Annotated in this window: 226 protein-coding genes, 1 tRNA gene and 1 other annotated feature (1 of these 228 cut by a window edge); of the genes, 155 read left to right on the top strand and 72 right to left on the bottom strand. The window is 31.2% G+C overall.

The window, feature by feature from the left end; translation table 11 throughout:
* From CCC31_RS03880 to leuS, 4 genes are all read left to right on the top strand, one after another.
* Window positions 1–1,651, top strand: partial view of an elongation factor G gene (locus tag CCC31_RS03880; protein WP_290849803.1) — the 3' portion only. The gene continues 440 nt to the left of window position 1, outside the view; 1,651 of the gene's 2,091 nt are visible here — the last part of the coding sequence; its start codon lies beyond the left edge, outside the window; the stop codon is at window positions 1,649–1,651.
* Window positions 1,652–1,930: 279 nt separating this feature from the next.
* Window positions 1,931–2,593 carry a deoxyribose-phosphate aldolase gene (gene deoC / locus CCC31_RS03875; protein WP_022089087.1) on the top strand — a complete coding sequence of 221 codons (663 nt, stop codon included), beginning with the start codon at window positions 1,931–1,933 and terminating at the stop codon, window positions 2,591–2,593.
* 109 nt (window positions 2,594–2,702) lie between these two features.
* A complete protein-coding gene (locus CCC31_RS03870; protein ID WP_290849801.1) occupies window positions 2,703–4,091 on the top strand; it encodes a L,D-transpeptidase in 1,389 nt (462 codons plus the stop codon).
* 51 nt (window positions 4,092–4,142) lie between these two features.
* Window positions 4,143–6,557 carry a leucine--tRNA ligase gene (gene leuS, locus CCC31_RS03865; protein WP_290849799.1) on the top strand — a complete coding sequence of 805 codons (2,415 nt, stop codon included), beginning with the start codon at window positions 4,143–4,145 and terminating at the stop codon, window positions 6,555–6,557.
* 98 nt (window positions 6,558–6,655) lie between these two features.
* On the opposite strand, the gene CCC31_RS03860 is transcribed toward leuS, so the two are convergent.
* The 4 genes from CCC31_RS03860 to CCC31_RS03845 all read right to left on the bottom strand — a co-directional run bounded on the left by CCC31_RS03860 (window position 6,656) and on the right by CCC31_RS03845 (window position 8,647).
* Window positions 6,656–7,216, bottom strand: a complete 561-nt coding sequence (locus CCC31_RS03860) for a SprT family zinc-dependent metalloprotease (protein WP_290849797.1) — start codon at window positions 7,214–7,216, stop codon at window positions 6,656–6,658.
* Window positions 7,217–7,492: 276 nt separating this feature from the next.
* Window positions 7,493–7,783: a hypothetical protein gene (locus tag CCC31_RS03855; protein WP_022089091.1), complete on the bottom strand. Its 291-nt coding sequence runs from the start codon at window positions 7,781–7,783 to the stop codon at window positions 7,493–7,495.
* 109 nt (window positions 7,784–7,892) lie between these two features.
* Window positions 7,893–8,282 carry a hypothetical protein gene (locus CCC31_RS03850; RefSeq protein WP_290849794.1) on the bottom strand — a complete coding sequence of 130 codons (390 nt, stop codon included), beginning with the start codon at window positions 8,280–8,282 and terminating at the stop codon, window positions 7,893–7,895.
* Window positions 8,283–8,419: 137 nt separating this feature from the next.
* Window positions 8,420–8,647, bottom strand: a complete 228-nt coding sequence (locus CCC31_RS03845; protein ID WP_022089093.1) for a hypothetical protein — start codon at window positions 8,645–8,647, stop codon at window positions 8,420–8,422.
* A 167-nt stretch (window positions 8,648–8,814) separates the two neighbouring features.
* Here CCC31_RS03845 and CCC31_RS03840 point away from each other — a divergent pair, with 167 nt between their 5' ends.
* The 4 genes from CCC31_RS03840 to CCC31_RS03825 all read left to right on the top strand — a co-directional run bounded on the left by CCC31_RS03840 (window position 8,815) and on the right by CCC31_RS03825 (window position 14,257).
* A complete protein-coding gene (locus CCC31_RS03840) occupies window positions 8,815–9,720 on the top strand; it encodes a S8 family peptidase (protein WP_117910170.1) in 906 nt (301 codons plus the stop codon).
* A 181-nt stretch (window positions 9,721–9,901) separates the two neighbouring features.
* The gene (locus tag CCC31_RS03835; RefSeq protein WP_022089095.1) at window positions 9,902–11,110 is read left to right on the top strand and encodes an NADP-dependent isocitrate dehydrogenase; all 1,209 of its coding nucleotides are present in this window, start codon (window positions 9,902–9,904) and stop codon (window positions 11,108–11,110) included.
* 86 nt (window positions 11,111–11,196) lie between these two features.
* Window positions 11,197–12,330: a PPC domain-containing protein gene (locus CCC31_RS03830; RefSeq protein ID WP_117910171.1), complete on the top strand. Its 1,134-nt coding sequence runs from the start codon at window positions 11,197–11,199 to the stop codon at window positions 12,328–12,330.
* Between the two features lie 196 nt (window positions 12,331–12,526).
* Window positions 12,527–14,257 carry an ABC transporter ATP-binding protein gene (locus CCC31_RS03825; RefSeq protein ID WP_117910172.1) on the top strand — a complete coding sequence of 577 codons (1,731 nt, stop codon included), beginning with the start codon at window positions 12,527–12,529 and terminating at the stop codon, window positions 14,255–14,257.
* Window positions 14,258–14,409: 152 nt separating this feature from the next.
* Here CCC31_RS03825 and CCC31_RS03820 read toward each other — a convergent pair whose 3' ends face one another.
* The 3 genes from CCC31_RS03820 to abc-f all read right to left on the bottom strand — a co-directional run bounded on the left by CCC31_RS03820 (window position 14,410) and on the right by abc-f (window position 19,730).
* Window positions 14,410–16,611: a hypothetical protein gene (locus CCC31_RS03820; protein ID WP_290849788.1), complete on the bottom strand. Its 2,202-nt coding sequence runs from the start codon at window positions 16,609–16,611 to the stop codon at window positions 14,410–14,412.
* Between the two features lie 147 nt (window positions 16,612–16,758).
* Window positions 16,759–17,691 carry a carbamate kinase gene (arcC, locus tag CCC31_RS03815; protein WP_117910174.1) on the bottom strand — a complete coding sequence of 311 codons (933 nt, stop codon included), beginning with the start codon at window positions 17,689–17,691 and terminating at the stop codon, window positions 16,759–16,761.
* Window positions 17,692–17,807: 116 nt separating this feature from the next.
* Entirely contained in the window at window positions 17,808–19,730 is a 1,923-nt protein-coding gene (gene abc-f / locus CCC31_RS03810; protein ID WP_117910175.1) for a ribosomal protection-like ABC-F family protein, read from the bottom strand.
* Between the two features lie 196 nt (window positions 19,731–19,926).
* Here abc-f and CCC31_RS03805 point away from each other — a divergent pair, with 196 nt between their 5' ends.
* The 10 genes from CCC31_RS03805 (at window position 19,927) to CCC31_RS03760 (ending at window position 28,972) form a co-directional block, all read left to right on the top strand.
* Window positions 19,927–20,565 carry a redox-sensing transcriptional repressor Rex gene (locus tag CCC31_RS03805; RefSeq protein ID WP_022089101.1) on the top strand — a complete coding sequence of 213 codons (639 nt, stop codon included), beginning with the start codon at window positions 19,927–19,929 and terminating at the stop codon, window positions 20,563–20,565.
* A gap of 13 nt (window positions 20,566–20,578) precedes the next feature.
* Entirely contained in the window at window positions 20,579–22,075 is a 1,497-nt protein-coding gene (locus CCC31_RS03800) for an NAD(P)H-hydrate dehydratase (RefSeq protein ID WP_118565143.1), read from the top strand.
* 136 nt (window positions 22,076–22,211) lie between these two features.
* The gene (gene alr / locus CCC31_RS03795; protein WP_290849781.1) at window positions 22,212–23,408 is read left to right on the top strand and encodes an alanine racemase; all 1,197 of its coding nucleotides are present in this window, start codon (window positions 22,212–22,214) and stop codon (window positions 23,406–23,408) included.
* Window positions 23,409–23,498: 90 nt separating this feature from the next.
* The gene (locus tag CCC31_RS03790) at window positions 23,499–23,846 is read left to right on the top strand and encodes a type II toxin-antitoxin system PemK/MazF family toxin (protein WP_022089104.1); all 348 of its coding nucleotides are present in this window, start codon (window positions 23,499–23,501) and stop codon (window positions 23,844–23,846) included.
* Between the two features lie 126 nt (window positions 23,847–23,972).
* Window positions 23,973–24,701 (top strand): YebC/PmpR family DNA-binding transcriptional regulator, encoded by a 729-nt coding sequence (locus CCC31_RS03785; RefSeq protein WP_147585972.1) that lies wholly within the window; start codon window positions 23,973–23,975, stop codon window positions 24,699–24,701.
* Between the two features lie 14 nt (window positions 24,702–24,715).
* Window positions 24,716–25,450, top strand: a complete 735-nt coding sequence (locus CCC31_RS03780) for an HAD-IA family hydrolase (protein ID WP_290849777.1) — start codon at window positions 24,716–24,718, stop codon at window positions 25,448–25,450.
* Between the two features lie 74 nt (window positions 25,451–25,524).
* Window positions 25,525–26,403: a DMT family transporter gene (locus CCC31_RS03775; RefSeq protein ID WP_290849775.1), complete on the top strand. Its 879-nt coding sequence runs from the start codon at window positions 25,525–25,527 to the stop codon at window positions 26,401–26,403.
* Between the two features lie 188 nt (window positions 26,404–26,591).
* On the top strand, window positions 26,592–27,380 hold the full coding sequence (locus CCC31_RS03770; protein ID WP_117910181.1) for a transporter substrate-binding domain-containing protein: 789 nt from the start codon (window positions 26,592–26,594) through the stop codon (window positions 27,378–27,380).
* Window positions 27,381–27,516: 136 nt separating this feature from the next.
* Window positions 27,517–28,233, top strand: a complete 717-nt coding sequence (locus tag CCC31_RS03765) for an amino acid ABC transporter permease (RefSeq protein WP_117910202.1) — start codon at window positions 27,517–27,519, stop codon at window positions 28,231–28,233.
* Window positions 28,220–28,972, top strand: a complete 753-nt coding sequence (locus CCC31_RS03760; protein WP_336306365.1) for an amino acid ABC transporter ATP-binding protein — start codon at window positions 28,220–28,222, stop codon at window positions 28,970–28,972. Before CCC31_RS03765 ends, CCC31_RS03760 begins: the two co-directional genes overlap by 14 nt.
* A 189-nt stretch (window positions 28,973–29,161) precedes the next feature.
* Here CCC31_RS03760 and rlmH read toward each other — a convergent pair whose 3' ends face one another.
* Window positions 29,162–29,641, bottom strand: a complete 480-nt coding sequence (gene rlmH, locus CCC31_RS03755) for a 23S rRNA (pseudouridine(1915)-N(3))-methyltransferase RlmH (RefSeq protein WP_022089009.1) — start codon at window positions 29,639–29,641, stop codon at window positions 29,162–29,164.
* 498 nt (window positions 29,642–30,139) lie between these two features.
* Here rlmH and CCC31_RS03750 point away from each other — a divergent pair, with 498 nt between their 5' ends.
* Both CCC31_RS03750 and CCC31_RS03745 read left to right on the top strand, forming a co-directional pair.
* Complete coding sequence (locus CCC31_RS03750) at window positions 30,140–30,853, top strand: hypothetical protein (RefSeq protein ID WP_022089010.1); 714 nt, start codon at window positions 30,140–30,142, stop codon at window positions 30,851–30,853.
* Window positions 30,854–30,996: 143 nt separating this feature from the next.
* Entirely contained in the window at window positions 30,997–31,971 is a 975-nt protein-coding gene (locus CCC31_RS03745) for an ATP-dependent 6-phosphofructokinase (protein ID WP_117910183.1), read from the top strand.
* 182 nt (window positions 31,972–32,153) lie between these two features.
* Here CCC31_RS03745 and CCC31_RS03740 read toward each other — a convergent pair whose 3' ends face one another.
* Window positions 32,154–33,203, bottom strand: a complete 1,050-nt coding sequence (locus tag CCC31_RS03740; protein ID WP_290849770.1) for a polysaccharide deacetylase family protein — start codon at window positions 33,201–33,203, stop codon at window positions 32,154–32,156.
* A 168-nt stretch (window positions 33,204–33,371) separates the two neighbouring features.
* Here CCC31_RS03740 and CCC31_RS03735 point away from each other — a divergent pair, with 168 nt between their 5' ends.
* The 24 genes from CCC31_RS03735 (at window position 33,372) to CCC31_RS03620 (ending at window position 52,524) form a co-directional block, all read left to right on the top strand.
* Window positions 33,372–34,217 carry an ATPase, T2SS/T4P/T4SS family gene (locus CCC31_RS03735; protein WP_117910185.1) on the top strand — a complete coding sequence of 282 codons (846 nt, stop codon included), beginning with the start codon at window positions 33,372–33,374 and terminating at the stop codon, window positions 34,215–34,217.
* Window positions 34,208–34,732: a stage III sporulation protein AB gene (locus tag CCC31_RS03730; RefSeq protein ID WP_260978781.1), complete on the top strand. Its 525-nt coding sequence runs from the start codon at window positions 34,208–34,210 to the stop codon at window positions 34,730–34,732. Before CCC31_RS03735 ends, CCC31_RS03730 begins: the two co-directional genes overlap by 10 nt.
* 10 nt (window positions 34,733–34,742) lie before the next feature.
* Window positions 34,743–34,937, top strand: a complete 195-nt coding sequence (gene spoIIIAC / locus CCC31_RS03725) for a stage III sporulation protein AC (RefSeq protein WP_117910187.1) — start codon at window positions 34,743–34,745, stop codon at window positions 34,935–34,937.
* Window positions 34,938–35,318: a SpoIIIAC/SpoIIIAD family protein gene (locus CCC31_RS03720; RefSeq protein WP_022089016.1), complete on the top strand. Its 381-nt coding sequence runs from the start codon at window positions 34,938–34,940 to the stop codon at window positions 35,316–35,318. It abuts the gene before it with no gap.
* Complete coding sequence (locus tag CCC31_RS03715) at window positions 35,315–36,439, top strand: stage III sporulation protein AE (protein WP_290849766.1); 1,125 nt, start codon at window positions 35,315–35,317, stop codon at window positions 36,437–36,439. Before CCC31_RS03720 ends, CCC31_RS03715 begins: the two co-directional genes overlap by 4 nt.
* 2 nt (window positions 36,440–36,441) lie before the next feature.
* Window positions 36,442–36,747, top strand: a complete 306-nt coding sequence (locus CCC31_RS03710) for a stage III sporulation protein AF (RefSeq protein WP_022089018.1) — start codon at window positions 36,442–36,444, stop codon at window positions 36,745–36,747.
* Window positions 36,737–37,300 carry a stage III sporulation protein AG gene (locus tag CCC31_RS03705; protein WP_022089019.1) on the top strand — a complete coding sequence of 188 codons (564 nt, stop codon included), beginning with the start codon at window positions 36,737–36,739 and terminating at the stop codon, window positions 37,298–37,300. Before CCC31_RS03710 ends, CCC31_RS03705 begins: the two co-directional genes overlap by 11 nt.
* An 11-nt stretch (window positions 37,301–37,311) precedes the next feature.
* Entirely contained in the window at window positions 37,312–37,926 is a 615-nt protein-coding gene (locus CCC31_RS03700) for a SpoIIIAH-like family protein (protein WP_158574484.1), read from the top strand.
* An 82-nt stretch (window positions 37,927–38,008) separates the two neighbouring features.
* Entirely contained in the window at window positions 38,009–38,380 is a 372-nt protein-coding gene (locus tag CCC31_RS03695; RefSeq protein ID WP_022089021.1) for an Asp23/Gls24 family envelope stress response protein, read from the top strand.
* Window positions 38,381–38,522: 142 nt separating this feature from the next.
* Entirely contained in the window at window positions 38,523–38,978 is a 456-nt protein-coding gene (gene nusB / locus CCC31_RS03690) for a transcription antitermination factor NusB (RefSeq protein WP_022089022.1), read from the top strand.
* A gap of 3 nt (window positions 38,979–38,981) precedes the next feature.
* Window positions 38,982–40,187: an exodeoxyribonuclease VII large subunit gene (gene xseA / locus CCC31_RS03685; protein WP_199663671.1), complete on the top strand. Its 1,206-nt coding sequence runs from the start codon at window positions 38,982–38,984 to the stop codon at window positions 40,185–40,187.
* Window positions 40,188–40,388: an exodeoxyribonuclease VII small subunit gene (gene xseB, locus CCC31_RS03680; protein WP_022089024.1), complete on the top strand. Its 201-nt coding sequence runs from the start codon at window positions 40,188–40,190 to the stop codon at window positions 40,386–40,388.
* Window positions 40,381–41,271 carry a polyprenyl synthetase family protein gene (locus tag CCC31_RS03675; protein ID WP_290849758.1) on the top strand — a complete coding sequence of 297 codons (891 nt, stop codon included), beginning with the start codon at window positions 40,381–40,383 and terminating at the stop codon, window positions 41,269–41,271. Before xseB ends, CCC31_RS03675 begins: the two co-directional genes overlap by 8 nt.
* 2 nt (window positions 41,272–41,273) lie before the next feature.
* On the top strand, window positions 41,274–43,145 hold the full coding sequence (gene dxs, locus CCC31_RS03670) for a 1-deoxy-D-xylulose-5-phosphate synthase (RefSeq protein ID WP_290849756.1): 1,872 nt from the start codon (window positions 41,274–41,276) through the stop codon (window positions 43,143–43,145).
* Window positions 43,142–43,948, top strand: coding sequence for a TlyA family RNA methyltransferase (locus tag CCC31_RS03665; protein ID WP_022089027.1), 807 nt, complete (start codon window positions 43,142–43,144; stop codon window positions 43,946–43,948). Before dxs ends, CCC31_RS03665 begins: the two co-directional genes overlap by 4 nt.
* A 15-nt stretch (window positions 43,949–43,963) precedes the next feature.
* The gene (locus CCC31_RS03660; RefSeq protein ID WP_022089028.1) at window positions 43,964–44,824 is read left to right on the top strand and encodes an NAD(+)/NADH kinase; all 861 of its coding nucleotides are present in this window, start codon (window positions 43,964–43,966) and stop codon (window positions 44,822–44,824) included.
* Entirely contained in the window at window positions 44,824–45,273 is a 450-nt protein-coding gene (argR, locus tag CCC31_RS03655; RefSeq protein WP_117910192.1) for an arginine repressor, read from the top strand. Before CCC31_RS03660 ends, argR begins: the two co-directional genes overlap by 1 nt.
* A 49-nt stretch (window positions 45,274–45,322) precedes the next feature.
* The gene (gene recN, locus CCC31_RS03650) at window positions 45,323–47,011 is read left to right on the top strand and encodes a DNA repair protein RecN (protein WP_290849753.1); all 1,689 of its coding nucleotides are present in this window, start codon (window positions 45,323–45,325) and stop codon (window positions 47,009–47,011) included.
* Window positions 47,012–47,185: 174 nt separating this feature from the next.
* Window positions 47,186–48,337: a SpoIVB peptidase gene (gene spoIVB, locus CCC31_RS03645; RefSeq protein WP_290849751.1), complete on the top strand. Its 1,152-nt coding sequence runs from the start codon at window positions 47,186–47,188 to the stop codon at window positions 48,335–48,337.
* Window positions 48,338–48,425: 88 nt separating this feature from the next.
* Window positions 48,426–49,181 (top strand): SseB family protein, encoded by a 756-nt coding sequence (locus CCC31_RS03640; protein ID WP_290849749.1) that lies wholly within the window; start codon window positions 48,426–48,428, stop codon window positions 49,179–49,181.
* A gap of 241 nt (window positions 49,182–49,422) precedes the next feature.
* The gene (gene spo0A / locus CCC31_RS03635; RefSeq protein WP_022089033.1) at window positions 49,423–50,223 is read left to right on the top strand and encodes a sporulation transcription factor Spo0A; all 801 of its coding nucleotides are present in this window, start codon (window positions 49,423–49,425) and stop codon (window positions 50,221–50,223) included.
* 76 nt (window positions 50,224–50,299) lie between these two features.
* Window positions 50,300–51,742, top strand: a complete 1,443-nt coding sequence (gene glgA, locus CCC31_RS03630; protein WP_118565130.1) for a glycogen synthase GlgA — start codon at window positions 50,300–50,302, stop codon at window positions 51,740–51,742.
* 340 nt (window positions 51,743–52,082) lie between these two features.
* On the top strand, window positions 52,083–52,268 hold the full coding sequence (locus CCC31_RS03625) for a hypothetical protein (protein ID WP_022089035.1): 186 nt from the start codon (window positions 52,083–52,085) through the stop codon (window positions 52,266–52,268).
* A 13-nt stretch (window positions 52,269–52,281) separates the two neighbouring features.
* Window positions 52,282–52,524, top strand: a complete 243-nt coding sequence (locus tag CCC31_RS03620) for a spore coat protein (protein ID WP_290849745.1) — start codon at window positions 52,282–52,284, stop codon at window positions 52,522–52,524.
* A gap of 119 nt (window positions 52,525–52,643) precedes the next feature.
* On the opposite strand, the gene CCC31_RS03615 is transcribed toward CCC31_RS03620, so the two are convergent.
* Entirely contained in the window at window positions 52,644–54,380 is a 1,737-nt protein-coding gene (locus tag CCC31_RS03615) for an NFACT RNA binding domain-containing protein (RefSeq protein WP_290849743.1), read from the bottom strand.
* Window positions 54,381–54,554: 174 nt separating this feature from the next.
* Between CCC31_RS03615 and CCC31_RS03610 the strand changes: the two genes are divergently transcribed.
* The 14 genes from CCC31_RS03610 (at window position 54,555) to xerD (ending at window position 67,495) form a co-directional block, all read left to right on the top strand.
* Complete coding sequence (locus tag CCC31_RS03610) at window positions 54,555–55,433, top strand: YicC/YloC family endoribonuclease (RefSeq protein WP_118565128.1); 879 nt, start codon at window positions 54,555–54,557, stop codon at window positions 55,431–55,433.
* Window positions 55,434–55,438: 5 nt separating this feature from the next.
* The gene (gene gmk, locus CCC31_RS03605; RefSeq protein WP_290849740.1) at window positions 55,439–56,068 is read left to right on the top strand and encodes a guanylate kinase; all 630 of its coding nucleotides are present in this window, start codon (window positions 55,439–55,441) and stop codon (window positions 56,066–56,068) included.
* Between the two features lie 3 nt (window positions 56,069–56,071).
* Window positions 56,072–56,317 (top strand): DNA-directed RNA polymerase subunit omega, encoded by a 246-nt coding sequence (gene rpoZ / locus CCC31_RS03600; RefSeq protein ID WP_022089040.1) that lies wholly within the window; start codon window positions 56,072–56,074, stop codon window positions 56,315–56,317.
* A gap of 77 nt (window positions 56,318–56,394) precedes the next feature.
* Window positions 56,395–57,726: a 30S ribosomal protein S12 methylthiotransferase RimO gene (rimO, locus tag CCC31_RS03595; RefSeq protein WP_260978788.1), complete on the top strand. Its 1,332-nt coding sequence runs from the start codon at window positions 56,395–56,397 to the stop codon at window positions 57,724–57,726.
* Between the two features lie 19 nt (window positions 57,727–57,745).
* Entirely contained in the window at window positions 57,746–58,279 is a 534-nt protein-coding gene (gene pgsA / locus CCC31_RS03590) for a CDP-diacylglycerol--glycerol-3-phosphate 3-phosphatidyltransferase (RefSeq protein WP_117910195.1), read from the top strand.
* Window positions 58,280–58,518: 239 nt separating this feature from the next.
* Entirely contained in the window at window positions 58,519–58,995 is a 477-nt protein-coding gene (locus tag CCC31_RS03585) for a CinA family protein (RefSeq protein ID WP_022089043.1), read from the top strand.
* A gap of 99 nt (window positions 58,996–59,094) precedes the next feature.
* A complete protein-coding gene (locus tag CCC31_RS03580; RefSeq protein WP_117910197.1) occupies window positions 59,095–60,384 on the top strand; it encodes an aminotransferase in 1,290 nt (429 codons plus the stop codon).
* A gap of 485 nt (window positions 60,385–60,869) precedes the next feature.
* Window positions 60,870–61,913, top strand: a complete 1,044-nt coding sequence (recA, locus tag CCC31_RS03575) for a recombinase RecA (protein ID WP_022089045.1) — start codon at window positions 60,870–60,872, stop codon at window positions 61,911–61,913.
* A 1-nt stretch (window position 61,914) separates the two neighbouring features.
* Window positions 61,915–62,529, top strand: a complete 615-nt coding sequence (locus tag CCC31_RS03570) for a regulatory protein RecX (protein ID WP_290849734.1) — start codon at window positions 61,915–61,917, stop codon at window positions 62,527–62,529.
* Between the two features lie 165 nt (window positions 62,530–62,694).
* Window positions 62,695–64,248 (top strand): ribonuclease Y, encoded by a 1,554-nt coding sequence (rny, locus tag CCC31_RS03565; RefSeq protein WP_243003058.1) that lies wholly within the window; start codon window positions 62,695–62,697, stop codon window positions 64,246–64,248.
* Between the two features lie 128 nt (window positions 64,249–64,376).
* Window positions 64,377–65,174 (top strand): pyrroline-5-carboxylate reductase, encoded by a 798-nt coding sequence (gene proC, locus CCC31_RS03560; RefSeq protein WP_022089048.1) that lies wholly within the window; start codon window positions 64,377–64,379, stop codon window positions 65,172–65,174.
* Between the two features lie 56 nt (window positions 65,175–65,230).
* The gene (locus tag CCC31_RS03555; protein WP_022089049.1) at window positions 65,231–65,773 is read left to right on the top strand and encodes an NUDIX hydrolase; all 543 of its coding nucleotides are present in this window, start codon (window positions 65,231–65,233) and stop codon (window positions 65,771–65,773) included.
* Window positions 65,774–65,826: 53 nt separating this feature from the next.
* Window positions 65,827–66,375: a hypothetical protein gene (locus CCC31_RS03550; protein WP_117910199.1), complete on the top strand. Its 549-nt coding sequence runs from the start codon at window positions 65,827–65,829 to the stop codon at window positions 66,373–66,375.
* 235 nt (window positions 66,376–66,610) lie between these two features.
* A complete protein-coding gene (xerD, locus tag CCC31_RS03545; protein ID WP_022089051.1) occupies window positions 66,611–67,495 on the top strand; it encodes a site-specific tyrosine recombinase XerD in 885 nt (294 codons plus the stop codon).
* A gap of 153 nt (window positions 67,496–67,648) precedes the next feature.
* Here the strand turns inward: xerD and CCC31_RS03540 are convergent, their stop codons facing one another.
* Entirely contained in the window at window positions 67,649–68,677 is a 1,029-nt protein-coding gene (locus CCC31_RS03540; protein ID WP_290849725.1) for a 3-deoxy-7-phosphoheptulonate synthase, read from the bottom strand.
* A gap of 374 nt (window positions 68,678–69,051) precedes the next feature.
* Here CCC31_RS03540 and CCC31_RS03535 point away from each other — a divergent pair, with 374 nt between their 5' ends.
* The 25 genes from CCC31_RS03535 (at window position 69,052) to CCC31_RS03415 (ending at window position 96,382) form a co-directional block, all read left to right on the top strand.
* On the top strand, window positions 69,052–70,224 hold the full coding sequence (locus CCC31_RS03535) for a phosphopentomutase (protein ID WP_290849723.1): 1,173 nt from the start codon (window positions 69,052–69,054) through the stop codon (window positions 70,222–70,224).
* 131 nt (window positions 70,225–70,355) lie between these two features.
* Window positions 70,356–71,117, top strand: coding sequence for a uridine phosphorylase (gene udp, locus CCC31_RS03530; protein WP_022088358.1), 762 nt, complete (start codon window positions 70,356–70,358; stop codon window positions 71,115–71,117).
* Window positions 71,107–73,203, top strand: a complete 2,097-nt coding sequence (locus tag CCC31_RS03525) for a sulfatase-like hydrolase/transferase (protein ID WP_022088359.1) — start codon at window positions 71,107–71,109, stop codon at window positions 73,201–73,203. Before udp ends, CCC31_RS03525 begins: the two co-directional genes overlap by 11 nt.
* A gap of 50 nt (window positions 73,204–73,253) precedes the next feature.
* Window positions 73,254–74,456 carry a D-alanyl-D-alanine carboxypeptidase family protein gene (locus CCC31_RS03520; protein ID WP_290849719.1) on the top strand — a complete coding sequence of 401 codons (1,203 nt, stop codon included), beginning with the start codon at window positions 73,254–73,256 and terminating at the stop codon, window positions 74,454–74,456.
* Between the two features lie 69 nt (window positions 74,457–74,525).
* The gene (locus CCC31_RS03515) at window positions 74,526–75,269 is read left to right on the top strand and encodes a segregation/condensation protein A (RefSeq protein WP_290849717.1); all 744 of its coding nucleotides are present in this window, start codon (window positions 74,526–74,528) and stop codon (window positions 75,267–75,269) included.
* A 16-nt stretch (window positions 75,270–75,285) separates the two neighbouring features.
* The gene (gene scpB / locus CCC31_RS03510) at window positions 75,286–75,855 is read left to right on the top strand and encodes an SMC-Scp complex subunit ScpB (protein WP_022088362.1); all 570 of its coding nucleotides are present in this window, start codon (window positions 75,286–75,288) and stop codon (window positions 75,853–75,855) included.
* An 84-nt stretch (window positions 75,856–75,939) separates the two neighbouring features.
* Window positions 75,940–77,094, top strand: a complete 1,155-nt coding sequence (locus CCC31_RS03505) for a D-alanyl-D-alanine carboxypeptidase family protein (RefSeq protein ID WP_290849714.1) — start codon at window positions 75,940–75,942, stop codon at window positions 77,092–77,094.
* Window positions 77,095–77,290: 196 nt separating this feature from the next.
* Window positions 77,291–78,124, top strand: coding sequence for a diaminopimelate epimerase (gene dapF, locus CCC31_RS03500; RefSeq protein ID WP_290849712.1), 834 nt, complete (start codon window positions 77,291–77,293; stop codon window positions 78,122–78,124).
* A 45-nt stretch (window positions 78,125–78,169) separates the two neighbouring features.
* Window positions 78,170–79,645 (top strand): UDP-N-acetylmuramoyl-L-alanyl-D-glutamate--2,6-diaminopimelate ligase, encoded by a 1,476-nt coding sequence (locus tag CCC31_RS03495; protein WP_290849710.1) that lies wholly within the window; start codon window positions 78,170–78,172, stop codon window positions 79,643–79,645.
* Window positions 79,646–79,667: 22 nt separating this feature from the next.
* Window positions 79,668–81,551 (top strand): asparagine synthase (glutamine-hydrolyzing), encoded by a 1,884-nt coding sequence (gene asnB, locus CCC31_RS03490; protein WP_290849708.1) that lies wholly within the window; start codon window positions 79,668–79,670, stop codon window positions 81,549–81,551.
* Window positions 81,552–81,670: 119 nt separating this feature from the next.
* A complete protein-coding gene (locus CCC31_RS03485; protein ID WP_117909488.1) occupies window positions 81,671–83,122 on the top strand; it encodes a carboxyl transferase domain-containing protein in 1,452 nt (483 codons plus the stop codon).
* Window positions 83,123–83,137: 15 nt separating this feature from the next.
* Complete coding sequence (locus CCC31_RS03480; RefSeq protein ID WP_290849705.1) at window positions 83,138–83,866, top strand: OadG family protein; 729 nt, start codon at window positions 83,138–83,140, stop codon at window positions 83,864–83,866.
* A gap of 30 nt (window positions 83,867–83,896) precedes the next feature.
* Window positions 83,897–84,268, top strand: coding sequence for a biotin/lipoyl-containing protein (locus tag CCC31_RS03475; RefSeq protein ID WP_290849703.1), 372 nt, complete (start codon window positions 83,897–83,899; stop codon window positions 84,266–84,268).
* Window positions 84,269–84,298: 30 nt separating this feature from the next.
* Window positions 84,299–85,444, top strand: a complete 1,146-nt coding sequence (locus tag CCC31_RS03470; RefSeq protein ID WP_022088370.1) for a sodium ion-translocating decarboxylase subunit beta — start codon at window positions 84,299–84,301, stop codon at window positions 85,442–85,444.
* 20 nt (window positions 85,445–85,464) lie between these two features.
* Entirely contained in the window at window positions 85,465–86,871 is a 1,407-nt protein-coding gene (locus tag CCC31_RS03465) for an oxaloacetate decarboxylase subunit alpha (RefSeq protein ID WP_290849701.1), read from the top strand.
* A 60-nt stretch (window positions 86,872–86,931) separates the two neighbouring features.
* Entirely contained in the window at window positions 86,932–88,164 is a 1,233-nt protein-coding gene (locus CCC31_RS03460) for an NAD(P)/FAD-dependent oxidoreductase (protein ID WP_117909486.1), read from the top strand.
* A gap of 71 nt (window positions 88,165–88,235) precedes the next feature.
* The gene (gene cmk, locus CCC31_RS03455) at window positions 88,236–88,895 is read left to right on the top strand and encodes a (d)CMP kinase (protein WP_117909484.1); all 660 of its coding nucleotides are present in this window, start codon (window positions 88,236–88,238) and stop codon (window positions 88,893–88,895) included.
* Between the two features lie 2 nt (window positions 88,896–88,897).
* Window positions 88,898–89,743, top strand: coding sequence for a 4-hydroxy-3-methylbut-2-enyl diphosphate reductase (gene ispH / locus CCC31_RS03450; protein ID WP_117909482.1), 846 nt, complete (start codon window positions 88,898–88,900; stop codon window positions 89,741–89,743).
* Complete coding sequence (rpsA, locus tag CCC31_RS03445) at window positions 89,731–90,828, top strand: 30S ribosomal protein S1 (RefSeq protein WP_117909480.1); 1,098 nt, start codon at window positions 89,731–89,733, stop codon at window positions 90,826–90,828. The genes ispH and rpsA overlap by 13 nt, the downstream gene beginning before the upstream one ends.
* A gap of 186 nt (window positions 90,829–91,014) precedes the next feature.
* The gene (gene rsmD / locus CCC31_RS03440) at window positions 91,015–91,575 is read left to right on the top strand and encodes a 16S rRNA (guanine(966)-N(2))-methyltransferase RsmD (protein ID WP_117909478.1); all 561 of its coding nucleotides are present in this window, start codon (window positions 91,015–91,017) and stop codon (window positions 91,573–91,575) included.
* 1 nt (window position 91,576) lies between these two features.
* Complete coding sequence (coaD, locus tag CCC31_RS03435) at window positions 91,577–92,071, top strand: pantetheine-phosphate adenylyltransferase (RefSeq protein ID WP_117909476.1); 495 nt, start codon at window positions 91,577–91,579, stop codon at window positions 92,069–92,071.
* A 1-nt stretch (window position 92,072) separates the two neighbouring features.
* The gene (locus CCC31_RS03430; RefSeq protein ID WP_022088378.1) at window positions 92,073–92,675 is read left to right on the top strand and encodes a hypothetical protein; all 603 of its coding nucleotides are present in this window, start codon (window positions 92,073–92,075) and stop codon (window positions 92,673–92,675) included.
* A 1,246-nt stretch (window positions 92,676–93,921) separates the two neighbouring features.
* Entirely contained in the window at window positions 93,922–94,719 is a 798-nt protein-coding gene (locus CCC31_RS03425) for an MBL fold metallo-hydrolase (RefSeq protein WP_118565120.1), read from the top strand.
* Between the two features lie 15 nt (window positions 94,720–94,734).
* Complete coding sequence (locus CCC31_RS03420; protein WP_022088381.1) at window positions 94,735–95,007, top strand: ACT domain-containing protein; 273 nt, start codon at window positions 94,735–94,737, stop codon at window positions 95,005–95,007.
* A 10-nt stretch (window positions 95,008–95,017) separates the two neighbouring features.
* A complete protein-coding gene (locus CCC31_RS03415; RefSeq protein WP_290849695.1) occupies window positions 95,018–96,382 on the top strand; it encodes a PFL family protein in 1,365 nt (454 codons plus the stop codon).
* Window positions 96,383–96,540: 158 nt separating this feature from the next.
* Here CCC31_RS03415 and CCC31_RS03410 read toward each other — a convergent pair whose 3' ends face one another.
* On the bottom strand, window positions 96,541–97,779 hold the full coding sequence (locus tag CCC31_RS03410) for a nucleotidyltransferase (protein WP_290849693.1): 1,239 nt from the start codon (window positions 97,777–97,779) through the stop codon (window positions 96,541–96,543).
* Window positions 97,780–97,936: 157 nt separating this feature from the next.
* On the opposite strand from CCC31_RS03410, the gene pta reads away from it, so the two are divergent.
* The 58 genes from pta (at window position 97,937) to CCC31_RS03125 (ending at window position 157,021) form a co-directional block, all read left to right on the top strand.
* Window positions 97,937–98,932: a phosphate acetyltransferase gene (gene pta / locus CCC31_RS03405; protein WP_117909470.1), complete on the top strand. Its 996-nt coding sequence runs from the start codon at window positions 97,937–97,939 to the stop codon at window positions 98,930–98,932.
* 8 nt (window positions 98,933–98,940) lie between these two features.
* Window positions 98,941–100,134 carry an acetate kinase gene (locus CCC31_RS03400; RefSeq protein ID WP_022088384.1) on the top strand — a complete coding sequence of 398 codons (1,194 nt, stop codon included), beginning with the start codon at window positions 98,941–98,943 and terminating at the stop codon, window positions 100,132–100,134.
* 158 nt (window positions 100,135–100,292) lie between these two features.
* Window positions 100,293–100,817, top strand: coding sequence for a DUF177 domain-containing protein (locus tag CCC31_RS03395; RefSeq protein WP_022088385.1), 525 nt, complete (start codon window positions 100,293–100,295; stop codon window positions 100,815–100,817).
* 3 nt (window positions 100,818–100,820) lie between these two features.
* Entirely contained in the window at window positions 100,821–101,000 is a 180-nt protein-coding gene (gene rpmF / locus CCC31_RS03390) for a 50S ribosomal protein L32 (RefSeq protein WP_022088386.1), read from the top strand.
* Between the two features lie 160 nt (window positions 101,001–101,160).
* Complete coding sequence (plsX, locus tag CCC31_RS03385; protein WP_022088387.1) at window positions 101,161–102,174, top strand: phosphate acyltransferase PlsX; 1,014 nt, start codon at window positions 101,161–101,163, stop codon at window positions 102,172–102,174.
* A gap of 2 nt (window positions 102,175–102,176) precedes the next feature.
* A complete protein-coding gene (gene acpP / locus CCC31_RS03380; protein WP_022088388.1) occupies window positions 102,177–102,410 on the top strand; it encodes an acyl carrier protein in 234 nt (77 codons plus the stop codon).
* 97 nt (window positions 102,411–102,507) lie between these two features.
* A complete protein-coding gene (gene rnc, locus CCC31_RS03375) occupies window positions 102,508–103,194 on the top strand; it encodes a ribonuclease III (RefSeq protein ID WP_290849688.1) in 687 nt (228 codons plus the stop codon).
* A gap of 1 nt (window position 103,195) precedes the next feature.
* Window positions 103,196–106,756 carry a chromosome segregation protein SMC gene (gene smc / locus CCC31_RS03370; protein ID WP_118565115.1) on the top strand — a complete coding sequence of 1,187 codons (3,561 nt, stop codon included), beginning with the start codon at window positions 103,196–103,198 and terminating at the stop codon, window positions 106,754–106,756.
* 12 nt (window positions 106,757–106,768) lie between these two features.
* Complete coding sequence (gene ftsY / locus CCC31_RS03365; RefSeq protein WP_117909462.1) at window positions 106,769–107,692, top strand: signal recognition particle-docking protein FtsY; 924 nt, start codon at window positions 106,769–106,771, stop codon at window positions 107,690–107,692.
* A gap of 104 nt (window positions 107,693–107,796) precedes the next feature.
* Entirely contained in the window at window positions 107,797–109,017 is a 1,221-nt protein-coding gene (gene ilvA / locus CCC31_RS03360) for a threonine ammonia-lyase (RefSeq protein WP_117909460.1), read from the top strand.
* A gap of 228 nt (window positions 109,018–109,245) precedes the next feature.
* Window positions 109,246–109,569 carry a YlxM family DNA-binding protein gene (gene ylxM, locus CCC31_RS03355; RefSeq protein ID WP_022088393.1) on the top strand — a complete coding sequence of 108 codons (324 nt, stop codon included), beginning with the start codon at window positions 109,246–109,248 and terminating at the stop codon, window positions 109,567–109,569.
* A gap of 16 nt (window positions 109,570–109,585) precedes the next feature.
* Window positions 109,586–110,938 (top strand): signal recognition particle protein, encoded by a 1,353-nt coding sequence (ffh, locus tag CCC31_RS03350; RefSeq protein ID WP_147585929.1) that lies wholly within the window; start codon window positions 109,586–109,588, stop codon window positions 110,936–110,938.
* 96 nt (window positions 110,939–111,034) lie between these two features.
* A complete protein-coding gene (gene rpsP / locus CCC31_RS03345) occupies window positions 111,035–111,280 on the top strand; it encodes a 30S ribosomal protein S16 (protein ID WP_022088395.1) in 246 nt (81 codons plus the stop codon).
* Between the two features lie 18 nt (window positions 111,281–111,298).
* Entirely contained in the window at window positions 111,299–111,526 is a 228-nt protein-coding gene (locus tag CCC31_RS03340) for a KH domain-containing protein (protein WP_022088396.1), read from the top strand.
* Between the two features lie 138 nt (window positions 111,527–111,664).
* Window positions 111,665–112,174 carry a ribosome maturation factor RimM gene (rimM, locus tag CCC31_RS03335; protein ID WP_022088397.1) on the top strand — a complete coding sequence of 170 codons (510 nt, stop codon included), beginning with the start codon at window positions 111,665–111,667 and terminating at the stop codon, window positions 112,172–112,174.
* Window positions 112,174–112,920: a tRNA (guanosine(37)-N1)-methyltransferase TrmD gene (gene trmD / locus CCC31_RS03330; protein WP_117909454.1), complete on the top strand. Its 747-nt coding sequence runs from the start codon at window positions 112,174–112,176 to the stop codon at window positions 112,918–112,920. The genes rimM and trmD overlap by 1 nt, the downstream gene beginning before the upstream one ends.
* Window positions 112,921–113,017: 97 nt before the next feature.
* Window positions 113,018–113,365 carry a 50S ribosomal protein L19 gene (rplS, locus tag CCC31_RS03325; protein ID WP_022088399.1) on the top strand — a complete coding sequence of 116 codons (348 nt, stop codon included), beginning with the start codon at window positions 113,018–113,020 and terminating at the stop codon, window positions 113,363–113,365.
* A gap of 163 nt (window positions 113,366–113,528) precedes the next feature.
* Window positions 113,529–114,368 carry a ribosome biogenesis GTPase YlqF gene (gene ylqF / locus CCC31_RS03320; RefSeq protein ID WP_022088400.1) on the top strand — a complete coding sequence of 280 codons (840 nt, stop codon included), beginning with the start codon at window positions 113,529–113,531 and terminating at the stop codon, window positions 114,366–114,368.
* Window positions 114,369–114,378: 10 nt separating this feature from the next.
* The gene (locus CCC31_RS03315; RefSeq protein WP_022088401.1) at window positions 114,379–115,143 is read left to right on the top strand and encodes a ribonuclease HII; all 765 of its coding nucleotides are present in this window, start codon (window positions 114,379–114,381) and stop codon (window positions 115,141–115,143) included.
* Between the two features lie 25 nt (window positions 115,144–115,168).
* Window positions 115,169–115,519 carry a YraN family protein gene (locus CCC31_RS03310; protein WP_022088402.1) on the top strand — a complete coding sequence of 117 codons (351 nt, stop codon included), beginning with the start codon at window positions 115,169–115,171 and terminating at the stop codon, window positions 115,517–115,519.
* On the top strand, window positions 115,519–116,358 hold the full coding sequence (gene pgeF, locus CCC31_RS03305; RefSeq protein WP_290849678.1) for a peptidoglycan editing factor PgeF: 840 nt from the start codon (window positions 115,519–115,521) through the stop codon (window positions 116,356–116,358). The genes CCC31_RS03310 and pgeF overlap by 1 nt, the downstream gene beginning before the upstream one ends.
* A gap of 59 nt (window positions 116,359–116,417) precedes the next feature.
* Window positions 116,418–117,776: a DUF512 domain-containing protein gene (locus tag CCC31_RS03300; protein WP_290849676.1), complete on the top strand. Its 1,359-nt coding sequence runs from the start codon at window positions 116,418–116,420 to the stop codon at window positions 117,774–117,776.
* Window positions 117,777–117,815: 39 nt separating this feature from the next.
* The gene (der, locus tag CCC31_RS03295; protein ID WP_022088405.1) at window positions 117,816–119,138 is read left to right on the top strand and encodes a ribosome biogenesis GTPase Der; all 1,323 of its coding nucleotides are present in this window, start codon (window positions 117,816–117,818) and stop codon (window positions 119,136–119,138) included.
* Window positions 119,139–119,798 (top strand): glycerol-3-phosphate 1-O-acyltransferase PlsY, encoded by a 660-nt coding sequence (plsY, locus tag CCC31_RS03290; protein WP_118565108.1) that lies wholly within the window; start codon window positions 119,139–119,141, stop codon window positions 119,796–119,798. It abuts the gene before it with no gap.
* A 1-nt stretch (window position 119,799) separates the two neighbouring features.
* Window positions 119,800–120,810, top strand: a complete 1,011-nt coding sequence (locus CCC31_RS03285) for an NAD(P)H-dependent glycerol-3-phosphate dehydrogenase (RefSeq protein WP_260978806.1) — start codon at window positions 119,800–119,802, stop codon at window positions 120,808–120,810.
* A gap of 6 nt (window positions 120,811–120,816) precedes the next feature.
* Window positions 120,817–121,482: a GTP pyrophosphokinase family protein gene (locus CCC31_RS03280; protein ID WP_118565106.1), complete on the top strand. Its 666-nt coding sequence runs from the start codon at window positions 120,817–120,819 to the stop codon at window positions 121,480–121,482.
* A 4-nt stretch (window positions 121,483–121,486) separates the two neighbouring features.
* The gene (gene cls / locus CCC31_RS03275) at window positions 121,487–123,070 is read left to right on the top strand and encodes a cardiolipin synthase (protein WP_290849671.1); all 1,584 of its coding nucleotides are present in this window, start codon (window positions 121,487–121,489) and stop codon (window positions 123,068–123,070) included.
* A 24-nt stretch (window positions 123,071–123,094) separates the two neighbouring features.
* The gene (locus tag CCC31_RS03270; RefSeq protein WP_158574482.1) at window positions 123,095–123,610 is read left to right on the top strand and encodes a cob(I)yrinic acid a,c-diamide adenosyltransferase; all 516 of its coding nucleotides are present in this window, start codon (window positions 123,095–123,097) and stop codon (window positions 123,608–123,610) included.
* A 55-nt stretch (window positions 123,611–123,665) separates the two neighbouring features.
* Window positions 123,666–125,138, top strand: a complete 1,473-nt coding sequence (spoIVA, locus tag CCC31_RS03265; protein WP_117909439.1) for a stage IV sporulation protein A — start codon at window positions 123,666–123,668, stop codon at window positions 125,136–125,138.
* A 254-nt stretch (window positions 125,139–125,392) separates the two neighbouring features.
* Complete coding sequence (gene alaS / locus CCC31_RS03260; protein ID WP_118565103.1) at window positions 125,393–128,032, top strand: alanine--tRNA ligase; 2,640 nt, start codon at window positions 125,393–125,395, stop codon at window positions 128,030–128,032.
* A gap of 135 nt (window positions 128,033–128,167) precedes the next feature.
* Complete coding sequence (gene rpsU, locus CCC31_RS03255) at window positions 128,168–128,344, top strand: 30S ribosomal protein S21 (RefSeq protein WP_005362674.1); 177 nt, start codon at window positions 128,168–128,170, stop codon at window positions 128,342–128,344.
* Window positions 128,345–128,426: 82 nt separating this feature from the next.
* A complete protein-coding gene (locus CCC31_RS12670; protein ID WP_117909435.1) occupies window positions 128,427–128,714 on the top strand; it encodes a YabP/YqfC family sporulation protein in 288 nt (95 codons plus the stop codon).
* Complete coding sequence (locus CCC31_RS03250) at window positions 128,683–129,864, top strand: sporulation protein YqfD (protein ID WP_118565102.1); 1,182 nt, start codon at window positions 128,683–128,685, stop codon at window positions 129,862–129,864. Before CCC31_RS12670 ends, CCC31_RS03250 begins: the two co-directional genes overlap by 32 nt.
* Complete coding sequence (locus CCC31_RS03245) at window positions 129,851–130,840, top strand: PhoH family protein (RefSeq protein WP_118565101.1); 990 nt, start codon at window positions 129,851–129,853, stop codon at window positions 130,838–130,840. The genes CCC31_RS03250 and CCC31_RS03245 overlap by 14 nt, the downstream gene beginning before the upstream one ends.
* Complete coding sequence (gene ybeY / locus CCC31_RS03240) at window positions 130,840–131,343, top strand: rRNA maturation RNase YbeY (RefSeq protein ID WP_117909431.1); 504 nt, start codon at window positions 130,840–130,842, stop codon at window positions 131,341–131,343. Before CCC31_RS03245 ends, ybeY begins: the two co-directional genes overlap by 1 nt.
* 2 nt (window positions 131,344–131,345) lie before the next feature.
* Window positions 131,346–132,419, top strand: a complete 1,074-nt coding sequence (locus tag CCC31_RS03235) for a DUF3048 domain-containing protein (RefSeq protein ID WP_290849656.1) — start codon at window positions 131,346–131,348, stop codon at window positions 132,417–132,419.
* Window positions 132,420–132,430: 11 nt separating this feature from the next.
* On the top strand, window positions 132,431–132,808 hold the full coding sequence (locus CCC31_RS03230; RefSeq protein ID WP_118565099.1) for a cytidine deaminase: 378 nt from the start codon (window positions 132,431–132,433) through the stop codon (window positions 132,806–132,808).
* Window positions 132,809–132,821: 13 nt separating this feature from the next.
* Window positions 132,822–134,486 carry a polysaccharide biosynthesis protein gene (locus CCC31_RS03225; protein WP_118565098.1) on the top strand — a complete coding sequence of 555 codons (1,665 nt, stop codon included), beginning with the start codon at window positions 132,822–132,824 and terminating at the stop codon, window positions 134,484–134,486.
* A gap of 48 nt (window positions 134,487–134,534) precedes the next feature.
* The gene (locus tag CCC31_RS03220) at window positions 134,535–134,858 is read left to right on the top strand and encodes a hypothetical protein (RefSeq protein WP_022088420.1); all 324 of its coding nucleotides are present in this window, start codon (window positions 134,535–134,537) and stop codon (window positions 134,856–134,858) included.
* Between the two features lie 12 nt (window positions 134,859–134,870).
* The gene (locus CCC31_RS03215) at window positions 134,871–136,070 is read left to right on the top strand and encodes an NAD(P)/FAD-dependent oxidoreductase (protein WP_290849652.1); all 1,200 of its coding nucleotides are present in this window, start codon (window positions 134,871–134,873) and stop codon (window positions 136,068–136,070) included.
* Complete coding sequence (locus CCC31_RS03210; RefSeq protein ID WP_290849650.1) at window positions 136,057–137,634, top strand: FAD-dependent protein; 1,578 nt, start codon at window positions 136,057–136,059, stop codon at window positions 137,632–137,634. The genes CCC31_RS03215 and CCC31_RS03210 overlap by 14 nt, the downstream gene beginning before the upstream one ends.
* Window positions 137,635–137,781: 147 nt before the next feature.
* The gene (locus tag CCC31_RS03205; RefSeq protein WP_022089619.1) at window positions 137,782–138,969 is read left to right on the top strand and encodes a hypothetical protein; all 1,188 of its coding nucleotides are present in this window, start codon (window positions 137,782–137,784) and stop codon (window positions 138,967–138,969) included.
* Between the two features lie 19 nt (window positions 138,970–138,988).
* Window positions 138,989–139,195 (top strand): DUF896 domain-containing protein, encoded by a 207-nt coding sequence (locus CCC31_RS03200; protein WP_022089618.1) that lies wholly within the window; start codon window positions 138,989–138,991, stop codon window positions 139,193–139,195.
* Window position 139,196: 1 nt separating this feature from the next.
* A complete protein-coding gene (locus tag CCC31_RS03195; protein ID WP_022089617.1) occupies window positions 139,197–139,730 on the top strand; it encodes a 5-formyltetrahydrofolate cyclo-ligase in 534 nt (177 codons plus the stop codon).
* 10 nt (window positions 139,731–139,740) lie between these two features.
* Window positions 139,741–141,147, top strand: coding sequence for a tRNA (N6-isopentenyl adenosine(37)-C2)-methylthiotransferase MiaB (miaB, locus tag CCC31_RS03190; protein WP_118565093.1), 1,407 nt, complete (start codon window positions 139,741–139,743; stop codon window positions 141,145–141,147).
* 1 nt (window position 141,148) lies between these two features.
* Window positions 141,149–143,791, top strand: coding sequence for a DNA mismatch repair protein MutS (gene mutS, locus CCC31_RS03185; RefSeq protein ID WP_290849646.1), 2,643 nt, complete (start codon window positions 141,149–141,151; stop codon window positions 143,789–143,791).
* Entirely contained in the window at window positions 143,792–145,882 is a 2,091-nt protein-coding gene (gene mutL, locus CCC31_RS03180) for a DNA mismatch repair endonuclease MutL (protein ID WP_290849644.1), read from the top strand. It abuts the gene before it with no gap.
* Between the two features lie 8 nt (window positions 145,883–145,890).
* Window positions 145,891–146,838 carry a tRNA (adenosine(37)-N6)-dimethylallyltransferase MiaA gene (gene miaA, locus CCC31_RS03175; protein ID WP_290849642.1) on the top strand — a complete coding sequence of 316 codons (948 nt, stop codon included), beginning with the start codon at window positions 145,891–145,893 and terminating at the stop codon, window positions 146,836–146,838.
* Complete coding sequence (locus CCC31_RS03170; protein ID WP_147585912.1) at window positions 146,831–148,108, top strand: methionine gamma-lyase family protein; 1,278 nt, start codon at window positions 146,831–146,833, stop codon at window positions 148,106–148,108. Before miaA ends, CCC31_RS03170 begins: the two co-directional genes overlap by 8 nt.
* A 139-nt stretch (window positions 148,109–148,247) precedes the next feature.
* Entirely contained in the window at window positions 148,248–148,931 is a 684-nt protein-coding gene (gene radC, locus CCC31_RS03165; protein ID WP_022089611.1) for a DNA repair protein RadC, read from the top strand.
* Window positions 148,932–148,957: 26 nt separating this feature from the next.
* On the top strand, window positions 148,958–149,989 hold the full coding sequence (locus CCC31_RS03160) for a rod shape-determining protein (protein WP_022089610.1): 1,032 nt from the start codon (window positions 148,958–148,960) through the stop codon (window positions 149,987–149,989).
* A gap of 17 nt (window positions 149,990–150,006) precedes the next feature.
* Window positions 150,007–150,855: a rod shape-determining protein MreC gene (mreC, locus tag CCC31_RS03155; protein ID WP_022089609.1), complete on the top strand. Its 849-nt coding sequence runs from the start codon at window positions 150,007–150,009 to the stop codon at window positions 150,853–150,855.
* Between the two features lie 12 nt (window positions 150,856–150,867).
* Window positions 150,868–151,401 carry a rod shape-determining protein MreD gene (mreD, locus tag CCC31_RS03150; RefSeq protein WP_022089608.1) on the top strand — a complete coding sequence of 178 codons (534 nt, stop codon included), beginning with the start codon at window positions 150,868–150,870 and terminating at the stop codon, window positions 151,399–151,401.
* Window positions 151,391–154,216 carry a penicillin-binding transpeptidase domain-containing protein gene (locus CCC31_RS03145; RefSeq protein WP_290849634.1) on the top strand — a complete coding sequence of 942 codons (2,826 nt, stop codon included), beginning with the start codon at window positions 151,391–151,393 and terminating at the stop codon, window positions 154,214–154,216. The genes mreD and CCC31_RS03145 overlap by 11 nt, the downstream gene beginning before the upstream one ends.
* A 134-nt stretch (window positions 154,217–154,350) precedes the next feature.
* The gene (minD, locus tag CCC31_RS03140) at window positions 154,351–155,148 is read left to right on the top strand and encodes a septum site-determining protein MinD (RefSeq protein WP_022089606.1); all 798 of its coding nucleotides are present in this window, start codon (window positions 154,351–154,353) and stop codon (window positions 155,146–155,148) included.
* The gene (gene minE / locus CCC31_RS03135; protein WP_290849631.1) at window positions 155,141–155,395 is read left to right on the top strand and encodes a cell division topological specificity factor MinE; all 255 of its coding nucleotides are present in this window, start codon (window positions 155,141–155,143) and stop codon (window positions 155,393–155,395) included. Before minD ends, minE begins: the two co-directional genes overlap by 8 nt.
* Window positions 155,396–155,448: 53 nt before the next feature.
* Window positions 155,449–156,609 carry an FtsW/RodA/SpoVE family cell cycle protein gene (locus tag CCC31_RS03130; RefSeq protein WP_290849629.1) on the top strand — a complete coding sequence of 387 codons (1,161 nt, stop codon included), beginning with the start codon at window positions 155,449–155,451 and terminating at the stop codon, window positions 156,607–156,609.
* Between the two features lie 13 nt (window positions 156,610–156,622).
* Complete coding sequence (locus CCC31_RS03125; RefSeq protein WP_022089603.1) at window positions 156,623–157,021, top strand: methylglyoxal synthase; 399 nt, start codon at window positions 156,623–156,625, stop codon at window positions 157,019–157,021.
* Window positions 157,022–157,154: 133 nt separating this feature from the next.
* Here the strand turns inward: CCC31_RS03125 and CCC31_RS03120 are convergent, their stop codons facing one another.
* Window positions 157,155–157,370, bottom strand: a complete 216-nt coding sequence (locus CCC31_RS03120) for a DUF378 domain-containing protein (RefSeq protein ID WP_022089602.1) — start codon at window positions 157,368–157,370, stop codon at window positions 157,155–157,157.
* 194 nt (window positions 157,371–157,564) lie between these two features.
* On the opposite strand from CCC31_RS03120, the gene CCC31_RS03115 reads away from it, so the two are divergent.
* The 9 genes from CCC31_RS03115 to CCC31_RS03075 all read left to right on the top strand — a co-directional run bounded on the left by CCC31_RS03115 (window position 157,565) and on the right by CCC31_RS03075 (window position 165,988).
* Window positions 157,565–158,953, top strand: a complete 1,389-nt coding sequence (locus tag CCC31_RS03115; protein WP_290849626.1) for an HlyD family efflux transporter periplasmic adaptor subunit — start codon at window positions 157,565–157,567, stop codon at window positions 158,951–158,953.
* A 17-nt stretch (window positions 158,954–158,970) separates the two neighbouring features.
* Window positions 158,971–159,663: a YggS family pyridoxal phosphate-dependent enzyme gene (locus tag CCC31_RS03110; protein WP_022089600.1), complete on the top strand. Its 693-nt coding sequence runs from the start codon at window positions 158,971–158,973 to the stop codon at window positions 159,661–159,663.
* A gap of 27 nt (window positions 159,664–159,690) precedes the next feature.
* Window positions 159,691–160,269, top strand: a complete 579-nt coding sequence (locus tag CCC31_RS03105) for a cell division protein SepF (protein ID WP_022089599.1) — start codon at window positions 159,691–159,693, stop codon at window positions 160,267–160,269.
* Window positions 160,270–160,298: 29 nt separating this feature from the next.
* The gene (locus CCC31_RS03100; RefSeq protein WP_022089598.1) at window positions 160,299–161,054 is read left to right on the top strand and encodes a YlmH/Sll1252 family protein; all 756 of its coding nucleotides are present in this window, start codon (window positions 160,299–160,301) and stop codon (window positions 161,052–161,054) included.
* Window positions 161,055–161,220: 166 nt separating this feature from the next.
* Complete coding sequence (aroB, locus tag CCC31_RS03095; protein WP_290849623.1) at window positions 161,221–162,327, top strand: 3-dehydroquinate synthase; 1,107 nt, start codon at window positions 161,221–161,223, stop codon at window positions 162,325–162,327.
* A 21-nt stretch (window positions 162,328–162,348) separates the two neighbouring features.
* Window positions 162,349–162,912 (top strand): signal peptidase II, encoded by a 564-nt coding sequence (lspA, locus tag CCC31_RS03090; RefSeq protein WP_118565085.1) that lies wholly within the window; start codon window positions 162,349–162,351, stop codon window positions 162,910–162,912.
* A gap of 56 nt (window positions 162,913–162,968) precedes the next feature.
* The gene (locus CCC31_RS03085; RefSeq protein WP_022089595.1) at window positions 162,969–163,877 is read left to right on the top strand and encodes an RluA family pseudouridine synthase; all 909 of its coding nucleotides are present in this window, start codon (window positions 162,969–162,971) and stop codon (window positions 163,875–163,877) included.
* A gap of 252 nt (window positions 163,878–164,129) precedes the next feature.
* Complete coding sequence (locus tag CCC31_RS03080; RefSeq protein WP_022089594.1) at window positions 164,130–164,843, top strand: ATP-binding protein; 714 nt, start codon at window positions 164,130–164,132, stop codon at window positions 164,841–164,843.
* Window positions 164,844–164,932: 89 nt separating this feature from the next.
* Complete coding sequence (locus tag CCC31_RS03075; RefSeq protein ID WP_022089593.1) at window positions 164,933–165,988, top strand: tyrosine-type recombinase/integrase; 1,056 nt, start codon at window positions 164,933–164,935, stop codon at window positions 165,986–165,988.
* Window positions 165,989–166,108: 120 nt separating this feature from the next.
* Here the strand turns inward: CCC31_RS03075 and CCC31_RS03070 are convergent, their stop codons facing one another.
* Window positions 166,109–166,432, bottom strand: coding sequence for a LysM domain-containing protein (locus tag CCC31_RS03070; protein WP_117909372.1), 324 nt, complete (start codon window positions 166,430–166,432; stop codon window positions 166,109–166,111).
* Window positions 166,433–166,698: 266 nt separating this feature from the next.
* Between CCC31_RS03070 and lexA the strand changes: the two genes are divergently transcribed.
* Window positions 166,699–167,316, top strand: a complete 618-nt coding sequence (gene lexA, locus CCC31_RS03065; protein ID WP_022089591.1) for a transcriptional repressor LexA — start codon at window positions 166,699–166,701, stop codon at window positions 167,314–167,316.
* A gap of 147 nt (window positions 167,317–167,463) precedes the next feature.
* Here the strand turns inward: lexA and CCC31_RS03060 are convergent, their stop codons facing one another.
* The 36 genes from CCC31_RS03060 to CCC31_RS02885 all read right to left on the bottom strand — a co-directional run bounded on the left by CCC31_RS03060 (window position 167,464) and on the right by CCC31_RS02885 (window position 203,658).
* Complete coding sequence (locus tag CCC31_RS03060) at window positions 167,464–168,765, bottom strand: GTP-binding protein (RefSeq protein WP_290849618.1); 1,302 nt, start codon at window positions 168,763–168,765, stop codon at window positions 167,464–167,466.
* 272 nt (window positions 168,766–169,037) lie between these two features.
* Complete coding sequence (locus tag CCC31_RS03055) at window positions 169,038–170,342, bottom strand: alpha-amylase family glycosyl hydrolase (protein ID WP_290849616.1); 1,305 nt, start codon at window positions 170,340–170,342, stop codon at window positions 169,038–169,040.
* 14 nt (window positions 170,343–170,356) lie between these two features.
* A complete protein-coding gene (gene rsfS, locus CCC31_RS03050) occupies window positions 170,357–170,695 on the bottom strand; it encodes a ribosome silencing factor (RefSeq protein ID WP_117909366.1) in 339 nt (112 codons plus the stop codon).
* Between the two features lie 102 nt (window positions 170,696–170,797).
* The gene (gene nadD, locus CCC31_RS03045) at window positions 170,798–171,988 is read right to left on the bottom strand and encodes a nicotinate-nucleotide adenylyltransferase (RefSeq protein ID WP_290849613.1); all 1,191 of its coding nucleotides are present in this window, start codon (window positions 171,986–171,988) and stop codon (window positions 170,798–170,800) included.
* A 15-nt stretch (window positions 171,989–172,003) separates the two neighbouring features.
* Window positions 172,004–172,297 (bottom strand): ribosome assembly RNA-binding protein YhbY, encoded by a 294-nt coding sequence (yhbY, locus tag CCC31_RS03040; RefSeq protein WP_022089586.1) that lies wholly within the window; start codon window positions 172,295–172,297, stop codon window positions 172,004–172,006.
* 51 nt (window positions 172,298–172,348) lie between these two features.
* The gene (gene obgE / locus CCC31_RS03035) at window positions 172,349–173,632 is read right to left on the bottom strand and encodes a GTPase ObgE (protein WP_022089585.1); all 1,284 of its coding nucleotides are present in this window, start codon (window positions 173,630–173,632) and stop codon (window positions 172,349–172,351) included.
* 101 nt (window positions 173,633–173,733) lie between these two features.
* Window positions 173,734–174,018, bottom strand: a complete 285-nt coding sequence (gene rpmA, locus CCC31_RS03030) for a 50S ribosomal protein L27 (protein ID WP_117909360.1) — start codon at window positions 174,016–174,018, stop codon at window positions 173,734–173,736.
* Window positions 174,019–174,020: 2 nt separating this feature from the next.
* Complete coding sequence (locus CCC31_RS03025; RefSeq protein WP_022089583.1) at window positions 174,021–174,344, bottom strand: ribosomal-processing cysteine protease Prp; 324 nt, start codon at window positions 174,342–174,344, stop codon at window positions 174,021–174,023.
* Between the two features lie 30 nt (window positions 174,345–174,374).
* Window positions 174,375–174,683 (bottom strand): 50S ribosomal protein L21, encoded by a 309-nt coding sequence (gene rplU / locus CCC31_RS03020; RefSeq protein ID WP_022089582.1) that lies wholly within the window; start codon window positions 174,681–174,683, stop codon window positions 174,375–174,377.
* A 307-nt stretch (window positions 174,684–174,990) separates the two neighbouring features.
* Window positions 174,991–175,491 carry an isochorismatase family cysteine hydrolase gene (locus CCC31_RS03015; RefSeq protein WP_022089581.1) on the bottom strand — a complete coding sequence of 167 codons (501 nt, stop codon included), beginning with the start codon at window positions 175,489–175,491 and terminating at the stop codon, window positions 174,991–174,993.
* A 130-nt stretch (window positions 175,492–175,621) separates the two neighbouring features.
* On the bottom strand, window positions 175,622–176,401 hold the full coding sequence (trpA, locus tag CCC31_RS03010) for a tryptophan synthase subunit alpha (RefSeq protein ID WP_290849609.1): 780 nt from the start codon (window positions 176,399–176,401) through the stop codon (window positions 175,622–175,624).
* A complete protein-coding gene (gene trpB / locus CCC31_RS03005) occupies window positions 176,394–177,578 on the bottom strand; it encodes a tryptophan synthase subunit beta (protein WP_290849607.1) in 1,185 nt (394 codons plus the stop codon). The genes trpA and trpB overlap by 8 nt, the downstream gene beginning before the upstream one ends.
* Window positions 177,579–177,755: 177 nt before the next feature.
* Window positions 177,756–178,010 (bottom strand) — a binding site (T-box leader).
* Window positions 178,011–178,111: 101 nt separating this feature from the next.
* Window positions 178,112–178,807 carry an ElyC/SanA/YdcF family protein gene (locus CCC31_RS03000; protein WP_022089578.1) on the bottom strand — a complete coding sequence of 232 codons (696 nt, stop codon included), beginning with the start codon at window positions 178,805–178,807 and terminating at the stop codon, window positions 178,112–178,114.
* Between the two features lie 10 nt (window positions 178,808–178,817).
* A complete protein-coding gene (locus CCC31_RS02995) occupies window positions 178,818–180,263 on the bottom strand; it encodes a response regulator (RefSeq protein WP_290849604.1) in 1,446 nt (481 codons plus the stop codon).
* Between the two features lie 3 nt (window positions 180,264–180,266).
* The gene (locus tag CCC31_RS02990; protein ID WP_022089576.1) at window positions 180,267–181,358 is read right to left on the bottom strand and encodes a histidine kinase; all 1,092 of its coding nucleotides are present in this window, start codon (window positions 181,356–181,358) and stop codon (window positions 180,267–180,269) included.
* Window positions 181,359–181,375: 17 nt separating this feature from the next.
* The gene (locus CCC31_RS02985; protein WP_290849602.1) at window positions 181,376–182,557 is read right to left on the bottom strand and encodes a ribonuclease E/G; all 1,182 of its coding nucleotides are present in this window, start codon (window positions 182,555–182,557) and stop codon (window positions 181,376–181,378) included.
* Window positions 182,550–183,227 (bottom strand): TIGR03936 family radical SAM-associated protein, encoded by a 678-nt coding sequence (locus CCC31_RS02980; protein ID WP_290849600.1) that lies wholly within the window; start codon window positions 183,225–183,227, stop codon window positions 182,550–182,552. The genes CCC31_RS02985 and CCC31_RS02980 overlap by 8 nt, the downstream gene beginning before the upstream one ends.
* Window positions 183,211–185,079 carry a TIGR03960 family B12-binding radical SAM protein gene (locus CCC31_RS02975; protein ID WP_290849599.1) on the bottom strand — a complete coding sequence of 623 codons (1,869 nt, stop codon included), beginning with the start codon at window positions 185,077–185,079 and terminating at the stop codon, window positions 183,211–183,213. The genes CCC31_RS02980 and CCC31_RS02975 overlap by 17 nt, the downstream gene beginning before the upstream one ends.
* 9 nt (window positions 185,080–185,088) lie before the next feature.
* Window positions 185,089–185,727 carry an HAD family hydrolase gene (locus tag CCC31_RS02970; protein ID WP_147585893.1) on the bottom strand — a complete coding sequence of 213 codons (639 nt, stop codon included), beginning with the start codon at window positions 185,725–185,727 and terminating at the stop codon, window positions 185,089–185,091.
* Between the two features lie 303 nt (window positions 185,728–186,030).
* A complete protein-coding gene (hisIE, locus tag CCC31_RS02965) occupies window positions 186,031–187,299 on the bottom strand; it encodes a bifunctional phosphoribosyl-AMP cyclohydrolase/phosphoribosyl-ATP diphosphatase HisIE (protein ID WP_022089571.1) in 1,269 nt (422 codons plus the stop codon).
* 3 nt (window positions 187,300–187,302) lie between these two features.
* Window positions 187,303–187,890: an imidazoleglycerol-phosphate dehydratase HisB gene (hisB, locus tag CCC31_RS02960; RefSeq protein ID WP_117909346.1), complete on the bottom strand. Its 588-nt coding sequence runs from the start codon at window positions 187,888–187,890 to the stop codon at window positions 187,303–187,305.
* A gap of 15 nt (window positions 187,891–187,905) precedes the next feature.
* The gene (hisD, locus tag CCC31_RS02955; RefSeq protein ID WP_290849595.1) at window positions 187,906–189,213 is read right to left on the bottom strand and encodes a histidinol dehydrogenase; all 1,308 of its coding nucleotides are present in this window, start codon (window positions 189,211–189,213) and stop codon (window positions 187,906–187,908) included.
* 61 nt (window positions 189,214–189,274) lie between these two features.
* On the bottom strand, window positions 189,275–189,913 hold the full coding sequence (gene hisG, locus CCC31_RS02950; RefSeq protein WP_022089568.1) for an ATP phosphoribosyltransferase: 639 nt from the start codon (window positions 189,911–189,913) through the stop codon (window positions 189,275–189,277).
* Between the two features lie 13 nt (window positions 189,914–189,926).
* Window positions 189,927–191,132: an ATP phosphoribosyltransferase regulatory subunit gene (gene hisZ / locus CCC31_RS02945; RefSeq protein WP_260978834.1), complete on the bottom strand. Its 1,206-nt coding sequence runs from the start codon at window positions 191,130–191,132 to the stop codon at window positions 189,927–189,929.
* Window positions 191,133–191,222: 90 nt separating this feature from the next.
* Window positions 191,223–191,759 carry a Holliday junction resolvase RecU gene (locus CCC31_RS02940; protein ID WP_022089566.1) on the bottom strand — a complete coding sequence of 179 codons (537 nt, stop codon included), beginning with the start codon at window positions 191,757–191,759 and terminating at the stop codon, window positions 191,223–191,225.
* Between the two features lie 10 nt (window positions 191,760–191,769).
* A complete protein-coding gene (locus CCC31_RS02935) occupies window positions 191,770–192,756 on the bottom strand; it encodes an RluA family pseudouridine synthase (RefSeq protein ID WP_290849592.1) in 987 nt (328 codons plus the stop codon).
* 131 nt (window positions 192,757–192,887) lie between these two features.
* Window positions 192,888–193,661, bottom strand: a complete 774-nt coding sequence (locus CCC31_RS02930; protein WP_022089564.1) for an SDR family NAD(P)-dependent oxidoreductase — start codon at window positions 193,659–193,661, stop codon at window positions 192,888–192,890.
* The gene (locus CCC31_RS02925) at window positions 193,658–194,368 is read right to left on the bottom strand and encodes a pseudouridine synthase (protein ID WP_290849589.1); all 711 of its coding nucleotides are present in this window, start codon (window positions 194,366–194,368) and stop codon (window positions 193,658–193,660) included. Before CCC31_RS02925 ends, CCC31_RS02930 begins: the two co-directional genes overlap by 4 nt.
* A 283-nt stretch (window positions 194,369–194,651) precedes the next feature.
* The gene (locus tag CCC31_RS02920) at window positions 194,652–195,074 is read right to left on the bottom strand and encodes a hypothetical protein (protein ID WP_117909340.1); all 423 of its coding nucleotides are present in this window, start codon (window positions 195,072–195,074) and stop codon (window positions 194,652–194,654) included.
* Window positions 195,075–195,216: 142 nt separating this feature from the next.
* Complete coding sequence (locus CCC31_RS02915) at window positions 195,217–195,591, bottom strand: RidA family protein (protein ID WP_022089561.1); 375 nt, start codon at window positions 195,589–195,591, stop codon at window positions 195,217–195,219.
* A gap of 146 nt (window positions 195,592–195,737) precedes the next feature.
* Window positions 195,738–197,687 (bottom strand): ABC transporter ATP-binding protein, encoded by a 1,950-nt coding sequence (locus CCC31_RS02910; protein ID WP_022089560.1) that lies wholly within the window; start codon window positions 197,685–197,687, stop codon window positions 195,738–195,740.
* Window positions 197,687–199,456, bottom strand: coding sequence for an ABC transporter ATP-binding protein (locus CCC31_RS02905; protein WP_290849587.1), 1,770 nt, complete (start codon window positions 199,454–199,456; stop codon window positions 197,687–197,689). The genes CCC31_RS02910 and CCC31_RS02905 overlap by 1 nt, the downstream gene beginning before the upstream one ends.
* A gap of 10 nt (window positions 199,457–199,466) precedes the next feature.
* Window positions 199,467–199,886: a MarR family transcriptional regulator gene (locus CCC31_RS02900; RefSeq protein ID WP_290849585.1), complete on the bottom strand. Its 420-nt coding sequence runs from the start codon at window positions 199,884–199,886 to the stop codon at window positions 199,467–199,469.
* An 85-nt stretch (window positions 199,887–199,971) separates the two neighbouring features.
* Window positions 199,972–200,553, bottom strand: coding sequence for a dephospho-CoA kinase (gene coaE / locus CCC31_RS02895; RefSeq protein WP_260978841.1), 582 nt, complete (start codon window positions 200,551–200,553; stop codon window positions 199,972–199,974).
* Between the two features lie 75 nt (window positions 200,554–200,628).
* On the bottom strand, window positions 200,629–203,265 hold the full coding sequence (polA, locus tag CCC31_RS02890; RefSeq protein WP_290849583.1) for a DNA polymerase I: 2,637 nt from the start codon (window positions 203,263–203,265) through the stop codon (window positions 200,629–200,631).
* Window positions 203,266–203,292: 27 nt separating this feature from the next.
* The gene (locus tag CCC31_RS02885; protein WP_158562646.1) at window positions 203,293–203,658 is read right to left on the bottom strand and encodes a zf-HC2 domain-containing protein; all 366 of its coding nucleotides are present in this window, start codon (window positions 203,656–203,658) and stop codon (window positions 203,293–203,295) included.
* Window positions 203,659–203,806: 148 nt separating this feature from the next.
* Here CCC31_RS02885 and CCC31_RS02880 point away from each other — a divergent pair.
* Window positions 203,807–203,888 (top strand) — tRNA-Leu (locus CCC31_RS02880).
* Window positions 203,889–204,107: 219 nt separating this feature from the next.
* Here the strand turns inward: CCC31_RS02880 and CCC31_RS02875 are convergent.
* The 11 genes from CCC31_RS02875 to CCC31_RS02825 all read right to left on the bottom strand — a co-directional run bounded on the left by CCC31_RS02875 (window position 204,108) and on the right by CCC31_RS02825 (window position 215,256).
* Window positions 204,108–205,706 (bottom strand): chitobiase/beta-hexosaminidase C-terminal domain-containing protein, encoded by a 1,599-nt coding sequence (locus CCC31_RS02875; RefSeq protein ID WP_290849581.1) that lies wholly within the window; start codon window positions 205,704–205,706, stop codon window positions 204,108–204,110.
* Between the two features lie 73 nt (window positions 205,707–205,779).
* Window positions 205,780–206,394: an epoxyqueuosine reductase QueH gene (locus tag CCC31_RS02870; protein ID WP_022089553.1), complete on the bottom strand. Its 615-nt coding sequence runs from the start codon at window positions 206,392–206,394 to the stop codon at window positions 205,780–205,782.
* A 44-nt stretch (window positions 206,395–206,438) separates the two neighbouring features.
* On the bottom strand, window positions 206,439–206,891 hold the full coding sequence (locus CCC31_RS02865) for an NUDIX hydrolase (RefSeq protein ID WP_022089552.1): 453 nt from the start codon (window positions 206,889–206,891) through the stop codon (window positions 206,439–206,441).
* A gap of 293 nt (window positions 206,892–207,184) precedes the next feature.
* Window positions 207,185–208,660 carry a penicillin-binding transpeptidase domain-containing protein gene (locus CCC31_RS02860; protein WP_290849577.1) on the bottom strand — a complete coding sequence of 492 codons (1,476 nt, stop codon included), beginning with the start codon at window positions 208,658–208,660 and terminating at the stop codon, window positions 207,185–207,187.
* The gene (locus CCC31_RS02855; protein WP_022089550.1) at window positions 208,569–210,002 is read right to left on the bottom strand and encodes an FtsW/RodA/SpoVE family cell cycle protein; all 1,434 of its coding nucleotides are present in this window, start codon (window positions 210,000–210,002) and stop codon (window positions 208,569–208,571) included. Before CCC31_RS02855 ends, CCC31_RS02860 begins: the two co-directional genes overlap by 92 nt.
* 13 nt (window positions 210,003–210,015) lie before the next feature.
* On the bottom strand, window positions 210,016–212,166 hold the full coding sequence (locus tag CCC31_RS02850; RefSeq protein ID WP_290849575.1) for a U32 family peptidase: 2,151 nt from the start codon (window positions 212,164–212,166) through the stop codon (window positions 210,016–210,018).
* 109 nt (window positions 212,167–212,275) lie between these two features.
* Window positions 212,276–212,680 (bottom strand): cell division protein ZapA, encoded by a 405-nt coding sequence (gene zapA / locus CCC31_RS02845; protein WP_022089548.1) that lies wholly within the window; start codon window positions 212,678–212,680, stop codon window positions 212,276–212,278.
* A 71-nt stretch (window positions 212,681–212,751) separates the two neighbouring features.
* On the bottom strand, window positions 212,752–213,744 hold the full coding sequence (gene ruvB, locus CCC31_RS02840; RefSeq protein WP_117909330.1) for a Holliday junction branch migration DNA helicase RuvB: 993 nt from the start codon (window positions 213,742–213,744) through the stop codon (window positions 212,752–212,754).
* 34 nt (window positions 213,745–213,778) lie between these two features.
* A complete protein-coding gene (gene ruvA, locus CCC31_RS02835) occupies window positions 213,779–214,372 on the bottom strand; it encodes a Holliday junction branch migration protein RuvA (protein ID WP_118565069.1) in 594 nt (197 codons plus the stop codon).
* Complete coding sequence (locus CCC31_RS02830) at window positions 214,369–214,875, bottom strand: Gx transporter family protein (protein ID WP_022089545.1); 507 nt, start codon at window positions 214,873–214,875, stop codon at window positions 214,369–214,371. Before CCC31_RS02830 ends, ruvA begins: the two co-directional genes overlap by 4 nt.
* A 9-nt stretch (window positions 214,876–214,884) precedes the next feature.
* Window positions 214,885–215,256, bottom strand: coding sequence for a NusG domain II-containing protein (locus tag CCC31_RS02825; protein WP_158562645.1), 372 nt, complete (start codon window positions 215,254–215,256; stop codon window positions 214,885–214,887).
* 296 nt (window positions 215,257–215,552) lie between these two features.
* Here CCC31_RS02825 and CCC31_RS02820 point away from each other — a divergent pair, with 296 nt between their 5' ends.
* Entirely contained in the window at window positions 215,553–216,641 is a 1,089-nt protein-coding gene (locus tag CCC31_RS02820; RefSeq protein WP_290849569.1) for an FAD:protein FMN transferase, read from the top strand.
* Between the two features lie 190 nt (window positions 216,642–216,831).
* On the opposite strand, the gene CCC31_RS02815 is transcribed toward CCC31_RS02820, so the two are convergent.
* The 7 genes from CCC31_RS02815 to rsxC all read right to left on the bottom strand — a co-directional run bounded on the left by CCC31_RS02815 (window position 216,832) and on the right by rsxC (window position 223,334).
* Window positions 216,832–218,235, bottom strand: coding sequence for a spore germination protein (locus CCC31_RS02815; protein ID WP_290849567.1), 1,404 nt, complete (start codon window positions 218,233–218,235; stop codon window positions 216,832–216,834).
* A 93-nt stretch (window positions 218,236–218,328) separates the two neighbouring features.
* Window positions 218,329–219,120 (bottom strand): RnfABCDGE type electron transport complex subunit B, encoded by a 792-nt coding sequence (locus tag CCC31_RS02810; protein ID WP_336306465.1) that lies wholly within the window; start codon window positions 219,118–219,120, stop codon window positions 218,329–218,331.
* Window positions 219,121–219,133: 13 nt separating this feature from the next.
* Window positions 219,134–219,709 carry an RnfABCDGE type electron transport complex subunit A gene (locus tag CCC31_RS02805; RefSeq protein WP_022089540.1) on the bottom strand — a complete coding sequence of 192 codons (576 nt, stop codon included), beginning with the start codon at window positions 219,707–219,709 and terminating at the stop codon, window positions 219,134–219,136.
* On the bottom strand, window positions 219,710–220,390 hold the full coding sequence (locus tag CCC31_RS02800; protein WP_022089539.1) for an electron transport complex subunit E: 681 nt from the start codon (window positions 220,388–220,390) through the stop codon (window positions 219,710–219,712).
* Window positions 220,390–221,034, bottom strand: a complete 645-nt coding sequence (locus tag CCC31_RS02795) for an RnfABCDGE type electron transport complex subunit G (protein ID WP_022089538.1) — start codon at window positions 221,032–221,034, stop codon at window positions 220,390–220,392. Before CCC31_RS02795 ends, CCC31_RS02800 begins: the two co-directional genes overlap by 1 nt.
* Before the next feature lies 1 nt (window position 221,035).
* The gene (locus CCC31_RS02790; protein WP_336306548.1) at window positions 221,036–221,950 is read right to left on the bottom strand and encodes an RnfABCDGE type electron transport complex subunit D; all 915 of its coding nucleotides are present in this window, start codon (window positions 221,948–221,950) and stop codon (window positions 221,036–221,038) included.
* Window positions 221,951–222,020: 70 nt separating this feature from the next.
* Window positions 222,021–223,334, bottom strand: a complete 1,314-nt coding sequence (gene rsxC / locus CCC31_RS02785; protein ID WP_290849563.1) for an electron transport complex subunit RsxC — start codon at window positions 223,332–223,334, stop codon at window positions 222,021–222,023.
* Window positions 223,335–223,470: 136 nt separating this feature from the next.
* On the opposite strand from rsxC, the gene CCC31_RS02780 reads away from it, so the two are divergent.
* Window positions 223,471–224,565 (top strand): ribonuclease H-like domain-containing protein, encoded by a 1,095-nt coding sequence (locus tag CCC31_RS02780; RefSeq protein ID WP_290849561.1) that lies wholly within the window; start codon window positions 223,471–223,473, stop codon window positions 224,563–224,565.
* A gap of 216 nt (window positions 224,566–224,781) precedes the next feature.
* Window positions 224,782–224,982, top strand: a complete 201-nt coding sequence (locus tag CCC31_RS02775; RefSeq protein ID WP_022089534.1) for an alpha/beta-type small acid-soluble spore protein — start codon at window positions 224,782–224,784, stop codon at window positions 224,980–224,982.
* A gap of 119 nt (window positions 224,983–225,101) precedes the next feature.
* Here the strand turns inward: CCC31_RS02775 and CCC31_RS02770 are convergent, their stop codons facing one another.
* The 4 genes from CCC31_RS02770 to recG all read right to left on the bottom strand — a co-directional run.
* Window positions 225,102–225,986 (bottom strand): aldose 1-epimerase family protein, encoded by an 885-nt coding sequence (locus CCC31_RS02770; RefSeq protein WP_290849559.1) that lies wholly within the window; start codon window positions 225,984–225,986, stop codon window positions 225,102–225,104.
* 90 nt (window positions 225,987–226,076) lie between these two features.
* Window positions 226,077–227,441 carry a UDP-N-acetylmuramoyl-tripeptide--D-alanyl-D-alanine ligase gene (gene murF, locus CCC31_RS02765; RefSeq protein ID WP_290849557.1) on the bottom strand — a complete coding sequence of 455 codons (1,365 nt, stop codon included), beginning with the start codon at window positions 227,439–227,441 and terminating at the stop codon, window positions 226,077–226,079.
* Window positions 227,442–227,546: 105 nt separating this feature from the next.
* On the bottom strand, window positions 227,547–228,572 hold the full coding sequence (locus CCC31_RS02760; protein ID WP_290849555.1) for a D-alanine--D-alanine ligase: 1,026 nt from the start codon (window positions 228,570–228,572) through the stop codon (window positions 227,547–227,549).
* A gap of 120 nt (window positions 228,573–228,692) precedes the next feature.
* The coding region (gene recG, locus CCC31_RS02755; protein WP_290849553.1) for an ATP-dependent DNA helicase RecG at window positions 228,693–230,686 on the bottom strand (1,994 nt) is incomplete at its 5' end.

The following is a 230,686-nucleotide window of genomic DNA, read 5'->3' as shown; positions in this document are numbered from 1 at the left end:
AAAGCAATTAAAGGAAACATTTGGTAAACAGATTGCTCCGTTTCATTTGCCAATAATTGAAGATGGCATTTTAACAGGATATGTAAATGTTGTTAAAATGGGTGGACGAAAATTTGTAGGTGATAATGGCGAATATGTGGAAAGAGATATACCGGATAATCTTGAAAGTGATTTGATTCCATGTAGAGAACAGCTTATGGAGGCTGTGGCGGAGTCAGACGAAGAACTTATGGATAAATATTTTAGTGGGGAAGAATTTTCAAATGAAGAAATATCAAAAGCACTTAGAAAAAGTGTAATAAGTTGTGACATAGTTCCTGTACAAATAGGAGCAGGTATTAACTGTAAAGGTGTAAATATGCTTTTACAGACATGCGAAAAATATTTCCCATCACCTGATAAGGCAGAGGTATTTAAGAAAGGAAAAAATCAGGATACAGGTGAGGATGTAATAGCTGATTTTGATGAAACTAAACCTGTAACGGCATATGTATTTAAAACAATAATGGATCCGTTTGTCGGTAAATATTCATTAGTAAAGGTAAGAACAGGTATACTTAAGGCATCAACTACAGTTTATAATCCGTCAAAAGGAATCGAGGAAAAATTAGGAAAACTTTATACTATATGTGGCAAAAATATTTCTGAAATAACCGAATTACACGCAGGAGATATAGGAGCGGTAGGCAAGCTTACAGGCACCAGAACAGGCGATACTTTAGCAACAAAGGAATGGCCGGTAGTTTATCACCCGACTACAATGTCTAAACCATATACATATAAACGATATAAGGCAGTAAAGAAAGGTGAAGAAGATAAATTAGCACAGGCATTGGTTAAGTTGTGTATAGAAGATTTGACACTTAAGACAGTAAGTGACGAAGAAAACAGACAACTTTTACTTTATGGTATAGGAGATCAGCAGTTAGATGTTGTAGCAAGTAAATTAAAGGAAAAATATAAAGTAGAAATTGAATTGTTAAAACCAAAATTTGCATTTAGAGAAACAATTAAAAAGAAAGTTCAGGCTCAGGGCAAACATAAAAAACAGTCAGGCGGACATGGACAGTATGGCGATGTAGTAATTGAATTTGAGCCATCAGGAGATTTATCAAGACCATATGTATTTGAAGAAAAGATATTTGGTGGTTCAGTTCCTAAAAATTATTTTCCTGCGGTCGAAAAAGGAATACAGGAAAGCGTTTTAAAGGGACCGCTTGCAGGATATCCTGTTGTTGGAATTAAGGCAACATTAATTGATGGTTCGTATCATCCTGTAGATTCGTCAGAAGTTGCATTTAAAGCAGCAACCATGATTGCATTTAAGAAAGGATTTATGGAAGCGATGCCTGTATTACTACAGCCAATGGCATTACTTACAGTTACAATACCTGATAAATTTACAGGAGATGTAATGGGAGATTTAAATAAGAGACATGGAAGAGTTGTTGGAATGACTCCTGATAAAAATAATATTCAAATTATAGAAGCAGAAATTCCTATGTCTGATTTGTATGGATATTCAACAAGCCTTAGAGCAATAACAGGTGGACTTGGTGAATTTGAATATGTATTGTCCAGATACGAGCAGGCACCGGTTGATGTACAGGAAAAAGAAGTGCGTGAAAGAAGTGAGGCTAATAATAAATAATTTTGCATGATTCTTGTGTAAAGTATTATGTTTGAAATTATAAAAACTAAATGATATGTTAAATGTAAGTGACTATAGGGTTATTTGCTTAAGCAAATAATCCTATAGTTTAATATTGTGGTAGGATTGTGAGAGCGCGTAGCACAGAACAATCCGTAGGCATCAAAAACTCAATATTATATTGTAAAAGAAAATAAAGTGAACACGACTCATTTAGTTTAACGTTTCTAACGATTAGTTGTTAAATAAAGAAAAATAAATTATAAAGGAGAGAATGAGATGGATATTAAAGAAATATTATCAAAAGTTGATCATACGTTATTAAGACCGGAGGCGACATGGAATCAGATAAAAAATATATGTGATGAGGGCATTAAATACAATACAGCTTCAGTATGCATACCTCCTAGCTTTGTAAAACAGGCTGCAGAATATGTTGATGGAAAAATTGCAATATGTACGGTAATTGGTTTCCCAAATGGATATAATACTACAGAAGTAAAATGCTATGAAGCACAAAGTGCCGTTAAAGATGGTGCTAGTGAAATTGATATGGTTATAAATATTGGATGGGTAAAAGAGGAAAAATGGGGAGAAATATTTAATGAGATTAACAAAGTAAAAGATTCATGTAATGGAAAATTACTTAAAGTTATTATTGAAACCTGTCTTTTAACAGATAAAGAAATAGAAAAAATGTCAGAAATAGTTTCTCTTTCAAAAGCAGATTATATAAAGACATCAACAGGATTTTCCACAGAAGGGGCAACTTTCCATTCGGTAAAATTATTTGCTGACAATGTATTCAACAATACTAAAATTAAAGCCGCAGGTGGAATCAGTAGCTTAGAAGATGCAGAAAAATTTATTGAATTAGGAGCAGACAGACTTGGAACAAGCAGAATTGTAAAAATAGCTAAAGAAAAAGAAGAAAATCAGTAGGGAATATCATATATCAGGGCTTATGAGCGACGTCTATATTCTATTGCAAAAATAACCATTTGTTGTATAATATAACAGTATGCGTGAAATTATGGGAAGGAATGATTTTGTGAGTAGAAAAGATAATTCAAAAGCTAAAAATTTAAAAAATATAATTACAACATTAATAGAGGTTATTATTGTTGCAGCTATTATTTTTGGCGGCCTGATGTATGTTCAGCATAGATTACAGTTAAGAGGAACTGCAAGTACACAAGGAAAAGGAATTGACAGTAAAGAAGAAACACAGGATGAAGAGCAGAATAGTGGGACAGGTAAATATAATCTTGTGGTCAATATAAAAAAGAATGCTCTCATTGTATACGAGACAGACAAGGATAATAATGAGGTTCCTACCTATGTCTTTCAGTGTTCCGTTGGAGATGGAATAAATGAAGGCAAGGGTAAGGTTCAGAAAAAATACACTTGGCTTGATATTAATAAATCATGGCATAAATATAACTCACAGATTTCTGAAAACAGTTGGATTCAGTCAGTTAATTATAGTGAAAAATATAGTTGGACTTTAAATAAAAAATCATATAACAGTTTAGGAGAAAAGCAAAAAGCAGGTTCATGTATTTTGCTTACTGCAAGAGATGCAAAATGGATATATGATAACTGTGGAACAGGAACTAAAGTTAAAATTGTAAAAGGTTCAAAGAAGGATGTATTACCTATGGAACCGCTTGCAAAGACTGAAACATATAAAAAATGTGGGTGGGATCCTACTGACACTGATGAAGCTAATCCTTATTTAAAGCTTGCTAACAGTACAATTGCTGTTGGTGATAAGGTTGTATATGTTGAAAAAGGTACAGATGTAAAATACCTTGAAAATATAATTGCAATTAATGCTAACGGACAGGAGGTTACATCGAAATTAAAATACAATAAAATAGATTCAGGCACGCTTGGAAAAAATAAAGTTAAATTTACATATAAAAATAAAGCCGGAGAAAAATTTTCTCAGACAGTTGTATTTAAAGTAATTGATACGACCTGTCCTAAGGTAACATTATCAACATATAAATTTAAATATGAAGTTAAGAGTGCAAGCATAAAAGATTATCAGAAAGATAAAGTAAAAAAAGCAATAGAAGATTTAGTTAAGTCAAAAGCAAGTTGTGATGAAAGTGGAGTTACAATTAAAGCAGTGGCTTTTCCTAAAGATCAATTAGAAATTGGAGATAATTCCGTTAAAGTAATTGCTACTGATGAATCAGGTAATATTGGAAACTGTGAAGCAACAGTTGAATTAGTTATTAAGGAAACTAAATTAAATAAGAAACCAAAAGTACCTGAATCGACTAAGCATAAAAAAGAAGAAACTACTACAAAGAAGAGTAAAGAAGAAACAACGACAAAGAAAAAGTCTGAGGAAACAACAACACAGAATTCTAAGGAAACTACTTCTCAGACAAGTGATATGCAAACAACAGCAAATTTAGCTGAGTAAATAATAAAATGATTATAAATTATAATCTATAATCTAGGAGGAAAAATAATTATGTCTACAGCTTATAATCATAAGACAGTTGAAAAAAAATGGCAGAAATATTGGCAGGAAAATGAGACATTTAAAACGGATGTCTGGGATTTTAGCAAGCCAAAATATTATGCTCTTGATATGTTCCCATACCCATCAGGTGTAGGACTTCATGCAGGACATCCGGAAGGCTATACAGCTACAGATATTATGTCACGTATGAAAAGAATGCAGGGATACAATGTACTTCATCCAATGGGATATGACTCATTTGGACTTCCTGCAGAACAGTATGCGGTAACTACAGGTAATCATCCTGCAGAATTTACACAGAAGAATATTGCAACATTCTCAAAACAGTTAAGAGAGTTAGGATTTGATTATGATTGGTCTAAGATGATTGCAACATCTGATCCTAAGTTTTATAAATGGACACAGTGGATATTTAAAAAATTATATGAAGCAGGATATGCAAAACATATTGATATGCCTGTAAACTGGTGTGAAGAATTAGGAACAGTTCTTTCAAATGACGAAGTAATTGATGGAAAATCAGAACGTGGAGGATATCCTGTTGTTAGAAAGAATATGAAACAGTGGGTAATCGACCAGCCTGCATTTGCAGAAAAACTTTTGGAAGGCTTAGAAGAAATTGACTGGCCTGAATCAACAAAAGATATGCAGAGAAACTGGATTGGTAAGAGCACAGGTGTAGAAGTTGAATTTGAAATCGTAGACGGAGGAAAATTCTCTATTTTTACAACATGTATTGAGACAATATATGGTATCACATTTATGGTATTAGCACCGGATGGTGAAATTGTTAAGAGTCTTATGGACAGAGTGGAGAACAAGGAAGAAGTTGAGGCATATATTGCTGAAACAGCTAAGAAGAATGATTTTGACCGTACAGAATTAAATAAAACAAAATCAGGTTGCAGACTTGAAGGCATTTATTGTATCAATCCTGTAAATGGTAAGAAAGTGCCTTTATTTATTGGTGATTTCGTACTTGCAAGTTATGGTACAGGAGCTGTTATGGCAGTTCCAAGTCATGACCAGAGAGACTTTGAATATGCGATAGCACATAACATCGATATGATTCAGGTAATTGAAGGTGCAGATGTATCTGAGCATGCATTTGAAAAACAGGATTATCTTGGAAAAGGTTGCAAGCTTATTAATTCTGAAGAATTTACAGGCCTTACAGTTGAAGAAGCAAAAGTTGCAATTACAAAGAAATTAGTAGACATGGGAGTTGCAAAGGAAACAGTAAATTATCACTTCCGTGAATGGATTTTTGCAAGACAAAGATACTGGGGAGAACCTGTTCCTTGTGTATATAAAGAAGATGGAGAAATTTATTTCCTTCCTGACGAAGAACTTCCATTAATTCTTCCACCATTGGATGATTATAAAGGAAAGAATGGTAAAGCTCCTCTTGAAAATGCTGTTGAATGGAAGCAGTATGATAAAAATGGAATTAAGGGTGTGCGTGAAACAGCAACAATGCCCGGTTCAGCAGGATCTTCATGGTATTATATGAGATATATTGACCCTGATAATGATAAAGAATTTGCAAATCAGGAATTGTTAAAACACTGGATGCCTGTAGATTTATATGTAGGTGGTCCTGAACATGCTGTAGGTCATTTAATGTATTCACGTATTTGGAACAGATTTTTATATGACCAGGGTCTTTCACCTGTAAAAGAACCGTTTAAGAAGTTAGTTCATCAGGGAATGATTCTTGGCGAAAATGGTATTAAGATGGGTAAAAGATTCCCTGAATTTGTTGTAAATCCAAGTGATATTGTAGAGGAATATGGTGCTGACACATTAAGATTATATGAAATGTTCATGGGACCAATTGAAGTTTCAAAGCCATGGAATTCTGATGCAGTACAGGGAGCTTATCGTTTTATTAAGAGAGTATGGGCATTCTTTACTGATGAAGAGAAAATCGTAGATGAAAACGATAATACATTAACAAAGATTTATCATCAGACAGTTAAGAAAGTTACAAATGACTTTGAAGAATTAGGATATAATACAGCTATTGCTCAGATGATGACATTTGTTAACGAAGTTTACAAAGCAGGAAAATGTCCAAGAGAATATGCTGAAAACTTTATCAAGATGTTCTCATGTATTTGCCCTCATGTTGGTGAAGAAATCTGGCAGATATTAGGTCATGCGGATACAATTGCATTTGAAAAATGGCCTGAATATGATGAGAGCAAGATGGTAGAAGATACAATTAAAGTTCCTGTACAGATAAATGGTAAAACAAAAGCAGTCGTAGAACTTCCGGCTGATGTTTCAAAAGATGATGCTATTTTAGCAGGAAAAGAAGCAATAGCAGACAAGCTTACAGGAAACGTTGTAAAAGAAATTTATGTTCCGGGACGAATCATTAACATAGTAATGAAATAATTGGGACAAAAAACACAATAAAATAATTTCTTGAAATAAAATAGAATTTATATTTCGGGAAATATAAAATGACGCAGGTAATGTTATCTGCGTCATTTTTATCTTGGGATTCTGCTAATCAGTTTGTATCCATTTTCCTTTAGCCATTTTCTTTGAATTCTGTAATTTGGTAATACATTTTCAACAATAGACCAAAAACGGGGAGAATGGTTCATTTCAATTCTATGACTTAGTTCATGAATAACAACATAATCAATTATGTCTTTAGAAGTAAGCATAAGTAGAGCATTAAAATTAAGATTGCCTTTGTTGCTGCAACTTCCCCATCTCGTTTTCTGTGTTCTAATTGAAATACGGTTATAGGAAACACCCATTATTTTTGCAAAATAAGAAACACGTGTTGGAATATAATCGGAAGCAGTAGATATTAAATTGTTTATTTCATCTTTTGTCAAATAATTATTTTCTAAATCAGCCTGATTGTTTTTTATTTTGCTTAAATGGGAATTAATCCAATCCTGTTTACTGTTAACAAATTTTAATACATCATCATTTCTCATGAAAAACGGAACTCTTACAATAAGCGTTCCGTCATGTTTTATTTCTAAACACATAGTTTTTCTTTTACTTTTAATTATTTTAATAGGATATTCGCTCATCTTTAAGGTACCTTTCATATCGTCAAAAGCATAGATAGTGTATGTAAATAATTTGAATTACATGCAAGTTATAGTATTTAAAACATCCATATTTAATTTAATTTACACGCAGATTACAGTATTCAAACTGTCCATATCTAATACATTTTTTACACAATCTAATACAATTTATACATAATCTAATAAATATATATATGTAATAAATATACTTATTAAAATGAGTAAAATCAAGAAGCTATCTTGCAATTTAAAATTCTATCAAATTATCAGGAAAAATCAGCTTTTCTTATTTTTACTCATTAGTTTTGTAAGGCGTTTAACCATTTCAATTCTTTGTTGTTCTTTTGGTGTCATTTTTTGCTTTAAAACATTAAGAATTGCATCAGTTTCTTCATTTGTAAAAGAGGCACCTTGCTTTGTCGCTTCATTAGATGCTTTTATGAAATAAGGAATCATTTGCTTTGCATCCATTTCACCTGTGTTCTCAACAATGTCTGTAAGAATCTTTAATTTTTCATTAGAAATACCTGATAAAACAGGATCATTCATCCATTCGTTATTGCTCATATAAAATCTCCATTCTGCTACAATAAATGCAGCACATAATAATTTTTAATCTGCATTACTATACGCTAAAAATTTATAAAATGTATTATGAAAGCAGATAAATTTTAAGTTAAAACATTTCTTTAAACATATCCATATATTCACCAAACATAGATTCTTTTGCCTCGTTATCCATTGAAAACATATCCATCATACCGATAAATGTTTCAAACATTTCCTGTTCATCAGTTGTAAGATAATCTTTTACAATGAGATATAAAGTAGAAAAATCAAGAGGCTTGTCACAATTCATGGCTTTATAATTTCCGTTTTTATCTTTAATCATGTATGAACCGGGGTTAATAGAAAATGAATTTTTTAATTCCTGAAATTTTATATATATTCCAAGAGATTTGCCCGTATCATAATCTATGTATGGGAGAACAGCCTTTAGAATCTGCAGATTTCTGTTAGTAAGCATGCTGTCAAATAACGTTTGCTTCATATTTGCATTATCCATAAGGCTGACCTCCTTTTTAATTTAAATGCTTAATGCCATTAGTAATAAAAACAGATTTGTATCTTCTAAAAAATTAGTGGCAAGTGCATTTTTCAAAAGACATTCTAAATCATATTGATAATAATCTTTCGAATCAATTAACAGCCGCAACCATTTCCAAAGAAGCCACCGTTATTATTTCCGCATGCACAAAGAAGTACTAAAATCCAAAGAATGCTCTGGCAACCACAGCCATCGTTTCCTCCACAACCGCATCCGTTATTTCCACCACAGCAGAATAAAAGGATAAGAATTAAAAATAAAGTATTGTTTCCTCCTTCACAACCGCATCCACATCCGCAGTTTGTTGCTGCTAAATCACTCATATTTGTTTCCCCTAAAATATTGTTTACACTAAATAATATGTAATGAACTTAAAATTGTTTACAAAAAAATAAACTTTAAAAGAAAAAAACATATATTAAAGTATAGACAACATAAGAACTTTTATATGCCTGCTTATTACATATCATATTTTTATTGGAAAGTTGAAATGAATACAGTTAGAAAATTATTGAAAATAGATTGTATAGAAGAAAAGGGAATTATCGGGCAGGATATTGTTGTAGCTATACTTGATACAGGAATGGCAGAACATCCTGATTTGAAGGAAAAAATTATATTATTTAAGGATTTTGTTGGGAATAGGGAAAAATGTTATGACGATAATGGACATGGAACTCACGTTGCAGGGATAATAGCCGGAGAATCTAAAGACAGATTCTATGGAAGAATGAATATAAATGGAATTGCAAAGGGTTCTCAGTTAGTTGTTCTAAAAGTTCTTAATGCAAAGGGAATAGGTATTGAAGATAAAGTTATAGATGGTATTAAATGGATAATAGATAATTATGAAAAATATAATATAAAAATAGTAAATATATCTTTTGGAACAATTCATAATAATTGCTCAGAAATGCGTTTGATTAAATATGTAGAAATACTATGGCAGTTAGGATTAGTTGTGGTTGCAGCTGCAGGTAATAATGGTCCTGATATAGGCAGTATAACTGTGCCCGGTGTGAGTAAAAAAATTATTACTGTTGGTGTAGTAGAGGATGGGAAAAAAGTAAATGTAAATGGGAGATACACATCGAATTATTCTGGAAGAGGTCCAACATGTGAATGTATTCAAAAGCCTGATTTGATAGCTTATGGTAATAATATTGTAAGCTGCAACAATAATTATAAATTGAAAAAATATACAGTAAAAAGTGGAACATCGATGGCAACACCTGTTGTTACAGGATGTGTTGCATTGTTGCTATCTAAATATCCTGAATTAAAAAATATAGATGTGAAAAGAAAGATGATAGAATCATGCAAGGATGTTAATTTGCCGGCTAATATTCAGGGCGCAGGAGTTATAAATCCTGTAGAATTATTGGGTGTTAAATGATGATTGTTATATTTGCTTTTATATATTTATGATGATTAAACTATAATACGCATCAAATATTTTGCCGGTTATAGATTTTTAAATCAAGTCTTTAAAAGTGTAAAGTGTTAAAATGTTTAGTTTACAAAGATGGTTCAATGAAGTATAATTTAACATGAGTATATTTCTAGGAGGAAGTAAGATGGCAAAAATTAAGATGACAACTCCATTAGTTGAAATGGATGGAGATGAAATGACAAGAATTCTTTGGAAATTAATCAAGGATGAGTTATTAGAACCTTTCGTAGAGTTAAAGACAGAGTACTATGATTTAGGCCTTGAGTACAGAAATGAAACAAATGACCAGGTTACATTTGATTCAGCAGAAGCTACAAAGAAGTATGGGGTAGCTGTTAAGTGTGCAACAATCACACCTAATGCAGCAAGAATGACAGAATATAATTTAAAAGAAATGTGGAAGAGCCCAAATGGAACAATTCGTGCAATTCTTGATGGAACAGTATTTAGAGCTCCAATTATTGTTAAAGGAATTGAGCCATACGTTAAGAATTGGACAAAGCCAATTACAATAGCAAGACATGCATATGGTGATGTATATAAGGGAAGCGAAATGAAGATTCCGGGACCTGGAAAGGCTGAAATTGTATACACAAATGAAGCAGGAGAAGAAACAAGAGAATTAATTCATGAATTTAAGGGTGCAGGAATTGTACAGGGTATGCATAACCTTAACGATTCAATTGAAAGTTTTGCAAGAAGCTGCTTCAATTTTGCATTAGATACAAAGCAGGACTTATGGTTTGCAACAAAAGATACTATTTCTAAGAAGTATGACCATACATTCAAGGATATTTTTGCTGATATTTATGAAGCAGAATATAAAGAAAAATTTGAAGAAGCAGGAATTGAGTATTTCTATACATTAATCGATGATGCAGTAGCAAGAGTTATGCGTTCAGAGGGCGGATATATTTGGGCTTGTAAGAACTATGATGGCGACGTTATGTCAGATATGGTTGCAACAGCATTCGGTTCATTATCAATGATGACATCAGTACTTGCTTCACCAAATGGTTACTATGAATATGAAGCTGCTCATGGTACAGTTCAGAGACATTATTATAAGCACTTAAAGGGTGAAGAAACTTCAACAAACCCAATTGCAACTATTTTTGCATGGTCAGGTGCTTTAAGAAAACGTGGTGAGTTAGATAATATCCCTGAATTAATGGAATTTGCTGATAAGCTTGAAAAGGCATGTATTGATACAATTGAAGATGGAGAAATGACAGGAGATTTATATATTATTTCTACATTAGAGAATAAAAAGAAATTAAATACACAGGATTTCATTTTAGCAATAAGAAGACACTTAGAAGCATTACTTTAATTTTGACGTATGTAATTAACGATTTAAAATATAAGATGAACATTTTATATTTTGAATATAAAAAATTTATTTAAGGAGAAAATATAATGAGAAAATTAGGGAAAATGATTACTTTACTTGCAGCTACAACTATTATGGCTGTAGGAATGATTACAACAGCGTTTGCGGCTGATGCAATTACACCGACAGAATTTTATTATGGCACAGAAGCAATGACAGCTCCACAGACATTTAGCTATAATAATAGCAATTTTATTAATGGAAAGTATTATCAGGGTGTTGTTGTACCTGTAAATGTTACTAAAGCGGGAAGCTTAAAAGTTGTAACAACAGCTACAAGTGTATTAAAGGATATTAATATTGAAGTATATTCTGATGCAGCATGCACTAACAGAATGGAATATTTAACAGATTTGAAGGTTGGTTCAACAACAGTTGAAGATTATGTTTCATTTTCAAATGCGGGAACATATTACATAAAATTTGATTCATATTGCTATAACGGTGAAGATGTTTATACAAATACATTCACAGTACAGACAGGATTCTATACACTTGATGCAAAAGTAATCAAGGATGGTGAGACAATTACATATTATAGAAACTCAGGCGAAGATAAGTATGTTTTTAATTATACAGCTACAAAGACAGGAAAAGTTACAGTAACACTTCCTTATTCTATGGGCAGTTATGTAACATTTGTTGATTCAGGTAAGACTGTATGTGAAAAAAAATGGGTATCTGATTTGACAAGTGACAGTCAGGCATCTTTTGCAGTAAAGAAGGGTAAAACTTATAAATTTGAGGTTACTTCTAATGGAACATCATATGGTAAAGAACAGAGCTTTTCTTTAAAGGAAACAGCTGTTAAGGCTAAAAGCGGAGCTAAGAGAGCTAAAGCAGTAAAGATAAAAAAAGGAAAAACAGTAAAGGGTATTGTTACAGCAGGAGATAAGAAAGCAAATTGGTATAAATTTACAGTAAAGAAAAAGAAACCTGTTACAATAACTCTTGATGGTAACGTAGAAAATAATCTTAAATTCACTATTTACAATAAAAAAGGTAAAAAGATTGATAGCACATCATATTATGGATACAAGAGAGATTTAAAACTTACATATAGTACAACTTACGGAAAAGCTAATGCCGGAACATACTATATTAAGATTGAAAAAGCAAATGCAAACAGCAATGGAGTTTATTCTATAAAGTGGAAATAAATTTATTTGAATATGGAATAGACAATTTTTATTATTAAAATTAAAGCATAAAATTATAGCACTTGGCTCATAATGTGGGTCAAGTGTTTTTATGCGTTATAATAAATATTTATTCCCAATGCCAATAGACTAATAAAATATTAGTGTATTGGTATTAGGAACAAATCAGAAAAAAAGAAAGGATAGTGTGTAAAAAATGAAAGAAAATTTAAAGAAATTATTTCAGTATTACAAACCGTATAAACATGTATTCTTTATAGATATGTTTTTCGCATTTTTAGCATCAATTATAGCGCTTGTAATTCCGTTAGTAGTTAGATATGTGACTTCAACAGTAGTATATTTACCGGCTAAAGATGTTTTTAGACAACTTATAGTTATAGCAGTAGTTGTAACAATATTAATTGCAATACAGGCATATTCTAATTTTTATATTTCAAATTATGGACATGTTATGGGAGCAAAAATTGAATATGACATGAGAGCAGAAATATTTGCACATTATCAGAAATTATCTTTTTCATTTTATGATGACCAGAAGGTAGGACAGCTTATGTCAAGGGTAACATCAGATTTATTTGACATAACAGAGTTACTTCATCACGGACCGGAAAATTTGACAATTTCTTTTATAAAAATAATAGGGGCTCTTATTATTCTTTGTACAATCAGTCCACAACTTACAATTGCAGCATTTATTCTGGTACCGTTTATGATTTGTTATGCTTACTTTTTTAATAAAAAAATGAAAAAAGCATTTAAGAAAAACAGAGTAAAAATAGCAGCAATCAATGAAAAAATTGAAGATAATTTATCAGGAATACGTGTTGTTAAATCATTTGCAAATGAAGAACTTGAAAATGAAAAATTCCAAATTGGAAATCAGGAATTTTTAGAAGCTAAAAAAGATAATTACAAATATATGGGTGGTTACAATTCGGGATTAACTGCATTTACTACAATGATTAATCTGATTGTAATAATCGTAGGTGGATTTTGTATAACAAGAGAAATTGTAAATGTAACAGACATGATTACATTTTTACTTTATATAAATATATTTACGGATCCAATTAAGACTCTGATTGATTTTACTGAACAGTTTCAAAATGGGTATTCAGGTTTTGAAAGATTTTTGGAAATATTGGAAATTGAACCGGATATTAAAGATAATGCTGATGCAATTGAATTAAATGATGTAAAAGGAAATATTAAATTTAATGACGTTTCATTTAAGTATAATGACACAGCACATAGAGTATTAAAGCATATTAATTTGGAAATCCCACAAGGACAGTATGTAGCTTTGGTTGGTTCATCAGGTGCCGGAAAAACTACTTTGTGTAATTTAATACCGAGATTTTACGATGTTACAAAAGGCGAAATTACAATTGATGATACTGATATTAGAAAAATAAAATTAGAGAATCTTAGAAATAATATTGGAATTGTGCAACAGGATGTGTATTTGTTTGCGGGAACAGTGTATGACAATATACGTTACGGAAAGAAAAATGCAACGAAAGAAGAAGTTATTGAGGCTGCAAAAAATGCAAATGCCCATGAATTTATTATGTCACTTCCAAATGGATATGAAACTGATATAGGGCAAAGAGGAATTAAATTGTCAGGTGGACAAAAACAGCGATTATCAATTGCAAGAGTATTTCTTAAAAATCCGCCTATTTTGATTTTTGATGAAGCAACATCAGCTCTTGATAATGAAAGTGAAAAAGTAGTTCAGGAATCTTTAGAAAAGCTTGCAAAAAACAGAACAACATTAGTTATTGCACATAGACTAACAACAATCAGAAATGCAGAAAAGATTCTTGTTCTTACTGAAAATGGAATAGAAGAGCAGGGAACACATGATGAACTTATAAATAAACATGGAATATATTATGATTTATATAATGTAAATAATTAGTAGAAAATAAATACAAATGCCGCCATCCGCATAGCAGGTGGTTTATAGTCCGAAAACAATCATACGCTGCGTGATTGTTTTCGGACAGACTAAAGTCCATAAACAAAAAAATCAGGGTGGGTTTAAACCATCCTGATTTTTATATAAAGGACCTATTGCTTATTTATTTTTTTGTCTACTATATTATAAATTGTACTAATTACAAAACATAATATTCCACAGACAAAAAAGCTTAAAGCATGTCCGATAGTGTTATCATATGTAATATCTAATAAAATTAGTTTTGCAATGCTTACTAAAGAAAGTACAAGCCCGTAAATACGAAGCGATTTGAAAGAAAAACAAAATCCTAACACAATACATAATATTGCAAACAAAAAGGCAAAAATGCTAATTAAGTAATTTGGTGAATTGAATGAATTTAAAATTATAACCATTAGAATAGTGAATTTAATTCCAACATATATACCAAAAGTAATTTTTTCTTTCTTTAAATAATTCTGTGAATTTATCAAAAATAGTACTAGAGTCACTAGTATGGCAATGATATGTAATGCAGGACTATTTAGTTTGATAATAAAACGTAATCCACAAATCATTAAAAATAAATTTACAATATCAGTTGTAATATTTGTACTTTTTTCATTCTTTCCTGATATCCAGTTTTTAGAGAATGGCGTGAACTTTGCCACAATATTAACTAAACATATAATAATAAAGCTTGTAAAATCCTTAGCTATATGTGTAGAAAATAAAGGAGCAATTATATTGCTAAAATCATTTATCGTAATAAAGATGAACATACAGTATAATAATATTTTTATTTTATTACTATAATCTTTTGTATATTTCATTAAGAATGAAAATAGACATAAAAGTGAAATGCTAATGAGTAATCTTGAAACATTATTAGTAGAACTGTTTAGTACGAAAAATATAAAATATACAATACTGAATATCTTATATATATATTGCTTGTAAAAATAACCGTATACAGCAAATGGGATAATAAATATTGATAAATAAAAATAATTATAAATAAAATTCCCGCTGTTATCAAAAGCAATTTGTACCATACTAATTATCGGAACAAGCATCATAGCAGTTTGAAGAAGTATAATATCAAATTTGTTTTTGTCTTTAAATTTTAATTCAATTCCAATAAGAATTAAGAGCGCAATGGCTATATTAAAGAATTCATTGAAACTAAAACAATATAAGGTCGTTAAAGCAATATAATAAAACATATTTGTAATACTGAATACAGCAGAAAAATTGTTATCTACTTTCATTTTAACAAACCCGGTAATAATAATAGAGGATATAAAAAGTAGTAGGATGCAGTAAGACAAAATAATCACTGTGCTATTTCCTGCATAAAGTTTATAGTCAGGCATTGTAGCATTAAAAGTGAATAAGCATATTATATTGAATATATTGCAAATTGAATTTTTGTGATATTCATCTTGAATATTAGTGTAATAAAATATTGATTCTGTTACTACAAAAAATGCAGAGAGAAAAAGCAATTTGTTCCAATCGCCTGAAGCGTGACAAAAATAAGTGCCAAATAAAATGGAAATTGTAATACCTGCCTGACCAATAATTGCAAAAATATATGATTTTGTTTTAGATAATACACAAACAAATAATGCCCATACAAATATAAATAAATATAATGTTATTTCGTTAATAATTTTAAAATACATGTTACTCAGCAACAATGAAATGAATATTGCCCCTGTGCCACATCCACTAATTGAAATATAAAGCTTGTTATGTGAATCTTTTTTTAGAAGAAAAATTCCGGCTATCATAAGTGCAAAACTGAAAATATATAAAATTAAAATTTTTGCAGTATCAGATAACATTGGCAATACTAAAGTGGCAAATAAAATTAAACTGATAAAAATTAATACAGAGGCAAAAATTCCCATTAAAGATTTGCCCATGAGTAATTCAAAATTATTGAAATTTTTAGTTGAATTTTTTCTAACACCATTGTCAATGCTAGTGCCTGTAGTAGAAGTGACAGGTGAATAAGGATGAACCTGCCCCTTAGAATAATAAGGCTGTGGTGCAGAACTGTGCCCGGCAGAATAATAAGGTTGTGGATTAACCGGAGGTTTGTCCGCAGAATATGTATTATTATTTTCGGTTTCATTCTCAACAGATAATTTTAAAAGATTTAACTGGTTGTTAAGATAGTCTAATTCTTTTGTTAAGTATTCAATTTTATTTTCGATTATAGCTTTGTCTATGTTTTCTTTATTGTTAGAATACTTTTCAATTAAATCATTTAGTTCTAATCTGGTTTTAATTAGCTTTTCTTCATATTGTAAAATATCGTGCATAAATACCCCTTTTATATACAGAAATAATAAAAAGATGATTTCTGTATGTATACATTATTTTTGAATAAATAATATGCCCGCTACTAAAATACACATTGTATATTTTGTAGAGAGCATATAGTAAACATTTGTTAATTAAATTGACTGTTATTCAATTACAGTGCCAATTTTTCCTCTGATTGCATCTTTAGCTTTAGCAAGGTTAGAAATGATAGCCTTTCTTCCCTTCTTTGCTAATACGAAATTGAGAGATGCATCAATCTTAGGAAGAGAAGTAATAGGATCAAAGTATCCTTTATCAATTAATTCTTCAGCTTCTTTTGTAGTTAAAGTACCGAGTTCTTTAACTTCTCCGTCTACATCAATTGTAAGATTATCACTTGATGTAAGAATCATAAGAGCATCAGCATCTAACATGTCTGCAAGTTTAGCTGCTGTATAATCTTTTTCAATAACAGCACTGGCACCTTTTAATCCTGTACGCTGTTCAAGAACAGGAATTCCACCGCCACCTGCTGCGATAACTAACTGATGAGCATCAACTAAAGCCTTGATTGCATCAATTTCATAAATATCAATTGGCTTAGGACTTGCAATGATTCTTCTGTAGCCTTCATCGCCTTCTTCGTATTCAACGTAGTTACCTTTTTTCTTCTCATTTTCAGCTTCTTCCTTAGTCATAAGACGTCCGATAACTTTAGAAGGAGCGTTAAATGCTCTGTCAAAAGGATCAACTCTTACCTGAGTAATAATAGTACTTACAGGTTTATATAATCCTCTTGAAAGTAACTCTGAACGAATTGCATTCTGTAAATCGAATCCAATATATCCCTGACTCATTGCACTACAGATTGACATAGGTGCAACAGTTCTGTCAGGGTCAAGTCTTGAAAATTCAGTCATTGCAGTCTGAATCATTCCGACCTGAGGACCATTACTGTGAGTAATAACAACATCATATTTTTCTTCTACCAAATCTGCAATAGCTTTTGCAGCAAGTTTTACACGTTCCTGTTGTTTAGGAAATGATTCACTAAAAGCATTTCTTCCTAAAGCAACTACAATTTTTTTGTTAGCCATAAGTAGTCTCCTTTACTGATATCAGGATAAAACCTGATGTAATTTGAGGTCCGTTGAGACCAAAATCTTATAAATATTTTAACTTATAATAAGGAAAAATACAATAAATAAACCGTTTATTCGTCAAGTAAATCGGATAATTCTTCCCATTGGACCATTAGCTCGTCGAGAGTTTCGCTAATTTTATCCTGTTCTTTACTGATTTCGTTTAATTTAGCTGAGTTTTTAGCAATTTCAGGGTCAGCTAAAAGTTCATCTAATTCATTTAAACGCTCTTCATTAGCTTTTATCTTTTCTTCAACTTTTAAAATATCATTTTTCAACTTCCTAATCCTTGCCTGTTCGGCTTTCCTTTCTAAATAATTTTGCTTATTAGTAGAAGCAGAAGGAGTATTAGAAGAAGTTTGCTCTTCTTTTGGAGCATATATTGCTGTAAGTTCGTCCTTCTTTTCTTCGTAATAGTCATAATTTCCAATATAATTTACAATTGCTTTATTTGTTAATTCAATGATACGTGTGGCAGTTTGATTAATAAAATATCTGTCATGAGATACATAAAAAATTGTGCCGGTATAATTGTTTAATGCGTTTTCAAGAATTTCTTTTGAAACCATATCAAGATGGTTAGTAGGTTCATCTAATATAATGAAATTAGCTTCTGAAAGCATTAATTTTGCTAAAGAAAGACGACCTTTTTCTCCACCACTTAAATCTCCTACGCGTTTAAATACATCATCACCTGTAAACATAAAAGCGGCTAACACATTTCTGATTTTTGTGTTTGTAAGATTAGGATAAGAATCGCTCACTTCATCAAACAAAGTATTTGAATCATTTAATGTATGATGTTCCTGATCATAATATCCGATATTAACATTTGTTCCGAGAGTAAAAGAGCCGCTATCTGCAGCAATTAGTCCGTTTATAATTTTTAAAATTGTAGTTTTTCCGGTTCCGTTATCACCGATAAGAGCAACACGTTCACCTCTCTTAATTTCAAAAGAAATATCGGAAAATAATGATTTGTTATCAAATGACTTTGCTAAATTTGAAACACTTAAAACATCATTGCCACTCGTACAGTTTGGTTCAAGTCTAAGAGTCATGGCATTTTCATATGTATCAGGATTATCGATTACTTCCATTTTACTTAAAGCTTTTTCACGACTTTCAGCACGCTTATAAAACTTTTCCTGTTTATATGAGCGAAGCTTGGCAATGACTTCTTCCTGATGCTTTATTTCAGCCTGTTGTTTGATATAGAGTTTAATTGCTGCTTCTCTAAGTTCTTTCTTTTTAACAGCGTAAGCTGAATAGTTGCCATCGTAAACATGGCAGTGTGTATTTTCTATTTCAACAATCTTAGTTACAATCTTATCTAAGAAATAACGGTCGTGGGCAACGATTACAACAGCTCCGTTATAGTTAGACAAATAAGTTTCCAGCCATTTGATAGAATTTAAATCAAGATGGTTTGTAGGTTCATCCAATAAAATAATATCCGGTTTTTGAATTAAAAGTTTACATAGTGCAACACGGGTTTTTTGACCTCCGGATAAAGTTGAAATTTTTTTATTAAAATCACTGTCTTCAAAACCAAGTCCACGAAGAGTACCATCAACTTCACTTTTGTATGCGTATCCGTTTAACAATTCAAACTGATGATGTAGATTTGTGTAACTGTTAACTATATCATCATAGTTGTCGCATCCATTTGCCATTAAGGATTCATATTCCCTTAATTTATTTTCCATATCTATAATATTTTGTTTTACGGAACGTACTTCTTCATATATAGAATTATCTGTATCTAAATTCTGATATTGGGCAAGATAACCAACAGACTTATCCTTTCCGATAATTACATCCCCTGAATCGGATGAAAGTTCATTCATTATTATTTTTAATATAGTAGACTTTCCGGCTCCATTATTGCCTACAATGGCAGCTTTTTCATGGTCATTTACAAAAAAACTGCAATCGTCAAGAATAACTTCTTCACCATAAGCCTTGCTTATATGATTGCATGATAAAATCATAGGAATCCTCCTGTGTTTGTAGTGTTTTTATATAATCAGCAAAAATAGGCTGATATCACGTAAGATTATAAAACGAAAAGCTAAAACAATCAATGAAATACTGTAAAAGAACAGTGTCAAAAAGAATGATAAATATTTGACAATGTTTGCCCTAAAACATATAATTGAAGTGGTTAAATAACGAAGGAGAACGGAAATGAGAAAAATATCCAAGGCGGTAATCACAAGATTGCCAAGATACTATAGATATTTAGATGAATTAATACAGCAGGATGTCGAAAGAGTTTCGTCTAAAGAATTAAGTGACATGATGAATGTTACGGCCTCTCAGATACGACAGGATTTGAATAATTTTGGTGGGTTTGGACAACAGGGGTACGGATATAATGTTAAATATCTGTATGATGAAATCGGAAAATTATTAGGACTTGATGTGACGCATAAGATGATAATTGTAGGTGCAGGAAATCTTGGACAGGCAATTGCAAACTATGGAAATTTTAGAAACAGAGGTTTTGAAATTACGGCTTTATTTGATAAAAATAAAGATTTAATTGGTAAAAAGACAGTGAATGGGACTGAAATCAGAGACATTTCTACTATAATAGATTATGTGAAAAATGAAAATATTGAGATTGTGGCATTGGCACTTCCTAAAGGACCGGCAACAGATATTGCTGAAAAATTAGTCGAATGTGGAGTGAAGGCATTTTGGAATTTTGCTCACACTGATTTAGGATTTAGCGATGACATAATAGTTGAGAATGTTCATTTATCAGAAAGCTTAATGAAACTTACATATAGAATATCAGAAAAAGCAAATAAAAATAAATAAGAGGTGAAGTACTATGGAAAGAATAATTTCTGGTACGGATATGAAAAAGGTTGATGAATATACAATTAATGAAGTTGGAATCCCAAGTTTAGTATTAATGGAAAGAGCAGCAAAGAGTGTTGCTGATTTAATTGAAGAAACAACAGATAAAAACAGTGAGGTAATTGCTATTGCCGGAACTGGTAATAATGGTGCCGACGGCGTTGCAGTTTGCAGGATGTTATACATAGATGGATATAACACCTGCATTTATATTATGGGAAACATAGATAAGGCAACACAGGAATTCAAAACACAGATTGAGATAGCACAGAAAGTTGGAATTGAAATCAAAGATGCTTCAAGACTGACAAGAGATGAAATGGATAAGAAACATGTAATTGTTGATTCAATATTTGGAGTCGGATTATCAAGAAATGTAGAAGGCGATTACAAAAAGTTAATTGAAGCAATAAATCAAAGCAAGGCAAAAGTTTATGCTGTAGACATTCCATCAGGCCTGAACGCAGATACAGGAAAAGTGATGGGTGTGGCAGTTAAAGCTGATTATACTGTATGCTTTGGAGAACTTAAACTTGGAGCAGTTCTTTATCCGGGAGCAGATTATTGTGGAAAACTATCATTTGATAATATAGGTTTTCCGGATGTCTCCTATAAGAAGTGTGAAACAGTTTATAAATACCACACAAGCGATGATTTAAAACTAATTCCGAAACGACCAAATTATTCTAATAAAGGTACATATGGAAAACTTCTTGTTATAGCAGGTAATAAAGATATAACAGGGGCAGCGTTTTTATGTGCAAAGGCAGCGTTTAGGACAGGAGCCGGACTGGTAAGAATATTTACTGCAAAGGAAAATCGTGAAGTAATACAAAAACTATTACCTGAAGCAATGGTAAATGTATATGATACAGATGATTTTGACAAAAAGGCTTTAGATGCCTGTATAGAATGGGCAAATGTTATTGCAATTGGTCCGGGAATTGGAACAGGTGGAATACAAAAAAATATGGTTGAAGCAGTTCTTGAAAGCAGAAAGAACACGGTAATAGATGCAGATGGAATTAATGTTATTTCACAAAATGTTAAACTAAAAAAAATGCTTCATAAGAATGTAATATTGACACCGCATTTAGGCGAAATGGCCAGATTTGAAAATAAAACGATAGATGAAATAAAGGACAATCTTGTAAAAAGTGCTTTCAATATTAATTATATGTACAATGCAAATGGAATTCTAAAAGATGCAAGAAGCGTTGCTGTTACGCAAGATGATATATACATAAATATGACAGGAAACAGTGGCATGGCGACTGCAGGCTCGGGAGATGTGCTTACTGGAATTGTTGCAGGATTGTTGGCTATTGGGTGCAATGTAGAAAACGCTACAACGCTTGCACCATACATTCATGGAATTGCCGGAGATTTGGTAGCAACAAAGATGCCTAAAGCGTCTATAATGGCTACAGATATAATTGAGGAAATAAAAAATATTATGCCTCAGTAAATAATTGTGACACAATAATGATAAAGTTTCATTTAAAACTGTACATAATAGAGATAATTTGAAATTGTAATATAGTAAATCAACGATATAGATGTAAATTTAAATTAAATAATTTATAAACGTGGAGAAGAAGAAAATGACAAGAAAAATATGCGAAGAAGAGTATTTTAGGGGATATGCAGAAATTAATCTGGATGCAATATACAAAAATGTATATGAAATGAAAACAAGACTTAATGAAAATACAGGAGTTGTTCTTGTAATAAAAACAGATGGATATGGACATGGAGCAGTGCCTATAGCTAAAGCACTTGATGATTTATGCTATGGATATGCAGTCGCAACTCCATATGAAGGCAATAATTTAAGAAATCATGGACTTAATAAACCTACATTTTTATTAGGTTATGCGGATGAATCATCGTACGATATGATTATAGAAAAAGAATTAATTCCAGCAATTTTTTCTTTAGAAATGGCAACAAAATTATCAAAGCACGCACAAAAACTTGGCAAAGAAGTAAAGATTAATATTGCTGTTGACACGGGAATGAGCAGAATTGGTTATATTCCGGGAAGTGATGCAGTAAAAGAAATTGTTGAAATAAACAAACTTCCTTTTATAAAAATAGAATCCATATTTACACATTTTGCAAAAGCAGACTATGTTGACAAGTCATTTGCTGACAAGCAGTTTGATGAGTTTGTAAATTTTGTTGATGAAGTAGAAAAAAATGGAGTTAAGATTCCGATACATCAGTGTGCAAATAGTGCAGCAATGATGGAAATGCCAAAGACTTCATTATCATTGTCAAGAGCAGGAATTTCAATGTACGGATTGTATCCATCAGATGAAATGAGCCGTGAAAATATGAAACTATATCCTGCATTATCTCTTCACAGTCATGTAGTTTACGTAAAAACAATTAAAAAAGGAAGAGGAATAAGTTACGGACAGACTTATATAGCACCTCATGATATGAAAATTGCTACAATTCCACTTGGATATGGGGACGGATATCAGAGAAATCTTAGCAATAAAGGATATGTACTCATTAATGGCAGAAAAGTAAATATTGTGGGTAGAGTATGCATGGATCAATTTATGGTTGATGTTACGGGAATGGATGTTAAAGAAGGAGATAAGGTAACTCTTATTGGAAAAGAAGGAGACGAAGAAATAACAGTTGATGAATTAGCAGCATTAGCAGGAACCTTCAATTATGAATTTGTATGTGACTTAAGCAAACGTATTCCAAGAGTTTATGTTAAAGATGACAAAATAGTTGGAACAAAAGATTACTTTGATGACAGATATGACGTTGATCTGTAAAATAATTAAATTTTTCCAAAAATGAATACACATTTTGAAAAGTGGAATAATATAATTGTGTTAACACAATCTATTTTTTGGAGTGTGGATATGGTTATTAGACGTGGTGATATTTATTACGCTGACTTAAGACCTGTAATTGGGTCAGAACAGGGTGGAATAAGACCTGTGCTTATTATTCAGAATGATACAGGAAATAAACACAGCCCGACTGTTATTATTGCAGCAATTACGTCAAAGATGAATAAGGCGAAACTGCCAACTCATGTTGAGGTTGATTCGCATAAGTATAATATAATAAAAGATTCAGTTATTTTATTAGAACAGTTAAGAACGATAGATAAAAAAAGATTGAAGGATAAGGTATGTCATTTAGATGATGAAATCTTAAGTGCAGTCAATGAGGCATTAGCTATAAGTTTAGAACTCAATACATAATTTGCAAAAGTTGACTAATAATAGATAAAATGATATATTTTTATAGTGTGTGTTTTGATTAAGACACAATGAAAATCAGGATTAAATCCTGTTATAAGTTATAAATACGGAAGAGAGGATATATAAATGTCAGGACATTCAAAATTTGCTAATATTAAGCATAAAAAAGAAAAAAATGACGCAGCAAAAGGAAAGATGTTTACCATCATTGGTAAAGAAATTGCAGTTGCAGTAAAGGAAGGTGGAGCTGATCCGGATAATAACAGTAAGCTTCGTGATGTTATTGCTAAGGCTAAGGCTAACAATATGCCTAACGATACAATTGAACGTGGAATTAAGAAGGCTGCAGGTAATGTTAATGCAGTTAATTATGAATCAGTTACATACGAAGGATATGGTCCTAACGGAACAGCTATTATCGTTGATGCGTTAACAGATAATAAAAACAGGACAGCAGCTAATGTCAGAAATGCATTTACTAAGGGTGGCGGAAACGTTGGAACTCAGGGATGTGTATCTTTCATGTTCGATAAAAAAGGTCAGATTATAATTGACAAAGAAGAATGTGATATGGAAGCAGATGAGTTAATGATGATTGCACTTGATGCAGGTGCAGAAGATTTCTCAGATGAAGAAGAATGCTATGAAGTTCTTACTCAGCCTGAAGAATTTAGTGCAGTAAGAGAAGCATTAGAAGCAGCTGGTGTTAAGATGACAGAAGCAGAAGTTACAATGATTCCACAGAATTATGTAACACTTACTGACGAAGAAGCTATTAAGAAGATGAATAGAATTATCGACTTATTAGATGAAGATGATGACGTACAGGAAGTTTTCCACAATTGGGATGAATAAATAAAAGGAAAAATATGAATACAGTACTGTTTGATTTAGACGGAACGCTTTTACCAATGAATATGGATGATTTTATGGATACATATTTTAAGGCGCTAGAGTCAAGATTTGAAACGTTAGGATTTGATCCTGAGAAGATTAAAAAATGTTTATGGGCCGGAACAAAAGCCATGGTTGCTAACGAAGGCTACATAACAAATGAAGAATGTTTTTGGAATGTTTTTGAAAAATATTTTTCGGACGACGGGAAAAAATTAGAACGTAGAAAAAGAATTAAGATAGAAAGAGAAATGACTAAGTTTTACAAGAGTGATTTTCAGGTGGCAAGATTTAATACAAGACCTGACAGTCTTGCTAATGAATGTGTTGATTTACTTAAAAGTAAAGGATATCAGATTGTTGTAGCAACTAATCCTTTATATCCGCAGGTTGCAACATATGAAAGACTTAGTTGGGCAGGATTTGAACCGGATGAATTTTTGCATGTTACTACATATGAGAATTCGTGCTTTAGCAAACCTAATCTGAATTACTACAGACATTTGCTAAAGACATTAGATAAGGATGCTGAAGATTGTCTGATGGTTGGTAATGATGTAGATGAAGACATGTGTGCATTTAAAATTGGCATGGATGTATTTTTACTTAATGAATGTCTAATCAACAGTAAGAAAAAAGATATTTCTCAATATAAAAAAGGAAATTGGAAAGTGTTTAGGGAATATATAGACACTCTTCCGAATATTTAATGAAGGCAAAGGGGGCTTCAATAGAGGCTCCCTATATGTATGTATAAAGTAATTTTTGTTTTTAGGAGAAAATTATGAAGGATAAAATAATTAATCCGTTGTTGTTACTTCTTACGGCAATAATTTGGGGAAGCGGATTTGTAGCACAGAGTGTTGGTATGAATTTTGTTCAGCCATTTACATTTAACTTTTCCAGATGTATTGTTGGAGGCATATTTTTAGCCATATATATTATGGTTATGGGTAAAGGAAGTAAGAAATCAAAAAAGAGTACGGAAGCAGTATTTATTGGAGGATTGTGTTGTGGATTATGCCTTTTTGGTGGGATGACATTTCAACAGATAGGAATTCAATATACTGAGGTCGGAAAAGCAGGATTTCTCACAGCAATGTACATAGTGTTAGTACCTGTATTGTCAACTATGTTTTTAAGAAAGAAAACAGGAATACATATTTGGCTTGGAGTTGTATTAGCAGTTGTAGGAATTTATTTGTTGTCGATTTCTTCTGACTCATTTACAATTGCCAAAGGCGATATATATGAAATTATATGTGCATTAATGTTTGCCCTTCATATTTTGGTAATTGATTATTTCAATACAAAAGCAGATCCGGTAAAAATATCATGTGTTCAGTTTTTTGTATGTGGCATTTTAAGTGGTGTGTTTATGATGACAGCAGAACAGCCACAGGTTCAATATATATTAGCTGCATGGCAGCCGATATTGTATGCAGGCATTGTTTCAACTGGAATTGGATATACATTACAGGTTGTAGGACAAAGAAATGTTAATCCAACGGTTGCATCTTTAATTTTGAGTTTAGAGTCAGTTGTATCTGCAATTGCAGGGCTTTTAATTTTAGATCAGCAGTTGACTCAGCGTGAAATATATGGCTGTATATGTATGTTTGCTGCAATTGTTCTTGCACAGTTGCCAATAAAGAATACATAATCAGTTAGCAACAGATTAATATGATAAGTTCAATATAGTTGCAAAATTATATTGTCTTAAGTATAATAAACCTATTGTAAAAATAGGAGGAAACAAAATGAACCAAGTTCATTTTATGTAAATGTTTCCGACGAATAGCCATCGACCGAAGGGCGGGGGCAATACATATTATTTAGGAGGAAATTCAAATGAAAAAAGTATTAGTAGTAGCACTTTCAGCAATTTTAGCTGTATCAATGTTTACAGCATGTGGAAGTAAAAAATCAGAAACAACTAATGGAACAGTTAATGAAGACAAGTTAATTATGGGAACAAACGCAGAATTCCCACCATATGAATATTATGGAGATGACGGTGAAGTTACAGGTATTGATGTAGAAATAGCGCAGGCAATTGCTGACAAATTAGACCTTAAATTACAGGTTGAAGATATGAACTTTGATTCAATCATTACAGCAGTACAGAGTGGAAAAGCAGATGTTGGTATTGCAGGAATGACAGTAACAGAAGACAGACTTAAAAATGTTAACTTTACGGACAGTTACGCAACAGGTGTTCAGGTTGTTATTGTAAAAGAAGGTTCAGATATTACTACAGTTGATGACTTATTTGCAGATGGGGCAAATCATTCAATAGGTGTACAGAGTGGAACAACAGGTGATATTTATTGTACAGATGATATCGAAGGTAAAAAATTAGGAACAGTTGAAAGATTTAACAAAGGTGCAGATGCTGTTCAGGCTTTAATCGCAGGAAAGATTGACTGTGTAGTTATTGATAATCAGCCGGCAAAAGAATTTGTAGCTGCAAACGAAGGATTAAAAATTCTTGATACAGAGTATGTAACAGAAGATTATGCTATTGCTATTAAAAAAGGAAATGATAAATTAACAGAAAAAATAAATGGAGCATTAAAAGAATTAAAGGATGAAGGAAAGGTTCAGGAAATCCTTGACAAATATATTAATGCTGAATAATTAGTAACGGGGAAACAAAATGAACGTAGTTCATTTTATGTAAATGTTTCCGATGAATAGCCGCTGACCGAAGGGCGGGGGCATTACATATTTTATAGGAGAAACAATGGAGAATTTTATTATTAAAGCTTTTTCTATGGCTGACATAAAAGATGATTTTGTACTTAATTTTATAAAGGATAACCGTTGGAAATATTTGACTGACGGTTTGAAAATAACTCTCGAAGTTACATTCTTTGCAGTTATTTTAGGTATTGTTTTAGGTTCGGTAATAGCTATTATCCGTTCTACTTATGATACAAATTATGAAAGTATGAAATCTAAAGTCGGTAAGGCAGTATTAAAGATTTTAAACTTAGTAGCAAAAATTTATTTAACAGTAATCAGAGGAACACCGGTAGTTGTTCAGTTAATGATTATGTATTATGTAATTTTTTCAACATCAAATAATAAAGTACCTATTGCTATTTTGTCATTTGGAATTAATTCTGGTGCATATGTTGCTGAGATAATTAGAAGTGGTATTATGGCAATTGACAGAGGTCAGTTTGAGGCAGGAAGAAGTTTAGGATTTAATTACATTCAGACAATGATTTATATTATTCTTCCACAGGCATTTAAGAATATTTTACCTGCCCTTGCAAATGAATTTATTGTTTTATTAAAGGAAACATCAGTTGCAGGTTATGTTGCTCTCCAGGATTTAACAAAGGGTGGAGATATTATTCGTAGTAGAACATATAGTGCGTTTATGCCACTTATAACAGTTGCTGTTATTTATTTGGTAATGGTAATGTTCTTTACTTATTTAGTTGGAAGATTAGAAAGGAGACTAAGAAATGATGAAAGATAATAGTCAGCCTTTAATTGTTGTGAAAGATGTAAAGAAATACTACAAAGGTGAAGTTATCAAAGCTTTAGATGGTATTAATCTTACAATTAACGAAGGAGAAGTTGTAGTTATTATTGGACCGTCAGGTAGTGGTAAAAGTACAATGCTCCGTTGTTTAAACCTTTTAGAGATACCTACAGATGGAGAAATTATATTTGAAGGTGAAAATCTTTTAGGGAAGAAAACTAATATAGATAAACACAGACAGAAAATGGGAATGGTATTCCAGCATTTTAATCTTTTCCCTCATATGACTGTAATGAAGAATATGACTATAGCACCAACAAAACTCAAAATTAAAAACAAAGAAGAAGCCGAGGCTAAGGCAAAGGAACTTCTTGAAGTTGTTAATTTAGCTGATCGTGCTGAGGCGTATCCAAAACAGTTATCAGGTGGACAGAAACAAAGAATTGCAATTGCAAGAGCTTTGTGTATGGATCCTGAAGTAATGCTTTTTGATGAACCTACATCAGCACTTGATCCTGAAATGGTAGGTGAAGTTTTAAGTGTTATGAAGGATTTAGCACGCAGAGGAATGACAATGGCTGTTGTTACACATGAAATGGCATTTGCTAGAGAAGTTGCAACAAGAGTTATATTTATGGATGCGGGAAGAATAATTGAAGAAGGTACTCCGGAAGAAATATTTGAACATCCAAAGAACCAGAGATTAAAAGACTTTTTATCAAAAGTGTTATAAAGACTAATGGAATTATAAAAGTGTTTTATATAAATCATTTTAAGATTAATTTTTGATATATATATACTAAAAAGCAGTGAGTTAAGGCTCGCTGCTTTTTATATTTTTGTGTAGAATAATTTACTTTTATAAAATTTAGTTTTCAAATGTCAAATTTAAGAATGAAGTGTCGCAAACTTTGTTTATGATTTATTTGTGATAAGGTTCATTATTTATGATTCTGTAACTTCTGTATATTTGTTCTAATAAAATTACACGCATTAGTTGGTGTGGAAAAGTCATTTTTGAAAAGCTTAATTTAAAATCAGAACGTTTAGAAACACTTTCATGTAAGCCTAAAGAACCGCCAATAATAAAAATAATATGACTTTCACCGGTTATTCCCAGTGAATTAATCTTTTTAGATAATTCAACGGAATCCAATTGCTTTCCTAAAATTTCTAAAGTAATAACATATGCGTTGTCTGGAACGTGCTTTAAAATTCGTTCAGCTTCTTTTTCCTTAATTAAATTAATTTCTGTATCGGAACTGTTTTCGATTGTCTTTTCATCGGCAACTTCAACAATATTTAATTTGCAATATCTTGAAAGACGTTTAGAATATTCAGCAATTGCATCTCTATAAAAATTTTCTTTAATTTTGCCAACAGTAATGAGTGTAATTTTCATATTTAAAATCCTTTCACCTTGTTCAAAAACAAATAATAGAGTATAATGATATAAGGATACCGAAGCGGGAGTTTTTTGTGCTTGCACAAAAAAACTCACATTTATGGTATCCGTAAAACATGAGGAAGTAGCCCGATAGGGCGAAATCCGAATGTTTTTAGGATTGAGAAAGCACGAAGTGCGAAACAATCCGTAAATATCATTATACAATAAAAGTAAATGTTTTAGGATTGAGAAAGCACGAAGTGCGAAACAATCCGTAAATATCATTATACAACAAAAGTAAATGTTTTTAGGATTGAGAAAGCACGAAGTGCGAAACAATCCGTAAATATCATTATACAACAAAAGTAAATGTTTTTAGGATTGAGAAAGCACGAAGTGCGAAACAATCCGTAAATATCATTATACAATAAAAGTAAATAAATTAGGATTGAGAAAGCACGAAGTGCGAAACAATCCGTAAATATCATTATACGGTATACGGAGGAAATGTAAATGCCATTTTGCCCAAAATGTAAATACGAATTTGTAGATGGAATAAAAAAATGCAACGAATGTGGTTGCGATTTAGTAGACAACTTAGATGATATAACTAATGAGTCTGATGAAGAAATTATGGATAATGAGAATATAATTAATGCTGAATTAGAGAATGCTAATTTAGGCGAAACATATGAATCTTTAGAGGATGGAAATGTATCAGTTGACAAAGAAGATGAAGAAAGCAGATTTATGAGTTCTGCAAAGACATATCAGAAATTATCAGATAAATATGAAGATGTAAAGTCATCAGCATATACATTGATTTTAGTTGGTGGAGTTGGACTTTTTGTTATGATTCTTCAATGGATTAATGTTATTAAATTTCCAATATCAAGTCAGACTAAATGGTTGTTTAATTCTGTTTTAGGAGGAATGTTTATAATATTCCTTGCTGCCGGAATTGTATCATTTATGCATGCTAAAAAAGTTAAAATTGAGGCTGACATTGAGGATAAACTTATAAATAAAATTAATCAATTTGCAAAAGAAAACATAACAAAAGAAATAATTGATAAAGAAGTACCACAGGATGATCATGTAGAAATATTATTTTTCAACCGTGCTGAGGTAATAAAAAACATATTGATGCATGAATTTGAGGATGCTGATGAGGCATTGATAGATGAACTTATTGAGAATATATATCAGAGTATATATGAAGAATAAATATAAAATAAAAGCTCTTGCATTAATAGATATAAAATGCAAGAGCTTTTTTATGCTTAGTACTAATAATAGATAGTGAAAAATAGGATAATATATGAAGAGAATGTATACGTAATATAGTTAATTTAGAGGAGAAAAATAAAATGAGTGAAATTAAAAAAATTGCAGTTTTAACAAGTGGAGGAGATGCACCGGGAATGAATTCAGCTATAAGAGCAGTTGTATTTAGTGCGGCGCGTTTTGGAATAGAAGTAGTTGGAATTTTTAGAGGATACGAAGGACTTATAGATTGGGAAACTATAAAATTAGAGCCTGATGATGTTAGAAATATAAACAATCGGGGAGGCACAATTTTATACACAAGCAGAAGCGAAAGATTTTTAGATGAAAAATTTAGAAAACAGGCCGCAGATAATTTGAGAAAAAATAATGTTGATGCTGTTGTGGCAATCGGCGGAGATGGAACTTTAAGGGGTGCAATTGATTTTGAAAAAGAAGGAATAAACATTGCTTGTATTCCAGGAACAATTGATAGAGATGTTTCATGTAGTGAATATACGTTAGGATTTGATACTGCTGCAAATACTGCGACAGAAGCAATTGATAAAATCCGCGATTCATCTATTTCGCATGGTAGATGTAGCGTTGTAGAAGTAATGGGAAGAAAACGCGGATATATCGCTTTGTGGGCAGGAATGGCAACATCAGCCGATGCTATTATTTTACCTGAAAAATGGGATGGCAATTATAATAATGTAACAGATGCGATAAAGAGACGACATGAAGATGGAAGAAACAGTTATTTAGTTGTGGTTGCTGAAGGAGTAACAGATGCCAATGAACTTGCTGATTTAATAAAGAAAAAAACGGGTATTGAATCAAGAGTCTCAGTATTAGGATATATCCAGCGTGGTGGACAACCATCAGCTAAGGATAGAATGTATGGTTCATTAATGGGGGCTTATGCCGTGGAAATATTGGTGAATGGCAATAAGAACAGAATTGTTGCTATAAAAGATGATAAGCTTATAGACTATTCAATAAATGAAGCTTTAAATATTCAGAATAGTCAGATTGATTCATTTCAGTACAAATTAAGTTTATTGTTATCAGATTAGACTCTCAGATTAGACAAATTAATTTATAGATTATAAAAATGCGTAGTGTAAATTAAGCACTACGCATTTTGTTAATTGTACGCCCTGCGACGCACGTTTCAAATCGTATAATATGAAACAATCGCTAGAGGGTACTTGTTTAGTTTAGAAAATATAACAAGATAAATGATGCAATATTTAATTTAATAGCAATTATAATACATTGTTCCAGGTTTTAAGTTCTTTTTATTTAATTTGAATAATTCACTGACAGTTACAAGTTCATAGCCTTTTTTGTTTAATTCAGGCAAAGCTTTAATGAATCCGTCTACAGATGTAGGATGTGAGTCGTGAAGAAGAATTATTTCTCCTTTGTCAGCGCTTTTAATAATTTCTTTATATACATAGTTAACATTTCTATTTTTCCAGTCCAGAGTATCTACAGACCAGTAAATCATAGGAACATCTGCAAGTTTTGATACAGTGTCATTAAAACTTCCATATGGAGGTCTTATAAGTGTAGGATAGATTCCGATTGCAGATTTAACCACAGATTTAGTTTTGTTAAATTCAGATTTAATATCTGATTCTGATAAACTGGTTAATTTAGCATGGTCATATGAATGACTTCCGATTTCATTTCCGTTGTTAAAAGATTCTTTTAAAACAGATTTTTTAGCAGTTACATACTGACCAACAACAAAAAATGTTGAATTATAATTATATTTTTTTAGCGAATCAACTAATTTTTTTGTGTATGGACTTGGACCGTCATCAAATGTTACAGCCATATATTTAAAATTTCCGACAACAACCTTGCATTTGGCTTTAACTTTTTTGGACTTAGACATACAGTAAACATATGTAGTGCCCTTTTTCTTTCCTGTAACAACGCCTTTTTTGTTGACTTTAGCAATAGATGGATTTTTGCTAACCCAGATTATGCCTTCTTTTTTCTTGTCAGTATAAAGTGCTTTAAGACTACGGGAATCCTTTTTGTTTAATCTTAAAACAGTTTTGTTAAGTGAAATCTTTTTTATCGTAGATTTAATTTTAGGCTTTTTCTTAACTATAGTAGCGTCTGTAGGTGTATTTGTAGTAGATGCTACAGTAGTGTCTGTAGTTGAAATAATCGTTGTTGATGTTTCAGGTATAACTGCAGAAGTAGTAATTTCCTCAGCCATTGTTATAGTGGAACATGCAAAAATTCCAAGTGCTGCTAAACATAATGTCTTTAATAACTTTTTTTTCATTAAAATCTCCATTCCATTGCAAGTAATAAATGTAATCCTAATAAACCAAATAAAGGATTATACTAATCAGATGCAAAAAATAAATTTATATATAACATAAATCCATTTTAAAGTCCAGATTAAAAAAAGTAAATAGCATAATTGTGGCATGTCCTCATATAATTCAATATGGGAAATGAAAGAAAGAATGTATTAGAGTATTTGCCACAAAAAATAGCCTCAGAAATAAAAAATAAAGTGCCTGATATAGAGCAAATATTGGAAATTAGAATAAGGGTAAATAAACCGATTTGCGTTAGGACAATAAAAAAAGAATATGTAATCGATGAAATTAAAATTGAAAATACAGATATGAATCGGATATTTAACATAATTACGGAATTCTCTACATACGCATATGAAAATTCAATAAAAAAAGGATTTATTACCGTAAAGGGTGGGCATCGAATTGGGATTTGTGGTGAAGCAGTTTATGAAAATAATGAAATTAAATATATAAATAATGTATCGTATTTAAATTTCAGGTCTGCAAAAGAAATTATTGGATGTGCAAACGATTTATATGAAAAATTATATAAAAATAACATATTTAAAAATACTTTAATTATATCAGAGCCCGGAAAAGGAAAAACAACATTACTTAGGGACATTATAAGGCTTTTAAGTGATAAAGGTAAGTTCAATATATCTGTAATTGATGAGCGAAGCGAAATTGCGGCAAGTTATAAAGGAATGACTACAAATGATTTGGGAATAAGAACAGATGTTATGACTGCATTTGAGAAAAAAGATGGAATAGTCATGGCAATACGTGCAATGGCTCCCGACATAATTGCTGTTGATGAGATTGGAAATAAAGAAGATATAGAAGGTTTATATTTTGCTAAGCAAAGTGGGGTTGGTGTTATTGCTACAGCACATGGTAGTAATGTAAATGAAAAAGTGACAAAATATAAGGATTTGTTTAAAAAATATATTTATATAGAAGAGATTGGAGAATATGAATGTATATAAAGTTTATTGGAGCAGCATTTTTAATTGTAGCGGGTTGCATGTCGGGCAAAGAGATTAGTTCGAATTATTTAAATCGACTAAGGCAGCTTGAGGAAATAAAGAAAACAATTATTTTTATTTGTGGAGAAATTAAATATAACAATTCGAATCTGGATTATGTTTTTACAAAAATATCCAAAAATTCCAAAGAATTTATAAAGGAGTTTTTGGAAAGTGTAGTTAAGGATTTGAATGGAAATACTGAAAGAGAAATAACAGATGTATGGTGCGAAAATGTAGAAAAAGAAATTAAGACGAAAACCAGTCTTGAAGCATCTGATTTAAATGATTTAAAGGATATGGGAAATTTGCTTGGAATAACGGACAAGGATACTCAGATAAATAATATGAATCTATATTTAGAAAAAATCCAATTGCAAATAGACAAGCTTGAAAAAGAAAAGGATGAGAAATGTAGACTTTATAAAACAGTAGCCACGATGTTTGGTTTACTTATTGTTATAACGATAATTTAATGGTGATGCTATGGATATAAGTATAATTTTTAAAATTGCTGCAGTTGGAATAATTGTTTCAGTAATAGGACAAATATTAAAACACAGCGGAAGGGAGGAACAGGCTTTTTTAACAAGTCTTGCAGGATTAATACTGGTTCTTATGTGGATAATTCCTTATATATATGAGCTTTTTAATACTATAAAAAACCTGTTCGAATTATAAATGTTTACCGTTGGAGTTTTAGGAATAATAATAGTTATTCTGGCCCTGCAGTTAAAAAATATTAAAAGTGAATATAGTGTTGTAATTATGATTGTCGGCTGTGTAATTATATTTTTTTATTCTATTTCAGGAATAATTAAAGTTGTTGAAATATTGAAAAAAATAATTAATGATACCGGCATAAATGACGAGCAAATTATAATTCTTCTCAAAATAATGGGAATATCTTACATTGCCGAGTTTGTATCAGATATTGCTAAAGATAGCGGATATAGCGCATTGTCAAATCAAATCCAAATTTATGGGAAAATTACAATTCTTGTAGTAAGTGTTCCAATATTAGAATCGTTAATTAATTGTATAAATGGGTTGCTGTTATGAAAAGAATAATATTAGTTTCAATAATTGTAGGAATAATTTGCTGTAAAAGCGTTTATGCAAATGAATTTGAATCAAATACATATATTACACTTGATGATTTCGATTTAAAAGAAACACAAAATGTTATGCAGAGTGAAAAGTATTCCATTGATATAGATGAACTGTTACAGGAAATTTCTAAGGGAAATGTAATGGCTGCGGTAAATATAATTATCGATAATGTAAGAGATAAATTGGAAAATCAGTTTAATGATATAAAACAGGTAATAATTACTATCATATTTACAACAGTATTTGCGGCATTGATTGTTAATTTCTCGTATTCATCATCTAAAAATGGCGTTAATGAAATGGCATTTTATGCTTGCTATGTTTTGCAGATTTCTACACTAATGTATATTTTTCAAATTGCAATGGAAATTGGAGAAAAACTTGTTTTGTTTATATTACAGCTTATGGGTGCAATAATTCCTACATATTTGCTGGCGGTTGGAATTACAAGTCAGGCAACAGCACTTGGTTTCAATAGTCTTATTATGACACTTATAGCAGTAATAGAGGCTGTCATACTGAATATTGTATTTCCTATGCTTAAAGTATATATGGCAATATCCATGGTTAATTCAATTTCAAAAGAAGATCTTTTGTCAGGTATGGCAGATTTGATAAAAAAAGCAATTAATTTTATTTATAAGATTATATTAGGGACAGTTACCGGACTTAATTTGATTCAAAGTCTGATTCTGCCGACAACAGATTTAGCAAAAAATAATATAGCAAAGAAAATTATTTCAAATGTACCGATAGTTGGAAATGGGACTGACGCAGTAGCACAGATAATATTGAGTTCAGTAGGAATAATAAAAAACAGTATCGGGGTTCTTGCAATAATATTGATTGTATTTGTGTGCATTGTTCCAATGGTGAAAATGACTGCATATTCAGCTGTAGTTCAGATAAGTGGTGCAGTATTACAACCAATTGCAGATAAAAGAATATTGAATTGTATTAAGCAGACAAGTGAAGTAATAAAACTATTAAACAGAGGAATAAGTGTTGTTGGCTTTTTATTTATTATTACAATTGCAATAATTTGTATTTCTACCGGCAATGGAGGATAAGGATGTTTGAAGAATTAGCAGGATATATAAAAGGGATAGTTTTTTTTAGTCTTTTTGCAAATCTGATTTTAGATTTTATGCCAAACATAAACTATAAAAAATACATAAAAGTTTTAATTGGAATATTACTTATAATAGTTATTCTAAAACCTATTTTAAATTTTGATTTTTTGTTAAATGAAATTAATGACAAAGTGGATGATGTTTCATTTGAATTAAATAATGATTTACAGGTTGATGAAAAAATAAATGAAATGGAAACAAAAATTTATGAAAGAATTCTAGAAGGAGAGAACTTTGAAAGATGATTTATTTTCGCAGTTGTATGAAAATATAAAAAAAATAGGACTTACAAAATGGATAATGCTTGGAATAGCAGGAGTATTATTGATTGCAAGTTCTTATTTAAAAAAAGATGAAGTAAATGAAAATAAAGCAAGGTATAGTCAGTATGAAGAAAAAAATACATTTAATCAGAAATACGAATATAAAGATGAGATTGAAAAAGAAGTTGAAGAACTTGTTAAAAACATAAAGGGGGTGAATAAGGCAAAAGTGATGATTACTTTAAAATCATCAGAAGAAAGAATCGTTAAAGAAGACAATGAAGTTGTTGTTGAAAATGATGAAAGGGAAACAAACAAAACGGGCAAAGAAAGTAAAAAAAACAACACAGTAATAGTAGATGGAGAGAATGGAGAACAGCCATATGTAGTCAAAGAATTATATCCGCAGGTTGAAGGTGTGGCAGTGTGTATCAAAGGAAATTTTGATAGTGAAATAAAAAATAATATTATTAGTATAATTCAGGCATTATTTGATATTGAATCACATAAAATATCGGTAACAGAAATGAAATGATAGGAGGAATCATGAAAAAAATATTTAAAAAGAATCAGATAATAGTAACAGTTTTGGCAATACTAATTGTAATTGCAGGATACCTTAAGTATACGGATGCAAATTTTAATAACAAAAACAAAGAAGTTACAAATGAAATATATGAGTCTACATATGGAACTGATGACATATTAAGTAATGGAGAAATTGCAAGCCTCGATGAAAATGAAACAGGTGAAGCAGTGGAAGAAACAACACTTCAGCCGGGAGAAGCTGTAATGACCAGTTCGAAGCTTACGGATTTTATCATTCAGGCACGTATAGACAGAGAACAAATCCGCTCAAAAAACAAAGAAACATTATTAAAAGTTATAAATGACGAAACAGTAAGTGAAAAAGAAAAAACAAGTGCAGTAGAAGCAATGGTTGAGATTACTAAAAGTAGTGAGTTGGAAAATACAATAGAAACATTGCTTGAGGCAAAAGGCTTTTCAAATGTAATTGTAACGGTTTCGGATAACCAGGTAGATGTAATTATAGATGAACAGGAAATAACAGACCAGAAGAGGGCACAAATAGAGGAAACGATTAAAAGAAAAACAGATATTAGCGCAGATAAAATTGTAATAACCCCTGCGCATAAGTAAGTAAATTAAGTTGTAAAAATACTGCCGCAATGATATACTTATACGTGACAAGCACAAAGATGAAATAATTAGGAGGCTTTAAATGGAAGAAAAGAGAACTACTTATACTATATATGAAGGTGGAGAAGTTGGAGAAGTTGAAATCAATGATGATGTAATCGCAGTGATTGCAGCTGTTGCAGCAATGGAAGTTGAAGGAGTAGCTTCGATGGCAGGCAATATAACAGCTGATATAGTTGCTAAACTTGGAATGAAGAAACTTTCAAAGGGAGTAAAGGTTACAGTATCAGAAAACAGCATGGTTATCGACTTATCATTAAACCTGGAATATGGAACAAATATTTTAGAAGCTTCTAAAGCAGTTCAGAGTAAGGTTAAAAGCTCTGTAGAGAATATGACAGGATTGAATGTCGATGTAGTCAATGTCAACATCGCAAGTGTAGAAGTAAAATAATAATACCTTAAAAGCGGGTGTCATTTATGACACCCTTTTTTGGGATATAGATTGATGATTGTATGACATGATATGATTTATATAGATATACTAGTTGGGTTATGAAAATATTCGCTTAGTAATTAAAACTTAGGAGGCAGATATGAATAGAACGGAAATAAGAGAAAACACATTTAAATTACTTTTTTGTAAAGAATTTCATAGTAAAGAAGAAATGGGAGAACAATATAAACTTTATATGGAATCTTTAGAAGATGAAGAAAGAGAAAAGACTAATAAGATTATTAGTGAAGATAGTGTAGAAGAATTAATTCCATTTGAAGATAAAGAATATATAGTAGAGAGAGTTAACAAAATAATTGATGCAATTCCTGAAATTGATAAAGCAATTGATGAAGTCGCAGTAGGTTGGAAGACTGACAGAATGGGAAAAGTTGAATTGTCTATATTAAGACTTGCATATTATGAAATGGCTATGGATGATGAAGTTCCGGGAAAAGTTGCAGTTGATCAGGCTGTTATATTAGCAAAGAAATATGGAAGTGATAATGCACCTGCATTTATTAATGGAATTTTAGCTAAGTTATTTCAGGAGTAAATAATGAAATCAGTATATTCAGTATCTCAGGTAAACTCTTACATTAAAAATATGTTTACTCAGGATTTTGTTTTGAACAGTATATATATAAAAGGTGAAGTAAGTAATTGTAAATATCATACGTCAGGTCATATTTATTTTTCGCTAAAAGATAAAGGTGGTGTTATTTCCGGTGTAATGTTTGCAGGTAACAGAGGCGGACTTAATTTTACATTAAAAGAAGGACAAGATGTTATTGTTCTTGGAAGTGTTTCAGTATATGAAAAAAGTGGATCATATCAGGTATATGCAAAACAGATAATGCTAGATGGAGCAGGACAACTTTATCAGAAATACGAAGAATTAAAGAAAGAATTAGAAGAAATGGGCATGTTTGACATTATGTACAAACAGCCTATTCCTAAATATGCCACAAAAATCGGAATATGCACAGCAAGTACAGGAGCAGCTATTCAGGATATAAGAAATATATCTTCAAGACGTAATCCATATGTTCAATTATATTTATATCCGGCAATCGTACAAGGCGAGAATGCAGTTGCAAGCATTGTACAAGGACTTAGGTATTTAGATGAAATGGACATGGATGTTATAATTGTAGGACGTGGTGGTGGTTCTATAGAAGATTTATGGGCGTTTAATGAAGAAGCAGTTGCAAGAACAATTTTTAATATGAAAACGCCGGTAATATCAGCTGTTGGGCATGAAACAGATACTACAATAGCTGATTATGTAGCTGATTTGCGAGCACCAACACCATCAGCAGCTGCAGAATTAGCTGTTTTTGATTACAATGAATTTAAAAATAAGTTATTCCAATATAAAAGAACTCTTGAAAATAAACTTGAAAGAGAAATTCAAAAGAATAGAATTTTAGTTAAAAATTATGAGGCAAGAGTAAATTATGCAAGTCCTAAAAATCAACTGTTAACAAAGAAACAATACGTAGATGAACTTTTTACTAAAATGGAGAATTTATTTAAAAATAAATTAACAAATGATAAACATACTTTGGGAATTTTAGCAGAACGTTTAAATGGTTTATCACCATTAAATAAATTATCTAATGGATATGCGTATATAACTGATGATAATTTGCATACTATTACTTCTGTCGGACAGATTGATGTAGGAGAAAAGGTATTGTTAAATCTTAAAGATGGAAAAGTAACAAGTGTCGTAGAAAAAATTGAAAAAGGGAGTTTATAAATGAGTAAGGCAAGTACAATCGAAGAAAATTTTACTAAACTCGAAGAAATAATTGAAAAAATGGAGTCAGAAGATGTTACATTAGAAACATCTTTTGATTTATATTCAAAAGGATTAAAATTAATAAAAGACTGTAATGATAAGATAGATAAAGTTGAAAAGGAAATGAAAGTGATTGAAGGTGGTAGTGAAGATGAATAATTATGCTGAACAGAAAAAAACTGAAATTTCCAAAATTGAAGATATTATTAAACAGTATTGCCCTAAAGAAGAAGGACTTCAGAAAATAATTTTTGAAGCAATGAATTATAGTGTTGAAGCTGGAGGAAAGCGCCTTCGTCCAATGCTTATTTTAGAATCATGCAGACTATTTGGTGGAAATGATGAAGAAGCGTATCCGTTTATGGCTGCAATGGAAATGATTCATACATATTCATTGGTGCATGATGATCTTCCGGCAATGGATAATGACGAATACAGACGTGGAAAAAAGACAACACATATAGCGTTTGGTGAGGATATGGCTATTTTAGCAGGAGATGCCTTGTTAAATTATGCTTTTGAAATTATGTCTGAAGCTGTTGTTAACAGCAAGCAGCCTGAAAAAATGGCAAAAGCCATGAGCACAATCGCTAAAAAAGCAGGTGTTTATGGGATGATTGGCGGACAGACAGTAGATGTTTTAAATGAAGAAAGACCTATGGATATAGATACTATTAATTTTATATATAAGTTGAAAACTTCAGCTTTAATAGAGGCGTCTATGATGACAGGTGCAATACTTGGAAATGCAACCGATGATGATATCAAAAAAATGGAACAGATTGCAAGAAATGTGGGACTTGCATTCCAGATTCAGGATGATATTTTAGACGTTACAAGTACAACTGAAGAATTAGGAAAACCGGTTCTTAGCGATGAGAAGAATCACAAAACAACTTATGTGACTTTAATGGGAATTGATAACGCAAAGAAAAAAGTTGAAGATTATTCTAATGATGCATTAAATTTATTAGATGAATTAAATTATAAAAACGAGTTCTTGAATAATCTTATTAATGAATTGATAAACAGAAAGAAATAGATATGAGCAAATATGTATACTTAGATGAAATAAACAATATAAATGATATAAAAAAGATACCACACGATAAGTATCCGGTTTTGGCTCAGGAGATAAGAAATTTTCTTGTAGAAAATGTAAGTAAGACAGGTGGACATTTAGCTTCTAATTTAGGAGTAGTAGAGTTGACGATGGCATTGCATCTTGTTTTAAATCTTCCTAAGGATAAGATAGTGTGGGATGTAGGACATCAGGCATATACACATAAAATTCTTACGGGCAGAAAAGATGATTTTACTACATTAAGATGCTTTGAAGGGTTAAGTGGATTTCCAAAGAGAAATGAAAGTGAAGCGGATTCATTTGATACAGGACATAGTTCGACATCAATTTCAGCTGCATTAGGAATTGCAACAGCAAATAAATTAAATGGTAATGATGACAAGGTAGTAGCTGTAATCGGAGACGGTGCACTTACAGGTGGACTTGCTTTTGAGGCTTTAAATAATGTTGCTGCATTAAAAAGAAATTTTGTTATTGTTTTAAATGACAATAATATGTCTATAGCTGAAAATGTAGGTGGAATGTCAAAATACTTAAATAAAATACGAGTTGGCGAACATTATAATGAATTTAAAGTTGACGTTGAACATTTACTTAAAGGTATTCCAAAAATTGGTGATAATTTAAGTGCCGGAGTAAAAAGGGTTAAGGATAACTTTAAACAGTTCTTTGTACATGCCAAATTTTTTGACGATATGGGTGTAACTTATATAGGACCTGTAGATGGACATAATATAGATGAACTAATTAGAATTACAGAGGATGCATTAAAAATTGAACATCCTGTATTAATTCATGTACTTACCAAAAAAGGAAAAGGCTATTTGCCGGCAGAAAATAATCCTACTAAATTTCATGGAATTGATTCATTTGATGTTAAAACAGGTGAAAAAATTAATGAGAGCAATGTAAAAACATATACAGATATATTTTCAGATAAGATATTAGAATTAGGCAATGAAAATAAAAATATAGTTGCAATAACTGCTGCAATGCCGGATGGAACAGGCTTGAAAAAATTTGGTGATAAGTATCCGGATAAATTTTTTGATGTAGGAATAGCAGAAGAACATGCTGTTACTTTTGCAGCCGGTTTAGCAGCAAATGGCAAGAAACCGTTTATATCAATTTATTCATCGTTTTATCAAAGGGCATATGATCAGATAATACATGATGTATGTTTGCAAAACTTACCGGTTACATTCATTATCGACAGAGCAGGGTTGGTTGGAAAAGACGGTGAAACTCATCAGGGAATATTTGATATATCATTTTTCTCAAATATTCCTAACATGACCATAATTGCTCCTAAAAATGGAAGAGAATTAGAAAAAGCATTGGAATTTGCTCAAAAATATAATGGACCGATAGCAATTAGATTTTCGAGAGGTAAAGCAAGTAATGTATTTGAAAATTTGAATAATGAACTTGTTATGGGCAAAAGCGAAACGTTAATAGAAGGAAAACACGTTGCAATAATTGCGGTTGGAAATATTATTGAAGAAACGTATAATGCAGTAAAGAGTCTTAATGATAAAGGATGTAATCCAACTCTCATTAATGCACTATTTTTAAAACCGTTTGATAAAGAAATGATAGATTCTGTAGCTAAAAAATATAAATATATAGTTACTATAGAAGAAGGAATAAGACATGGTGGTTATGGCGAAGCAGTTATATCTTATATGGCTGACAAAAACTATAAAAATGATGTTATGAATTTAGCTATAGAGGATGAATTTGTAGAGCAGGGAACTGTAGAAGAATTGAGAAAAAAATTGCAGTTAGATGCAGACAGTATATGTGAAAGGATTTTAAATTTCATAAAATGAAAGAAAGATTAGATGTTTTATTAGTTAAAAGAGGTTTAGCAGAATCAAGAGAAAAGGCAAAGGCAATTATAATGAGTGGAATTGTTTTTGTCGATAATGAAAGAGAAGATAAAGCCGGTACATTTTTTAAAGATACAGTTAATATTGAAGTTCGTGGTAAAACATTGAAATATGTTAGCCGTGGAGGACTTAAACTTGAAAAAGCAATGGACAAGTTTGGAGTTACTTTAGATAAAAAAATATGTATGGATGTAGGGGCTTCTACAGGTGGCTTTACAGACTGCATGCTTCAAAATGGGGCTGTAAAAGTTTATTCTGTTGATGTTGGACATGGTCAGCTTGCATGGAAACTTGTTCAGGATGAAAGAGTTGTATGCATGGATAAAACAAATATCAGATATGTTACAAGAGATGATATAGATGATGTTATAGAATTTGCATCGATAGATGTATCATTTATATCTTTGACAAAAGTTTTACTTCCTGTAAGAGAGCTTTTAACTGATGATGGTGAAATAGTATGTTTAATAAAGCCTCAGTTTGAAGCAGGAAGAGAAAAAGTAGGGAAAAAAGGTGTTGTTCGAGATAAAAATGTACATATCGAAGTAATAAATAATGTAATAGAGTATGCAAAAAGTATTAATTTTAAAATTTTAAATTTAGATTTTTCCCCTGTAAAAGGACCGGAAGGTAATATTGAATATTTATTGTATTTAAAGAAAAAATTAAATGAAAATGAAGAAGATGTCGAAATTACCGTTAAAGATGTAGTTGAAAATTCCCATAAGGAATTGGACAAATAAATTTGGAGTAAATAAATGAAAAATTTTTGCATAATTACAAATAATAATAAAGATAAAGATTATGTTTTATCAAAAAAAATCGAAGGCTTTATTACTGAAAAAGGCGGAACGTGCTTTATTTCTGAAAATTCAGATTTAACAGATGAAAAATACAATTACACAAATCCGGATAAGATGCCTGAAAATCTTGAGTGTGTCATTACAATTGGTGGTGATGGAACGCTTTTACAGGCAGCACAGGATTTGATGTCAAAAGATATTGTGTTTTTGGGGATTAATAAAGGAACTTTAGGTTTTTTAGCAGAAGTCAGTGTTGAAGATATAGAAGATGCATTATATAGATTGCTTATGGATGATTTTAAAATTGAATCACGAATGATGTTGAAGGGAACAATAATAAGAAATGATAAAGAAATATATTCAGCATCTGTATTAAATGATATTGTAATTCATAGAGGTGCAGACATTAGAATTTCTGATTTTTATGTTCATGTAAATAATCAGTTACTTGGTAAATTTCAGGCTGATGGCATAATTTTATCAACACCTACAGGGTCTACGGCTTATAATTTATCGGCAGGAGGACCTATTGCAAGACCTAATTCAAATTTAATTATTCTTACACCAATTTGTGCTCACTCAATAGGACAGAGAAGTATAGTGTTATCAGATGAAGATAAGATAGAAGTTACAATAGGTACATGTAAGAACCCCAAAGGAGAATTTAGAAGAATTTCTTTTGACGGAGATAATATAGTTGAGGTTGAATCAGGAGATGTTATAGCAATTGAAAAGTCACAGGTTTCAACAAAATTAGTGAAGCTTGATGATAGCAGTTTTTTACAGACAGTAAAGAAAAAAATGGGAGATAAATAGTGAAAGTTCAAAGACAGCGAAAAATTGTAGAGTTAATAACTGAAAAAGACATTGAAACACAGGAAGAATTGGCAAAATGTCTTGTTGATGAGGGTTATGCCGTAACGCAGGCAACTGTTTCAAGAGATATAAGAGAACTTAACCTTACTAAGGTATCTATTAATGGTGGAAAACAAAAATATGTATTACCTCACAGTAAAAACATGACTATTAACAGCAAATATATAAGGGTTTTAAAAGATGGAATACTTTCCATGACATGTGCAGGAAATCTTCTGGTAGTACGAACTGTTGCAGGGATGGCAATGGCTGTAGCTGCTGCTATTGATGCAATTAATATGAAGGAAGTTGCAGGATGTATTGCTGGAGATGATACAATTATGTGTGCGATAAGAGATGCACACGATACTGAAAATGTAAAAAAACATTTAGAAAGTTTTATTATATAATGGCTAATTAACCTGTGAATTTGGAGAGATGTGCAGGCTAGGAGGAAATATGTTACTTAATTTACATGTAAAAAATTTAGCATTAATAAAAGAAGTTGATGTTGATTTTACAAATGGTCTTGTAGTTTTGACAGGGGAAACCGGAGCAGGAAAATCGTTAATTCTTGGTTCAGTGAATATTGCTTTAGGTAAAAAAGTTGAAAAAGACATTATTAGAAAAGGTGCAGAATATGCACTTGTTGAATTAACGTTTTGCATTGATTCAAGATTGAAAGAAAAGTTAGAACAATACGATGTTTATCCGGAAGATGAAAATATAATAGTGGTTTCCAGAAAAATAACCTATGGTAGAAGTGTGTCTAAAATAAATGGAGAAATTGTTAGCCTTACAACTTTAAAAAATGTAATGGATTTACTAATAGACATACATGGCCAGCATGATCATCAGTCTTTACTTTATAAAAACACTCATCTTCAGATTTTAGATAAATATGCAGGTGAAGAGGTAAAAGAACTAAAAAATACTATTTCCGACAAATACAGTCAATATATTGAAATTAAAAAAGAATTAGACAAATTCGATATGGACGAAACAAAAAGGCTTAGAGAATGTGAATTTGCCGAATTTGAAATTAATGAAATTGAAGCAGCCAATTTAAGTTTAGGTGAAGATGATGAAGTAGAAAATGAGTTTAAAAAATTATCAGGTTCTGAAAAGATTATGTCTTCGCTTTCGGATGCATATCAGATTATGGGATATGAAGGTAATCAGGGTGTGTGTGAGTGTATAAGTCGTGTTGGATATGATTTATCGGAAATATCAGATATAGATTCTAAATTATCGGATTTACAAAAACAGATATATGATATAGATGATATGTGCAAAGGACTTGCCAGAGAAATATCAGATTATATAGATGAAGTAAATTATGAGCCTCAAAGAGTTGCTGAAGTTGAAGAAAGATTGAATCTTATTAATCATTTAAAATTAAAATATGGACAGTCAATTGAAAAAATATTAGCTTATAAAGGTGAAAAGCAGGCATATTTGGATAGTTTAAATAATTATAATTTGATGAGAGAAGAGACAAAAACAAAATTAGATAAAGAGATGAGCGAGTTAGTTGTATTATGTGATAAACTTTCATCTCTTCGTAAAAAATATGCTATAAAACTTGAAGAAACGGTTGTTAAGGCTCTTGAAGATTTGAATTTTTTATCTGTTAAATTTAAAATTAATGTATCGAAAAAAGAAAATGTATCAGCTAATGGACAGGACGAAGTTGAATTTTTAATTTCTACAAATCCAGGAGAAGAAGTAAAATCTTTAGCAAAGGTCGCTTCCGGAGGTGAGTTGTCAAGAATAATGCTTGCTATTAAATCAATACTTGCCGGTGAAGATGAAATTGATACAATGATTTTTGACGAAATTGATACAGGAATTAGTGGAAAAACTGCACAGATGGTAGCGGATAAATTGATGGGTATAAGTAAGGAACATCAGGTTATTTGTATTTCGCATTTGGCTCAGATTGCGGCTATGGCAGATTCACATTATCTAATTGAAAAAAATACTGATGATGAGTCAACTGAAACGAATATATATAGATTATCAAGAGAAGATTCGATAAAAGAGCTGGTAAGAATTAGCAGTGGAGGAGAAATTACCGAGACAGCTATAAAACATGCTACAGAAATGAAAGAAATGGCAGAACGTGCAAAATTAGGTCAGTTTTAAAGTTATATTACTACATAAACTAAGAAGGAATAAAATATTCCTTCTTTTTTTATTTGTGTAAATAATAATAAAGTATATTTTATGCTGAATTGGTGTATATCACAAAAAATAATCAGAAAGTAACAAATAAAGGCTTTCTTATATTTGTTAAAAAGAAGGAGAATAGGAGGATAAATGAGTATGAAACAAATAAATAAAAATACACGTAGAGCTAAAATTTATAAAAGATATCTGATAGTTTCCATAATTATAGGGTCGATTATGGTGTTTGTAACAGGTAAAGAATATATAGAAAAAAATATTCCTAAGGAATTTACGGCAGCTTACAATTCTTCAAAAGATTACGATAGTGGAATTAATTATGAGTATGATGTAAAAAGTGCCAGCGCTCAGATAAATGGAAGTGATACTAAAATATATGCATGTGGAATGCCTGTAGGTCTATATCTTCACACAGATGGAATAATGATTATAGATTATGCAGGTTTTGAAAGCATAGATGGCAACAAGGTTACACCATTGAAAAATAAAGTAAAAAAAGGCGATTATATTGTAAAAGTAAATGGAAAAAAAGTAGATTCAAAACAGGAAGTAATTGATTTAGTCGAAAAAAGCAATGGGGAAACAATAGAACTTACTATAAAAAGAAATGATGAAGAAATAACAGAAAAAGTAAAACCTGTGAAGAACAAAAATGGAATATACAAAATTGGACTTTGGGTTAGAGACGATACACAGGGATTAGGAACTATTACTTTTGTTACTTCAAATGGAATTTTTGGGGCATTAGGACACGGCATAAGTGATTTAGATACAGGAGATATGGTTACTTCATTTTCAGGAAATCTTTATTATGCAAATATATGGGGGATTAAAAAAGGAAAAATAGGAGAACCGGGAGGATTTTGTGGAAGCATAGATTATAACGAAGAAAATAAGGTTGGTACAATTACAAAAAATTGTGAAACAGGATTGTTTGGCAATGTTGATTTAAATAAAATTGATGTAGAAAAATTTAAAGAGGTTTCAGTTGCTAAAACAGATGAAGTAAAATGTGGAAAAGCAAAAATTATAATTTATAAGGATGGTAGATATAACGAGTATGATATTAATATTAATAGAGTTAGAAAGAGGGCAAATCAGAACAAAAATCTCGTGATTGAGGTTGTAGACAAGAAACTTTTAAGTAAAACAAATGGCATAATTCAGGGGATGAGTGGAGCACCAATTATTCAGAACGATAAACTAATAGGTGCGGTTACTCATGTGCTTATAAATGACCCACATCAAGGGTATGGAAGCCTTATAAGTAACATGATTCAATAATTTCATTAAATAAAAAACATTTTTTTAATATAAATTGTCATAAATATGGTATAATTATTCATAAGTATAAATTACAAAGGAGAGACAAATGGCTTCAAGACGATCAGAAAATATTAGTGAAATGAGTAATTTTGAAATAATTAAGGAAATGGAGGACTTGTTAAAGAAGTATAACAGAAAAACTGATAAGGCAATTTACAAAAAAAGCATTGTTAAATTATTACAGAGTGCAGAAGTAATATTAGCTGCAGATGTTGATTTTAAGAAAGCCCAATCAGATGGGGAATTTTTAGAAAAAGTAATTCTGAAAACAGATGTAGTTAAAGATTCTGAAAGAAAAAGAATGTTACCTATATTTACTTCTTTTGATCAAATACCGGATGATTATGCAGAACACTTTTCATTGATAAGAGTTCAGTCAAGAGTATGTTATAATCTTATGAATGAAAGAGATGACATCGATGGATTGGTTATAAATCCGTTTACAAAATCAATGCCATTAATAAAGAAAGTTGATGATAATCCGATAAGAAAAACAGAAGTTAAGGCTGAAATTGATGACTTTGTTTTAGTACACAATGGCGAAAGATATGTAGTTAATAAATGGCCGTTTACTATTGGTAGAGTGGGAACGGATATTGAAATTAATGAATCATATATTTCCAAAATTCACACTATTTTAGTATATAAGGATGGAAAATATATTATTGCTGACAACGATTCAACTAATGGAACTAAGGTAAATGGAATCTTACTTAAACCAAAGGTACCTGTTGTATTACACAGTGGATATAAAATACTTATTGCTGATGAAGAGGAATTTGAAGTCTATATAAACGAATAAAGTTTTTGACTTTTGTAAACCTGTTTCGACATTTTGTTTATCGTTTATTGACATAAATAATCGTTATATAAAAATTAAATCCAGATATGTAAACCACAATGTCATATACTGTCGAATATTGCGATTTGTTTAAGTTGAATCGCGTTTAATAACTAATTATAATTTATCTTGTTGAATGAACAGATAATTCGTGGCGCTGTGATTAAGTCATTCTAAACAATAATGTATTAGGAGAATATATATGGATAAGATTAGGGTAGCAATAGTAGATGATAACGATAAAATGGTTGAAATGATGGATGAGTATTTAGGCTCAGATGATGAAATAAATGTAATTGGCAGAGCAAAAAATGGAGAAGAAGCATTTGATTTGATTAAGGGGACCAGTCCTGATGTAGTATTACTTGATTTGATTATGCCTAAAATGGACGGTCTTTCTTTGATGGATAAGATACATAAAGACGGAACTATGATAAGGATGCCTTTTTTTATAATAACTTCTGCAATAAGCAATGAAGCGGTTATTCAGGATTCATTTAATTATGGAGCGGGATATTATATGTTAAAGCCTTTTGAAATGGATATGATTGTAGACAGGGTAAAAAGTGCAAAAGGAATTAACGGGAAAAAAATTCCAGAAAATAAAAAGATAATTGCTCCACTTGAAGATATGCAGAAATTTATGGAGAGAAATATTGAAAGCGACGTTACTAATATTATTCATGATGTTGGAGTTCCAGCGCATATTAAAGGGTATCAGTATTTGAGGGAAGCAATTATAATGTCCGTTAACGATAATGAAATGTTAAATTCCATAACAAAAATTCTTTACCCATCAATTGCAAAGAAATTCCAGACTACACCAAGTAGAGTTGAAAGAGCAATAAGACATGCCATTGAAGTTGCATGGAACAGAGGAAAAATGGATACAATTGATGAATTGTTCGGATATACAATAAATGCAGAAAAAGGTAAACCGACAAATTCAGAATTTATAGCATTAATTGCTGATAAGATAAGAATTGAATATAAATGTAGATAGTTGTACTTTAAAATAGTCACAAAATACTATATACTAGATAATAAGAGAAAATCTATATGTACAGGAGGTTCTAGATATGAAGAAAATATTATTTGCGGCATCGGAATCTGTACCCTTCATTAAGACTGGCGGGCTTGCAGATGTAGTAGGTTCGTTACCTAAGTGGTTTGATAAAAAAGAATATGATGTACGTGTTATTATTCCAAAATATATGTGCATTGATGAAAAATGGAAAAGCAAAATGCAGTATGTAGACCATTTTTATATGGACTTATGTTGGAGACGTCAATACGTCGGAATTTTGCAGATGGAACTTGATGGAGTAACATATTACTTTATTGATAATGAATATTATTTCTCAGGACCAAAGCCATATGGAGATGTAAGATATGACCTCGAAAAATTTGCATTTTTCTCAAGAGCAGTATTGTCAGCACTTCCTGTTATTGGATTTAGACCTGATATTATACATTGTCATGACTGGCATACAGGACTTATACCTGTATATCTCAAAGATAGTTTTGCGTATAGCGAGTTCTATCAAGGCATTAAGTCAATTATGACAATACATAACTTGAAATTCCAAGGTGTTTGGGATATTAACACAATTAAAGATATTGCAGGACTATCAGATTATTATTTCACATCGGATAAATTAAAAGACTATGATAATGGTAATTATTTAAAGGGTGGAATAGTATATGCGGACTGGGTTACAACAGTAAGTGATACATATGCAGAAGAAATAAAGATGCCTTTCTATGGCGAAGGATTAGACGGCTTGCTTAGAGCAAGGTCTAATTGCCTGTCAGGTATTGTTAACGGTATAGATTATGATGAATATAATCCGGAAACAGATGAGAATATAGCAAAGAATTACAGTGTAGCTAATTTCAGAAAAGAAAAAGTAAAGAATAAAGTTGCTTTACAAAAAGAATTAGGATTAGAAGTAGACCCTAAGAAGATGATGATTGGTTTAGTAAGCCGTTTGACAGATCAGAAAGGTTTGGATTTAGTTGCATACATAATGGATGAACTTTGTTCAGATGCAATTCAGTTTGTTGTTCTTGGAACAGGTGAAGACCGTTACGAAAATATGTTCAGACATTTTGATTGGAAATACGGACAGTCAGTTTCAGCAAATATTTACTATTCTGAAGCAATGTCTCATAAAATATACGCAGCATGTGATGCGTTCCTTATGCCTTCATTATTTGAACCATGTGGATTAAGTCAGTTAATGAGTTTAAGATATGGAACAGTACCTATTGTAAGAGAAACAGGTGGATTAAAAGATACTGTTGAACCATATAATGAATTTGAGGGAACAGGAACAGGATTTTCATTTGCAAATTACAATGCTCATGAGATGTTAGGAACAATAAGATATGCTGAAAAAGTATTCTATGATAAAAAGAGAGATTGGAATAAGATTGTAGAAAGAGGAATGAAAGTCGATTTCTCATGGAAAACTTCAGCGGAAAAGTATAAGAATTTATATGACAATTTAATAGGATAATATATTCAAAAAAGTTTTAAACGATATTAATGAATATATATGATATAGAAGGAAAGATTGCTTATGCAGTCTTTTCTTTTTTTGGATTTTTTTTAAACATGGGTGGTCCAAATGTTTATAGAAATTTTTTGTTCTTTATTAAGCATGGAAATCCAGATTTTATAGAAATTTTTTGGGCCTATGTCAAGTGTAGAAATTCGAGTATTTATAAAAAATTTTGCTCATATATCAAGCATAGGACTCCAAGTTTTTATAGAAATTTTTTGATGTTAAAAAATTACGAATAAATAATTTAAAAGAAGAAATACTAAATTAGGTAATGATAATTAGGAGGTACAATATGAGTAATTTATCAGAACTTGATTTACAGAATTTAAGACATTTAATTACAGGATATGAAACATGTGGTGAAAAGATGTCATGTTATGCAAAAGAAGCTACTGATCCTGAAGTAAAAAAATTTTTTGAAGATGGCGTTAATTCAGCAACACAAAATAAAGAAAAATTAATGAAATTTTTAGGATAGGAGAAGTAATAAAATGCAGGAAAAATATATGGTTATTGATTCATTAGAAGGAATTAATTCTGAGATTGAGAAGTTTGGGAATATGATTCCTCAGACGGAAAATAAAGAATTAAAACAGACATTAAAAGAGATGAGAAATAAATGTGAAATGTCACAGGAACGGTTAGCACAAATTGCTACAGCAAAGAATTATTATGTTCCGGCAGCACAGGCATCAGAACAGGAAATTCAGTCAGTAAAATCTATATTTCAGTAGTAAAGTTAATTTAGTATACAAATAAAGTAGTAAAAATACTTTAATAAAAACATGTTTTAAATTAAATTTATCAAATTAAAAAAATCCGCCATCTTTTTTGATGGCGGAAAATGTACATATTAAATAATCTCCTGTATACCTGTTATATCAGGAGTGATTGCCATAGAATAGTTTGTATGGTAAATAACAAATCCTGGCATAGCACCGGCAACTTTTTTTATCTGTTTTCTTTGAATGTAATCAATTTCGACTTTATCCTGATTACATCCCTTAGAAAAATGAGCAGCAAGTCTTGCAGCCTCTTCAAATGTAGCGTCAGGTAATTCCTTACCCTCACATTTGACAATTACGTGAGAACCCGGGAAGGTTTTACTATGGAACCACCAGTCATTACCGTTTGCAACTTTAAATGTAAGGTTTTCATTTTGAATGTTGTTTTTTCCAACATACATATGAAATCCATCAGAGGAAATGAAATGTAAAGGCTTATTTACTATTTTTTCTTTTTTTCCTGTTCGCTTAAATTTAATATATCCGGTCTGAATTAATTCATCCTTAATCGCTTTTAAGTCATTTTCGCTTGTAGCAATATCAATTGAAGCACTGACAGTTTCAAGGTAATCAATAGATTTTTTTGTCTCTATAATAATATCTGATAATGCTTCATTAGTACGTTTTAATTTTGCGTATTTGTCAAAGAATTTTTTCGCATTTTCAATTGGTGAAATAGTAGGGTCAAGCGGAATTGATATTGGCTCATTAGTATAGAAATTAATTGTATCGAATTTCTTGGCGCCGGGTTCAATTGAATAACCATAAGTTGTAAGTAATTCACCATATACTTTATATTTATCTTTTTTTAATGTATCTTTCATTTGCTTTTCCTGAATAGCAAATTTTTTTCTGTCTTTTTCTAATGCGTTTGTTACGACACGCCTTAAGTCAGAAGATTTTTGCCTCATACGTGTATGCAAATTTTTCTTGGCATAATAGTTCCTTAACAAAGAACTCATGTCGTCGTAAATAATTTCATCACAGTCTGAATGAGTAGAAAGACGTACAGCTGAAAAATCTACAGGTAAATCATCTTTTTCATATATAACAGGTGTAAATTCACCTTTTTTAATTTTGTTCATTAATTCATAAAATTGAATCCAGATTAAGTTTTGATTCCCATGTTCTAGTACGTTTGCAGGAATTGATGAATCAAATTTTGCAGCATAACATATGCTTTCAGCAATAGTTGGACTAATTCCGGTAAAGGAAGTGTAAATTGCTTTTGAAAGATTAATCGGTTTAGAGAATACTGTGTTAAAGAATTCTTCTTTTGAAACTGATAATGGATCGAATTTATCCATTGTATCAGGAATAAAATATTCTTTTCCGGGGAGAACCTGTCTTACAGAACTCATAACGGCTGATACATGTTTTATGCTGTCTAATATCATATTATTTTCATCGCAGAAAATAATATTGCTGTGTTTGCCCATTAGTTCGACAATTAAATGCTTTTGTCTTATGTCTCCTAAATCATCTAAATGCTGTATTTCAAAATCCAGGATTCGTTCAAGTCCCGGCTGTGTAATGTTTATGATTCGTCCATTATTTATATGTTTTCTGAGTAACATACAAAAGTTAGGAGCTGTCATTGGACTAGGTTTAGATTCTTCAGTTATGTATGTTAATGGAAGGCTTGCATTAGCTGAAATTAAAAGTTTGTATTGAGCTTTGCCATTTTTAATAGTTAATGTGAGCTCGTCATTTTCTGTCTGGGCAATTTTATACAGTCTTCCATCTGTAAATTTATTTTTAAATTCCTGTGCCAAAGCAGCAACAGTTATTCCGTCAAATGCCATAATTTGAAATTCCTTTCGTATATCGAAATTTTAAAGTTACTGATAATATAATAATGTATTTTTCATTTTATTATTTTATGAATTTCAAGTCAACCTTGACTGAATATTTCAAATGAATTATAATAAGTTGAATTATGGCATTGTATGCTTAAAAAGAAATGAATGGTGAATGATATGCTATGTAGTATGACGGGATTTGGAAGAAGTGAAGTGTCAGTAGGAGAGAGAAAGGTTACTGTTGAAATTAAATCAGTTAATCATAGATTTCTTGAGGCAGGCATAAAACTTCCAAAAAAATTAAATTATTTAGATGGAGATATTAGAAGAATATTAAAATCTAAGATTGAAAGAGGAAAAGTAGATGTTTTTATTACTTATGAAAACACAGGTGAAGGAAATGTCTGCTTGAAGTATAATTCTGAACTTGCAGCTGAATATTACAATATATTTAAGAAAATGAGTGATGAGTTAGGAATAGACAATGATATAACAACGTCTAAATTAGGACGTTGCCCTGAAGTTATAATGATGGAGGAGCAGAGTGAAGATGAGGATGAATTATTACACATTGTTGAAGATGCAATGATACAGGCATGTGATAAGTTGGTTCAGGCAAGAAATGCAGAAGGCGAAAGACTTAAAGCTGATTTAATGAATAAGTTAGACAATATAGAAAAAAATGTTTTATTTATTCAGGAAAAGTCCCCTTTAATTGTTGCGGAATATCGTGAAAAAATTAATGAAAGATTGCATGAATTACTTGAGGATAATCAGATAGATGAAGGCCGAATTGCACAGGAAGTAACAATTTATGCAGATAAGATATGTGTAGACGAAGAGATAATAAGACTGCTTAGTCATATTAAGGCTATGAGAGACAGTCTTAATAGCAATAAAGCTATAGGTAGAAAATTAGATTTTATTACTCAGGAAATGAATAGAGAAGCTAATACTACTTTATCAAAGACGTCTAATCATGAAATTGCAGATGTGGCAATCGAATTAAAGACTGAAATCGAAAAGATTAGAGAACAAATACAGAATTTGGAGTAAGAGTAATGAGTAAACAGGGTAAATTATTAATTATTTCAGGTTTCTCAGGTGTTGGAAAAGGAACTGTAGTTAATAAATTAATAGATAAATACGATGATTACACAATTTCAATTTCAGCTACAACGAGAAAACCAAGAGTTGGAGAAGTTGATAAGGTAAATTATTTCTTTGTTAGTAAAGAAGAATTTGAAGATATGATAGCTAATAATAAATTGTTAGAATATGCACAGTATGTTGACAATTATTATGGTACTCCGCTTGAATTTGTTAATGAAAAGTTAAATGAGGGCATTAATGTTATTCTAGAAATTGAAACTCAGGGCGCTTTGAAGGTAAAAGAGATAATGCCTGAAGCAATGATGATTTTTATTCTTCCTCCAAGTGCAGAGGAGTTAAAAAAACGTTTGGTCGGCAGAAACACAGAGTCTATGGAAGTAATAAATAAAAGACTCATGAAAGCAGCTGAAGAAACAATATTTATGGATAATTATGAATATTTCGTTGTTAACGATGAAATAGAAGGTTGTGTCGAAAAAATCAATTTAGTTGTGAATAACGATACAACGGGAACAGCTTCAAAAAAAGAAGTTGAAGATATTAAAAATGATATTAAAAAGTTTTCGAAAGGAGAATAAATTATGTTACATCCATCATATTCAGATTTAATGGCAATAGCAAACAGCGACGTTGAGGAAGGTGAACATCCGGTAGTACAAAGCAGATATTCAATTGTTATGGCTACATCAAAGAGAGCAAGACAGATAATTGCAGGTGATGCACCACTTATTGATGATGCTGATGATAAGAAACCACTTTCTATCGCAGTAGAAGAATTATACAAATCTAAGATTAAAATCTTAGGAGACGACGAAAGCGAAAATTAGAAAATAAGGGAGGCTTTTGTAGAATGACATATAGAATGATTCATTTTACAAAAGTCTCTTGTTTTGTAGGAGATAAAATGAAAATCTTATTTATTTCATTAGGTTGTGATAAAAACTTAGTTGATTCAGAGCACATGATAGGACTTTTAGGAAAAGCAGGTTATGAATTTACTTCTGATGAAACTGAGGCTGATATTATAATTATAAATAGTTGTAGTTTTATTAAAGATGCAAAAGAAGAAAGCATTGAAACAATATTTAATATGGCAAGAATGAAAGAAGAAGGAAATTGTAAAGCTTTGGTTTTAGCAGGATGCCTTGCGCAAAGATATCATGAAGAAATTAAAGATGAAATTCCTGAAATAGACATTGTTGTTGGTACTACGGCTATTGATGATATTGTAACTATAGTAGAAGATTATTTTAATAAGAATGAAAAAAAGCAATATATTAAAAATATAAATCTATTAGCCGGTACAAAAGCACCACGTGGTAATGCTGGAACAGACAGATATGCTTATTTAAAAATTGCAGAAGGTTGTGATAAACATTGCACATATTGCATTATTCCAAAAATCAGAGGAGACTATAGAAGTGTGCCAATGGAAGATTTAATTGCTGAAGCAAAAGATTTAGCTAAGTCAGGCATACGCGAGTTGATTTTGGTTGCCCAGGAAACAACAATGTATGGAAAAGATATATATGGAGAAAAAAGACTTCATATTTTATTAAAGGAATTATGCAAGATTGAAGACATCGAATGGATTAGAGTGTTATACTGTTATCCGGAAGAAATATATGATGAATTGATTCATACCATTGCAAGTGAAGATAAGATATGTAATTACTTAGATATTCCTATTCAGCATGCAAGTGATAATGTATTAAAACGGATGGGACGAAGAACAACTAATCAGGAATTAAGGGATGTTATTGCAAAACTAAGAAAAGAAATACCTGACATAGTACTTCGTACAACTTTAATTACAGGATTTCCCGGAGAAACACAAAAGGATCATGAAATTCTTATGAATTTTGTGGATGAAATGGAATTTGAAAGATTAGGTGTATTCACATATTCAAAAGAAGAAGGAACACCTGCTGAAAAGATGGAAAATCAGATTCCGGAAGAAGTTAAAGAAGAACGTAGAGATGAAATTATGGAACTTCAACAGGAAATTGCCTTTGATTTTTCTGAAAAAATGATTGGAAAGGTTATGAAGGCTTATATTGAAGGAAAAATTTCAGGAGAAAACGCATATATTGCAAGAACATATATGGACATACCGGGTGTCGACAGTAATGTTTTTGTAATTACCGATGAAGAATTAATGACGGGTGATTTTGTAAATGTATTAATTACAGGCTCAAATGATTATGATTTGATAGGTGAACTTCAATACAAATAGATGAGAAGGAGATAAAAAGATGAATTTACCAAATAAACTAACGGTTTTCAGGGTGATTTTAATACCGTTTTTTGTATGTTTTATGTTGGCTGATATTTTTGGAGGTATAGACAAATATATCGCTGTTGGAATATTTATTGTTGCAAGTTTAACAGACTTACTTGATGGAAAGATTGCAAGAAAATACAATCTTGTTACAAATTTTGGAAAATTTATGGATCCATTAGCAGATAAATTGTTGGTAAGCGCTGCTTTAATTTGTTTATCAGAAAGTAAAATTCCAGTATGGATTGTAATTATAATTATCAGTAGAGAATTATTTATCAGTGGATTTAGAACACTTGCTGCAGATAAAGGAGTTGTTCTTGCTGCAGGTTGGTGGGGTAAATTTAAAACAACATTCCAAATGATTATGATTATTGTATTAATTATTGATTTGCCTTATACATTTATGGGAGTTATAGGAACTGCTTTAATATATATATCATTAGCTCTCACGATTATTTCAATGGTAGATTATGTATATAAGAATGTAGATGTACTAAAGGGGTAATATTTTAAAAATATTTATATGTACAACAAATATACGTTGTCTGAAATAGTCAGGCATTAAGCTTAAAATAAATTAAGTAAAAATAAAAGGATAGGTGTCTGCTTAAGTAGGCATCTATGTTTTTATATAAATATATTTGGCTGGTTTTAATGCAGTATGCTAATAATAAAATCCCACAACTGACCGGGAGAAAGGAGTATTCAATTAATATATAAGATAATTGAAATGGATGGAATAAAATGAATTTAGAGGAAAGATTAGTTAAAATGTTATTAGATAGAAACGAAAAAGTTTCTACAGCAGAATCATGTACAGGAGGCTTAGTGGCTGGAAAGATTGTAAATGTTTCAGGAGCATCTGAAGTATTTGACGAAGGATATGTAACTTATGCTAATAAATCAAAAGCAAAATTATTAGGGGTAAGTAAAGAAATTTTGGACAATGAAGGAGCTGTAAGTAAAGAATGTGCAATGGAAATGGCAATTGGATGCGCAAAAGCAGCAAATGCCCAGCTTGGATTATCCACAACCGGAATTGCGGGACCGGGAGGAGGAACACCTGATAAACCTGTAGGGTTAGTTTATTTTGGATGCTATTATAATGGAGAAGTTTCCTGTGAAAAGCATATATTTAAAGGAGATAGATATGAAGTACGTACTCAGGCTGCAGATAAAATTTTGGAAATTGCCTTAAATAAAATGACTTTAAAAAATTAAGTAAATGCTATACAAAACAAAATATTATAAAAAATGATTGAATAATACTTAATTTTATTATAGAATCTTATAGACGAAAAAAGGATAGGAGGCCCACTAATGTTTTATAATGAATATAGCAAAGAAAAATTGCAGGAAGAATTAGAAGGACTTTACAAAGAGTACAATAAGATTAAGGAATCCGGAATTAGTTTGGATATGTCAAGAGGAAAACCGGGACCTGACCAATTAGATTTGTCAATGGATATGTTAGATGTATTTAATTCAGAAAGTGATTTAAAGGCATCAAACGGTTTCGATTGCAGAAATTATGGTGTTTTAGACGGAATTCCGGAAGCTAAAAAAATGATGGCTGATATTATGGAGTGTAATCCGGAAAATGTTATTATTGGCGGAAATGCAAGTCTTAATTTAATGTATGATGCAATTTCGAGAGCATATACACATGGAATTATGGGTGAAACTCCTTGGTGTAAATTAGATAAAGTAAAATGGTTATGCCCGGTGCCTGGATATGACAGACATTTTGGTATTACAGAACATTTCGGTATTGAAATGATAAATATTCCACTTAAAGAAGATGGACCTGATATGGATATGATTGAAGAATTAGTTTCTAAAGATGCATCTATAAAAGGTATTTGGTGTGTACCAAAATATGAAAATCCAACAGGATTGTCTTATTCAGATGAAGTTGTAAAAAGAATGGCAGCACTTAAACCGGCAGCTAAAGACTTTAGAATTTTCTGGGATAATGCATATGCTATTCATCATTTATACGATGAAGAAGAAAAACAGGATACTATATTAAATATTATTGATGAATGTAAAAAAGCAGGAAATGAAGATATGGTGTACGAATTTGCATCAACATCGAAAGTTACATTCCCAGGTTCAGGGATAGCTGCGATAGCTTCATCTGTAGCAAATGTTGATGAAATTAAGAAGAGAATGTCAGTACAGACAATCGGATTTGATAAAATGAATCAGCTTCGTCATGTAAAATATTTCAAGAATGCTGAAGGTGTAAAAAAACATATGGCTAAACATGCAGCTAAATTAAGACCAAAGTTTGAAGCAGTATTGAAAATGCTTGATGCTGAATTAGATGGATATGGAATTGCTACATGGACAAAGCCAAATGGTGGATATTTCATATCTTTTGATGTTATGGAAGGCTGTGCAAAGAAAGTAGTAAATATGTGCAAAGAAGCAGGAATGGTTCTCACAGGGGCAGGAGCACCTTTCCCATATGGAATAGATCCTAAAGATAGCAATATTAGAATTGCACCATCATATCCTTCACCTGAAGAATTGATCGATGCAAGTAAAATATTGATTGTTTGTACAAAAATTGCAGCAATTGAAAAATTGCTTGAAACTAAGTAAAATAATAATATTTTGAAATATTAGGATTAAGTTTGCTTTTGATGTCATTATGCAATTATTATTTTTGATAATTTATGATAAAAAATAAATCTAAAAATAAATATATAAATAAGCCGTATGAGTAATTAGTGCGATAGAATGCAACATAATTTTCATACGGCTTTAATTGTATCCGGACGAATGTTTGAAGATGGAATCGTTAGTTGTCATGCATTGGAGAGACTAATCTTATGGTTTGATTAGGATTGGTTTGTAACTATTCAAATATATACTTAAATTGTTAATTGTCTGTAATATATATTTAAAATGCTGATTGTGACGATAAAGTTTTAATAAAAATATTTAAACAATAAATTTAATATTGCAATTTAAATATAAAATGTGATATTATAATAGCGTCCGTAATAAAAAAAGGTTGACATTGGTTCAATGTTATAATAAGATAATAACATAACGAACATAAGTTCGAACAGAAAGGGAACGAAATGAATAAAGAAGATAAATTAAAAGCACTCGATGCAGCGATTGCTAAGATTGAGAAAGATCATGGTAAAGGATCAATTATGAAACTTGGGGATTCAAGGGCGCAGATGAATGTAGATTCAACACCTACAGGTTCATTAAGCCTTGATATAGCACTTGGAATTGGAGGGATTCCTAAGGGAAGAATTATTGAAATATATGGCCCTGAATCAAGTGGTAAGACAACGGTTGCATTACATATGATTGCTGAAGTACAGAAACAGGGCGGAGTTGCAGGGTTTATTGATGCTGAACATGCACTTGATCCGGTTTATGCTAAGAATATTGGTGTTGATATAGATAATTTATATATTTCACAGCCTGATTTTGGTGAACAGGCATTAGAAATTGCCGATACAATGGTTCGTTCAGGAGCAGTTGATATAATTGTTGTTGATTCAGTTGCGGCATTAGTTCCTAAAGCTGAAATTGATGGCGAGATGGGTGATACACATGTAGCACTTCAGGCAAGACTTATGTCACAGGCATTAAGAAAATTAACAGGTGTTATAAATAAGACGAATTGTTCTGTTATTTTCATTAACCAGTTAAGAGAAAAAGTTGGGGTTATGTTTGGTAATCCGGAAACCACAACAGGTGGTAGAGCATTGAAATTCTATTCATCTGTAAGACTTGATGTTAGAAGAGTTGAAACATTAAAAGCAGGTGGAGAGATGATTGGAAACCGTGCTAAAGTAAAGATTGTTAAGAACAAAGTAGCTCCTCCGTTTAAAGAAGCTGAGTTTGATATTATGTTTGGTAAAGGAATATCTAAAGAAGGAGATATTTTAGATTTAGCATCTAAAATTGGAGTTATTGTAAAGAGTGGCGCATGGTATGCATATAATGGTGAGAAGATTGGTCAGGGTAGAGAAAATGCCAAGATATATCTAAGAGAACATGAAGCTGCTATGAACGAAATAGAAAAGAAAGTTCGTGAACATTTTTCTTCACATGATGAGGAAAGTGAATCAGAAAAGCAGGATAATGGTAAGGTAGAGGAATAACATGCACTATATTACTGAAATAAAAGATATAGGAAAGAAATGTAGAATTATAATCGATGACGATATCGTAGTTCAATTATATAAAGGAGAAGTTCGAAAACTGGGAATAAAAGCAGATTCTCAGTTTTCGAATGAGTCTTATAATGAAATGTATAATATCTTAAATAAGAGAGCGCGTGAGCGCTCATTATTTTTATTAAAAGATATGGATAAGACAGAAAAACAGATAAGAGATAAGTTAAAATTAGGTGATTACCCGGAAGATATAATAAATAATGCAATTGAATTTTTAAAGAAATATGGTTATGTAGATGATATACGATATGCGAAACTCTATATATCCTCTAAACAAAATTCGAAAAGTATAAAACAAATAGAACTTGAATTATATAAAAAAGGAGTTAATAAGGAAAATGTCAGTAAAGTTCTTTTAGAAATGGATTTATCTAATGAAGAGGCATTAAATAAATTAATAGAAAAGATTATAAAAAAAAATGATTTGAATGATAAAACACAGTATAACAAGATGTGCAGATATCTGTTAGGAAAAGGATTTTCTTATGGAGAAATACAGGAAGCACTATTTAAGTACACCAACTATGATACGGAATGGTAATGCACAAATGTTAGTTTGTTCAATTAATATTTATACAATATGTAGTAAGAAATGATGGTATATGTGACAGGATAAGTACCCCTTTTTACTTGACATAACATTGATTTGGGAGTAAAATTAATTTGTTGTGTTTGTACAATGAAAATTTAATAAGGAGGTGCTCCTGTGAAACCAGAATTAGTGGCTATTATAGTAGTTGCAGTCGCAGTTGTATTCTCTATTATTTCCTCAGTTATCACTTCGTTATATAGAAAGAATGTAAGTGAAAAGAAGATTGGAAATGCTGAAAGCAAAGCAAGAGAAATCATAGATGAGGCAATTAAAACAGCAGAATCTAAGAAGAAAGAAGCTTTATTAGAAGCAAAGGAAGAAAATCTCAAGACAAAGAATGAGTTAGACAAGGAAGTAAGAGAACGCAGAGCTGAGATTCAACGTTACGAAAAAAGAGTTCTTAACAAAGAAGAAACCATTGATAAAAAGATGGATAGCTATGAAAAGAAAGAAGCTGCACTTAAGGTTAAAGAGGAAGAGTTAGCTGTTATGAAAGCTAAAGTTGAATCACTTAATGAGCAGCGTGTACAGGAATTAGAAAGAATCTCTGGATTAACCTCCGAACAAGCAAAAGATTATTTATTGAAAACTGTTGAAGAAGAAGTAAAACATGAAACAGCGAAATTAATCAAGGAAAATGAAGCAAGAGTAAAGGAAGAATCTGAAAAGAGAGCTAAGGACATAATTGTTAATGCAATTCAAAAATGTTCAACAGATCATGTTTCAGAAACTACAATTTCAGTTGTAAATCTTCCTAATGATGAAATGAAAGGTAGAATTATTGGTAGAGAGGGAAGAAATATTAGGACAATAGAAACTCTCACTGGTGTTGATTTGATTATAGACGATACACCTGAAGCAGTAATTCTTTCAAGTTTTGATCCAATTAGAAGAGAAGTTGCAAGAATTGCACTTGAAAAGCTGATTGTAGATGGACGTATTCATCCGGCCAGAATCGAAGAGATGGTTGAGAAAGCTCAAAAAGAAGTTGAAACAATGATTAGAGAAGAGGGTGAAGCAGCATCCTTAGAAGTTGGAGTACATGGATTACATCCTGAACTTATAAAACTCTTAGGAAGAATGAAGTTCAGAACAAGTTATGGACAGAATGCCTTAAAGCATTCAATTGAAGTTGCTCATTTATCAGGGTTGATAGCAGCTGAAATCGGATTAGATGTTCGAGTTGCTAAGAGAGCAGGTTTATTACATGATATAGGTAAATCTGTTGACCACGATATGGAAGGAACACATATTCAGTTAGGTGTTGATATTTGTAGAAAATACAAAGAATCTGCAATTGTAATTAATGCAGTTGAAGCACATCATGGTGATGTTGAACCTGAAAGCCTTATTGCCTGTGTAGTTCAGGCAGCTGATGCGATTTCAGCGTCAAGACCGGGTGCTAGAAGAGAAACACTTGAAACATACACAAACAGATTAAAACAGTTAGAAGATATTACGGACTCATTTGAAGGAGTTGAGAAGTCTTTTGCTATTCAGGCAGGAAGAGAGATTCGAGTTATGGTAGTACCTGAGAAAGTATCTGATGCTGATATGGTACTCATGGCAAGAGATATTTCTAAACAGATAGAAGCTGAGTTAGAATATCCTGGTCAGATTAAAGTTAATGTAATTCGTGAAAGCAGAGTAACAGATTATGCTAAATAGATTTTAATTACATAATCATTCGGCTATACGAAATAATACTTTATAAAATTATAAAAAAGTGCAAGTTAATTGCACTTTTTTTTTATTATGATATACTTTTACAGAAAAGATGTTGGAGGTAAATATATATGGCTAAAATTGGATTTATCGGAATGGGTAATATGGGATATGCAATGTTAAAGGGTGCTTTACGTGAATTTGATGTACAGGATATTGTATTTTATGATGTAAATGTAGATAGAATGAAGCAGGTTTCTAATGAAACTAAAGTTGATTATCTTGATTCTAATGTACATGTTGTACGTAGTGTTAAATATTTAATACTTGCGGTTAAACCTCAGTTTTATAATGATGTCTTAAAAGATATAGCAGATGAAATAGAAAAAGAAAATGTTGTTATTTCCATCGCACCGGGAATTACAATTAAACAATTGAAAGACAGAATTGGATTTGATGCAAGAATTGTTAGAGCAATGCCCAATACTCCGGCGTTAGTTGGTGAAGGTATGACAGGAGTTGCTTATAATCCTACAGAATTTAATCTGGAGGAAAAACATATTATTGAAAAGATATTTAAGGCAATTGGTAAGATGAAAATTGTTAATGAAAAACTTATGAGTGCAGTTACATGTGCTAGTGGAAGTTCACCAGCATATGTATTTATGTTTATTGAAGCACTTGCAGATGGAGCAGTAAGATGTGGTATGAGCAGACAGGATGCATATGAATTTGCAGCTCAGACAGTTTACGGCTCAGCAAAGATGGTTTTAGAAACAAAGGCACATCCGGGAATCTTAAAAGATATGGTTTGTTCGCCGGCAGGAACAACAATAGATGCTGTTAAGGTTTTAGAAGATAATGGATTTAGAAGTGCAATTATGAAAGCAACAGAAGCTTGTTTTGATAAGTGTGAAAATATAAAATAATTTGTCGTTTTTTATAAATGTCTATTTGATTTTTGAAATATGGAGTGGAGAAATATATGAAGGAGTTTAATAGAATAAATAGAGAAATTGTTTATAAAGGTGCCATAATTGATTTTTGTAAGGATACAATTATTACACCGAAGAATCATACTGTGAAATGGGATTTGATAAAACATAAAGGTGCTGCAGCAATTATTCCTGTAACGAATGATGGAAGAATAATTATGGTGAGACAGTGGAGAAATGCAGTAGACAAGTTTTCATTGGAAATTCCGGCAGGAGGTTTAGATGGAGCAAATGAACCTACTAAAGTATGTGCAGCCCGTGAACTTGAAGAGGAAACAGGTTATACATCTGAAAAAATCGAATTTTTACAGACATTAATTCCTGCAATAGCATATTCTCAGGAAAAAATAGATGTATATGTTGCTTTTAATTTAAAAGAGTCTCAGCAGAATTTCGATGAAGACGAAGATATTACATTAGAAATATATTCTGTAGAGGAATTGTTAGAAAAGATTATGAAAAATGAAATTAACGATGCCAAAACTGTTTCGGCAATTTTAACATATTATAATAAGTATTGTTGTAATAAGTGATAAAATAAATGTAATTGCATATTATATAATACACTTTAATGAAGAGTGATTATATGGTAAGATGGCAGTTCTCAAAAACTAAATTTAGAATCTGTGCATTTATACTCGGAAATATTATAGGATTTATGATGTTTAGGTATTTATGGACAGATTCTTATTTTGTAAATAAATATTGTGAAAGTTTGTTGATAGATAGAAAGTTTGTTCAAATAAAATTAGATAGTATGATTTTTTTTACTATATATTACGAAATGAAAAAAATGATATTTCTAAATTTTATTGGAATAACGAAATATAGAAAATATTTTATAGATATATATATTGTTTATGTTGGTTTAACTTTTATGATTCAGTTATGTATGTTGTTGAAAAGACCTGGGTTTATTTTCATAGTATCAGTATTCATATATATATTGGAAAAAAGTCTTCAATTGCTTTATGTTCTTTTTATCGAAAAATATATGATTAATTATGAACAACAAACAAAAACAAACATAAAATATAAATGCGTTATTATGGGAAATCTCCTTTTCATAAATATAGGATTTATAGGAATTCTTAGTTCCTTTATTGCATTTATATTTAAAATTATATTTTTTTAATAAAATATTTTGACCAATATGTAGTTGATTAAAAATGAATCAAACGATATATAGTGTATTTATTGCAAAAATAATATATTTATATAATTTTGAATGTAAATAGATGCAAAAATGTGTTTGATTTTATCGTAAAAGAAATATATAATTAATAGTAATCGACTATAAAATGACACATAATATGCGACTATAAAATCTTTTGTGTGATGTTGTTTTAGGATGAATTAGGAGACGGAATATGCATTTGGAAATTGAAAAATTTATAATAAAATTGCATAAAGAAAAAGATATTTCTGAAAATACTGAATTATCATACAGAAGAGATTTGAAGAAACTTGTGGATTATTTAGAAAATAAAGGAATAGATGATTTTAAACAGATAAATGAGAGTGATTTAGTTGGATATGTTGAATGTTTGCATAAATTAGGACGTAAATCATCTACTATAACAAGATCAATAGTAAGTATAAAATCCTTTTTTAACTATCTGTTTAACGAGGGATTGGTCGAGAAAAACTATGCCTTAAAATTAGTAGCTCCTAAAATAGAAAAACATGCACCTAATGTATTGACTTTAAATCAGGTTGATGCACTTTTAAGTGCACCTAGTGGAGATACTCCAAAAGAATTGAGAGATAAAGCAATGCTAGAATTACTTTATGCTACAGGAATGAGAGTTACAGAGATTATCACATTAGAATTAAAAGATGTTAATCTTGAGTTAGAATATGTAGTTTGTCATGACAGAACAAAAGAAAGAATGATTCCATTTGGTAGCGATGCAAAAAAAGCATTAGTAATGTATCTGAGAAATGGAAGAGATTATTTGCTTGGCGATAATGAAAGTGATTGCCTGTTCCTTAATTGCTCAGGAAAAACAATGAGCAGACAGGGCTTTTGGAAAATTATAAAACAGTATGGTAATAAAGCGGAAATAGATATGGAAATCACTCCGCATGTGTTAAGACATACATTTGCAACGCATTTAATTAATAATGGTGCAGCATTAAAGTCTGTACAGGTTATGCTTGGACATTCAGATGTGTCAACAACCCATATGTATTTGAATCCTGAAAACAGGCAGATAAGGGAAGCTTATGATAGGGCACATCCTAAAGCATAGGTTATATAAAAGAGTAATTAGTATATATGAATTGAATGCAATAAATAAAACTGTGGTTGATAAAGCCATGGTTTTTATTATCAGGTAAAGTTTTAGATAGTTTAATATAGAAAAATCCGACAGTACTAAAATGTCTGTCGGATTTTTATTTCATCAAGCTTGATCAGCAATTTCGTAAATTAATTCTTTAGATAAGTCCCAACCTAAACATGGATCAGTAATAGATTTACCATATGTATGTTCAGATAATGGCTGATTTCCGTTTTCAATATAACTTTCAATCATAAGACCTTTAACGAATTTCTTCATATCGTCAGAATGTTTTCTGTTATGCATTACTTCTTTAGCTATTCTAATCTGTTCTAAATAGTTTTTGTTTGAATTAGAATGGTTTGTATCAATAATAACTGCAGGATTTGCAAATCCCTTGTCCATATATGAATCATGTAAATTAATTAAATCTTCATAATGATAGTTAGGGATGCACTGACCGTATTGGTTTACGGCACCTCTTAATATAGCGTGTGTTAAATCGTTTCCGGATGTCTGAACGTCCCATCCTCTATAGATGAAAGAATGACCACATTGTGCAGCTTCAATTGAATTTAACATGATTGAAATATCTCCACTTGTTGGATTTTTCATTCCGACAGGAATGTCAATTCCACTTGCAGTTAAACGATGCTGCTGATCTTCAACAGATCTTGCACCAATAGCTACATATGATAAGCAGTCTGAAAAATATCTGTAATTTTCAGGATATAACATTTCATCTGCTAAAGGTAACTTAGTATCTTCCATTAACTTTAAGAATAACTGTCTTATTGTGATTAACCCTTGAAGCAAATCAGGTTTCTTTTCAGGATCAGGCTGATGTAACATACCTTTATATCCCTTACCTGTTGTACGAGGTTTGTTTGTGTAAACTCTTGGAATGATAAGAAGTTTATCTTTAACTTCTTCCTGAATTTTAGCAAGTCTTGAAATGTAGTCTTCAACAGCTTCCTGATTGTCAGCTGAGCAAGGACCGATGATTAATAAAAATTTGTCAAGTTCGCCTGTGAAAACTTTGCGAATTTCTGTATCGTTTAATTCTTTTTGTTTTGCAACTTCATCTGACACCGGATACATTGTTTTGATTTCCAATGGAGTCGGAAGTTTTCTGAAAAATTCATAACTCATGATTTTGCTCTCCTTTAGTAAAAGTCGTTATAGGATGTATGGGAATAAAATTATTTCTGATTTAATCAGAATAAAAATGTTGATTAAATATAATCAACTTACTTGTTAGAAAATGCTTTTATTCAATGCATTTTTGATTAAAAATAATCAATTATAAGATAAAATTCACCATATAAGGTAATTGAAGGTTACCCATCGCTAACGCTCATTATACCATATAAATTTAATTCTTCAATAAAGAAAAAATATGCCATCATATTTTTATTTTAAAAGTAAAAGTAGTATAATAAACATATAAAATGATGTAAAAAGTTAGATTAAGATTAATTTGTCTACACATCTAGAGCGATATTTTGTTTGTGGAGGTGGTTTAAATGTTAAACAGAGTAATTTGGATTATATTAGATAGTGCAGGTATAGGTGAACTTCCGGATGCTGATAAATTTGGAGATGAAGGTGCTGACACATTTGGACATATTTATGAATCAAAAGAGGGGTTTAGACTTCCTAATTTAGAAAAACTTGGGATTGGGAATATACGAGGTGTGAATAAAAATATTAGAAATGTAGTAAATCCTGTTGGAATATATGGTAAAGCTATGGAGAAATCTAAAGGAAAGGATACAACAGTTGGTCATTGGGAAATGACAGGGATAATTACGGAGACTCCTTTTAAAGTATATCCGAATGGTTTTAATGAAAAAATAATAAATAAGTTTATAGAATCTTCAAATTTACCGGGTATATTATGTAATAAGGTTGGTTCGGGAACGAAAGTAATAGAAGAATATGGAGTCGAACATATTAAGACGAAGAAACCAATTGTATATACCTCAGCTGACAGTGTTTTTCAGGTGGCATGTCATACATCTGTTTACAGCTTGGATGAATTATATGAAATGTGTGAAAATGCCAGAAAGATTCTTTGTGGAGATGATAGCGTGGCAAGAGTAATTGCCAGACCATTTGATGGTAATCCGGGAAACTTTGTAAGAACAAGCGATAGAAGAGATTTTTCGGTTAAACCATCAGACTCTAATTTGCTTAAAATATTACAAAACAATGGAATTAGTGTTACGGCAGTTGGAAAAATAAATGATATATTTTGTGGAAGCGGAATAGAAAAGGCAATTCATACAACGGATAATATGGATGGCGTAAATAAAACATTAGATGAAATGAAAGAACTAGAAAAGGGGCTTATATTTACAAATTTAGTAGAGTTTGATTCAAAATGGGGACACAGAAGAAATGTAGAAGGTTATGGACAGGGACTTATTGATTTTGATAGCAGATTGCCTCAAATAATTGATAATTTAAGGAATAATGATTTACTTATAATTAATGCAGACCATGGCTGTGACCCTACTTTTAAAGGAACTGATCATACAAGAGAATATATTCCTGTTATTGCATATTCTAAGAATTGTAAAAATGGAGTAGATTTGGGAATATTGAATTCATTTTCTGATATTGGAGCTACAATAGCAGAAATATTTGGTGTAAAAATAAGCAATGGTGAAAGTTTTTTAAATAAAATTCTTTAGCATTGTTTTAGTTGAAAAATATAATGATTAGAGTACAAAAATGGATTTTGCTATTTGAGGATGTGTTTGCATTATTCCCATTTTTGATATTATATCATATGATTTTAGAGGATTGAACAGGAGGGTACTATATGGGAAAACAATATCATATACAGGTAGATGAAAATGACGTTGGAAGATATGTAATTCTTCCGGGAGACCCGGGCAGGTGTGAAAAAATAGCATCTCATCTAGATGATGCAAAGTTTATAAGCAGAAATAGAGAATTCGTTACGTATACAGGATATTTAGAAGGGAAAAAAGTTTCTGTTACTTCAACAGGAATTGGTGGCCCTTCAGCTGCAATAGCAATGGAAGAACTGGTTGCGTGTAAAGCGGATACATTTGTGCGTATAGGAACCTGTGGCGGAATTAACATGAAAGTAAAATCAGGAGATTGTGTTATTGCAACCGGAGCTATTAGAAATGAAGGGTTAAGTAGAGAATATGCACCAATTGAATTTCCAGCTGTTCCAGATTTTTCTATTGCAACTGCATTAGTTAATGCTTGCAAAAAAAATAAAATAGTGTATCATTGTGGAGTGGTACAATGTAAAGATTCTTTTTATGGACAGCATGCACCTGAGCGAATGCCGGTGTCTTATGAACTGCTAAATAAATGGAAAGCATGGAAACGTTTGGGAGTGCTTGCAAGTGAAATGGAATCAGCTGCATTGTATACAGTTGCAGCGACTTTAGGCGTTAGATGTGGTTCTGTGTTTAATGTAGTATGGAATCAGGAAAGAAAGAAGGCAGGATTTGTAGAAGAGGACTGTCTTAATACCGAAAAGGCTATAAAAGTTGCTGTAGATGCTATAAAAATTTTAATAGAGGAAGACAGGGATGTTAGATAACATTAAAAAAGCAAAAGAGGAATTAATTAAAGTAAAACATTTTTTTAAGGAAACTTATAATAAACATATAATTTATATGTATATTACTGTTGCATTACTAGTTAATCTTATTATTGAAATGTTGGCAAGAGGTTCTTTCCTAAAAGGAATTTTTTATCTTATTTCAAGCCCATATGTTTTTATATGTAATTCGATAATAATTTTAATGACGTTGTCAGTTACATTACTGATGAGACGAAGATTTTTTGGTATATCAATTATATCGATTGTTTGGATTATATTTGGTATAGCCAACTGTGTATTGCTATCGTATAGAGTTACACCATTTACTGCGGTAGACATGATGCTTATTGATAGTGCATTGGATGTAATGAATAAATATTTAAATACTTTTGCATACATACTTATTATAGCTTTAGCGATTTTAGCAGTTGTAGGATTAGTATTTGTTTGGATTAAAGTACCTAAAGTAAATCATAAAATTAATTATGTTCGTAACATAATAGCAATAGCAATTATATGGGTGATAGGTTTTGGCGCAATTAATTTAGGAATTGCTTCATCATTATTGTCAGCTAAATTTGGAAATCTGGCTGACAGTTACAGAGACTATGGTTTTGTTTACTGCTTTACTAACAGTTTGGTTAATACAGGTGTAGATAAGCCGGCAGACTATTCAGATAAAACAATAAAAAGTTTGACTGCAGATGTAGAAGAAACGAAGGTAAAGAAAAAGCCTAATATAATATTTTTGCAGTTAGAGTCATTTTTTGATATTAACAATATGACAAATATAACTTTTTCTGAAAATCCGGTTCCATATTTTGAAAGCCTGATGGAACAGTATCCAAGTGGATATTTAGATGTTCCAATTGTAGGTGCAGGAACTGTAAATACAGAATTTGAAGTTATGACAGGAATGAATCTGGATGATTTTGGCCCTGGTGAATATCCTTTTAAAACAATTTTAAAAGAGACAACATGTGAAAGTATAGCATATAACTTAAAAGAATATGGTTATGCTACTCATGCAATTCATGATAATACAGCAACTTTTTATAGTAGAAATGTAGTATTTTCAAATTTAGGATACGATACATTTTCAAGTATAGAAACAATGAATATTGATGACTTTACTCCTATGGGTTGGGCAAAAGATTATTTCCTTACAGATGAAATAGTTGCAGCACTTGACTCTACAGAAGGACAGGATTATATTTATACAATTTCTGTACAGGGACACGGAAGTTATCCTACTGAAGGAGACTATGATTATCCGATTACTGTAAGTGGATTAGATGATCAGGCAAAGACAAATCAGTATCAGTATTATGTTTGGCAGATAAATGAAATGGATAAATTTATACAGAAACTTGTGGAAACTCTTTCTAAGAGAGATGAAGATACAATATTAGTTATGTATGGAGATCATTTGCCAAGTTTAGGTATAACGGAATCAGAACTTGTAAATGGTGATGTATATCAGACACAGTATGTTATCTGGTCTAATTTTAAGACAAAATACGAAGACGAAGATATAGAAGCATACCAGTTACAGTCAAAAATTCTTGGCGGATTAAATATGACTGCAGGTACAATCAATAATTATACACAAAAGCACAAGAATGATGATGATTATGCAGATGGTTTACAAAATCTTGAATATGACAGCTTGTATGGGGATCATTTGCTTTATGGTGGTGATAATCCATATGTAGCAACAGATATTCAGTTTGGTCTTACAAAGGTGTCTGTTTCATCAATTTCGCCAATGAATGATGGAAGTGGAACAGTTTATATTTATGGAAAGAACTTCACAAATTATAGTAAAGTTTATATAAATGACGAAAAAGTTTCTACTGTATTTATTGATGATAGCACATTAATGATAAATTATGGCGATTTGAAAGATGGAGACAGTTTCTCTGTATACCAGCAGAATTCAGATACTCATGTGTTGAAGAAGACAGATCCGATTATTTTTGAATCGGAAAATCTGGCAATGCCACAGGAAGAAACAACAATTCCTGAGACAACCGTACCTGAAACTAAGAAAAATAGAAAGAATAAAAAAAATAAAGAATAATTTTAATGAAACTCCATTACAATGTTATATAGGTTGTAATGGAGTTTTTTATGAAGAAAATAATTATATACATACTTTGTGTTTGTCTAATGTTTACATTTATCTTTAGTAAAAGTGTCTTTGCAAAAAACAACAAAAATGAAACTGTTGAAAATTCATCAATAGAAAAAGAAATAACAGCTAAGGCGGCAGTACTGATGGAGCCTGAATCTAAAACAATTTTGGTAAACAAAAATGGGGATGAGAAATTATGTCCGGCAAGTATAACAAAAATAATGACGCTATTACTTATTTTTGAAGAATTAGAAGCGGGTAAAATTAAATTGGATGATATGGTAACGACAAGTGAACACGCAAAAAGCATGGGTGGTTCACAAGTGTTTTTGGAAACAGGAGAACAGCAAAGTGTGGAAACACTAATTAAATGTATTGTTGTTGCGTCAGGAAATGATGCCTCGGTTGCCATGGCTGAATACATAGCCGGTTCTGAAAGCGAATTTGTTGATAGAATGAATAAAAAAGCTAAAGAACTAAATATGAATAATACTAATTTCGAAGATTGTTGTGGACTTACGGATTCTGATAACCATTATTCGAGTGCAAATGATGTGGCGATTATGTCTTCAGAATTAATTACAAAATATCCGCAGATATTTAAATATTCAACAATATGGATGGAAACCATAATTCATAAAACGGATAAGGGGGAAAAGGAGTTTGTTCTGTCAAATACAAATAAATTACTTAAAACAAATGATTGCATAAAGGGGTTAAAGACAGGAAGCACATCAAAAGCAAAATATTGCGTATCTATTGTAGGACAGAAAAATGATGTCACATTGGTGTCGGTAATAATGGCAGCGCCTGACTATAAAACAAGATTTTCTGAGTCAGAAAAACTGATTAATTATGGATTCTCAAAATGCAAATTTTATAAGGATGAAAATGTGCATAAAAGTAATGTGAAAATAAAGAATGGTAAAAAAGAATACGTAAAATCAGGGGTTAAAAATAAATTTTCATATGTAGAAATCAAGGACAGAGATATTAGCAACATTAAAAGCAAAGATAAGATTAAAACTAATATTAAGGCTCCGGTTAAAAAGGGGGATAAACTTGGTGTATGCGAATATTTTATTGACAAAGAAAAAATAGGAGAAACAGAAATAATATCGTATGAAAATGTAGAGAAGAATAATTTTATAACAGAATATTTAAAAATGTTTAAAAATGTATTTAGATGCTGCATTTAAAAATGAGTTGAAAAAATATATGAATTTATGTAAAATTAACAATGATATTAATTTGAAAGAGTAAGATACATGGAATTAGAAGTAAAACTTGAAGTGTTTGAAGGACCATTAGATTTGCTTTTGCATTTGATAGAAAAAAATAAAGTAGACATTTATGACATACCTATTGTTGAAATTACAAGACAATATTTAGAGTACGTAAGTAAATTAGCAGAAGAAAATCTTGACCTTGCCAGCGAATTTCTGGTAATGGCATCAACGTTAATTGATATAAAATGTAAAATGCTGTTGCCTAAAGAAGTTGATGAAGATGGTGAAGAAATTGATCCGAGAGCAGATTTGGTTCAAAAATTAATCGAATATAAAATGTATAAATATGCAGCTATAGAACTTAAAGATATGCAGCTTTATGCGGGAAAGTCACTATATAAAGAACCGACAATTCCTGAAGAAGTTGCAAAATATCAACCGCCTGTAGATTTAGATGAAATTTTAAAGGATGTTGATTTAAATAAGTTAAAAGAAATTTTTGATACAGTAATTAAACGCCAGATAGATAAGATTGACCCTGTAAGAAGTAAATTTGGTAAAATTGAAATGGAGGAGGTCAGCCTTACTGATAAAATAACTTATGTGAAAAAAGTAGCTGTAAAAAAGCATAAATGCAGCTTTAAACAGTTGATTGAAAACCAGACATCAAAAATGGAAGTTATAGTTACATTCCTGGCAGTATTAGAACTGATTAAAGTGGGAGAGATTAATGTAAGTCAGGAAAAGACATTTGATGATATAATTATTAGCACAAAGGAATGAGTAGGTGTAAGATTTAATGGAAACAAATAATTATGAAGCTGCCATAGAAGCAATATTATTTACTATGGGAGAATCAGTAGAAATAGATAAGATTGCAAAGGCCTTAGAATTAACTAAAGCTCAAGTTAAAAAGATTGTTGCAAATATGCAGAAGGAACTTGAAAGTGATTCAAGAGGAATTAGAATAATCGAGTTAGAAAATGCATATCAGTTATGTACTAAACCTGAAATGTATGATTATTTAATAAAAGTTGCAAAGCAACCAAGAAGACAGGTGCTTACGGATGTAATGATGGAAACACTTTCTATTATTGCATATAAGCAGCCAATTACAAAATCTGAGATTGAAAGTATCAGAGGAGTAAAAAGTGATTTTGCAGTCAATAAACTAGTTGAATACGAATTGGTTCAGGAGGTTGGAAGATTAGATACTCCGGGTAGACCGTTACTTTTTGGTACGACAGAAGAATTTTTGAGAAGGTTTGGAGTTGACTCTTCAGAAAATCTACCTGAGATTAATCCTGATGTTATAGAAGAAATAAAAGAAGAAGCAGAAAAAGAAGTTTCTCTTAAATCAAATGACTAAAAGATAAAGTAGCAAAGAAGCTGGAATATAAATCTGGCTTCTTTATTTTTTTAATTAGTATGTAAAATATGACCAGGAGGAGTTATGTCTAAAAAAAGTATTTATAGATTGATAAGTTTTTGCATAACGATAATTATCGCATGTAATATACTTTGTATTTGTAAAATAAATGCTGATGAGGAAAAAGTAGTAAAATACGCAAAGTCTGCTGTTTTAATAGATGGGGACTCAGGTAGAATTTTGTATGAAAAATCTGCACACAATAAAGTGTCTGTGGCAAGCACGACTAAAATTATGACATGTATATTAGTAATCGAAAATGGAAATCTTGGTGATATGGTTACTCCGTCTGATTATGCGATAGCTATGCCAAAGGTTAAAATGCATTTAGACTCAAAAGATAAATATAAACTTGAAGACTTACTATACGCAATGATGTTAGAGTCATATAATGATGTCGCTGTAGCAGTCGCTGAGCATATAGCTGGAAGTGTTGAAAAATTTGCAGAGTTAATGAATATTAAAGCAAAAGATATTGGAATGAAGGATACAAATTTTGTTACACCAAATGGGCTTGATGCCAAAAATCAATATTCAACTGCTTACGATATGGCTCTTTTAGGCATGTATGCAACAAATAATGAACTGTTTGTAAAAATCACAAATACAAGAAACTATTCTTTTGCAAGCGAAAACGGAAGAAGAGTTTCTGTAAGTAATAAAGATGCGTTTCTAGATAAAATGAGTGATGCAATAGGTATAAAGACAGGATTTACAGGAAATGCAGGATATTGTTTTGTAGGTGCTTTAAAAAATGAAAATAAAAAACTAATTTCATGTGTTCTTGCATGTGGATGGCCACCTAATAAAGGATATAAATGGAATGACACTTTAAGCTTAATGAAATATGGTGAAAATTATAATTATAAAGAAATAGTCGATATACAGAATGATTTTGTTAAATACGATGTTAGGAATGGGGTAGAAAATATATTAAATACATATACGAATGAAAAATTTGGATTGCTGCTTAAAAATGACGATAAAGTTGATAAAAAGATAGTAATATCCAAAAAGAATGCACCAATTTTTAAGAATGAAGTTGTTGGATACGAAAATATATATGTAAATAATATTAAAATAAAAGCTATAGAGATTAAGGCAAAACAAAATATTAAAAAGTATGAATTTAAATATTGTTTAAAAAAATTTTTTTTGATATTTTTTTCTTTAATTTAAATGAAATAGGTGTAGTGATATACAAGATTTTAAACGCCAATGATATAAATTAAAATGTTTTACTTTAATATTTATATGTGGTATATTTATACCAAATTTGTTTTTTAAAAATAGTATATTTTAAATAAACAAATTGAAATTAATAGATACAATCTCTTATTATTGATTAAAAGTAGCAGGAAGAACAGGAGAGCTTATGAAGTTTACAAAGATGGAAGGTTGCGGAAATGATTATGTTTACGTAAACGGATTTGAAGAAAAAATTGATAATCCCAATGAAGTTGCTATAGCAGTTAGTGACAGACATTTTGGAATAAGTTCAGACGGACTTATAATAATTAATCCATCAGAAGTAGCTGATTTTAAAATGTGTATGTACAATGCTGACGGTTCAGAAGGAAAGATGTGTGGAAACGGAATCCGTTGCGTGGCAAAATATGTTTATGATTTTAAACTAACAGATAAAGATGTAATAACAGTTGAAACTTTATCAGGAATTAAGACTTTAAAATTAAATGTTGAAAATGGAAAAGTTAAAACTGTCAGAGTAAATATGGGAGCACCAATTCTTGAGTGCGATAAAGTCCCGGTTAAATATGACGATGAAAAGATGATTAATAAGCCTGTAAAGGTAGATGGAAAGACATTTAACATAACATGCGTTTCAATGGGTAATCCTCACGCAGTTACATTTATAAATGATACAGATAATCTTGAAATAGAAAAAATCGGACCTAAGTTTGAAAATAATGAAATTTTCCCAGATAAAGTAAATACGGAATTCATTCAGATTATTGATAAGAAGACAGTAAAAATGAGAGTGTGGGAAAGAGGCTCAGGTGAAACTTTTGCATGTGGAACAGGAGCTTGCGCAAGCGTAGTTGCAAGTGTGTTAAACAGACTTACAGAAAATAAGGTAACTGTAAAACTATTAGGTGGAGAATTAGAGATTGAATATAATCAGGATGAAAATACTGTATATATGACAGGACCTGCAAGAGTTGTTTTTACGGGAGAATATGATATATAAAATGAAAGGAACATTAGACTGTTAAGTCTATGCATGGAAAATAATATGAAATTATCAGATTTACTCACAGATATAGAATATGTGCTTGTACAGGGCAATTTAGATATTGATATAAATAATATAGTGTATGATTCAAGAAAGGCACAGAAAGATGATGTGTTTGTGTGCATAAAAGGAACAGGCGTAGATGGGCATAAATTTATACCACAAACAATTGAAAAAGGAGTTACGGCTTTAATAGTTACTGATGAAGTTAAGGCCCCTGAAAATATAACTGTTGTAAAAGTTAATGACGACAGAAAAGCGCTAGCTTATATGTCTGCTGCCTATTTTGGATATCCTGCTAATAAATTAAAAACAATTGGAATAACAGGAACTAAAGGAAAGACAACAACTACATATATGATACGTCAGGTATTAGAAAGTGTTGGAATAAAAACAGGCTTAATTGGAACAATAGAAACAATTATTGGAGATAAAAAAATACCTGCAAGCAACACAACGCCTGAATCATATGTTGTACAACAAAGTTTTGCAAAGATGGTTGAAGAGGGATGCGAATGTGTTGTTATGGAAGTATCATCTCAAGGATTAAAACAAAACAGAGTTGCAGGAATTCAATTTGATTATGGAGTTTTTACAAATATAGAACCAGATCACATCGGTCCTAATGAACATGCAGATTTTAACGAATATGCACATTGTAAGGGATTGCTTTTAAAACAATGCAAACATGGAATAATAAATGCAGATGCGGACTTCTTAGATAAGATATTAGATGGTCATACATGTGATATTGAAACATACGGCATTGATAATGAATGTGATCTTAAGGCTAATGATATTGAATTGTTTACAAAACAGGGATGCTTATGCGTATCTTATAATTTATCAGGAGAATTATCATTCCCTGTAGAAATTCATATACCCGGAAAATTTAGTGTATATAATTCATTATGTGCTATTGCTATATGCAAACATTTTACTAACAGCATTGAAGATATTAAGAAGGCTTTGATTGATGTAAAAGTTAAGGGAAGAGTTGAAATTATTCCGGTTTCAAAGAGATTTACATTAATGATTGATTATGCTCATAACGCTATGAGTTTAGAAAGTTTAATTACGAGTCTTAAAGAATATAATCCGAAAAGAATAGTTACATTATTTGGCTGTGGTGGAAATCGCTCAGCTGAAAGAAGATTTGAAATGGGAGAAGTTTCATCTAAATTATCAGATTTAACAATTGTTACATCTGATAATCCTAGATTTGAAGAACCTATGGATATTATAAATGATATTATTACGGGAATTAAGAAAGCTGATGGAGAATATGTTGTAGTTCCGGATAGAAAAGAAGCAATAAAATACGCTATTGTTAATGCAAATGATGGAGATGTTATTGTTCTTGCTGGAAAAGGACATGAAGATTATCAGGAAATTAAAGGTGTAAAATATCCGATGGATGAGAGAGTTCTTATTGATGAAATTATCAATGAAGATGAAGTAAAGAAAATATTATAAATAAGACGAAAGAGAGATTGATATGTGTGGAATATGTGGATTTGCAGGAAAAGTAAATAACAGCAGAGATGTTCTTAAAACTATGATGGATAAGATAGCACACAGAGGACCGGATGATGAAGGTATGTATGTAGACAATGATGTGGCTATTGGGCATAGAAGACTTAGCATTATTGATTTAAGTCATGGCGCACAGCCTATGTATAATGAAACAGGCGATATTGCAATTGTATTTAACGGTGAAATATATAATCACTTAGAAATCAGAAAGGATTTGATTGCTAAAGGACATACATTTGCAAATGACTCTGATACAGAATGTCTTATACATGGATACGAAGAATATGGTACAGAATTACTTGGAAAATTAAGAGGAATGTTTTCTTTTGTTATCTGGGATACTAATAAAAAACTTATGTTTGGTGCAAGAGATCACTTTGGCATAAAGCCATTCTATTATTCATTGTTTAATGATAACTTTATATTTAGTTCTGAAACAAAAGCAATATTAGAATTTCCGGGATTTAAAAAAGAAGTTAATGAAGAAGCTCTTGAACAGTATTTAAGTTTTCAGTATTCTGTTCTTCCTGAAACATTCTTTAAAGGAATATATCGTCTGCCGGCAGGACATTACCTTATATTTAAAGATGGAAAACTTGAAGTCCAAAGATATTTTGATCCAATGATGGAACCGGCAGAAAGTGGAGATTTAGAAAAAACAGTAGGTGAAATTGAGAATGTTGTTAAAGATACAATTAACGCTCATATGATTGCTGATGTAGAGGTAGGTTCACTTTTGTCAAGTGGTGTTGATTCAAGTTATGTCGTTTCGGAATTTCCGGGTAAGAAGACATTTACAGTTGGATTTCTTGATAAAAACAGTAAATATAATGAAATCAGATATGCCGAAAGTCTTGTAAAAGAATTAGGCAAGGAAAATTATAATAAAACAATTGACAGTGATGAGTATTTTAATTCGATTCCTACAGTTATGTATTATATGGATGAGCCTTTAGCAGATCCCTCATGTATAGCACTTTATTTTGTTGATCAGGTCGCTGCAGAACAGATTAAAGTTGTTCTTTCAGGTGAGGGTGCTGATGAGTTCTTTGGTGGATATAATATTTATCATGAACCTTTGTCTCTTAAAGGATATCAGAAACTTCCAAAAGGATTTAGAAAAGGACTCGCAGCTATAGCTAAAAAGTTACCTGATATAAAGGGAAGAGATTTTATAATCAGAGGCAGTAAAGATGTTGAAGAAAGATTTATTGGAAATGCCAATATGTTCTCAGTTGAAGAAAGGGAAAAGTATTTGAAACATCCAATTACTCATATTCCACCTAAAGATATTGTGGCTTCAACATATAAAAAAGTAGAAGGCTTAAATGATATCGCTAAAATGCAGTATATTGATACAAATTTCTGGTTACAGGGCGACATTTTACTTAAAGCAGATAAAATGAGTATGGCTCATTGCCTTGAATCAAGAGTTCCGTTCCTTGATGTAAAAGTATTTGATTATGCAAAGAAACTTCCAATAGATTTTAGATGTAATGAAGAAGCTACAAAGAGAGCTTTTAGAATTGCAGCCAAAAGACATTTACCGGAAGCTACCGCCAATAAAAAGAAACTTGGATTCCCGGTTCCAATCAGAGTTTGGTTAAAAGAAGATAAATATTACAATAAAGTATATGAAATGTTTACAAGTGATGTTGCAAATAAATACTTCAATACAGAATTACTTGTAAAATTATTAGAAGACCACAAAGCAGACAAAGCAGATAACAGTAGAAAGATTTGGACAATTTACGTTTTCCTTGTTTGGTATAACGTATATTTTGTTGAAGAGGATTTTAAACCTATTAATGATGAATGGGTTAAAAATAGAATAAAAACTGCCTAGAAATATTTGGAAAAATAACTTGATATTTGACTGAAAACAGTATAATCTATATAAGGCAGAAATTTGGTTGTAACACACAGATTACTGTGTGTAAATTATAATAAAATGGAGGACTGATTATGAGTACAACAGCAAAAGTATCAGCAAGACAGAGAATTGAATCTATTCTTGATGATAACAGTTTTGTTGAAATTGGAGCTTTAGTTAAGGCTAGAAGTACAGATTTCAACATCAAAACCAACGATACTCCATCTGATGGTGTAATAACCGGATATGGTATTGTCAACGGTAAACTTGTGTACATTTATAGCCAGGATGCATCAGTTATTGGTGGATCAGTTGGAGAAATGCATGCAAAGAAAATAGTTAATCTTTATAATATGGCTATGAAGACAGGTGCGCCTGTAATTGGACTTGTGGACAGCACAGGTTTAAGACTTCAGGAAGCTGTTGATGGATTAAATGCATTTGGAGAAATTTACTTAAAGCAGGCAATGGCTTCAGGCGTTATTCCAATGATTACAGCAGTATTTGGTAGCTGTGGTGGTGGATTAAGCGTTGTTTCTTCAATGGGAGATTTCACATTTATGGAAGGTGAAAAGGCAGAATTATTTGTTAACTCACCTAACGCAATTAATGAAAACCGTAAAGAAGTATGTGATAGTGCTTCTGCTAAATTCCAGAGCGAAAGCGGTACAGTTGATTTTGTAGGTACAGAATCAGAAATATTTGAAGGAATCAGAGACTTAGTTTCTATACTTCCATCAAATAATGAAAAGGCTGATTATGAAGAAGAATGTGAAGACGATTTAAACAGAGCATGTGAAGGAATGGAAAATTGCGTTGAAGATACATTAATTGCAATTTCAAATATTTCTGATAATGGTTATGTATTCGAAGTTAAAAAAGCATATGCTCCTGAAATGCTTACAGCATTTATTAAAGTAAACGGAGCAACAGTAGGTGTAGTTGCAAATAGAACAAAAGTATATGATGATGATATGAATGTTGCTGCTGAATACGAAGCTAAATTAACAGTTGGTGGATGTAAGAAGGCTGCAGAATTTGTTGAATTTTGCGATGCATTCGGAATTGCAATTTTAACATTAACAAATGTTGATGGATTTAAGGCAACAATGTGTCAGGAAAAACATGGTGCTAAAGCAACTGCTAAACTTGTATACGCATTTGCTAATGCAACAGTTCCTAAAGTAAATATTTTAATTGGAAATGCAATGGGAAGCGCATATGTTGCAATGAACAGCAAGGCAATTGGAGCAGATGTTGTTTATGCATGGCCAACAGCTAAAGTTGGAATGATGGATGCTAAGAGTGCAGTACAGATTATGTATGCTGACGAAATTGAAAAGGCAGATGATGCATCTGTAATTATCAATGAAAAGACTAAAGAATATAACGAATTACAGTCTAATGTAATGTCGGCAGCTGCCAGAGGATATGTTGACAGCATAATCGAACCTGTTGATACAAGAAAATATGTTATTGGCGCATTTGAAATGCTCTATACAAAATATGAGAATCGTCCAGGTAAAAAACACGGCACAGTATAATATAAGGAGAGAAACATGAAAAAAATAATAAAATTGTTTTGTATCGTTTCTTGTCTGATGGTATGTTTTGCAGGTTGTGGAAAAGGTGATGATAAGGCTTCTTACAATGCACAGGATGTACGTGCTTATTTAGAAACTCAGGTTGCCGATATCTCTAAGGGAGAGGAAGAACCTGTTGATGACGAAACTGCTACATTCAAAAAAGAAGAAGGAATGTATAAGTCAGCTGTAGAATCTTGGAATAAATTAGCAGACGAATGTGGTAAGGCTACAGATTCAGTTTCTGATTTTGCTATAAATGAACAGAATGGCGAATTAGCCGTAACTGAAGTGATACAGTTTGAAGATAGAAAAGTGAATATTACTTCTACATTTGAAGAAAGCGATAATGGATATATTATGACAAGCTTGTCTTTTGACCCTATTTATTCAATGGGTGAAAAAATGGAACAGGCAGCTTTAAATACAGTAATGGGAATGGGAACAGTATTTGTTGTTTTAATTTTCATTTCAGCAATTATTTCATTATTTAAATTTATTCCGTCAATCATTGATTCTTTTGGTAAAAATAAGAAATCAGAAGAAAATAAAGAAACAGCAACAGAGTCAAAGGCTTCAGTTCCTGTTGTAGAACAACCGGTATCTGATGATGCGGAACTTATTGCAGTAATTGCAGCGGCAATTGCAGCGAGCGAAAACACAACAACAGACGGATTTGTAGTTCGTTCTATAAGAAAACGCTAGATACTTATGAATTATTTAGGAGGAAATAAAATGAAGAATTATACAATTACAGTTAATGGAAATGTATATGATGTAACAGTTGAAGAAACTGGAAGCACACCAAGTGCAGCTCCAGTTAGAAAAGCAGCTCCTGCAGCTAAGGCAGCTCCTGCACCTGCAGCAGCACCAGCAGCAAGTGGAGCAGAAGGTTCAGTTAAGATTACAGCACCTATGCCTGGTAAAGTTTTATCTATCAGTGCAAATGTAGGTCAGGCTGTTAAAAAAGGTGATACAGTATTGGTATTCGAAGCAATGAAGATGGAAAATACAGTTGTAGCTCCGGAAGATGGTACAGTTGCAAGCATTAGCGTTGCAGTTGGAGACAGCTTTGAAGCAGGTGCAGTTATCGCATCATTAAACTAATGGCCTTTTAGTCAGACTTGGAGGTAACATATGAATGTTTTAGATACATTGGAAAATTTGCTTAACCAGACAGCATTTATGAGTTTGACACCAGGAAACTACATAATGATTTTGGTAGCTTGTGTTTTCCTTTATTTAGCAATTAAAAAAGGATATGAACCATTATTATTGGTTCCTATTGCTTTTGGTATGCTTTTAGTAAATATGTACCCTGATATCATGCTTCATCCTGAGGATTCAGCAAACGGAACCGGTGGATTACTTTATTACTTCTATATTTTGGATGAATGGAGTATTTTGCCATCGCTTATTTTCCTTGGAGTAGGTGCGATGACAGACTTTGGTCCGTTAATTGCAAATCCAAAGAGCTTCCTTTTAGGAGCGGCAGCACAGTTTGGTATTTATTCAGCATATTTCTTAGCAATATTTATGGGATTTGGTGGAAAGGCAGCCGCAGCTATTTCTATTATCGGTGGAGCTGACGGACCTACATCAATTTTCCTAGCAGGTAAACTTGGGCAGACAGCACTTATGGGACCAATCGCTGTAGCGGCTTATTCCTATATGGCGTTAGTTCCAATTATTCAGCCACCTATTATGAAGGCTTTAACAACTGAAAAGGAACGTAAAGTCAAAATGGAACAGTTACGTCCTGTTTCTAAACTTGAAAAAATATTATTCCCAATCGTTGTTACTATAGTAGTAGTAATGATTTTACCAACAACAGCACCTTTAGTAGGTATGTTAATGTTAGGAAACTTATTTAGAGAATCAGGTGTAGTAAAACAGTTACAGGAAACAGCATCAAATGCGTTAATGTATATTGTAGTTATTTTACTTGGTACTAGTGTTGGTGCCACAACAAGTGCAGAAGCATTCTTAAATATGAGTACAATTAAGATTGTAATATTAGGATTAGTTGCGTTTGCTGTTGGTACAGCTGCAGGTGTATTATTTGGTAAATTAATGTGCGTTGCAACACATGGAAAAGTTAATCCGTTAATTGGTTCAGCCGGAGTTTCAGCCGTTCCTATGGCAGCCAGAGTTTCTCAGAAAGTCGGCGCTGATGCGGATCCTACAAACTTCCTGTTAATGCATGCTATGGGACCTAATGTTGCAGGCGTTATTGGTACTGCAGTAGCTGCAGGTACATTTATGGCAATATTTGGTATTTAATATTTATGGAGGATAAAATAATGGCAGAAAAAAGACCGGTAAAAATTACGGAAACAATATTACGTGATGCTCATCAGTCATTAATCGCAACAAGAATGCCAACAGAAGAGATGCTTCCTATCATTGATACAATGGATAAGGTTGGATATTATTCAGTTGAGTGTTGGGGCGGTGCTACATTTGACGCATCACTTAGATTCTTAAAAGAAGATCCATGGGAAAGACTTAGAAAGTTAAGAGATGGATTTAAAAACACTAAATTACAGATGTTATTCAGAGGACAGAATATTTTAGGATACAGTCATTACTCAGATGATGTAGTTGAATATTTTGTTCAGAAATCTATTGCAAACGGTATTGATATAATTAGAATATTCGATTGCTTAAATGATCTTAGAAACCTTGAAACTGCAGTTAAAGCTGCAAATAAAGAAAAAGGTCATGCACAGATAGCTCTTTCTTATACATTAGGAGATGCTTATACTCTTGACTACTGGAAAGAAACAGCTAAAAGAATTGAAGATATGGGTGCAAACTCATTATGTATTAAGGATATGGCCGGACTTCTTACACCTTATAAGGCAACAGAATTAGTTCAGGCATTAAGAGAAGGAACAGATATTCCTATCGACCTTCATACACATTACACATCAGGTGTAGCTTCAATGACATACTTAAAGGCTGTAGAAGCAGGATGTGATATCATCGATACAGCTATTTCACCATTCTCAATGGGAACAGCTCAGCCTGCTACAGAAGTTATGGTTGAAACATTTAAGGGTACAGAATATGACACAGGATTAGATCAGAAATTATTAAAAGAAGTTGCTGATTACTTTAAGCCATATAGAGAAGAGTGCCTTGCAAACGGATTATTAAATCCAAAGGTAATGGGTGTTAATATTAACACATTAATTTATCAGGTACCTGGTGGTATGTTATCTAACTTAGTTTCACAGTTGGATGAAATGGGTGCTTCAGATAAATTTGATCAGGTGCTTGAAGAAGTTCCTAGAGTACGTAAAAACTTTGGTGAACCACCTCTTGTTACACCATCTAGCCAGATTGTAGGTACACAGGCTGTTCTTAATGTCGTTATGGGAGAAAGATACAAGATGATTAACCAGCAGGCAAAAGATCTTCTTGCAGGTAAATATGGTCAGACTGTAAAACCATTTGATAAAGAAGTACAGAAAAAGGCAATTGGTGATGAAGAACCAATTACATGCAGACCGGCTGATTTACTTGAGCCTTCACTTGATAAGTTCGAAAAAGAATGTGCTCAGTGGAAACAGCAGGATGAAGACGTATTAACATACGCTTTATTCCCACAGGTTGCAAAAGAATTCTTTGAATACAGAGAAGCTCAGCAGACAAAGGTTGATCCATCTGTAGCAGACAAAGAAAACGGAGCATATCCGGTATAAATATAATTTGTGCAGAAGAGAGGCAGTTATTCTGCCTCTCTTTATAAGTTAAGGAGACTTATGAGTAAAGTAATGATAATTGGTGGTGGCGCTGCCGGAATGATGGCTGCTATTGCTGCTGCATATAACGGAAATGATGTAACGTTATTTGAAAAAAATGAAAAATTAGGCAAAAAAATCTTTATAACCGGAAAAGGAAGATGTAATGTAACAAATGCATCAGACATAGAGAATCATTTTAAAAATATTATAAATAATTCGAAATTTTTATATAGTGCATACAGTACTTTTGATAGTGAAGCAGTAATGAATTTGATTGAAAGTGCCGGAATAAAACTTAAAATAGAAAGGGGAAACAGGGTTTTTCCTGAAAGCGATAAATCGTCAGATATTATATACGCATTGAACAAGTTAATGAAAGATGCAGGTGTAAAGATAAGATTAAACACTGAAGTTAAATCTGTCGAAAAAAATGACAATAAAATTAAAATTGAATTAAATAATAAAAAATATGAAATTGCAGATAAATGTATAATTGCTACCGGTGGCTTATCATATAAGACAACAGGAAGTACCGGAGATGGATATAAATTTGCAAAAAAATTTGGACATACTATTATAGAAACGCATCCGTCATTAGTTCCGTTTAATATAACTGAGGGTTATTGTAGGGAATTGCAGGGATTAGCTTTGAAAAATGTTAAAGTTTCAGTATATAATAATGATAAAATGTATTTCTCGGATCAGGGAGAAATGTTATTTACTCATTTTGGAGTAAGTGGACCACTTATTTTAAGTGCGAGTTGCTACATAGCAGATAAAATAAATCCTCAAAATTGTGAAATCGTAATTGATTTGAAACCGGCGCTAGATAACGACACATTAGACAAAAGAATATTAAAAGATTTTAAAGAGAACATTAATAGAAATTTGAATAATTCATTAGATAAACTGTTGCCTAAAAAATTGATTCCGATTATTATTGATAATGCAAATATCGATCCGTACAAAAAAGTACATGAAATTACAAAGGAAGAAAGAGAAAGACTGGTTAATGCAATAAAAGAGATGACTCTTCATGTAAATGGTCTTAGAGATTATAATGAGGCTATAATTACAAAAGGCGGTATATCCGTCAATGAAATTAATCCAAAAACAATGGAGTCAAAAAAAGAACCGGGAATATATTTTGTTGGTGAAGTTTTAGACTTAGATGCAATGACAGGCGGATACAATTTGCAAATTGCGTGGTCTACAGGATATTTAGCCGGAAATAGCATATGTGATTGGTAACGTGAATATAATATGGTATTTGCCATTTGAAATAAAGAAAAGAAAGGCGGCTTAAAGCCGGGTGAAGAAAGATGTACAATATAGCAATTGATGGACCAGCAGGAGCTGGAAAAAGCACAATAGCAAAAATAGTTGCTAAGGAATTAGGTTTTATTTATGTTGATACAGGGGCAATGTATAGAACAATAGCTTTGGCATGTTTTAGAGCAGGAATTAAAGCAGATGAATCTGAAAAAGTAATTGCAAAACTTGATGATATTGAAGTTACATTAGGATATGATAACGGAACACAGAAAGTATATTTGAATGGAGAAGATGTTAGTTTAGAAATAAGACGCGAAGAGATTGGCAATATGACATCTGCTATAGCAGTATATGAAAAAGTAAGAGAAAACATGGTTGAAATGCAGAGAGAGCTTGCTGCAAAAAATGATGTTGTTATGGATGGAAGAGATATTGGAACGGCAGTTTTACCGAATGCAGATTTAAAAATTTATCTTACTGCAAGTTCAAGAACAAGAGCAGAAAGACGATGCAAAGAACTTGTTGAAAAAGGTGTAAATTGTGATATTGATACAGTAGAAAAAGATATAATTGATAGAGACTATAGAGATATGCATAGAGAAATTTCCCCACTTACTCAGGCTGAGGATGCTGTTTTGGTAGACTCTTCAAACATGTCAATTGATGAAGTAGTGAAAGAAATTATTAAATTAAAAAATGAGAGGTAGCAATGAAAGTAACTGTTGCTAAAAATGCAGGATTTTGCTTTGGAGTAGAAAGAGCTGTAAACAGAGCATATGAAGAAGCAAGTAAGAGTGATAAACCTATATATACTTATGGCCCGATTATCCATAATGAACAGGTTGTTGAGGACTTGGAACAAAAAGGTATAAAAGTTGTGAATTCATTAGAAGAACTGTCAAAAAAAGAAATTGGGACAGTAATTATACGTTCACATGGAGTATCTAAAGATGTATATACGAAAATAGAAGAAATGGGAATGAATATTATAGATGTTACATGTCCATTTGTTAAAAAAATTCATAAAATTGTTGAGAAAGAAAGCTCAAATGGCAAAATTATAGTTATTGTTGGAAATGATATACATCCTGAGGTAGAAGGCATAAAAGGATGGGTTAATGGAAAAAGTTATGTAGTTAATTCTGAAGAAGACATAAATAAATTAAATATTCCACTAGATAAAGAAATATGTATAGTTAGTCAGACGACATTTAATTACAATAAATTTCAATATTTAGTTGAAATTATAGAAAAAAAAGGTTATTATATAAATGTTGTGAATACAATATGTAATGCGACTCACTTAAGACAAGTTGAGGCCAGAAAGGTCTCTTCAAGTGTTGATGCCATGATTGTTATTGGCGGAAAGCACAGCTCGAACACACAGAAACTATATGAAATATGCAAAAATGAGTGCAAAAACACTTATTATATACAGACTGTAGAAGATCTGGACTTGTGTGAATTAAAAACAATAGAGTCTATAGGTATTACAGCGGGGGCTTCCACCCCAAACAATATAATAGAGGAGGTTCATACTATATGTCAGAAATGAGTTTTGAACAAATGTTGGAAGAATCATTAAAAACAATTCATACAGGAGAGATCGTTGAAGGTACTGTTATCAGCGTTAAAGAGGACGAAGCAGTTCTCAATATCGGATACAAGTCAGATGGAATTCTTACACGTAACGAGTATTCAAATAACCCAACAGACTTAACAACTGTAATTTCTGTAGGTGATGTAATGACAGTTAAAGTACTTAAGGTTAATGATGGTGAAGGTCAGGTTGCAGTTACTTATAAGAGACTTGCAGCTGAAAAAGTAAACAAGAAATTAGAAGAAGCTTTTGAAAATAAGGAAGTTCTTAAGGCTCCTGTAGTTCAGGTTTTAAGCGGTGGTTTAAATGTTGCTGTTGAAGAATCAAGAGTATTCATTCCTGCAAGCTTAGTATCTGATACTTTTGAAAGAGATTTAACAAAATATGAAGGACAGGAAATTGAATTTGTTATTATCGAGTTCAATCCTAAGAAGAGAAGAATTATTGGTGACAGAAAACAGCTTATCGTAGCTGAAAAGAAAGCAGCAAAAGATGCTTTATTCGCTAAGATTGAAGTTGGAATGACTGTTGAAGGTGTTGTAAAGAATGTAACTGATTTTGGTGCATTTGTTGATATAGGTGGAGCTGACGGCTTATTACATATCTCTGAAATGTCATGGGGACGTGTTGGTAATCCAAGAAAGCTTTTCAAAGTAGGCGATAAGGTTACAACATTCATTAAAGAAATTAATGGCGATAAGATTGCATTAAGTCTTAAATTTGAAAACACAAATCCATGGGCTAATGCTGAAGAAAAATATGCAGTAGGAGCAATTGTTACAGGTAAAGTTGCAAGAATGACAGACTTTGGTGCATTCGTTGAACTTGAACCAGGGGTAGATGCACTTCTTCATGTATCTCAGATTGCTAAGCAGCATGTTGAAAAACCATCTGATGTTTTAAAGATTGGTGAAGAAATCGAAGCTAAGATTGTTGACTTTGATGAAGAAAACAAGAAAATCAGCTTAAGCATTAAGGCTTTACTTCCAGATGATGATGAAGTTGTAGCTGATGAAGCAGAAGATACAGTTGAAGAATAATTTATAAATAATATATAAGAAAAAAGGGTAGGTTTTCCTACTCTTTTTTCTTTCTTACTCAGTTGTAGTAAATATGTAACAAATGCTTAACAAAATAAAAAGAAAAATTTATTTGCAAAAAGCTATGAACGGTATTATTATAATAGAGGTTTAAGAAAGATATAAGATTTTGGCTTTGGAGATGATATGAGAGTAATTGCGGGAAAAGCAAGAAGATTGCAATTGAAAACAATTGAAGGAATGAATACAAGACCAACACAGGATAGAACAAAAGAAACGATGTTTAATGTAATAAATAATTGCGTTCCAGGATGTTATTTCTTAGACTTGTTTAGTGGAAGTGGTGGAATTGGAATTGAAGCTGCAAGCAGAGGAGCAAAAAAATGTGTTTTGGTAGAAAATAACAGGCGGGCATACGATTGTATAATGTATAATTTAAAATATACAAAACTTGAAGATGTTTCGAAGGTTATGTTTACAACAGTAGAAAGTGCTATAAAACAATTAGATAATGTCGGTGAACATTTTGATATTGTATTTATGGATCCACCATATAATCATTTGTTTGAAAAAGATGTATTGAATTATCTTAAAGAGTCCAACTTAATTTCGAATGAAAGCATTATTATTGTAGAAGCTTCTAATGAAACAGAGTTTGATTATTTAGAAGACATGGGTTATAAAATAATTAAAGAAAAGGTGTATAAAACAAATAAACATGTTTTTATACAATTGTGTGGTGAATAGTATGGTAAGAGCAATTTATCCGGGAAGTTTTGATCCTGTTACATATGGACATTTAGACGTAATTAAAAGAGCATCTAAAATAGTAGACGAGTTAATTGTCGGAGTATTGAATAATAAATCAAAAACGCCGTTGTTTTCTGTAGAAAATCGTGTTAAAATGTTAAATGATGCTGTATCGGACTTGCCAAATGTTAAGGTTATGTCATTTGAGGGTCTGTTGGTTGACTTCGCAAAAAAAGTTGATGCACAACTAATCGTAAGAGGCTTACGTGCGGTTACAGATTTTGAATATGAACTTCAGATGTCGCAGACGAACAGTGTTTTAAATAATGAAGTAGATACAATATTTTTTACAACAAGTTTGGAGTATGCGTATCTTAGCTCGAGTACAGTTAAGGAAGCTGCATATTTCGGAGCAGATATTAGTAAATTTGTTCCACCAAATGTCGTAATAGAAGTAAAGAATAAATTAATGAAAAATAAAGGAGATAGATAAGATGAGCAAGATTGAACAAATCATTACAGAAATTGAAGAATATATTGATGGATGTAAATTTAAGCCATTGTCTTCATCAGTAATTATGGTTAACAAAGATGAAATAGATGAAATGTTAGCTGAATTAAGACTTAGAACACCTGATGAAATTAAAAAATATCAGAAGATAATTGCAAATAAAGATGCTATTTTAAATGACGCTAAAGAAAGAGCTGAAAATATGGTTGCTGAAGCAACAGCACATATTAATCAGTTAGTTAGCGAGCATGAAATTATGCAACAGGCATATAAAGAAGCTAATTCAATAATTGAAAGTGCTCAGAAACAGGCACAGGAAATGTTGGATTCTGCTACAAATGAAGCTAATTCTGTAAGAATGAATGCAATGCAGTACACAGATGATATCTTAAATAATGTTCAGGGAATTCTTACAACAGGCATGAATAATTTCCAGAATATTCAGGATACAATGATGAATGCATTAAATGGTTCATTAGATGTTGTTGTTGAAAGCAGAAGAGAATTAAGTGGTGAAGAACCTGAACCACAGGCTCCTGAAGTTGCAGATGACGTTGATGATTATACAGTTGATTTAGATAAATAATATAATAAAAATGTAAAAAAACAGGCAATGTTTTCGCTATCAAAGCGATAATTTGCCTGCTTTTTAATAAGTAAAAATTCTTTAAGACAAGGAAGAGAGAAAACTAAGATTTTTATGATTAATATAAAAATTTATTTGAATCTATAAATTACATTGTTAAATAAATACTATCTGTTAAAAATAAAGTGCTTAAATTGATTTATAGTAAACTTATTATGAAATTAAAAATGGTTTTGTAATTGAAATATATATAAAACAATATACAAAATATTAAAAGTGATTCAATTTTTCCGATAATATAATATTTTATGTATGATTTACTAGGAAGAAAAGATATGGATTGAATAAAAATGCATATTCCACCTGTAATAGAAAAAAGACATAAGGTAAATAATTTGTGTATAGTTGAAAGCGATAATTGACTTACATATTTTGAACCGGATATTATTTCCATAAACGAAGTAATAATATTTAATGGTATATTATCGTTACTTATAAAAATAGAAAGCCATGCATTTATAGTTGTGAATATGATTATGTACATTCCAATTTTAATTAAAGATGATACCGTGTTGTTTAGCACTGAAATGGATGAATTATTGTCAGTATTACATATGCTGACTTGTTGTTTGCTAAAAAATAAATGAGAATTAATTATACCTGTAATTATAGGCGGCAAAAAAATAAACATTATAACTATTGAATTTTTAAAATAAGAATCGAGGCAAAGATATGATACGTAGTTAATTACATAAGAAATGCTTGGGTTATTACAGAATGTTAATAGTTTTTTTGCCTCGTCTTCGGAAATTAGATTGTTTTTTAATCCTTCGAATATTGTTTTACACCCTAAAGGATATCCACTTAAAAATCCACATATTATAATAAATGAACTAAATTGGCTTGCCTTAAAAATGTGTTTTAATATTGGATAAAAGAATTTGGAAATAATATTACATAGGTTTTTTTTTATAAGAATGTTGATGATTAAAATAAACGGCAGCAACGAAGGAATCATTGAGTATAATACAAGATTGATGCCTGTTTTCACGCCTAAGATAGTTTCTTTTGGAAGTAGAATGATAAATAAGATACAAAGCAGACAACAAATTAATTCAAAATATTTTACAAAGCTTTTTTTCATTTTTTTATTTATTATATAGCTTAATGGAATGAAATAGAACTTGAAATATATATAAAAATACAATAGAATGTACAAAGAAGATTTCAAAAGAAGAGGATTGCTATGAAATTTAGTTCTATAGCCAGTGGCAGCAAGGGAAATTGTCTTTTGTATGAAAATAACGATGTAAAGTTACTTGTAGATGCTGGGATAAGTAAAAAAAGAATTGAAGAAGGTATGAGTGAATACGGAAGCAGTTTAGAAGAAGTGAATGGTATACTTATAACACATGAACATTCTGACCATATTTCCGGATTAGGCGTTGTATCGAGAAAATATCATATTCCAATATATGCTACAAAAGGAACCATATCAAAGATACTTGAAGACAGTAAGGTTGGAACGATTGATAGGAATTTGTTTAATGAAATTGAAGAAAATAAAGATTTTTATATGGGAAGTACATTAGTTACTCCATTTTCGATATCGCATGATGCGGCACAACCGGTTGCATACAGATTTGATTCTGATGGGAAATCAATGGCTGTGGCGACAGATATGGGGATGTATGATGATTACATAATTGGTAATTTAAAAGGACTTGATGCAGTATTAATTGAATCAAATCATGATATTAATATGTTACAGATAGGTCCTTATCCATATGCACTTAAAAGACGTATATGGGGAAATAAAGGTCATTTATCAAATGAGACATGCGGCAATTTGTTAAATGAAATTATATCTGACAGACTTAAGAAAGTAATTCTTGGTCATTTAAGTAAAGAAAATAATTTGCCTGAATTGGCATATGAAACAATCAGAAATGAAATAAATATGGCTGATGGTAATTATTGTGCTGATGATATCAGTATACAGGTGGCAAGTAGAACTGAACCTTCTTGCCATATTGAATTTTAATTTAGGAGGCATAAAATGAAAAAAACTATTATTACTGTTGTGGGAAAAGATACAGTAGGTATTATTGCAAAGGTATGTACATATTTAGCAGATAATTCTGTAAATATTCTTGACATTTCACAGACAATTGTACAGGATTATTTTAATATGATGATGATTGTAGATTGTAATAATGCCAGCCAGCCTGCAGATAAACTTGCAGATGATCTTGAAAAAATAGGTGATGATATTGGCGTTTCAATAAAGATGCAGCACGAAGACATTTTTAATAGTATGCATAGAATTTAATGGAGGAATCATGATTAATTTATTTGAAGTAAAAGAAACTAACAAAATGATTGAAAATTACAATCTTGATGTAAGAACAATCACTATGGGAATCAGTTTGTTAGATTGTATTAGTGATGATTTAGAGACATTAAATAATAATATATATAACAAAATTAAAAAATATACATCAGATTTAGTAAAAACAGGTGATGACATTGCAAAGGAATTTGGAATTCCTATTGTAAATAAAAGAATTTCAGTTACTCCTATTTCATTGATTGGTGGTAGCGCATGTAAAACTCCTGATGATTTTGTTACAATTGCAAAAACACTTGATAAAGTAGCAAAGGAAGTTGGAGTTAACTTTTTAGGTGGATATTCAGCTTTGGTATCTAAAGGTATGACACCGGCAGAAGAAAATTTGATTCGTTCAATTCCTAAAGCACTAGCAGAGACAGAAAGGGTATGCAGTTCAGTTAATGTTGGCTCTACAAAAACAGGAATTAATATGGATGCTGTCAGACTTATGGGTGAAATTGTTCTTGAAACTGCAGAATATACAAAAGAACAGGATTCTCTTGGTTGTGCAAAATTAGTTGTATTTTGTAATGCACCGGATGATAATCCATTTATGGCTGGAGCATTTCATGGTGTTACAGAAGCTGATGCCATTATTAATGTCGGTGTAAGTGGACCTGGTGTAGTAAGACATGCATTAAAGAAAGTTCGTGGAGCAGACTTTGAAGTATTATGCGATACAATTAAAAAGACTGCTTTTAAAGTAACAAGAGTGGGTCAGTTAGTTGCAGAAGAAGCTTCTAAGAGACTCAATGTACCATTTGGTATTGTTGATTTGTCTTTAGCCCCTACACCTGCGATTGGTGATAGTGTAGCTGATATATTAGAAGAAATTGGATTGCAAAGAGCCGGAGCTCCGGGAACAACTGCAGCATTAGCATTATTAAATGATCAGGTTAAAAAAGGTGGCGTTATGGCATCTTCATATGTCGGTGGTTTAAGTGGTGCGTTTATCCCTGTAAGTGAAGACCAGGGAATGATTGACGCAGTAAAAGAAGGAGCACTTTCAATAGAAAAATTAGAGGCTATGACATGCGTATGTTCAGTTGGTTTAGATATGATTGCAATACCCGGGGATACAAAATCAACTACAATTGCCGGAATTATCGCTGATGAATCAGCAATCGGAATGATTAACCAGAAAACGACAGCTGTAAGAGTTATTCCTGTAATTGGAAAGGGTGTTGGTGAAATGGTAGAATTTGGTGGATTATTAGGATATGCACCTATTATGCCGGTTAGCCAGTTCTCTTGTGATGATTTTGTAAACAGAACAGGAAGAATTCCAGCACCAATTCATAGTTTTAAAAACTAAATTAATTCTAATATATTGCGTTAGCGTTATTATATTATAAAAAAACTTCCCTAAATATCGTTGTTTGATGTTTAGGGAAGTTTTTTATACCGTTTCATAAAAATATAAAGGTTCTAAACTTTGCTCTAATTAAAGCCTAGAACTATGTTTTTTAGAAACTAAATAATTATAATTTTATAATTAAATTCTGTTGGCATATATTTTCCGGATTTATTCATATAAACTAATCTGTAAATTGAATCACAATAAAGCCAATTATCTAAAAGCTTTTTAATATCTCCTGTTGATGTTTTGTAATAGATTGATAATTTTGAAATTATATCGACATTACTGTTTTCTTTGATATGTTTAAGTATATCTGAAGAGGATTTCTTAAATCCTAATAATCGACCAACCGGTAAATAGCCAATTTTTTTATAAAAATCTATATCTTCTGAATGAATATTAAGCATAATATGCATTAATGTCCTTGATATTCTTGAGTAAGTATAGTTCTTACTTTGTAATTTTTCTATAAATGATTCAAAACTGTAAAAGTTTGCTCTTTCATTTAGTATTCTGTTTGATAAATCTGTATTTATATCGTTGAATTTATCAAATGAATCATTATTTAAGAGTGTAAGTCCTAACATACTCGAAAAATCATTTAATGTAATCAAAGAGTTTTGCTCTTTTTCATTTAGTAAAGATGAAAATGCAGCCTTTGAAAGGTGATTTGCAATAGAGTCTAAAGCTACATCATTTGTAAAAGCTTCTCTGATTCCACTCGCTGAAGCAAATGAGCTGTTAAGTGATGTTGAATTGTAACCTGAGCCTTCTCTGTTAATTCCAACAGGCACTATTGGAGAATTTAACTCGATTAAAGCCTTTATATATTCAATTGCTAATATATTGTTAGGTTTTGATAAAACGTCTGCTATGTTCGAATTGACATCGATTGACATTAGATAATCAGTTAATGCTTTTTGTCTTGCAACAGGGTAATTATTTCCACTTTTTAAATGCAAAGCTAAAGATGCTTTGTATTCATCCGGTTCATCATGTAATATTGATGCAATCGACTTTAGTAAGTCAAGATTGTTGTCTTCACATCCAAAGCATAAATAATTGATACAATTTAAATTATGGAGAAAATATACACTCGCTTTAGCGAAAGTTTCAGCACTAGCAGTAGAAAATACAGGGGGTAATTCAAAAACACAGTCACAACCATTTTCTAATGCATGTAAAGTGCGGTCGTATTTGTTTATTATTGCAGGACAGCCACGTTGAACGAAATTTCCGCTCATTATTACAATTACACGATCAGCTCCGGTGAATTCTTTTGCTTTTTTTATTAAATATGCGTGCCCATTGTGAAATGGATTAAATTCAGCAATTATGCCTATAGTTTTCATATAATTTATTCCTTCTAACTTAATTTATTAAATATTTTATCACTGTTTTATTTAATATGTAAACTGTTAAATAAATTATACTAAAAATTGAATGTTCTGTTGTGAAAATTAGCCATATACGTTATAATGTTAGAAGTTTACAAAAAGGAGAAAATAGATGGATTTTATTGAGTCAGTGAAAGAAAAAGCAAAAAATAATAAAAAGACAATTATTTTGCCAGAAGGTATGGACAAAAGAACGTATAAGGCTGCAGAGCAGATATTAAAAGAGGGGTTTGCAGATTTAATTATTTTAGCAACACCGGAAGAAGTTGAAGAAAACAGTGACGGTGCTGACGTATCAAAAGCAACTATTATTAATCCGAGAACTTGCGAAAAAACACCCGAATATGTAGAAGGGTTTTTTCAGTTGAGAAAAGCAAAAGGAATGACAAGAGAACAGGCATTGGGTATTTTGACATCTGATTATATGTTCTTTGCGTGTATGATGTTAAAATGCGGAGATGGAGATGGCGTTGTTTCAGGAGCATGCCATTCCTCAGCTAATACATTAAGACCTGCTTTACAGATTATAAAAAGTAAACCTGGCACAAAATTAGTGTCAGCTTTCTTTGTTATGTGCGTGCCTAATAAAGAATTAGGAGCAAATGGTGTATTTGTAATGGGTGATTGTGGTTTGAATCAGAATCCAACATCAGCAGAATTAGCAGATATAGCAGCAAGCAGTGCTGAGTCATTTGAATATTTAGTAGGTGAAAAGGCAAGAGTTGCAATGCTTTCTCATTCAACATATGGAAGTGCAGCTCACCCTGATGTTGATAAGGTTGTAGAAGCTACAAAGATTGCAAAGAAAGAATATCCTCAATTTTTAATAGATGGAGAATTGCAGACTGATGCAGCTGTAGTACCTGAAGTAGCAGCGTTGAAAGCACCGGATAGTGAAGTCGCCGGAAGAGCAAATGTTTTAGTATTCCCTGATTTAGATGCAGGAAATATTGGATATAAATTAGTTCAGAGATTAGGACAGGCAGAAGCTTATGGACCATTGTGCCAGGGTATAGCAAAACCTATAAATGACCTTTCAAGAGGCTGTAGTGCAAAAGATATTGTAGGTGTTGTTGCAATCACGGCGGTTCAGGCAGGACAGGAATAGGAGGAATAATGAACGTTTTAGTAATTAATTGTGGCAGTTCATCATTAAAGTTTCAATTAATTGATTCTGTAAGTGAGAAAGTGTTAGCAAAAGGATTGTGTGAAAGAATTGGTATTGATGGAAGTAAGATTGAATATGAACCATACAATGGTGAAGAACAGGAAAAAGAAGTTTCAATGCCAACACATAATGAAGCTATTAAAATTGTTATAGATTCATTACTTAATAAAGAAACAGGAGTTATTAAAGATTTAAGTGAAGTTGGAGCAGTTGGTCATAGAGTTGTACATGGTGGAGAATATTTTTCAAAATCAACTATTGTCACGGATGAAGTTATTAAGAAGATTGAAGAATGTAATGATTTGGCACCTCTTCATAACCCGGCTAATATAATAGGAATCAAAGCTTGTATTAATGCAATGCCTGATACACCTAATGTTGTCGTGTTTGATACAGCATTTCATCAGACAATGCCTCCTAAAGCTTATTTGTATCCTATTCCATATGAATATTATAAAAAATATAAGATAAGAAGATATGGATTCCATGGAACATCTCATAGTTATGTTTCAAAGAGAGTCGCTCAGATTATGGATACGCCATATGATAAATTAAAGACTATTGTCTGTCATTTAGGAAATGGTGCAAGTATATGCGCAGTTGAAAATGGTAAATCTATAGATACAAGTATGGGTCTTACTCCGTTAGCAGGAGTTGCTATGGGAACACGTTCAGGAGATATTGACCCAAGCATCGTTGAAGTTATTTCAGAAAAAGAAAACATGAATGTTAAAGAAGTACTTAATGTTTTAAATAAAAAATCAGGTGTTTTAGGTTTATCAGAAGTATCAAGTGATTTTAGAGATATAACAAAGGCTATTGAAGAAGGAAATGAAGTAGCAAAGAATGCATTAGAAGTATTTGCAAATACAGTAGTTAGATTTGTTGGCGCTTATGTAGCTGAAATGAATGGTGTTGATGCTATTGCATTTACGGCAGGCGTAGGTGAAAATAATCAGGCTGTAAGAAAGATGGTTTGCGAACAATTAGGATATTTAGGTGTGTCTCTTGACGAAAAGGCTAATGAAAAGAGAAGAGAAGAAATTATGATTTCAACTCCTGATTCAAAAGTAAAAGTATTTGTAATTCCAACAAATGAAGAATTAGCAATAGCAAGAGAAACTCTAGAACTTTTATCATAAGACAGATAATAGCTGATTGTTTTTGAGTGAAAATTTTTGTGAAACTATGATAAACATATTTGGTAAACAAATCACAAAATAATTAAATAAAAAAAGTGTTTGACAAAAATATACCATATATGTATAATTGTAAAGGTGTCTTTAGGGAGAAACAAGTTATGTTAATTGATTTGATAGAGATATTACAGAAAGAAGAAGGAACTAAAAGAGTTCAGACTAAAGTTGAAAGGAAGAAATTCCTAGCTGCTAAGTTTGAATATAAGATAACTGACAGTGATGTAAAGTTTGTATTTTCAAACGCCGGAAAGAAACATATCAATGTTAAATGCACTGGGAATGTTATTATAGAAGCACCTTGTTTCAGATGTCTTGAACCGGTCACATTTACAATAAATATTGATTCAACCAAAGATATGGATATGAATAAAACAGCAGAAGAGAAGATTGCCGACTTAGATGAGGAGAATTATCTTGAAGGAACAGTCTTTGATACTGAGGTTTTTGTATTCAATGAGATTCTGGTTAACTTACCGATGAAGGTTCTCTGCAAAGAAGATTGTAAGGGAATTTGCAATAGATGCGGCGCTAATCTCAATAAAGGATTCTGCGACTGCGATACTGCGGTACCAGATCCGAGAATGTCGAAAATATTAGATGTATTTAATCAGTTTAAGGAGGTGTAAACCATGTCTATCTGTCCAAAGAATAAATCTTCTAAAGGAAGAAGAGATAAGAGAAGAGCTAACTGGAAAATGTCAGTTCCTGGTCTTGTAAAGTGTAGCAAATGTGGAGCTTTAATGATGCCTCACAGAGTTTGCAAGGCATGTGGATCATACAACAAGAAAGAAATCGTTTCAGTTGACTAATTAGGATGGTCCGTGTTTATGCACGAGAAAGCGTTAAAATAAGGCTTTGCGGATATTTATATCTGCGAAGCCTTATTTTTATGTTGTCTTATTCAAGTTTGCTTGATTTTAAAACATAATTTTAGTATAGTTATTTTATGTGCTTAAGGAGGAAATAATTATGTCACAGACAATAGTTGCATTAGATTGTATGGGCGGAGATAACGCACCTGGTGAAATTGTAAAAGGCGGTATTGAAGCGTTAAAAGAAAATAAAGATGTTTTTCTTAAAATGGTAGGAAGACAGGAAGATGTTAACAGAGAACTCGAGAAATATGATTATGACAAGACTAGAGTTGAAGTTGTAAATGCTACAGAAGTTATTGAAACAGGAGAACCTCCGGTAGTAGCTATTAGAACGAAAAAAGATTCCTCTCTTGTTAAATGTATGTATATGGTAAAACATGGGGAATGCGATGCTCTTGTATCAGCAGGAAGTACCGGAGCCACTTTAGTTGGAGGACATGTAATTGTAGGTCGAATTAAGGGAGTTGAAAGACCACCTCTTGCACCTCTTATTCCAACGGAAAAAGGCGGAGCACTTTTGATTGACTGTGGGGCTAATGTTGATGCTAAGCCTTCTAACCTAGTTCAGTTTGCACAGATGGGTTCTATATATATGGAAAATATTTGCAAGGTTAAAAATCCAAAAGTAGGTTTAGTAAATATTGGTGCTGAAGAAGAAAAAGGAAATAATCTTGCTAAAGAAACGTATCAGTTGTTAAGTAATCTTGAAGGTATTAATTTTATTGGCAATATTGAAGCAAGAGAAATTCCTGAAGGAAAAGCTGATGTAGTTGTATGTGATGCATTTGTTGGAAATGTTATTTTAAAAATGTATGAAGGTGTTGGTGGAGTTCTTTTAAAGAAAGTTAAAGGAACTTTAATGACAAGTTTGAAAACTAAAATCGGTGCATTACTTATAAAAAAAGAATTGAAAGAAACTTTGAAAACATTTCAGATGGATCAGTATGGTGGAGCACCTTTACTTGGATTGAAAGGATTAGTTGTTAAGACTCATGGAAATTCAAAGGCCATAGAAGTGAAAAACTCTATCATTCAGTGCATTTCTTTTAAAGAAATGAATATAAATGATAAAATATCAAAAAAATTAGCAGTTAAAAAGGAGAATTAAAAATGGAAATCGAAAGACTTTATAAAGCAGTAGCAAGTGTATTGGATATTGATGAAAGCACAATCACACCGGAATCAAAATTTGCAGATGATTTAGGTGCAGATTCTTTAGATGTTTTAGAAATAATTATGAGCATTGAAGATGAATTTAATATTAAGATTCCAACTAACGGAGCTGAAAATATTGTTACAGTCGGAGATGCTTTTGAAGCAATAAAAAAGGTTATGAATAAATAATATTTGACTATGAAAATTATTTAAGTACATTAGAAAAGGTGCAATATCACTCTAAAATGATATTACCCTTTTCTTTTGTGTGTAAAAAGGAGTTAATATGAATTCAGATTATGAAAAATTAGAAAGTGTAATCGGATATGAATTTGATAATAAAAAGTTATTAGTTAATGCTTTAACTCATACATCATATGCTAATGAGCATAAAAATAGAAAAGTTAAAGACAATGAAAGACTTGAGTTTCTTGGTGATGCTGTTTTAGAACTTGTATCTAGTGAGTTTTTATTTTTGAATTATGAAATGCCGGAAGGAAAAATGACACGACTTAGAGCAAGTCTTGTGTGTGAAGGCACTCTTGCAAGAGATGCTAAAGAAATTAATCTTGGAGATTTTTTATATCTTGGAAAAGGTGAAGATGAATCAGGAGGAAGAAATCGTGATTCAGTAACATCAGACGCATTAGAAGCACTAATAGGAGCTATATTTTTAGATGGTGGTTTTGACAAAGCTAAAGAGTTTGTGCTTAAATTTGTGCTAAATGACATTGAAAATAAAAAATTGTTTTTTGATAGTAAGACAATTTTGCAGGAAAGAGTAGATATGATTAAGGCTGGCAAAGTGTCATATAAAATAACAGACGAAATAGGCCCTGATCATGATAAGAGTTATACTGCACAGGTATTGCTTGGAGAACAAGTTATAGGTGAGGGCATAGGAAGAACAAAGAAGGCTGCAGAACAACAGGCAGCATATGTCGCGCTTAAATCTATGGATAAGAGGAAATAATATGTACTTAAAAAGTATTGAAATACATGGTTTTAAATCATTTGCAAATAAAATTAAATTTGAATTTCATAATGGTATAACTGGAATTGTTGGACCAAATGGCTCAGGAAAAAGTAATGTTGCTGATGCTGTGAGATGGGTTCTTGGTGAACAGAAGGTAAAACAGCTTCGTGGATCTAAGATGGAAGATGTAATATTTGCCGGAACTGAAAACAGAAAACCGTTAGGATTCGCTTATGTAGCAATTACATTGGATAATTCTGACCATAAATTAGATGTTGATTATGAAGAAGTAACTGTTTCAAGAAGATTATTCAGATCCGGTGAAAGTGAATATATGATTAATGGAACTCAGGTTAGACTTAAAGATGTAAATGAACTTTTTTATGATACAGGTATTGGTAAGGAAGGTTATTCTATTATTGGGCAGGGTCAGATTGATCAGATCTTAAGTGGAAAACCTGAAGAAAGAAGAGAATTATTCGATGAAGCAGCCGGTATTGTTAAATTTAAAAGAAGAAAGAATCAGGCTTTAAAGAAATTAGACGATGAGAATCAGAATCTTGTCAGAGTTCAGGATATATTAGCAGAACTTGAACGTCAGGTTGGCCCATTAGAGAAACAATGTGAAAAGGCTAAAAAATATTTACTTTTTAAAGATGATTTAAAGAAATATGATGTAAATATGTTTTTAGTCGAAATGGAAGATATTAAAAACAGATTGTCTGATTTAGACAAAAAACTTGAAATAGCAACATCAGATATGAATTCCTCAAATGAAGAATTTGAAAATATAAAGAAGCAGTATACTAAGTTAGAAGCAGATTTGGAAGAAATAAACAATTCAATTGAAGCCAAAAAAACAATGTCAACAGATACTGTTCTTAAAATTGAAAAATTAGAAGGAAGAATTCTTGTTCTTAAAGAACAGATTAATTCAGCTAAAAACAACGAAGAGTTTATTGCAACAAGAGTAAATGCTATTTCTTCAGATATAGCCCAGAAGGAAAAGAATTTGACTGAATTATGTAAAGAAAAAGACGATAATGAAAATGTAATTCAGGAAACTATTAAATCGCAGTCAGAAATAACGACTGATATTTCTGTTATTAAAGAAGAAATTGAGAATTTTGATAAAGAAATTGCAGAGCATAAAGCCGAGATTATCGAAATATTAAATTCAAAGTCAATGATTAAATCAAAATTGCAAAGATGTGATACATTGCTTGAACAGATTAATATAAGAAAATCTCAACTTAATCAAAAACTTATAGAATTTCAAAGCGAAAAGGAAAATCAGGAAAGTAAAATAGAAGAACTTAAAGCTGAGTTAGATAAAGTAAACTATTCAATCGATGAATTAAACAAAACTGTTTCAGAATATAGAAATGACTTAAATGATTTAAGAGTAGAAAATTCTAAAATAACAAAGTCAATATCTGAAAACCGGGAAAGATATCATAAGTCAAAATCAAATCTCGAAGCTTTAAAAAACATTACTGAAAGATATGAAGGTTATGGAAATAGTATCAAAAAAGTAATGGAATTAAAGGAAAACAAGAAAGGTATTATTGGTGTTGTTGCTGACATTATTAAAGTTGAAAAGAAGTATGAAGTTGCAATTGAAACAGCTTTAGGCGGAAATATTCAGAATATAGTAACTGATACAGAAACAACAGCTAAGGAAATAATTGAATATTTAAAGAAAAACAAATATGGTCGAGCTACATTTTTACCTTTGAGTAGTATGACTAAGAAAACGGGCTTTAATAATGAAGATGTATTTTCTGATAAAGGTGTTTTAGGTCTTGCATGTGATTTAGTTGAAATAAAAAAAGAATACGAAGGCGTAACTAAATATTTGTTAGGAAAAGTCGTAGTTGTAGACACGATTGATAACGCAATTGCACTAGAACGTAAATATAGATATTCTTTAAGAATTGTAACTTTAGAAGGTGAATATTTAAATATTGGTGGTTCTATTTCGGGTGGTGCATTCAAAAATAACAGCAACCTGTTAGGAAGAAGAAGAGAAATAGAAGAACTTGAGAATAAATTAAAAGACCTTAAGAATGAAAAAGAAAATCTTGATAAGAATTTAATAGAAAACAGAAGTAAAACAAGTGTTTTAAATGATGAACTTGATAAAATTAATAAGGCACTTCAGGAACAGAACATTGCAAAAAACACATTGGAGTTGAATTTAAAACAAGCTAAAGACAGAAAGAATAACATTGATACAGAATATCAGGAATATACTGCTGAAAGTGGAAATATTGCATCTGAAATCGGAAATATCAATAATAATAGTTTAGAACTTAACAAAGAACTTACTAATGTTGAAGATAGAAATTCCGAATTAGAAGAACTTATTAAACAAAAAAGTAATAATATGGATTCTATAAATGCAAAGCTTGTTGAAAAAACGTCGTTGTTAGAAGAGATTAATATTGAAATTTCAAGTTTAAAGCAAAAGCATGAATTTTTATGCGAAAAGATTCAAAATAGCAATAATCAGATTTCAGATTTAAAGAATGAATTGGAACAGATTAAAAACAATTCAAGTGAAAACAACAATGAGATTTCAGCTAGAATTGAAACTATTGATGGCATAACAAAGGAAATCGAAGAAGGACGTAAACTTATTGAAAAGCTTAATTTAGAAATTGAAGACCTTAAAAATGCTAAGGAAAAGCAGAATAAAGATCATAAAGAATTTTTCGATAAGAGAGAAGAACTTTCTTCAAGAATAACACAATTAGATAAAGAAATTTACAGACTTAACAGCCAAAAAGAAAATTTACAGGAAAAGAATGAGACAAAAATTAATTATATGTGGAACGAGTATGAAATCACATATAGAAATGCTGTTGAACTTAGAGATGAAAGTCTAAATGATAAAGCAGAACTTAGAAATAGCATTGCCAATTTAAAACGTCAGATTAAAGAGTTAGGAGACGTAAATGTAAATGCTATTGAAGAGTTTAAGGAAATAAACGAAAGATATCAGTTTATGAAAGAACAGCATGAAGACTTAATGCGTGCAAAAGATAATCTTTTGAAAATTATTGACGAATTAGAAGTTGGTATGCGAAAACAGTTTAAAGAAAAATTTGCTGAAATTCAGGTTGAATTTGATAAGGTATTTAAGGAATTATTTGGCGGTGGCGCAGGAGTTATTGAACTTACTGAAGCAGATGATATTCTTGATGCAGGAATTAATATTATTTCACAGCCGCCTGGAAAGAAACTTCAAAATATGATGCAGCTTTCAGGTGGAGAAAAAGCACTTACGGCAATTTGTCTTTTGTTTGCAATTCAGAATTTAAAGCCATCTCCATTCTGTCTTCTTGACGAAATTGAAGCTGCATTAGATGGCTCAAATGTAATCAGATTTGCGGAATATTTGCATAAACTTACAGAAAATACACAGTTTATTGTTGTTACACACAGACGAGGAACAATGGGATGTGCTGATAGATTATATGGTATTACAATGCAGGAAAAAGGTGTATCAGCCTTAGTTTCAGTAGATTTATTGGAAGGAAATTTGGATAAATAAAGGAGTTTGTAAATGGAAGAAAAGAAAGGCTTTTTTGGAAAACTTGTATCAGGGCTTACAAAAACAAGAAATTCTATAGTATCAGGATTAGATTCAATATTCAGTGGATTTTCACATATTGATGACGATTTCTATGAAGAATTAGAAGAAATTTTAATTATGAGTGACATTGGTGTTAATACAACAATGGAAATAATAGAGAAACTTAAAGAACAGGTAAAAGAGTTAAAAATAAAAGAACCTGAAGATTGCAAGGAGTTGCTGATTAAAAACATTGAAGAACAGATGGATTTAGGAGAAAATGCATATGATTTTGAAAATGAAAAATCAGTAGTTATGGTAATCGGTGTAAATGGTGTAGGAAAAACTACATCTATCGGAAAACTTGCGGCACAGCTAAAAGGAAATGGCAAAAAGGTTGTTATGGCGGCTGCTGATACTTTTAGAGCTGCTGCAGCTGATCAGCTAAAAGAGTGGGCCAGACGTTCAAATGTAGATATTGTAGCGGGAAATGAAGGTTCAGATCCGGGAGCTGTTTTGTTTGATGCAATTGCATCTGCTAAAAATAAAAATGCTGACGTACTACTTTGTGATACTGCGGGAAGACTTCATAATAAGAAGAATCTTATGGAAGAACTTAAAAAATTAGACAGAATTATTGAAAAGGAATATTCAGGATGTATAAGAGAAAATCTTATCGTTCTTGATGCTACGACAGGACAAAATGCTTTAGTACAGGCTAAAACATTTATGGAAGCAACAGATATAACAGGTGTTGTTCTTACAAAAATGGATGGAACGGCAAAAGGTGGAATTGCTATTGCAATTCAGGCTGAATTAGGAATTCCTGTTAAATATATTGGTGTAGGTGAAGGCATAGATGACTTACAGAAATTTAATTCTCATGATTTTGTGTCAGCGTTATTTACAAAGTAAACTTGATTTTTGTATTTTATTTGAAAAAAATATTTTATAATATGGAAAGTTGATGTATTATTACAAAGAAAAAATTATTATAATTAGAATAGGAAGTGAAGATAATGAGCGAAGGATTAACTTTAAAGAAATTTGAAGAAGCTTCAGAAATAGTTAATAAAGTAACATTAAATACAAATCTTATATATAGTGATTACTTTTCAGAACAGACAGGCAATAAGGTATATATTAAACCAGAAAATATGCAGTTTACAGGTGCATATAAAGTAAGAGGAGCTTATTATAAGACAAGCACATTAACTCCAGAAGAAAGAGCTAAAGGTTTAATTACTGCATCAGCAGGAAACCATGCACAGGGGGTTGCATATGCTGCCAAATTATATGGCGTAAAAGCAACAATCGTTATGCCAACTGTTACTCCTCTTATGAAGGTAAACAGAACAAAAAGTTATGGTGCAGATGTAATATTATATGGCGATGTTTATGATGATGCATGTAAGTATGCACTTGAGTTAGCAGAAAAGGAAGGATATACATTTATTCATCCATTTGATGATTTAGATGTAGCTACAGGTCAGGGAACAATTGCCATGGAAATTATAAAAGAACTTCCAACTGTAGATTATATTTTGGTTCCAATCGGTGGTGGCGGACTTGCAACAGGTGTAAGCACATTAGCTAAATTACTTAATCCAAATATTAAAGTAATTGGTGTAGAACCGGCAGAAGCTGCGTGTATGAAAGCTTCACTTAGTGCAGGAAAAGTTGTTACATTAGACAGTGCTAATACTATTGCAGATGGTACAGCGGTTAAAACTCCGGGTAGCAACATATTCCCATATATCCAGAAGAATATTGATGATATCATAACAATTGAAGATGATGAATTAATAGATGCGTTTCTTGATATGGTTGAAAATCATAAACTTGTTGCTGAAAATTCAGGATTGCTTACAATTGCAGCTCTTAAGCATTTAAAATGCAAAGATAAGAAGATTGTTTCTATTATCAGTGGTGGTAATATGGATATTATTACAATGTCATCTATATTACAGCACGGTTTAATTCAGAGAGGAAGAGTATTCACAGTATCTGTATTACTTCCTGATAAGCCGGGTGAATTAGGTAAAGTTGCAAACACTATCGCAGATGTACAGGGAAATGTAATTAAGCTTGAACATAATCAGTTTGTATCTGTTAATAGAAATGCTGCCGTTGAACTTAGAGTTACTCTTGAATGTTTCGGTCACGAACATAAAAAACGGATTATTGCAGCTCTCGAAAAGAAAGGCTATAAGCCAAAAGAAGTAAGACCAAATTTATAAATAACTAATATTATTTATATAGATTTATTTTACACAATGAACAGATAGTGATTAAAATACAAAAAGGATTCATAAATTATTTTAAAATGCAAAATATAAATTCAAAATAAAACACAAGGGTGTCAAGAAAAAATACTTGACACCCTTTGCTTTGTATTGTATTATACTCTAAGTGTGATTTTGATATATTTTATTTTCAATTTTAGATAGATGCACTTAGAGGTAAATATGAAAGATATTTTAAGAAGTTCTCTTTTATATGATTTCTACGGAGAACTGTTGACTAAACATCAGCAGGAGATATATGAAGAAGTTGTTTTAAACGACTATAGTCTTGGAGAAATAGCTGAGGAGAGAAATATTTCCAGACAAGGCGTACATGACTTGATAAAGAGATGTGATAAGACTTTGAATGAATATGAAGAAAAGTTACATCTTGTAAGCAGATTTGAAAAGACTAAAGAACAGGTTGAACGTATTTGTCAATTGGCAGATGAGAATAATATGCAAGACATAGAGAATATTGCCAGACAGATTTTAGAGAATTATTAATATAGGAGGTAAGGGCTTGGCATTTGAAAGCTTATCCGATAAATTACAAAACATATTTAAAGGCTTACGTGGTAAGGGTAGACTGACAGAAGATGATGTTAAGGCTGCTCTTAAAGAAGTTAAGATGGCTTTGCTTGAAGCTGACGTTAGTTTTAAAGTTGTAAAACAATTCATTAAAACAGTTACAGAAAGGGCTATAGGGCAGGATGTTCTTAACAGTTTGACACCGGGCCAGATGGTAATAAAGATAGTTAATGAAGAACTTACTAATCTTATGGGTTCTGAAACAACGAAACTTAAACTTTTGCCTGACAATGAAATAACAGTCATTATGATGATGGGTCTTCAGGGGGCAGGTAAAACAACAACAACTGCTAAGATTGCAGGAAAACTTAAAGGTAGTGGAAAAAGACCTTTATTAGTTGCCTGTGACGTTTACAGACCGGCAGCTGTTGAACAGTTGCAGATTAATGGTGATAAACAGGGTGTTCCGGTATTTGCCATGGGAACGAATCATAAACCTGTAGATATTGCCAAAGCAGCAATTGAACATGCTAAAAAGAATAACAATAATGTTGTTGTTTTAGATACAGCAGGTCGTTTACATGTTGATGAGGACATGATGAACGAACTTATTGAAATTAGAGATAATATTGACATTACACAGACAGTACTTGTTGTTGATGCAATGACAGGTCAGGATGCAGTGAATGTAGCAACCCAGTTTAATGAAAAGATTGGAATTGATGGAATTATCATTACTAAGTTAGATGGTGATACAAGAGGTGGTGCAGCGTTATCAATTAAGGCTGTAACAGGAAAACCTATATTATATGTTGGTATGGGTGAAAAGCTTTCTGATTTAGAACAATTTTATCCAGATAGAATGGCTTCAAGAATTCTCGGTATGGGTGATGTCCTTTCATTAATTGAAAAGGCTGAACAGGCAATTGACCAGGAAAAAGCAAAGGATATGGAACAGCGTCTTAGAAAAGCACAATTTACCTTTGATGATTATCTTGAATACATGGGTCAGATTAAAAATATGGGTGGTTTATCAGAAATGCTTAGTCTTATTCCGGGATTAGGCGGTCAGATAAAAGAAGATATGCTTCCAGATGATAAACAACTTGGACGTATTGAAGCAATTATTTATTCCATGACAAAGGAAGAAAGAGGTAATCCTGATATTCTTAATCCGTCAAGGAAACAAAGAATTGCTAAAGGTGCAGGTGTAGATATAAGCGAAGTAAACAAATTGGTAAAACAATTTGACCAAGCAAAAAAAATGATGAAGAACATGCCGGGTATGATGGGTGGCGGCAAGAAGAAACGAAGAGGCGGTTTTAAGATGCCTTTCGGTTTCTAGATTTAAATTTATACAATATTGATATTAACGAAGACATTGGTTTTCTTAATATATATAAATAATAATTATAATTAATTTTTTACGGAGGAAAGTAAAATGGCAGTAAAGATCAGATTAAAGAGAATGGGTAAGAAGAAAGCTCCTTTCTACAGAATTGTAGTGGCAGATTCAAGATCACCAAGAGATGGTAGATTTATTGAAGAAATCGGAACATATGATCCAAACAGAGATCCTAGCGTATTTGATTTCAATGAAGAAGCAGCTAAGAAATGGTTATCAAACGGAGCTCAGCCTACAGAAACAGTAGGAAAATTACTTAAGATTGCCGGTATTGAAAAATAATAGTCAGGAGGTCTAACTATGAAAGAATTAGTAGAGACAATTGCAAAAGCACTTGTAGATTCTCCGGACGAAGTAGTTGTTACTGAAAAAGAAACAGATAAAACTATTGTTTTAGAATTGAAGGTTGCAACTGATGATGTTGGAAAGATTATCGGAAAACAGGGAAAGATTGCTAAAGCAATTCGTTCTGTTGTTAAGGCTGCATCTTCAAAATGCGACAAAAAAGTTATAGTGGACATTATATAGTAACCACAAGTGCAACGGGACTGAATTCAGTCCCGTTAATCATTTAAAAAGTTAATTTAATTATCATTAAAAATTTAAAAATATAACTAAGATCTAACATTAAATAACATTTAATAGATACTGTTTGAAAGGAAATATATGGAAAAATATTTTAGGGTAGGAGTTATTGCAAATACACATGGTATACGTGGTGAAGTAAAGGTATATCCTACAACAGATGATATTAATAGATTTAAAAAATTAAAAAAATGCATCTTAGATACAGGGAAAGAATATATAGATTTAAACGTAGAATCAGTAAAATTTTTCAAAAATATGGTTATTCTTAAATTTAAAGAGTATAACAATATAAATGATATTGAATGCTATAAAGGAAAAGATATTTTAGTTTCCAGAGATAATGCAGTTAAACTTGAAAAAGGCGAATATTATATAGCAGATATATTAGGGGCAAAAGTTATTCTTGAAGATGGTAGCGAATTTGGTGTTTTAGAAGATGTTATGCAGACAGGTGCTAATGACGTTTATGTTGTTAAAACATTAGACAACAAAGAAGTATTACTTCCTAAGATTGATGAATGTGTCAAGAAACTAGACATAGAAAACAAAATTGTTACTGTGCATATCATGAAAGGATTGCTAGACTAATGAATTATCATGTATTAACACTTTTTCCTGAAATGATTACAAATGGAGTAAATACAAGCATTACAGGAAGAGCAATTGACAAGAAGTTAATAAATTTAAATGCAATAAATATAAGAGATTTTTCTGGAAATAAACATGGTCAGGTTGATGATTATCCATATGGCGGAGGAGCAGGAATGCTTATGCAACCCGGACCTGTATATAGAAGTTATGAATCCGTTGTGGAAAAAATAGGATATAAGCCAAGGGTTATTTATTTAACTCCACAAGGAGAGACGTTTAACCAAAGCATGGCAGAAGATTTTGCCAAAGAAAAAGATTTGGTATTTTTATGTGGACATTACGAAGGTATAGATGAACGTGTTTTAGAAATGATAGTTACAGATAATGTTTCTATTGGCGATTACGTCCTTACAGGAGGCGAACTCCCGGCGATGGTAATGATAGATACCATTTCAAGACTTATTCCAGGTGTCTTGAATAATAACGTATCTGCTGAATTCGAATCGTTTAATGATAATTTATTGGAGTATCCGCAATATACACGTCCTGATACTTTTATGGATAAAAAAGTACCACCAATTCTCTTATCGGGAGATCATGCTAAAGTAGATAAATGGAGAAGAGAGCAGTCGATAATCAGAACTATTAAGAGACGTCCTGATTTGATGGAAAAAGCTAATTTAACAAAAGAAGATATAAAATTTATCGAAAAATTAGAAAATGAAAAAAATGCTTGCAAATGATATAGTCTTATGGTATTATTACAAATGCTGTAAAAAGGAGATATTCCGCTGTTGCTTTGATAGCATTAAGAATGTCTAATGAAATAAGGAGGCAGTTATGAACGATATTATCAGAGAAATTGAGGCAGCTCAGTTAAAAGAAAACGTAGCAGATTTTAATGTTGGTGATACAGTTAAAGTATACGCTAAGATTAAAGAAGGAAACCGTGAAAGAATTCAGGTTTTCGAAGGTTTAGTAATTAAGAAACAGGGTGGAAGCACAAGAGCAACATTTACTGTAAGAAAGAATTCAAACGGTATCGGTGTTGAAAAGACTTGGCCATTACACACACCTACAATCGACAAAATCGAAGTAGTTAGAAAAGGTAAAGTTAGAAGAGCTAAACTTAACTACATCAGAAGCAGAGTTGGTAAGGCAGCTAAGGTTAAAGAATTAGTTAAATAATTATTATACCATAAAAAGGAGCGAGTATTTAACTCACTCCTTTTTTTAAACTTGAAGATTAGATATATTTAAATGTTTAAATATACGATATCATTTTAAAGTAAGTAATTAGTAATGATTTTATGAAATACAATAACGTTTTATGTATAATTAAGGAGGAAATATGGATTATCAGTGGTATCCGGGACATATGACAAAAGCAAAACGTCAGATGCAGGAAGATATAAAATTAATTGATTTAGTGATTGAACTTGTAGATGCAAGAGTACCTTTAAGTAGTAGAAATCCGGACATCGATGATTTAGGAAAAAATAAAGCTCGCTTGATTTTACTTAATAAATCGGACTTGGCTGATGATGATCAAAATGAAAAATGGATTGAATACTTTAAAGAAAAAGGTTATCATGCACTAAAAATAAATTCTAAAAACAAATCGGGGATTAAAGAGATAAATAATGTAGTTAATGAGGCGTGTAAAGAAAAAATTGAAAGAGACCGTAAACGAGGAATTAAAAACAGACCTGTAAGAGCTATGGTTGTTGGTATCCCAAACGTAGGAAAATCTACATTTATTAATGCATATGCCGGAAGAAATTGTGCAAAAACAGGAAATAAACCGGGCGTTACAAAAGGAAAACAGTGGATTAAATTAAGTAAAACATTGGAATTATTAGATACACCGGGTATTTTGTGGCCTAAATTTGAAGATCAGGCTATAGGGCTTAAATTAGCGTTAATCGGTTCCATAAATGATAATATTCTTGATGTAAGCGATATGGCATATGAATTTGTAAAAATATTAAATAATAGTTATGAAAATGCTATACCTAACAGATTTGGTGTAGAAAAGAATGATGATCCATTAAAGATGTTAGAAGGAATAGCAGAAGTAAGAGGATGTAAATTAAAAGGAAATGTTTTAGACTTAGAAAAAGCATCTTCAATTTTACTTGAAGAATTTAGAAGTGGAAAATTAGGAAAAATTACATTAGACAGACTGTAAGGAACATAAAATGGGACAAAAAAGTATAAGTGATATAAATAATATATTAAAAAACTTAAGTGTCAAAGAATTAAATTCTTTTATAATGGAATTTAACGTTGACGAAAGACAAGGTGTAAAAAAACTTGTAGCAAAAGCTCAAAAAATGCTTGAAAAGTATGAACTTGAATTGCAACGTACCTACAAGATGGGTGAATTTGAAAGAAAATACAGCGATTATGAATTTATCTGCGGTATAGATGAAGTTGGTCGTGGACCATTAGCCGGTCCTGTAGTTGCAGGAGCTGTAATATTGCCTAAAGATTGTGATATATTATATTTAAATGATTCAAAACAACTTTCTGCAAAGAAACGAGAAGAACTTTATGAAGAAATAATGGAAAAAGCTGTTGCTGCAAAAACTGCAATGGTTAGTCCTGCTCAAATAGATGAAATCAATATTTTACAGGCAACATATGAAGCTATGCGTACTGCAATAAGTCAGTTAGAAGTTAAGCCAACCCTTCTTTTAAATGATGCCGTAAATATTCCGGGTGTAGATATTAAACAGATTGGAATTATTAAAGGTGATGCTAAAAGCAAATCTATCGCAGCTGCAAGTATAATTGCGAAAGTAACCAGAGATGCGATGATGGTAGAATATGATAAGTTGTACCCTGAATATGATTTTGCTTCAAATAAAGGATATGGTTCAGCTAAACATATTGAGGCAATTAAGAAGTTCGGCCCTTGTCCTATTCATAGAGAAACATTTATTACTAATTTTGTAAAGTGATTAGCTTACCGTATAAGGAGAGATATTGAATAAGAGAATTATTGGAGGGTATAAAGAAGATATAGCTACAGAATATTTGATTGAACATGGCTATACAATAATTGATAGAAATTTTTCATGCAAAAGTGGAGAGATAGACATAGTTGCAAAAGATAAAGAATATTTATGTTTTATCGAGGTGAAATATCGGGAGAATAATAAATATGGCGATGCTTTAGAAGCGATAAATTATAAAAAACAACAGAAGTTATTTAAATGTGCTAATATATATATAATGGCTAATAAGTTAGTCGAAAATCTAAATTATCGCTTTGATGTTGTAGCAATTAAAGGTGAAAATATAGAATTAATTAAGAATGCATTTGGAGCAATGTAATGATTATATTAAATAAAAAGAACAGAACAACAACAAGTATAAAATTTGGAAACGGAATTCCTTATATCAGTTTTAATGCATTAGAACAGACAGGAATGGTTGTCAATGCATTTTCTACAAGACAGGGTGGTGTAAGTGTAGGCTGCCTTGAATCCATGAATCTAGGATTTAACAGGGGAGATTTAGATGAAAATGTATTAAAAAATCATAAAATATTTGCTAAGGCTGTCGGATTTCCATATGAAAATATAGTTACGACAAATCAGACACACACTACTAATGTAAGAGTTGTTACAAAAGAAGATTGTGGTAAAGGCATTACAAAGGACAGGGACTATTCTGATGTAGACGGTTTAATAACAAATGTTCCGGGAATTGTTTTGACAACATATTACGCTGATTGTGTTCCTCTTTATATACTTGATCCGGTTAATAAAGCAATTGGCTTGTCGCATTCAGGATGGAAAGGAACAGTAAAACGCATAGGTGATAATACATTGAAATTAATGAATGAAAATTATGGTACAAACCCAAAAGATGTAATTTGCTGTATTGGTCCGTCAATATGTCAGGATTGTTATGAGATAAGCGAAGACGTTGCAAATGAATTTATAAACGAATTTGGTAAAAATAATAAAATATTATATAATAAAGGGAATGGAAAATATCAGTTAAATTTATGGGAAAGTGTAAAACAGGTATTTCTTGATGCGGGTGTTGAATATGACAATATCTACACTACAGATATTTGCACATGCTGCAATAAAGATGAATTGTTTTCTCATAGGGGGCATCATGGAAAAAGAGGAAACTTAGCTGCAGTTTTAATGCTTAAATAATATCAGCTTAATTATGTTTCCTTCATATAATTATTATTTGTACTAAAATGGAGAATCATATGAATAACAGGCATTTAATAAAAAGTGTGACTCCGGGTTCTATTGCAGAAGAAATGGAAATAGAAGCAGGTGATTACCTATTAGAAGTAAATGGTACAACAATAGTTGATATATTTGATTATCAGCTTTTGTGTATGGACGAATTTATAGATGTTGTAATAGAAAAAAGTAATGGCGAACAGTGGGAATTAGAAATTGAAAAAGATGAAAATGAAGAGTTAGGTTTAGAATTTGAAAACGGCCTTATGGATGAATATAGGTCATGCTGTAATAAATGTATGTTCTGTTTTATTGATCAGATGCCACCCGGTATGAGAGAAACTTTATATTTTAAAGACGATGACTCGAGACTTTCATTTTTACAGGGAAATTATATAACTTTAACTAATATGAATGAAAATGATGTTGACCGTATAATAAGATATAATTTATCTCCAATTAATATATCTGTACACACTACAAATCCTAAACTTAGATGTAAAATGCTAAATAACAGATTTGCCGGTGATAAACTTAAATATATAGATAGATTAAACGCAGCTGACGTTGAAATGAACGGACAAGTTGTATTATGCAAAAATGTAAATGATAAAGAAGAACTAGAAAGAACGATTAGTGATTTAGAGAAATATATTCCAAATATGAGAAGTGTTTCTATTGTTCCTTCAGGTCTTACAAAATTTAGAGACGGTTTATATCCTTTAGAATTATTTGAGAAAGAAGATGCTTGTGCTGTAATAGATACTATTGAAAAATGGCAGAAGCATTTTTATGAAAAATATGGGATACACTTTATACATGCAAGTGATGAATGGTATATTTTAGCAGAAAGAGAAATGCCTGAAGAAGAGAGGTATGATGGATATTTACAACTGGAAAATGGTGTAGGAATGATTAGAAGCTTTATAGAAGAGGTGAAGGATTACCTTGATTCTATTGAAGGTGATGATAGAGTTATAAATGTATCTACAATAAGTGGAGTGTTAGCATATGATACTATAAAGTCAAGTTGTGACAAGATAAATAAAAAATTTCCAAATGTAAATGTACACGTATATAAAATAATTAATGACTATTTTGGACATTCAATTACAGTTACAGGACTTCTTACAGGACAGGATATATGTGCTCAACTTTCGGGAAAAGAATTAGGGGATAACTTACTTTTACCTACAAATACATTGAAAGCTGATGAAAATATATTTTTAGATGACATGACATTAGAGGAACTTGAAAAGAATTTACAAATAAATACAATTATTGTAAAATCTAGTGGAATGGATTTTGTGAAAACCATTATAAACGAAAATGAAGATAATAATCCAAAAATAAGTACAAATTCTAAATATGAATTGTAGAGTACTTGAAATTAAACAGATACAAATAGGAGATTAGATATGAGTAAACCAATAGTTGCCATTGTAGGAAGACCTAATGTAGGAAAATCTACGCTCTTTAATGCATTGGCAGGAGAAATGATTTCTATAGTAAAAGACACTCCGGGTGTCACAAGAGATAGAATTTACGCAGATGTAGAATGGCTTAACCATAATTTTACATTGATTGATACAGGCGGAATTGAGCCGGACAGTAGAGATATTATTTTATCACAGATGAGAGAACAGGCTCAGATAGCAATCGATACTGCTGATGTGATTATATTTATAACAGATGTACGTCAGGGACTTGTCGATTCAGATACAAAAGTAGCTGACATGCTTAGAAGAAGTCATAAGCCGGTAATCTTAGCTGTTAACAAGGTGGATAATTTTGATAAATTTATGCCTGATGTATATGAATTTTATAATTTAGGAATTGGTGATCCACAGCCTATATCAGCATCATCAAGACTTGGAATTGGTGACTTGCTTGACCGTGTAGTTGAACACTTTGACGGGCTCGAATTAGAAGAGGAAGAAGATGAAAGACCAAGAATTGCAGTTGTAGGTAAGCCAAATGTAGGAAAATCATCTTTGGTAAACAAACTTACAGGAAATAATCGTGTGATTGTATCAAATATAGCCGGCACAACAAGAGACGCAATTGATACTGAAATTACATGGAATGGTAAGGAGTACGTATTTATTGATACTGCAGGTTTGAGACGTAAAAAGAAAATAAAAGAAGAAATTGAAAGATATAGTATTATAAGAACTGTAACAGCCGTTGAAAGAGCGAATGTAGTTGTTGTAATGATTGATGCAACAGAAGGTATTACAGAACAGGATGCTAAAATTGCGGGAATCGCTCATGAAAATGGCAAAGGTGTAATTATTGCCGTTAATAAATGGGATGCAATTGAAAAAAATGATAAAACAATATATCAGTTTACTGCAAAAATACGAGATGTACTTGCGTATATGCCATATGCTGAAATAATGTTCATTTCTGCCCAAACGGGTCAGAGACTTCCCAAATTATTTGATATGATTGATACAGTTTTAGAAAATCAGTCAATGCGTGTTGGAACAGGTGTATTGAACGAAATAATGACAGAAGCAGTTGCTTTACAGCAGCCACCATCAGACAAGGGTAAACGATTGAAATTATACTATATAACACAGGTAGCAGTTAAACCGCCAACTTTTGTTATATTTGTAAATGATAAAGAACTGATGCATTTTTCATATACAAGATATATTGAAAATAAAATAAGAGAAAGTTTTGGATTCAAAGGAACTCCTTTAAGATTTATTATAAGGGAACGAAAGGAAAGTTAAATGATTGCTCAGAGAATTATTTGCATAGTTTTAGGATATTTTTTCGGTCTTATAGAAATGGGATACATTTTAGGCAAGATAAAAAATATTGATATTAGAGATTTTGGAAGTGGAAATTCAGGAACAACAAATACAATGCGTGTTCTTGGTAAAAAAGCAGGATTAATCACATTTTTTGTTGATGCATTAAAAGCAGTATTTTGTGGTTTGCTTGTTTATGCTTTGTTTCATAAATCATGTGAAAATATTATGTTTGTTTTATTGCTTTATTCTGGATTTGGTGTTATTTTAGGACATAATTTTCCGTTTTACATGAAATTTAAAGGTGGAAAAGGAATTGCGGCGTCAGCAGGAATGATTACATCTTTAGCTATATATGATTGGAAATTTGTTGTTCTTGGATTTTTTGTGTTTTTTATATCTTTATATATAACAAAGTATGTATCGTTTTCATCGTTAATGCTTATGGGCTCATTGTTAATAGAAATGATTGTATGGGGGCAGCTTGGAATGGTACATAATCTTAATCCGGAATGCAGAATTGAAGCGTACATTATTACAGGTCTTATGACAGCACTTGCTTTTATAAGACATAAGGACAATATAAAAAGATTAGCCAAAGGTACAGAACGAAAAATTGGCGAAAAGAAGGAGGCATAATATGTCAAAGATTACAGTATTAGGTGGTGGCGGATGGGCTATAGCATTAGCTATGGTTCTTAATGATAATGGTCATAATGTCACAATATGGTCAGCAGTAAACAGAGAAGTCGAAGCACTTAAAACTCATAGAGAAAATAAAATAAGTCTTCCGGGAGTAATCATTCCAGAAACAGTTGAAATTACAAATGATTTAAAAAGTGCTGTTAATGGAGCAGAAATTATTGTTATGGCAGTTGCATCTTCATTTGTAAGAAGTACTTCAAAACTTTTAAAGGATTTGATTCCAAATGGTCAGATTATTGTAGATGTTGCTAAGGGAATTGAAGATGATACGTTTAATACAATGACGGAAATAATTGAAGATGAATTACCAAATTGTGATGCAGTTGCATTATCAGGACCAAGTCATGCCGAAGAAGTAGGTCGTAAAATTCCAACAGCCGTTGTAGTAGGAGCAACAACTAAAGAAACAGCTGTTAAGGTTCAGGATGCTTTTTCAAATCATTACTTCAGGGTGTATGTAAGCCCTGACAGAAAGAGCATTGAGCTTGGTGGCGCTTTAAAAAATGTTATTGCATTAGCTGCCGGAATTTCAGATGGCTTAGGATTTGGTGATAATACAAAGGCACTTCTTATTACAAGAGGAATGAAGGAAATTAGTCTTTTAGGAACTGCAATGGGTGGCCACACAAGAACATTTAACGGATTATCAGGAATTGGTGATTTGATTGTTACATGTGATAGTAAACATTCAAGAAACAGACGTGCAGGAGTATTAATTGGACAGGGATATTCTTTAGAAGAAGCTGTTAAGGAAGTAAATATGGTTGTTGAAGGTGCTGTATCTGCAAAAGCTGCACTTAATCTTTCAAAAAAATATCATGTTGATATGCCACTTACAGAAGCTGTTAATGACGTATTATTTAATGGAAAAAAGCCTTTAGATGCAGTTAATGAATTGATGAACAGAGATAATACAAGTGAGCATGTAGATTTATTGTGGAAGTAAAGAAATATGGATGATTTAAAAAAAATACAAAATAAATTTATAGGTCAGATTGGAAATTTTGACATTAATCCTACAGAATTTAAAATGCTCATGACATATTATGAATGTGCTATTTTAGAAGTAAAGACAAAATTAGATGTTTTAAATAAAGAATTTTCTGCAAATACTATGAGAAATCCTATAGCATCAATTAAAACCAGAATTAAATCTCCTGATAGTATATATGAAAAGTTAGATAGAAAAAATTTGGATAAAACATTAGAAAGTGTACAGAACAATTTAGATGATGTTGCGGGAATTAGAATTATATGTTCTTTTTTAGATGATATATATAGCGTTGCAGACATGCTTACAAGTCAGGATGATGTTAAAGAATTAACCAGAAAAGATTACATAAAAAATCCAAAGAAAAATGGTTATAGAAGTTTGCATCTGGTTATAGAAATTCCTATTTTCTTATCTAATGAAAAGAAGGGTGTAAAAGTTGAGGTACAAATAAGAACAATTGCTATGGATTTCTGGGCTAGTTTAGAACATCAGATACACTATAAGAAATTTGAAAATTCTAATGTGGAATCAATTAAGCAATTAACGGATTGCGCAGATACAATTTACGAAACAGATATAAGAATGTTAAATATCAGACAAAATTTGTTAGACAACGAGGATTAAATTTATGGAAAGTAGAGCAAAAGAAACTGCAAAGAAAACAGCAAAGAAAGGTAAAAATGGGATTGTTAAGCTTATATTCAGCCGTATATTTATTTTTGCCCTGCTTATTTTTCTGCAACTTCTTGTATTGTTCTACTTTTTTTGGCATGTAAATGAGCAATTTAAGATATTTTATGATTTTATAAGAATTATCACTGTTTTTCTGGTTCTTTATATTGTTAATGAAAAAAAATCAGATCCAACCATGAAAATGATATGGTCAATTGTAATTCTTATAATTCCAATTTTTGGCGCACTTTTATATTTGTTTGTAAAATTTCAACCTACATCTGTGCTGTTAAGAAAAAGATTAGAAGTAATTAACCACAGGTCGGATAATTATTTAGAATATAAAACAGACATTAAAGATAAATTACAAAAAGATGATCCGCTTATAGAAAATTTAGGAGAATACATCTATAAATATTCAGGATGTCCACCATATGAGAATTCAAAAATTACATATTTTGCTTCAGGAGAAGAAAAATATGATTATTTGATAAAAAAACTAAAAGAGGCAAAATCATTTATATTTTTAGAGTATTTTATAATTGAAGAAGGTGAAGTCTGGAATTCTGTTCTTGAAATATTAAAACAAAAAGTTAAAGAAGGGGTTGAAGTCCGTGTAATATATGACGGAATGTGTTCTCTAACCAAACTTCCAATGGGTTATTTTAAGAAACTTAGAGAATATGGAATAAAAGCTAAATCTTTTAATCCAATGAAACCATTTCTTTCAACGCATCATAATAACAGAGATCACAGAAAAAATCTTGTAATAGATGGAACGGTTGCTTTTACCGGAGGAATTAATCTTGCCGATGAATATATGAATTTAAAAGAGCGATTTGGTTATTGGAAAGATACAGCTGTTATGATAGAAGGAGAAGCTGCTAAAAGTTTTACGTTATTATTTTTGCAAATGTGGAATGTAGATGAAGAAATTATTGGCGATTATAATAAATATTTAGATGTAGACTGTCCTTCGTTGCCGGATACATCAGGCTATATTATTGGATATGGAGATGAGCCGTTTGATGATGAAAAAGTTGGAGAACAAGTATATTTAAGCCTTATAAATACTGCAAAAAAATATGTTCATATAATAACACCTTATCTTGTAATTGATAATGTGATGATGGAGGCTTTGACATTTGCTGCAAAAAGAGGTGTTGATGTAAAAATTATCATGCCGGGAATTCCAGATAAAGCATATGCGTATTGTCTTGCAAGAACCTATTATGAAGAATTAATTAAAAATGGAGTTGAAATATATGAATTCACTCCGGGATTTACACATGCAAAACAATTTGTAGTTGATGATGACAAAGCGACTGTTGGAACAATTAATTTAGATTACAGAAGTTTATATCTTCATTTTGAATGTGGATGTTTAATGTATAAAAACAAGGAAATATCATTAATAGAAGATGATTTCGAAAAAACATTACAGAAATCTAAAAAAATCACATTAGAAGACTGTAGAAATCGGTCGGCATTATATAAATTATGTGGTTCAATATTAAAAATGATTGCTCCGTTAATGTAATGTTGTATTAAAGGGAGGATGAATATGCTTCATATTAAGTGTGGCGATGGTGTAGGAAAGACAACATCTGCTGTCGGTCAGGCTGTTAGAATGTTAGGCTATAATAAAAAAGTAATATTTGTTCAATTTATGAAAGATGGTCTTTCCGGAGAAATAAACTTTTTAAAAAATAACAGCAATATTTATGTTTTGCATCCAACAGGTCCAATAAAATTTATATGGAATATGACAGATTCTGAAAAGAGCGATTTAAAGGATATCCATACAAATTTAATAAAAGAAACAGAAAAAATTTTAAAATCAGAGCATATATCAATGGTAATATTTGATGAATTTAACTCTGCAAATGAATTGAATTTGTTGGATAAAGATTATGCATATAAGATTATTTGTGAATATAAAGATAAAACTGAAATAATATTGACAGGAAGAAACCCCGAAGAAAAATATGTAGAAATTTCAGACTATATATCGGAAATTAATTGTATAAAACACCCATTTGAAAGTGGTGTAAATGCCCGTAAAGGTATAGAATATTAAGAATATATAAAACCTCTTTGCATATAATTATAAAAAATGTAAAGGGGTTATTTTTATGGATTTTAGTATTTATAAAGACATTAAAAACCGTACAAACGGTGAAATTTATATTGGTGTTGTCGGGCCTGTCAGAACAGGAAAATCAACATTTATAAAGAATTTCATGAATTTAGCAATTATTCCAAACATAAAAGATGAAAATGATATTAAAAGAGCTCAGGATGAACTGCCACAATCAGCAGCCGGAAAAACAATTATGACCACAGAGCCTAAATTTATTCCAAATAAGGCTGTTAATATTAATTTGAAAAATGATATAAATGCCAGCGTAAGACTTATAGATTGTGTAGGTTATATGGTTGATGGTGCAACCGGATATTTAGAAGAAGATAAAGAGAGAATGGTAAAAACTCCATGGTTGACACAGGAAATTCCTTTTTCTAAAGCAGCGGAACTTGGAACTCAAAAGGTTATTTCAGAACATTCAACTATAGGGATTGTCATAACTACAGATGGAAGCTTTACAGATATTCAGGCTGAAAATTACATGAAAGCAACAGATATGGCAATTAAGGAATTGGAAAAAATAAATAAACCTTTTGTTATAGTTGTAAATTCAATGGAACCTGAATCAGAGAAGTGTAAAAGTGTTGTAAAAAAATTAGAAAGCAATTACAGGTCAGCTGTCATTCCGCTTAATTGTCTTCAGTTAAGCGAAAAAGATATAAATGAAATTCTAAGCAAAATTTTGTTTGAATTTCCAATAGCAAAGATTAATTTTATGTGCCCTAAGTGGGTAAATGTTTTAGAAGATGACAACGAAATTAAGAATGCGGTTTTAGAATTGTCAAGAAACATACTCATGGTTCTTAATAAAATAAAAGATATCAATTCTTTGCCAAATACTAAAGAAAACCCGTACATAAAATCAATCACGATTAATAATGTTAATTTGTCTGACGGAGAGGTAACAATAACCTATGCTATATATGATAAATATTACTATATGACATTAAGTGAAATGACTAATACACAAATCAATAATGAACTTGAACTGGTTAGTTTTGTAAAGGAACTTGCTGAAAAAAAAGATAAATTTGAAAAAGTAAATTATGCAATAGATGAAGTTAAAACTAAAGGATATGGAATAGTAGTGCCTACAAAAGATGAAATAACACTTGAGAATCCGCAATTGATAAGAAGTGGTGGAAAGTTTGGAGTTAAAATTAAAGCTAATGCTCCATCAATGCATTTTGTCAAAGCAAATATAGTAACTGAGATTTCTCCTATAATAGGAAGTGAAGAACAGGCAAATGATTTAATTGATTATATAAACGGACAAAAGACAGATGAAAATGCAAATATATGGGACACTAATATTTTTGGTAAAACAATTGAACAAATTGTTAAAGATGGGATAGTTGCAAAAATCAGTGGAATGAGTGATGAAACTCAGGGTAGAATGCAAAATACTATAGAAAAAATCACTAACGACCAAAGCAAAGGGGTTATTTGTATTCTGTTGTAAAGCTAAAATCAAGTAGCATTCGTCTATATGTTTAAATGAAGATAGATATCTGCATTCGATTGTCTATTAGAAAAATTAAATATATTTACTTAAGAATATGATAGCGAGCATTAACAAATAGATGCGTAAGTATGCAAACTAAATCAACCTATAATGCAAATTAAATCAATCTATAATCTTGAAAAACAATAGTCCTTATGCTAGAATTATTTATTGAGTTTTAGCATAAGGATTAATATTTGGAGGATAAATAAATGCAAAAATACGGATTAAACGAATTAAGAAAAATGTATTTAGATTTTTTTGCATCTAAAGACCATTTGGTATTGGGTAGCTTTTCTTTAGTTCCCCACAATGATAACAGCTTATTGTTGATTAATGCAGGTATGGCACCTCTTAAGCCATATTTTACAGGTCAGGAAATTCCACCTAAGACAAGAGTAGCTACATGTCAGAAATGTATCAGAACAGGTGATATTGAAAATATAGGTAAAACAGCAAGACACGGTACATTCTTTGAAATGCTTGGTAACTTCTCATTTGGAGATTATTTCAAGACAGAAGCAATTCATTGGTCATGGGAATTTTTGACAGAAGTTGTTGGATTGGAAGCAGACAGACTTTATCCTTCAGTTTATCTTGAAGATGACGAAGCATTTGATATATGGAACAAAGAAATGGGTATTCCTGCTGATAGAATATTTAAGTTTGGTAAGGAAGACAATTTCTGGGAGCATGGTGCAGGACCTTGCGGACCATGTTCAGAAATTTATTATGACCGTGGTGAAAAATATGGTTGTGGTAAGCCGGATTGCACAGTAGGTTGTGAGTGCGACAGATACATTGAAATTTGGAACAACGTATTTACACAGTTTGAAAATGACGGAAAAGGAAATTATACAACTCTTAAACAGAAAAATATTGATACAGGTATGGGTCTTGAAAGACTTGCAACTGTTGTTCAGGATGTAGATTCAATTTTTGATGTTGATACAATCAGAGCTTTAAGAGATAAAGTTTGTGAATTTTCAGGAAAAGAATATAAAAAAGAATATGCATGGGATGTTTCAATTAGAATTATAACAGACCATATCCGTTCAGCTACATTTATGATTTCTGACGGAATTATGCCATCTAACGAAGGAAGAGGTTATGTTCTTAGAAGATTAATCAGACGTGCTGCAAGACACGGACGTTTACTTGGAATTGATGGAAAATTCCTTGCAAAATTAAGTGAAACTGTTATTGAAAGTTCAAAAGACGGTTATCCTGAATTAGAAGAAAAGAAAAACATGATTTTTAAAGTTCTTACTGAAGAAGAAAACAAATTCAATAAGACAATAGATCAAGGACTTGGAATCCTTACTGATATGCAAAAAGAAATGGATAATGCAGGTTCAAAGACTCTTTCAGGAAAAAATGCATTTAAATTATATGACACATATGGATTTCCTCTTGATTTGACAAAGGAAATCCTTGAAGAAAAAGGATTTAATGTTGATGAAGACGGATTTAAAGCATGCATGGAAGAACAGAAAGAAAAAGCTAGAAAAGCCAGAAAGAAAACAAATTACATGGGTGCAGATGCTACAATTTACGAGCAGATGGATAAAAATATCACATCTAAATTTGTAGGATATGACAAATTAGAAAATGAATCAGTAATTTCAACAATTGCAACTGAAGATGAAATTGTAGAAGCAATCACTGATGGTGATATGGGAACAATCGTTGTTGATGAAACTGTTTTCTACGCTACAATGGGTGGACAGGCAGGAGATATTGGTGTAATTACAAACGGCGACAGTGAATTTGAAGTAAAAGATACAATTAAGCTTTTAGGTGGAAAGATTGGTCATATAGGACAGGTTACTAAGGGAATGTTCTCTGTTGGAGATAATGTTACACTTAAGGTTAATAAGCATAATAGAGAAGATACAGGCAAAAACCATAGTGCAACACATTTATTACAGAAAGCTTTAAAGATTGTATTAGGAGATCATATTGAACAGGCAGGCTCATTAGTTACTGCAGACAGACTTAGATTTGACTTTACTCATTTCCAGGCTATGACTCCTGAAGAAATTGAGAAAGTTGAAGATATTGTAAACAATGAAATCGCTGAAAATCTTCCTGTAATTACTAAAGAAATGTCATTAGAAGATGCTAAGAAGACAGGGGCTATGGCATTGTTTGGCGAAAAATATGGTGAAACGGTTCGAGTCGTTTCAATGGGTGATTTTTCAGTTGAATTATGTGGTGGTACCCATGTAGCAAATACAGGAGTTATTTCAGCATTTAAGATTGTTTCAGAATCAGGTATTGCTGCCGGAGTAAGACGTATTGAAGCTTTAACATCAACAGGTCTTATGAAACATTATGAATCAATTGAAGAAGAAATGAATCTTGCAGCTAAGGTTGCTAAAGCTGAACCTATAGCACTTGTAAAGAAAATTGAAGCTATGCAGGAAGAAATAAAAGCTCTTATGAGTGAAAACGAAAAACTCAAGAGCAAAATTGCTAATGCATCTGTTGGAAATGCTGATGACCAGATTGTTGATGTAAATGGAGTTAAGTTATTAGCGATAAAAGTCGCAGACGTTGATATGAATGGTTTGAGAAATTTAGGCGATCAGATGAAAGAAAAGACAAACGATGGAGTTGTTGTTATCGTATCAACTTTAGGCGATAAAGTTAATGTTATTGCAATGGCTGGTGATGATGCAATCAGTAAAGGTGCACATGCCGGAAATATCATTAAGGAAGTAGCTAAATGTGTTGGCGGTGGCGGCGGCGGTCGTCCTAATATGGCACAGGCCGGAGGAAAGAATCCTGCAGGTGCAGATGACGCGTTAGCAAAGGCTAAAGAAGTTCTTGAAAGCCAGGTAAAATAATAAGCAAAAAATCTTCAATATACTATAAAAAGTGGTTGACGATGTGGAAATATATGTTATAATATTTTTTGTGTGTTATGAAACACAATACCTACAGTTTTAGGAATATCGTAACTGGAGGGAGGTAAGGAAAGAATGTCAAGCGTTATCGTTAAAGAAAACGAATCAATCGACAGTGCTTTACGTAGATTCAAGAGAAATTGCGCAAAGGCTGGTATTCAGCAGGAGATTCGTAAAAGAGAACATTACGAAAAACCAAGCGTTAAGCGTAAGAAGAAATCAGAAGCTGCTAGAAAGCGCAAGTATAATTAATTATAAAAAACCGGAGTTTATGCTCCGGTTTTTTTTATGTATTATATTTTAAACAATTCATATACTTAATAATAATAGCTATATGTGGAGAAAAGCTATAGATAAATATAAAATTTGTGATGCCGGCCAAATACCTACAGATGTAGTTTTTAAAGAATCTATTGTTGATATCTTAGGAAAAAGGTGTGCTTATATAGAAAATTATATTTCGATAATTGAATTATCAGATACAAACATAATAGTTAAGTGCAAACGTTACTATATTTTTATAAAGGGTAACGGATTAAATATCGAATATTATAATAATAAAATCTGTATGAAAATAATAGGAGATCTTAATGAAATATCATTTTGTAGAAATTTGCATTAATAGTTACGATATTAAAAGATTATTGAAATTTAACGAATTAGAGTATAGAGAGATTAAGATTTCAAATAACGAAGCTACTTTTCTTATAAACAAAAAATATTTAGCAAGGCTAACAGAAAAATGCGAGAAATACAATATTGAAATTAAAAATGTTTCCGAAATTGGAAATATAAATAAAATAAAAAAAATTAAATACATAAAAATATTTGGTATTTCGTTAGCATCATTTTTATTGATTGTAGTTATATTATCTATGTTTATCTGGAACATTACAATAGATGGCAATGTAATGCATACTTCCAATGAATTATATAATTTTATAAGAAAACAAAACGTATATGTAGGAGAATATAAAGGAAAAATTGATTGCGATGAAATAGAAAAAAAGATTCGTAATAAATATTCTGATATAACATGGGTTTGTGCAGAAATTAAAGGGACAAATCTCATAATTCATGTAAATGAAAATTATAATCGAACGATAAAGGAACAGGAAAATTCTCCGTATAATATTATTGCAAATTGTGATGCACAAATAGATAGCATAATAACAAGAACAGGTGTCGGCAATGTAAAGAAAGGTGACAAAGTTAAAAAAGGTGATTTGCTGATTTCAGGAGAAGTAGATACATATAACGAATTTGAAGAAATTATAGCTAAGAAATATGTTAAGGCTGACGGTGAAATTTATGCCAAAGTTAAATATGAATTTAATAAAAAATATAAAATAAAAGAAAAAGTAAAAAAATATGGAAAGAAATATTCATATTTTAACGTTTCGTTTGGTGATATGGCAATATTAAATGGCGAAGGCAAAAATAAAGACATTGTGATTGAAAAAAATAAACTTCATTTTTTGAAAAATTATTATCTGCCTGTTACATTTACAAAAATTACAAATATTCCTTTTAAATATGTTGAAGTAAAAAGAAATAAAACTCAAATAAAAACACTAATAGATAATGATTTTACATATTATTTAATGACTTTAGAACAAAAAGGGTATAAAATTCTAGAAAAAAATGTTAAAATGAAGATTGTCGGTGACACATATATAGGAAAAGGACAGGTGACAGTTGTTCAACCTTTTGGGTCACTTGAAGAGTTAAGTATATCAGAGGAAGGAACTACAGTTAATGAGCGTGATTGAGAGTATTATAGATATTCCTGCTGAGCATGAAAAAAAGATTTATGGAAATTTTGATGAAAATATAAAGAAAATAGAAAGAACACTTCATGTCACCATTATATCTAGAGATTCACAAATAAAAATTATTGGTGGTGAAGTTGCTGCCAAAAGGGCAAAAAAAGTATTTGAACAGCTTTTTAAATTATCTTTACGTGGCAATGAAATAACAGAGCAAAATGTTGATTATGCGTTATCATTATCTTTTGAGGATAACGAACAGGCGATTGTCGAATTAGATGATGATATGATATGCAGAACTGCGGCAGGAAAGCCTGTTAAGCCTAAAACATTAGGTCAGAAGCATTATGTAGATGAAATACGTAAGAAGATGATTGTATTTGGAATTGGCCCGGCAGGAACAGGTAAAACATATCTTGCAATGGCAATGGCAATAACTGCTTTAAAAAATGATGAGGTAAACAGAATCATTTTGACAAGACCGGCTATTGAAGCAGGAGAAAATCTTGGATTTTTACCAGGCGATTTACAAAGCAAGGTTGATCCATATTTACGTCCTTTATATGATGCGTTATATCAGATAATGGGGGCAGAAAGTTTTATGCATAATTCTGAAAAGGGAATTATAGAAGTTGCTCCTTTAGCTTATATGCGTGGACGTACATTAGATAATGCATTTATTATCTTAGATGAAGCACAGAACACTACGCCTGCACAGATGAAGATGTTTTTAACAAGAATCGGCTTTGGATCAAAGGTAATCGTGACTGGTGATTTAACTCAAAAAGATTTACCTAGAGACGCTGTTTCAGGATTAGATGTTGCGTTAAAGGTTTTAAGTAAAGTTGAGGATATAAGTTTTGTTAACTTGACAAACAAAGACGTTGTAAGACATCCTCTTGTTCAGAAAATCGTTAAAGCATATGAAGAATATGATGAAAAAATGGCAAAAAAGAAACAACAAAGGGAAAAGAAATAATGAATATTTATATTGAAAACGAATATGACAAAGAAATGAAGGAACGACTTGATTATGAAAAACTTATAGAAGAGGTTGTTAATGAAGCCGTGGATTATGTGAAATGTCCATATGAGTGTGAAGTTAATGTAACTATTGTAACGAATGAAAGAATTCATGAGATAAATAACGAGTTTAGAGGAATTGATAAAGAAACTGACGTATTATCATTTCCGATGATTGATTATGATAAGCCGGGTGATTTTACAGGATTTGATGAGATTGATGATTATTTTGATTTAGATACCGGAGAATTAATTTTAGGTGATATTGTTATTTCATATGACCGTGTAATAAGTCAGGCACATGAATTTAATCATTCAGTTAGAAGAGAATTTGCTTTTCTTGTTGCCCATAGTATGCTTCATCTGTTTGGATATGACCATATGGAGGAAGATGAAAGGGTGGAAATGGAAAGAAAGCAAAATGATATTTTAATAAATTTAGGAATTACGAGGGAGTAAACATGCAAAAAAAGATACTAACAGCATTAACATTAATCATAGTAGCCATGATTTTAGTAACAGGATGCAAAGGAAAGAAAACTGAAAAAGAAGAAAAAACAACTGTTGAAGAAACAACAATTGAAGAAACAACTGTCGACAATTCACATATCGGACAGGTAAGAAGTAAATTAACCGGTGAATATGTAGATGAAAAAATTGGTAATAGAAGACCTGTTGCCGTAATGTACAATAACATTATAAATGCAATTCCTCATTCAGGACTTAGCAATGCAAGTGTATGCTATGAAGCACCTGTTGAAGGATGCATAACACGTATAATGGGTATTTTTGAAAATTACGATGATCTTAAAAAGATTGGTTCAATAAGAAGCTGCAGAATTTATTATTGTTATTTTGCATTGGAATGGGATGCTATCTATGTTCATTTTGGACAGTCTAAATATGCACTTGATTTTCTAAAAAGCGATAAGATTGATAATGTAGGTTCATATCAGTCTGTTGCAAATAGCATTTTCTTTAGAACAACAGATAGAGTTGCACCACATAACTGTTTTATTGATGGTGCAGGAATTAAAAAGGGAATTAAAGAATTAGGCTATAGAAAAAAATACAAAAAAGATTACAGTTCACATTTCCAATTTGCTGATGAGGGAACTAAAGTAGATTTAGCAAGCGAAAAGATTGCCAATAAAGTAGAACTTGGTTACCAGATAAATAAACCTTGGTTTGAATATGATGCAGCTACAGGATTATATAAGAGATTCCAATATGGAAAAGCACACATTGATGATCAGAATAATGAACAGCTGTCTTGTTCTAATATAATTATTCAGTATGTTAACGCTACTCTTTATCCTGATAATAAGAGTTTGGATATGACTTTAACAGGCTCAGGAAAAGGTTGGTATATTACAAACGGTAAGACTGAAAAAATTACTTGGAATAAATCAGACAAGCTTGGAAGAACTACATATTTAGATAAATCAGGAAATGAAATTGTTTTAAATGATGGTAAAACATGGATTTGCATGGTTCAGAATGAATATTCTGATAATGTAAAAATTTCAAAATAAGAGTGAGTATTATGAGTAATGATGAGTTGATATCAAAAGCATATGAGGCAATGAAAAATTCATACGCACCTTACAGCAAATTTAATGTAGGGGCAGTTGCTTTATGTGGTGAAAAAATTTACATGGGATGTAATATTGAAAATGCATCTTTCGGTGCAACTATATGTGCTGAAAGATGTGCTATTTTCAAAGCTGTATCAGATGGATATACAAAAATTGACAAAATAGTAATTGTATGCTCTACGCACGATTTTGCGTATCCATGCGGAATATGCAGACAGGTTATGACAGAATTTATGGATGAAAATGGAATAATTGTTGTAACTAATGATAAGGAAATAAGAGAATACAAACTTTCTGACTTGATGCCGGAAAGTTTTCGTATGTAATTAGGAGATTTCAATGTCAAAGAAAAAAATAAAAAACAGCTTTCTTCTACAAGGAAGTATTTTAGCTGTAGCAGGTTTATTAGTAAGAGTTATAGGTTTAATATATCGTGTTCCTTTAACTAATATTTTAGGTGAAAAAGGCATGGGATGTTATGGCACGGCTTATGATGTGTATAATATTTTAATTTTATTATCATCACAAAGTATGCCTATTGCAGTCTCAAAGCTTGTTTCTGAAAAATTAGGAAGAAATGAAAATAATAATGCTCACAGAATTTTTAAAGGAGCATTAATATACGGGCTTGTAATTGGTGTTATATGTGGATTAATTGCATTTTTTGGCGGAGAATGGCTTGCTTCAACATTTTATCATGCTCCATCAGCCGGAAGAGCATTAAAGGTATTAGCTCCTACATTAACAATAGCATGCATTTTAGGAGTTTTCCGTGGTTATATGCAGGGACTTGGAGATATGGTGCCAACTGCGATTTCTCAGATATTTGAACAGATTGTAAATGCTTTTGTAAGTGTGTTTGCAGCATACGAATTATTAAATTATGGATACTCTGTTTCTACAATGTTATCAGAAAGTAAAGCAGAAGCAAATGCAATATCATATGGTGCTGCAGGTGGAACTTTAGGTACATGCCTTGGTGCGGCTACAGCTCTTTTAGTCCTGATTATTATCTACTTAAAAAGAAAGTCGGATATATTGGCTGATATTTCAAAGCAGGATAAAGGCGCATTGGATTCATTTAGTAGAATAACAAAAATGATTATATTTACAATTACACCAATGCTCATAAGTACAACAATTTATAACATTAGCAACTTGTTGGATAATCCGATTTTCCAGAATATTATGGAGTTGAAATTTGGCTTAAAAGAAGATGCAAGATTAGCATTGTGGGGTGTATACAGCTCACAGTATAGAGTACTTACTACTATGCCAATAGCTATTGCATCTGCATTAGCGGCAGCAATTGTACCGTCAATGATTCGTTCATATGCTGCCGGTGATAAACTAATTGTAAATAATAAAATAGATTCAGCAATTAAATTTTCAATGATAATTGCCCTGCCTTGCGGCTTTGGATTATCTGTATTAGGTGGACCAATAAACAAAATGCTATTTCCTAATTTGAGTAATGATATGATTGTTTACATGATGATGTTTAGTGTATTTACAGTTACGGCATTTTCTTTATCAACAATCAGTAATTCAATATTACAGGGAATTGATAAATTGAATGTTCCTATTAAGAATTCAGCAATTTCATTAGGTATTCATTTAGTTATTTTGCCTTTATTACTCGTTGTATTCAAATTAGGAATATACGCTGTTGTAATAGGTGATTTCACATTTGCAATGACTGTATGTGTATTAAATTCATATTCAATAAAAAATTATACAGGCTATACACAGGAAATAAAAAATACATTTGTTAAACCTATAATTTCATCGGTAATTATGTCTATATGTTGTTATTTAGTTTATTTATTATTCCATAAATTAATCGGAAGTAATACAATATCAACGTTAATCGCTATATGTGTAGCTATTGCAGTATATGGAATTATGGTTATTAAAACGAAAATTGTTACAGAAAATGAATTGGAATCTGTTCCAAAAGGAACTATGATTATTAAAATATGTAAAAAAATTCATCTGCTGTAGTATATAAAAATATAAAACGGTAAAAAATATATGCAAAGGAGTTTATTTATGAACAAGCGTGCATATATTTTTTGTTTAGTTGCAGCTGTAATTGTTGCAACATTTGTAATTGGATATAATATTGGAACAGATAAACAATCAAAGAAGAATAATTCTCAGACTAATGCTAAAGTAATAGAAAAAGAAGGCTATTGGTTGCAATCAGTGGAAGGATACATTGTAGTATTTGAAAATGATAGAGCAACTGTTGTTGCATCCACAGAAATACCAGTGTCCAGTTTGTCAAAAAAAGAGCAGGATGTTTTAGCTGAAGGTTTTTACTTTGATACAGCAGAAGAATTATTTAAATTTCTTGAGGCTAATACCAGTTGAGGAATATTTACAATGAAAATATGTATAATCGGTGCCGGAGCGGCAGGAATGGTGGCTGCAATAAATGTAGCAAATGAAAATAATGAGGTTTTTATTTTAGAACACACATCAAAAATAGGTTCTAAAATAAGAATCTCCGGTAATGGAAAATGCAATTTGACTAATGAATCAGTTTCAAAAGAAAAATATAATAATCAGGACTTTGCAGATGTAGTGTTAAACGAATTTTCTGTCGATGATACAAAACAATTTTTCTATAATTGCGGTTTAATGTTAAAAGATAAAAATGGATATTATTATCCTATGAGTGAGCAGGCAGCATCTGTTATTGATGTATTGCAAAGTGAATTGTATAAAAGAAATGTAAAATTAATTACTGATTTTCATATTACAAGAATGCATAGAAAAGATGATAAATTTATAATTAAGGGTAATAATAAAGAAATTATAGCCGACAAGCTTATAATTGCAACTGGTGGAAAGTCTGCTGCAAAAACCGGTTCTGATGGAAGTGGATACAGTTATGCAAAAATGTTTGGCCATAATATAATTGAACAGGTTCCCGGATTAACAGGAATTGTATGCAAAAATAAAATCTGTAAATCTTTTGCAGGCGTAAGAACTAAAGCAACTGTAACAGCTTTTATAGAAGGAGCATCAGTATATAAGGAAACCGGAGAAGTGCAATTTACTGATTATGGCTTATCAGGAATTCCTATATTTAATTGCTGTAATTATATTTCCAGAGCTATAAATTTAGAAAAAGATGTTGAAATAACAGTTGATTATTTACCTGATATTAAGAGTGAGGATATAGAAAAATTTATTATTACACAAAAAGATAACGGAAAAAGTGTATTATATGCTTTAAAAGGAATGTTACCGTCAAAAATAGCTAATGGTATTTATGAAATAGTAGTTAATAAATGTAAAAAAGATTCTGAATACTTTATTTCAAATATAATAAATTTTATAAAAAAATTTGAATTTAAAGCAATAGATACGAGAGATTACGAACAGGCTCAGGTTACGTGTGGAGGAGTTGATTTATCAGAAATAAATCCTAAAACAATGGAATCTAAACTTGTAAAAAACTTGTATTTCGCAGGTGAAGTGGTCGATATTAACGGTTTATGTGGCGGTTATAATTTACAATTTGCATGGTCAAGCGGTGCAATTGCAGGAAAGAGTTGTTTATATGATAAAAATTAAAGTTAATCAAATTAAGATGAATGTTAAGCATAGTATAGATGATGTTGTTAAGGAAGCACTTAAAAAAGTTCATACACAAAAAAACAACCTTGTGTCATATAAAATTATAAAAAAATCAATTGATGCAAGAAAATCACCAATATATATATATGCTGTTCAATTAGAGTTAAATAAATACAATTTAAAAAAATTACCTAAAGATGTTTCAATTGTAAAAAAAGAAGAAAAATACATATACAATGTTACGGGTAATAAAAAAATAGATAATCCACCTGTTGTTGTAGGATTTGGCCCGGCCGGAATGTTTTGTGGCTATCTTTTAGCAAAAGCAGGTTATAATCCTATAATAATTGAAAGAGGCAAGGATGTTGACAGTAGAATTATAGATGTTGAAGAATTTTGGAAAACCGGTAAATTAAATACAGAGTCAAATGTTCAATTTGGAGAAGGTGGCGCGGGAACTTTTTCTGATGGAAAATTAAACACAGGAATTAAAGATAAAAACGGTCGTCAGAATTTTGTTCTGGAAACATTTGTAAAATGTGGTGCACCCGAAAATATCATGTATGATTCAAAACCTCACATAGGAACAGATATTCTTCAAATTGTTGTAAAAAACTTAAGAAAAGAAATAGAATCACTTGGTGGAAAAGTATTGTTTGAAAGTAAGCTTACTAACATCGAAAAAGAAGGTGGTTTTTATAATTTAGAAATCAATAATTCAGAAAAAATTCAGAATCAAATATGTATTTTGGCTATAGGTCATAGTGCAAGAGATACTTTCGAAATGCTATATAACAAATCATTTCCAATGGAACAAAAACCATTTGCAATAGGTGTTCGTGTTGAGCATTTACAGGATATGATAAATAAATCACAATATGGAGTTGATAATTGTGAAGGTTTGCCTGCTGCACCATATAAATTAACATACAATACAAAGAGCAAAAGAGGCGTATATTCTTTTTGTATGTGTCCTGGAGGATGCGTGGTTAATGCTTCTTCTGAAGATAAACGTTTAGCTGTCAATGGTATGAGTTATAGCGCTCGAGATGGTAAAAATGCAAACAGTGCGATAGTTACAACTATTACTCCAAATGATTTTGAAAGTAAACATCCATTAGCAGGAATGTATTTACAACGTGAATTAGAAGAAAAAGCATTTAATGAAGGAAAAGGTGCAATTCCTGTTCAACTATATGGTGACTTTGTAAATAACAAAATCAGTCATGAATTTGGAAATGTTATTCCTGACATAAAAGGAAAATATTCTTTTGCGAATATAAAAAATGTATTACCTAAATATATTTGCGATTCAATAGAAGAGGCAATGCCATATTTTGGCAAGAAAATACAGGGATTTGATAATAAAGATACTGTATTTGCGGCGATTGAAAGCAGAACGTCATCACCTGTAAGAATTATAAGAGAAGACGATTTTCAATCAGTATTTAAAGGTGTTTATCCTTGTGGTGAAGGGGCAGGTTATGCCGGAGGCATTACAAGTGCAGCTATTGATGGTATAAAGGTGTTTGAATCGATTATTTCTGAATTCAGACCATAGTATTATTATTTGAACAATTATATTTAGATTAAAGGTTTGCAATTTTGAGTTATACATATCTAAGAATGAAAATATAGACCTTTTTTCAATTTTGTAGTATGATTTAGTTTGTAAAAATTTCGTTATATAAACGCGTGAGGAGTCATAATGAACATTAGATTTTTAGCCCAATCAGAATATTTTAATGGAATTCATTTAAAAGATGATATAATTCTTGAAAAAGAATATGAAGATAGTAAGTTTAGCAATATTAAAAAAGTACACTATTTCGTGTATCATTTAGAAGATAATATAAGAAAAGAAATTCTTCCAAGAAGCGAAAAACTACAGGTTTTTAATATTACAGACTGTCAGTTTCAGTCAGATTATATTTATTTTACTGAATTCGATGATCAATATGATGGAAATTACAATTTAAATATAATTAAATATAATTATATTGATGATACATATTTAAAAATAATTACCTTAAAGGATAATTTAAATCTATATCCTGATAAAAAACAAATAAAAATATATATATTAAATGAATCTAATTTAATAATACAAAGGGCAATTCCAAGAGGAAATTATAAAGATAATTATGCCGGATTTTTTGATTTTTCATCTATTTTATTTAATTTTGTAGATAATAAGCAATATAAAATCAACGATGAAAATTTAATTAACAATGGAATTGAATTTATGATTCCATATAACGAAAATTCATGTATTATGAAAACAGGATACTCTTTATTTGATGAGAATAAGCATGATTTACTCGAAAAAGAAGAAGCAGCTGTTGAAACTTTAATGGTAATAAACATTCAGCAATTTATATCGGATTTATTACTTGAACAGACACATATGGTTATACCGTCAATAGCCCAGGCATACTATGATACTACATTAGTATTTGCTGAGGTTCAGAATAATTATTTATTATATTCTACATTCGATTTTAATAAGGATGAAGAAACGATTTGCTTTTATAATCTTGAAAGCAAAGAAGAATATACATGTATTAACAAAACAAAAACCGGAAGTTCAACAAGAGCAAATGCTATATTAATTAACGGAACACCATATGTTAAAATTGACAAAGATTCTAAAAGCCAATTTCTTAATTTAGAGACTAACGAGGTTGATGCAGTTTACAGTAATAAAGAAAAGATAGTTTTCATTAATAATAATCTCATTGCAAGTGTCAATGAGAAAAAGCCTTTATTTGGCAAAGAATATGAATATGTTGCAATTCAGAAATTCCCTTCGACAGAAGTATTGCTTGAAGAAAAAGGGTATTTTATTGGTGCAATCGCGGCAAATAGTGATACTACATATATATTTCTAAAATAAAATAAAAGGAAAAGAAAAAATGGACCAGAAGAAAATAAAGAGAATAAATGAATTGGCAAGAAAATCTAAAGCAGAAGGATTAACTGACAGTGAAAAGAAAGAACAGGAACAGTTGCGTACAGAATATAGAATGGCTGTTATTGGTAATTTAAAAGGTGAATTAAAAAATGTAAAAATTAAAAATCCTGATGGAACAATTGTGGATTTAAAACCTAAAGGACATTAAAATGGATTTAAACATTCTTAGAAAAGAAATAAAGCAAAAAAGATTATCTCTTGATTACCAAAAATTTGAACTTTATAATTTGGAAATCAATAATACAATAATAAATAGCAAAATTTATAATAGCAGTAAAGTTGTTTACTGCTATTGTAGTGTAAATAATGAAGTTGATATGACATTGCTTATGAGTGACTGCTTAAATAAAGGTAAAATTCTTGCACTTCCAAAAGTAATTGGAAACGACATGACATTTTATACAATTACTGATTTTAACCAGTTAAAAAAAGGCTATATGAAAATACCTGAACCTGTCACAGATAATATTGCACCTAAACCGGATATTGTTATAGTTCCGGGACTTGCATTTACTAAAGAAGGAAAGCGAATTGGATATGGCGCAGGCTTTTATGACAGATATTTAAAAAATATAGATACATATAAAATCGGTGTAGGGTTTAATTTTCAAATTGTGGATGAACTTAAGCAGCATGAAAATGATATCAATTTAGATACCATAATAACAAATGAGATAGTTTAGGAGAAATAAAGTGAATTTTGTAAATGAAACAGAAAAGCAGGCTTATTACATAGCTAAATGTAAAGAAATAATTTCTAATAGAGAAAAAGAATTAGGAAGAAAATTAAAGGCATGTGTAGCAACATTTGGATGTCAGATGAATTTCAAAGATTCAGAGAAACTTATAGGTATTCTTAATGAAATCGGATATGAAGAAACAGAAGATGAACATGCTGATTTAGTACTTTATAATACATGTACTGTACGTGAAAATGCTAATTTAAAAATATACGGAAGATTAGGATATTTATCAAAATTAAAAAAAGAAAACAGCAATATGATTATAGGTTTATGCGGATGCATGATGCAGGAAGAACATGTTGTTGAAAAAATCAAAAAGAGTTATAAATTTGTTGACTTAATCTTTGGTACACATAACATTTTTAAGTTAGCAGAATTATTATATGAAAGACTTTCAGGTCAAAAATCTGTAATTGATATATGGCAGGGTACAACAGAAATAGTAGAAGATTTACCTAGTGAAAGAAAATACAGTTTTAAATCCGGAGTTAATATAATGTATGGATGTAACAATTTTTGTAGTTACTGTATTGTACCATATGTTAGAGGAAGGGAAAGAAGCAGAAAACCTGAAGATATAATTAATGAAATCAAGAAATTAGTTAGTGAAGGTGTAGTTGAAATAATGTTGTTAGGTCAAAATGTTAATTCATATGGTAAGACATTAGAAAATCCAATGACATTTGCACAGCTTTTACAGGAAATTGAAAAAATAGACGGTCTAAAGAGAGTTAGATTTATGACGAGTCATCCAAAGGATTTGTCTGATGAATTAATTGATGTAATGGCTCATTCTAAAAAAATTTGCAAGCAGATGCATTTGCCATTACAGTCAGGAAGCGACCGTTTATTAAAAATAATGAACAGGCATTATGACAAACAGCATTATCTTGAAATCGTAGATAAATTAAGAAAAGCAATTCCTGATATTGGAATTTCAACAGATATCATTGTTGGTTTTCCCGGTGAGACAGAAGAAGATTTTAATGAAACACTAGATGTTGTTAAGAAAGTTCAATATGACAGTGCATTTACATTTATTTATTCAAAGCGTTCGGGAACACCTGCTGCAGAAATGGAAAATCAGGTTCCACAGGATGTAGTTAAAGATAGATTTGACAGACTTTTAAAAGTTGTAAATGAAATATCATCAAAGAAAACTGCCAAATATGAAGGAACAACACAATTAGTTATGGCAGAAGAAGTAAACAGCCATGACCCTGAATTAATTACAGGACGATTAAGCAACAACACGGTAGTTCATTTTAAGGGAACTAAGGATTTAATTGGTCAGGAATTAAAAGTTAAATTACTAAAAGCCAAAGGATTTTATTATTTTGGAGAAATAGAGGCATAATATGAGTATTACACCAATGATGCAACAATACTTAGAAACTAAAAAACAATATAAGGATTGCATTATTTTTTACCGTTTAGGTGACTTTTATGAAATGTTTTTTGAAGATGCTATTACAGCATCAAAAGAACTTGAAATCACTTTAACAGGAAAAAACTGCGGCTTAGAAGAAAGGGCGCCAATGTGTGGTGTCCCTTATCACGCTGTAGATTCTTATTTAAACAAACTTGTAACAAAAGGATATAAGGTTGCGATTGTTGAGCAGGTTGAGGATCCTGCAACAGCAAAAGGAATTGTAAAAAGAGAAGTTGTCCGAATTGTTACTCCAGGAACAAATCTAAACACATCTGCATTAGATGAAACTAAAAATAATTATTTAATGTCTATTGTATGTGTGGAAAATTGTTTTGGAATAGCTATTGTAGATATTACAACAGGAGATTTTTTTGTCACTGAAGTTGAAAACAACAGGGCATTACTTGATGAAATCTATAAATTCATGCCAAGTGAAATAATATGCAATGATGCATTTTTACTTACAGGAATTGATATTGATGATTTAAAAAATAGATTGAACATTACAGTGTTCCAGTTAGAATCATGGTATTTTGATGATGACATGTGTAAAAAAGCATTAACTGATCATTTTAAAGTTTATGATTTATCAGCATTAGGAATTGATAATTATGATGTTGGAACAAATGCTGCCGGTGCTCTAATGCAGTATTTAACAGAAACACAAAAAAACTCACTATCTCATTTAACTCAGATAATTCCTTATTCAACGAATAAATTTATGATATTAGATACTTCTACCAGAAGAAATTTGGAGTTATGTGAAACATTACGTGAAAAACAAAAACGAGGATCTCTTTTATGGGTGCTCGATAAGACAAAAACGGCTATGGGTGCAAGAATGCTAAGAAGCTATATAGAACAGCCGTTAATTGATAAAGAATCTATTATAAAAAGACAAAAAGCAATCGAGGAATTAAATAAATCTTTAATTACAAGAGATGAATTAAGAGAATATCTTTCTCCAATATACGATTTAGAAAGACTTATAAGTAAAGTAGCATATAAATCAGCTAATCCAAGAGATTTAATAGCTTTGCTTAATTCTTTAAAAATGTTGCCACATATAAAAACGGTAATACAGGATTTTAAGAGTCCTCTTTTTAAAGAAATTACAGAAGATTTAGATGTTTTAGATGATATAACTTCATTGATAGACAATTCAATAAACGAAGATCCACCAATTAATATCAAAGAGGGGGGAATTATTAAAGAAGGATATAATGAAGAGGTTGACAGATTACGAAAAGCTAAAACAGAAGGAAAAACATGGCTTGCAGAACTTGAGACTAAAGAAAAAGAAAAGACAGGTATTAAAGGACTTAAAATAAAATACAATAAAGTATTTGGATATTATCTTGATGTTACAAATTCGTATAAGGATTTAGTCCCGGATTATTATGTGAGAAAACAAACATTGACTAATTCAGAACGATACACAACTGATGAATTAAAACAATTAGAAGATGTAATATTAGGTGCAGAAGATAAATTATTTTCATTAGAATATAATTTATTTAGTGAAATAAGAGATGAGATATCATCGCAGGTTGTTAGAATACAGACTACTGCAAAAGCATTAGCAAAAATTGATGTATTTGCTTCATTAGCATATGTTGCTGAACATAATAATTATGTTAAACCTAACATAAATGAAAAAGGTATTATAGATATAAAAAACGGCCGACATCCTGTCGTTGAAAAAATGATGCCTGACAGTATGTTTGTAACTAATGATACATATTTAGACATGAATAATAATCGTGTATCAATTATTACAGGCCCAAACATGGCCGGCAAATCAACATATATGAGACAGACAGCACTTATTACTCTTATGGCTCAGATTGGCTCATTTGTTCCGGCAACGAGTGCAAATATAGGCGTGTGCGACAAAATATTTACAAGAGTAGGGGCATCTGACGATTTAGCAAGCGGTCAAAGTACTTTTATGGTTGAAATGACAGAAGTTGCTAATATCCTTAGAAATGCAACACCAAAAAGCTTGTTGATTCTTGATGAAATAGGCCGAGGAACAAGTACTTTTGATGGATTAAGTATTGCATGGGCGGTAGTTGAACATATATGTGATATAAAATTACTTGGTGCAAAAACATTATTCGCAACTCATTATCATGAATTAACTGAACTTGAAGGAACTATGAAAGGTGTAAATAACTATTGCATCAGCGTAAAAGAGCAGGGCGATAATATTGTATTTTTACGTAAAATTGTTAAGGGCGGAGCAGATAAAAGTTATGGTATACAGGTTGCCAAATTAGCCGGTGTTCCTGATAGTGTTATAAATAGAGCAAAAGAACTTGTTGCTGAATTATCAAATGCAGATATAACAGCTAAAGCAAAGGAAATTGCCGCAAATATGACTCCCGGAAATTCCATAAAAGGAGTAAATGATAATGTTGAACTACATCAGATGTCTTTGTTTGATACAGTAAAAGAAGATGATATTATCACTGAAATTGAAGAACTTGATTTAGGAACTATGACACCAATAGATGCTTTAAATCATTTGTATAAAATACAGAACAAATTAAGGAATAGATGGTAAATGAGCAATATTAAATTATTAGATCAAAATACAATTAATCAAATAGCTGCCGGAGAAGTAATTGACAGGCCGGCATCGATTGTAAAAGAGCTTATGGAAAATTCAATTGATGCGGGTGCTGATAAAATTAGTGTTGAAATTAAAGATGGTGGCACTAAACTTATAAGAATTACAGACAACGGATGTGGTATTGATAGAGATGATATTAAAACTGCATTTTTGAGACATGCTACAAGTAAAATTAAATCTGTCGAAGATTTAATGGTCGTTTCTTCTCTTGGTTTTAGAGGTGAAGCCCTTTCAAGTATCGCAGCTGTATGTCAGGTAGAGTTAATTACAAAAACACAAGATTCATTTGTTGGATGTAAATATACTATAGAAGGAGGAAAGGAAAAAGGACTCGAAGAAATAGGTGCTCCTGATGGAACAACATTTCTTGTAAGAAATATTTTTTTCAATACTCCTGCAAGAAGAAAATTTTTAAAAACTCCTCAGACTGAAGCCGGATATATTTCAGAAATTGTTGAAAGGATAGCACTTTCGCATCCTGAAATAGCCATTAATTTCATAAATAATGGACAACCTAAGTTACATACTCCGGGAAACGGTAATTTGAAAGATGTAATTTATAATATATATGGTAGAGAAATAACTAATAATTTAATAGAAATAAATGAAGAATGTGAATTTGCACATCTTAAAGGTTTCATCGGAAAGCCATTAATTTCTAAAGGAAACCGAACATTTGAGAATTATTTTGTAAATGGAAGATATATTAAAAGTACTATTTTAACAAAAGCGATAGAAGAGGCGTTTGCACCTGTTATGATGCAACATAAATATCCTTTTACAGTCTTGCATTTGAAAATTAATTCAGACCTTTTAGATGTAAACGTTCATCCGTCTAAAATGGAACTTAGATTTAGAAATGGAAAAGATTTGTATCCATGGATTGTGGAAGTTTTATCTGAAGCAATTATTGAGAAGCCGAAGATTCCACAGGTTGAACTTACAGAAGAAAAAGAGGATATTCCTATTGCTATAAAGGTGCCTGAGCCATTTGAAACAAAAAGAACAGATGAGATTGAAAGAAAAAATAACATTGAATCTGATGTTAATAAATCAGATAATTTTATTTCAGAGGAATTAAATTACAACAAACAATCTGATATAAAACAATCGGATAGTAATTTTAAGTCAGACATTACTAATAATAGCGATAATATAAATGGTGTAAGCGATGATATTGAGAATAATACTGATGTTATAGTTGAGAATAAAGATTTCCTAAAAAATAATCAGGATAACAAAGAAATATCAGTAACTATTAGGAACAAAGGGTCGAATCAAATAACTAAGGAAGATATATCTTTAGATAATACATCTAATATGGAAAACGCATTAATTCCAGAAGAAAAAGCCGTAAATGTTAAAACCAGATTTGATGTTCCAAAAACTTCAAAAGATATGACAATGAATCTTTTTGAAGATAACTTCTTGACAGATACAGCAAGAAAAAAACATAAAATAATAGGGCAGGTATTTGATACATACTGGATTGTTGAGTACGAAGATAAAATGTATATCATTGACCAACATGCGGCTCATGAAAAAGTTATGTTTGAAAAAATTATGGCTGGTTTAAAAAATAAAGAAATTAACACTCAAATGGTTAATCCTCCTATAATTTTAAATCTAAGCATGCTTGAAGCACAACTTTTAGAAAAATTTATAGATAATTTCAGAGAAATAGGTTATGAAATAGAGGAATTTGGTGGTCAGGATTTTGCAGTAAGAGGTATCCCGGCTGATTTATATACATTAGATGCAAGAGAGGTATTGATGAACCTTATTGATAATTTGTCAGAACAGACAACAAAATTAAATTCTGAACTATTAACAGAAAAAATTGCGTCAATGTCATGTAAAGCAGCAGTTAAGGGAAATAACAAATTAAGTTATGCAGAAATGGATTCTTTAATTGACCAATTGTTAAAACTTGAAAATCCATTCAACTGTCCTCATGGAAGACCAACAATCATTTCATTATCAAAATACGAACTTGAAAAGAAGTTTAAACGAATAATTTAGGAGTATATATGAAACCGTTAGTTGTTATAACAGGACCTACAGCAGTAGGTAAAACAGAATTATCCATAAAAATTGCAAAAGCAATTGACGGAGAGATAATCAGTGCTGATTCCATTCAGGTTTATAAACATATGGATATTGGTTCTGCCAAAATAACAAAAGAAGAAATGCAGGGAATAAAGCATTATCTTGTTGATGAATTTGAACCGGATGAAGAATTTAACGTTCATGTATTTAAAGAAAAAACGTTAGAATACATGGACAAAATATATGAAGCAGGAAAAATTCCAATTATCGTAGGCGGTACCGGATTTTATATTCAGTCTGTATTATATGATATTCAGTTTAATGATGAAGAAATAGACAGTGCTTATAGAAAAGAACTTGAAAATATAGCAAAAGAAAAAGGAAATGATTATTTACATAATATGTTAAAAGAAGTAGATGAAGAATCTGCATTAAATATACATAAGAACAATTTAAAGCGTGTAATAAGAGCATTAGAATTTTATAAAAATACAGGTGAAAAAATTTCAACTCATAATGAAGAACAATCTCAAAATATTTCTCCTTATAATTTTGTTTATTTTGTGTTAAATGATAAAAGAGAACTTTTATATGAAAGAATAAATAAAAGAGTTGATATTATGTTTGATAAAGGCCTTGTAAATGAGGTCAAAAACCTTTTGAATATGGGATATACAAAAGATTTGGTTTCCATGAACGGTATAGGATACAAGGAAGTTGTTGATTATATTAATGGTAAATATTCTTTAGATGAAACTAAAGAAATAATAAAAAGAGAAACCAGACATTTTGCAAAACGACAGCTTACATGGTTTAGAAGGAAAAAAGATGTGACCATGGTCAACTATTTTGATTATGATAGTATCGATGATACTTTGAAATATATGATTAATACACTAAGGGAAAAGGATATAATTAAAAATGATTAAGGAAATGTATAAAAATCTGGGAATAGATGAAAATGTATATAATTTTACAAAAAATATTGAAAATGAATTAAAAGATAGATTTGCAAAAATAGATGAAGTAGCTGAATATAATCAATTAAAAGTTATGAAAGCATTTCAGAAGAATCAGGTTTCCGAAGCGCATCTTGGCGTATCTACAGGTTATGGATATAATGACATAGGCAGAGATACTTTAGAAAAAGTATATGCTGATGTATTTGGTACAGAAGATGCACTTGTCCGCCCACAGATTACATGCGGAACTCATGCATTAGGGATCGCATTATCAGCAAATTTACGACCGGGCGACAAAATACTTTATATTTCTGGTAAGCCTTATGATACACTTGAAGAAGTAATCGGAATTAGAGAATCAAAAGGATCTCTTGCAGAATATGGAATTAAATATGGACAGGTAGATTTACTTCCTAATGGTGATTTTGATTTTGATGGCATAAAAAAGGCAATAACTTCTGATGTTAAGATGGTTGGAATCCAAAGATCAAAAGGATATGAGACAAGACCTACTATTTCTGTTGAAAAAACAGGTCAGGTAATTAATTTTGTAAAAGAAATAAATAAAGATATCATTGTAATGGTAGATAATTGCTATGGTGAATTCGTAGATATAGTTGAGCCATCAAACGTAGGTGCTGACATGGTTGTAGGTTCTTTGATTAAAAATCTTGGTGGCGGATTAGCTCCTATTGGAGGATATATATGTGGAACCAAAGAATGTGTTGAAAATTGTGCATATAGACTTACAACTCCGGGACTTGGAAAAGAAGTTGGTGCAAGCCTTGATGTAATTCATACATTTTATCAGGGATTATTTATGGCACCAACAGTTGTTGCTTCTGCATTAAAGGGTGCAATTTTTGCAGCAAATGTATTTGAAAGATTAGGATTTAATGTAATTCCTAATTCAACAGAAGAACGATACGATATCATTCAGGCTGTTACATTTGGCTCTCCTGAAGGAGTAATCGCTTTTTGTAAAGGAATTCAGGCAGCTGCTCCGATTGACAGCCATGTTACACCTGAACCATGGGATATGCCGGGCTATGATTCGCAGGTAATTATGGCAGCAGGTGCATTTGTATCCGGTTCATCTATTGAACTTAGTGCTGATGCTCCAATTAAACCTCCATATGCTGTTTATTTTCAGGGTGGCCTTACATGGCAGCATGCAAAATTTGGAATATTAAAGGCATTACAGCAGTTAGTAGATGAAAATATTGTCTCTTTATAAAATGTTAAAATTTGGTTAAATTTACTTAAAATATTATTTAATTGTGTACACTAAAAATTTATTGTGATAAAATCTAAAATTAGCAAGTTATTGTTTGATACCTCAATTTGTACTTGGAGAGATGAATGGAGGTATTTATATGAACAAAATTGCAGATATGCCTGTTAATGAAAGACCTTATGAAAAATGCATTGAAAAAGGACCGACCTTTTTAAGTGATGAAGAATTATTAGCTGTTATTCTAAGAACAGGAAACAGAGAATTGAATTCTATGGAACTGGCAAGAACAATAATAACAAAAGAAAATAAGACAGATATTTTATCAATTATGCATTATACATTTGAAGAATTGACAAGCTTTAAGGGAATTGGAACTGTAAAAGCAATTCAGATTATGTGTATAGGAGAACTTTCTAAAAGAATAGCATGTACGAAAGCAATTCATAAGCTTGATTTTTCAAGACCTGACACAATTGCAAGATACTATATGGAAAGCATGCGCCATAAAGAAAAAGAAGAATTAGTCGTTGCATATTTAGACACAAAATGTCAAATGATAAAAGATATGATGATAACATCAGGAACAATAAACCAGTCTCTATTTTCAATAAGGGAAATATTTGTTCAGGCATTAAGATTTAATGCGGTTAATATCGTAATTGTACATAATCATCCAAGCGGGAACAGCGAACCTAGTAAAGATGATATTATTTCTACGAAAAAAATATGTGAAGCCGGACAGTTAATTGGTATAACTGTTCTCGATCATATTATTATAGGAGACAAATCGTTTACCAGCTTAAATGCATTAGGAATTATATAAATCAAATTAATTGGAAGGACAATAAAATGAGTCAGAATGTTTATGGAATTGACATTGGAACAAGTAATTTAAAGATTTTCAATGGACAAACTAAAACTATAATAAATGAAAAAAATATAATAGCAATTCGAAATAAAAAGGACGTTTTTGCAATTGGAAATGGAGCTTTTGAAATGTATGAGAAAGCTCCTGATAATATTGTTGTAAGTTTTCCTATCAAGGATGGAGTAATTGCAGATATTAAAAACATGAAAAGTCTTATAGAAAAGATGTTTATTAAATTAAATTATCCTAAAATTGTAAGAGGTGGACGATTCTGTATTGCAGTTCCTTCTGATATAACTGAAGTTGAAAAAAGAGCTTTTTATGATGTTATTAACGACTCAAGTATTAAAGCAAAAGAAATAAAGATAGTAGAAAAACCTATTGCAGATGCAGTTGGTCTTGGTATTGATATTGACAGTGCTAAAGGGAACATGATTGTAAACATCGGTGCCGATACAACTGAAATTACAGTTACATCACTTGGTGGAATTGTAATTAGCAGAATTGTAAAAATTGGCGGAAACAAACTTGACGAAATAATTTGTAATATTGTAAAAAGAAAATATAATATTATGATTGGCATGAAAACAGCAGAGCAAATAAAAATCAATCTTGCAAATGCAATTTATGATGAAGAATCAGATGATAATTATGAAATGTGTAATGTATTTGGGAGAAACATTATTACAGGACTTCCTTGTGAAAGAACGGTTACATCTGATTTAATATATGAAGCAATAAAAGAAGTATTATCGTCTATTATTGATTCAATAAAACAGTTACTTGAACGTACACCACCTGAATTATCTTCTGATATAATTGACACCGGAATATATCTTACAGGTGGTTCAGCGCAGATTACAAATTTAAGTAAACTAATAGAAATGGAAACAGATTTAAAGGTAAATGTTGTTAGAAACCCCGGTGAATCAGTTGTAAGAGGAATTTCAAAAATTATATCTGATTCAAAATACAGAAAGTTGTTATATACACCAAGCGAAAATAAATACTAAGAGGTAGGTAAAAAGAAATGAAAAGACCTTCTAAGTTTATAAATATAAATACAAAAGTTTTAATATTTGTTCTAACTGTATTTTGCGTGTTTAGCATAATTTTGTCATCTATATTTTCAAATTATTCTAAACCTGCAAAAATAGTTTCCGGTGCAATTGTTGTTCCTCTTCAGGATGGAATGAATGGCATTGGTAAATGGTTTACTAATAAAGCAGATTACTTTAATTCAGTAAAAAAACTTACAAAGAAAAATAAAGAATTAGAAAGTCAGGTTAACGAATTAACAGAAGAAAACAGTTTGTTAGCTCAAAATAAATATGAACTTGAAAGACTTCGTGATTTATATCAGTTAGATCAGGACTATTCAAGTTACGAAAAAATTGCAGCCAATGTAATTGGAAAAGACTCCGGAAACTGGTTTGATATCTTTACAATTAATAAAGGTTCAAAAGACGGAATAAAAAAAGATATGAATGTAATAAGCGGTGGTGGACTTGTTGGAATTGTTACTGACGTTGGTAAAGATTATGCAAAAGTTAGAGCTATAATTGATGATGAAAGTAGTGTAAGTGTTTCGTTTGCCAACACAAGTGATACCGGAATTGTAAGTGGAGATTTAAAGCTTATGGATGATGGTGTTATGAATGTAACAGAAGTACTAAAAGATGCTAAGGTTACAGAAGGCGATATGGTAGTCACATCAAAAATATCAGACAAATTTGTTCCGGGAATATTAGTCGGTTATGTAACAAATATTAAATTAGATTCGAGTGAATTGACACAGTCAGGACAAATAATTCCTGTTGTAGATTTTAAACATATAGACGAAGTATTGGTAATTACTCAGTTAAAGGATGATATGTAAAGGAGAAAAAGCATGAAAGAGAAAATAAGAAATTTCATAATATTTGCGGCAGTGATTCTCGTTGCCTTTTTGCTACAAAACGCATTTTCTCTTGCATTGCCTCAGGAAGTCTCTACACCTAATCTTCTTTTGATAGTTGTATGTTTTTTTGGACTTATGTGTGGAAGTAACAAAGGAATAGCCATTGGATTTGCATGTGGTTTACTTGTTGATGTTTTCTATGGTGACGTAATAGGATTTAACGCTTTAATTTACATGTATTGCGGATTATTTAGTGGAATCTTTAGAAGATGGTTTTATAGTGAAATCATTATTATGCCATTGCTTTTAGTTTTTATAAATGATTTTATGTTTAACACAGTTTACTATGGATTCAGATTGCTTTTAAGAAATAAGTTAGACTATCCATATTATTTTGAAAAGATAATTTTACCTGAAATGATAATTACAACATTTTGTGCTTTAATTGTATATAAATTGTTTTATTTATTAAATGAAAAGGTAATTTCTAAAGAACAAAGGAGTGCATTAAGTTTTGATAAGTGATTTTTTCTACACGATTTATAACATAATAAAATCAAGAATATTTATTGTCGGTGCGGTATTAACAGTTCTTTTTGGAGTTGTTCTTTTTAGATTATTTGATTTACAGATAATTAACGAGAGTTACTATATGAATACTTATGTACAGCAGGCTGAAAAGACAGTTTACACGCCAGGTACAAGAGGTAATATTTATGATACAAATGGTGAATTATTAGCTTATAATGAATTAAGCTATGCCGTTACATTTGAAGATAAAATTGACAGCTCCGATGAAAAAAACGGAATATTAAATGAAATTGTATATAATGCAATAACAATAATTGAAAAATATGGTGATAAAGTATCTTATGATTTCCCAATTGTAATTAACAGCGATGGCAATTATGAGTTTAATTTTACATCAGATGCATCAAGAACCTTATTTATGACTAATTTATTTGGTAAAAAGATGAAAAAAGATAATGTTGACTATTCAAATGCCTCAGCTGCAGAAGTCATGGACTATTGTGTAAATTCCTTCTTTGATTTAGAGGGTGATTACGATATGGAAATGACTTTAAAAATTATTGCAATAAGATATAACATATTCCAAAATTCATACCAGAAGTATGTTGCAACAACTATTGCAACAAATATTTCAAAAGAAACAATGACAGCGATTTATGAAAATGAAGCAATTCTTACAGGTGTATCAGTTGCTGAAACAACAATCAGAAGATATGTTGATAGTGAATATTTTGCTCCACTGATAGGATATACCGGTAAAATTTCCGAAAGCGAATTACAGGAATACAATGACAATGGTGGTGATTATATTTCTAGCGACTATGTTGGTAAATCAGGTATTGAAGCCGCTATGGAGGATACATTGCAGGGTGTACGTGGAGAAAAGAAAATATTCGTAGATTCTACAGGTAAAGTGTTAAGTACAGTTTCATCAACTGATTCTTCTGTTGGAAAAGATGTAACATTAACAATTGATAAGAAATTACAGATTGCCACATATAAAATGCTTGAGAAAAAAATTGCTTCTGTCTTAATTTCTCAGATTGTTAACAGGGATGTTTCAGATAAAGAACAGGAAGATTCCGATGTACATCCTATTGCAGCAAAAACTGTATATTTTCAGTTAATAAATAATAATGTTTTAAGCATAAAAGATTTAAAAAAGAAACGAACAAATAATGAAGCAAAAGTTTATACTAAATATTCTGATGCCCTAAAGGTTGTAAAGAGTCGATTGAAGAAACAATTAGAATCTGATAAGGGTGAAGTATATAATGATTCATCAGACGAATATAAAGAGTATTATGATTATATTTTTGATGAATTAAAATCTGATAATGTATTAATTTCTTCATCTTTAGATAGTTCTGATGCAACTTATAAAAAATATATAGCTGGAGATATCAGTATTAATGAATTTATCAAATATGCTATATCCAAAAGCTGGATAAATATATCAGCATTACAAATTGATAATCAATATATTACTTCAGATGAAACATATAAAGTAATAGTAAATTATATTTTAGATTTCATAGATAATAATGCATCATTTAGTAAATTAATATTCAAATATAAAATTAATGATGGAACAATAAACGGTTGTGAAATATGTATGTTATTATACGATCAGGGCGTATTAGAAAAAGACCGTGATTGGTATAACAAATTATCAACATACACATCAACGGAATCTTATAATTTTATTATTAGTCAGATTAAAAAATTAAATATTACACCGGCACAGATTGCTTTGGATCCATGTTCAGGCTCTGTTGTTGTTACTAATCCAAATAACGGTAAAGTGTTAGCTATGGTAACTTATCCAAGTTATGATAATAATATGCTTTCCGGTTCAGTAGATGCTGATTATTGGGCTAAACTTGTAGATGATTTATCTTCACCGCTTTATAACAGAGCTACTCAGGGGTTATCAGCTCCGGGTTCAACATTTAAGATGGTAACTGCAATGACAGCATTGGAAAATAATACAATAACAAGATATAGAACTATCGTTGATAAAGGTGAGTTTGATAAAATATCGCCACATCCAAAATGTTGGATATATCCTTCAGCACATGGTAGCTTGAATGTAATGCAGGCTATTGCTCAATCATGTAATGGATTTTTCTATGAAGTAGGTTATGAATTGGGAACAACTTCATCAGGTAAATATGATAGTGCTACAGGACTTAAAAAACTTGAAGTATATGCGAAAGAATTAGGTTTAGACATGAAATCAGGTGTAGAAATTACAGAAAGCGACCCTAAATTTTCAACAGAATCAGCTGTCCATTCAGCCATTGGCCAGGGTAGTCATTCATATGCGCCTGTACAACTTGCAAGATATATATCCACATTAGCTAACGGTGGTAAAAATTACGAACTAACTTTAGTTGATAAAATAACTGATTCATCAGGAAATGTAATTAAGAAAAATAAAGCAAAATTATCAAATACTGTAAACGCATCAAGTGAAACATGGGATATTATTCATACCGGAATGCGAATGGTTATTACAGAAGGAACTATAGAAAAATCTTTCAAGGATACAGACATAGCGTTTGCCGGTAAAACAGGTACTGCTGAAGAAAATTCAAAAAGAAACGCACATTCATTGTTTGTAGCATATGCTCCATATAACAAACCTAAAGTGGCAATTTCAGCAGTTATTCCGTTTGGTAACTCTTCACATGATTCTGCTGAAGTAGCAAAGGACGTTGTAAGATATTATCTTGGAGAATTAACGGATGATGATGTAAATAAAGATGTTGAAAGTTCTTCTTCAACAAGTGCCGTTAGAGATTAATTTAGTTAGAAAGCTAATATGGCTTTACTATATATAACAAAAGACTTCTTAATATACAAAAGAGTAATATATACAAAATATTACACTTAACATATGATTACTAAAATAAATATAAGTATATTGAGGAGGATTTTATGGGAGAAGTAATAGTAATAACTTCCGGAAAAGGGGGAGTAGGCAAAACTACCGTTACTGCAAACCTGAGCGTTTCCCTTTCATTATTAGGGAAAAAAGTTATAGCTATAGACACAGATATAGGGCTTAGGAATCTGGATGTAGTAATGGGCTTAGAAAACAGCATTGTTTACAATATTGTTGATGTGATTGAAGGGAACTGTCGCTTGAAGCAGGCTATAATAAGGGATAAAAGATTTAGAAATCTTTATTTGCTTCCAAGCGCTCAGAGCAAGGATAAGTCTTGCATTAACCAATATCAGATGATTAATCTTACAAATGAATTAAAACAAAAGTTTGACTATGTATTAATTGATTGTCCAGCAGGAATTGAGCAGGGATTTAAAAATGCTATTGCAGGTGCTACAAGAGCCATTATTGTGACTACTCCGGAAGTATCAGCAATTAGGGATGCTGACAGAGTGTCCTGTCTCTTAGATAAAGCAGGACTATATCCTATCAATTTAATTGTAAATAAAATACGAAATGATTTAGTGAAAAAAGGCGATATGATGTCAACTGATGATGTCACAGAGATACTTAGTCTTGATTTAATTGGCATGATTCATGATGATACAGATATTGTTATATCGACTAACAGAGGAGAACCTCTTGCAGGGGCAAATTCATATTCATCTAAAATTTTTATGAATATTGCTAAAAGAATAGATGGTGAAGAAGTACCAATGTTGAATCATAAGAATAGAAAATTTAATTTCTTTAAAAAGTATTTAACAGGAGGTTTTCAAAATGTTTAGACTAAATTATTTTAGATTCAGGAGAAGAAAACGTTCAGGGAAAATTGCTCATGACAGACTGAAAATTCTTTTAGTTTCTGACAGGGCGGGATGTTCACCTGAAACAATGGAACTTATTAAAAATGATATTTTAAATGTTATTTCAAAATATGTTGAAATTGATAAAGAAAACTGTAAAATACAAATAGAAAAAGATAAAAAGCCTTATCTTTTTGCAAACATACCTATAAAAGAAGTTAAGGTTTAATATATTTACTTAGTTATGCTCAAAGAAAATGGGCATTAGGAGGCAAAATATCAATGGCAAGAAGAAAGAAAAAAACGCTGTCGAAATTAAAAGAATATAAATTTAGCAATATAAATTTTAGATTACTACTTTATGTAGTATGTCTAACTGTTATTGGAATACTTGCGATAGGTAGTGCTACTAGCGGTGGAACAGAACAGAAAAAACAGATTTTAGGATTTGTAATGGGAATTATTATTTTAATAATTTTAAGTTTAGTAAGTTATAAATTTGTTTTTAAATTTTACTGGCTTGCATACATATTTAACTTGGTATTGCTTGTTTATGTTAAATTAAATGGAGATGTAAATAAAGGTGCAGGACGTTGGATTGATTTAAAGTTTATGCAGTTTCAGCCTTCGGAATTATCAAAGATAATTTTAATATTATTTTTAGCTGCTTATCTTTATAAGCATAGAAATACAATAAATACCTTTAGAACAATAGCTTCTACATGTGCATTAGCAGGATTACCAATAGCTCTCATAGTAGTTCAGCCGGATTTATCAACAACAATAGTTATTTTTATTACATTTTGTGTTATAATGTTTTTATCTGGGATTAGTTACAAGATTGTAACAACTGTGTTAATTATTGCTATACCTTTAGCAAGTGTATTTGTTTACGTGGGGATAAACGATCCTAATAGCGGTATTTTACAAGGATATCAGTTAAAAAGAATTGTTGGTTTTTATAGCAAAGATTCAACTGACCCTGACATTATAGATACAAGACGACAGCAGGAGAACTCATTACTTGCAATTGGTTCCGGCGGTCTTACAGGAAAAGGCCTAAATAACAATACAGTAACCAGTGTAAAGAACGGTAACTTATTATCAGAAAGTCATACTGATTTTATATTTGCAATTATAGGTGAAGAACTGGGATTTGCAGGAAGTGCGGCAGTTGTTATCTTGTTGCTACTTATAGTTGTTGAATGTTTTCTAACGGGAGCCAGGGCGAAAGATTTAAGTGGAAAACTGTTTTGCTTTGGAATTGGATCGTTGATTGGATTCCAATCGCTTGTTAATTTGTCAGTAGCGACATGTATGTTGCCTAATACCGGCTTAACGTTACCATTCGTTAGTTATGGATTGTCATCCCTAATCAGCATGTATATTGGTATTGGGATTGTAATAAATGTAGGATTACAGCGGAAAAAAGATTTATACTAGGAGGAGTAAATATATGAATATTGGTTTTATAGCACACGATTCAAAAAAACATTTAATGCAGAATTTCTGCATTGCGTACAGGGGTATTCTATCAAAGCATGAACTTTATGCGACAGGTACTACAGGCAGATTAATAGAGGAAGCGGCTAATTTAAATGTTCATAAATTTTTAGCTGGACATTTAGGTGGTGAACAACAGATGTGTGCCATGATTGAGCAGAATCAGATGGACTTAGTTATATTTTTAAGAGATCCATTAAATCCTAAATCTCATGAACCGGATATTCATAAAGCAATACGTTTATGTGATATGCACAATATTCCTCTAGCTTCAAATGTAGCTACTGCCGAATTACTTATAAAATCACTTGAACACGGAGATTTAGAATGGCGTGAAGCTTATAATGCATAAAAAAATACCGGAATATAGTTATACTAATTAGATTAGTTGACTATTTCCGGTATTTTTTATTAATTATTTTATTTCTAAATTAAGAATTACTAAATTGTAAATGCCATAAAAGAATACAATTCAGATAAAGTTTTTAATGGTTTTCACCAAGAGAATAAACTCTTCCATATAGACTGATTAAGTACAAACCACATAATCCGATTATTGCATAAATAATTCTTGAAAGCCAACTCATATCGCCAAATAAAAATGCAACTAAATCAAATTTAAAGAAACCTATAAGTCCCCAGTTTATTGCTCCAATTATAACTAATGTCAGCACTGTATAATCAAATCCTTTTGAATTCATATAATCACCTCCTGTGCTTTATATATGATATTTTTTACAAAAAATCAAATAATATAAATGGTAATTATTTCATTGACTAGAATTGAAAAATGATAGATAATATAAGATAGTGCCTGATGATTTGAATTAGGCAGATTTAACATTTGTTTAATAGATAATTTTAAATTATCTAATACATAATTAAGGTGAATAAGATGGCAAAAAAGCAAAAACGAGTAATAAGATATAAATCTTACACACGTATTAATCCGGGTATTATAATTTTTGGCATTATATTTATATATATAGCAATCAGCTTATTTAAATACATTACAACAGACAGAATTAATTATTATGAAGTAGTCGAGGGAACTTCATCCGATGAAACATATAAATCCTATAAAGGGATTGCATTACGTAAAGAAAGTGTTGTTAATGCTGATTCTTCCGGATATGTTGATTATTATGTTCGTGAAGGTGCACGAATATCTTTAAATACAACTTTATATAGTATGGATGCAGACGGAACAATTAATAAACTGTTATCTGAAATGTCTGAAAAAGATACTACCCTTACAGACGATGATATTACAAAATTAAAAGATAAAATATATACTTTTACAAACAACTATGATGATATGGATTTTAATGAAGTATATAATTTTAAAAATAATGTTCAGGGAACAGTTGCTGACCTGATTAACATGAATGCATTAGATTCATTGATTAAAAATAATTCAGATTCTCAATTTTCGATAAATAAGGCACGTAATACAGGAATTGTACTTTATAGATTTGATGGATATGAAAATAAAAAGGCTAAAGAACTTACAATGGATGACTTTAGAGCTAAAAACTATTCTTCACAGCTTGTTAATTCAGGCGATTATGTTGAAGCAAATGAGCCTATCTATAAATCTATTACTGATGATGAATGGAGTATCGTAGTTCCATTTACCAAAAATGAAGTAAAAAAATATAAAGATACAGTAGGTGTAAAAATTAAATTTAATAAAGATAATATAACCACTACAGCCAATATTAAAATTGTAAAGGGTTCAGATGGTAATAATTACGGAGTAATTACATTAGCAAAGTATGTTGTAAGATATGCAACAGACAGATTTGTAAATATTCAGATTATTGATAATATAACAACAGGATTAAAAATTCCAAAAATATCAATTGCTTCTAAGAATTTATACATAATTCCAAAGGATTATGCCACAAAATCTAATGACGATACAGACATTGGATTTAGAAAACAGGTTGTTAAAGATGGCAAAATTGATAGTGATGTAACATATCCTACTATTTCATATTCAGATGATGATAATTATTATGTATCTACGGATGAATTTGAAAAAGGTGATGTACTCATCAAGGATGATTCTGTTGAGACATATACTATTGGAGCTGAACAGACAAGACAAGGTGTTTACAACATAAACAACGGATACACTGTTTTTGTTCAGGTAACCATATTAGGCGAAACAGATGAATATTACATTGTTGAATCGGGCGAAAAATATGGTTTAAGTGTGTATGACCATATCGTCTTAGATAGTAGCAAAGTAAAAGAAAATCAAATTATATTTCAATAAATAAAGGAGTGATTTTAATGATACAGGAAAATATTAAACTTGTAGAAGAAAACATTAAAAAGGCTTGTGAAAAAGTTGGAAGAGACGTAAATGAAGTAACTTTAATAGCTGTCAGCAAAACTAAACCTTATACTGCAATAGAAGAGGCATTGCCAACAGGTGTTAAAGATTACGGAGAAAATAAAGTTCAGGAACTTTGTGACAAATATGAAATATTGCCAAAAGATATCAAATGGCACATGATTGGTCATTTACAAAGAAATAAAGTTAAATATCTTGTAGGAAAGGCTTCTCTTATCCATTCTGTTGATTCAATAAGATTAGCAGAACAGATTGAAAAAGAATATGCAAAAGCTGATGAAATTGCGAATATATTAATTGAAGTAAATATGGCACAGGAAGAAAGTAAATTCGGAATAACATCTGAAGAAACTGAACAATTAGTTAGAGAAATAGCTAAATTTCCACACATAAGAATTAAAGGATTAATGACAATTGCTCCATATACTGATAATCCTGAATCAAATAGAGTATATTTTAGAAATATGAAGAAATTATCGGTTGACATAGAAAATAAAAACATTGATAATGTTAGTATGAGTGTCTTGTCGATGGGGATGACAGGAGACTATCAGGTAGCCGTTGAAGAAGGTGCAACTCTAGTCAGAGTCGGTACCGGAATATTTGGTGAAAGAAATTATAATATTTAAAATATAAATTAAAGTTAGGAGATTAAAATGAGTTTTATAGATAAAGTGTCGAACATATTAAGAATGGATTATAATCAGGATGATTACGATGATTATGACGAAGATTTCGATGATGATTTCGACGAAGATGAAGAAGAGACAAGACAGCCTGAACGTGTAAGTCGTACATCTTATAGAGACAAATACGAAGATGAAGACGATGAACCTTCATATAGCAAACGTTCAAGCCACGCTAAATCTTCATCCAGAAGTTCATTTATGAGCAAATCATCTAATAAAAACGCAAGAAATGTCGTTCCGATGAGAAGTTCAGGATTAGAAGTTTGCGTAATTAAGCCATCGGGTTATGATGAAACAAAAGAAATAATAGACACATTGCTTCAGGGAAAAGCTGTAATCGTTAATTTAGAAGGCGTTAAATTAGATTTAGCTCAGCGTATTGTTGATACAGTTTATGGTGCAAGCTATTCTATAGGCGGTAAATTACAAAAAATAACAGGATACATTTACATCGTGACACCTTCAAATGTTGATCTTTCAGGTGATTTCCATGATGCAATATCAAGTTCATATAATAACATGAGATCAACTTCAATGTATAAGTAGAATTATATTCGACATTTAAGGACAGACTGATGAACAAAGAAGATAATTATGTTAAAAACCGATTATTAGATCTTGCAGATATTACTTATTCAAAAAATATCTATGCATATTCTGATTTTCTAAATTTAAATGAAATAAATATTTTTAATACAATAACAAATCAATTACCTCCAGTTAATTACTATTTGACTGGAGGCAATGTTTATGCAGAAAGAAAAATTGTAGTCTTTAAACCAATTGAAGTCTATTATGAAGAAGATGTCCCAATCACTCTTTTAAAAATCGAACCACTCAATAAAAAATACGCAGATACATTAAATCATAGAGATTATTTAGGGGCAATATTAAATTTGGGAATTGACAGAAGTAAGATTGGCGATATTTTTATAGGTGAAAATGTAGCATATATATATGTTATTACAGGAATTTCTGACTATATAATCAATAATTTTACAAAAGTAAAACATACTCTTATTTCATGTAAGATTGCTTATGATGAAATTGAAAATGTCAGGCCAAATCTTAAAGAAATAAAAGGAACTATCGGTAACATACGATTAGACAGTATAATTTCTTTAGCATTTAATAAATCAAGAAGCAGTATTGTTTCATATATTGAAGAGAAAAAAGTATTCGTAAATGGAAAAATTATTACTTCAAATGGATATTCAATTAAAGAAAATGATATTATTTCAGTCAGAGGTCTTGGCAGAGTTATTTACAACAGACAGATAAGTGTTACTAAAAAAGGAAAAAATCTAGTATCAGTTTCGATATACTGTTAAATAAACAAGCTACAATCATTATTGTAGCTACTGAAAATTAAGATGCTTGTTGTTATATAGTTATTATTTCAACAAGTAATATAGCAGACAAAAAGAAAGGGCACTGTAAATTAAATTAGATTTACGCAAATTAAATAAATATTTATTTAATTATAAGGAGAAAAATATGGAAGTATCAATTAACACAAACGCAATGAAAGTAAATTATGAGCAAAAGCCTTGTTATGATATTGTATTTTCAAAAGATTTCAATTTATTAAATGATGAAATCCAGCAATTAAATATAAGTAACAAACGAATTTGTATAGTTACAGAATCAAATGTTGGTCCTTTATATGCAAATGAAGTTAAAGATATTTTTATGAGTAATTCAAAAGAAGTAATTATTTTTGAATTTACAGCAGGTGAAGCTCATAAGAATTTGGATACAATTTCTGAATTATATACTGTTTTAATTGAAAATAAATTTGACAGAAATGATATGCTTGTTGCTTTAGGTGGTGGTGTTGTAGGAGACATGACAGGATATGCTGCAGCAACTTATTTAAGAGGAATAGATTTTATTCAAATTCCAACTTCTTTATTAGCACAGGTAGATTCAAGTATTGGTGGAAAAACAGGTGTAGATTATAAGGCTTACAAAAACATGATAGGAGCCTTCTACCAGCCTAAACTTGTATATATGAATCTTAGTACATTAAACTCATTACCTAATCGCGAATATTATTCAGGAATGGGCGAAATAGTTAAACACGGATTAATAAAAGATTCTGATTATTTCTACTGGTTAAAAGAGAATTATCAAAAGATTTTAGATAGAGACTATGACACTTTGTTTACTATGATTTACAATAGTTGTAATGTAAAAAGAAAAGTAGTGGAAGAAGATCCTAAAGAAAAAGGAGATAGAGCCTTACTTAATTTTGGACATACAATTGGTCATGCAGTTGAAAAATTAAAAAATTTCACATTACTTCATGGGGAATGTGTTTCAATTGGTATTGTATCAGCTGCATACATTTCTTTGTTTAAAAATTATATAAATAGCACTGAATTTAATGATATATGTGATACATTAAAATTATTTAAATTACCTGTTACTACATCAGATATTAACGCTAATGATGTTGTTGAAGCCACTTTAAATGATAAAAAAATGGATTCAGGTGTAATTAAGTTCATCGTTTTAAAAGAAATTGGTAATGCTTCAATTGATAGAACTATAGACCATGACTTATTAATTTATAGCTGTGAAAAAATAATTGAAAAGTAAGTTTTAGAAAGGATTATAAAGATGAAAACAGGACTACATAATTTAAAGCTTATTGTTTCTTTAATTGTTCTGATAATATTTGATCAATTAACTAAATTTTGGGCTGTTACACAATTAAAATCCGGAAAAGTTATTTCCATAATTCCAAATGTCTTTGAATTAAACTATTTGGATGGAGGGAATACAGGTGCAGCCTGGGGTATTTTTTCAGGAAAGATAGCTATGTTTATCATCTTTACAATAATAGTAGTAATTATACTGATTTTATGTATTTACAGAATCAGCAAACTACTAACGTTAAACTGTTCGTTAAATACTATGCATTTAATTTCAATGCAGTATATAATTACTTTATTGATAGCAGGAGCAATTGGTAATTTGATTGACAGAATTGTAAATGGATATGTTGTGGATTTTCTGTATTTTAAGCTTATAGATTTTCCAGTATTTAACGTTGCTGATTGTTATGTGACAATCGCATGTGCATTGCTTATAATTTTTTGCGTCTTTGTAATTAACGACAAAGAATTTAATGCGATTTTTTCTTTGAAAAAAGATGATTCTGAAGATAAAAAAGATAAATAAATTTCAAACTATAATTTAGAAAATTATTTTACAAATATAATTTAAGCGAGAATAAAATGAGTAATATATATTATGTTGACGATGATTTCGAAGGAGTTCGAGTTGATAAGTATTTAGGCGAAATTTTGCCTGACATATCTAGATCTTATATTCAAAAACTGCTAAAAAGCCAGCATATTTTAGTAAATAAATGCGTGTGCAAAGCTAATTACAAAGTTAAAACGGACGATATAATTAATGTAGATATTCCTGAACCGTTAGAAGCAAATATTGTAGCTGAAGATATTCCTTTAGATATAATATATGAAGATGATGATATTTTAATAGTAAATAAACCTAAAGATATGGTTGTGCATCCGGCTCCAGGTCATTATACAGGAACATTGGTTAATGCATTAATGTATCATTGTCGTGATAATCTTTCTGAAATAAATGGTGTTTTAAGACCTGGAATTGTGCATAGAATTGATAAAGATACAACAGGTGCTTTAATTGTATGTAAGAATGATTACAGCCATAATTTTGTAGCCGAGCAATTAAAAGTTCATTCGATAACGCGAAAATATGTAGCAATTGTAAATGGTGTTATATCTGATGATGAAGGCACTATTGATGCACCAATTGGACGTCATGAAGTTAATCGTAAAAAAATGTCCATTAATTATAAAAATGGTAAAAATGCAGTGACTCATTATAAAGTTTTAAAGCGTTTCAAAAAATACACATACATTGAATGTCAGCTCGAGACAGGGCGTACACATCAAATAAGAGTTCACATGTCAAGTATTAATCATCCTATTTTGGGCGATGAACTCTACAATAACAATAAATGTCCGTTTAAATTACAGGGACAAACTCTTCATGCAAAAACTATTGGCTTTATTCATCCTACAACTAAAGAATATGTAGAGTTTGAAGCACCATTACCTGAATATTTTAAACATTTGCTTGAAATATTAGACTAAAGAACTTATTTTAATGCAATTTTATAAAAAATATAGTTTAAAAAGGCATAATATCAAGTATGTATGCATTAAATTATAAACGCTTATACAATATATGAATGAATTACATACAAAACATTTCGTTAAAGTTGTCTTTTGCGAACAGTTGTGTTACACTAATTATGTGGACGCAACTGTTTTTTTATACTGTTTACTTCCACTACAATCGTATTTAATTATAAATAAATAATAGTTTTCAAGGTAGGTAAAATTATGAAATCACAGAAATTATATAGTTACGTAAGAAAGGCCGTTGATGATTTTGGAATGATTGAAGATGGTGATAAAATAGCAATCGGTATATCAGGTGGTAAAGATAGTTTAACTTTACTATATGCATTGAGCGGACTAAAAATATTTTATCCAAATAAATTCCAATTAGTTGCAATAACAGTTGATTTAGGATTTGGTATTCAGGATTTAGATAAGATTAAGGATTACTGCAAAAAATTTGATGTAGAATATGATGTAATAGAAACACAGATTGCTGATGTAGTGTTTGAACAGCGAAAAGAATCCAATCCTTGTTCTTTATGCGCAAAAATGCGAAAAGGTGCATTAAATAATAAAGCCGAGGAATTAGGCTGTAACAAAATAGCTTATGCACACCATAAGGACGATATCATTGAAACAATGTTTCTTTCGCTTATTTATGAAGGAAGATTCCACTGCTTCTCTCCTGTTACATATTTAGACAAAAAAAGATTAACAGTTATAAGACCATTAATGTATGTACCAGAAATGGATGTTATTGGTTTTGCTAAAAGATATGAACTACCTGTTGCAAAAAACAGATGCCCAGTTGATGGACATACTAAACGAGAATATGTTAAAAAACTGGTTAGACAGTTGGTAAAAGAAAATCCCGGTTGTAAAGAACGTTTCTTCACTGCTATTATGAATGGATGCTACAATATGGATAAATAATATTATTTTTGTATTTTAAAAATAATATTGTATTTCATAAATTTGTATTAAAAAAACAAGAAAGGTTATTTTAAATTTGGTATAAAATTATGGCACAGAATCATACATATCATGAACAGATTAATATTGATAACGAATTAAAATTAAGAGAGTTGCAAAAGAAATTACCTAAATTCTGTTCTACTTTTTTTAGAGGAATTGAACCTACTACTTCTTCACGTACAAGAATAGCATATGCTTATGATTTAGGTATATTCTTTAATTACATTAAAACAGAAAATCCTAAATATTCAAATATAGATATTTCAGAACTTGATTTAGATATTTTAGATAAATTGACAGCTACTGATATTGAAGAATATTTAGAATATCTAAAATATTATATTTCTGATGATGGCAAAGAACATACAAATAGCGAGCGAGGAATAATGAGAAAACTTGCAAGTGTTAGAACTTTATATAATTACTTTTATAGAAAAGAACTTATTAAAAACAATCCTGCTAGTATTGTTTCGATGCCTAAACTTCATGACAAAGAAATAATCAGACTTGATGTTGATGAAGTCGCTGAATTATTAGATGAAGTAGAAAATGGAACAAAGTTAACTAAATCCCAGCAAAACTTTCATACTAAAACTAAAGTTAGAGATATTGCAATACTAACACTTCTTCTTGGAACAGGTATTCGTGTATCTGAATGCGTTGGTATTGATATAAATGATATTGATTTTAAAAACACAGGTATAAAAATTCAACGAAAAGGTGGATATGAAACAATCATTTACTTCGGTGATGAAGTTGAGGAAGCGTTAAGGAATTATATGGAAGAGCGAAAAAGAATTGTTCCTGTTGAAGGACATGAAGATGCATTCTTTCTTTCAATTCAAAGAAAACGTATGGGTGTTCGTTCTGTAGAAAAACTTGTAAAAAAATATGCAGGTCTTGTTACTAATTTGAAGAAAATAACACCACACAAATTAAGAAGTACTTATGGCACAACTTTATATCAGGAAACCGGAGACATATACCTTGTTGCAGACGTTTTGGGACATAAAGATGTAAACACAACTAAAAAACATTATGCTGCAATTGATGATGAACGCCGCAGAAAGGCTAGAAATGCCGTGAAATTACGCAATGATTAAGCACTAGATAAAAATCATTAATAAATAAATTAAAACGCTGTATGACTTAAATTTAGTTCATACAGCGTCTTGTAATTTTATTACATTGCCTATAGTCAATTTGCATTAACTATTATTATATTATTTCTTTATTTCATCTGAATAATACATAACTGATATATATTTCCCAGCGTGAATCTTATCACCACTTCCAATGTGATTATATTTACAGATTTCATCTACATACTCTGATACTGATGCATATTCCGGTGTTATGTATTTCTTAGCGATACTTGTTAATGTATCTCCGGGTTTAACCTCTACACTTGTGTAATATTTATATCTGTTAGAGTCAGCCTTCTTCTGTGCTCCAACATCTGTAAGCTTAACAGTACATACAACTGCAGTTGCAAGTAACATTGTAAAAATAACTGATGATAAAAAACTGTTTCTAAATAACTTCATGTTTAAAATCCTCCATATAATATATTTATATTATTGCTATTACGCGAACACTTGTTTGCTTTGTATAATTATATTAACACCCGAACGTTTGTTTGTCAATACTACTTTCGAATATTTGTTCGGTTTTTTGTTGCGTAATTTTTTCTTATATGATAAAATTAGCATATGAGGTGTACATTAGATGGTACAGTTAAGTATATTTTGAAATTTTTTTTTTGATTTTGAATATATTTTAAAATTTTATATATTATTTGGAGGAATTACATATGCCTGGTAAGATTACAGCTAAACAGCAACAGATTCTCGATTACATAAAAGAAGAAATATTAAGAAAAGGATATCCACCTACAGTTAGGGAAATCTGTGAGAAAGTTGGTTTGCGTTCTACTTCTTCTGTTCATTCACATTTAGCTACTTTAGAAGAAAACGGCTACATAAGAAGAGACCCTACTAAGCCTCGTGCTATCGAGATAATTGATGATGAATTTGGACTTGCACGAAGAGAAATGTCTAATATTCCGGTTGTTGGAAGAGTTGCTGCAGGTGAGCCATTACTTGCAGTTGAAAACATCGAAGATTATTTTGCATTGCCAACTGAATTTTTACCTAATAACGAAACGTTCATTTTGAAGATTCACGGTGAAAGCATGATTAACGTAGGTTTTTACGAGAATGATTATATTATTGTAGAAAGAACTTCTGCTGTAAGTAATGGAGATATTGTAGTTGCTTTAATAGATGATTCTGCTACAGTTAAAAGATTTTATAAAGAAGATGGCCATATCCGCCTTCAACCTGAAAATGACAATATGGATCCAATAATTGTCCCTGATTGTGAGATTTTAGGTAGAGTTCATTCATTATATAGACCTCATGTTGTTTAAGCTAACATAATATAAACATGTTATTTAAACTAATATAAAAAAGATATCAGTTGAAATAAACATTTTCATATCGAATAAGATAAATTTGTTCATTTTTACTGATATCTTTTTGTAATGTTATTACAATACTTTCTCGTTAGTGTGTTTTTATGCAAGGCAATCATCTAATGATTTAATTATAGCTTCTTTATCAAGATTCTGACCGATAAATACTAATTTAATCATACGATCGCCTACTTCTTCGTCCCAATCCTTAACTAATGTAGGATCATCTTTCATTGCCTGAGCACGTACTCTTCTTGGTGCTGTAGCATACCATCTGCCGGCATTTGTAATATTAATCTGTTTACCTGCCTGTTCAAACATATAAGCGTCATTATTGTTCTCAGCTGCCCAGATAATACCTTTGCTTCTGATAATACCTTTAGGCATATCATTAATCCAGTCTTCAAATTTTTCTTTAGCAAAAGGTTTTCTTCTATAATATACAAAACTTCCGATACCGTATTCTTCTGCCTCACCCTCTCCATGATGATGGTGGTGATGGTGATGATGTCCATGATGTCCGTGGTCATCATTTTCATGTTCATCATGATGATGATCGTGTCCCTCATGATCGTGTCCTTCGTGTTCATGTTCGTCATGATGATGACCGTGTCCCTCATGATCGTGTTCCTCATGCTCGTGTTCGTCGTGGTCATGATGTTCGTCTTCATCTGCGTCATAATTTTCAAGAGCCTGAATCCAACCTGCTGACATACTTGCTTCATCGAAATCAAATCTTTCAGTATTTAAAATTTCACTTACAGGAACTTTTCCGTAGTTAGTATCAATTGTCTTAGCATTTGGCTGAAGAGTTTTAACAATAGTTTTAACCTTGTTTAACTGTTCTTCTGAAATAGTATCAACTTTGTTGAAAATAATAGTATTACAAAATTCAATTTGCTGAATAAGTAAATTTTCGATATCTTCATCATCAATATCATCTTTAACAAGATTTTCACCACATCCAAATTCGTCTGCTAATCTTGCTACATCGACAACAGTTACAATATTATCAAGACGGCAAAGTTTTGCTCTCTTATCATAAGAACCGTCTAACATAGTAATAGACTGAGCAATTGGCAATGGCTCACAAATACCACTTGCTTCAATTAATAAATAATCAAATTTACCTGATGAAACTAAATCAATAATCTGATTAATTAAATCAACCTTTAATGTACAACAGATACATCCATTCTGAAGTGGAACAAGATTGTCATCTTTCTGTGTAACCTGTCCGCCTTTAGCTATTAAGCTTGCATCAATGTTAACCTCACCAATATCGTTAACAATAACCGCTACTTTATATCCTTCCTGATTAGAAAGGACTTCATTAAGTAATGTTGTCTTTCCTGCACCTAAATAACCTGTAAGTAATGTAACAGGTACAATCTTCTTTGCCATTTAAATCTACCTCTTTTCATAAAAATTATGTTATTGCTCAATTGTATACAAATTTAAAATTTCAATTACAAAATTAAGCAATAAAATTTAATTTAGCCATTTGTACATTTAATATAATAAAATCATTTTTTAACAAAATTATGAACAATTTCAAAATAATGAATTATTATTCATTTTATATAATACCAGGTTTAACCTAATAATCAAATTTATAAGCAAATTATAAGTGATTTTAAATTATAAATAAAATATTTTATAATTTAAGACTATTCTTAAACTAATTTCAAAATATATGAACTATAAGCTTTCATTTCAAAACCATTTGCTACTCTTAATTCTTTATTAGTCAACAAATCAATGCAATTTGCTGAAACATTAAAATTAGCATAAAAATTATTTTCATCTGCATTAATGCAAACTAATACAGTCTCTGTATCAACACATCTTTTGATTACACATTGCTTATTTGTAAGTAAAATAGTAGAAAAATCTCCGTAATTTAATGCAGTTGAATTTTTCTTAATATCAGCTAATTTAGAAATGTGCTTAAACAATTCATTTTCAATTGGCTGTTCAAATGAAGGACGCAAAGCTTGGTCTCCCTGACTTTTATCAGCTTTTTCACCCCATTCACTTCCATAATAAACACAAGGAATTCCAGGCATTCCAAACATCAATGTATAAATCAATGGCAAATGATTTTCATTACTTAGTATGCTTGCAACTCTTGTTACGTCATGATTATCTACAAATGAAAATAGATGCTTTCCTTTGTATAAAGTCCAATTTTCGGGTCCGAACTGTCTGTTTAAAGAATGGCATACTTCAAACATATTCATAGAATTAAAACTTGAATATAAACCTTTATAGCACTCATAATTTGTTGCTGAATGTAACATTGAATCATTCATTCGCTGATTGTAATCTCCATGAAGCATTTCACCAACCAAAAAGAAATCATTTTTTAATCCATCACAATAATTTCTTAATCTATGCAGAAACTCAGGTGAAAGACAATAAGCTACATCAAGCCTTATTCCATCAATATCAAATTCATCAATCCAAAATTTGACTGCATTAAGTATATGCTGCACTACTTCTTCATTTCCAAGATTTAACTTAACTAAATCATAGTTACCTTCCCAGCCTTCATACCAAAGTCCATCATTATAATTGGAATTTCCTTCAAAACTGATGTGGAACCAATCTTTATATCTGGAATTTTCTCTATTCTTTAAGACATCCTGAAATTGATAAAATCCTCGTCCTACATGATTAAATACACCATCTAAAACAATTTTTATACCATTTTCATGGAGCTCTTGGCAAATATTTTTAAAATCTTCATTTGTGCCTAATCGTTTATCGAGCATGCAGTAATCCCTTGTATTATAACCATGTGTATCTGATTCGAATAAAGGAGAAAAATAAATTGCATTTGCTCCAAGTTTCTTAATGTGTGGAATCCACTCTGAAACTTTATTGATTCTATGCTCTAATACACCATCATTTTCAAATGGTGCACCACAAAATCCAAGTGGATAAATCTGATAAAATACACTTTCATATGCCCACATGTATATCACCTCTTTTATAATTCAACAACTTTTCCGTCACGCCAGATTCTCTCTAAATCATAGAATAAACGATTGTCTTTATTAAATACATGGACAATAATATCTTCATAATCCATTAATACCCAGTCACCACTTCTATACCCCTCGATATGAGTGGGATTTTTGCCGATTTTATGCATTTCTTCATCAACATTATCTACCATTGCCCTTACCTGATTATCATTGTTTCCGCTGGCAATAATAAAATAATCAGCCATTGTAGAAATTTCAGATATATCGAGTACTGTAATATCTACACCTTTTTTATCATCTAACGCGTCATAGGCTATTTTAGCCATCTCTCTGATTTCCATATTGTTTCCTCCGTAATTATATTATAAATTAAGATAACTGTTTTATTTAAAAATAATATTTCTATCAAATTAATTATAATTAGTAATCCAAATATGATTAATTTATCTATTCTCTATAACATTTTTATAAAATTCATATGCCTTACATGTATTTACATCAATATTATCCTTGGAATTACCTTTTGATTTTAAATAGTTAAGTGTATCTCTCAAAATTGTATATACAGTTAAATCAATATCTGAATATGCAATTTTGCGTAAATAATCAAGATTTGGTGCCTGATTTCTTGACGGCTCAATATAATCTGCCGAGAAAATAATTTTCTCTAATAAAGTCATATTAGGCTTTCCTGTTGTATGGAATGTTATTGCTGATAAAACGTCATCATCATTTATTCCGTATTTATTTCTAGCAAGAACGGCACCCGCTTTACTATGCAAAAGAAATTGATTCTTCATTTCCATATCAGTTATTTCGATGTTATTATCTTTACATAATTTAACTTTTTCTTCATCCGGAATACATTTAGCACAGTCATGAAGTATTCCTGCAAGATATGCCGTATTAGGATTCTCACCCAAAGCTTCAGCCATCTTTTTTGCTGTATTCGCAACACCTATTGTATGTTCATAGCGGTGTGGATTAAGTTCTTTCTTTAAATCTTCTAATATTTCAGCCGGATTCATTCTTTTCACCTGATTTGTATTTTGATATAAATTATGTTCTTTAATATATTTGTATATTTGATTTGGGATTTCATCTTTATGTTCTGACAAATGCATTCTTATTTCAGACGAAGATATATCTGTCGCTTCAACAAAAATTACTTCAATATTACAGTCATACTTTTCTTTTAAAGAACTTATTTTTGCATTTATATTTTTCATTGACCCATCATTTCTTGCTGCAACAAGTACTGTATAACAGGAAAAAATAATTTCAGGGTGATACCATGATTCAATATTCATCAATGAATCACTGCCAATAATAAAATAAAATTCATTATCAGGATAATCTTTTTTTAGAAAAGTCAATGTATCAGCCGTATATCTGTAGCCATTCTTATATTCGTAATCACAAGGTATAAACGAACAATTATCTCTCAATCCTATATTCAGCATTTCAAATCTCACTTCAAAAGAATTAACTGTTTCTGAATTCTTGTGAGGTGGATTAGGTGATAACATAAACCAAATCTGTTCCAAATCAAATTGTTTCTTAGCTTCACTGGCAATATTTATATGAGAAACATGTAATGGGTCAAATGTTCCTCCAATAATTCCAATTTTCATATAATCACCTTAATTTTACGGAAGAATTATTTTTCTATCCTTTTCTTCTTTAGCCGGTCTGTATAATACGATTTTTCTTCCTGTAACAGCTACTAAAGTTGATTTTGTACGTTCTGCAATAACCTGTCCGACTTCTCTACAATCATCAAAGCAGTTCTTTAAAACAGAAATTTTTATAAGTTCTCTCTTAGCAAGTGCTTCGTCAATTGCTTCTGTAAGCTCAGGTGTTACACTAGACTTCCCAACCTGAAAAATCGGATCCATTGTAGCAGCTAATTTTCTTAAATATGCTCTCTGCTTACTTGTCATATCTATCTCACCTATTCCATTACTATGGAATTTCCTTTCTTTCGAAAATTATTATTTATAATAATCAAATTCATGTCCATATATCTTAACTGTATCTCCATCAGTTATACCTAATGCTTCAAGTTCATCTAAGATACCATTTTCCTTCATGAAATTCTGGAAGAATACAAAACCTTTTTCTGATTCAAGATTTGTATATCCTAACATTCTTTCAATACGAGGACCTTCTATAGAATATAAACCATCTTTAATTTTTTCAACTGTATAAGGATCTTCTACGTTGTCAAAGAACTGTTTTGGATCATATTCCTGTTCAAATACAGTTGGGGCATCATCGAATTCATCAAGCATTTCTCTAACATGATATAACAATTCCTTGAGTCCTTTACCACTTACGGCTGAAATTGGATAAACCTTAATTTCCGGTTCAAATTCTTTCTTGATGTCATCAATAATAGTATTGCTTTCTCCATAAATTGCATCTATCTTGTTTGCTGCAATTACCTGTGGTCTGTTAAGCAAATCAGGATTATATGCTTCTAATTCAGCATTAATTGCCTTAATATCTGCAATTGGGTCTCTTCCTTCAACAGAAGCGGCGTCAACCATATGAATAATCACCTTTGTACGCTCAATGTGTCTTAAAAATTCATGTCCTAAACCTACACCTTCGGATGCTCCTTCAATAAGTCCCGGTATGTCTGCAATTACAAATCCTTTTCCTCCAGGCAAATCGACAACACCCAAGTTAGGATTTAAAGTTGTAAAATGATAATTAGCAATTTTAGGTTGCGCATTTGTTACTCGTGATAAAAGTGTTGATTTTCCAACATTTGGGAAACCTACTAAGCCAACATCTGCAATAACCTTTAACTCTAAAATTACGTTAAGTTCCATTGCCTGCTGTCCCGGTTGTGCGTATTTAGGGGCCTGCATAGTAGGTGTAGCATAATGCTGATTGCCTTTTCCTCCACGACCACCATTTAAAACTGTTACGCGCTGATTATCTCCGCTCATGTCAGCCACAACTTTACCTGTTTCGACTTCACGAATAACTGTTCCTTCAGGAACTTTTATAATAAGGTCTTCACCATTTTTTCCATGTTTATTCTTCTTACCGCCATCTTCACCCGGCTGAGCCTTGTAATTGCGGTTATGTCTAAATTCGTATAAAGTATTTAATCCTTTATCTACTTCAAAAATAATATCGCCACCACGGCCACCGTCTCCACCATCCGGTCCGCCATTTGGCACATATAATTCTCTCCTAAAGGAAACGTGTCCGTCTCCTCCTTTTCCTGATTTAATATAAATCTGTGCACGATCTGCAAACATTATTTATACCTCCATCTCAAACTAAATTAATAGAGTTACAAAAATTATATATAAAAGAAAAGCTTCAAACCACGAATGATTTGAAGCTTTGAAATCATTAATTATTCTGCTACAGGATAAACAGAAACCTGTTTCTTGTCTCTTCCTTTTCTTTCAAATCTTACGATACCATCTGATGTAGCAAATAATGTATCATCACCACCACGGCCAACGTTAACACCTGGGTGAATCTTTGTACCACGCTGTCTGTAAAGGATGTTTCCAGCTTTTACAAACTGTCCGTCTGCTCTCTTAGCGCCGAGTCTCTTTGATTCTGAATCTCTACCGTTCTTTGTAGAACCAACACCTTTTTTATGAGCGAAGAACTGAAGGTTCATCTTCATCATAGCTATACCTCCTTAAAATCTAATGTTATATACTCTTTGTTTTCGTTTTCAATCTCCCTTAACCCAAGGGCAAGAGAATCAATCAGCAATTCTGATTTACTGCCAGGTTTATATGAAAAAATTAATCGAATTAACCCTGCTTCTTCATCTGTATCCAATAAAAATTCATCATTAGTAAATGTTTCTATTGAATTAATGCAATTAATGGTTAAAGCTGAAATAGCCGCACAGACAATATCTTCACCTGCATCAGCATATCCTGAATGACCACTAACCTCAAAGCCTTTATATAAACCCTGTTGTTTAAAAATTGTTACCTTAGTCATAAGATAATCCCTTCTAAACTCTAACTAAAATTAAGCATTGATCTTGTCAATTTTAACTTCTGTGTACTGCTGTCTGTGACCATTTTTCTTATGATAACCAGTTTTTCTCTTGTATTTGTAAACGATAACCTTTTTAGCCTTACCGTCGCCAACAACTGTTGCTTCTACTGTAGCTCCAGCTACTGTAGGTTCACCAACTTTAACTTCGTCTCCGCTTACGAGAAGAACCTGGTCAAATGTATATGTGCTTCCAGCTTCAGCACCGAGCTTTTCAACTCTGATTGTTTCACCTTCAGAAACCTTATACTGTTTTCCACCTGTTGCTATAACTGCGTACATACGGCACCTCCTATTTAACATTACTCGCCAGTTTCGGTGATTGCAAAAAGCAATACTTATAACCACACTGAGCGGCATACTCATATATATTATCATATAGATATATGGATGTCAAACACATTATAAAAATTTATTCTTATTTTCTGTAAGTATTTTTTCATCCAATAATAAAGCATTAGTCCATGATAAATTATAAAAAAGTATTATGTCATTAAAAATTTATTTACCATTATATTATGATGCCAGGCAAAAAACAACTTTAATGTCTTCGGATTGTTACGTGCTACGTATTTCAACAACCCCGGCATCATATTATATTAATCTGACAAGACTTTGCTGTTGCAATAGCTGCTGCTTTCGATTCAGGTGTTACTCCTGCTGTTGCATCTTCGACAATATTTATTTTTATTTCAGGATAAAATGCTTTAATAATAAGTGCATTGGATATAACACAAATATCTGTGCAAAGGCCTACTAAAACAACTTCGTCAAAATTATCTAACTTACCTTTCCAACCATTAAATCCAAATGATTCTTTATCAATTATTTCTGCACCATCCGTATTTAATATATCGTGTATCTGCCATCCGTGTGTATTTTTTATACAATGTTTTACAGGTAAATTTTTTCCTTCCTGAGTATCAAGATAATTTTCGTAATGAGTATCTCTTGTAAAAAATAAATTATCATAATCTTTTTTATCTATTAAATCATTTACATTTGGCAATATATTTTGTGCTTCATTTGTCCCTAAAGAACCGTCTATAAAATCATATTGCATATCTATTACTATAAGCGCTTTTCTCATAATTAATATCTCCTTGTAATATAGAGTGTAAATATCTTTATTAATATTAACATTTTTCTAATACAATGCCAATGATTAGTTAATGTAAAAAAGGAACCAACGTCATCCGTCGGCTCCTTTAAACGCAACATTAATTAGCTTTCATTACAGCTTCTTTCATGCTTTTTACATATTCATTTATATATGGAAGACAATCTTTTCCATATTTAGCTACAATTTTTACAATGGCACTTCCAGCAATTGCACCATTGGAATATTTAGCTACGTATTCTGCCTGCTCAGGCGTTGCTATACCAAATCCAAAAGCACATGGAACATCAGTTGTTTCACGAACTAATTTTATCATTCCTCCTAAATCAGTATTAATATCACTTCTTACACCTGTTACTCCTAACGATGAAACACAGTATATAAATCCTGTTGCTTCCTTTGCTATCATTTTAATTCTGTCATGAGATGCCGGTGCAATTAATGAAATTATATCTACATCATGATTTTTACATTCATCTGCTATTTCATCTTTTTCTTCGTATGGCAAATCAGGAATAATTAATCCCTGTATTCCACATTCATTACATCTGTCCAAAAATTTGTCGACGTCATATGCGTAAATTGGATTAATGTAAGTTAAAAATACTAATGGTACCGAGACTTCATCTTTTATATCTTTTAATGCGTCAAACAATTTATCGGTTGTACATCCATTTGCCAACGCTCTCTCATTTGCCTCCTGAATAATAGGGCCTTCTGCAATTGGATCGGAAAATGGTATTCCGATTTCAATTAAATCTGCCCCTGCTTTTTCCATTTCTTTAATGATTTTCTTAGTTGTATCTAAATCAGGATCTCCGCCTGTTACAAATGCAATAAATGCTTTTCCATTTTCAAATGCTTCATGTATCTTACTCATAAATCTCTACTCCTCTATATCTTGCTATTGCTGCTACGTCCTTATCTCCACGTCCGGAAACATTAACTACAATTATTTTGTCTTTATCTAAAGTTGGTGCATACTTCATTGCATATGCAATTGCATGTGAACTTTCAATTGCCGGAATTATGCCTTCTGTTCTTGATAAATATTCAAATGCATTAACTGCTTCATCGTCAGTTATTGAAACATACTGTGCACGACCTGTTTCATTTAGCATTGCATGTTCCGGTCCGATTCCAGGGTAATCAAGTCCTGCAGAAATTGAATAAACAGGTGCAATCTGACCATATTTATCCTGGCAGAACAATGATTTCATTCCATGGAAAATTCCTATTGCTCCATTTGCAACAGATGCTGCGTTTTTAGGAGTATCAACACCAAGCCCTGCAGCTTCACAGCCAATTAATTTAACAGATTTATCTTCTATAAAATTATAAAAAGCTCCCATTGCATTTGAACCTCCACCTACGCAGGCAATTACTGCATCAGGAAGTTTTCCTTCTTTTTCCATTAACTGTTCTTTTATTTCTTTGCTGATTACACTCTGGAAATCACGTACAATTGTTGGAAATGGATGCGGTCCCATTACTGAACCTAAAACATACAATGTGTCATCAACACGTCTTGTCCATTCTCTCATTGCTTCATTTACTGCGTCTTTTAATGTCATTGTTCCAGATACTACAGGATGTACCTTAGCACCTAAAAGTTCCATTCTAAAACAGTTTAAAGCCTGACGCTCTGTGTCTACTTTTCCCATATAGATTTCACATTCCATTCCCATAAGTGCAGCAGCTGTAGCTGTTGCAACGCCATGCTGACCTGCTCCTGTTTCAGCAATAACTCTTGTTTTACCCATTTTCTTAGCTAAAAGAACCTGACCTAAAACATTGTTTATCTTATGAGAACCTGTATGATTCAAATCTTCTCTCTTTAAATAGATTTTTGCCCCACCTAAATCCTTTGTCATATTTTCTGCATAGTATAACAAAGATGGTCTTCCCGCATAATTTTTCATTAAGCCATCAAGTTCCTTTACAAATTCAGGATCATTTTTGTAATGCTCATATGCTTCTTCAACTTCTTTAACTGCATTCATTAATGTTTCAGGAACATACTGTCCTCCAAATTCTCCAAATCTTCCTTTTTTCATAGTGTCTCCTTTCCAATTGACTGCCTGAAAGAATTAGCCATCTTTCATACAGAATCGGTACGTTTCAAGTAAAAATGTACATCCATTAAAGATTCCCTCTTTTATCGAGTCACATTATTCTTTTTAGCGATACATTATTTCATAAAAGAAATTTAAAATAAAAAAAGCTTCTGTCCCAAAAGGGACAAAAGCTATAAATTCATAAACTTCTGCGGTACCACCCAAATTAATGTGTATCACATTCACTCATTCACATACCAACATATGCTACTTCCTATAACGGTGAAGATCCGTCAGCACTACTTCCATAATATCCGGTTTCGAACTGCCCTCACAAGTCCATTCATTACCTTAGATTTATTGTCTCACACCAAACGACAACTCTCTGAAAAATCGTCCCGATAACTACTTACCCTTGCTCATCGGTTTATTAATTTGTGTTAATTTTATGCATTGTTTATGCATTTGTCAAGTTACACTTATTTATATTTTAAAATATTGTAAATTTTCACGAAATTATTTGTGCAAATATGCTATTTATCATTTGTAATATCTCCGCTATCTTCAAGAGAAATCTTATCGCCTAAATAAGTTGGTTCGGGTTTATATATCAATTTAAAGAAATCTTTTGCTCTGGCAATCCACTCTCTAAATACACGATATTTTTGCTTAGCCAGATAATCTCTTTTATCTGCAGACACGCCATATGCTTCAATCCCTAATTTTTTCGCTATATATAACGCTCTGGTCAAATGATATTTTTGACTTACAATAACGATTTTTTTTACGCCAAATATTTCTTTAGCTCTATACATAGAATCATATGTTGAAAATCCGGCATGATCCATGAAGATGTCATCTGATGGAATTCCATCATTTATAGCATAATCTTTCATTGTATTAACTTCATCATAAGAAACTCTTCCATGGTCTCCTGACATAATTATTTTGGGCGAAGCGTTAACATTATACAGTTCTTCAGACGTCAAAATTCTATCTTCAAGCATCCAAGTAGGTTTTCCACTTGGTGCAACACCTGCTCCAAGTACTAAAATACAGTCTGCATCCATATCTTTGCATTCGTCTACACTAAGAATTTTTGATGATGTTACTGATTTCATATATATGTTAATTACTGCAATAACTATTACTATAAATGCAATTATTATAAACATCACAATAATTAATCTTAAAATTATTTTTCTTAATAGTATTTTCTTATTTCCCATAACTGTCCCTTTAGCCTAAATTATTTCGATACTGTGACGGTGTAAGTCCTGTGATAGCCTTAAATGTTTTCATGAAATGTTTCTCATGTTCATAACCGACAGCCTGAGATATTTCATTTATTTTCATATCTGTATCAGTTAATAACTTTTTAGCTTCTCCAATTCTGATATCCTTTAAATAGTTTACAAAATTTGTTCCTGTATACTGTTTAAATGTAAAAGAAAATAAAGAATAGTTCATGGAAACATAATTTGACACTACTGCCATATTTAAATCAGTTGCGTAATTTTCCTGAATATATTTAATTGCATTTTTTATTTTGATATTTGCCTTATGCTCATCAATATCTGTACTTACAAGTTCATCAAAGCCTCTAATCCAGCGTTTGACAACTTCCATATATTCATCTATTGTCTGAAAACTATAAATATCTGATAATTCCATAATATCATCTTCTCCAACTTTAAGAGTGTTCTGATACACTTTAATAGTTGTATTAAGAATTATTTCCATTTGTTCTTTAAATTCATTTATGTAATATTTTCTGGCTTTAACACCATCAACAAATGATTCTAACTGTTCAATAGCTTCATCTAATTTATTTGAACAGATAAGATTAGCTGTCTGCATCATAAATTTAACACCATATTCATATTCTTCATCAGGTTTACTAAACTGGGCTGCATCCACACGTTTAATCATAGTTTCAAATGCGGTTTTTCTCATTGTTGCTGCTTCATGATATGCCTGTCGCAAATCTAAAAGATTATAATATACATTGCTTATTCCGATGTAATAATTATCAAATGATTTTAGAACTTCATCTTTATACTCTGAATCTACGATTAAAATGTTAAGAGAATCCTTACCTTCAAGATAATAATATTTTCCATCCATTTCATCATCAATTTCACTTTCAGGGCAGCTAAAGCAACAAACCACAAAGTTTTTTACCTGAAAATACGCTCTTGCCATTTCAGTTATACTTTGCATTTCCTTATGAGTAACATTATCGTATATCATCATATACTGCATCTGCTGATATACTACCTGCCTCTGCTTTTCATAAGATTCTTTTTCCTCAGTAATTATGTCATCAAATTTTTTCAAAACCTTTGCCAGCTTGTCTCTGTCAACAGGCTTCAATATGTATTCGTTTACACCATTTCTCATCATTTCAACTGCATAGTCAAATTCATCAAATCCACTTATAGCTGCAATCAATGGCTTTTTTGTCATTTTCTGGATTTCTTTTACTAATGAAATTCCGTCCATTTTTGGCATCCTAATATCCGTAAACATAACATCTACATTTTGTTTTTCTAATATTTCCAGAGCAGCTAATCCATTATTACATTCAATTATTTCTTCTACATCAACACCCGAACGTAAAACCATGGACTTAATACCCTGTCTTATCAGTTTTTCATCTTCAACAATCATTAATGTCTTCATATGCTACTGCTTCCTCTCTAACGGTAATTGAATAACCACTTTAGTAAATAACCCTTTCTTTGAGAAAATATCTATTCCGTACTCTTTTCCAAAGAACATCTGAATTCGTTCATTTACGTTCCTTAGCGCACGACCATGCTCCTTTGAATCATCTTCATGGGGCAAATATAGATTAACTTTAATCTCTTTCAATTTTTCCTCGTCCATACCTTTACCGGCATCAGAAACTTCTATTGCCAGAATATTTTTTTCTACAATATCATATACCTTTATATAAATTGAAGTATCTTCAGCCATATCCTCTATACCGTGGTATACTGAATTCTCAACTATTGGCTGCAAAGTCATTTTTGGAATTTCAATATCCATATATTGTTCCGGAATATTTAGCGAAAGATATATTTCATAATCAAATCTTAAATTTAAAAGATTTAAATATGTCTGGACATATTCTAATTCTTCCCTTAATGTAACTAAACCCGAAGTCCATTTCATACTATATCTGAACATCTGACCAAGTGATGTTATTGCATCAGATATTTCATAATCACCTTTTATCTCCGCCATCATCTTTATGCTTTCCAAGACATTATACATAAAATGAGCATTAATCTGATTTTGTAGTGATTTAATCTCAACATTCTTCATTAACAGCTGCTTTTTAACATTTTCTTTATTAAGCTGCTCTATATGATCTACCATATCGTTAATCTGATGCCCTAGCATAGCAATCTCGTCATCTCCATCTTCAGGCACATGCATATTATTTGTAGATGAAATTTCATTGAAATTAGCAGAAAGTTTTCTAAATCTCTGAAAAATTTTAAAAATAAGCATTGAAACTGAAATAAACAGCGCTGAAGACATTATAAAGATTATGGCTATATATCCACATTCTTTTGAGTTCAAATCATTGTCCATAAGTAACATAATCATGACCACACATATACATATGTATATTATCAAAATCCACCAAAACGTTTTCATGAACATTGATTTATATTTTTTTTCTTTTTTATTATTTAGATAACTTTCTATATCATTTATATCTTCTAAATCATCTAAATCTATGTTTTCATGCTTTTCTTCTTTCATATTTTCCTCATAACATATTATTTCTGAATTATTTCGTATAAAGATTTTTTTCCTTTTTTTCTTGTAATTTCCATCAATCCTAACTTTGTAATATCAACTGCAATGCATCTTGAATAATCATATTTAAGAATTTCATTCATCTTGTTAAGTAATATCTGTTCATTTTCCTTATTTCGCATTGAAATAAAATCAACAATAATAATTCCCGAAATATTTCTGATTTTCAACTGTCTGGCAACTTCATGCGCAGCCTCAATATTTATCTTATAAAATGTTTCTTCTTTATTTGATTTCAGTTCAGCTTTTCCCGTGTTTACATCAATTACAGTCAATGCTTCTGTCGGCTCTATGATCAGATATGCTCCTGAATTTAACCATACTTTTTTATTTATTCCGGACATAAGATGCTTTTCCAATGAATAGCATTTGAATAAAGGCAAATCTCTATCATAAAAATTACAGTTAATTTTGTTTTTTGAAAGTTCATCGAAAATCTGTTCCTTATCAGTAATAACAATTCCATTTTCTTTATCGATAAATTCCTGACATTCTTTTGTTAAGATTGACTCATTTTCTTTAACTATAGATTTTCCTTTTAAATGCATAGCTTTGTTTTTTATTTCTTCAAGCTGATTTATCAGATCTATGATTTCACCTTCAATCATTTGTTCTTTTGCATCTTTTGCTGATGTTCTGGCAATAAAACCATATTCATCGTTTTTATACTTATCAAGTATTCTTGTTAGCTGATTTCTTGTTGTCTTGTCCTGAATTTTTTTAGAAATACTTATATTAGTATTTCCAACTGTAAGTACACAGTATTTTCCCGTCAGATTGATATTTGATGTTAGTGAATAATCTTTAGTTTTAATTTTATCTCCAGACACTTGAACTAAAATTTTGTCACCCTGGCATACTTTATTGTTATTTTTTACATTTAAGAAAAATGGGGCATTATCATTCAAAGAATAATATCCCTTCAAGTCATTTCCAAATTCAATAAATGCTGCATTTATATTTTTTACTACGTCTTTTACATATCCAATATAAATATTACCAACAACAGACTCGCTATCCATATAAGTTATTCTTTGTAACTTTTCTTTATAAAAATAAAATCCCAATAATTTGTCATTATAAAAATCAGATAAAATCAATTTTGATTCTGACTCATTTGTTAAACCATCAGTACTACTCAATTGTCTCTCCTATTTCATCTAAAGGAACTAATTTATGATCCACCATACAATACATTTCATCTCTTTGGTATGTAATTAATGACGGAATATCTTTTTGCAAATAATTAAACAATGATGAAACAACTAAATCCGGTTTAAGGTTAGAAGCACTACCTTGAGCAACTTTCATAAACAACCCTTCGTCCGTTAGTTTTAGTTCATATATCCACGGTTTAATATCAATTTCTTTCTCACTTTTTTTCGTTTTCTTTAAAACAACTATTTCCGGCTGACTTAAATATACTACCAAATCATCTTTAGTTAATAATTTGTTAAGGCCTAGTGCCGTATAATCTGCTCCAGCAATGATTGCCATACAATTCTTTGCGTTATCATCAAGTAACTTATATTTTAAAACTTCAATTCCTTCTACATTTGCCTCGTTAATACGTTTTATCATTTCATTAGAGCTATCTGTAGAGTTAACTTCAATATCAAAATATTCACCATTGCTTACTATGCCAACTCCAAGCGGTGCTGCAAAAGACATTTTCTGATGTGGTGAAAATCCTTCCGAATAACAAATATCAACATTTGCTCTACGCATAACTTTTTGAAAATATCTCATCGTGTCAAGATGTCCAATAAATTTCATGTGTCCCTGTTTAGAGAATTTAATTCTTATTTTCATAACATATTCCTCCTCCAAATGAGTTTGCACCACATCCCGAACATCTTGTCATGCAGTTTGGTGTAACCTTTTGTGCCTGTGAATTATGGTATTCACGAAGCAAAAATTCTTTTGTAATTCCCGCATCTATAAAATCCCACGGGAATATTTCATCCTCACTTCTTTGTCTGCTTATATAGAAGTCCAAATCCACATTCGTTTCTTCAATAGCCTCTTTCCATTTTTCAAAATCAAAACTTTCAGACCATGAATCATATAGACAGCCTTTTTTATATGCTGATAATAATGTCTTTGATAATTTTCTGTCTCCTCTTGCAAAAAGACCTTCTAATACACTTACATCAGCTTCATGCCAATTATATTTAAGGCTTTTTCTGTTGAGCATAGATTTCATCTTGTCATTAACAATTTTAGCTTTATCTAAGAATTCAGGAATAGTGTTCATTGGAGACCATTGAAAAGCTGTAAATGGTTTTGGCACAAAAAATGATGTGCTTGCCGTAATCTGGCATTTTCCAATACGTTCTTCTTTTGGAACAGTAGCATAATATTCTTCTGCAATCTCTTCGCAAAGTTCCATTATTCCTTCTATATCATCTGTTGTTTCACCGGGAAGTCCTAACATAAAATATAATTTTACTTTATTCCATCCTGCTTTAAATGCAAGTCTTGAACCATTAAGTATATCTTCTTTTGTAAGTCCTTTATTTATTACATTTCTCATTCTCTGAGTTCCTGCTTCAGGTGCAAATGTAAGCGAACTTTTCTTTACATCCTGAACTTTACTCATTATGTCGAGCGCGAATGAATCAATTCTAAGTGACGGTAATGAAATATTTATATTTTTTTCTTTAAATTCATCAATCAGGAAATTAACTATTCCCTTTAACTGTGAATAGTCACTTGTACTCAATGAGCTTAATGAAATTTCCTCATGGCCTGTTGATTCAATCATCTTTCGTGCAGTATCTTTTAATTTTTCAAGACTTTTCTCTCTTACAGGTCTGTAAACCTGACCCGCCTGACAAAATCTACACCCTCTTGAGCAGCCTCTCATAACTTCAAGTACAACTCTATCCTGTGTTGCTTTAATAAAAGGAACTAAAGGCTTAGTCGGATAATATACTTCATTCATATCAAGAACTATATCTTTTCTAACCTTATCCCTTGCATTCTCATTATTTTTTATCATTTCTTTAATTGTTCCATCTTCGTTGTATGTAACATCATAAAACTGTGGAACATATATACATGATAAATGGGCTGCTTTTTCTAAAAATTCTTTTCTCGAACCACCATTTTTTTTATTTTCTTTATAAATGTCTAATAACTCATCATATTGAGTTTCGCCCTCACCAATGTAGAACATATCAAAGAAGTCTGCAATTGGTTCCGGATTGTATGAGCATGGACCTCCTCCAATAACAATAGGGTCGTCCTCTCCACGCTCTGTAGCAATTAAAGGAATTTTAGATAAATCTAAAATCTGTAAAATGTTTGTATAACACATTTCATATTGTAATGTTATACCTAAAAAATCGAAATTTTTTATAGGTTCCTGACTTTCAATTGCAAATAACGGAATATCTTTTTCCCTCATTATTTTATCCAAATCAAGCCATGGAGAATAAACTCTCTCGCAATAAGTATCTTCACGTCTATTAAACATGTCGTAAAGAATCTGTATTCCTAAATGTGACATTCCAATCTCATATACATCAGGAAAGCACATTGCAAATCGTATATCCACTTTTTCAGGATCCTTTACAATCACATTAACTTCATTTCCAATATATCTTGCCGGCTTATCTACCTGCAATAAAATCTCATCTGATAATGCTAATTTTTTCAAAAATCTATCCTACTTTTCTACTAATTTGTCTATTAAATCAGGCAATTCATTTAATCCCTGAATTTCTTCTTCATCACCATCTATATTTCCGAATCCGTATGCTGCAAATATAAATGGGATTCCAGCTGCCATTGTTGCATCATAATCGCCTTGTGTATCTCCAACATAAAATGCCTTATCAAGATTATTTCTTTCAATTACCAATCTGATGTTGTCAGCTTTCGGCTTTCCTGTTCTTCCCGGATTTTCAAAATCAGTTACATATTTTCCTAAATTTGTAACCTTTAAAAATGCCTCTATATATCCAGCCTGACAGTTGCTGACAATATAAACGCTATATTTTTCATTCAATTTCTTAAATGTATCTTTAATGTCAGGGTACAACACACCTGAATGTGTAAGTAAATATTCATTTTCGTAATCGCAACATTCCTGCAAAATCTTGTAGCGACGTTCTACAGGTATATTTGGTAAAAGATCATCAGCAATTGTTTCCATAAGTTTACCCATCTGCTGTTCTAACTCTTTAGTTGTTAGTCTTAAATCAATGTCATCATATCTCTCAAAGACAACATTCCATGATTCTGCTATCTGCTTTGTAGCATTCCATAAAGTGCCATCTAAATCAAATATAATTCCTGTCTTCATTTTTTTACTCCATTTCTTATACTATTATGAATAACTGACCCCAAAACATTAGATTAATTTTTATTGTAGCATTAGAAAAACATTTATATTTCTTTAGTAATTTAATACAATAAAATCATTTTTACTTATATTAATATAATACTATATCACCAAAAATTTTACAACTATAGTTATCCTAATGGGTCGAATTCTGTTAAACATAAGTTGATTCTTTAAACTATCTATTATCATAATTATTATAAAAACAAAAGAACCACCCTTAAGCAGTTCTTTTTGTAAATAAATATATAAATATTATATCCATTATCTTCGTGATAATTCCTTAGTGATTTCTTTCCATGTAACTCCCTTTTCAGCCATTAATACCATTACATGATATAAAAAGTCAGATATTTCATATTTAACTTCCTGTGGATCCGGATTTTTTGCTGCAATTACAATTTCAGTTGCTTCTTCTCCGACTTTCTTTAATATCTTATCAATTCCCTTATCAAATAAGTAATTAGTATATGAACCTTCTTTAGGATTTACCTTTCTGTCTAAAATTGTCTTATATACATCTTCAAATACATGAATTGGATTTGATTCATCAAACTCTTTCTTAACAAGTTCATTAAAGAAGCATGTGTCTGCTCCTGTATGACACGGAACTCCAACCTGATGTACTTTAGCTAACATTGTATCTAAATCACAATCCATAGACAATTCCTTTACATACTGGAAATGACCGGATGTTAATCCTTTTACCCATATTTCATTACGGCTTCTGCTAAAATATGTCATTTTTCCCGTCTTAATTGTAAGATTAAATGCCTCTTCATTCATATATGCAAGCATTAATACCTTATCAGTCTTATAGTCCTGAACAATTACAGGAATCATTCCATCACTATTAGTCTTAAATTTGTCAAATGTAATCTTTGATTCTAAAACATCAACTTTTACATCTTCATCTTTTAACTGAGCCTTGAAATTCATATAATCAAATGCCTCATCTAATCCTGCATGTGAAACACCATACACTTTTTCTTCTTTTGCAAATGAAATAATATCCTCAAAACTATACATACAGTCATAAGCTAAAACCCTTATGCCATATCCTAAAGCTTCTCTTGCACAATTATTTGCAATAATAAGAGATGCTCCATCATATTTTAATGTTTTTATTTTGTTCATATCAAAAGTACTGTCTATCATTACAGCAATCTTGTCACTTCCAAATCTTTCAGAAGCCTCAGATACTAATTCAAGATTACTTTCTTTATTTCCGTCTAAAATCGCTTTCTTAGCACCTGTATATATGTATTTCTTTACATCTTCAAGTCTTTTAATATTTCCGCCAACTAATATCGGAATATCCACCGCATCAGCAATAGAAACCATTGTTCCAATATTGTTATCATGTTGAGAATCTGTTTCTGATATATCAAAAATAATTAATTCATCAGCTCCTCTGTTATTATACAAAGTTGCAAGTGCTACTGCATCTCCGTCACCAACAATTTCCATTGTATTTTTATTTACGACCTTTCCATCTTTTAAATAAATGGAAGGAATAATTCTAAAACTCATTTATTATAAACTTCCTTTCGTAGATAGTACATCTTCAATTCTTTCATCAATCATTGTTGCATTGTCCAGTGATTTGGAAAATGCTTTAAAAATCCCTTCAATCATATGGTGATTATTACCGGATTCAAGCATTTTTATATGTAAATTCATTCCTACAGCATATGCTATGGCATGGAAAAATTCTTTTACCATTTCAGTATCAAATTCGCCAACTTTATCTACTGTAAATTCAGCATCAAAATTTAAATAAGGTCTTCCTGACAAATCAAGCGAACATAGCACCAAAGATTCATCCATCGGTAAAATTACAGAGCCATATCTTTTGATTGATTTTTTATCTCCAAGTGCCTGTTTTATGGCAATACCAAGAGCAATTCCCGTATCCTCAATTGTATGATGGCAATCAACAAATAAATCTCCTTTAACTTTTACATCTAAATCAAATAAACCATGTCTTGCAAAATTATTAAGCATATGGTCAAAAAAGCCAATTCCTGTATCAATATTAGCCTTTCCCTTTCCATCTATATTAAATGTAATATCAATCTGGGTTTCATTTGTCTTTCTGCTGTAAGTACCTACTCTGTTCATATACCGCTACCTTCCTTATATTTCATCATTTTCATCGAATCTTACACGAATAGAATTTGCATGAGCTGTTAATCCTTCAGCCTTTGCAAACTTCTGAATATCTTCGCTTATAGGTTCTAATGCCTGTCTTGAATATGAAATAATACTTGATTTCTTAATAAAATCATCAACACTAAGTGGCGAGAAGAATTTTGCTGTTCCATTAGTCGGTAAAACATGGTTTGGTCCTGCAAAATAATCTCCAAGTGGTTCTGAGCTATATTCTCCAAGGAAAATAGCCCCTGCATTTCTAATTTTTGTCATTACATCAAACGGATTTTTAGTAACAATTTCTAAATGTTCACTTGCAATATCATTTGCAACAGAAATTGCTTCATCTAATGTATCAACAACTAAAATATATCCAAAATTTTCTAATGATTTTTCAAGTATTGCTTTTCTTGATAATTTAGAAACAAACATATCTGTATATTCTGATACTTTTTTTGCCAAATCCATACTTGTTGTCACTAAAATTGCTGACGCTAATTCATCATGTTCTGCCTGTGAGAGCAAATCTGCAGCAACATATCTTGGATTTGATGTTTCGTCTGCTAACACAAGGATTTCACTTGGCCCTGCAACGCTGTCAATACTTACATAACCAAATACTGCCTTTTTAGCAAGAGCAACATAAATATTTCCAGGGCCTACAATTTTATCAACCTTAGGAATGCTTTCAGTTCCAAATGCCAAAGCAGCAATCGCCTGTGCTCCACCTACTTTATAAATTACATCTACACCTGCTTCATTTGCAGCTACGAGTGTTCCGGGATTAACTTTTCCATCTTTTCCCGGAGGTGTTACCATACATATTCTGTCAACACCGGCAACCTTTGCAGGAATAATGTTCATTAATACAGATGATGGATATGCTGCCTTTCCACCAGGTACATATACACCTACTTTTTCAAGTGCAGTAACTTTCTGACCTAAAATTGTTCCATCAGGCTTGCTGTCAAACCAACTGTATTGACGCTGTTTTTCATGATATTCCCTTATATTTTTAATTGCTTTTCTAATAACATCTACTAATTCAGAATTTTCAAGAGAATTATACGCTTCCTCAATTTCTTCCTTTGTTACCACGATATTATCTGCATTAATATCTGCCTTGTCAAATTTTGCTGTATATTCAAAAACAGCCTTGTCTCCATTTTCTTTAACATTATTAAGTATTTCATTTACACTGTCATTATAACTTCCGTAATTATTAGGACTTCTTTTAAGTAAATCAGTCAAAATATTTTTCTTAGAAGCTTCATCTAACTTTACAATACGCATAATTTCTTCTCCTTTTACCACATACTACTATACATCAAATTTACAATAATTTATATAGGAATTATTTAATATTAGCCCTCAAATCCTTTATGATTTTTCTAATTCTTTCATCTTCCATCTTCATGCTTACCTGGTTAACAACCATTCTTGCTGATAAAGGACAAACTTTTTCTAATACAGTAAGTCCATTTTCTTTTAATGTTGTACCTGTTTCTACAATATCAACTATTACTTCTGATAAACCAACAATAGGCGCAAGTTCTACTGAACCATTAAGTTTAATAATTTCAACTGTCTGATGTTTTTTATTATAGAAATAATCTTTTGCAATATTTGGATATTTTGAAGCAACTCTTATCATTCCATGATTTTTTAATAAATCTCTCGCAGATTCAGGACCACATACACACATGTTGCATTTTCCAAATCCTAAATCTAATACTTCGTACAATTTTCTCCCTTCTTCAAGAATTGTATCTGCTCCTACAATTCCTATATCAGCAGCTCCATATTCAACGTATGTAGGTACATCACTCGCCTTGCTTAAGAAGAATTTTAATTTTAATTCTTCATTTACAAAAATAAGCTTACGTGTTTTTTCGTCTTTCATTTCTTCACATTCAATACCTATATCTTCAAACATTTTCATTGCTGTTTTAGCTAATCTTCCCTTTGCAAGGGCAAATGTTAAATATCTCATTTTATTTAAACTCCTATAATTCCTTTACACCATCTTTAGATACATATGTTACATTTACAGCTCCGTCTTCTTTTTTGAATTCAACATACTCATCAATTGAAATATTTTCTTTCTTAGGAATAAGCTCTGTCTTAATACCTTTTTCCCTAAGACCTGTAGCAAGCTGCAATGCTGTCTTTCTAAGTTCTGTATCATATATTAACACTTCATATACATAATCTGTATCGCCTTCCATTTTCTGGCTGCTCATAGCCATAAGAAGCTGATCCATATATACTGCAAATCCTATAGCAGCACTATCTTTTCCAAACTGACTTAATAGTTTATCATAGCGGCCACCTGCAACAATTGCATCTCCTGTTCCATATGTGTATGCCTTAAAAATAATTCCTGTATAATAATTAAAATTGCTAAGCATTCCTAAATCAAATGAAATATAATCAGCAACTCCATAATCAACTAAAATAGAATATACTTCCTCTAATTTCTCAATTGCCTTTAATGATTTTTCGTTCGTTGCAAGTTCTTTTGCTTTATCAAGTACATCTGAACTTCCAAATAAAGAAGGCAATTTAAGAAATGTATCTTTTACGTTTGAAGTGATATCTTTAGAATCAAGTAATTCTTCAACACCGAAGAAATTCTTATTTTCAATTCTAACTCTAAGTTCTTCCTCAACATCATCTTCAAATCCACATTCTTCTAAAAGTCCCTTATAGAAGTCAACCTGACCAATTTCAACAAGAAATTTATCAAAGCCTGCACTCTTTAATGAATTTACAACAAGGGCAACCATTTCTGCATCAGCTTCAACTGAATCATCCCCGATTAGTTCACAACCAAGTTGTGTTATTTCCTTTAGTTTTCCCTGTAATTCTGAATTATTAATATATGTATTTGCGTTATAGCAAAGCTTAATAGGTACATTGACATCCATATAATTCTTTGCTGCAATTCTTGCTATTGATGGAGTAAGGTCAGGTCTTAATACCAAAGTATTTCCTTCCCTATCAAAAAACTTATATAAATTCTTTGATGGTACTGAACCTCTTTCCTTATTAAAAATATCAAAGAATTCAAATGTTGGTGTTTGAACATTATGGAATCCATATAAATTAAATATATTATTAATTTTATTTTCTATAGTTAACTTTCTTGCACACTCTTTTCCGTATACGTCTCTTACACCCTCTGGTGTGTGTAATAATTCTTTACTCATTTTTATCTTTCCTTTACACTTTAGCCTGCTAATGTGTTACCACGGTAGCACAGCAAATATAATACAATATATTTTTTTTCGTGTCAATGCCTATTCTTCTCTAGATTCGAGGTCAATATTAATCGTTTCTAAATAATGAACCAGTATACCCGGCGCAGATTTTATTTTATATTTCTTATCTATTTCATCAAATCTGAAACTTTTTCTTCCTCCATTTATACTTCTTTCATAAAATTTTTCTATATCACAGAAAGGAATATAGTACATTTCATTTTTATGACTATAAAATAATATAATAAAAGATACTCCACCCTGTTTTTCAAAATCCTTCATGAATTTAACCTGATGTTCGTGTATGTTCATCATCGGAAATGTATCTGTTGCACATTCTTTGGCATCAAAGCACACTGGTATTCCCTGCACAGCACCTATATAATCTACTGTACTTTGCTGATCAAAATATGCTAATGTTATATGTCTTGTCTGTTGATCAATTCTTACCGGGGTAATTGGTGTTGGAATTTTTTGAATTAACGCCAATCCTTTTTCCCTATAACTTTCATTCGACATATTAATCATATCTTCTAAAGTAGAGCCTCTAAGCCCACGTGAATTCCATGTTCCCATTTTCTTTCCTTTATAAATTTAATCCAATCTCACTAAATACATTTTCAAATAATTGGGGAATTTTAGCTTCGAATGTTTTTTGTTTAAGTTTTTTTAATTCATCCGGCATTTCATCAAATTTAAGTTGCCAGGCGTGTAATAGTTGATATTTTACACCACATTTTTTTCTGAAAATTTCATTAATATCTGCTCTTCCATATTTGGTATCTCCTATTATAGGATGTATAACGGATGCAAGATGCGCTCTTATCTGATGCGGTTTTCCCGTAATAAGTTTAACTTTCAAAATAGTATATTTGCCATTTGTTTTTAAACATTCATATTCTGTTTCTATATATGAACTTTCTTTCAATGGTTTATCGTATATTTTCACCTTGTTAGATTTAGAATCTTTTGTCAAATATCCTTTAATCTTTGTTTTTCCATTAATTTCTCCCGAAACGACTGTAATATAGTATTTGCCAAATGTTCTATCTTTTAACATATCCGACATCACCTGTAGTCCTAATAAACTTTTTCCTGCAATTAACAGACCGCTTGTATTTCTGTCTAGTCTGTTGCAAATGCCCGGCTTAAAAGTTTCTAATTCATTTTCACTAAGCTGTTTTGTATCTAGTAAATATTCGATTATATATTCATTCATTGAAATATCATTCTTCTTTGCTTTTTGGCTTAAAACGCCTGCCGGTTTATTTACTATAATTACATTTTCATCTTCGTAAACTACATCTAATGAAATTTTATGCGTTGCCTTGCCAGATGCTTCAATATTTTTTGAACTTCTAAACTTATCTATAGTTTCATCTGTCATAAATATTTTCACACAGTCTCCAACTGCAAGTTTGTCTTTTCCGTCAGATTTTTTATTGTTTAATGTAATATTCTTTTTTCTAAGCATCTTATACACAAAGCTGGCAGGTGCAGCGTTAAAATACTTAAAAAGTAACTTGTCAAAACGTTGCCCTGCCTCATTTTTATTTATAATTATTTCTCTCATTTTATCTCCTAATGCTGATAATCAGTCACGTTTTATGTTATAGCATTTTGATTAATATAAATTTTAACTATTATAAATTCTTTGCATTTTAATTTATCAATTATTCTTGTAACAATGTCAAATTTAAATATTTATTTTTTCAATTTATGCATTAAATTCAATAATTCGATTATAAAACGATGTGGAACAACTTTGGCTAAAACTCTATAAGCTCTCATTGTCCTTCCATAAACTGAAATTTCTTTACATCTTATACTATCGTCTATTGCCTTACTTACAACTGCTTTCTGGTCAGCCATAAACAATTTCTTAAATGCATAAACAGTTCCATATCTTTCTGCTTTATTAAAAAATGGAGTATTAACAGGTCCCGGACATACTGCAGTAACATATATTCCTAAATCTTTTAATTCTCCTCTTAAAGCTCTTGAAAAACTCAATACATATGATTTAGTAGCACAATAAACTGCAAATCCCGGCTGTGGATTAAATGCCCCTGCCGAAGCTATATTAATAATTCTTGAATTAACTGCCATAAACGGAATGCAATCATGCGTCAAAGAAGTTAAAGCTCTGCAGTTGACATCAATCATGCTTAAATTATCATTATATGAAATTCTGTCAAAATCTCCAACCATTCCAAATCCGGCACAATTTACAAGCATCTTTACCTCCGGCTGTATATTGTTTATTTCCTGTACAAGTGGAAACAATGCCTTTCTGGAATTAAAATCAGCAATAAAATTTCTTGTTTTTGTATGCATTTTCTTTTTTGTTTTTGCTAATTCCTCTTCATTTCTTCCGACAAGCCAATATTCGTCAATTGAATGTAATTTTTTGTCTAATTGTAATGCAAATTCTCTTCCCATTCCGGAAGATGCTCCTGTAATAATCACTATTCTCATACATTGCCTCCAATCTGCGCAATTTCCTGCACTGTAAGTTCTCTATAATCGCCTAACATAAGTGTATCATCAAGTTTTAGTTTTCCCATTGATATACGTTTTAAATATATAACTTCCATACCTATGGCTTTAAACATTCTCTTAACCTGATGAAATTTACCCTCTGTTATTGTTAGCTCAATTTCTGAAATATCATCTGATTTTAAAATGCTTAATACCGCAGGCTTAGTTAATTTCTTTTCACCTATATCCAGTCCTTCTTTAAAAAGTTCAATATGCTCATTTTTCACTCTGCCATTAATCTTTGCATAATATGTTTTATCAATATGTTTTGTTGGTGAAGTAAGAATATGTGCTAGCTCACCATCATTCATGATAAGCAAAAGCCCTTCCGTATCCTTATCTAATCTACCAACAGGAAACAAACCTTTTGATATAGATGCGTCAAATAAATCCATTACTGTTCTATCTCTTGAATCTTTAACGGCAGTTACGACACCTGCCGGTTTATTAAGCATATAATATATATTTTTCTTATAAGCAATTGTTTTACCATTAACGGAAATTATATCCTTTGTTTCATCTATGTGCAGTTCCGGTTTTTTTATAATATCTCCGTTAACATCAACGCATCCTTTTCTGATATATTGTTTAACCTGACTGCGGCTGCCAATATTCATATCACACAAATATTTGTCTAGTCTCAATGCCCTACTCCCTTTTTAAATATATTTACTATTCTACCACTATTAAAGAAATCATGCTATTATGATTTTTTATTTTTATACAAAATGTAATGTTTTTATGTAATCTATGATTATGTATATATATATCTTTTATTAATTTTTAAGTCGTTTTTACGTATGCATCAAAGTTGAGGAATTTTGACTTCGACATTTTTTATAAATAAGCAAAAAACTGCTCCATATCGCTGACAGGAACAGTTTTTGCGTATAAATCAATATTTAATTTTTATTACATATAACAAAACTACTTATTTAATTTATAATAAATTTTCCTAACCTGTTCAATCTGTTCAGGTGTCATCTTTAATGTTGGAGAATTTATATTATCATCTGTATTAGAATTCTCTATAATGAGAACAGTACTTCCTTTCTCAGGTGTATGTGTGTGGAACGTTCCTCTCTTTACATTATATATTTTAAGTGGTTCCATCTTTATACCGTCTATTTCTGATATGACATCACCATTTCCACCTGTAAATAAAGTACATTCGCCTGCTAAAAGCACAAAAACCTCATCCGTTTCATCATGCTTTTGCATTTTATCTAAATTCTTAACTTCTAATTCTTCGCAATAACGAAGTTCTGCAACCCTCCATGACTGATATGTAATTAAAGGTAAATATCCTTCACCATCATAAGAGCACACATCTATCCATTCTTTTTTCATCGCTTCTCCTTCTCTACTTTTATATTTAATATGTTAGGGCCCAAGGCCCCAACTTTGATGCATGCGGTTTGTTCCGTGTTACGCACTCACACAATCCTATCTAATCATATTTTACAAATTATAAAGGCAGATTTTAATATAATTAATCTACAACTGCAATAACTTCTACTTCACAAAGAACATTTTTAGGAAGCTGCTTTACTGCTACACAACTTCTTGCAGGTTTTCCTGTAAAATATTTTTCATAAATTCCATTAAAAGTTGTAAAATCTTCCATATTTGCTAAGAAACATGTTGTTTTAATTGTGTTTTCATAATCTACACCGGCTGCATTTAAAATTGCCCCTAAATTTTTCATTACCTGAGTAGTCTGTTCTTCAATTGTTGTCCCAACAATTTCACCTGTTGCAGGATTTAATGCAATTTGTCCTGATGTATATAAAATTCCATTTGCAATAACTGCCTGTGAATAAGGTCCTATTGCTGCAGGGGCCTTGTCTGTGATAATCTTCTTCATGTTAAATTCCTCCTATAACTAATATGTATAGCCTCTTTTTATCAAAGACTAATTGTCGAAAACTTTCACAAAATTAAGTTTGTTGATTTTGTTTCCTAATTATATTTCTCTCAATAAATGCTATCAAATCGCATCTAAAAAGTCAATTATGCAAGTGCTTTATTTCCTGTGTAAAGTTGATAATATTTACCCTTTTGTTCAATTAGTTCATCATGAGTTCCTCTTTCAATAATACGTCCCTGTTCAAGTACCATTATACAGTCAGAATTCTTTACAGTTGATAATCTGTGGGCGATAACAAATGTTGTTCTTCCCTTCATCAGTTTATCCATACCTTCCTGTACTAATTTTTCAGTTCGTGTATCAATTGAACTTGTAGCTTCATCCAAAATTAATACCGGTGGGTCAGCAATTGCTGCTCTTGCGATTGCCAATAACTGTCGCTGTCCCTGAGATAAGTTTGCACCATCTCCTGTTAACATCGTGTCATATCCATTAGGAAGGCTCATAATAAAATTATGTGCATTTGCCAGCTTAGCAGCAGCCTCAATTTCTTCCCGGGTAGCGTCAAGTTTACCAAAAGAAATATTTTCAGCCACAGTTCCCGTAAACAAATGTGTATCCTGTAATACAATTCCTAAAGAATGTCTCAAATCATCTTTCTTGATTTTGTTTATGTTAATACCATCATATCTGATTTTTCCATCCTGAATATCATAAAATCTATTAATAAGATTTGTGATAGTTGTTTTACCTGCACCTGTAGAGCCTACAAATGCAATCTTCTGTCCAGGTGTTGCAAACAAATCTACATTATGAAGTACAATTTTGTCATCGTTATATCCAAAGTCAACATCATCAAATACAACATCACCTTTTAACTGTTTGTATTCTACTGTTCCGTCTGCCTGGTGAATATGTTTCCATGCCCAGATTCCTGTCTTTTCTTTTGCTTCAACAAGTTTATCGCCTTCGAATTTTGCATTTACTAATGTTACATAACCATCATCTGTTTCAGGTGTTTCATCTAACAGCTTAAATATTCTGTCAGCACCCGCTAATGCCATAACAATTGCATTTACCTGCTGACTAATCTGATTTATAGGCATTGAAAAATTCTTATTAAATGTAAGGAAACTTACCAATCCACCCAATGTTAATGCATTACCTAAAAATGTAACTTTATTTATTGCTAAAAATCCACCTACAATCGCTGTCAATGCATAACTTACATTCCCAAGCTGAGCATTTATAGGTCCTAATATATTTGCAAATTTATTTGCATTATTTGCACTGTTATATAGCTGATTATTTATTTCAACAAAATCGTTAATATTTATCTCTTCATGGTTGAATACTTTAACTACTTTCTGTCCTTCCATCATTTCTTCGATAAATCCATTAACTTTACCTATATCTTTTTGCTGCTTAATAAAATATTTACCACTAAGTCCTGCTGATTTTTTTGTTGCATATAGCATAATCGCAATCATAATTAAAGTTACAATTGTTAAAGGTATACTTAATGCAACCATGCTGGCAAATACCGTAACAATTGTTATACCACTATTTAAAAACTGTGGCATACTCTGACTAATCATCTGTCTTAATGTGTCAATATCATTTGTATACATAGACATAATGTCACCATGTGAGTGGGTGTCAAAGTATTTGATTGGAAGTTTTTCCATATGTTCAAACATCTGATTTCTTAAATTTCTTAAAGTACCCTGCGTAACATAAACCATTATTCTGTTATACGCAAATGTAGATAGTGCACCTATTCCATAAAATATGGCTACTTTTACCATTGCATGCATAAGTGGTGTATAATTAGGGGCTCCGCCGGCGTTTAAAGTTTTAACCATTGGTATTATATAAATATCTATAAGATTTTTTGTAAACCATGTTCCCTGAACGTTTGCTACTACACTAACTACTATGCAAATTGCAACTATTATAAGAGCTACTCCATAAGATTTGAACAGCATACCAAATAATCGTTTCATAATAATTCCGGGATTTTCAACCTTTGGCTTTGGCCCACGGCATCTGCCACCTGGTCCGCCTTTGAATTCTTTTACCTTTTCAGCCATTACTGTTCACCTCCATTCTCATCAAAATCTCCACTTCCTTCAGTCTGAGATTCGTACACATCTTTATATATTTCATTATTCTTTAATAATTCTTCGTGAGTTCCAAATCCATTTATTTTACCATTTTCCATTACTATTATTTTGTCTGCACTTTCAATACTTGAAATACGTTGTGCAATAATAAATTTTGTAGTATTTGGAATTTCCTGCGCAAATGCTTTTCTGATTTTTGCATCAGTTGCTGTATCAACAGCACTTGTTGAGTCATCTAATATAAGAATTTTAGGTTTCTTTAACAACGCTCTTGCTATACAAATTCTTTGTTTCTGACCACCTGATACATTTGTACCACCCTGTTCAATATATGTATTGTATTTTTCAGGAAACTTTTCAATAAATTCATCTGCACACGCAAGCTTACATGCAGCTACACATTCTTCTTCAGTTGCGTTTTCATCTCCCCAACGAAGGTTATCTAAAATAGTTCCGCTAAAAAGTACGTTTTTCTGCAAAACTACAGAAACCTCGTTTCGCAATGTATCTAAATCGTATTCTCTTACGTCTTTTCCACCAACTAAAACTTTTCCTTTGTTAACATCATATAAACGACATATAAGGTTAACAAGACTTGTTTTAGCACTACCTGTTCCACCGATAATACCTATTGTTTCTCCAGATTTAATATCTAAATTAATGTCTTTTAAAACATAGTTCTTACCATTTTCTTTGTATTTAAAATTAACATTGTCAAATTTTACACTTCCATCTTTTATTTCAAATATAGGATTTTGAGGGTTTGTAATGCTGCTCTTTTCGTCTAATACTTCTACAATACGTTTTGCACTTGCAGCACTCATTGTTACCATAACAAATACCATCGAAAGCATCATTAAACTCATAAGAATATTCATACAGTATGCAAGCAAACTTGTTAGTTCTCCTGTATCGAGCGTAGGATTTGCATTCACAATCATGTGTGCACCTACCCAGCTTATTAAAAGAATACATGTATACACTGTTATCTGCATTACAGGTGAATTATAAGAAATAATTGTTTCTGCTTTTACAAACATGTTATATACATTATTACTTGCCTTATGAAACTTATCTGTTTCATATTCTTCTCTTACATAAGCTTTAACTACACGAATTGCTGATACATTTTCCTGCACGCTTTCGTTTAAATCATCATATTTTCTAAAAACCTGTTTAAAATATTTATTTGCATTTAACATAATAAATACTAAAATAATTCCTAAAATTATAACTGCAATTAAATATATTGTTGCAATTCTTGGGCTTATGTAAAATGCCATTGCCATAGCACATATCATACTAAATGGTGCTCTAATACACATTCTAAGAATCATCTGATATGCATTCTGTACATTAGTAACATCCGTTGTCATTCTTGTTACAAGTCCTGATGTACTAAATTTGTCAATATTTGCAAATGAAAATGTCTGAATATTTCTAAACATTGCTTCACGCAAATTTTTAGCAAATCCTGTGGATGCCTTAGCACCTGTAATTCCTCCACCCATTCCTGCAATTAGACCTAATAATGCAAAAACAAACATTATTACACCCATCATTACAATATAATTAGTGTCACCTTTTCCATTATTTCCATTAATTCCATTATTAATAATTAAGCCCATAATAAATGGAATTAATGTTTCAAAAATTACTTCTCCAATCATAAATATAGGAGTTAATATTGAAGCCGTTTTATACTCTTTGACTTCCTGTAATAATCTTTTAATCATAACGTTCTCCTTAATCCTTTAAATTATCAATAGCCTTATTTAACAATCTGTAAAAAGTTTCCTTTTCTTCGTCAGTAAAGGATTTGACCACTCTGCTTTCCATAATTTCTCTTCCCCTTTCCATTTCATAACTTATATCCTCTGCTTTTTTTGTCAAAAATATATTCCTGCATCTTCGATTATCTTCATCTACAACAACTCTAACCAATCCTTTTTCCTGCATTCTTTTCAAAAGCCCAATAGTTGTAGAATGCTGAATATCAAGTTCATTCGAAATATCTTTTTGAGTTATTTTCATCTTGGGATTATCTTCTATGAAACGTAAAACACGCATTTGAGAAAAAGTCAGTCCGACTCTTTCAAGTTCCTGATTAAAATTTTGTTTGAATACTTTATCAAGTTTCTTAATTAATATTCCATAATGTTCCAAATTTTCACCTCATACTAAAAAATCTTACAACATGTAGCACGCTACATATTGTAAGATTTTTTCATCTTTAAGTCAATAATTTATTTTAACAAAATTGTGAAGAAAGTATGAAATCTATCTGTTCATGTGTTTCTTCTTCGCTATTAGAGTTGTCTATAAACTCATCTGAAACACGATTAAATTCTTCTTCGGACATTTGATTCATAATAACGTTTCTTGTCTTTTCTTCACTATATCCTCTGCTATCCATCAATCTCTTAATTCTTTTTTCTAAATCACAATAAACATACCATATTTCATCGCACATTTTATCAATACCACTTCCAATTAAGATAGCTGACTCAACAATAACAAGTTGATTTGAACTATTATTGATTCTGTCAGTTATTTCCTTAATTGTTCCCGGATGAGTAATATTGTTTAATGTCTCTAATTTTTTTGCATCATTAAATACAATTTTCGCGAGTTTTTTTCTGTCTATATTATCATCTTTATCTAGGCTCTCGGGAAATTCTCGTATCACCTTATTGTATACTTCATTTCCCTTTTCCATGATTTCTTTAGCCACCTTATCAGCTTCGATTATATAAGCATTGTATTTTTCTTTTAAATATGTGAGGACTGTAGACTTTCCACAGCCCACACCACCTACTATTCCTATTATCATTTTTTGTTTCCTTATTAGATGTATATTAAATACATTTTTTATTGTTATTTATAATTTTGTATTATGAAGTAATCTTTAATGAGCTTCATTCCAGTTGTTCCCAACTTCAACCTCAACTTCTAACGCCACACGCAAATCAGCCGCATTCTTCATATTATCAACTAAAATTTGTTTTATCTGTTCCACTTCATCTTTGTAAGCTTCAACCAACAATTCATCATGAACCTGCAATACTATCTTTGATTTTAAATTTTGTTCTTTTAAAGCTTTGTCCACGTTAATCATTGCGATTTTCATAATATCTGCAGCTGTTCCCTGAATCGGTGCATTCATGGCAACTCTTTCCCCAAACGATTTTTGCATAAAATTGCCACTTTTCAATTCCGGTATAGGACGTCTTCTTCCAAATAAAGTAACTGAATAGCCTTTTTCTTTTGCACTTTCGACAGCATCATCCAAATATTTTTTTACGCCCGGATAACTTACAAAATAGTCCTTGATATATTTATCAGCCTCTTTTCTACTGATTGATAAATCCTGGCTTAATCCAAATGAACTGATTCCATAAACAATTCCAAAATTTACTGCTTTAGCATTGCTTCTCTGTTCTTTAGTAACTTCATCTAAAGGTACATTAAATACCAAAGATGCTGTGCTTTGATGTATATCCTTTGCTTCTTTATAAGCATTTATCAGATTCTCATCATCTGACATATGAGCTAAAATTCTAAGTTCAATCTGAGAATAATCTGCATCTACAAACACACATCCTTCTTTTGGAACAAATACTTTTCTAACTTCTCTACCAAGTGCAGTTCTAACAGGAATGTTCTGAAGATTTGGATCAGTACTGCTGATTCTTCCTGTCGCAGTAATTGTCTGATTAAATTTGCCATGAATTCTACCATCTTCTTCTATAAACCCGGCAAGTCCATCTGCATAAGTTGATTTTAATTTTGTAACCTGTCTGTAAGATAATATTTTTTCAACAAACGGATAATCCGGCTTTAATTTTTCTAAAACATCCGCAGATGTCGAATAACCTGTTTTTGTCTTTTTGCCACCCGGAAGACCCATTTCGTTAAATAAAATTTCACCAAGCTGTTTAGGTGAATTTATTTTAAATTCATGTCCGGCCTCTTTATAAATTTCTTCTTCAAGCGTTTTAATACTTTCAGCTAGCTTATCACCATATTCTTTTAATGAATCAGCCTCAACCTTAATACCTGTTTTTTCCATATCATACAATGCATACGTCAAAGGAACCTCAATCTTTTCATATAAATCTATCATTCCTTCGTTTTCTAATTTTTCTTTTAAAGGTTCAATAGATTTATACAATACATAAGAATTATATGAAGCATATTTAGAAATATTATCTATGTTTTCTAAAACACTTTTATCCTTTTTATAATTTGCGAAAATTTCATCATATGCAGGCACTTCAAACTCTAAATAGTCTCTTGCTATATCATCATATTCGTAAGTAGATTTCAAGGGATTAAGTAAATATGCTGCAATTCCTGCATCAAATAATTTATTTTCAGTCTCCGTTTCTACAAATCTAAGATTACTTTTTATATCATTCACACTAACTTCTACGGCATTACTTACAATGTAATTTAATTTTTCTTTTAAATATTCACCTGTTATAAACCCACTTACAGGAATATAGTATGTTTCATCATCACTTATAGTTATAGAAATTCCTCTGATTTCATCATTATTTAAATCGATAAACAATCCAACTTTCTTTAATTTTTGAATTTCTGACAATAGATTTTCAACTTCACCAAAATCCTCCATTAACTTAAAGTTTTCTTCAAAAGTATTTTCTGTGCTTATTGAATCAAATTTAGAAATCATGCTTTTAAATTCAAATTTCTTTACCATTGCAAGTGCTTCTTTATTAAACATATCTTCTAAAACACAATCAGATATTTTCACTTCAACAGGTACGCTTGTATTTATAGTAGCAAGTGTTTTGCTCATTTGGGCCATATCAAAATGTTCTTTTAAAGCTTCTCTGTTTCTTTTATTTTTTATATCATCTGCATGTTCAAATGCATTTTCAATAGAACCATATTCACTTATAATTGTAGTTGCACCTTTTTCTCCAATCCCCGGAACTCCTGGAATATTATCAGAAGAATCTCCCATAAGTGCCTTCACATCAATAAATTCCTTAGGTGTCACGCTGTATTTTTCTAATACCTGTGTAACATTATAATCTTCAATTTCTGTTTTTCCTTTTTTTGTTTTAGGGATTCTGATTTTAACATGTTCTGTTGCTAACTGAAGTAAATCTCTATCTCCTGAAATAACAGACACCTCAAGTCCCTGCTCTTCACCTGCTTTAGATAGTGTTCCAAGTATATCATCAGCTTCAAATCCAGCAAGTTCAGTTGTTTTAATATTCAAAGCCTTAAGCATTTCTTTCATCAAAGGTACCTGCTGTTTTAATTCAGGAAGCATTGGCTTTCTTGTACCCTTGTATTCTTTGTACATTTCATGCCTAAATGTAGGTTGATGTACATCAAATGCAACGCATAAATATTTTGGATTTTCCTCATCAATAATTTTAAACAAAATATTTAAAAAACCAAAAATAGCATTTGTATGTGTTCCTTCAGAATTTGTAAAATCAGGGACACCATAAAATGCTCTGTTTAAAATACTATGTCCATCTATTAATACTAATTTATCTCTCACTTGATTTCTCCATTTCCATCTGTTTATTTATATATATCCAATAAGAACGCCAATCAAAAATCCAATTATACATATAACTATAATGCCACATACAACAATTGATATTTTAGTTGCCCACTTTTGTTTTTTTTGTTTTGTAAACCATTCATCATAAAAACTGAATATATCTTCTAATTCCTGGTCATACCCAACATCCTCTCCACTATTGTCAGGTGCCGGTACATCACCTAAACCTCTATTAATTAAATAATATAATTCTAAATCTTCCCTACATTTTTTACAGGTTCTTGCATGTTCAATAAATTCTTCAAGTTCATCTGTATATTCAATTTTATCAAAAATAAAATCATGAATTAAATTTTGAAATTCTCTGCATTCCATACATTTATTCATAACAAGTAATTTACTTATTATTCTCCTTTTTACACAAAAATTCAACCTCTTTGCAATACCATTATAATACATCATTTACTATTACACGTCAAAGCAAAAAAGTAATTGACTTTTTTATATATCAATGTTACAATCTATTTCGTTGTATGCGGATGTGTCGGAATGGCAGACGAAGCAGACTCAAAATCTGCCGGGGTTTCCCCGTGCGGGTTCAAGTCCCGCCATCCGCATTATATAAAAGGCACAAGATATATCTTGTGCCTTTTTGTTATGCACAATGAGTCAAATACTATCAGCCTTTTGCTTGCAAAAAAGGCTGATAGTATTTGACGAATGTATAATCACTGAGAAGCAGCGTAGCGGATTCGAAGTGTTATTCATGGCAAAGCCATGTGCATAAAGAAAATTGCCAGCTTTATATTTTTTTAAGCTGGCAATTTATATTTACATTATTTAATTTCAACTAATGAATACGAATCTCCAGATACATTTGCTCTAAAACATGCCCCTGTGTCGCATGAAATTGCGTATGTATCTTCTTTTGTTATTGAACCTGAATCAGATTCTATTGAAAACGAAACAATATAGTAGTTCTTTTTTTCTACTTTGGCAATACTCTTATACGTAAAGTAAGCTACATCACCATTTTTATACTCACCATATTCATTTTCCATTGTTTTATTTTTTACAAGAATTGTTGTAAGCATGCTTACTGCCTGATCATATGAATATTCATATACTTCTTCGTAATCATAAACTCTTGTTACAACTTTACTGTATATTCCTTCAGAATTCATTGCAATAAATGAAAATACCGTATTTCCTTTTGGCATCTTAATTTCTTTTGTATATTCTGTTGATTTAGAATCAGGAATACTTCCATCTTTAGTATAATATATTTTGCAATCTGCATCGGCAGTTACCGTTATTTTCTTCTGAGTATCATAAACTCCGCTGTCAATGCTTACCACTGGCATATTTACTGTAGGAAACTCTAATCTATATCTGGCAGTCAATTCTTTACTACTCTTTCCATTTGAATCAATAGAAATAGCTTTAATAGTATAAGTACCCTGTTTTTCAAATTTAATTGGCGTGGAATACTTTATACTATCTTCTGATGGTTCTGAACTATCGAGAGTATAATATATATCCAAATTATTAGATACATGTAATGATATTTCTATCGGCTTGCTATATGTTCCTGTTTCCACACTTGGATTTGGAATTGTTCCATCAAAATTAGACAATTTTTCTTTAATGGAATAATCTTCAACCGAATCAATTAATTTATCAATTTTATCACTCATATCATTATTTTGATACAAAATAATCAACGCTTCATAATATGATATTTCTTTTGGGTTTAATGAAATAAGTTTCTCAAGAACACTAATTTCTTCATCGGCATATTCACCCATATATTCATAGCAATGCCATAATTTTTCATATACAGACACTCTTTCTGAATTATTTATTGCGTGATTAGATGCACTATTATATTGAGTCGCTGCAGCTGCATAGTTTTTAGCATCGTAATAATCGTTTCCTGCTTTATAATACTTATTAAACTTTTCTTCATTTTTTGATCTTGTAAACAGCACAACAGAAACAACTATTACAGCTGCAAATAATATTCCTAATATTGTTAATATAATTATATTCTTTTTGCTTTTCTTTTTAGGCTTTTTATTTACACTTTGATAAGATGGTTCATCGTTCTTAATTCTCGATTTCTGATTGTCAAATCTATTTATCTGAGGCTCTTTTTTCTTTTCATTTTCTTCAAAAGTATTCTCTTCAAAATCAATCGGTTTTCTATTAATCGGGGTTTCCATTACATCTTTTTTATGTAAATCAATATTGGTCTTTGTGGCATTTAAATCTGGACTAATCCCGCTTACTATTCTGGTTGCAGAGAGATCATCATTATTCAAATCAATATTATTGACGGTCTCATTGTCACCATTTGAATATAACGGTGCTCCACAAACAACACAAAAAGATTGATCACTTTCGCATTTTGCTCCACATTTTGGACAATTCATAATTACATCTCCTTCTTAATTATGGATTTTACTTGAATATATCATAATTACCATTTCTTTGTAAACATATACTCTATTCATCTCTCTGTGAATATACACATCCACAGTAATTTTGTCGATATAAATCATACTCTTTCGACAACTCTATCGATCTTTTATAACCCTCTTTCTTCTTAAAGTCTGAAAACAAATATGGAATTTTATATTCTATCGACAGTTTTTCTCCAATAGAATTTAATTTTTCTGAGTTTTTTAATGGGCTAATGGATAAAGTTGTTGTAAAGAAATCAAAGTTCTTTTCTGATGCATACTTTGCAGCCTTTCTTAGGCGAAGTTCATAACATCTAAAGCATCTTTCTCCTCCCTCTTTACATTCTTCATATCCTTTTGCAATATCATAAAATTCTCCATCGTCATATTCCATAATCTCCAAATCTACTTCATTAACCAATGGCATTTCTTTAATAAGTCTCTCTAATTCTGAGGCTCTATAATCATATTCCTTCTTTGTTGATATATTAGGATTATAAAACAAGACTGTAATCAAAAAATAATTTGATAAATATTCAAGAACATAACTGCTACATGGTGCACAACATGCATGAAGTAACAATTTAGGTTTTTCATTATTTTTTACAATTCCATTAATTGTTTTTTCTAATTCCTTTTGATAATTTATTTTATTCATTTACATATAAAGAGGCCTATGCGGATGCAAATGCCTCTACTTCCTTATAAATATTTTTTATTTCCCCATAAATTTTGTCTTTTCAACTCAAGATACTCATTATATCCTTTTTCAAGTATCTGCTTTTCATTAGGAAATTTCAGCAAATGATAAGCTTCTATAAACTTATAGTATCCTGAATCAAGGAAATATTCTTCTCTTTGTGGCCTGCTGTAGTAACTATCCGCCATCATTAAATACCAATGAACTTCTTTATGAACTGTATCGCCTGGTATGTTAAAATTATATTCGCTTTTTCCGATATACTTAACAATATGTGCATTAACTCCTGTTTCTTCACACACTTCACGCAATGCAGTCTGTTTATACTCTTCTCCCTGTTCAACCGTACCTTTTGGCAAAACCCATCCTTCATATCGATTCTTATAATTCTTATATAAAGTTAATATTTTGCCACGAAATATTACAACACCACCACAACTTACTGCTTTCTGCATAACAATCCTCCTGTAAGTCAATATGTTTATGGTGTTCATATGCTTGAGAGTTGCCTAAACGCATCTAACGTATGTAAAGATCATATACAAAATTATCATCAATACATATCAAACATTCATACTTTAGTATACAAAATCTTATCTGGTATTTCAATAAAACATTGTTATTAAATTATTATTCAACAAAATTATATGATCTTGGAACGGGTCACAAGAGCTTTCACCCACTTATGAGCAGGTTCATGTAGGATTAAACCTTTTGACTCTGGCATCATTTATTATAATGACACACATTACTCAAAATAATCATCGAATATTGCTTTTACACATTTTACTGCTGAATCGCTTCCTTCAGGCATGTCTTCAATTACAACTGCAATGGCAATTTTTTTACCATCTTTTTCTCCGTATCCGACAAACCACGAATTTACATTATTATTCTTATCTATTTCAGCAGTTCCTGTTTTACCATACGCTGTATATTTTGAATATGCCATGATTTTACCAGTTCCATATTCAACAACGGCTCTCATATATTTCTGGAGCTGCTTTGCTTCTTTTTTAGTCATTAATCTGGCATATTCTTCATTCTCTGTCTTTGTAACTACAGATTTATCACTTGATTCTATTTTATCAACAAGATATGGCTTCATCAATTTTCCGTTATTAGCTATTGATGAAGCTATCATGGCCATATGAATTGGTGTAACTAATGTAGTTCCCTGACCTATACTTGTCTGCATTATATCAAATGTAGTTGATTCATTTGACAAATTAAATTCACTCTTGTTATATTCAATTTCAATAGGTAATTTTTCATTAAATAACAATCCTTTTGCTGTGCTTGCAAACTTTGTCATATCAAGTTCAGTTCCAATTGTTGAAAAAGCACTGTTACATGAATATGCAAATGCATCAATCAATTCTTCACTATAATGTGCATGTCCATCAAAGCATTTGATAGATACATTATTTATAGTTGTACTACCCTTACAATTAAAATGAAAATCATTATAATTTTTATTTTCACGCATATATTCTAATGTTGTAACAATTTTAAATATTGAACCCGGTGTATATTTTCCCTGAGTAGCCCTATTAACAAGTCTGCTATCGCTTGTATCTTCTGCCAGTTTATCCCAAATATCATCAATTGTATTCGGATTATAATTTGGCTTCGAAGTCATAGCTTTGATTGCTCCACTCTCTGGATCAATGATAACTACAGCTCCCTTATTTTTACCCAAACTATCAGTAGCACTTTTTTGCAAAGAAACATCTAATGTTGTATATACATCATTTCCTTTTTCTTTTACATTCATAAAATCGTCGACTATTTTTTGAATAGGACTGACATTTGTACTTAAAAGCTCGTAATTGTAAACTTTCTCTAAACCTGATTTTCCATGATTTTTTATTCCGATTACATGAGAAAATAATTCATCATATGGATATTCTCTGGTTTCATTACCTGCATCATCAGTTTTAGTATATGCAAGTTTATCTCCATCAGCGCTAAATATAGTTCCTCTTACTACAGTTTCAGCATATCCATCAATTCTTTTATTATAATCGTTATTTACAACATCATGACTCTCTGCAACAAGAAAATACACATAATATCCTATCATTACAAAGAAAATAAGTGCAAAAATTATCGTTGTAGTCATAATTTCACTATTTAATTTTTTTCTTTTTTTTCTTTCCGACTTTTCCAATTTCGCCTGTTCTTTCAAGCTGTCGTATTCTCTCTGTCTGTCTCTGTTCATTGACTAATCCTTCCGTTGGAATTCTTCGCGTTACGTTTCTTTTTACTTTAGTTCCCACAATTGCTAAACCTTGCATAATTGCAAACACAAATAATGTACTTAGTATTGAACTACCACCACTACTTACTAAAGGTAACGTTACACCTGTTGATGGAATCATTTTAAGTGCACCACCTATTGTAAGAAATACCTGTACTGCATAGCCTACACCAAGACCTACACACACAAGTTTATTAAACATATTTGCCTGTTCCATCGCAATTTTCAAAAATGCAATAAAACAACTAAAACAAACTAAAATTAAAAGCATTGCAAATAGACCGCCAAATTCTTCTGCTATAGCAGAAAAGATGAAGTCCTCAGTAACTACAGGAATATATTTAGGCGAGCCCTCATACAATCCAGTTCCCATAAATCCACCACTTCCAATAGCAAATAATGACTGTGCAACCTGATAGCCTGCATTATCTATAACTGACCATGGATCTCTCCATGCAATAAATCTCTCCTGCACATGTGAAAAAAGATGATACGCTATTACCGAAGCACCTGATAGCCCTCCGGCTCCTAAAAACAAATATATAATATTTCTTGTTGAAACAAATAGCATAAATAAATAAATCATAAAAAAGATTAAAGCACTTCCTAAATCTGTTGAAGCTACTAAAATCAAAACATATATAGCTGCTAAAACCGCAGAAATACACACATCTTTAAATTTATTATGTTCAGCCAAATAACCTGCAAGAAAAAATACAAAGATAATTTTAACAAATTCTGATGGTTGGAATTTAAAATTTCCAATTTCAATTGCAAGTTTCGCTCCATAATCTTCATCTCCAAGGAACAAAACTGCTATAAGAGCTGCTATTCCAACGAAACAATATACCCATGTCAGATATTTCCATAATTGGAATTTACTCATCAAAAATGGTACAATAAGAGATGCCATTGTCACAACGGCAACAATAATGAACTGTCTGACACTTGTTTCAAAATTAAGTCGTGCAAGCATGATAAATCCAATAGATAAAAGCATACACATATTGCTTAATACCGCTCTGCTTATATTAGAATAAATTATTGGAAAAATACCTAATACTATTACTAAATAGCACAACTGTGCTCCCGCTAATATAACTGTAAAATTAGAGGGATTTTTCAAATATACAACGGATATTCCCAAAACATAAACAATAAATATTATTGCATTCTGTCTGTGAAATATTCTTGCTGTCTTTCTTTCTTTTCTTGTTTTTAATGCACTAAAACATTCCCATGTATATACCGCCATTAGTAACACAAAAATATATTTAGCTGCAGTAACGTACAAAGTTTCCATATCTTATCTCCGGTTATAACACTCCTCTGTTAAAATGTCCTCTTGTTATTTCACTATTATTTTCAAATAACAAATCATATTCTTTATTATCTATATGTTCAATCATATTTTTAATTTGTTTTTTTGATTCGAATGTAAAAGAATATCTTATACTGTTTAACTTTAGTTTATCAATTTTATTATTATAATCAATCAATGAAAGTGGCTTACAATTATATATAAGATTATAGCAGTAATCGCAAACGCATTTCACCTTAAAATATTCACTCTTTCTATCTTTTAAACTGTAAATCTCTTTTGACTTTTGACACATATCACAACTTTTAGCAATGCAATTTACAGTTGTCATTACAGGCATATAACCATATATAATCATTTCCTGACCACTACATCCCATATCAAACATTTCTTTATAATTCAATTCTACAGGAACAGTATATGTTATATCATCTGTTTTACGGATAAATTGTTGTGAAAAACTATTCATAACGTATACATTATAATCAAAAATATAATTTTTTACCATATCTATATTTTTAAGCCAGAAATATTCCTCCATATTTCTAATTAATGCACCATCAAATTTATTTAACATTCCTATATATTCTTTTGAAAAATAAGCCTTGTCTTTTTCCCTAAATATATATGGCATTGCTATATATATCTGTTTAGTTTTGTTGTTTACTACTTCTTCAATTTCCTGTCTTGTAAATTCTGATGCTTCTATATATATTCTTGATATTCTATTCCATTTTTCAATAGTTTTATACTGTTCAAAATTAGAAACCAACGCTGTTTCCAGCTTTTTATCATTACATATTATTGTATTTTTCTCTACATTTTCATATGGTAAAGCATTATTTCTTTTATATCTGTCAATAATGCTTTTTGTCATTTCATCAATCAGTTTTCTCTTTAATTGATTTATTTTACCAATGGTTACAAATAAATTGTCATCGATATAAGTTTCTATTTTTTCAACTTTAAATGGTGTATTTCCAAGCTTTGCCATTTTTTCATTTACCATATCAGAAGTTGTAGGTAGTTTTTTTGCTTCATCAGGCAAATCTTCATATACGGTAACAACATTTTCACCACATATTCCAACAGCTTCCATTGGAGAATCTTTTTTTATTGTAACAAATATATCTATATTTTTTCTTAAGTTAGTATTAATATATTTGTTCTGAATTCCCTTTATTAAACCTTCATTAGCTGCTCTGAAATCAGGTTTAGAAAATGTAATCATTTCTTTACCGTTATATGTTTTATAATAACTCTCACTAAATCCTTTTCTATTAAAAAGGTCATTCAATTTCTTTATATCATTATTATCTACTTTATATTTTTTTCGACCAAACTGTAAATATAAGTCAATATATTTTCTATAAATACTTACAACTCCTGCCGTGTATTCAGGCTTCTTCATTCTTCCTTCGATTTTAAGAGAATAAACACCTGATTCAATAATATCCGGCAATATTTTCAATGTGCAAATATCCTTAGGACTTAATACATACTTTGAATCTCCCGGATTAAGCACTTTACCATTCTTTACAACATCATATTCCATTCTACATGGCTGGGCACATCTTCCCCTGTTTCCACTTCTACCGCCAATGTAACTACTTAAAAGGCACTGGCCTGAATAACAATAACATAAAGCACCATGTACAAAACTCTCGATTTCTATATCACAATTTTCTTTAATTTTTTTAATTTCCGGAATTGATAGTTCTCTTGGAGTAACAATTCTTGTTACCCCTTTATTTTTCAACTCTTTTACAGTGAGTTCACCTAATATTGTCATCTGTGTACTGGCATGAACATGTAACTGCGGGAAATATTTTCTTACAAATTCCAAAACTCCATAATCCTGAACTATAACTGCATCTAAGCCATGAACATATAATGGTTCAAGATAATCATAAAGTTCCTTTTTTATTTCATTCTCCTTAAGCAGTGTATTTACTGTCAAATATATCTTTCTGCCATGCAAATGAGCGTAATCGATTACGGACTTTAATTGTTCAATAGTTAGATTGTCCGCATTTGCCCTTGCTCCAAATTTTTCACCACCGGTATAAACTGCATCTGCCCCTGCATTAAGTGCCGCAATAACAGTTTCATATGAACCACCTGGTGCTAAAAGTTCTACTTTCATTATTCCTCCGGTCGTTAACTGCTTTAAACTTAAAAAAGACCGGCTACAGGTCTTTTTTATTGTTTCCCAGTCACAATAACTTATTAAGCTTATATTATATGTGCTTTTGTTATTTCTTATTTTTTAATTCTGTCTGCAATTTTACTATTTCTTTCTGAAGTTCGATATTCTTATCTTTTGCTTCCTGAAGCTGTGCCTCTAACGATTCAATCTTCATATCTGCTGTAATTAAATCATGTTTTAAATCATAATTTTCTTTATCTTTTTCTTCTATCTCTACCTGAAGAAAATCAGCCTGCTTCTTTGCCTTAAAATAGTCATCTGCAATGTTAATTTCTAATAAAGTCTTCTGTGTATCAATTTTCTGTCTACGATAGGCATCATCCTGCTTAAATTCTAATATTTTACTACTAATATATGTAGCAAGTTTCTGTAAATAAGCTTCGCTTTCAAATCCGCCTATAGTATATATCTTTCCATCTATTATCACGTCAATTACATTCTTCGCTGACATATGTACTCTCCTCATTGTATTCAAGTATAAACTACGTTAATTTTATCACAATTTTTTACAAATACAACCATTTATTGTTTTATCCCTAAATGCTCATAAGCGATAGGTGTTGCAATTCTTCCTCTAGGAGTACGTTGTATAAGACCATTCTGAATTAAATATGGTTCATATACATCCTCTAAAGTTCCTGAATCCTCACCAATTGAGGCCGCCAAAGTATCAAGTCCTACAGGCCCTCCTGCAAATTTATAAATAATTGTTTCAAGTATTGTTCTATCCCCTTTATCTAATCCAATCTTATCTACATCCAAAAGATTCAGTGCATAATCTGCAACCTCTTTTGTAATATGTCCGTTATATTTAATTTGTGCAAAATCTCTCACTCTTTTTAAAAGTCTGTTAGCAAGTCTAGGGGTTCCTCTTGAACGTCTTGCCATTTCAACTGCACCATCCTCATCAATTTCCACATTTAATACTTTAGCTGAACGTGTAATGATTGTCTTTAATTCATCAACTGTATAAAACTCAAGCCTGTTAATTACACCAAATCTATCTCTAAGTGGTGCAGTAAGTAAACCTGCTCTGGTAGTTGCACCAACTAAAGTAAATCTAGGCAAATCAAGTCTTATTGAACGTGCTGTTGTACCTTTTCCTATCATTATGTCTATTGCAAAGTCTTCCATTGCAGGATAAAGTACTTCCTCTACCTGTCTATTCAATCTGTGAATTTCATCTATAAAAAGCACATCACCTTCGCCTAAGTTATTTAATATTGCTGCCATTTCGCCGGGCTTTTCAATGGCAGGTCCAGATGTAACTTTAAGATTTACTCCCATCTCGTTAGCAATTATCGATGCCAATGTTGTCTTTCCTAAACCGGGTGGTCCGTAAAACAAAATATGGTCTAAAGATTCACCTCTTGCTTTCGCAGCTTCTATATAAACTTTTAAATTAGTTTTAATTTTTTCCTGACCTATATATTCATCTAATTCCTGAGGCCTTAGCGTCTTTTCTATAGCAATATCTTCATATTCAGGTTCAGTAGTAATTATTCTTCTGGACATTACTCTACTCCTTTTTCACATAATTCTACATTCATTAGTAAATCTTTTTTAATGCCATTTTAATTACGTTTTCTACGTCTAATTCTTCTATATTATCAATACTCTTAACTGCCCTATAAGCATCTGCCTGTGAATAGCCAAGTGCTACAAGTGCCATAACTGCTTCTGACATTGAATTATTATCATTAACTTGAAAGTTTGCATCTAATTTAGGCTCAAGTACATCTTCTAAATTTAATTTATCCTTTAGCTCAATAATAACTTTTTGTGCTGTCTTTGCACCAATTCCAGGAGCCTTTGAAATAGCTTTTGCATCTTCTGAAATAACGGCAACCCTCAAGTCATCCGTAGTAATTGTAGATAAGACGGCAAGTCCTCCTTTTGGTCCTATTCCATTTACGGTAATAAGCAATTTAAATACTTCTAAATCGTCTCTTGTAAGGAAACCAAACAATTGCATTGCATCTTCTCTTACATTCAAATATGTAAACACTCTTACTGTTTCATCCACATTCAATGTATCTATCTGAGATGCCGGCATAAAAACGTTATACCCAACACCATTATTATTCACAACAATCTTATCTACATCAATATATTCAATAATTCCTTCAACAAATCCTATCACTGTATATCTCCTTTATTATTGTAAAATTTATCTATTCTATCAAGGACCAATCTGCTTACTATACCTATTATTGCACCTGTAACAGCACCAGTTAAAATTAAAATAGGTAAATATCCAAAAATATAATAATTATCAACTACAAATGATGCGACAACAATCTGTCCTATGTTATGAAAAATTCCGCCAAACATACTTACTATCATAATTGAAAATTTATTAGTTTTCTTCATTATCACCATAACTATCATGCTTAAAGTTGCACCTGCTAATGCGAAAAAAATGCTAAACAAATTTCCAAACATAAATCCTACTATTAATATTCTGACAAAATTACATACGGCCGCTTCTTTTGTTCCTTCCAAATAAAGTACTATTATAATAGCTAAATTAGCAAGTCCTATTTTCATTCCCGGGATGCCTAAAACAGGAATGCATGACTCAACATAACTTAAAATAACAGCAAAAGCAACAAACATTCCTAACAAAGGTACTTTCTTACTCATGTCATTCTCCTACCTGGCAATTACATCTACTTCTGATTTATCATCTGAAACTATAGTAACTTCTACCTTATGTGGAAGACAAATTAATGTCTGTCCATCTTTACTGATAGTTCCCATATTAACACATGTCTGATTACTACAATCCGACTCTTTTATCTTTGCTTTTTTATCTTTAATCCGAATAATATTATATCCGTTATCAACATTAACTTTATATTCCTGATTTTTGTTTAAATCAAGCTTTTTCTCTATCTTTCCATCTACATATATAACAACTGTATCCGCTTCATCGTTTCTTAACAAATTTACCGTAATATAACTTATAATTACAATTACAGCAACACAAATAATAGCTATAATATCATATTTTTTTAACTTCATTATCACACCAAAATTGAGAGTTTTTGACCCCGACATCATTTATTAGTTTCATTAATTTATATATTTTTATATAAATCAGAACAAACGTTTACCTATAGAATGATAACATAATTATATTTTTTATACAATCAGTATTTTCTGCTAATTTATAAAATAAAATGTGTTATAATAAGCTATAGTTATATATTAAGATGCCAAAGCAAAATGGTCTAAGTTCACATAAGTTTGCTTATAATTGGGCAAAAAAATTTTAACCACGACATCATACTAAACGATATATGAATATGGAGAATATTATGAAAAAAACTTTATTAAAAAAGCTGTTATCTCTTACAATAGTCATCACACTTCTTGCTATGCCTCTTACAGGATGTGTTTCCACATCATCAAGTACTACGGCAACAGCAACACACGAATGTTTCAATACTGTTGTTACACTTACAATAAACAGTTGTAGTGGTGATGAATCAGCTGATGATATAATAAATGAATGCTTTGGTCTTTGTTATAATTACGAAAAACTATTTAGCAGAACCAAAGATTCAAGTGACGTTTCAGCCATTAACAATTCAAATGGGCAGCCTGTAGAGGTAAAACCTGTAGTTGCTGAATTAATAGAAGATAGTATTTATTATAGCGAATTATCTAATGGTGCATTTGATATTACTATTGCCCCATTGAGTATACTTTGGAACATTACAGGTGATAATCCATCCGTTCCGTCATCAGATGATATTACTAATGCATTGTCACATGTAAACTACGAAAATATATCCGTCAACGATTCTACAGTTACACTAGCAGACCCTGAAGCAAAAATAGATTTAGGTGGAATTGCAAAAGGATTTGTTGCAGACAAAATAAAAAGCTATATGATTCAGACAGGTGTTACTTCAGCAATAATAAATCTTGGTGGAAATATTGTTACAATTGGTGGCAAAAAAAATGGTGGCAATTTTAATATAGGAATTCAAAAACCATTTGGTTCATCCGAAGAATATTCAGCAATTGTAAAAGGTTCAAATTTATCAATTGTAACTTCAGGCTCTTATGAACGATATTTCAAACAGGACGGAAAAATATATCATCATATTTTAGACACAAAAACAGGTTATCCTGTTGATAACAGACTTTTATCTGTAACTATTATTTCCGAGGATTCCTTAAGTGGTGATGCATTAAGTACAACTTGTTTTGCTTTAGGGTTAAAAAAAGGCATGCGTTTAATAGAAAATACACCAGAAATCGAAGCAGTATTTATTGATAAAGATTACACAATCCATACTTCAAGCGGACTTGTCTTGGATGAAGGAGAAGATGGAGTTCCTACAATTTCAGTTATTTCTCCAGAATCATTAACAGAAGAAGCAAATGAAGCTGAATAATAAACACAAACTAAAATCATTTTATATTTTGATATAGAAAAAATGTCTTACGAATTGTCTTGTATCAACTACTCTTGCAATTTGTAGGACATTTTTATGTAATAAACAGTTATAATCTGATAGAAATATATTTCTGTAAAATATATTTTTTATAAAATATTACTGTTTTCAAATTATAACTGTTTTATAATTATTTTTTACTTGTTCTAAAGAACTGTCTGCAAAATTTTTTAAAATCAAATGGTATTAAAGGATATATATAACTTGTGTTTGTAATCGTTTTATTCATTCCGATTACAACTGCTGTAAATATAACTCCTCCAATAAATCCATATAATCCAAATATAGCTGTTAAAATTAGTAAAATAATTCTTAAAAATTTTATCGCATATGCAAATTCATAATTTTCATGAGTAAAATTTGCAATTGCTACTACAGCCATATATAAAAGAGTTTGCGGCACAAACCACCCTGTAGTTATTGTAAATTCCCCAATAATTATTGCTGCTATCAAACTTAACGGTGTGTTTAGCATATTTGGAGTATTAATTGCCGCCAATTTCAAACCGTCTACACCAATTTCAAGCATTAATAGTTGCCAGATAATTGGGATATTTAACTCATCAGATACCTTTGTAAATATTAACCAATTTGGAAGCAATTCCGGCTGCACTGCATATAAAAGATATAATGGAGTCAGAAGTATGGATATAATTGTAATAAAGGCTCTTGCCAATCTAAGGTAAGTACCGGTAAGAGGTGAAAAGTAATAATCATCTGCTTCTTCTATAGCATCAAATACTGTAGTTGGTAAAAGCATAGCCGCCGGCGAATTATCTACCAGTACTGCAATCTGTCCATTAATTACTGATGCAGCAACAGTATCAGGTCGTTCTGTGTATCTAAACTTTGGGAAAGGATTAATCCAGCTTCCTTTATAAATACATTCAGCAAGACTTTCCTGATTCATTGCTAACGCATCTATTTTTGCATTTGCCAGTTTATCTTTAATCAAATTAAGTGCCTCTTTATCGACTCTTCCTTCAATATAACATATTGCCACGTCAGTTCTTGAACATTCTCCTATTTGTGTTATTTCACATCTATACTCAGGACTTCGTATTCTTCTTCTGATTAATGCAGTATTATATACTAAAGTTTCAACAAAACCATCTCTTGAACCTCTTAATACCTTATATTTTTCAGGCTCTTCAACTCCTCTTGCCGGATATTCTCTTGCATCAATTAAAAAAGCACTTTCATATCCATCTACAATCAAGCAAACAATCCCGGATAAAATCGCAGTAATAATATTATATTCGTTACTTTCATCTGAAGTTTCAATATAAGGAATGATGTTTGCAATAAAATTTTCTTTATCATTCGGAATATCTTCTGATTTAACTGATGTTAAAGCTTCAATAACTTTTTCCATTACATCTTCATCACAAAATCCATTAATAAAATATAGAACAGCATTTTTATCTCCAATAGTAATTTTCCTTTTCAATAAATCATAGCTTGTTCCAATAGCTAGTATTTCATCTATTTTCTTCTCAGTAATTTCAATTTTTGAGTCAATAAATTTTTCCATAAAAAAACCTCACACTAGTATATAGTGTGAGATTTTCTTAATTTTATTCGCATTATATGTTAATTCCGGCATTTTCATAATGCAATAAAACAATTAATGCAATTTAGTAATAATTTTTTTCGGACATTTTTCAGCACATATTCCACAGTTTTTACATTTACTCTGATCAATATGAGCTAAATTATATTCAAATTCAATTGCACCATTTGGGCAATTCTTAGCGCACAGTCCACATCCTATACAACCAACAGAACATGCCTGCATAACATCTCTTCCTTTATCCTTAGATGAACAGGAAACCATATACTGTGCATTTTCCGTAATTATTTCAATAAGATTTTTTGGACACGCTTTTACACATTTACCACATGCGACACATTTATCTCTGTCTACTACTGCCTTACCATTAACAACTGATATTGCACCAAATTCACATGCTTTAACACATGAACCAAGTCCAAGGCATCCATATGCGCAGGCTTTTGCACCACCACCGGGAATATTTGCAGCATCCTGACATGACATATTTCCATAATATTCGTACTTATCTTTTGATTTATCACAATCACCTGAGCATTTAACATACGCATATTTCTTAACAACGTCTGCTTCAACACCTACAATTTCACTTATAATCTTTGCAACCGGTGCTCCTCCAACAGGGCATGCTCCCGGATCACATTCTCCATTTGCAATTGCAGCCGCTAAACCATCACATCCCGGATAACCGCATCCACCACAGTTATTTCCCGGAAGCACTTCTCTAATCGCTGCTTCTTTTTCATTAACTTCAACTGCAAAAAACTTTCCGGCAACTACAAGGATAACTGCAATAATTATACCAACACCGCCTACAACAATAACTGCTCCTAAAATTCCACTCATATCCAAGCACCTCCTATATTATTCCTGTAAATCCGGTAAATGCAATTGCCATTAACCCTGAGGCAATTAAAACCATCGGAGTTCCCTGGAAAGGTTTTGGAATATTATTGTTTTCACTCTTTTCTCTGATACCTGCTAAAATAACAATTGCAATCAAAAATCCTACAGATGTTCCAAGTGAATTAGCAAGGCTCTGTCCAAAAGTATATCCGTCATCAATATTCGAAATTGCTACACCTAAAACTGCACAGTTTGTTGTAATTAAAGGAAGATAAACACCTAATGCCTGATATAAAGGTTTTACATATTTCTTTAATATCATTTCAACCAACTGAACTAACGCAGCAATTACAAGAATAAAGACAATAGTCTGTAAATATTCAAGATTAAAAGGTTTTAAAATTCCATAATAAATTCCATATGTTACGCTTGAAGCAATCAAAATAACAAAAATAACCGCTGCTCCCATTCCGGCTGCAGTATCTGTCTTTTTTGAAACTCCAAGGAAAGGACACAAACCAAGGAACTGGCTTAAAACTACATTATTAACTAAAGCAGCTGCAACTGCTATTAACATACATTGAACCATTTACGCTTCCTCCTTTGTATCTTCTTTACAATGTTCTGTTGCCATTGCACAACCCTGACAATTACCATCGCATATTTTATCTTTGGGCTTTTGACCATGTTTCATTTTAATATAGTTCTGTGTAGCTATTAAAGCTGCAAGAACAAAGAACGCTCCCGGTGCCATTACAAAAATTCCGATTCCATCCCAATGTGGAATGTTAATTCCAAGAATTGTTCCCGCACCGATTATTTCTCTAAATCCACCAAGTATGGAAAGAGCTATTGTAAATCCAAGTCCCATTCCAAGTCCATCGAAAATAGATGGTAAAACAGGATTTTTTGATGCATAACTTTCTGCTCTACCTAAAATAATACAGTTAACAACTATTAATGGAATATAAATTCCAAGCGCTGCATTAAGTGATGGCAAATATGCTTCAAGCATAAACTGTAAAATAGTAACAAAACTTGCAACAATAACTATAAATGCAGGCACACGTACCCCATTTGGTATTATATTTCTAAGTAATGAAATAAAACAGTTTGACAAAACAAGTACCACCATTGTACTAAGTCCCATTCCGGCACCATTAATCAATGAAGATGTAACTGCAAGTGTCGGGCACATACCTAATATTAAAACAAATGTTGGATTTTCTTTTATAATTCCGTTATATAATCTTTCTAAACATTTACCCATTATTCAGCACCTCCTGTAATATATTTAAAACAGAAAATTGCTGCATTAACGCCATTAGTTGTTGCATTTGTTGTTATTGTTGCTCCACTCATTGCGTCAATTTCATTATCTTCTGATGCTCCTGTTTTTGAATATTTAAAGTAGTCAACTTTCTTATCATTAAACTGATTTTTATAACTGTCTTCTTTTGCTCTCATTCCAAGTCCTGGTGTTTCGCTTATAGATAAGAAGGAAATGCCATTAACAGTTCCATCTTCCTTAATTCCAACTGAAAACTGAATCTTGCCATCGTAAGCTTCATTATCTGTAACAGTTATTACATATCCAAGTACGTTGTTATCTTTATCTTTTGCTTCCATTATTTCATTGATGTCTGCATTAATATCTGATGCACCATTAGCTTTAACTTCATCAGTATCCATTTTCTTAATGTAGTCCGCTATCTTTTTCTGGTCACTGTCATTTATTTTGTATTCATCAAAATGATCTGCGCCGTCAAATACTGCCTGATAAGCTGCATTTTTTGTTTTTTGCTCCTGTTGCGCTCTGGCCTGTGATGTAACATTATACACAGCTCCAAGTCCTAAACCCGAAACTAAAGTAATAGCAAATAATATTAACGCATCTTTTATCATTTTATTCATATTACTTGCCCTCCTTCTTTTCCTTAACCATTCCAAATGCTTTAGGAATTGTTATTTTTTCAATTAAAGGTACTAATAAGTTACAGAATATAATTGCAAACGATACACCTTCAGCTGTATTTCCAAATGTTCTGAAAATTGCAGTAAGTACACCTAAACATATTCCAAATAAAATTCTTCCATTCTTTGTCATCGGAGATGTAGAATAATCAGTTGCCATAAAGAAAGCACCAAAAATTAATCCACCACCACAAAGATGTTTAAGTAAGAATGTAATATCTGTCTGTCCGTTAAATAACATAATGCAGATTGAAAATACAACTATGTAAGTAATTGGTATTCTTAAATCAATTATCTTATTAATTACAAGGTATAAAGCTCCAAGTAAAAGTGCAATAATACTTGTTTCACCTATTGTTCCTGCATGTGTACCAATAAACATTGATAACAAATCAACATTTTCTCCGGCTTTTAATGCAGTAAGAGGTGTTGCCTGTGATACTCCATCTACGACTCTATACATTTCAGGATAAAACGCTGTCATATTTCCTGCAAATGATAATACAAGAAAACATCTTGCACCTAATGCAGGGTTCATGAAGTTCTGTCCAAGTCCACCAAACAACTGTTTAACTATTATTATTGCAAATGCACCTCCAAGCATTGCTTTCCAATAAGGAAATGTACATGGAAGGTTAAGTGCAAGAATCATTCCTGTTACTACAGCACTTAAATCTCCTATAGTTGATGGTCTTTTAGTTATTAAATCAAATATATATTCCGAAATCACACAAGCAGCTACTGTTAATAAAATCAACAATGCTGAACGGATTCCATATTCCATTCCAAATAAATTTTGATAATTAATAATACCAAAAATAGATGGTGGTAATAATGCAATAATTACATCGCCCATTATAGATTTTGTTGTAAGTTTTGACTTAACATGAGGGCTTGATGATACATGATACATTTTTAGTTCACTCTTACCCTTTCTTTCTTGCTGCAATAACTTTTCTCTTCATAGTTCTTACAGACTGTGTAATATTTCTGTTTGCAGGACAAATATAATTACATGTTCCACATTCTATACATTCCATTCCATGATATTTTAAAAATGTATCCATGTCATCTGCCGCTGCAGCCTGTGCCAATTTAGCACATATAAGATTTTCAGGACAGACACTTGCACATTTCCCACAGTTAAGACAATTTGTCATTGTTGCATCAGCAACATCATCATGAAGAAATGCTAAAAGTGCTGAAGAACCTTTTATTACAGGTACATCTAAACTAAACATTGCCTGCCCCATCATAGGTCCACCTGAAATAAGTTTTACAACTCCATCTTTTAACTCACCAGCTTCTTTTACTAATTTTGCATGACTTGTTCCAATTGGAACTACAAAGTTAGATGGTGTATTAATACCATCTCCTGATACAGTAACTATTCTTTCAGTTAATGGTTTATGAAATTTAACTGCATTATAAATATTATAAATAGTATCTACATTATCAACTATACATCCGGCATCAGCAGGAAGCATTTTTGAATTAATCTTTCTTTTAGTTACAGCATAAATAATATGTCTTTCTGAACCCTGTGGATATTTTGTTTTTAATTCAGCCACTGAGATTTTTGGTTCATTTTCCGTAAGTTTGCTTAACTCATCAATTACATCTTTTTTGTTATTTTCAACAGCAATAACACCTTGTGCATTTTCAAAAAGTGATAATACAATTTTAAGACCTTCTATTACCTCTTTAGGCTGTTCTTTTAACCTTCTGTAATCAGCTGTAATGTATGGCTCACATTCTGCCGCATTTACTATTACATAATCAATTTTATCAATTTCTTTTGGTGATAATTTTACATGAGTTGGAAAACATGCGCCACCTAAACCTACAACGCCACAATCTTTTATTAATTCAATTTTCTCTTCTCTGGATAAATTATCATCCGGTTTTTCGTATTCAAACTTCTCATACTGTTCATCATTTTCAATAACAACAGATAAAACTTTACTTCCATTAGGAACTAATCTTTGTTCAATCTTTTTTACTGTTCCCGATACCGATGAATGAATATTAGCTGAAACAAATCCATTAGCTTCAGCAATCTTTTGACCAACAAGGACTCTGTCTCCTACATTTACAATTGGTTTAGCAGGTGCACCAATATGCTGAGCTACAGGTATCACTACTTCACCATCAGGGTAAATTTGTCTGGTCGGAATATCTTTCGATAGTTCTTTTCCATCATATGGATGAACTCCACCCTTAAATGTTAAAATAGACATCTAACTTCCTCTCTTTCATTTTTGTACAACTAACTTGCCACTCTTTATAATAATACTTTTTATGCTTTTTTACAACGAAGTATTCTTCAATTTTTAGACTTTTGACCCTTATGTTTTTATATGTTATCATACGTTTATGATTGTTATAAAAGATAAAGTTGAAAATAAAATTGAATACCCATTAGAAAGATTAGGAAATGTTGACCATATGATTTATTTTGACATTGAAACAACAGGTTTTTCCCGAAAATATTGTATGGTTTATATGATAGGATGTATGTATTTTGTTAACGGTGAACCAATTTATACACAATGGGTTGCTGAAAATGCAAATGACGAAGCAAATGTTTTGATGGCTTTTCATAAATTTATTCAAAATTATAAAATAATAATCCATTTTAATGGAAATACTTTTGATATGCCATTTTTAAAGGAGCGTGGCGAAAAATATAATATAAATTTTGATTTTAATTCATTTGAAAGCATCGACATTTATAAAACAGTAAAAAAATATTCTGATTTACTTAAATTAGAAAACAACAAGCAAAAAACATACGAAGATTTTCTTGGAATAAAACGTAATGATCCTTTTTCAGGCGGTGATTTAATTGAAGTCTATAAAGAATTTATGCGTACACATGATGAAATGTTAGTGTTTCCACTATTATTACACAATAAAGAAGATGTATGGTACATGGGCACACTCACTTCTCTTCTTTCATTAAATGATTTTTTTGAAGGAAATTACACACTAAACAGTTATGAAATACGTGATTATAAATCAATAGATGGAATCATCGGTAAAGAATTATATATAAATTTAGACTTAGATGTATATGCTCCATTTACGGTTACTAAAAAAACAGACTACATTTATTTTAAGCTAAATGGAAATAATGCACAGATTACCATTATTAGTCCACATCTTTTACTTAAATACTTTTTTAAGAATTATAAAGACTATTATTATCTTCCTGAAGAAGATATCACAATACATAAAGATGTGGCAACATATGTTGATAAAAATCACCGAATTCAGGCAACCGCCTCTAACTGCTTTACAAAAGTAACTGATAACTTTTTACCGATATTTTCAGTCAAAAGCCCAGATTTTAACCAGATCTTCATTGAAAACTACGGCGAAAGGAATGGTTTTATTCAATTAGAGAGCATAAAAGATGAAGATTGTGTATTAAAATATGTCAAATGCATACTGGATTATTTGTATTAAGAGCCTTAAACTGTTTTTAATCATTTAACACAATAATATTTAGCTATTTTAATATTAAGAAAAATTTGTAAATTCAGGTTCAACTTACCAGTTTATTATTTACCTATCTCCACATAATAGTATTGTAACATAAACCTTCAGTTGATGGTTTAAGTTACAAAATATACTGAAGGTTTATAAAACCGGAAGTAATGTTAAATTCGGAGGTATGAAATTATGAGTAACACAAACAATGTTAACGTTCCTGAAGCAAAGGCTGCTATGAACAGATTTAAAATGGAATGTGCAAACGAAGTAGGAGTAACTTTATCAGATGGTTACAACGGAAACTTAACTTCAGCTCAGGCCGGAAGTGTTGGTGGTCAGATGGTTAAGAAAATGATCGAAGCTCAGGAAAAACAGATGTCAGGTAAATAAGACATTTCACTTTAGAGTATGAAAAACGAGAGCTGCCGAAAGGCAGCTCTTTTTTTAATATAATATGCATCAAAATGATAACTTTACAATATCATTCTGGAACTTTTTTGTAAAATAATTTAATAAATTGTTATTGAATATCCACTTTCAAATTCTTCTGATGGTTTTAATTTGTTTCCGTATTCTCTATCCTGTAATTCTCCATCAAAATCCTTAGAGTCACATCTACCGCACCATGGTTCTAAACAGATAAATGGAGCATTTTTCTTTGCAGGAGACCAAATACCACAAAGTGGCATATCAAATTCAACTTTTACATATTCATTTTTATTTGAATCTAATAATGAAAGACTATGAATCTGATTATCCTCTACAATCAAGGCGTCATCGTCAAACATATTTTTTGTTATATTAAATATTCCTTCATTATCAACAGTTATTTTATATGTTGCACTTGTATCCTTTACACCACCTTCAGCAATTTTGAAATATGTAAATTCATTTTTGCAATCCGTTTTAATATAACACTGACTTTGTTCTTCACCATCATTAATAGGACAATAGAAAGCCGGATGTGCTCCAATTGAAAAGTACATTTCCTTAGTATCATTGTTTTTAACTTTCCACATTACCTTAATATTATTTTTCTCTAATTTATATCCAATTTCTAAAGAAAAAATAAAAGGGTATTTTGCAATTGTTTCATCAGATGCATTTAAGACAAACCATATTTCATCTGACTTACTAGTTAGAAGTTGGAATTCCATATCTCTTGCGAACCCATGCTGTCCCATAAAATATTCTTTTCCATCATACTTATATTTCTTGTCTTTTAAGCTTCCAACAAAAGGAAATAAAACAGGTGAATGTCTTTTCCAATATTTTTCATCTGCATTCCATAAATATTCTTTGTCATTTTTCATGTTTTTAATTCTTGATAATTCAGCACCAAAAGAATTAATTTCCACGTACAATTCTTCATTTTCTAAAACAATTTTTTCCATATGTTTTTTACCTTTCAATTATAAATTATTTTATGTAGAATTCCGATAATACATATTTTCTAAATCCGTCAATCTGCTAAAGGTAAACTGTTATGACAATTTTTCAACTATTGTTTTAAATTTCATGCTGTTTGAAGCTTTTACTAAAATAGAGTCATTTTCTTTTAATATGTCATCCATTTTGTTTTCAAATTCTTCTTTTGTTTCAAAATAAAACACTTTAATATTTTTATTATTTTCCTTTGCAGCATCTGCAATATTTTTTGCTAATTCACCTATGCATATAACAACATCAATGCCAAGATTTGCAGCATGCATTCCAACTTCTCTATGAAGTTGTTTTTCATTTTCTCCTAATTCATACATATTTCCAAGAATTGCTACTTTTCTGGTATTTGCTTCATTCAATACGCTTAAAGAAGCTTTCATGGACATAGGATTAGCATTATAACAATCATCAATAACAACATATTTATCTGTATGGAAAATATTATTTCTTCCACTTATAGCCTTAAGACTTCTAATACCCTTATCTATTTCTTCTGTTGTCATCCCAAAATGTTTTCCAAAACATGAAGCAGCCATCGCATTGTAAATCATATGATGACCAGGAATTGGTATTATTGTTTCAAACTCTTCGTCAAAATATCTTATTGTAACTTTTGTTCCTTCAATTCCTAATGACTGATATTTAACTGCACAAACATCTCTATCTGTTTCTATTCCAAAGAAAACAGGCTTAACTCCTCTTACATCTTTTATTTGTGACAACTTGTCATCATCACCATTTAAAACTACATATGCATTTTCCTTAAGGTTATCAAAAATTTCTGTTTTTGCCTTAAATACACCATCTCTATCTCCTAAATTTTCCAAATGACATGTACCAATATTTGTTATAACACACGCATCCGGTTTTGAAATTGCAGACAATCTGTGCATTTCCTCAAAATCACTAATTCCCATTTCAATAACAGCGATATCATGATTTTCTCTTATTTTAAGTATTGTTAAAGGCATTCCGATTTCATTGTTGTAATTACCTTGTGTTTTTAAAACATCAAATTTCTGTTCTAAAACAGACGCTATTATTTCCTTTGTGCTTGTCTTTCCAACACTTCCTGTTATTCCAATTATTTTACAGTCAAGTTGTTCTCTGTAAAATGTCGCAATTTCTTTTAATGCTAACGCTGTAGACTCTACCTTAATATAAGGATATTCTTCTGTTTCCAGAATCTTTTCTGACAATGTTACAAGCGCACCTTTTTCAAAAACCTGTGGAATAAATTTATGTCCGTCCACAACATTACCAACAAAAGGTATATATAAATATCCTTCTTCTATTAGTCTGCTATCTTTTTCAACACCTGTTATTTCTTTGTCTAATAATGATTTATCTCCATAAAACATACCATTACATGCCTTTGTAATGTTTTCAATTGTCATATTTTTCATGAATATTTCCTGTTGATTTAATATTAAATATATACGTTTATTATACTGTATTATTTATTGAATTTATTTCAAATAGCAATATTAACTCAACTTTCTCCTTAATTTTTACTTATATTTTTTCATTGAAACATTAATCAAATGTTCACAAAGCTGTGGAAATTCCATTCCCATTGCTCTTGCTTCCTGTGGCACAAGACTTGTAACTGTCATTCCCGGTAAAGTATTTACTTCTATACAATACATTGAGCCATCTTTTTTCATCAAAACATCTGCTCTCGAATAAGTTACTATTCCAAGTGCTTTACATGCTTCCTCTGCCAATTTCTGCATTTTCTTTGTAAGTTCTTCATTAATTTGTGCCGGACATACATCTTCTGTTGCACCCGGAAGATATTTATTCTTGTAATCATACCATCCTGTTTTTGGAATAATTTCAACTATCGGTAAAGCCTTTCCATCAACAACACCTACAGAAAATTCTCTTCCTTCAACAAATTCTTCAATTACAATTGTATCTTCTAATGCAAAACACTCTTTTAAAGCTGCATCGTAATCTTTTTCATCTTTTACAATAACTACTCCTACACTAGAGCCGCCATTGCTTGCTTTAACTACAACCGGAATCTTCATTCCATAATCACTTAAATTTGTACTTTCACCTTTTTTTATCCATATTCCTTTTGGAGTAGATACATTCTGAGCCATAAATATCTGCTTTGTAATACTTTTATCCATGGCTAATGCACTTGCAACACTTCCGTCTCCTGTATACTTTATTCCATGCAGATCAAATGCAGCCTGACATTTTCCATCTTCTCCATTTGAACCATGAAGAGCCATAAATACAATATCTGCCTGCTGGCATATTTCAAATACATTTTCACCAAAGAAGCCTTTTCTTTCTTTCTTTACTTTATCAACATCTTTTGATAATTTCTGTAATTTTTCCTTTTCAGCCTGTACATCAAAATCACTTACATCTAAAAGATTTTTATTTTCATTTCCAAAAAATACGTCTAAAAGCACAGCATTATGTCCAATACTTCTTAAAGCATCACACACCATTGAACCTGAATTTAACGATACTTCTCTTTCTGTACTTGTTCCACCGCATAAAACTACAATATTCATTGTGTTACCTCCAATTTATTTATATGCACAAATTACTGCCGATATTTTTCTTTATTTTAATAAATAACATAATACATAATTACTTAAATGCCATTCAACATTTAACTATACCATAGTAATTTAAATATTCAAGCCACTTGAATATATATATTTGTCTATATATTCATCAAGCCTTTGTTTTTCTTCATCTGACACTTCAATTTCGCCATCTTCAATTCTATTTACCATATCAGCTGCAGTTTTTAAAATGCTTGCATCACTGTAAATATCACCTAGTTTAAACTCCATATCACCACTTTGTCTTACACCGAAGAAATCTCCCGGACCTCGTAATTTAAGGTCTTCGTTGGCTATTTCAAATCCATTATTTGAATGATTAAGTATTTCAAGTCTCTCAGAAGCTTTCTTTGTTTCTGAGGCATTAATAAAAATGCAATACGACTGATATTTTCCTCTTCCTACTCGTCCTCTAAGTTGGTGCAGCCCTGCAAGTCCAAATCTTTCTGCATTTTCAATCATCATAACTGTAGCATTAGGGACATTTACTCCAACTTCAACCACCGTAGTTGATACTAATATCTGTATTTCATTTTTAGCAAATCTATCCATTATCTCATTCTTCATTGCAGGCTTCATTTTTCCATGTAAATATTCTATGTTTATATATGGTGGAAATATGTTTTTTAATGTATCGCAATAGTCAATTACATTTTCACCTTCAATAGCTTCGCTAAATTCAACAGTCGGGCAAATTATATATGCCTGTCTGCCTTGTACTACCTGTTGTTCTATAAACTTATAAGCATTCGGTCTGTAATTTGTACCAACAACGCAGTTTTTGATTGGTAATCTGTTCGCCGGTAATTCATCAATAATTGATATGTCCAAATCTCCGTACATAATAATTGCAAGAGTTCTTGGAATCGGAGTTGCACTCATTACAATTATGTGTGGCATTGAACCTTTATTTGCAATAGATTCTCTCTGTCTTACTCCAAATCTATGCTGTTCATCAGTTATTACTAATGCTAAATTTTTATAATTAACTGAATCCTGAATCAATGCATGTGTTCCAATAATAATTGACACTTCTCCACTTTCTATTTTTGCATATGCTTCTCTTTTTTCTTTTGCTTTCATTGAACCTGTAAGTAAAACGGTATTTATATTTAGTTCATTTTCTGCAATTAATTCATTAATGCTTTCCAAATGTTGTCTTGCAAGAACTTCAGTCGGTACCATTATTGCTCCCTGATATCCACTTAATGCTGCACTTATAAGAGCCAATGTTGCAACTATCGTTTTTCCCGAACCTACATCTCCTTGTATCAGTCTATTCATTACTTTAGAACCGGACATATCTTTTTCAATTTCATTCCATGTTCTAAGCTGTGCATTTGTCAGTTTATATGGCAAATCATTTATTATCGTTGAAATTACTTCTGAATTATTTATAACAAACCTATTTTCATTATCTTTATCACTATCTTTAAATTTTCTAAGTGAATATGTAAAATCAAAAAATTCATTAAAAATTATTCTGTCCTTCGCCTGCTTTAACTCCATTTTATTTTTAGGAAAATGAATCTGCATATATGCTTTATTTATATCAATCAGACCTCTCTCTTTAAGTACCGCACCTGGCATATATTCTTTAACCGGCAATTCAACTTTAATAGCCTGCACAACCGCTTTTGTAACCATTTTTTCAGTTAAACCCGAAACTAGAGGATAAATAGGTTGCATTTTATCTAACAATTCTTTATATTCATTTATCTTATAAATTTTTGGCTGTTCTAAAACAAACGCTCCTCTATTCTCCTTAACCATACCTCTAAATACAAAACTTGATCCTGGTTTTAATGTGTTCTTTAGATATGCTGCATTAAACCACGTTGCCCGAATAACATTTTTAGTATCATCCTGTAAATATGCTGTTACAATTTGTAAATTACGAACACGTCTGATTTCAATCTGCTTATAAACTATTGCTTTAACCGCACATATTTGATTACATTTAAAATCACGTATCCACAACGGCATTTCATATATATCATAATTCCTTGGATAGTATTTAAGCAGGTCATCCGTTGTATGAATGCCTGCTTTATTAA

Source organism: Eubacterium sp. LMAG:50 (assembly GCF_008680265.1).
GTDB lineage: Bacteria > Bacillota > Clostridia > Lachnospirales > Lachnospiraceae > Eubacterium_U > Eubacterium_U album.
The sequence above is the reverse complement of the archived record's forward strand: the minus strand, read 5'-3'. Positions and strand labels throughout refer to the sequence as shown.

What these genes read in the sequence shown, in the direction of transcription:
- CCC31_RS03675 (WP_290849758.1), top strand. Translation starts at nt 40,381, where the DNA reads ATGAATAATTATGCTGAACAGAAAAAAACTGAAATTTCCAAAATTGAA.
- CCC31_RS02850 (WP_290849575.1), bottom strand. Translation starts at nt 212,166, where the DNA reads ATGAAAGTAGAACTTTTAGCACCAGGTGGTTCATATGAAACTGTTATT.
- CCC31_RS03105 (WP_022089599.1), top strand. Translation starts at nt 159,691, where the DNA reads ATGAGTTTTATAGATAAAGTGTCGAACATATTAAGAATGGATTATAAT.
- CCC31_RS03080 (WP_022089594.1), top strand. Translation starts at nt 164,130, where the DNA reads ATGAAATCACAGAAATTATATAGTTACGTAAGAAAGGCCGTTGATGAT.
- mutS (WP_290849646.1), top strand. Translation starts at nt 141,149, where the DNA reads ATGAGTATTACACCAATGATGCAACAATACTTAGAAACTAAAAAACAA.
- CCC31_RS03425 (WP_118565120.1), top strand. Translation starts at nt 93,922, where the DNA reads ATGAAATTTAGTTCTATAGCCAGTGGCAGCAAGGGAAATTGTCTTTTG.
- CCC31_RS03195 (WP_022089617.1), top strand. Translation starts at nt 139,197, where the DNA reads ATGGATTTAAACATTCTTAGAAAAGAAATAAAGCAAAAAAGATTATCT.
- CCC31_RS03850 (WP_290849794.1), bottom strand. Translation starts at nt 8,282, where the DNA reads ATGGATAATGCAAATATGAAGCAAACGTTATTTGACAGCATGCTTACT.
- CCC31_RS02810 (WP_336306465.1), bottom strand. Translation starts at nt 219,120, where the DNA reads ATGAGTGGAATTTTAGGAGCAGTTATTGTTGTAGGCGGTGTTGGTATA.
- trpA (WP_290849609.1), bottom strand. Translation starts at nt 176,401, where the DNA reads ATGAGTAAGATACATGAAGCATTTGAAAATGGAAAAGCATTTATTGCA.
- CCC31_RS02940 (WP_022089566.1), bottom strand. Translation starts at nt 191,759, where the DNA reads ATGGGAACATGGAATTCACGTGGGCTTAGAGGCTCTACTTTAGAAGAT.
- lexA (WP_022089591.1), top strand. Translation starts at nt 166,699, where the DNA reads ATGCCTGGTAAGATTACAGCTAAACAGCAACAGATTCTCGATTACATA.
- CCC31_RS03415 (WP_290849695.1), top strand. Translation starts at nt 95,018, where the DNA reads ATGATTAATTTATTTGAAGTAAAAGAAACTAACAAAATGATTGAAAAT.
- CCC31_RS03085 (WP_022089595.1), top strand. Translation starts at nt 162,969, where the DNA reads ATGAGTAATATATATTATGTTGACGATGATTTCGAAGGAGTTCGAGTT.
- CCC31_RS03860 (WP_290849797.1), bottom strand. Translation starts at nt 7,216, where the DNA reads ATGAGCGAATATCCTATTAAAATAATTAAAAGTAAAAGAAAAACTATG.
- trpB (WP_290849607.1), bottom strand. Translation starts at nt 177,578, where the DNA reads ATGAAAAAAGGAAGATTTGGAGAATTTGGAGGACAGTATGTTCCTGAA.
- CCC31_RS03315 (WP_022088401.1), top strand. Translation starts at nt 114,379, where the DNA reads ATGGGACAAAAAAGTATAAGTGATATAAATAATATATTAAAAAACTTA.
- CCC31_RS03340 (WP_022088396.1), top strand. Translation starts at nt 111,299, where the DNA reads ATGAAAGAATTAGTAGAGACAATTGCAAAAGCACTTGTAGATTCTCCG.
- CCC31_RS03830 (WP_117910171.1), top strand. Translation starts at nt 11,197, where the DNA reads ATGAGAAAATTAGGGAAAATGATTACTTTACTTGCAGCTACAACTATT.
- CCC31_RS02795 (WP_022089538.1), bottom strand. Translation starts at nt 221,034, where the DNA reads ATGAATAAAATGATAAAAGATGCGTTAATATTATTTGCTATTACTTTA.
- CCC31_RS02815 (WP_290849567.1), bottom strand. Translation starts at nt 218,235, where the DNA reads ATGGAAAAATTTATTGACTCAAAAATTGAAATTACTGAGAAGAAAATA.
- CCC31_RS03720 (WP_022089016.1), top strand. Translation starts at nt 34,938, where the DNA reads ATGTTTACCGTTGGAGTTTTAGGAATAATAATAGTTATTCTGGCCCTG.
- CCC31_RS02885 (WP_158562646.1), bottom strand. Translation starts at nt 203,658, where the DNA reads ATGAATAAATGTATGGAATGCAGAGAATTTCAAAATTTAATTCATGAT.
- asnB (WP_290849708.1), top strand. Translation starts at nt 79,668, where the DNA reads ATGTGTGGAATATGTGGATTTGCAGGAAAAGTAAATAACAGCAGAGAT.
- CCC31_RS02870 (WP_022089553.1), bottom strand. Translation starts at nt 206,394, where the DNA reads ATGAATAAAATAAATTATCAAAAGGAATTAGAAAAAACAATTAATGGA.
- acpP (WP_022088388.1), top strand. Translation starts at nt 102,177, where the DNA reads ATGGAAATCGAAAGACTTTATAAAGCAGTAGCAAGTGTATTGGATATT.
- CCC31_RS03060 (WP_290849618.1), bottom strand. Translation starts at nt 168,765, where the DNA reads ATGGCAAAGAAGATTGTACCTGTTACATTACTTACAGGTTATTTAGGT.
- spo0A (WP_022089033.1), top strand. Translation starts at nt 49,423, where the DNA reads ATGGATAAGATTAGGGTAGCAATAGTAGATGATAACGATAAAATGGTT.
- glgA (WP_118565130.1), top strand. Translation starts at nt 50,300, where the DNA reads ATGAAGAAAATATTATTTGCGGCATCGGAATCTGTACCCTTCATTAAG.
- CCC31_RS03665 (WP_022089027.1), top strand. Translation starts at nt 43,142, where the DNA reads ATGAAAGAAAGATTAGATGTTTTATTAGTTAAAAGAGGTTTAGCAGAA.
- CCC31_RS03735 (WP_117910185.1), top strand. Translation starts at nt 33,372, where the DNA reads ATGGGAAATGAAAGAAAGAATGTATTAGAGTATTTGCCACAAAAAATA.
- CCC31_RS03550 (WP_117910199.1), top strand. Translation starts at nt 65,827, where the DNA reads ATGGTAAGATGGCAGTTCTCAAAAACTAAATTTAGAATCTGTGCATTT.
- rnc (WP_290849688.1), top strand. Translation starts at nt 102,508, where the DNA reads ATGAATTCAGATTATGAAAAATTAGAAAGTGTAATCGGATATGAATTT.
- CCC31_RS03215 (WP_290849652.1), top strand. Translation starts at nt 134,871, where the DNA reads ATGAAAATATGTATAATCGGTGCCGGAGCGGCAGGAATGGTGGCTGCA.
- CCC31_RS03525 (WP_022088359.1), top strand. Translation starts at nt 71,107, where the DNA reads ATGTTAGATAACATTAAAAAAGCAAAAGAGGAATTAATTAAAGTAAAA.
- CCC31_RS03710 (WP_022089018.1), top strand. Translation starts at nt 36,442, where the DNA reads ATGTTTGAAGAATTAGCAGGATATATAAAAGGGATAGTTTTTTTTAGT.
- dapF (WP_290849712.1), top strand. Translation starts at nt 77,291, where the DNA reads ATGAAGTTTACAAAGATGGAAGGTTGCGGAAATGATTATGTTTACGTA.
- CCC31_RS03845 (WP_022089093.1), bottom strand. Translation starts at nt 8,647, where the DNA reads ATGAGTGATTTAGCAGCAACAAACTGCGGATGTGGATGCGGTTGTGAA.
- CCC31_RS03205 (WP_022089619.1), top strand. Translation starts at nt 137,782, where the DNA reads ATGAACATTAGATTTTTAGCCCAATCAGAATATTTTAATGGAATTCAT.
- CCC31_RS02820 (WP_290849569.1), top strand. Translation starts at nt 215,553, where the DNA reads ATGAAAAAAACTTTATTAAAAAAGCTGTTATCTCTTACAATAGTCATC.
- recA (WP_022089045.1), top strand. Translation starts at nt 60,870, where the DNA reads ATGAATAAAGAAGATAAATTAAAAGCACTCGATGCAGCGATTGCTAAG.
- recN (WP_290849753.1), top strand. Translation starts at nt 45,323, where the DNA reads ATGTTACTTAATTTACATGTAAAAAATTTAGCATTAATAAAAGAAGTT.
- abc-f (WP_117910175.1), bottom strand. Translation starts at nt 19,730, where the DNA reads ATGATTTTATCATGCAATCATATAAGCAAGGCTTATGGTGAAGAAGTT.
- hisB (WP_117909346.1), bottom strand. Translation starts at nt 187,890, where the DNA reads ATGAACAGAGTAGGTACTTACAGCAGAAAGACAAATGAAACCCAGATT.
- xseB (WP_022089024.1), top strand. Translation starts at nt 40,188, where the DNA reads ATGAGTAAGGCAAGTACAATCGAAGAAAATTTTACTAAACTCGAAGAA.
- CCC31_RS03765 (WP_117910202.1), top strand. Translation starts at nt 27,517, where the DNA reads ATGGCTGACATAAAAGATGATTTTGTACTTAATTTTATAAAGGATAAC.
- CCC31_RS02875 (WP_290849581.1), bottom strand. Translation starts at nt 205,706, where the DNA reads ATGAATTGTCCAAAATGTGGAGCAAAATGCGAAAGTGATCAATCTTTT.
- aroB (WP_290849623.1), top strand. Translation starts at nt 161,221, where the DNA reads ATGGAAGTATCAATTAACACAAACGCAATGAAAGTAAATTATGAGCAA.
- murF (WP_290849557.1), bottom strand. Translation starts at nt 227,441, where the DNA reads ATGAAAAATATGACAATTGAAAACATTACAAAGGCATGTAATGGTATG.
- spoIIIAC (WP_117910187.1), top strand. Translation starts at nt 34,743, where the DNA reads ATGGATATAAGTATAATTTTTAAAATTGCTGCAGTTGGAATAATTGTT.
- nusB (WP_022089022.1), top strand. Translation starts at nt 38,523, where the DNA reads ATGAATAGAACGGAAATAAGAGAAAACACATTTAAATTACTTTTTTGT.
- CCC31_RS02905 (WP_290849587.1), bottom strand. Translation starts at nt 199,456, where the DNA reads ATGATTAAAAGATTATTACAGGAAGTCAAAGAGTATAAAACGGCTTCA.
- radC (WP_022089611.1), top strand. Translation starts at nt 148,248, where the DNA reads ATGAACAAAATTGCAGATATGCCTGTTAATGAAAGACCTTATGAAAAA.
- CCC31_RS03580 (WP_117910197.1), top strand. Translation starts at nt 59,095, where the DNA reads ATGTTTTATAATGAATATAGCAAAGAAAAATTGCAGGAAGAATTAGAA.
- CCC31_RS03015 (WP_022089581.1), bottom strand. Translation starts at nt 175,491, where the DNA reads ATGAGAAAAGCGCTTATAGTAATAGATATGCAATATGATTTTATAGAC.
- deoC (WP_022089087.1), top strand. Translation starts at nt 1,931, where the DNA reads ATGGATATTAAAGAAATATTATCAAAAGTTGATCATACGTTATTAAGA.
- rlmH (WP_022089009.1), bottom strand. Translation starts at nt 29,641, where the DNA reads ATGAAAATTACACTCATTACTGTTGGCAAAATTAAAGAAAATTTTTAT.
- CCC31_RS03700 (WP_158574484.1), top strand. Translation starts at nt 37,312, where the DNA reads ATGAAAAAAATATTTAAAAAGAATCAGATAATAGTAACAGTTTTGGCA.
- alaS (WP_118565103.1), top strand. Translation starts at nt 125,393, where the DNA reads ATGCAAAAATACGGATTAAACGAATTAAGAAAAATGTATTTAGATTTT.
- CCC31_RS03640 (WP_290849749.1), top strand. Translation starts at nt 48,426, where the DNA reads ATGGCTTCAAGACGATCAGAAAATATTAGTGAAATGAGTAATTTTGAA.
- CCC31_RS03070 (WP_117909372.1), bottom strand. Translation starts at nt 166,432, where the DNA reads ATGAAGTTATTTAGAAACAGTTTTTTATCATCAGTTATTTTTACAATG.
- spoIVB (WP_290849751.1), top strand. Translation starts at nt 47,186, where the DNA reads ATGAGTATGAAACAAATAAATAAAAATACACGTAGAGCTAAAATTTAT.
- CCC31_RS02995 (WP_290849604.1), bottom strand. Translation starts at nt 180,263, where the DNA reads ATGAAGACATTAATGATTGTTGAAGATGAAAAACTGATAAGACAGGGT.
- CCC31_RS03695 (WP_022089021.1), top strand. Translation starts at nt 38,009, where the DNA reads ATGGAAGAAAAGAGAACTACTTATACTATATATGAAGGTGGAGAAGTT.
- ybeY (WP_117909431.1), top strand. Translation starts at nt 130,840, where the DNA reads ATGAATATTTATATTGAAAACGAATATGACAAAGAAATGAAGGAACGA.
- CCC31_RS03420 (WP_022088381.1), top strand. Translation starts at nt 94,735, where the DNA reads ATGAAAAAAACTATTATTACTGTTGTGGGAAAAGATACAGTAGGTATT.
- CCC31_RS03410 (WP_290849693.1), bottom strand. Translation starts at nt 97,779, where the DNA reads ATGAAAACTATAGGCATAATTGCTGAATTTAATCCATTTCACAATGGG.
- CCC31_RS03460 (WP_117909486.1), top strand. Translation starts at nt 86,932, where the DNA reads ATGAGTAAAGTAATGATAATTGGTGGTGGCGCTGCCGGAATGATGGCT.
- gmk (WP_290849740.1), top strand. Translation starts at nt 55,439, where the DNA reads ATGAGTAAACAGGGTAAATTATTAATTATTTCAGGTTTCTCAGGTGTT.
- dxs (WP_290849756.1), top strand. Translation starts at nt 41,274, where the DNA reads ATGAGCAAATATGTATACTTAGATGAAATAAACAATATAAATGATATA.
- CCC31_RS03780 (WP_290849777.1), top strand. Translation starts at nt 24,716, where the DNA reads ATGAATACAGTACTGTTTGATTTAGACGGAACGCTTTTACCAATGAAT.
- hisG (WP_022089568.1), bottom strand. Translation starts at nt 189,913, where the DNA reads ATGAGATATTTAACATTTGCCCTTGCAAAGGGAAGATTAGCTAAAACA.
- CCC31_RS02935 (WP_290849592.1), bottom strand. Translation starts at nt 192,756, where the DNA reads ATGAGAGAAATAATTATAAATAAAAATGAGGCAGGGCAACGTTTTGAC.
- CCC31_RS03170 (WP_147585912.1), top strand. Translation starts at nt 146,831, where the DNA reads ATGATTAAGGAAATGTATAAAAATCTGGGAATAGATGAAAATGTATAT.
- CCC31_RS03200 (WP_022089618.1), top strand. Translation starts at nt 138,989, where the DNA reads ATGGACCAGAAGAAAATAAAGAGAATAAATGAATTGGCAAGAAAATCT.
- coaE (WP_260978841.1), bottom strand. Translation starts at nt 200,553, where the DNA reads ATGATAATAGGAATAGTAGGTGGTGTGGGCTGTGGAAAGTCTACAGTC.
- CCC31_RS03520 (WP_290849719.1), top strand. Translation starts at nt 73,254, where the DNA reads ATGAAGAAAATAATTATATACATACTTTGTGTTTGTCTAATGTTTACA.
- CCC31_RS03805 (WP_022089101.1), top strand. Translation starts at nt 19,927, where the DNA reads ATGAGAAAAATATCCAAGGCGGTAATCACAAGATTGCCAAGATACTAT.
- CCC31_RS02830 (WP_022089545.1), bottom strand. Translation starts at nt 214,875, where the DNA reads ATGAGTAAGAAAGTACCTTTGTTAGGAATGTTTGTTGCTTTTGCTGTT.
- rimO (WP_260978788.1), top strand. Translation starts at nt 56,395, where the DNA reads ATGAAAATCTTATTTATTTCATTAGGTTGTGATAAAAACTTAGTTGAT.
- zapA (WP_022089548.1), bottom strand. Translation starts at nt 212,680, where the DNA reads ATGTCAGCGAAGAATGTAATTGACGTGATAATAGATGGAAAGATATAT.
- pgsA (WP_117910195.1), top strand. Translation starts at nt 57,746, where the DNA reads ATGAATTTACCAAATAAACTAACGGTTTTCAGGGTGATTTTAATACCG.
- der (WP_022088405.1), top strand. Translation starts at nt 117,816, where the DNA reads ATGAGTAAACCAATAGTTGCCATTGTAGGAAGACCTAATGTAGGAAAA.
- CCC31_RS03430 (WP_022088378.1), top strand. Translation starts at nt 92,073, where the DNA reads ATGAGCAAGATTGAACAAATCATTACAGAAATTGAAGAATATATTGAT.
- rpsA (WP_117909480.1), top strand. Translation starts at nt 89,731, where the DNA reads ATGTCAGAAATGAGTTTTGAACAAATGTTGGAAGAATCATTAAAAACA.
- ilvA (WP_117909460.1), top strand. Translation starts at nt 107,797, where the DNA reads ATGAGCGAAGGATTAACTTTAAAGAAATTTGAAGAAGCTTCAGAAATA.
- CCC31_RS03615 (WP_290849743.1), bottom strand. Translation starts at nt 54,380, where the DNA reads ATGGCATTTGACGGAATAACTGTTGCTGCTTTGGCACAGGAATTTAAA.
- CCC31_RS03540 (WP_290849725.1), bottom strand. Translation starts at nt 68,677, where the DNA reads ATGAGTTATGAATTTTTCAGAAAACTTCCGACTCCATTGGAAATCAAA.
- CCC31_RS03740 (WP_290849770.1), bottom strand. Translation starts at nt 33,203, where the DNA reads ATGAAAAAAAAGTTATTAAAGACATTATGTTTAGCAGCACTTGGAATT.
- CCC31_RS03835 (WP_022089095.1), top strand. Translation starts at nt 9,902, where the DNA reads ATGGCAAAAATTAAGATGACAACTCCATTAGTTGAAATGGATGGAGAT.
- CCC31_RS02805 (WP_022089540.1), bottom strand. Translation starts at nt 219,709, where the DNA reads ATGGTTCAATGTATGTTAATAGCAGTTGCAGCTGCTTTAGTTAATAAT.
- nadD (WP_290849613.1), bottom strand. Translation starts at nt 171,988, where the DNA reads ATGAAAATTGGAATTATTGGAGGAACATTTGACCCATTACATGTTTCT.
- CCC31_RS03100 (WP_022089598.1), top strand. Translation starts at nt 160,299, where the DNA reads ATGAACAAAGAAGATAATTATGTTAAAAACCGATTATTAGATCTTGCA.
- xseA (WP_199663671.1), top strand. Translation starts at nt 38,982, where the DNA reads ATGAAATCAGTATATTCAGTATCTCAGGTAAACTCTTACATTAAAAAT.
- CCC31_RS03250 (WP_118565102.1), top strand. Translation starts at nt 128,683, where the DNA reads ATGAAATATCATTTTGTAGAAATTTGCATTAATAGTTACGATATTAAA.
- CCC31_RS03750 (WP_022089010.1), top strand. Translation starts at nt 30,140, where the DNA reads ATGCCATTTTGCCCAAAATGTAAATACGAATTTGTAGATGGAATAAAA.
- rplS (WP_022088399.1), top strand. Translation starts at nt 113,018, where the DNA reads ATGAACGATATTATCAGAGAAATTGAGGCAGCTCAGTTAAAAGAAAAC.
- CCC31_RS03480 (WP_290849705.1), top strand. Translation starts at nt 83,138, where the DNA reads ATGAAAAAAATAATAAAATTGTTTTGTATCGTTTCTTGTCTGATGGTA.
- CCC31_RS03800 (WP_118565143.1), top strand. Translation starts at nt 20,579, where the DNA reads ATGGAAAGAATAATTTCTGGTACGGATATGAAAAAGGTTGATGAATAT.
- CCC31_RS03715 (WP_290849766.1), top strand. Translation starts at nt 35,315, where the DNA reads ATGAAAAGAATAATATTAGTTTCAATAATTGTAGGAATAATTTGCTGT.
- CCC31_RS03270 (WP_158574482.1), top strand. Translation starts at nt 123,095, where the DNA reads ATGCTTCATATTAAGTGTGGCGATGGTGTAGGAAAGACAACATCTGCT.
- rplU (WP_022089582.1), bottom strand. Translation starts at nt 174,683, where the DNA reads ATGTACGCAGTTATAGCAACAGGTGGAAAACAGTATAAGGTTTCTGAA.
- CCC31_RS03225 (WP_118565098.1), top strand. Translation starts at nt 132,822, where the DNA reads ATGTCAAAGAAAAAAATAAAAAACAGCTTTCTTCTACAAGGAAGTATT.
- CCC31_RS02990 (WP_022089576.1), bottom strand. Translation starts at nt 181,358, where the DNA reads ATGAAAGAAGAAAAGCATGAAAACATAGATTTAGATGATTTAGAAGAT.
- CCC31_RS03300 (WP_290849676.1), top strand. Translation starts at nt 116,418, where the DNA reads ATGAATAACAGGCATTTAATAAAAAGTGTGACTCCGGGTTCTATTGCA.
- ylxM (WP_022088393.1), top strand. Translation starts at nt 109,246, where the DNA reads ATGAAAGATATTTTAAGAAGTTCTCTTTTATATGATTTCTACGGAGAA.
- CCC31_RS03790 (WP_022089104.1), top strand. Translation starts at nt 23,499, where the DNA reads ATGGTTATTAGACGTGGTGATATTTATTACGCTGACTTAAGACCTGTA.
- plsY (WP_118565108.1), top strand. Translation starts at nt 119,139, where the DNA reads ATGATTGCTCAGAGAATTATTTGCATAGTTTTAGGATATTTTTTCGGT.
- CCC31_RS03610 (WP_118565128.1), top strand. Translation starts at nt 54,555, where the DNA reads ATGCTATGTAGTATGACGGGATTTGGAAGAAGTGAAGTGTCAGTAGGA.
- coaD (WP_117909476.1), top strand. Translation starts at nt 91,577, where the DNA reads ATGGTAAGAGCAATTTATCCGGGAAGTTTTGATCCTGTTACATATGGA.
- CCC31_RS02780 (WP_290849561.1), top strand. Translation starts at nt 223,471, where the DNA reads ATGATTGTTATAAAAGATAAAGTTGAAAATAAAATTGAATACCCATTA.
- CCC31_RS03120 (WP_022089602.1), bottom strand. Translation starts at nt 157,370, where the DNA reads ATGAATTCAAAAGGATTTGATTATACAGTGCTGACATTAGTTATAATT.
- trmD (WP_117909454.1), top strand. Translation starts at nt 112,174, where the DNA reads ATGAATTATCATGTATTAACACTTTTTCCTGAAATGATTACAAATGGA.
- CCC31_RS03535 (WP_290849723.1), top strand. Translation starts at nt 69,052, where the DNA reads ATGTTAAACAGAGTAATTTGGATTATATTAGATAGTGCAGGTATAGGT.
- CCC31_RS03625 (WP_022089035.1), top strand. Translation starts at nt 52,083, where the DNA reads ATGAGTAATTTATCAGAACTTGATTTACAGAATTTAAGACATTTAATT.
- CCC31_RS03115 (WP_290849626.1), top strand. Translation starts at nt 157,565, where the DNA reads ATGGCAAAAAAGCAAAAACGAGTAATAAGATATAAATCTTACACACGT.
- rpsP (WP_022088395.1), top strand. Translation starts at nt 111,035, where the DNA reads ATGGCAGTAAAGATCAGATTAAAGAGAATGGGTAAGAAGAAAGCTCCT.
- CCC31_RS03855 (WP_022089091.1), bottom strand. Translation starts at nt 7,783, where the DNA reads ATGAGCAATAACGAATGGATGAATGATCCTGTTTTATCAGGTATTTCT.
- xerD (WP_022089051.1), top strand. Translation starts at nt 66,611, where the DNA reads ATGCATTTGGAAATTGAAAAATTTATAATAAAATTGCATAAAGAAAAA.
- CCC31_RS03495 (WP_290849710.1), top strand. Translation starts at nt 78,170, where the DNA reads ATGAAATTATCAGATTTACTCACAGATATAGAATATGTGCTTGTACAG.
- rimM (WP_022088397.1), top strand. Translation starts at nt 111,665, where the DNA reads ATGGAAAAATATTTTAGGGTAGGAGTTATTGCAAATACACATGGTATA.
- mreC (WP_022089609.1), top strand. Translation starts at nt 150,007, where the DNA reads ATGAAAAGACCTTCTAAGTTTATAAATATAAATACAAAAGTTTTAATA.
- CCC31_RS03395 (WP_022088385.1), top strand. Translation starts at nt 100,293, where the DNA reads ATGTTAATTGATTTGATAGAGATATTACAGAAAGAAGAAGGAACTAAA.
- CCC31_RS03660 (WP_022089028.1), top strand. Translation starts at nt 43,964, where the DNA reads ATGAAAAATTTTTGCATAATTACAAATAATAATAAAGATAAAGATTAT.
- proC (WP_022089048.1), top strand. Translation starts at nt 64,377, where the DNA reads ATGGCTAAAATTGGATTTATCGGAATGGGTAATATGGGATATGCAATG.
- CCC31_RS03470 (WP_022088370.1), top strand. Translation starts at nt 84,299, where the DNA reads ATGAATGTTTTAGATACATTGGAAAATTTGCTTAACCAGACAGCATTT.
- CCC31_RS03285 (WP_260978806.1), top strand. Translation starts at nt 119,800, where the DNA reads ATGTCAAAGATTACAGTATTAGGTGGTGGCGGATGGGCTATAGCATTA.
- arcC (WP_117910174.1), bottom strand. Translation starts at nt 17,691, where the DNA reads ATGGCTAACAAAAAAATTGTAGTTGCTTTAGGAAGAAATGCTTTTAGT.
- ispH (WP_117909482.1), top strand. Translation starts at nt 88,898, where the DNA reads ATGAAAGTAACTGTTGCTAAAAATGCAGGATTTTGCTTTGGAGTAGAA.
- CCC31_RS02800 (WP_022089539.1), bottom strand. Translation starts at nt 220,390, where the DNA reads ATGGGTAAATGTTTAGAAAGATTATATAACGGAATTATAAAAGAAAAT.
- CCC31_RS02865 (WP_022089552.1), bottom strand. Translation starts at nt 206,891, where the DNA reads ATGCAGAAAGCAGTAAGTTGTGGTGGTGTTGTAATATTTCGTGGCAAA.
- scpB (WP_022088362.1), top strand. Translation starts at nt 75,286, where the DNA reads ATGGAAACAAATAATTATGAAGCTGCCATAGAAGCAATATTATTTACT.
- cmk (WP_117909484.1), top strand. Translation starts at nt 88,236, where the DNA reads ATGTACAATATAGCAATTGATGGACCAGCAGGAGCTGGAAAAAGCACA.
- plsX (WP_022088387.1), top strand. Translation starts at nt 101,161, where the DNA reads ATGTCACAGACAATAGTTGCATTAGATTGTATGGGCGGAGATAACGCA.
- rsmD (WP_117909478.1), top strand. Translation starts at nt 91,015, where the DNA reads ATGAGAGTAATTGCGGGAAAAGCAAGAAGATTGCAATTGAAAACAATT.
- CCC31_RS02825 (WP_158562645.1), bottom strand. Translation starts at nt 215,256, where the DNA reads ATGAAGTTAAAAAAATATGATATTATAGCTATTATTTGTGTTGCTGTA.
- mreD (WP_022089608.1), top strand. Translation starts at nt 150,868, where the DNA reads ATGAAAGAGAAAATAAGAAATTTCATAATATTTGCGGCAGTGATTCTC.
- CCC31_RS02910 (WP_022089560.1), bottom strand. Translation starts at nt 197,687, where the DNA reads ATGGCTGAAAAGGTAAAAGAATTCAAAGGCGGACCAGGTGGCAGATGC.
- mutL (WP_290849644.1), top strand. Translation starts at nt 143,792, where the DNA reads ATGAGCAATATTAAATTATTAGATCAAAATACAATTAATCAAATAGCT.
- CCC31_RS02915 (WP_022089561.1), bottom strand. Translation starts at nt 195,591, where the DNA reads ATGAAGAAGATTATCACAGACAAGGCCCCTGCAGCAATAGGACCTTAT.
- CCC31_RS02980 (WP_290849600.1), bottom strand. Translation starts at nt 183,227, where the DNA reads ATGAAAATAAGAATTAAATTCTCTAAACAGGGACACATGAAATTTATT.
- CCC31_RS03160 (WP_022089610.1), top strand. Translation starts at nt 148,958, where the DNA reads ATGAGTCAGAATGTTTATGGAATTGACATTGGAACAAGTAATTTAAAG.
- CCC31_RS03785 (WP_147585972.1), top strand. Translation starts at nt 23,973, where the DNA reads ATGTCAGGACATTCAAAATTTGCTAATATTAAGCATAAAAAAGAAAAA.
- CCC31_RS03125 (WP_022089603.1), top strand. Translation starts at nt 156,623, where the DNA reads ATGAATATTGGTTTTATAGCACACGATTCAAAAAAACATTTAATGCAG.
- CCC31_RS03775 (WP_290849775.1), top strand. Translation starts at nt 25,525, where the DNA reads ATGAAGGATAAAATAATTAATCCGTTGTTGTTACTTCTTACGGCAATA.
- rpsU (WP_005362674.1), top strand. Translation starts at nt 128,168, where the DNA reads ATGTCAAGCGTTATCGTTAAAGAAAACGAATCAATCGACAGTGCTTTA.
- CCC31_RS03055 (WP_290849616.1), bottom strand. Translation starts at nt 170,342, where the DNA reads ATGTGGGCATATGAAAGTGTATTTTATCAGATTTATCCACTTGGATTT.
- CCC31_RS02920 (WP_117909340.1), bottom strand. Translation starts at nt 195,074, where the DNA reads ATGAAAAAAGAATGGATAGATGTGTGCTCTTATGATGGTGAAGGATAT.
- udp (WP_022088358.1), top strand. Translation starts at nt 70,356, where the DNA reads ATGGGAAAACAATATCATATACAGGTAGATGAAAATGACGTTGGAAGA.
- CCC31_RS03000 (WP_022089578.1), bottom strand. Translation starts at nt 178,807, where the DNA reads ATGGGAAATAAGAAAATACTATTAAGAAAAATAATTTTAAGATTAATT.
- CCC31_RS12670 (WP_117909435.1), top strand. Translation starts at nt 128,427, where the DNA reads ATGTGGAGAAAAGCTATAGATAAATATAAAATTTGTGATGCCGGCCAA.
- CCC31_RS03620 (WP_290849745.1), top strand. Translation starts at nt 52,282, where the DNA reads ATGCAGGAAAAATATATGGTTATTGATTCATTAGAAGGAATTAATTCT.
- minE (WP_290849631.1), top strand. Translation starts at nt 155,141, where the DNA reads ATGTTTAGACTAAATTATTTTAGATTCAGGAGAAGAAAACGTTCAGGG.
- CCC31_RS03245 (WP_118565101.1), top strand. Translation starts at nt 129,851, where the DNA reads ATGAGCGTGATTGAGAGTATTATAGATATTCCTGCTGAGCATGAAAAA.
- rpoZ (WP_022089040.1), top strand. Translation starts at nt 56,072, where the DNA reads ATGTTACATCCATCATATTCAGATTTAATGGCAATAGCAAACAGCGAC.
- rsxC (WP_290849563.1), bottom strand. Translation starts at nt 223,334, where the DNA reads ATGTCTATTTTAACATTTAAGGGTGGAGTTCATCCATATGATGGAAAA.
- smc (WP_118565115.1), top strand. Translation starts at nt 103,196, where the DNA reads ATGTACTTAAAAAGTATTGAAATACATGGTTTTAAATCATTTGCAAAT.
- CCC31_RS02790 (WP_336306548.1), bottom strand. Translation starts at nt 221,950, where the DNA reads ATGGGCGATGTAATTATTGCATTATTACCACCATCTATTTTTGGTATT.
- CCC31_RS03400 (WP_022088384.1), top strand. Translation starts at nt 98,941, where the DNA reads ATGAACGTTTTAGTAATTAATTGTGGCAGTTCATCATTAAAGTTTCAA.
- pta (WP_117909470.1), top strand. Translation starts at nt 97,937, where the DNA reads ATGGATTTTATTGAGTCAGTGAAAGAAAAAGCAAAAAATAATAAAAAG.
- yhbY (WP_022089586.1), bottom strand. Translation starts at nt 172,297, where the DNA reads ATGACAAGTAAGCAGAGAGCATATTTAAGAAAATTAGCTGCTACAATG.
- cls (WP_290849671.1), top strand. Translation starts at nt 121,487, where the DNA reads ATGGAAAGTAGAGCAAAAGAAACTGCAAAGAAAACAGCAAAGAAAGGT.
- CCC31_RS03230 (WP_118565099.1), top strand. Translation starts at nt 132,431, where the DNA reads ATGAGTAATGATGAGTTGATATCAAAAGCATATGAGGCAATGAAAAAT.
- CCC31_RS03515 (WP_290849717.1), top strand. Translation starts at nt 74,526, where the DNA reads ATGGAATTAGAAGTAAAACTTGAAGTGTTTGAAGGACCATTAGATTTG.
- CCC31_RS02775 (WP_022089534.1), top strand. Translation starts at nt 224,782, where the DNA reads ATGAGTAACACAAACAATGTTAACGTTCCTGAAGCAAAGGCTGCTATG.
- CCC31_RS03505 (WP_290849714.1), top strand. Translation starts at nt 75,940, where the DNA reads ATGTCTAAAAAAAGTATTTATAGATTGATAAGTTTTTGCATAACGATA.
- CCC31_RS02930 (WP_022089564.1), bottom strand. Translation starts at nt 193,661, where the DNA reads ATGAGAATAGTGATTATTACAGGAGCATCTTCCGGAATGGGAAGAGAA.
- CCC31_RS03820 (WP_290849788.1), bottom strand. Translation starts at nt 16,611, where the DNA reads ATGCACGATATTTTACAATATGAAGAAAAGCTAATTAAAACCAGATTA.
- hisD (WP_290849595.1), bottom strand. Translation starts at nt 189,213, where the DNA reads ATGCGTATTGTAAAGTTAGATGAAGCTTCTAAGAAAAATATTTTGACT.
- CCC31_RS03555 (WP_022089049.1), top strand. Translation starts at nt 65,231, where the DNA reads ATGAAGGAGTTTAATAGAATAAATAGAGAAATTGTTTATAAAGGTGCC.
- CCC31_RS03745 (WP_117910183.1), top strand. Translation starts at nt 30,997, where the DNA reads ATGAGTGAAATTAAAAAAATTGCAGTTTTAACAAGTGGAGGAGATGCA.
- CCC31_RS03210 (WP_290849650.1), top strand. Translation starts at nt 136,057, where the DNA reads ATGATAAAAATTAAAGTTAATCAAATTAAGATGAATGTTAAGCATAGT.
- rpmA (WP_117909360.1), bottom strand. Translation starts at nt 174,018, where the DNA reads ATGATGAAGATGAACCTTCAGTTCTTCGCTCATAAAAAAGGTGTTGGT.
- CCC31_RS03475 (WP_290849703.1), top strand. Translation starts at nt 83,897, where the DNA reads ATGAAGAATTATACAATTACAGTTAATGGAAATGTATATGATGTAACA.
- CCC31_RS03130 (WP_290849629.1), top strand. Translation starts at nt 155,449, where the DNA reads ATGGCAAGAAGAAAGAAAAAAACGCTGTCGAAATTAAAAGAATATAAA.
- minD (WP_022089606.1), top strand. Translation starts at nt 154,351, where the DNA reads ATGGGAGAAGTAATAGTAATAACTTCCGGAAAAGGGGGAGTAGGCAAA.
- CCC31_RS02770 (WP_290849559.1), bottom strand. Translation starts at nt 225,986, where the DNA reads ATGGAAAAAATTGTTTTAGAAAATGAAGAATTGTACGTGGAAATTAAT.
- alr (WP_290849781.1), top strand. Translation starts at nt 22,212, where the DNA reads ATGACAAGAAAAATATGCGAAGAAGAGTATTTTAGGGGATATGCAGAA.
- pgeF (WP_290849678.1), top strand. Translation starts at nt 115,519, where the DNA reads ATGATTATATTAAATAAAAAGAACAGAACAACAACAAGTATAAAATTT.
- CCC31_RS03485 (WP_117909488.1), top strand. Translation starts at nt 81,671, where the DNA reads ATGAGTACAACAGCAAAAGTATCAGCAAGACAGAGAATTGAATCTATT.
- lspA (WP_118565085.1), top strand. Translation starts at nt 162,349, where the DNA reads ATGAAAACAGGACTACATAATTTAAAGCTTATTGTTTCTTTAATTGTT.
- ylqF (WP_022088400.1), top strand. Translation starts at nt 113,529, where the DNA reads ATGGATTATCAGTGGTATCCGGGACATATGACAAAAGCAAAACGTCAG.
- CCC31_RS03825 (WP_117910172.1), top strand. Translation starts at nt 12,527, where the DNA reads ATGAAAGAAAATTTAAAGAAATTATTTCAGTATTACAAACCGTATAAA.
- rpmF (WP_022088386.1), top strand. Translation starts at nt 100,821, where the DNA reads ATGTCTATCTGTCCAAAGAATAAATCTTCTAAAGGAAGAAGAGATAAG.
- leuS (WP_290849799.1), top strand. Translation starts at nt 4,143, where the DNA reads ATGTCTACAGCTTATAATCATAAGACAGTTGAAAAAAAATGGCAGAAA.
- hisIE (WP_022089571.1), bottom strand. Translation starts at nt 187,299, where the DNA reads ATGAGTTTTAGAATTATTCCTTCCATTTATTTAAAAGATGGAAAGGTC.
- CCC31_RS02760 (WP_290849555.1), bottom strand. Translation starts at nt 228,572, where the DNA reads ATGAATATTGTAGTTTTATGCGGTGGAACAAGTACAGAAAGAGAAGTA.
- miaA (WP_290849642.1), top strand. Translation starts at nt 145,891, where the DNA reads ATGAAACCGTTAGTTGTTATAACAGGACCTACAGCAGTAGGTAAAACA.
- CCC31_RS03730 (WP_260978781.1), top strand. Translation starts at nt 34,208, where the DNA reads ATGTATATAAAGTTTATTGGAGCAGCATTTTTAATTGTAGCGGGTTGC.
- CCC31_RS03570 (WP_290849734.1), top strand. Translation starts at nt 61,915, where the DNA reads ATGCACTATATTACTGAAATAAAAGATATAGGAAAGAAATGTAGAATT.
- CCC31_RS03760 (WP_336306365.1), top strand. Translation starts at nt 28,220, where the DNA reads ATGATGAAAGATAATAGTCAGCCTTTAATTGTTGTGAAAGATGTAAAG.
- CCC31_RS03025 (WP_022089583.1), bottom strand. Translation starts at nt 174,344, where the DNA reads ATGACTAAGGTAACAATTTTTAAACAACAGGGTTTATATAAAGGCTTT.
- ftsY (WP_117909462.1), top strand. Translation starts at nt 106,769, where the DNA reads ATGGAAGAAAAGAAAGGCTTTTTTGGAAAACTTGTATCAGGGCTTACA.
- CCC31_RS02860 (WP_290849577.1), bottom strand. Translation starts at nt 208,660, where the DNA reads ATGAACAGAGACAGACAGAGAGAATACGACAGCTTGAAAGAACAGGCG.
- spoIVA (WP_117909439.1), top strand. Translation starts at nt 123,666, where the DNA reads ATGGATTTTAGTATTTATAAAGACATTAAAAACCGTACAAACGGTGAA.
- CCC31_RS02970 (WP_147585893.1), bottom strand. Translation starts at nt 185,727, where the DNA reads ATGAAGACAGGAATTATATTTGATTTAGATGGCACTTTATGGAATGCT.
- ruvB (WP_117909330.1), bottom strand. Translation starts at nt 213,744, where the DNA reads ATGTCCAGAAGAATAATTACTACTGAACCTGAATATGAAGATATTGCT.
- CCC31_RS03280 (WP_118565106.1), top strand. Translation starts at nt 120,817, where the DNA reads ATGGATGATTTAAAAAAAATACAAAATAAATTTATAGGTCAGATTGGA.
- obgE (WP_022089585.1), bottom strand. Translation starts at nt 173,632, where the DNA reads ATGTTTGCAGATCGTGCACAGATTTATATTAAATCAGGAAAAGGAGGA.
- CCC31_RS03220 (WP_022088420.1), top strand. Translation starts at nt 134,535, where the DNA reads ATGAACAAGCGTGCATATATTTTTTGTTTAGTTGCAGCTGTAATTGTT.
- CCC31_RS03465 (WP_290849701.1), top strand. Translation starts at nt 85,465, where the DNA reads ATGGCAGAAAAAAGACCGGTAAAAATTACGGAAACAATATTACGTGAT.
- CCC31_RS03840 (WP_117910170.1), top strand. Translation starts at nt 8,815, where the DNA reads ATGAATACAGTTAGAAAATTATTGAAAATAGATTGTATAGAAGAAAAG.
- CCC31_RS03585 (WP_022089043.1), top strand. Translation starts at nt 58,519, where the DNA reads ATGAATTTAGAGGAAAGATTAGTTAAAATGTTATTAGATAGAAACGAA.
- CCC31_RS03770 (WP_117910181.1), top strand. Translation starts at nt 26,592, where the DNA reads ATGAAAAAAGTATTAGTAGTAGCACTTTCAGCAATTTTAGCTGTATCA.
- CCC31_RS03110 (WP_022089600.1), top strand. Translation starts at nt 158,971, where the DNA reads ATGATACAGGAAAATATTAAACTTGTAGAAGAAAACATTAAAAAGGCT.
- CCC31_RS02855 (WP_022089550.1), bottom strand. Translation starts at nt 210,002, where the DNA reads ATGGAAACTTTGTACGTTACTGCAGCTAAATATATTTTTGTGTTACTA.
- CCC31_RS03075 (WP_022089593.1), top strand. Translation starts at nt 164,933, where the DNA reads ATGGCACAGAATCATACATATCATGAACAGATTAATATTGATAACGAA.
- CCC31_RS03235 (WP_290849656.1), top strand. Translation starts at nt 131,346, where the DNA reads ATGCAAAAAAAGATACTAACAGCATTAACATTAATCATAGTAGCCATG.
- hisZ (WP_260978834.1), bottom strand. Translation starts at nt 191,132, where the DNA reads ATGAGTAAAGAATTATTACACACACCAGAGGGTGTAAGAGACGTATAC.
- rsfS (WP_117909366.1), bottom strand. Translation starts at nt 170,695, where the DNA reads ATGGAAATCAGAGAGATGGCTAAAATAGCCTATGACGCGTTAGATGAT.